Below are 215,328 nucleotides of genomic sequence, written 5' to 3'. Positions count from 1 at the left end.
CCGGGAGCCACACCGAGCAGGTAGGTGAGGTAGGCGATCAGCGCGCCGCCACCGATGACCTTGACCAGGAACGCCACCTGCGGCTCGTTCTGCAGCTCGAGCGCGGCGCGCTTCGCGCGCTGGCGAACCTGCGACACGACGAAGAGGACGAGCGTCAGGGCGCCGAGGGCGACCGTGATCCACTCGGCGGGCGAGGTTGCCGCCGGGAACAGGTCGGGGAACAGGTATCCGCCACCGAGCGCGCGGTACTCGGTCGGGAACGGCGTGATCTGCGTGTTGCCCAGGGTCATCTGCGTCAGACCGCGGAAGAGGAGCATGCCCGCGAGGGTCACGATGAACGCGGGGATGCCGATGTAGGCGACCCAGAAGCCCTGCCACATGCCGACCACGGCACCGAGGAGCAGCGAGAGGGCGATGCCGAGCCACCAGGGCAGGCCCCACTGCACGATGAGCACACCCGAGACGGCACCGACGAAGGCGGCGACCGATCCGACCGACAGGTCGATGTGGCCGGCGATGATGATCATCACCATGCCGATCGCGAGGATCAGGATGTAGCTGTTCTGGACGATGATGTTCGACACGTTGCCCGCGGTGAGCAGACGCCCGCCGGTCAACGCCTGGAAGAGCAGCACGATCACGATCAACGCGATGAAGATGCCGATCTCGCGCAGGCGCGACGTGAAGAACTGCACGATGCCGCCGGCACCGCTGCCGGCGGCGCCGCCGACGGGGCCCTTCGGCGTGGCGGGACCCTGTGGGGTCACGGTGTTGTCAAGCGCTGACATGGTCGGCTTCCTTTTCCTTCGTCATGAGCACCATGAGTGCCTCGGGAGTGGCCTCTTCGATGGGCAGCTGGCCGGTGATGTGGCCTTCGCTGAGGGTGTAGATGCGGTCGCAGATGCCGAGGAGCTCGGGCAGCTCCGAAGAGATGACCAGCACCCCCTTCCCCTGCGCCGCGAGGGAGTTGATGATCGTGTAGATCTCGTACTTGGCGCCGACGTCGATGCCGCGGGTCGGCTCGTCGAGGATGAGCACCTCCGGGTCGGAGTACAGCCACTGCGACAGCACGACCTTCTGCTGGTTGCCGCCCGACAGCTTGCCGACGACGACATCGACGCTGGGCGCCTTGATGTTCATCGACTTGCGGTAGCGGTTGGCGACCAGGTACTCCTCGTCGCCGTCGACCCAACCGCCCTTGACGAGCTTGCGCATCCCGGCGAGCGAGATGTTGCGCTTGATCGTGTCGATCAGGTTGAGACCGGCGCCCTTGCGGTCCTCGGTCACGTAGGCGAGACCGCTACGGATCGCGGCGGGCACCGTCGAGGTGTCGGCCTTCTGACCACGGATGTAGACGTTGCCCGAGATCTTCGAGCCGAAGCTCTTGCCGAACACGCTCATCGCGAGCTCGGTGCGTCCGGCGCCCATCAGGCCGGCGATGCCGACGACCTCGCCCGCGCGCACGTTCAGGTTGGCCTGGTGGATGACGGTGCGGTTCGCGTCGGTGGGGTGGCTGACGTTCCAATCCTCGATGCGCAGGACCTCGTCGCCGATCTCGACGTCGCGGTCGGGGTAGCGGTTCTCGAGCTCGCGGCCCACCATTCCGCGGATGATGCGGTCTTCGCTGGTGCCGCCCGTGGCCACATCGAGCGTCTCGATCGTGCGACCGTCACGGATGATCGTGACCTCGTCGGCGATCGCGCGGATCTCGTTGAGCTTGTGGCTGATGATGATGCACGTGATGTTCTGGCCGCGCAGGTGGCGGATCAGATCCAGCAGGTGCTCGGAGTCGTCGTCGTTGAGCGCCGCGGTCGGCTCATCGAGGATGAGGAGCTTGACGTCCTTCGACAGCGCCTTGGCGATCTCGACGAGCTGCTGCTTGCCGACGCCGATCTCGTTGACGGGAACGTCGGGGCTGTCGCCCAGGCCCACGCGGGCGAGGAGCTTGGCCGCTTCGCGGTTCGTGGCATCCCAGTCGATGAGACCGCGGTGCGTGATCTCGTTGCCGAGGAAGATGTTCTCGGCGATCGAGAGGTAGGGGCTCAGGGCGAGCTCCTGGTGGATGATGACGATGCCGGCCGATTCGCTGTCGCGGATGTCCTTGAACTCGACGGTGTTGCCGTCGAAGACGATCTCGCCGCGGTAGTCGCCCGCGGGATACACACCGCTGAGCACCTTCATGAGGGTGGACTTGCCGGCGCCGTTCTCGCCGCAGATGGCGTGAACCGTCCCGCGCTCGACGGTCAGTGACACGTCGGCGAGCGCGATGACGCCGGGGAACTCCTTGGTGATCGAGCGCATCTCGAGGATGGTGCTCACGAGGTCCTCCTTGCAGAACCGGCGCGTGGCCGGTCGGAATGTGGGGCGGGCGCGGGATGCCGCGGACCCGCAGGAGCCTCCGCCGCGACCCGGGGGGCCGCGGCGGAGGCGGGGCGGAGGGACGGGGAGCCCCTCCGGGGGATTACTTCAGGTCGGCCTCGGTGTAGTAACCGCTGTCGATGAGGACTTCCTTGTAGTTGTCCTTCGTGACGATCGTCGACTGCAGGAGGTACGAGGGAACGACCTTCTTGCCGTTGTCGTAGGTCTTCTCGTCGTTGACCTCGGGCTTCTCGCCCTTGCGGATGTCGTCGACCATGGTCACGGCCTGCTTGGCGAGCTCGCGCGTGTCCTTGAAGATCGTCGAGTACTGCTCACCCGCGATGATCGACTTGATCGAGCCGGCCTCGGCGTCCTGACCCGTGATGACGGGGAGGTCGCTGGCCGAGTAGCCACCCGAGGTGAGGGCCGAGATGATGCCGATCGACAGACCGTCGTAGGGCGAGAGCACACCGTTGAGCTTGGTGCCGCCGATGACGGTGAGGATGTTCTCCATGCGCTTCTGCGCCGTCTCGGGCAGCCAGCGGAGGATGGCCGCCTGGCCGAACTCGGTCTGGCCGGAGGGAACCTTCAGCACACCCTTGTCCATGTAGGGCTTGAGGGTGTCCATCGCGCCGTTCCAGAAGAACGTGGCGTTGTTGTCGTCGGGGCTACCGGCGAACAGCTCGACGTTGAAGGGGCCGGCGGCGCCGGTCTCCTTGCCCGAGGCGTCGAGGACGCCGAGGCCGGTCAGGAGCGAGGTGGCCTGCTGGACGCCGACCTTGTAGTTGTCGAACGTCGTGTAGTAGTCGACGTTCTCGGTGCCGTTGATGAGGCGGTCGTACGCGATGACGGGGATGTTCGCGTCCTTGGCCTGCTGCAGCACGTCGGTGAGCGTGGTGCCGTCGATCGAGGCGACGATCAGGGCCTTGGCGCCCGTGGTGATCATGTTCTCGATCTGCGAGACCTGGGTGGGGATGTCGTCGTTCGCGTACTGCAGGTCGACCTGGTAGCCGAGCTCTTCGAGCTGCGACTTGACGTTGTTGCCGTCGGCGATCCATCGCTCCGACTGCTGGGTCGGCATGGCCACACCGATGGTGCCGCCGGCCTCCTGCGAGTCTCCGCTGCCGGCGCCGGTACGGTCACCGGCGCAACCGGCGAGACCGATGCCGAGCGCGAGGACGCCCGCTCCCGCGATCGCCTTGAGCATGCTGTGCTTCTTCACTCTGGTTCCCTCCATTGGGTGTTTGTCGCGGCGCTCCCCCTGGAGCACACCGCGGGCAGTGCTGACGGCGCAGGTCGGGCGCACGGTCTCGGGGGCGAAACGAAAGGCCCTCGGCGAGGCGGTCAACCCGCGTCGTTCGAAACGTCTTCGTCTCGACGGATCCGCTCCGCAGCGAGTCCCGTCGGCCGTGTGACCCGGTCATGTGACCGTTCACATTGTGTGAGCGATGCTACCTCCAAGCACGGCACGACTGTCAAGTCCCGACGCGCTCGAAGTCCAGCCGTTGCCGAAACGTGACGTGAGCGCGTCGCGGATCAGGACCGCGGCGGGGCCGTCGACGACCTCACGATGAGGCGGAGGTGGTCGGGTTCGACCACGCCTCCGTCGTCACCGCTCTCGCCGAGCGATGCCAGCAGGTCGGTGACGGCACGCGTGCCAATACCCACGAAGTCCTGTCGGACGGTGGTCAGCGGCGGCCAGAGGTGGGCGGATTCGGGCACGTCGTCGAAGCCGACCACCGAGAGGTCCTCCGGCACCGAGCGACCTATGGCCCGGACGGCATGCATGAAGCCGAGCGCCATATGGTCGTTGCCCGCGAAGACCGCGGTGGCATCCTCCGTCCGCAGCAGCTCGAGGCCCGCCTCGAATCCGAACTGCGCCGTCCAGTCGCCCAGGATGGGGGGACGCGGCGAGAGGTCGTTGGCATCCATCTCGGCGAGATACCCGCGCATGCGGTGATCGGCCTCGACCCAGTCGCGCGGACCCGCGATGTGAAGGATCCGCGAATGCCCGAGCTCGATGAGGTGGCGGACGGCCGCTCGCGCCCCGGCGCTCTGGTCGTTGCGGGTCGTCGAGGTGCCGGTCGAGGTGACGATCTGCACCGGAACGGGCAGCTTGAGCTCGTCGAGGATCGGCACCACCCGCGTCTGCGGTGCGACGGCGATGAGTCCCTCGATGGACTGCTGCATGAGGTGGTCGATCGAGGAGCGCACGTCGTCGGGGGCGCTGGTGGCGAGGTTCGTGAGGGTGAGGCGGTACCCGGCGGACCGCGCCGCCGACTCGATCGCCTGCACCATCGCCGAGGTGCCGTGGGTCGTCGCTCGCGGTCCCAGCACACCGATCAGGCGCGAGCGGCTCGTGGCGAGGGCGCGCGCGGCCTGATTGGGGACGAACTTCAACTCGGCGATCGCCGAGCGCACCTTGGCCGCGGTCTCGGGGCGGAGCTGAGTGCTGTTGTTGATCACCCGCGAGACGGTTTGGTACGACACTCCCGCGAGCCGGGCGACGTCGCGGATGCTCGGGGCACGCCCCGTAGCCTCCGGGGTATCGGTGTCGCTCATCATCCGCCTCATTGCGGGTCGCGCGCTGTTGCGTGACCGGTCACACGAGAATAACCGACGCCAGCAGAATCGCCCGCCGCGGAGGAAGAATCACCCCTTCGGCGCGGAACGGCGGCCTCGCGGTCCTCCGCACGCGGTCGTCTCGGCCCGCGTCAGCCCTCGATCAGCGCGCGATAGAACCGGATGCCACGCAGCCACACCTCGACGCGGATGCGCTCGTCGGGAGCGTGCAACGCGTCGCGTTCGGACCTCGTGAGGTGGAACGGCGCGAACCGGTACACCGCGTCGGTGAGACCCGTGTAGAAGCGGCTGTCGCTGGCCCCGAGCTGGAGATACGGCAGGGGGACGATGTCCGCGCCGAGGGTGTCTGTGACGGCGCGGGACAGCCGCCTCCACGCCTCCCCCTGCCAGGGCGAGACCGGCGAGGGGTCGTCGCCGTGGCGCAGCTCGATGTCGACGAGCGGGTCGGCGACCGCTCGGCGCAGGTGGATCGAGACATCGGCGAGCGTGTCGCCGGTGAGCAGGCGCACGTTCACGCTCGCGCGCGCCGAGGTGGCGAGCACGTTCTCGCCCGCCGAGCCCTCGAGACGTGTGACGACGGCCGTGGTCCGAACGAGCGCATTGGTCTCGGGACCGAGGAGCGACAGGGCCGCGGTCACGGCCGGCGCTGACACGGACGTGCGGCGGAAAAGCGTCGCCAGGGGCTCCCCGGCGTGCGATGCGGCCGTGGCGAGCATGGCCCGGACGGGCGGGACAAGTCGTCGGGGGAACGGGCGACGGCGAAGGCGATCGATCGCGCGGGCCAATCGGGCCGTCGCCGGCATGCGCGGCGGGGTCGAGGCATGCCCGCCGGCCTCTCGGGTCACGAGGTCGAAGGTGGCGACGCCGCGCTCAGCGACACCGATCATCGCCGTGGGCGCAGCCACCCCCGGGACGGCGCCCTCGACGACCGCTCCCCCCTCGTCGAGCACCAGAGCGGGACGGATGCCGCGCGCAGCCAGCAGCGCCGCCATCGCTCGGGCGCCGGTGCCGCGCGTCTCTTCGTCGTGCCCGAAGGCGAGCCACACGTCGGTTCGCGGCGTGATCCCCTCGGCCAGTGCCCCCTCGACCGCCTCGAGGATCGCGACGAGCGCCCCCTTGTCGTCGATCGCGCCGCGCGCATGGATCGTCGCTTCCGCTTCCTCACCGACGAGGTCGGCGGCGAAAGGCGGGTGCCCCCACTCCTGCCCGTCCACGGGCACCACGTCCTGGTGGGCGAGGAGCACCAGGGGCTCGACGGGGCTCTCCCCCGCCCAGCGGTAGAGCAGCGACCGTCCCTCGACCACCTCTCGCTCGAGACGCGCGTGGACGAGCGGATAGAGCCGTTCGAGAGCCGCGTGGAAGTCTTCGAAGGCCGAATCGTCGACCTCCGCCGGGTCGACACGCGACACCGTCGGGATGGACAGGAGCTCGCGGAAGCGCTCGACGGCCGTCATGCGACGAGCCTAGGACGATGCCGGCATCATGAGACACGGGATGCCGGCATCCGGGGCCCCTCGAGACTCGCGCGACGCCGATGTCGGCGGGCGCCGCTACGGTGGAGCGCATGACCGGACTGCACTGGGGCATCCTCGCGACGGGCGGCATCGCCCACGCCTTCACCTCCGACCTGCGCACCGCGGGCCTCGACGTCACCGCCGTCGGCTCCCGCCGCATCGACAGCGCTCGGGCCTTCGCCGAGCAGTACGACATCGCGCACGCGCACGGCTCGTACGAAGAACTGGTCGCCGATCCGGACGTCGACATCGTCTATATCGCGACCCCGCACCCCGCGCACCTCGAGAACGCCCTGCTCGCCCTCGACAACGGCAAGCACGTGCTGGTCGAGAAGCCGTTCACGCTCAACGCCGCCGAGGCGGCGGCCATCCGCGACAAAGCGGCCGAGAAGGGTCTCCTCTCCATGGAGGCGATGTGGACCCGATACCTGCCGCACATGGTGCGTATCCGCGAGATCCTCGCCGCGGGCACCCTCGGCGAGATCCGCGTCGTGTCGGCCGACCACACCCAGAAGATCTCCACCGACCCGGCGCACCGCCTCAACGATCTGGCGCTGGGCGGGGGCGCCCTGCTCGACCTGGGCATCTACCCGATCTCGTTCGCGATCGACGTCCTCGGCCTGCCGGAGCGCATCACCGCCCTGGCTCGTCTGTCCGACGCAGGCAGTGACGCCGAAGTGGCGACCAGCTTCGTCCACGCGGGCGGTGCCCTGTCGACCAGTGTGTCGTCGTCGCGCGGAGCGGGGATGAACGTCGCGCAGATCGTCGGAACCGAGGCCCGCATCGAGATCGACCGCGTCTGGTACACCCCGACCTCGTTCCGCGTCGTCTCGCCCGACGGAGACGTGATCGAGGAGTTCACCGCCGAGGTCCCGGGGCGCGGCATGCAGTTCCAGGCCCAGGCCGCCGAGCGTCTCGTCGCCGCCGGAGCGGACTCCCACGACATCCTGTCGATCGACGAGACCGTGGCGATCATGGGCGTGCTCGACGAGGTGCGCCGCCAGATCGGCGTGGTCTACCCCGGCGAACGGTGAGGGGCGAGGGCTACCCGGTCGCGGGCGCGACGGGTCAGACTGGACGTATGCCCGACACCCAGACCGCCCGCGTCGCCGTCTACCTCGACTTCGACAACATCGTCATGTCCTGGTACGACCGCGTGCACGGGAGGAACGCCTACTCGCGCGACCGGCAGAAGATCGCCGAGAACCCGACCGATCCCGACATCGCCGAGCGCCTGACCAAGGCGACCATCGACGTCGGCGCGGTGATCGATTACGCCGCGTCCTTCGGCACCCTGGTGCTGACTCGGGCCTACGCGGACTGGTCGTCGCCGGTGAACGCCGAGTACCGCTCGCAGCTCGTCGCGCGCGCCGTCGACCTGGTGCAGCTGTTCCCCGCCGCCGCCTACGCCAAGAACGGCGCCGACATCCGACTCGCGGTGGATGCCGTCGAGGACATGTTCCGCCTTCCCGACCTGTCGCACGTGGTCATCGTCGCCGGCGACAGCGATTACGTTCCCCTCGCCCAGCGCTGCAAGCGGCTCGGTCGCTACGTCGTCGGGGTCGGGGTGGCCGGGTCCACGGCGAAGTCCCTGGCCGCGGCGTGCGACCGCTTCGACGCGTACGACTCGCTCCCCGGCATCCCGAATCTCGCCGAGACGAAGAAGGATGCCGCTCCCTCGCGGCCGCGCGCACGCAAGCGCTCGAAGGACCCGGCGGTCGACCTGCTCGAGCGCGCCATGCAGCTCGAGGCGGAGCGCGCCGACGGCGAGTGGCTGCACGCCTCGGCCGTGAAGGACCTGATGAAGCGCCTCGACCCCTCGTTCAGCGAGAAGGCGCTCGGGTTCCGCAGCTTCTCGGACTTCTTGAAGGCGCAGACCGACCACGTCGAGGTCGATGAAGAATCCAACGTCGTGCAGGTCAAGGCCGTCGCGCGCGGCTGAGGGGCGGGCCTCAGCGGCGTTCGGCGCCCGGGGCGACGTGCGCCAACACGCGTGACCACACCGACGTCAGCGTGACCTGACCGTCGACCGAGCCGATCTCATCGGGATGGACGACCTCGGCGGTGCCCGCGCGGAGGCGATCGACGTACCACGTCGCATCGCTTCGCCCCGCGGGGCCGTCGCCGCCCACGACGACGAGCACCTCGGCCGCGAGGTCGTCGAGCAGGGGGGTCCGCAGGTCGCGGCTCAGCGGGTCGGAGGGGCTCTCGACGCCGACGATCGCGACCCGATCGACGACACCACCCATCGCCGCGGCGAGGTAGAGGGCGATCGGTCCGGCGGCCCTTTCGCCGACGACTCCCACGGTCGCCCCGGGCGCTTCGCGTTCGAGCAACGCCTTCAGCGCCTCGACCGTCAGCCCGGCCGGGGTCTGCCCACCGAAGACCGGTGGGTCCTCGAGCTCGGGCGCATCGAGGCCGACCGCGACGATCCGCACGTCGAAACCCGAGGTGACGCGGGCATCGGGATCGGTGGTCGCGATATCGCCCGTGCGCAGGACGAACACGGCCCGCGGGGCTCCCGGGGTTCCGAAACTGCGGTAGCCGAGCTCGCCGTCGAGCCAGGGGGCCAGACTCATGGCTTCATCCTTCCGTCGCCGCTTCGCCGCCGCCGGGCAGCAACGCGCGCAGGGTCTCGATGGTGTCGGCCTCTGCCGCGGTCTTGTCCGAACGGTATGTCTTCACCCGGGCGAAGCGCAGCGCCACGCCGCCCGGATACCGCACGGACCGCTGCACCCCGTCGATCGCGATCTCGACGACGGTGTCGGGCGCCACGCGGATGCCGCCCGGCAGGTCTGCGGTCTGCCTCTCGGCGAAGTGCGCCGTCTGCCACTGCAGCAGTTCGTCCGTCAGTCCCTTGAACGTCTTGCCGACCATCACGAAGCTGCCCGGGTCGCCGAAGCGGCCGTGTGGATCCCGCGCTCCGAGATGCAGGTTCGACAGCCAGCCGGAGCGTCGGCCCGATCCGTACTCCACCCCGAGGACGACGAGGTCGAAGGTGTGCACCGGCTTGACCTTCAGCCAGCTTTTGCCGCGGCGCCCCGCGGTATAGGGGTCGTCGAGCCCCTTCACCATCACTCCCTCGTGGCCGGCGGCGAGAGCGTCGCGCGCGAAGGCGTCGGCGACGTCGACGTCGTCCGTGAGCACGGCGGGGATGCGGTGCTCCGCCGCCACCCGTTCGAGCTCGGCGAGGCGCGTGGCGAGGGGTTCGTCGACGAGGTCGCGACCGTCGAGATGGATCAGGTCGAAGAACCAGGGGCGCAGGGCGATCTCTCGAGCCGTCTCGGCGCCGAAGCGGGCCATCGTGTCCTGGAACGGGCGAGGACCGCCGTCTTCGTCGAGCGAGAGGGTCTCGCCGTCGAGGATGATGTCGTGGACGGGGAGCGAGAGCGCCACCTCGACGATCTCGGGCACCCGGTGGGTGATGTCGGCGAGTGTGCGGGTGAAGACGCGCACCTCGTCGCCGTGGCGATGCACCTGCACCCGGGCCCCGTCGAGTTTGTACTCCACCGAGGCTCGGCCGGTCACGGCCATCGCCTCGGCGACGCTCGTCGCGGGAGACGCCAACATCGGCTGCACGCCGCGCCCCACCACGAGCCCGACCGCCGCGAGATCCTCGGGGGTCCCGGTCAGGGCGATGCGGGTCGTCCCACCCAGATCCCCCGACAGCATGGCGGCGCGACGCACCAGGGCACCGTCGCGCTCGGCGGCTCGGGCCACGGCATCCAGGAGCACTCCCTCGAGGGCGCCCGTGCGCAGTTCGCCCGTCATGATGCGAACGAGCAGGTGCCACTCCGTCGCCGTCGCGCGCCCCGCGAGGTCGTCGAGGAGGCGCGTTCGGACGGCCGCGGAACCCGCCCCACCGATCCCGGTGAGCGCGCTGAACGCGTCGTCGACGTCGCCGATCGTCAGGTTCGAGGTGTCGGCGTGATCACCGGCGCGGGCGGAGAGCGTCCGCCACCCCACGCCGAGGCGTCCCTGGCGCGGGGCCGCGGTGAGAAGCCCCACCGCGGGCTCGATCTCTTCGGGATCGAGTCCGCGCAGAAGGGCCGCGAGGGCCTCAATCTTCGCCAGGCGCGAGCGCGTGTTCGTCACCGTCGCGAGCGCGGTCTCGATGTCGCCGAAGAGCATGCCGGCATCCTGGCATCCCCCTCCGACATCGGGTGGACGCTTGTGCGGATCACGCGCGAGTGCCATGACCACGGCGCTTTTCGGAGACCTTCAGCGTTTCACGGCCACCCCCTCGCGAGAACAGATCCGGGCCGCCCTCGCAACCCCCGGGGCGATGTCGGAGGTCTGAGGTGTGCTGAGACCTCCCCCAGGAATGAGGCTTCGTGAACGCTCCCGCCACACTCGAACAGTCCGCCCGCACCGCCCGTGAGGTGTTCGGATGGGACGACCTGCTGCCGGGTCAGGCCGAGGCGATCGACGCGGTGGTGAGCGGCCGCGACACTCTCGTCGTGTTCCCGACCGGAGCAGGCAAGTCGGCGGTCTACCAGATCGCCGGATGTGAGCTGGGCGGGACCACCGTGGTCATCTCGCCCCTGCTGGCCCTCCAGCGCGACCAGATCGACTCGATCGACGCCGCCCCCGATGCCCCCGCCGCGGTCGCGCTCAACTCGCGCACCGGCGCCGCCGCCAAGAAAGCCGCGTGGGCCGCGATCGAGGGACCCGACGCCGTCTACGCCTTCCTCGCCCCCGAACAGCTCGCCAACGCCGAGGTGTTCGATCGTCTCGCGAAGGCCGATGTACGCCTCGTCGTCATCGACGAAGCCCACTGCGTCTCGGCGTGGGGCCACGACTTCCGCCCCGATTACGCGCGCATCGGCGACGCCATCGAAGCCCTCGGCCATCCCCCGGTGCTGGCGCTGACCGCAACGGCATCCGCTCCCGTCCGCGACGACATTGTCTCGAGCCTCGGCATGCGCGAGCCCCACCTCGAGGTGCGCGGCATGGATCGTCCCGAGATCCACATGGCCGTCCGCCGGCACGAGCACGACGCGGACAAGCGCCGCGCGGTCGTGGCGGATGTCCAGGATGCCGGCGGCCCGGCGTTGCTGTACGTGGCGACGCGCAAGGGTACCGACTCCTACGCCGAAGAACTCCGCGAACTCGGCCTGCGGGCGGCGGCGTACCACGGAGCCATGGCGCAGAAGAAGCGCGACGAGGTGCACTCCGCGTGGAGCGCGGGAGAGCTCGACGTGGTGGTGGCGACCTCGGCGTTCGGCATGGGAGTGGACAAGAGCGACGTGCGCCTGGTCGTGCACGCCGATGTCACGGAGTCGCTCGATTCGTACGCCCAGGAGATCGGACGCGCCGCCCGCGACGGGCAGCCCGCGCGGGCGATCCTGCACTACCGCGCCGAGGACTTCTCGCTGCGCTCGTTCTTCGCGGGCGGCCACACCAAACGAGCCGACATCGCGGGCGTCTGGGACGTTCTGCAGCGGACCAGCACGCCGGTGCGCGCGAAAGACATCGCCGACGAGAGCGGCCGCTCGGTCCGGGCGATCGGCCGGGTGCTGAACCAGCTCGTGGCCTGCGAGCTCGCCGTGTCGGGCCCCGACGGAGTGTCGGCGCTTGCGAAGGTCTCGGCGGGCGACGCGGTGAGCGCCGTGCGCGAGCGCGACGAGGCCGAAGAGCGCATCCGGGCCTCTCGCATCGAGATCATGCGCGGGTACGCGGAGACGACTCACTGCCGACGGCGGGCGCTGCTCGAGTATTTCGGCGTCGAGACGCCGAGTCAGTGCGCCTCATGCGACCGGTGCGACGCCGGCGCGGTGGTGCCGGTCGAGCCGGCGACCGAAGACGCCGAGTCCGGCGGCATCCACATCGATTCCACCGTCGAACACGGTGAGTTCGGTACCGGTACGGTCATGGCCATCGAGGACGATCGACTGACGGTCTTCTTCGCCGACCACGGCTACAAGGTGCTGGCCCGCGCGGCGTTCGAGAACGGCATCCTCGAGCTCGGCGAGGCGGCGTAGGCGCGGCCGTCAGCTCCGGCGCGTCGACCACCAGGCCCATGCGACGAGCGGCACCTGGAGGAACAGTCGGAGGAAGCGCGAGCGGTCGGTGTTCAACCCGGGCGCTGAACGCCCGGTCCGCCACTGGTGCACGTTGCCGGGGAACACCGCGACGAAGAACGCGGCGATGGCCGCGCCGATGCGCCCCCGCTCCTGCGGCAACGCGACGAGAGCGACGCCGAGGATCACTTCGACGGCCCCGGATGCCACGACGATGGCGTCCTTGTCGGTGCGGAGCAGCCGCGTCGCCCACCCGGGAACGACGATCCGGTAGCCACGGCGACCCCACGTGACATGGCTGACGCCGGCACCGACCAGCAGCAGGGCAAGTGCCCCGCGGGCGACGGAGCGGACGGTGAGACCTGTGCGACGCGGCATCCGGTCAGTCTGTCATCCGTATGCGGGGCTGGGGCCTCAGCTCAGGTCGCGCAGGTCGCGGAGCGATGAGCGATCGAACCGGAGCTCGTCGAACACGGCGGTCGCCCCGGGTCCCATCGGCGCCTGAGCCAGGAAGCCGACCGAGAGGGTCGAGGGGTCGGCGTCCAGACGGAACACGCGCAGGAAGGGCCAGGACTCGCCGTCGAGCGAGTAGTGGAACGCGAAGGCCGCCCCGACACGAGCCATTCGCAGGAAGACCGCGTCGGTCGCGAAGACCGCGCCGTTGGCGTCGTCGGAGAAGTCGTTCGTCACGACGCTCACGACCATGCTGTCGCCCTGGGGTGAGAACTCGTTGCAGACCTTCGCCCACCTCTGCGGACCCGACCACAGCGCGAGCGCTCCGGCGTCGAAGGTCGAGCGCTCCCCCGTCACGCGCACCCGGGCCGACAGGGTGAAATCTCCGTCGGGAGCCGCGAAGGCCAAGGCGGTCGCGGCGTGCTGGGCCGGACCGCCGGTCGCGTCGTTCGTCCAGTCGACCCCGCCCCGGGATGTCAGCGTCAACGCGCCGCGAGCGTCGACGCGGGCGTCGCCCTCGACGCCGGTCCAGTGCAGCTCGGGAAGGTCGGGAAGCGACAGCGTCATGAGGGGAGACTATCCAGCGCGCCTCGCGCGGACCCCATCGGGCGGTGTTCCTAGACTCGCGTCATGGAACGATCGCGCGCGACCCTCCGGATCCGACCCGCGATCCCGGCCGACGCGGTCGCGATCGCGACCGTGCACGCCCAGTCGTGGCGCGAGACCTACGGACGGTTCGTCGACGATCCCGACACGAACCCGTGGTTCGATGTCGGGCGCCGGATCGGGATGTGGCGTTCCTCACTCGAGGAAGAGGAGCTGAACGTCGTCGTCGCCGACGCCGACGGGTCCATCGTGGGCTTCGCCGCGACGCACCTCACCCCGGGGGCGGACGCGGTCCGCCCCGAGGAACTGCAGATGCTCTACGTCGTCGAGTCCTCGCACGGGAGCGGAGCGGGCCAGGCGCTGCTCGACGCGGTCCTCAGGGACCGGCCCGCGTCGCTGTGGGTCGCGGCGGACAACCCGCGCGCTCACGCGTTCTATCTCCGCAACGGGTTCCGTCCCGACGGCGCGGAGTCGTCGTTCGGCCCGATCCCCCGCACGGTGCGCCTGGTGCGCTGACCGCGTCGATCGCGGGTCATGCTCAGCGCGGCGACGGCGCCGTCCTCCTCGCGAAGTCGACATACGCCTCGACGGTGTCCTCCGCCACGATCGCCCGCAGCACGACCTCGTCGACAGCCGCGGTGTAGGCCTCGAGAGCATCCCCCAGCTCGGTGACGTCGCGGATCGTCGTGTCTGCGGCATCCACCCCCATCCGCTCGAAGTTCGCGGCGTAGTTCGGGAACGAGGCGTATCGGGCTATCTCCGCCTCGAGCCGTTCGCGCGCCGCGGGGGCGATTGCCGTGCGCACGTAGACGGCGATGTGCGCGTCCGGCGCGATCGCGTGCAGCACCTCGGCCTGATTGCGGGCCTCGATCGGAGGCACCCAGTTGAGCAAGACGCCCTCGGCGAGCTCGACGCCCGTTCGTCGCATCTTGGGGCCCAAGGCCCCGACGAGAACGCGCGGCACCCCGGCTTCGTGCAGCACCGAGACGGCCTCGGTCACCCGGGCGAGAGCCCCCTGTTTGGCCATGCCCGAGCCGATGCCGAGCGTGAGACGGTCGAGGGGAAGAGCCAGGGATGCCACGTCGGCGGCGATCGCCTCGGCGGGTCTGCGGTCGACGGGCACGACCCCGGTCGCGAGACGGAGCCGGTCGGTCACGCGCGCTGCGGCCGCCAGCGCCGCCAGGGCGTCGCCGTCGGGGGTGTCGTTGATCCACAGCGTGTCGAAGCCGGCGCTCTCGACGACCGGGGCGATCCGGGCGACGGCGTCGGGGCCCAGGGAGCCGGCGAGACCCAGCGAAACGGTTCCTCGCGTCACGACACGCCTCCCGCGTGGGGAACAGCCTGAGCGACCTGGCCGACGGCCGAGAAGAACGCGGCGAGATCGACGTCGTCGGTCGGCAGCAGCACGACGTCGTCGACGCCCGCCGCTTGGAAGCGCGCAACGCCCTCGGCGACCTCGCCCACCGATCCCGCGAGCACGCGGTCGGTCGCGTCCTCGCGATCGGACATGACCGCCGTCGCGCGCTCTCGCGCATCGGGACCGAACGCGGTCAGCACGTACGCGACGATGTCGGCGCGGCCTTCTCGACCGGCTTCTGCGCGCCCGGCCTGCACGGTCTGCACGGCGGTGGCGATCTCGGCGACGGTGTGCCGACTGTCGAGCACCACCCCGTCGGCCACGGCGCCGGCGAGGCTCAGAGTCTTGGGCCCTTCGGCGGCGGCATAGACGAGGGGAGCCTGGGCGGGCGGCCAGTCGAGGGAGACGTCGCGGAGTCTCACGTAACGTCCCTCCGTGGTGACGGTCTCGCCCGCGAGCAGGGAACGCAGCGCGGGCAGGTGCTCACGCATGAGCGTCAAGGGAGACGCGGCTTTCGCCCCGACCTGTCGCATCCAGTCCTGCACACCGTGACCGAAGCCGGGAAGAAGGCGACCGGGGAACATGCGCTCGATCGTGGCGACCTCCATGGCCGAAGCGGCGATGTTGCGCAGCGGAAGCGGGGCGATACCGACGCCGATGCGCAGATGATCCGTCACGGCGAGCGCCGCGGCGGCCGCGGCCCAGGCCGAGGAGCGGAAGCAGTCCTCCCAGAGCCAGAGTTCTTCGACACCGGCGTCTTCGGCCGCGCGCGCGGCGTCGCGCAGCTGCTCGGGCGGATGCGGGTACGGGCTGAAGATCGTGCCGATACGACTCATGGTTCTACTCTGCCGCCAACCTCGGACATCGGGGCGCGACAGCACGCGGGTCGCAGGTCCTTGCACATGCCGAAACCGCATTCGTTCGTCGAGGACGTAGAAGAGCGCGGCCGACCGGGTGCGTCCTCGCCGAACGTATACGTCCTCGTCACGTGTGCGTCCGCTCGAGGGCGAACAGTCCGCGCGCACGGCGAACGCCCCGGAGCCGAAGCCCCGGGGCGTTCATCTCATCGTTCTACGCGGCGAGCGCCTGCACGGCGGCCGAGACGCTGAAGCCCGCGGCAGTGGCATCCACCGTCACCGCTCGCCCATCGCTCAACTCACCCGAGACGAACAGGTCGGCGATGCGGTCGTCGACCTCGCGCTGGATGACGCGGCGCAGCGGCCGCGCACCGTACTCGGGCTCGTAGCCGACCTCGGAGAGACGGTCGATCGCGGCATCCGTCACCTCGAGCGTGACCTCGCGAGAGGCGAGCCGGCGCGAGGTCGCGTTCAGCAGCAGACGCACGATCTGGCGCAGCTGCGCCTTCTCGAGCTTGCGGAACAGCACGATGTCGTCGATGCGGTTGAGGAACTCCGGCCGCATCGCCTCGCGCAGCTTGCCCATCACGCGGTCGCGCAGGTCGTCGTCGGCGAACTCGCGCCCCGTGGTGGTGAAGCCGATGGCCCCCGACCGGGATGCCAGGAACTCGGCGCCCAGGTTGGACGTCATCACGATGACGGTGTTCCGGAAGTCGACCGTGCGCCCCTGGCCATCGGTCAGGCGGCCGTCGTCGAGCACCTGCAGCAGCAGGGTGAACACATCGGGGTGGGCCTTCTCGATCTCGTCGAACAGCACGACGGCGTAGGGATTACGGCGCACGCGCTCCGTGAGCTGGCCGGCCTCGTCGTAGCCGACGTATCCGGGAGGGGCGCCGATCAGACGCGACACGGTGTGCCGCTCGCCGAACTCGCTCATGTCGAAGCGGATCACGGCGCCGTCGTCGTCGAAGAGCGACCCGGCCAGGGCCTTCGCCAGCTCGGTCTTGCCGACGCCGGTGGGGCCGAGGAACAGGAACGACCCGACCGGGCGGTTCTCGTCGCCCATGCCCGTGCGGTTGCGACGCACGGCCTTGGCGACGGCGGCGACCGCGTCGTCCTGACCGATCACGCGAGCGTGCAGCTCGGCCTCGAGGTCGGCCAGGCGGCCCCGCTCGGTGGCGGTGAGGCGTGCGACGGGGATGCCGGTGGCCCGGCTGATCACCGCGGCGATCTCGGGCTCGTCGACGACGGCGGCGGCGCGCGGGCCGCTGGTCGCCTCGTCGAGTCGCTGCTGCACGGTGACCATCTCGTCGCGCAGGCGCGAGGCTTCTTCGTAGTGCTCGGCCGAGACGGCGGCGTTCTTGTCGGCCTCGAGGGTCGCGAGACGCTCGAGCAGCGACGAGGTGTCGACCGCCACACCGAGGCGCAGGCGTAGTCGCGCCCCGGCCTGGTCGATCAGGTCGATGGCCTTGTCGGGCAGCACGCGATCGGGCAGGTACCGGTCGCTGAGCTCGACCGCGGCGCGCAGGGCGTCGTCAGTGTAGGTGACGGCGTGGTGCTCCTCGTACGCCGAGCGGAGTCCGCGCAGGATCTCCACGGCATCCGTGATCGAGGGCTCCCCCACGCGCACGGGTTGCAGGCGCCGCTCGAGGGCGGGGTCCTTCTCGATCGTGCGATATTCGCGCAGGGTCGTCGCACCGATCAGGTGCACGTCGCCGCGGGCGAGGCGGGGCTTGAGGATGTTGCCGGCGTCCATCGATCCGTCGCCACTGCCACCGGCGCCGACGAGCGTGTGCACCTCGTCGATGAAGACGACGAGCTTGTCGGAGGCCGCGATCTCGTCCATCGTCTGCGTGAGGCGCTCTTCGAAGTCGCCGCGGTAGCGGGCGCCCGCGAGCATCGCGGCGAGGTCGAGCGAGACGACGCGGGTCTCGCGCAGCTGCTCGGGAACCTCGTTCGCGACGATCGCGCGGGCGAGACCTTCGACGACGGCGGTCTTGCCGACGCCGGCCTCGCCGATCAGCACCGGGTTGTTCTTGGTGCGACGGCTGAGGATCTCGATGGTCTGCTCGATCTCGTCGGAGCGACCGATGACCGGGTCGAGTTCGCCAGCCGCCGCGCGGGAGGTGAGGTCGGTGCCGAAACGGTCGAGGTTCGGGGTGACGGATGCCGACTCCCCGGTCATCTCGTCCTGCTCGCCGCCCATGACGGTCTCGCGCACCCCCTGGGTGAGGGCCTCGGCGGTGACGCCGGCTTGAGCGAGGATCTGCCCGGCGGGCGCGTCCTGCGCGAGCACGAGCGCGAAGAAGAGGTGGTCGGGGTCGACGTAGGTCGAGCCCGCGGCACGCGCGACCTGGAAGGCGTGGAAGAGCGCGCGCTGCACGGAGCCGGCGACGACGGCGCCGTCGACGTTCGCGGGGGTCGCCGCCGCGGGGAGGCGGCTCTCGGCCGCGCGGGCGATGGCGGCTGGGTCGGCGCCGAGTCGGGCGACGGCCTCTTTCGCGGGCGATCGTCCGACCAGGACGTGGAGCACGTGCAGGGCGTCGAGCTCGCGCTGACCGCGGCCGAGCGCGAAGCGGCCGGCCTCTTGGAGGGCATCCTGGGTGCGGGCGCTGAGGAATCGGCTGAGGTCGATGGAGCGCTCGGCGCGCGCCTGCTCGCCCGCGAGGTAGCGGGCGAGGAACTCGTCGAACGACTGGGCGCCGTCGCCGGGGGTGAAGTCTTCGGGCAATTCCGTCTCCTGAGATACGTGAGTGCGGTTCGCTCAAGTTTGCTTCTTGAGCGCCGTCGTATCAAGTTCAACGCGGGGGTCCCGGGTCTATTCCCGCAGCGTCGGGTCGGCCTCGTTCCACAGCTCCACCGTCTGCACGAGCCAGAACACCGCGAAGAGCGCCAGGGCCACCGACTCCCCCACGAGCACCACCGGGACACCCGCGCGCTCGAGCCCCGAGATCACGCCGACCACGAGCAGAACGAGGGTCACCACGATCCCGACGGCCACGGTCGCATACGCGATGCGCACCCCTCGGCGAAGGCGCCCGGTCCGCCGCGGTCGCCAGGCCGCCACCGCCGCCACCGCTGCGATCAGCACGAAGAAGGCGACCGCCGCAATCTGGTGCGCCCCCGCCAAGAACGCCTCGGGCGCGATCAGCGCCCACGTCGCCCCTCCGGCGACGATCACGACGACCACCCCGATCGTCGCCGCCACCCCGGCACTCGCGGTGCTCTGCACCCGGGCGAGGATCGCCGCCGCGATCACCCCGAGCAGGACCACGGATGCCACCGCCACGGCGTTGTTCGCCACGGTCGGCCGCACCGCGGGCGGCACGCACCGCGCCGCGTCGAGACAGGCACCCGACGAGACGGTCGTCGGCACGTAGGCGATCGCGAGGGCCAGTACCGCGGCGATGTCGAGCAGGCCCTGCTCGAGGCTCCGACCCGACAGGGCGAGCAGCGCGAGGGCGATCGCGGTCAACGAGCCGACGAAGATTGGACCCGCGGGGGTGTAGTAGGCCGCGCTGACGGACGGCAATCCCTCGCCGCTCAGCAGTTCCAGCCCCACCCCGATTGCCAGAAGGGCCGTCGCGCCGATCAGGCCCAATCGCACGTACCGGTAGGTGCGCTGCGTCGAGGTGGTGCGGATGCGCATAGCGGCATCCTGGCATCCCTCTCCGACATCGCGACGGGACGGGGCCGGCGAACCGGACGCAACCGCCTCCGCCGATGTCGGAGGCGTCTGCCAGAATCCCGGCATGCGCGAATTCCTCGCCGGAGCGGCCCTGCTGGCACGCGGCCTCGGTCAATGGCGCCGGACGCCCGGCGCGATGGCGCTCGGGCTCATTCCGGGAACCCTGGTCGGTCTGGTCTTCGGCGCCGCCCTCGTGACGTGGGGTCTCGTCCTCCCGGGCCTCGTCGACGACTGGACGCCGTTCGCCGACGCCTGGATGCCGTTCTGGGCCGGCGCCCTGCGCACCGCGATCGGCGTGGCCTCGTTCGGCGCCGCGGTCCTCGTGGTGATCGTGTCGTTCACGGCCGTCACCCTCGCCGTGGGCGAGCCCTTCTACGACCGCATCTGGCGGGCGACCGAGAGGAGCGCGACCGGCACGGTCCCCGACGCGGAGTACGGGTTCTGGAGGGCCGTCGGCGACAGCGTCCGGCTCATCCTCCGCGGCATCCTGGCGGCCGCCCTCGCGTGGCTCATCGGACTCATCCCCTTCGTCGGGGGCGTCCTGGGTTTCGTCACCGGCGTGGTCCTGACCGGTTGGCTGCTGGCCGACGAGCTCACCTCGCGTGCGCTCTCGGCGCGTGGCCTCGACAGACAGGCGCGCCGCCGACTGCTGCGCACCCATCGCGCGCGTGCCCTCGGGTTCGGGGTGGCGACGCAGTTGTGCTTCCTCGTGCCGCTGGGGGCGGTCGCGGTCATGCCCGCGGCCGTCGCCGGCAGCACGCTGTGGGCGCACGCCGCCCTGGGAGTCACGCCACGGCCGCATCCCGCCGTTCGCGACGCCGTTCCCGCGACGGCGCAACCCACCCCGCCGGCGAACCGGCGCGCGGACTCGGCACGATAGCCTGGAGCGACCGAAGGGATCCTCATGTTCATCGTCTCGCTCATCCTGTTCGTCGGCGGCATGCTGCTGACCGGCATCTCGTTCTCGCTTGCCGCCCCCGCGCTGTTCTTCGCGCTCGGCATCATCCTCGTCTCGGCCTCCCTGGCGTTGCCGTTCCACTTCGGCACCCGCTGAGCCCGCAACTCGGATCGGCACCGGTCCACGTCACCCCCGGGTAGCGTGGACCGGTGCCTTTCTCGTTCGACGCCCTGCGTCGCCGCCCCGATCTCGAGGGCCCCGATCTCCTGGCGGTCGACGCCGCCGACCGCCTGATCCTCGACGAGTCAGCGGACGCCCGAGCCCAGGTCGGCGATGACGAGCTCGTCGTGATCGGCGACTCCTACGGGGCGCTCACGCTGGCGTCAGCGGATGCCGGAGGTCGCGGCATCCGGGTCCATCAAGACGAACTGCTGGGCGAGGAAGCCCTCGCGCTCAACGCCCGCGACACCGGGCTCGAGGAGTCCTTCGTCTCGCACCCGCTCGATACCGCGCTTCTCACCGGGGCGCGGGTCGTCCTCCTGCGGCTCCCCCGGTCGCTCCACGCTCTCTCGGACATCGCCGGGCTGATCGCCGTTCATGCGCACCCCGAGGTCATCGTGTACGCCGGCGGTCGCCTGAAGCACATGACTCCGTCGATGAACGACGTGCTGCGACGGTTCTTCACCCGGCTCGACGTCACGCATGCGCGGCAGAAGTCGCGGGTCCTCGTCGCGCGCGGCCCCCACGACGGCGCCGAGCCCGTCCCCGAGAGCGCCGAGGTCGACGGCATCGCGGTCCGCGCTTTCGGCGGCGCCTTCGCGGGCGCATCGATCGACATCGGCACGCGGCTGCTGCTCGCCCACCTCCCGTCGCCGCGCGGCGGTGAGGCGATCGACCTGGCGTGCGGGACGGGAGTGGTCGCCGCGGCCCTGGCGACGCGGCATCCCTCCCTCCGGGTCATCGCGTGCGATCAATCGGCGATCGCGGTCGCGTCCGCCCGGGCCACCGCCGAGGCCAACGGGGTGTCCGATCGCGTGAGCGTCGTCCGCGACGACGTCTTGAGGGGGCAGCCGGATGCCACGGCGTCGTTCATCGCGCTGAATCCGCCGTTCCACGCGGGATCCGCCATCAACGAGGGTCTCGCTCCCCGGATGTTCGCCGACGCGGCTCGGGTGCTCGCCCACGGCGGTGAGCTCTGGACCGTGTGGAACTCGTCGCTGCAGTACCGCCCCGCTCTCGAGCGACTCGTGGGCCCGACCCGTCAGGTCGCTCGCGACCGCAAGTTCACGGTCACGGTGTCGACCAAACGCTGACCCGCCTCCCGTCGACCCGTGGCGAGCGCGCTGTTCCCGGCGTAGATTCCGTCTGACGTCGACGAGGAGGTGCGCCGTGCGGATCCGAACCGCTGCTCCGCTGCTCTCCCTCGTCGCTGCCCTCGCGGCGGTGCTCGCGACGGGAGCGTCGGCGGCCGTCGCCCCCGCGTCGCCGTCCGTGCGCGCCGATCCCCTGTCCGACGCCCTCACGGCGCCCCTGCTCGCGGACTGCTCGAGCATCACGGACAACGGTCGCGGCTACGCCCGACTGCACGGCATCGGCCTGTGCGGCGCCGACTCGACACCCGCGTCGCAGCCCCTGCGCACCGAGCTCGTCGGTGGCGAGGAATGCGGGTCGGCGACGCTGACGATGACGAGTCGCGGCGGCGGGCTGGCCGCGATCGACTGGCGGGTGAGTTCCGAGACGGGACCGATCGTCGCCGTCGAACTCGACCTCGCGTTCGCGAGTCACGCGGGTGGAGAGATGCGCCACTTCTCCGACCGCTCGCCCAGCGTGCATGCGCACGACGGGACGGTCGCTTTCCTCGGGGTGGGCCGCGCCACGGCGAGCCTCTCCGGGTCGGTCGAGACCTTCACCGCCACGTGCCGCATCGTTCCGGCGAGCGTGCGCATCCTCGTGCGCTGAGGCTCACCGTGCGGTGTCAGCCCTTGCCGCCGGGAGGACCCACGACCAACAGCACGACGAACACGACCACCACCAGCGCGACGAGCACCAGCGCGAGCGCCCAGGGCCGGCGGAGGAAGAACCGCAGCAAACGGTCGAGCGGCCGTCGATCGCGCGGGTCGCCGCTGTCGTCGAGCCGCCACGCCCCGCGGAGGCGTCCGGTGCGGTGCAGCCAGATCTCGGTGGGGATCGTGGCGTAGGGGATGACGGCGCTCACCACCGCGAGCGCGGTCGGCCCGAGGCCCCAGCGCTGGTTCAGCGCCACGAGGACGGCGGTGGCCCCGTAGGCGAGGAACACGAAGCCGTGGATGCCACCCCCGATCGACACCGCGATGGGAAGGTCGGCGACGGCGCGAAGAATCAACCCGCCGATCAGAAGCGTCCACGAGATCGCCTCGGCGATCGCGAGGGTGCGAAACAGGGTCAGGGGCGTGCGGAACACGTCTCTCCTCGTTCGGGTCGGGGGCTTCCCACCCTACGGAAAGGCCTCCCCGCTCACCGGCGCACCGTTCGACGTCGAAAGGTCATTCGATCGGCTGATCGTCCCCGTCGAGAGTCGGATCCGACGTGGACCCCTCGGCCGCGGTAGACGTGTCGGGCTCCGGGCCGGGCTCGATCGGGGGCTTCTCACGTTCGGCATCCATCTCCCCACCCCATCAGATCGAGGGAGGGATGCCACTCCCTTGACGCCGCGGAACACTCTCGCGCATCCGCCCGAGGCGCGTGAGCCCCTCGCCCAGCCCGGATGCGTCGCGGCCCCGCTGCGCCCGTCCCGCAAGACGGACGGCGGCCGCAATCGCGACGCGTAGGCTGAGGGGGTGGCGGAATCCCGGGGACGCGTGTGGACCGGGGTCATCCGCGTGGGGCCGCACCGCGGGGATCACCGCGTCGCCGTCCGCGCCGTGCTGAGTGTCGGCATCCCGCTCCTCGTACTTCTGGCACTCGGCCGGCTCGACCTCAGCGTGTACGCGAGCTTCGGAGCTTTCGCCGCGCTCTACGGGCGGACCGACCTGCCCCGCACACGCGTCCGCATGCAGTCCGTAGCGGGCGCCGTCCTCGTGTCGTGCATGCTCGTCGGCACCGCTCTGTCCGCGCTCGCGACCCCGGCCCTTGCCAGCGTCGCCGTCGTCGCCCTGCTCGCGGCGGTCGTCACCCTCTTCGCGTACCGAGCCCAGTGGCATCCGCCCGGCGCCCTCTTCGCCGTCTTCGCCGCGGGAGCCACCGCGAGTTTCCCGGCCACGGCCGAGACGTTCCTCACCGTCATCCTCGTCGGGGGCGCGAGCGTGATGTGGAGCATGCTCGTGACGACGGTCTTCATCCTCGCGCGCCGCGGTTCGTGGCGACGCCCGGCGCGCACGCGCCCGCCGATCGGCTCGGTGGCGTGGGAGATGACGGCGACCGTCGGCGTCGCAGCCCTCCTCGCGGGAGTGGCCGGAGCCCTCCTGGTGGGCACCCACTGGTACTGGGCGATGGTCGGCGCCGTCGCGGCCGTCGGCGGGGCACACGTCACGGCCCGACTCATCCGCGGCGTGCAGCGGCTCGTCGGGACGTTACTGGGCGTGCTGATCGCCGCGGGTCTTCTCGCCCTCGACCTGCCGCCGTGGGTCGTGCTGTTGGTCGCGGTGGCCCTGCAGGCGGGTGCCGAGCTGTTCGTGGGGCGCAACTACGGCATCGCGATGCTCTTCATCACTCCGCTCGCCCTGCTCATGGTGTCGCTCGCCTCGCCCGTCGCCCCGGAGATGCTGCTGCGCGACCGCGTGATCGAGACGGTCATCGGTGTCGCCGTCGGAACGATCGTCGCCATCGTGTCTGCGGGGCTGCGACGCCGATCCGCGAGAAGCTGAGCCCGACATGGACACCGATCGACAGCGCCGTCTCTCCACCGACACCGCCGAACGCATCAGCGCGGGCTGCTACGGCGCCCTCGTCTCGGCATCCACCCTCATTGGTCTCGGCGAAGCCGACCTGAGCGACGTGATCCTCGTGGTCGCGCTGACGAACGTCGTGTATTTCGCCACCCACGTCTTCGCGTACACGCTCGGCGACACCTCGGCCGACCGGCCGTCGAAGATCTTCCGCCACCACATGCGGGTGAGCGCGCCCATGGTGTCGGTGACTTTCCTGCCCCTGCTGGTGGTGGTTCTGCTCGTCGCCTCCGGAGTGGGCCTCGCCACCGCCCTGCTGTGGGGCGTGGGCGTGGCCATGACCTACCTCGTGGTCGTCGCCACCGCCGGCGCGCGCCTGCGCGGCTACTCTCCCCTCGTCGTCGTGATCACCGCCGTGGGGGCGGCTCTCGTCTCGGCGCTGCTCATCGTCGCGAAGCTCCTGCTTCACTGACCGGAAGGCTTCCTCATCACTGCTCAGCTCACCGTCGTCGGCGCGATCAACGTCGACCTCACGGCTCGCGTCCAGCGCTCCCCCGGCCCCGGCGAAACGGTCGCCGACGGCGTCCTCGACCGCGGCCCGGGCGGCAAAGGCGCGAACCAGGCGGTCGCCGCTGCCCGCCTCGGCGCCGACGTCCGGCTCATCGGCGCCGTCGGCGATGACGCCGAGGGCCTCGGCATCCGGGACCGCTTCGCATCGATCGGAGTCGATGCCTCGGGCGTGCAGACCGCGGATGCCGCGACCGGCACCGCCCTGATCGTCGTCGACGCGACGGGCGAGAACTCGATCGTCGTCTGCGCCGGGGCGAACGCCGCGATCGACGCGGACGCGCTCGGCATCGAACCGGGAGCGGCGGTGCTGCTGCAGTTGGAGGTGTCGGATGCCGTGGTCTCGGCCGCCGCACGCGCAGCCGGGTTCCTCGCGGTCAATGCCGCCCCCGCCCGCCCGCTTCCGGCCGACGTCCTCGAGCGGTGTGATCTCGTGATCGTCAACGAGACCGAGTACGCGCAGCTGCCCGAGGTGCACGACGCGCCCCTGCTGTGCGTCACGCTGGGCGCCGAGGGCGCGCGACTCTCCCGCCGGGGCGAGCTCGTCGCCTCGGCCGCCGGGGTGCCGACCACCGTCCGCAACACCGTCGGCGCAGGAGACGCGTTCTGCGCGGCCCTCGTCGTCGGGCTTCTTCGCGGCGACGACGAAGCCGATGCCCTCGCGCGCGCCTGCGCGGTGGGCTCGGCCGCCGTGGCCGACGACGCCTCGCAACCGGCACTCGCCGCCCTCGACACGTACGGAGTCCCCGCATGAGCCGCCGCCCGATCCTCGTCGACTGCGACACCGGCATCGACGACGCCCTCGCCCTCGCGTACCTGCTGGCCGAGCCCTCGGTCGAGGTCGTGGGCGTGACGACCGTTTCGGGGAACACGGATGCCGCCCGCGCGGCCGCCAACACCCTCTCGCTGTTCGAGCTCGCCGGCGAGGACGACATCCCGGTCGCGATCGGCGCCCATGATTTCCGCGCCCGCGCGTACGCCGGGGGTGCGCCGCACGTGCACGGGGACGACGGCCTCGGCGGCATCGCGCTGAGCGCCGCGGCCCGCGCGCACGATGCCCGCGCGGCGGTCGAGCTCATCGACCACCTGGCGTCGCGGCATCCGGACCTCACCGTCCTCGCCCTGGGGCCCCTGACGAACCTCGCGGCCTACGCCGAGGCACCGGGAGTCGCCCTGTTCGACCGCCTCGTCGTCATGGGCGGCGCCTTCGCCCACTCCGGCAACGTCACGGCGTGGGCCGAGGCGAACATCCACAACGACCCCGAGGCCGCGGCCCTCGTCTTCGCGCAGGACTGGGACACCACCCTCGTCCCCCTCGACGTCACGATGACGCAGACCCTGGATGCCGCCGACCTCGTGCGTCTCGAAGCGATCCCCGGTGCCGTGCCGCAGGCGCTCGCGCGGATGCTGCCGCACTACCTCGACTTCTACGCCGGGGTCTTCCCTGATCGGCGCTGCGCGCTGCACGACCCGCTCGCCGCGATGGTGGCCGCGGGGGCGCTGCGCGGAGTCAGCGTCGCGTCGGGCCACGTCGACGTGCGGCTCGAACGCGGCGAACGTGGGCGGACGGTGTCGGGCAGCGGGTCCGAGACGCAGCGCTGGGTCCGCGCCATGGAGGGCTCGGCGGCCGAGGTGCTGCTGGAGCGGCTCGAGTCGCGGGAGTGGCCCGCCTGAGGCTTCGCTCTAGCGGCGGCGGCGTTTCAGCCACGCCGTGAACCGCGACGTGTGGCGGTCGGTGAACTCGTTCGCGAGCCGGAACGCCTCGTCGCCGATGTCGGCGCCCGCGTTGATGGCCTCGATCGAGCGGAGGGCGCGCTGTTCCTGATCGTCGTGCTCGTCGTCGGCCATGGTGTCCAGGGTACGAGCGTCGGCCGGGGTCAGCGCCGGCGACGGCGGAGGGAACGACGAAGCCCGCCCTCGCACGATGCGGGGCGGGCTTCGTCGTGGGCGTCGGGACTCAGAAGTCCCAGTCGTCGTCCTCGGTGGCCTCGGCCTTGCCGATGACGTACGACGAGCCCGAGCCACTGAAGAAGTCGTGGTTTTATTCAAGGCCGCTGGGCGCGTTTGCCCGCTTCTGGCGACCCCCGATTTATGCGGTTGTAGGACAACTACGGACGGCTACGCCCGGTGTGTTCCGTGGGCAAGATGTGGGCAAGCGAGCGACACGCAGGCACGCGTGCTTGCGCAGTGCGTGCACGCACGCTAGTTTTATGCACATGAGCACGAACACCACCAGGCCGGTGGCGGTGAACGCGGAAGCGCGGCACGCCAGAAGATGAGCAGGGGACGACGGAGTCCCCGCCAACGGCACAAAGCAACCTTCTGATCCACGACCCACAGGACGGGCCATGACTAGCAGAAGATCAGCCCCCGCGATCCCGAGCGGGGGCTTTCTTCATGCCGTGGCGCGGTGGAGGATCCGGTCACAGAGCATGGGGTCCTCAGCCCACCCCTCGAGGGATCGGGCGGCGCGCAGCAGCAGTTGGTAGTACCGGGCGGGTCGCAGGCGGAGGTCCTTCATGATGAGCCATTCCTTCTGGCTCGTGTGCTTCTCGTGCTGACGCTCGAAGTCGAGCAGCACGGTGATGTCGGTGCTCGTCATGGTGACCATGATGCTCGGGGGTTCCGACATCGCTACCCTGGGCGGATGAGCACCCCTCGCCCCGCACCCATCAGCGGCATCGGCATCACCGCGATCGCCCTCGGCGCGGTCAGCCTGCTCGGGGTGCTGATCCTGTTCCCCGGGCTGAAGATCATCTTCTCCCTGGTCGCGGTGGCCGCGGTGATCGTCGGTGTCCTCGCGGCGCTGAACGCGCGCCGCACGGGTGGACAGTGGATCGCGCCCGCCGTCGGCGCTGGACTCGGTGCCGTCGCCCTGGTCGCGATGATCGTGTTCGTCCTCATCCTGTCCACCTGACCCGGGTGTCGGTGGCCGAGCGTATCGTCCCCGGTATGTCCCGCCCCCTGCACCCTGATGTGATGCTCGGCATCCGCCTGTCGACGATTTGCTCCCGTAACCGGTACGAGACCGACACGGCCCCGGTGATCGCGGAGCTGCTCGAGGTGGCCGACGACCGGGGCGATGTTCTGGCGATGGAGGCTGGGAAGTGGGCGGGGTACTACGACGACGAGCACACCGCCGCCCTGGTCGCCGCGATCATCGCTGAGATCCCCGGCGCAGCGGCGTGGGCGCACGTCGGCCGGGAGCGCCGCTCAGCGCCCGCGCACGGGACGACCGGCTTCGGTGCGGTCAGATAGTCGCGTCGAGCCAGACAGCCTGGCGGGCGAGGGCGCGGCGCATCCGGTCGACCGCTGCCATTGCTTCGTCGTCGTCGATGGAGATCCCCGCGCCCGCCGGCACACCTCGAGCAGCGAACACGGCTTCCAGGCTCGCGGACGCGTCGCGGAGCTCGGTCGCGATATCTTCCAGGGCGTCAAAATCGATGGGCTTCACCTGGCCACCGTAGCGGGGCTCGTACGATGGCTGACGTGCTGATCGGAACCATCCGCCCCCGTGAGACCACCACCGTCGACGTCGAAGGCCACTCCCTCGCCGAAGTGCAGGAGACTCTCGAGGCGCAGGCGCCGGCCGGGTTCGACCTGGTCAACGTGCCGGTGAAGATGACGGGCGGGACGACGCTGCTCACCGCGACGGGGACTTTCTCCCGCCGCGACGAGGCACGCGACATCGAAGCCGCCGACATGGCCGCGCTGCGGGCCCTGGTGCCCGAGGGGTGGATCCTGCTGCACGTACGCTCCGCGTAGCCCGCCGCTATCTTCGGCCTATGGATATCTATCAGTTGCTGGACCAAAACGACCCGTTCGACCTCACCGTCAACAGCGCCCAGGTGACCGTGCGCAAGAACTCCCCTGGGCAATGGACCGTATACGTTCACCCGGACCTCGACCTGATCGGCTCCTTCACCCAGGAAGAGCGCGACCGGGCCACGTATTTCGCTTCGGAACTCCCTGGCGAGCCGGGCGTTACCGAGTGGGTGAGCGATGACCCCACGACCCTCATCAGCCGGATGCTGACGCTGCGCTGAGCCCGGCCAACGACGAAACGCCCCCGGTGTCACCTCCGAAGAGGGACACCGGGGGCGTCGTGTGGGTAGCGCTATCTGCGCACGAGTGATTCAGATCGGTTTTCGCGGCGAAACATCGCCGTGGGGATTGTCCACCTGACGAGAGTGTCACGTCGCCGCCCGCGGGGCCGGAATGTGGGCGTAGCCTCACGTCATGTCCCGCCCACTGCGCCCGGACGTGGTGCTGAGCCTCGCCCTCTTCGCGATCTATAGGGGCGGGAAGTGCGCAATCTGGTGAGGTGAACGCGACCGCGCCGTGCCGCTCGACGATCGCGCGATCGGAACCTTCATCGCCTCGTCGGCGTTCTTTCTTTCCGACGCCAGGTGTCCGCCTTCGTCGTCCCAGTGCTCGGCGGCGATGTCATCGTCATGAGATCTCGCGTCGCCGTCCATGTCCGGACTCTACGCTCATGTCAGGATCACGGATACCCACCTGGCCGCGATGGCATTCACACGTTCCGTGGTGCGTCAAGGTCCAGCGTTGGCCATAGCCCGCGCGAGTACGGTTCAGGTGTTCCCGCCGCCATCGAGGGGGCATCCTTTGGAGGTGACGGCGGGGACACTGCGTAACTTACGTGGTGATTGTCCCCCAAATGGGGGGCATGTGCTCCCAGTCAAGAACTGCTAGATTCTGGGACCTCGGATTCCGAGCGCGCTTCGGCAGCAAGGCCCGGGGTGGGGGCAGGTGGTAGCGTTCGCTGCTTGTCACGACCATGCCGCACCGCCTCCCCGCCGCGGTGGCCTGAGGGCTGACAGCGACGAGTCCGCGCTGCGGGCGCTGGTGCCTGACGGGTGGATCCTGCTGCACGTGCGCTCCGAGTAGCGCTCACCGCCACTTCTTCGACATGCTCGGGGCATGAGCATTCCTAGATTTCAGATTGACGACGACGTCATGCCCACCGACGGCGCCCGAGGCAAGGTCGTCGATATCCGCGACGTTGCGAAGAGCCGGCGCATCTATGGCGTCGCCGATGTGAACGGCGCGGTCAGCTTCTACATGGAGGACAGCCTGCGCGCTGCACCCGCCAGCCGCTGACCTAACGACGAAACGCCCCCGGCGTCACCTCGAGATGAGGGTTGCCGGGGGCGTTGTCGTGGATGGTGCAATCTGCGCCGAAAAGATGCAGTAGCCGGGACTGCGCTACGGTGAGCGCATGAGGTCGGCGGCTTGGCAGACGGTAGGTTCCTGGGCGGGCATCTTCGCCCTGCTGCCCTTCGTCGTCATGGCAATCCTCGGCTTCGACCTGGATTACGCGCTCGTGGTGTCCGGAGCCTTGGGGCTGTTCGGAGCCCTTGTCGGCTCCCTCGCGGCACTGCACCACGTTGCGCGCGGTTCTCGTGACGAATGATTCACACGGCCAGCGTGCGCTCGGCATCGCGCTGACGATCGCGATAACGGCCCTGACGCTATGGCCGTCATCCGCCACCGCACAGCTGCCCGTAGGCAGCTTCTACCCGATCTTCGTCGCCCTGCTCGCGCTTCTGACCGGGCTCGGCGTAGCGGGCAAGCGACTCAAGCGCCCGCCCTTCGTATGGCCGCTCGTTGCGTTCTACGTGATCGTGACGATCTCGTCTCTGGTCTTCACCGAAGCGAACCCGTTCTCCTTGCTGATCGGCGCCGTCGCCATTCCTGCATATTGGGCGGCCTACAGCGCCGGCGATCGCGAGAAGCGTCGGGTGGTGCAGGCTGTCATCGCCCTCGCCGTTGTTGAGACGGCGCTGGCCTTCGGCGAAGTGCTCCTCCGGACAGGGGTCCTGCTCGGCACGCCTTTCCGACTGTCGCCCGAGAACCCGTTCTTCGAGGGTGCACCTCGGGCGCAGGGAACTCTGGCCCACCCGCTCGCGCTCAGCTTCGTTCTGCTGGTCGCGCTCGGATTCGTGTGCGCGCGCCGGTCACACGCCGCCATGCGCATGATCCTGGTCGCTGTGTTCGTCGTCGGGGTGCTGCTCACGGGCAGCGCATCCGCCGCCGTGATCGCAGCGCTCATCGTCATTTACTGGTTCCTCAACCGCGCGACCCCCGTTGGCGTGACGTTCGCGATCCTGTCCGCTATGGCCGCCGTGGTGCTCGTGGCCGCCAGCGGGTTCGTGGCCACCGTGTTTGAGCAGGAATTCGACCAGCGGAACGCTGGTCACCGGCTCAACTCGATCGCTGCGATCCCATCACTCGCATTCGGCAGGGACGCCCCGCAAGCTCTCATCGGCAGCGGTTACGACGTGCGCAATCTCTACACGTCGGGTTACTTCGTCAACGATGGCTTCTTCACGATCGACAACCAGTACGTGAGCTTCCTCGCACAAGGTGGACTTATCGGTCTGGTTTTGGCCGTCACCGTTCTCGTTGGTCTGACAGTCCGATCCAGCCGGCGTTATCTGCCCGGCTGGATCGGACTGCTCGGAATGGGCATGTCGTTCGACTTCATGAGCTGGTACGCCTTGGCCACGCTGACGCTCGTCTATGCGGCTATCGCGGCGCGGCCCCAGGTCACGCGGGAGACATCCCCACCACAACCCAGTCTTTCCCGCCCGAATCGACGCGGCACAGTGTCACCCATGCGTCTGTCGGAACGGTCAACGTCCCGCTGACCTTTCCGACAGAGATGTTGCCGGTCTGGCCGAGGACGATGCTTCCTCCGTGGGCCTTGATTCGGACCTGCTCGCCCGGGGACCGGAACGTGCCCGAGATCGTAACGATCGTGTTCGCGGACCCATTCACCAGGAACGTGGTGGCCGCAGTGTTCAGCGTGATCACGCCACCGGACTCGGCGATGTTCTTGGTCACCCCGGTAGAACCTGCCCCCGGCTGAGTCGGGCCCAAGTAGGACGAGCCCGAGATGACGGAAGTCGTGTCCGTGGACTGAACACGGTCGACGGTTCCCCCAGCCTTGACCGAGTCCCACACCAGGAACGATGCTGCTTCGGCGCGGAAGATGTACCCACTGTTGTCCGATACGTGAGCGCCGTTCGAGATGCTGGGCGCGATGACCCGAAGCAGTCGCGTTCCGCCTTTCGCGAGCGCGGCACGGCCGATGTTCTCCCAGTAGCAGCCGAGGAGGGTGACCGGCGACGGCCCGTCCAGGATGATGCCGTAGAGGTTTTCTTGGAAGGTCGTGTTGATGAAGGTGTGTGAGTAGCTGAGAGATCCGATGTAGACGGATGCTCCGTCTTCGCCGTCTGCAACAACGATGCCGTCACCGTCGAACTGGCAGGCGGTGTAGCTGACCTGGCCGGTCTGCCCGGTGACGTGGAGAGCGTGCAGCCCTCCCAGGCTGAACGCCTCGACGTGCTCGAAGGCGAGGAACTGGTGCGGCAGGAACCCGCCTACGCCGCCTTCGAGCCAGATTTGGTGTCCCGCGAAGCCGCTCACGCGGACGCGGCGCATCGCGGACTCCCACCATCCGCCGCTCGAGAACGTCCCGAGGGTGGCCGTGAGGCGGATGCCGTGCTGACCAGCGTTCCCATTACCCATGACTTCGAAGTCTTCGAGCACAGAGCTCTGCACGGGCCCGGGCCGCAACGAGAACACCGACGAAGCAGTGCCGCCCGCTTTCGCCTTGAAGCGAGTCGCGCGCTTTCCCGCGCCCTTGATCGTGACGCGGGAACGAAGCTGGATGTCTTCGCAGATGTAGGTGCCGGCGGGGAAGTATGCAACACCGCCGCCGAAGTCTCCCTTGGCGCTGCGGTAGACCTCCTGCAGCATCGCGTTGATCGCGGCGGAGTCGTCCGTCACCCCGTCGCCCATGATCCCCCAGCGGGGATCGGTAGCGATGGCCCAGCCGAAGATGGGCGCGAACTTCTCACCGCCGACAGCACCAATCGTGCTGGTTATCTCAGGCGACTGGGCGAGCGCCTGACGCCCCGCGGACGTGTCGTGCACGAACGCGGCATCCGCGCCGGCCTTGCTGTAGATGTCGCCAGCCATGGTCAGCCTCCGAGAGTGATCGTGCCGTCACCGTTGTCGATGAACGTGCCGGGGTTGAGAGTGATGGTGCCGTCGCCGTTGTCGGTCCAACCACCGCCGACACCGGCCGCGGCGATCGCGCGGGTGATGGCGGCGCCGACGGGGGTATCGGGCTGGTCGGCGTCCTCCGCGACAGAGCCGTACTGCGAGCCAAGGACGTCGAGCTTCTCGGCGGTGATGTCGAAGCCGGGCGTGAAGTCGCGCCACACGGGCGGGTCGAAGGGCATGGCTTCTCCTCAGCGGTCGGCGTGCGCCCGAGAGAGCGCCGGGTAGGTGACCGCGGCGACAGCCCACACGAGGAGGACGGCCGCCGCGGCGCAGGCGATGCGGGTCACCGACGGTTCCGCCGTCGATGCGTGTCGCTCGCGTGCAGAACGAGACCGATCGTCCCGCCCATCAGGTAGGCCACGATCAGCCAGAAGAGCAGGACCGCGAACAGGGCCGCCGGCACTCCGACGAACAGGAGCAGGGCGACCCCGACGAACTCGATCACGGTTCGTTGTGCGCGCCGGGGTCCCGGAACGCGGACGGGTTGTGCGGGTCGAGCGCAGCTTGGTACTCGGCGCGCGTGGAATCGCCGGGGCGGGGCAGGGTGAGGTCCGTTCGACGCTCGATCGCCTTCGCCGTGCCGCCGGTAATGAGCGCGTATGACGCGGAAACGATGACCACGGCAAGCAGCATGAAGACCCAGATGTTACCGATTGGCTCACCGGTGATCATCACGTAGAACACGACAACGACGACGGCGAGCGCGAGGGCGAAGAGGATCGACACCACCTTGCGCTGCCACGCTTTCTGCACGAACGGGAGAACGCCGTTGAGCGCGCCGATCGCGTAGGGCGCGAAGAACGCGAGGAGGGTGAGGATGCCGACGGGGATGGCCGGGATAGCGATGTCCATGAGACGGTCCTTTCAGGACGATGGTTCCGATTTCGGATGAGAGGTGGGCTCGGTCGCCCACCCCTCCGTGAGGTGTCCGAGCCCGAGCTGATAGAGGATCGGGTCAGGCAGCATCGGAAGGTCACCGTGACGACCCCGCTGGTCCCAGACCCACTGCAGCGAGATGACGGTGCGCACGGCTTCGGCGAGCTCGGCGTACTGCCGCTTCACCTTCTCGAGTTCGCCAGCCGTCGCGGCCTGGTCCTCGGCGAGCTTGCGTGTGCGCTCGTCGACGCGCTGGTCGATGTACTGCATGAGGGTGTCGGCGTCCTTGAACCGGCCGCTGATGGTGCCCTCTTCGACGGCGTCAGCGTCCGCGCGGTCCTTGCGCCAGAACCGCCAGACGGCGATCAGGGCGACGAGGACGGCGGATGCGAGTCCGATGAGGGCGACGATGACTCCGCTTTCACTCACCAACGCCCCCGATCAGGCGCTGACGCCGTTCCACCGCCCGCCGGTCAGCCCATTCCGTGGCGAGGAGCTCGAGATAGAACACCGGCAGCGGCAGTGTCAGCAGCAGCATCGTGAAGATGAACCACGACGGCGCTTCCTTCGCGAGCAGCTGCTCCGGTGACGGGGATACGAGGATGGCGAACGCGTACGCGACGACCATCCCGACGAGCAGGCTGGTGCCGGCGAATGCGATCTTCCAGTGGCGGGGGAACGCCACCCCGAAGAGGCACACCAGCGCGACGACGGCGAAGAATCCCGCGACCACGTCGGTGAAGTCGCCGTAGAGACGGTCGAGCAGACGCGAACCGTAGATCACCCCGGCGACGCCGGCGCACACGGCGAGGACGTCGTACGCGGGCACCCAGACGCGCTTGAGCGATCGGTACTTCTGCTCCCTCAGCGGGATGGCTTCCGGGTGCCAGATGCTCGCACGTCGGATGCGCGCGGTGATGCTCACGAGGCGAGGCGTTCGCGCTGGCGGCGGTCGATCTCGTCGGATGCCGCCTTCGCAATCCCCCGCACCTGCTCATCCGTGAGCGCACCCACGTTCTGGATCAGCGGGGCCAGGAGCGGGGCGAGCATGCTGGCGAGCGCCTGCGCGTCCACCGCAGCAGGGGTGCCGCCGACACGAGCGTTCGTCGAGGCGACGTACCCCGCGGCGGTGTACTGGATGGGCGTGCCGACGGCGTCTCGGATCTCGTTGCCTGCACCGTCCTGCGCGGTGATCAGGTGCGACCACATCTGCGCGGCGATCACGTCGGCGAACGCCCACCGCTGGCCCTCGGCGGGTCCGGTGTTGACGTCACGGAAGAACTCGAAAAGTCCGTCCTTCGTCATCTGCTTGATCTGCTCAGGGGTGTACGGCATGTCGTCCTCCTCCTCGAAGGGCTTGGCGTTGCTGGACGCGGGGACCGGTCCGCGAGGGTTGAGGTCGATGACGTGCCACGGCTCGTCGGGGTACCCGCGGGAGGGCTCGATCATCCCGGGCGACAGGCCGACAGCACGGCAGTCGGCGTAGAACGCTGCGCGATCACCGCTGTACACCCACGCCCAGTTCGAGTAGTCGACGGCGAGCGTCTCCCGCCCCTCCCAGAACCCGCCGTGCGATGACGTGCCCGGAGCGGCGGCACCGTTCCCGAAGAGGCGGCGGGCGATCTGCTGCCCCGCCATGGGGCGCACCGTCGACCACCCGTCGCCCGGCGAAAGCCACCGGCCCGTGCGATCGTGGGCACGGTCGACGAGTGCCAGGTGTCGGGCGTACGTCGCCGGTGTGAGGCCCCAGTACCAGTTCCCGTCGGTGTCGTTCCATCCGCGGTTGAAGATGACAAGATCCGACTCGGGGATGTACCCGTTCTTCCAGGCCACGGCTTCGGTCCCTTCACTCAGGCGGCGCGGTATGAGCCGCTGATCGCCACGATGGAGTCCGCGCCGAGACCGGCAGCCGACGAGAGCCCGCCGCCGCCACCGGTACCGGTGTGGGCGATGAGGCCGACGACGTTCGAGCCGCCCTCGATGGTCCCCGTGGCGGGGTAGAACGCGACACCCGCGTTCTCGATGTGCGCGGCGACCACCTGCCGGCCACCCGCCGCGGCCTGCACCGGCAGCGAGAACCGCCACGGCCCAGTCCCGCCGTTCGCGCCCGTCTTGATCTGGAACCGCAGGGAGAAGTGCACCCACTTCCCTCGCCGGACGTACTCGCCCGAGATCGTCGACTGGCCCATCGTCGGCGGCGTCGCAGCCGCAGACCACACCGGGTCATACGACGTCGTCACGCCCTCCCACGCGCCGCCCGCACGGGTGATCGTCTCCCCCGTGTCGAGGCGGTACGCGAGCGCGCCGTTCGCGGGGGCCCACGCGTCCATCTCTGCCTTGTTCCGCAGCCGCACGACACCACCCGCCGCGGCGGTGTACCGCCACGTCTGAGTGATCAGCACCGTCTGCGTCGCCAGGTCGGACGACTTCACCTCCGCCGTCGCGAGCTCCAACGCACCAGCGGGGATCGGCGGCTTCTGCGGATTCTGGTTCGCCGCACCCTTGGACACGCCGAACGTGGTGGTCGGTGCAGTGTCCCCGTCGAGGACGAAGGTCGCGCGCACCCAGATCACGTCGATGCGGGAGTTCGCCTGCGGCGCCGCGTCCGTGCCGATCGTCTCCGATGCGTCGTTCGCGATGCGCTCGACACCCGTGCCGCGCGCGGTGACCGCGACGAACGGGCCGATGCGGTACGTCATCGCCAGGTCCGTCGTGCCGGTGACCAGATCGTCGGAGGTCATGGAGAGGATGCCGGTGCGAGGAGTGCCGTCAGCCGCGCGGGCGAATAGGCCAGCATCGAGCCGACGCCATGCACCGACGGGGACGCCGGATGCTCCTTCGCTCGGGAGAGAGGGGGTGAGCATGGTGCCTCCTACGTGTGGCCGATGCGGTTGTCGCCGCCGATCCAGGCGACGAACCGCCCGGACGTGCTGGTGAGGTCGGTGGTGAGCGCTGCGGGGATGCGGACAGTGCCCCCCGCGCGGCCGATCGTGATGTCGGCTGCCGCGAGCGCCGCGGTGACCTGGGCGGCGACGATGTCGTCGATGTTCTCGTTGATGAAGTCGGTGATCCGCTCGTCGAGGTCGCTCACGAGGATGGTGATCTGCTCCTGCTGCGCGGCCTGGACGAGCTGCGTGGCGACGATCTGTGCCTGCTGCTGCTGCAAGTTGACGACGGCAGCCTCGAGCCGCGCGACGGCGTTCGCCTGCTGCGTCCCCGACGGCGCCTTGAGGTCTCTGACCTCGCGCCAGAGGGCATTGATCTGGTCAGCAATCTGCGCGAGACCGTCACGGGACGGGGACGGGTCAGCCATCAGACCTCCTCGTAGATCTCGCCGCAGGTGACCTTGATGAACTCCGACCGATCCGAACCCGACAGCCCGACGATGCGGCGCGGGTAGGACCCGGCAGGCAGGTAGTCGTAGATCGGGTCGGTGCTGGTCCCGCCCGTGAGGACGCCGGGACCGGTGAGCACGCCGGGCCCGGAGAGGAGCCCGAGGTTCACCCGCTGCTGTTCGGAGAGGAAGATCTCCGCGACGTCGCCGCACCCGTACTCGTACGGGAACGGGGACGCGTCGGTCGGGGCGTCGAACTCCCAGAACTCCCACGGATGCCGCGCAGTGCGCAGCGTCTCCACGTTCCCGGAGTCGAGGGTGGCCGGGTCCTTCGTGCTCGTCGAAACGTCAGCGTCGAGGTGCAGCAGCGGGAAGCCGCGGTCCACGAGGTACGGGTCGTACAGCATCCGCAGCAACGTCGTGTCGGACGAGCGCCCCGCGGACGCCCACGACACGGAGCCCATGCGGGTCGGGTCCATGCGGGTGCCGACGCCGGTGACGTCGGACGGTTCCCACGTGAGCGGAGCCTCACCCTGCAGCCGGGGCTGCTCCTCCGTGCCGGACTCGTACACCCACCCGAAGCTGTCATCGCTGGTCCGCTCGAGGCGAAGGCGAATGTCGGGGCCGGCGTCCTGGTTCGACAGGTCGGTGAGAGCGGCCCCGACCATCTTCCGTTCGACGGCGACGTACGACTCGCTGCGCGTGCCGGGGCGGTCGGCGTGGAAGCGGATGGGGATGTCGTTCCACCCGGGCCACAGGCACACCTGCTGCATGATGCGTTTCCCGATGGTGCCGTGGTCGACGCCCTCGATGATGGTGTCGAACCCGGTGGCGGGTTTCCCGTCCGGCGCGAGCCAGTCCGGCGGTGTGCTGGTGAGCAGTCCCGGCGGCGGGGGCAGAACGGGGAAGCCGTCCAGCATGCGCCGGAGCCCGCGCGCCGTGACGGACAGCATCCCGTTGTCGCGGTCGAAGTCCTGCGGGAGGATCGGCCCGCCCAAGAAGTGGCCGCCGACGTCGACGGCGATGGAGTGCTTCCACGGGGTGAAGAGGTTCCGCCACTCGTCGACGTGGTCGACGAAGCGGAGGTTGACCGTCTCGGCGATGTTCGACTGCTCCTGCCAGTCGAACGACGACGGCTCGAGCTCGACGAGCTGCTGCCCGCCGCGGGTCTCGAACAGGAAGAATCGAGTCACCACCACGCGTGGTCCACCCTTCCGGTGAGGGTGGGCTGCCCCACCGGGTCCGCCGCCTCGAGCTGGAACGTGCGGGACAGGAGCCCGGGGACCTCGGTCCACTCGCGGAAGCGGAGCCACCGGGAGATGTCCTGCCCGTTGAGGGTGGCGCGCCCGTTCTCGATGACGACCGTCTGGCCGGCGGCGACGGGCCGGGCGAGGCCGACCCGCGCGCCGGTTTCGACGCAGGTGATCAGCGCCGACGAGAACCCACCGGCGAGGGTGAGCGAAACGGCGGATGGGGCGCGGCCCTCGTTGGGGAGGGTGACGCGCCCCGCCGAACCGCCGCCCGGCCAGATCGCGGGGAACTTCGCCGGGAACACGAGACCCTGCCCCGGGGAGGGCGGGCCCGTGGTGACGGGTGTGCCGGTGCGGTACCGGCGGGGGTCGTCGCTCGACAGGTCGACCGTCTGCCACCCGCGTGGGCGGTTGTGGGTCGACCGCGCCGAGGTGTCTTCGACGATTACGGACCGCCAGGTGGGGCCGTCGTCGGTGCTGACGGTCATCAGCACAGGCGCTTCGGCCCCGACGGCGGAGAGCTCGTCGAACGCGCGCTCCACCTCAGAGGCGCTACGGCCTCGATATAGCGCCTCGAACGACATGACCTTCTCAGCACGCGTGGCCCGCGTCCGCGTGAACGCACCGTGCCGCTGAGGGCGCGCGACGGGACGTTGCCGGTTGGCCGTCCCACCCCACCAATCGGTCAGCTCGCGGAAGAACCACCCGTACCCGCCGCGTGTGGCGGCGTCGAGGAAGGTGAGGTGTCCGAGCTGGATCGTGGTGCGAGCCATCGCGCCCCCTTCCGTCAGTCGCTGAGCGCCTGCTTGATCACTCGGGTGAGAGCCCGCACCTGCAGGGTCTCGTCCCGCTGCTCGAAGCGAGCGTCGACGTGCACGCTCGTCCCGCCACCGCCACCACTGCTGGTGTCGACGCCAGGCATGCGGCGGATCGCTTCGGCGAGAATCCCGATCGACCGCGGTGACCCGTCGAGCGGAATGAACGCCTCGGCCACATCGCCCCTGTCGCCGACGACGCGCCACGTGTTCGGCGACACGACTGTCGCGCCGCCCGAGAGCGGGGTCAGGTCGGGGATGCCGCCGGACGCCATGAACTCGACGAGGTTTCCCTTCGCGTTCGGGAGTGCGACGCGCCCACCGGGGAGCTGCACCGACCCGTCACCGCGGACGCGGACGACGATCTCACGGCCGTTCGCATCTGTGACGAGACGGTCGATCGAGGTGCGCGCCGGAGACGTATCCGCCTTGATCACGACGCTGCCGTCGGGCAACGTCTCGATCCGCTGAGCAAGGCTCTGCGCGAGCGCCTGCTGCTCCGGGGCGTTCGACGAGAACTCCGTGCGCGCCGACGGCGGGGTGCGGAGCACCTGGTCTACGAGCGCGGCAGCAGCGTCACGACCGATACCCATCTGCTCGATCTGAGCGATCAGAGCATCGCGGGCCGTGTTGTAACGGCCGGTGAGCTCCTCCTGCCCCTCCCCCGCCCGCTGTGCAGCGTCGAGCTCGGACTCGAGCGCGGAGGCTGCGTTGCGGATCTGCGTCTCGAGCGCCGCCCCGGATGCTGAGGCGTTGAGGTGGGCGAGGTCGACGCCCTCGAGGGAGAGCCGTGCGCCGTCGCCGTCGAGGCCGACGGTTTCGAGTGCGCTGGCGAGTCGGAGGGAGGCGTCGTTCAGGTACCCCATCGCGACTGCGCCCTCGCCGAACTCGTTGACCTTGGAGCGCACGACCTCAAGCCCGCCAAGCAGCCGACCCCGGATGGTGTCGGACGCCGCCTGCGTCTTCTCGTCGAAGTCGCGCATCCCGTCGCGCAGCCCCTCAAGCTCCGAGGTGTCGGAGAAGGGGTTGATCGCCTTCTGCAGCCCGATCAGCAGGTCGACCATGTCGGCGCCCGGGCCTGCGATGAGGTCACCGAACCCGGCGGCTCCGTCGGCGGCGGCGTTCACCATGGACTCGCCGAAGTCGAGCGCCCCGTTGACGAGGTCGAGGAAGAACTGGGTGACCGGTCCTCGGTTCTCGGAGATGAACGTGGCGACGTCGGCCAAGGGCTGTGAGAAGCCTGCCGCGAGCGTTCCCTTGATGCCGTCCATGGCGACTTCGATGTTGCGTCCGGCCTGCTCGATGCGGGTCGCGTCATTGTCCGCGATGGTGTCGAACATCTTCTGCGCGGCGCCCTGCACCTGGCCGAGCTGGTCGACCGCGTTGGACAGGTCGAGTGCGAAGAGCGCGTCGCCCATGTCCTCTGCCTTGGTGCCGAAGAGCTCGACGGCGGCAGCGTTGCGCTGCACGGGGTCCTCGATCTCGCGGAGCTTGTTCAGCACCTCCTGCAGACCGTCGCGGGCGTCACTGCCGCCGCGGGCGATCTTGGCCGTCATGTCCTCGGCGGAAAGGCCGAGCCGCTCGAACCCGGCAGCCGATGCCTTAGACCCGTCGGTGGCGCGGATCTGGAACTCCTTGAGCGCGTCCGCGACGACGTCGCTGTTGCGCGCGCCCGCCTCCAGACCCTGGTTGATGAGACCGAGCGATTCGGCGCCGCTGAGGCCCAGGCGCTTGAGCACGACCGGGTACTCGGTGAACGTGTCGAGCAGGTCCTCACCACGGTTGACGCCTTCGCGCTGGCCGACGGCGAGCAGGTCGAACGCCTGCTGCGCAGAGGACGCCAGGCCCGTCTTGAGCAGCGTCGTCACAGCGGTGGCCGTGGGGCGCACGTCCTCCTCGAGGGCGCTCGAGATTCCCGACAGGCCCTCGACGACGCGCTTCGCCTGGGCGGTGGTGCTCTTGTCGTCGATGATGTCGAACTGCAGCGCGAGCCGGGCGGTGTCGAGGTTCGCTTCGATGGAGTCACCGAAGACGTTCGCGTACGCCTCCCCCGCGGCGCGGCCGATGCGGAGCGCGGACGCGGGGCTGATGCCGGTGAGGGCTTCGAGGCGGTCGAAGCCGACCTCCTGCTGCAGCCCGTCCTGGATGGCGCCGGTGATGGCCTTGCCGATCGCGACACCGGCGAGGATGATGCCACCGGCGACGGGGATGGCGGTCAGCGCGGACACGAGGGAATCCTCAACGCCGGAGCCGATGACCGTGCCGACCTTCTCCCCCGCGCCGCGGGTGGCGCCGTCGAGCGACGACACGAGCGAGGAACCACCGGCCGAGCCGGCCTTGTCGGCGGCGCTCTTCGCGGCGGGCTCGAGCTTGTCGAGCTCGGAGACGGCCTTGACGGTGTCGGCGTCCACCTCGACGGTCGCGCGGAGGCTCTTGAGCCGGTCGGCCTGCTGCTCGAGGCGGGCGAGGTTGGCCTCGGCGCGCTTCACCTCGGCGGTGACTTCGAAGCCCGCCTCGCCGCGGATGGTGAGGTCTTCGACCTTCGCCTTCGCGCGCTCGAGCGCCTTGTCCGTGCGGGTGATGTCGGCGTCGAGCTGCAGCACGGCCCGCTCGGAGACGAGCTTCTTCGCCTCTGCGGCGACCCGGTCCAGGTCGGCGAGGGCTTCGCTCGCGTCCCCGTCGACCTTCTGGGTGACGGCGTTCGACTCGATGCGCTGGGCGGAGGCCTTGACCTTCTGCTCGCCCTTGTCGATGTCGGAGGTGTTCGCCGTGTACAAAACTTCCAGCTCGGCAGCACGTAGGGCCACGGGTCACCTCCGTTTCAGGACCTCCCGCAGCCGTGTGGGCGAGTCGATGAGGTCGAAGATGGCGGCGCGCACGCTCAGCCAGGGGCCGTCGAGCACGTCGCGGCGGTGCAGGTCGATGCCGCGCGTGAGCAGCTCGGCGACGACGAGCCGCCAGTGAGAGACGATCGCCAGCCAGGACATGTCCAGGGTGGGGCCGTCGACCTGCGCGGTCTTCGCCTGCACCTCCGGCGGGACCCGGTAGTCGGCGTAGATGGGGACACCGGTCACGTCGTGGTCAATGGGCTCTCCGACGCCGTACCGCGCCCACTCCTCAGGAGTAAGCGCGTCAACGCTTTTGGGGAGTCGCCCTCCGCTTCGTCGTCGACGTCTGGGCGCTCTGCCCAGACGAGGGTCGCGAACGCGTCGGCGTACTCGCGGCCGCGAGCCCAGTAGAACACCGAGTAAGTGTGCATCCGACTGAGGGTGAAGACGTCCACCCCGTCGGCGACCATCTCGGCGGCAGCCGTTCCGAGGCCGGGGCGCTCCTCCCCCGTGATGGTGGCGAGCACGTCGGCCACGCCTTCGGGGATATCGCCCGTCACGATTTTGAAGTCGACCTCTGCTCGGACGGCGAGGGCGAGGATCTTCTTCGCCCGCTCGACGCTGGGGGCCGGAACCATGTAGGTCCGGTCCCCCAGCGGCATCTTGAGTCCGGGCGCGACCCACTCCGAGAAGTCGACCGCGCTGGGCACGGTCAGGCCGTCCGGGTGAAGGGACGAGCCGCGGCGGTGCCGGCGGCGGACTTCACGACCACGTTGGCCGCACCGGCCGCACCGGCGGGGACGATCGCGGTGAGCGCGGTGGCGCTGACGACGTTGTAGTCGGTGGCGTTGGTGCCGCCGAACTTCACGCCGTCCGCGCCGGTGACGAGGATCGTCCCGGCAGCGTCCTTGAACCCGGTGCCGCGGACGGTGACGAGCTCGCCAGCGGGGCCGGTGGCGGGCTCGAGCAGGGACACGATGGGCGCGTCTCCGGGCCACCCGATGAACGGGTTCTCGATCTCCTCGTAGGCGCCGACGCCGGTGAGGGTCCAGTTCCACGTCTCCGTCTGACCGTCGGGAGCGGTCTGCCCACGCTGGTAGCTGACGGTGGCGAATCCCTGGCCGGCGTCCTCGAGGTTGGGCGCGCCCTTGGCGGGCTTGTGGAAGAACTGCACCTCGATCTCGGCGTCCAGGTCGAGAGCCGACGGGAGCGTGCGCGCGCGGAGCGCTTCGATCTCGGGCAGGTACTCACCGGTCTCCATCGAGCGCAGCACGTGCGTCGAGAATCCGAGCGCGAACGACCATCCGTCGACACTGTTGTTCTGGGAGCCAGCGTCGTCGTAGGTGCGGGCGTCGCTGGTGGTGGGGGTGAAGGTGGGGCTGTAGCCGAACAGCTTCCGCACGTCGATGAACTCGGCGGGCTCGTCGCGGGCGGCGACGTTGACGCGGAGGCCGTACTCGTAGGACTTGCCCCGGACGAAGCCGGGAGGGGTGGGGACACGCTTGCTCACGACGGAGCCTCCTCATTGTCGAAGATGATCAGGTAGTTGTCGGTGCGCGATTCGCGACCGTTCTGGTCGACCCCGGCGGGATCGAACGAGGTGCGGGTGATCGCGCTCACGAAGCCCTCCCGCAGCAGGCGCCGAAGATGTGCGAAGGCGGCATCCGCGACACGGTTCGCGCCGTTCGGATCGCCTTCGTCGCCGCGCGAGCGAAGCTGTACGCGGCGCGTCTTGGTCTCGGTCTCTTCGTCATCCGAGCCGCCGAACACGCGTACGCCGACGGCGCGTCGCGCCTCAGCTGGTATCGGCCCCTCGTACAGGTGGGTCACGTCGGCGGCGAGGTCGTACGGCCCGTCAGCGGACCATACCCACCCGTCGATTGAGCCGAGCTGCTCCACGAGCCAGCGGGTGAGTTCGGCGTCATCCACCGAGGTCCGCCCGATTCTGCCCGGCGATGATGGGTCCGATGTCGACCTGGTCGACAGCCGCCTCGGCGAACTTCGCCTGGCCCCCGCCGTCGTGGTTCCAGTCGAGGTTCTCGTTGTTGAGCCGCGACACCAGCGAGGTGAATCCCACCTGCACCGAAAGGTCGTCTACGGCGACGAAACCCGTCTTGTCGGAGTCGCCCGTGTCGGTGGGGCTGAGTTCTTTCATGCGCTTGATCACGGCCTGGCCGCCCTTGCGGAGGCCTTTCGCGATGGATGCTTCGAGCTGCGTCCTGATGGGGTTGAACTTGGCCATGGGCGAGCCTCCTTACTGCAGCGAGAGGATCAGGTGAGAGGGCAGCGGTGGCGGATTCTCGTCGCGTTGCACGGCGATGACGCGCGCGCGACGGGCGCCGACTCGACCGACCCAGACGGTCACCATCGACCCAACCGGGACGGCGGCGCTAAGGGGCACTGTTACTTGGGTGTTGGAGACGTGCTCGCTGGCGTCGGCGCCGATGACGATGCGTTGCTCGTCCTTCACTTCAGCGATGACCTCGCGCGGCTCGCCGAACTTCGTCCCCGCCCCTCCGGCGGGTATGGCGTCCTCGACGATCACGCGGTGCGGGAAGAAGAAAGACGCAGGCCAGCTCACGAGTACCGCTCTTCGGGCCAGAGCCGGTCGAAGACGTCATCCACCGGGAACGCCCCCTCGGGCATGCCGATAGGGGCCGCAGCGCAGAGCGACTCGAGGTCTGCGCGGGTCTCCGATGTGAATGCCGCCTCGATGTCCGCGAACGACATGGATGTGCCGTTTCGGCTGACGGACCGCGTGCGACGCGCGCCAGCCTCGGGCAGCTCTGCGACGACGCCTCGGAGGATCGCGACCGCGTTGGCCTTCTCCTCCGAGCCGTCGGCGAGGGTGTCGATACAGGGGGCGATGCGGCGCGCGGTCACCATGATGCGTCGACGGAGATCGTCGTCGCTGACCTCGAGGTCTTCCGTGGTGATGGCCATCATCGCCCCCTGTTCATTACTGCCTGGCGTCGTCGGCGAGGAGTGCCGCGACGATCTCGGGACGGTTGCCGGGCTCCGCGGGAGTGATCTTGGTGTCACCCTCACGACCCTTGTTGCGCTCGGATATGAGCTTCTTGAGCTCGGTCACGTTGACGCCCTCATAGGCGCCCTCGTCGACCTCCTCGTCGCCCGACTCGACGGCCTCGATGAGGCCGCGCTCGAGCAGTCGCTCGATCTGGTCCTCGGCGACGCCATCGGGGACGATGTCGCCAGCGAACAGGATGCGGGCCACGCGGTTGCCACTGCTGGCGCCGACGGCGACCTTGACGACGCGGGCCTTCGCGATGTGCTGGGTACTCATCAGGGCGCCTCCGTTCCGGTGACGTAGACCGCGGCGAGCGGGTTGGTGATGACGGGGACGTGCACGTTGCGCGCCTGCAGGCGGGTCTTGTCGCCGAGGGCGATGTTGCGCACCGAGGCGATTTCGACACCCGTGTCGCCGCCGATCTGGCGGTACTCGGGCGAAGCAATCTGCTCGCGGGCGATGCCGCCGAAGCGGCGCCGGTCGAGAAACAGCGGCGCGGTGAGGTCGTCGCCATCCTCGGGAATCCACGTGATGCCGCCGATGGTGGGGAACGTGTCCCCGAGGGCGAGGGCACTGTCCTTCGGGAGGACGTCGAGCAGCTCCGGCATGATCTCGGCGTACTGCTCGCCCGGGATCACCGCAGTGTCGATGGAGTAGCCGAGCTTCTGCTTGCGAGTGAGCGCCTTGGCCGCGTACGCGGCGCGGAGGATCTCCTTGCCGTTGGTCCACGCAGCCTTGCTGGCGAAGGTGCGGGTCACCGACGACTCGATCACGCCGAGGGCGATCTCGTTGGCATCGAAGACGAGCTCCGTCTGCAGGAAGGTGAAGGCATCGTCGATCGGCTGACGGCGGCTGCGAGTGACCTCCGCGTCGGTGACCTCGGTCGCGAGACCTTCGATCATCGAGTTGTAGATCTCGTACTCCTCGGCGCTGAGCGTCGTGAGCTTGTACTCGCCACCGGGAGCGACCGTGCTGGCCTTGCGGTCGGTGCGGATCTTCTCGTTGGCGGGCACGGCGATCATGCCACCGGTCATCGCGTACCGAGCGGAGAGCAGGTAGTTGCCGATGAACTGCTGCGCGTCGACGATCTCGGCGAAGCGACGCGCGACCATCGTGGGCGCGTTCAGGAAGGCGAGCCAGTCCTGCGCGGTGGACCCGTCGATCTGCGACGGGGTGTAGGGGTAAGTCTGCATCTCGATCTGCCTCTCAGAGCTGGATGACGGGAACGGTGGCGCCGTCGACCGCGGAGGCGAGGGCGAGGTACAGGGCGGTCCCGGTGGTGAGCGTGCGCACGCCGCCGGACGCGGCCGCCTCGAGCTTCTGGCCGCGCGTCACCGGACCGACCGCCTTGAGCTCGTGGATGACCTTGTTGACTTCGACGGCCACCTTGTCGCCGACGCCAGCGCTGTGCCCGGCGACGCCGACGGCCTTGGCGGACGCGGCGGCGGCGGGTGCGACCGACCAGTCGGCAGTGCCGAGCTCGACGACCTGGCCAGCGGTGACGGCGGCGGTGACACCGAAGGTGACGACCTGGCCGGGGCGGAACAGCGGGAGGTAGTTCTTGGGGGTGGGCATGATCAGGCCTCCTCAGCCTTCGCGGTGGGGAACAGCTTCGAGTAGGCGCCGTCCTCGTCGGACGACTCGTCGACGCCGCCGGTAACACCGACCATGTCGACGGGGATGAGCCCCTTCTGCAGGCCCGCGAGGGTCTCGGCGGAGCCGGGATCGGCGGCCAGCGAAGCGATCCAGTGGTCGCGGCGGGCGGGCGCGATGCGCCCGTCGGCGACGGCGGCGTCGACGGTGGCCGCGCGGGCGGCTGCGAGCTGCGCGTCGCGCGCCTCGCGTCCGGCCTGCGCGTCCGCACGCATCTGCTCGAGCTGCGTCGCCTCGATGGCGACGACACCCTCGGGCAGGGCGGCGGTCGGTGCGGGGGCGGGGGCTGCGATGCGCTGCTCGAAGGCGGCGAAGACCGTCTCCTCCGGGGCGTTGGCGTCGGTGATGCCGAGCCGGTCGCGAACGTCAGCCAGGAACTTGTCGCTCATGGGGAGCTCCTCCTTGTTGGCGGGGTTACCCGGCTCGGTCGAGTCCGGGGGCTGGGGGGCTGCCGCGCGCGCTGAGGCGGCGGCGGCGTGGATGCGGGCGGCGCGGGCGGATGCCTCGTCGTCCGCGTCGTCCTCTTCGAGGTCGGCGATTATGATGAGGACGTCTTCCTCTGCACCGACGGTGGTGGCGGTACCGGCGTCAGGGACCACGTCGACGCGATCGGCTAGGCCGAGCGCGACGGTGTCCTCGGCGGTGAGCCAGGTCTCGTCGGCGAGCAGCGTCGCCCAGTCCTTGTCGCCGGCTTTCTCGGAGTAAACCTCGATCATCGAGCGCTCGAGGGTGTCGAGGAACGCGGCCTGCTTGCGCATCTTGGCCGCGTTGCCGATGGCGAATGCCCACGGCGAGTGGATCATCATTTGACTGCCGCGGCTCATCACCGTCTCGTCGCAACTCGCAGCGATGAACGATGCTGCCGAGGCGGCAATGCCGTCGACGACGGCGATGACCTGCGCTCGGTGGGCGGCGAGCATGTTGAGGATGGCCATGGCCTCCCACACCTCGCCGCCGGGCGAGTTGATCCGCAGCACGATCTGCTCGACTGTGTCAGGGAGGGCGTCGAGCACTCGGCTGACATCTTCGGTGGAGATGCCCCACCATCCGCCCCACGAGTCGATCGGGCCATACATGCGGATGGTCGCGACAGTGGCGTCGCTTCCCTCTGCAACCGGCGCGGTGACGGCACTGAAGAACTCCGCCTTAGCCTTGGGCGGCTCGACAGATCCCCAGTAGCGGCGCTCCTCTTTACGAGTCTTGGTCATGCCTCCCCCTCGGTCGGTGTGTCGCCTTCGGCTGGCAACTGCGCTCCTGCGCGACGCGCAAGATCCCGCGCTTCTTTTCGGTTGATGACGGGGCCAACTGCGAGGTATGCCTTCTGCAGCAGCTCAGCTACCTCGCGAGCTTCCTGAGCGTCGGTGCCAGTTCGCTCCGTCGCCTGATCCCGCTCGGGCAGGTTGTACGTCTGCCGTGCGAAACGCTCCAGGCTCTCGTCCGCAGTGATGACGCCGGAGTCGACGAGGTCCTTGAGCGCCGCCGCGGTGATCCGCTGCTGCGACCCGATCTCGTCGAACACGATCCGGGGAGCCGGCGTGCCGGGTCCGAAGTTGTGGTCGACGAGGTCCTCGACGATGTGCTTTGTCGCGGTGTCCGCGATCGACAGGGCGATGGTCTGCAGCGACAGGGTGAAGAAGTCCGCGAACGTCTCTCCCAGCGCGTAGGAGCCCTTCGAGTTGTCGCCGCCGAGGTTCAGGAAGTTCGCCAGGACGGCGCGCCCCATCTGCTCGTCGTAGTAACGAATCGGCTTCTCGGCGTCCGGCAGGGTGCCCTCCACGCCCAGCAGCTTGATGCTCGCGCCGTGGGCGATCGACGCGCCTGCCTGCCGTCCCGAGCGGAACATCTGTGCGATTTTCAAGCCACGCTTGATCTCGGCGTCCTGGCGCTTCGTGTACTCGACCGGGTCGTAGATGTCTTTCGGCATCTCGGGCGCCTCGACGACGGGCACGCCCATGCCGTTGCGGTCGATGGTCTGCGCCTGGATACGGAGCATTTTGTCCTTGAGCACCCAGAACTTGTATGCCGGTCGCAGGAGCGACTGGCCCAGCCAGTTCCCGCCTTCGCGCTCGTTGACGTAGACGACGAGCCGGTTGACCTCCATGCGGTGCTTGTCGGTTCCGACCGTCCCCTGCTCAATGGCCACGAGCCCACCGTCGGGGGCGACGTCGATGCGGGAGATCGTCTTGGGTGGGCGCCACCCAAGCTTGCGGAGATAGGCGCGCGGTACGCCGTTCTCGTCACGCTCGATGCGGTACTGCTGCTCGAACACCGAATGCCCGAAAGGCAGGCAGGTGAGGGCGAGCTGCAGGTGCTCGGGCCATGAGAACCGGTCCCCGGTGCGGGGCCGCGCGACGGCATCCTGACCGAGAACGGGTAGCCCGAGGTTGGCGGCGACGAACTCGACGACTTCGGGTGCGGCGGACGCGGGGTCGATGCGCCAGGTGGTGCGGCGGATCGGCAACTGCACGGCGCGCAGCACGGAGATGACCTGCGCGTCGGTGCGACGCATCTGGTCGTACACCTCGATGTTTCGCGGCCACTGCAGCTCGGGTACCTTCTCGTCGTCCGGGGTGTCCCAGAATGTCGAGTTCTGACCGACGGAGTAGCCGTCCTCGGTCGTGGGGACCCGAGCGCCGTCGGCGAGGGCCTTGGGCGCGTCCGCGCGGCCGAACAGGCGCGAGAGGAAACCATCGGATGCCATGCGCGCCCCTTCCTCAGAAGCCCATATCCGACAGGTCGCCGGTCAGGTCCTCGTAGTCGCTCGTGTCGAATTCGTCGTCTCGCTCGTCGGCTTCGGTGGCGTCGTCGAGCGTCTTGGGCTCCGGGGGTGGCGGGGGCGGCGCCGTCGGCTCGTGTTCGAGCAGCCATAGGGCATGCACCCACGCGCGCAGCGTGGCGATGTCGGTCGGCGACTTGACCGGGTCCAGCACCTTCACACCACCGGCGAGCACCTTCCACTCCGCCGTCGCGGCGGCCATGTCTAGCGCCGGCCAGGGGGTGTGCCGCACCTGGTTTGCGCGTATCGCTTCCTCGGCGTCGGCGTATGCGTCGAGCAGGTCAGAGCCAGCGAGGTCCACGACGGGGAGTCGGAATGTCCGCTCCGTTGACAGGCGCTTCATGAGTGTCTGCTCCGGCGCACCGCGCGATTGCCCGGTGACGCAACGGATGCGGCCCTTGCGGTCCGCGTGAGTCAGCCACTCCCCCACCCAGTCGGTGCCGTAGCGGCCAGTCACCATCTCCACTTGCGGGAGCCCGTCGGGTCGGTAGCCCGCGAGGGCGATATACGTCACGGCTCCGGACTGCGCGATACCCGCGACGACACGGCCCTCGATGCGGTCGCCCTCGGGATCAGCCAAGCGGACAATGCCGTCGGCCCCCTTCGCGGTCTCGATCTTGCCGGCGTCCCACGCGCCCGGGTCGAACGGCCCCGCAGTGGCGCCGTCGTTCCACTGGCACAGCACCTCGGTGCGGAACACCCACTCTGGGTCCGTCTTGCATGCCGAAGCGATGGTCTTGACCGTGATGGTGTAGCCCATCGATGGGTTTGCTGCCGACCATCCCGCGCGGTCGCGGCGATCGCAACCAGGCGCGGCGGACCATTCGAGCAGGCAGAGGGTGTCCTCGTCTTGCTCGAGGTCGTCGACTTCGATGTCAGCCATGTCGTTGTCGTCGAACTCGTCGAGCTCGTCGTCGGCGGCTTCGTCGAAGCTCTCGAGGGTGTCGAGGTCGAACTGCGTCGGTGCCGTGCCGCCGTCATCCTCCGCTGCGCCGATCCCGTCGGGGTCGCCGAGCGCTCGGTGCGCCATCAGGCGCAGGTATCGGAGAACGCGCGAGGTGATGTCGCCCGCGTTGGAGAGGGCTAGGATGAGCGCCTCGGCGCGGGCCATCGTGGTCTTAGTGATGGCGCCCCAGGCGTCCCACGTCTGATGTTCGCGCAGCTCGTCGAGGAGGACGAGGTTGCCCGACAGGCCGCGGCCAGCGCGCCGGTTGGCGGCCTTCACCTTGTACTTCGCGCCGGACTCGAGGTTCAGCGACTTCTTGCCGTTGACCTTCGTGACGCCCTCCACCAGGGCGGCAAGCTCGTCGTTCTCGTGGACGATGTCCACGACCTCTTCCCACAGGGTCTCGGCGACGTCGAGATCCTGAGCGGTGCCGAGGATGAGGGGCCAACCCCACACGAAGAGCAGCCAGATGGTGAGCACCTGAGCGAGCGTCGACTTGCCGTTCTGGCGGGCGACGAGGATCACGGCGGTGCGGAAGCGGAGCGACCCGTCCGGGAGAATCTCGAGCATGCGGATGAGTGCCGCGCGCTGCCACGGCAGCAGCACGACGTCGAGCACCTCGAAGGCGAAGTCGATGACGTCGAAGCCGAGTGACGTGTCCGGGGTGAGCTCGCGAAGCGGCGGGGTGCAGATGCGCGGCTCGGCACTGCCGAACAGGTGCGCGGTCTTGGGGGTGGCCTTGTCGCGCTCGTGGACCTTGTCGACGTACGCCTGACCGCACCCGAGCGGGACCGGCCACCGCTTCGGGAGCGGGCGGCTAGCCGACCGCCGCGAGGCCCCGACGGTTGTCGGCCGAACGCTGGAACTTGTCGACCTTGCCACCCTGGCCCGCCTTCTTCCGCGCCTCTCCCGGGAGGGACGCCGGGGTAATCTGCAGCTCGGCGCAGCCCTTGAGGTAGGACGGGATCATCACGAACGACGCCTTCTGGATGGCCTCGAGGCCGGCACGCTGCGCCTCGTCGATCAGCCATGCCAGCGTCAGCACCGCGGCGGTCGCGCCTTCGAACTGCGGCTCATCGGGCAGCTTCGCCGCCTCGATCGACCGCTTCGTCGCGTCGTACATCGGTCCGGCCTTGCGCTTCGCAGCGGCGGGCCGGTTGAACAGGGGCGCCCACTCGCGGATTTGCTCGGCAAGTGAACGCTCGGCGGCGAGGGCGGGGTGCACGATCGCTCCGCGCTTCTCGCCGTCGACGACGAGGCCCTCCTCGGCGATCTTCCGGGCCGCCTCCCGCCATCGGATGACGAGGGCGCAGTACGCCTCGAGCATCGCGGGGTCCACGGTCGGGGCCATCGCCTTGCGGGCGACGATCTCAGACCACAGCTCGGCGGCCTCGTCGGAGAGACGCTCAGGCGGTTCCGTCGGGATCGTGGTCGACATGGACGCTCCCCACGATCAGACGGCCCACGCTCACGTGTCCGAAGCTCACCCGTCCAGTCGAGACGGTGCCCAGTCGCGGGCGGTTCAGGTCTTCGCGTTCCCGGTCGAGAACGGTTTCGCGCACGCGGGCGACGAGGTCGGAGAGCGTGCGGCGGGAGCCGGGCCACTCGATGAGCTCGGCGACCTGCTCGACGGTCATGCGGGGGTAGTCAGTCAGGACGTCGTGAACGGCTGGCTCGAACTCCTCGGCCAGCGAGGGTCGCTCGTAGTCCAGCGACGACGCTGGGTCGAGCGCGCGCCGCACCGCGTTGCGGGAAGCGCCAAACTCTCGGGCGATGCCGCGGATTGTTCCACCGCCGTCGCGCGCCGCGCGGATGCCGCGACGATCGTGCATCCGGGCCTCCCCGGGTCCGTTTTCACCGCCAGCGATCTCGCCGAAGGGGGACCCCCTCGGCTTCGGGGGGAGAGGAAGCCCACCCTGCGGTTTCCGCCCTCCATGCCTGAGCTGGATTTTCTGGCGGCTTGGGCGGGGAGGGCAGGGCGCATCCGGGATCGTCGCAGCGACAGGTCATCGCGACGCCCCCTAGGTGTCCAGTAGTGGACAGGTGCGCTCACCACTCCGTCGAGGTAACGCCCGCGTCCTGCAGGTTCGAGCCCGAGCCGGCCGACTCGTTACAGCTCTTGTGAGCCGGAGCCCAGTTCGACGGCACCCACGTCAACTCGGGGAAGAGCTTGCGGGACTTGATGTGCTGCACCGTGCAGCCATCCGGCTCCGTCGACGGGAGCGAGTAGTTGATGTCCTGACCGCAGATGCAGCATGGCGCCTGAGTGCGTCGCCCCTCAGCCTTCACCTGGTTCAGGGCGGCGACCGCACGGCGACCACCCCATGTCGGGATCGTCATGCCGGCGTCAGTCACCGGGACCGCCGAGCTGGTCGGTTCGTCGGGCGGGGCGCGTGGGTCAGGATGTCGAACCACGACGGGCCCGACACTCGGATGCCACGACCGCACCACGCGATCGGTGGGGCTACCGCCACGGCCAGCAGCAGCATCACGATGCCCTCAGCCATGTTGCCCCCCCTCGGCTTTTGCCGCGGGCATCCGGGGTCTCGCCCGCACCCGGATGCCCGCGCTTCACGATGGACTCCCGAGCAGAGGCGCCGACCGCGCTGCGTCGACGACGGTTCCGCACCAGTGCGGACCCCTGCTCGGGAAGACAGCGCCCCGACGCCCATCACCGCTCCTCGGATGCACGATGCCGACAGGGGCTGACGGCTTGAGTCCCGCTAGCCCGGCAAGTAATCAGGCATCGTGGCAGGACCGTCAGCCACACCGCAGGGCGTGGCGAAGGGATGTGAGCGTGTGGTGTCGGGACGAGCCCCTCGGCGAAGAGCACCAACTCCGAGGGAAACCAGCGAGCCAGGGACGACGAATGCCCCCGGTCTCAACCGAGGGCATTCATCTAGATCCAGTGATCTCGCAGGCGTCAGCCTAGCACCGACTGCGCAAGCGACACCACCAACAACGTGACACGACACGCCGAGGCTACGAACCGCCTTCCTCGTCTGACATCCCCAGGAACCCATCGACATCACTCCACCCCTCGATGCTTGGTGACGTATCACTCGAGCAGGTGCAGGGGTGTTCGGGGCACGTGCGTCCCTCTCGCCGGCCCTCGCTGGACAGGTCGGGGCAGTGCCACTCAGGGCACGGGTCCGTCGAATCTTTTGATTCGACCCACGGCGTCGGCTTGTGTCGCTCAACCATGACGGTCCCGGGTGCGAACTCCTGATACTTCGCCAGGCGCTCGGCGGTGAACCCGCGGTCGTCGTCTGCGACGGTGATACGACCGTCGGGCATACGCAACGCGTACTCAAGCATCACGGCTCCCGCTTTTCGTGATCCAGCCGCTCCGCCTCGGTGACGTCGGTGTACTGCAGCACGAAGTCGTCCGGGAGTGGGGCGGTGGTCTTCCAGTCGGGAAACACCTCGGCCAGGTATTCGGTCTCTTGCGTGTTCAGGTGCAACGGGAGCAGGTACTCGTCGGAGGTGTCGCGGTCGCGGTTCTCCTGGTGCTTGTACAGACGAGCGAACTCCTCGTCGTCGATCTCGACCTCTCGCGTGACCTGAAAGACATGCTGGAATGTGGCCCTGACCCTCATGACGTGGTCCTGTTCTCGCGACCCTGTGCATTCGATATGGTCATCGCCGCGTGCAGGCGCTCGCGCCGTTCGTGCTCGCTCCACCCGCGAAAGAACGCCTCGACCATCACTTCGTACTGACGCTCCTCGCCGCCCGCAGCCTGCCAATCCTGCACGGCCTGGTTCTCGCACGGCCACGGCTCGACGCCACCCTCGTGCTCCGAATTCCACTCGCTGCACTCCTCGCAGACGACCGCCTTGGATGACGGGCACTTATCCGACGGGCGCTCTTCGTCGGGATCGACGCCGTGCTCGCACTCGTCGTAGATGCAGTCCATCGCCCACACGTCGACTTCGACGCGTGTGTGCGCCGTCGGCGCGCCACTCTCGTACTTGCCACGCAACTCCACGCTCATGCTGACTCCTTGTCATGCTCGGCCGCGGCGGCTGCCGACGGCTTCGGTCGTGTTCTCTTCTCCTCGAGCGACGTGTCCACCGCATCAACCTTCGACGCGTAGAAGTACGACAGCACCGACCCCCGCGGGCCACGGGCCTTCGTCGCCGGGACGAGCAGACCCTTCGACACCCAGAGGCGCACCGCCTGCTCCGTCACCCCCACCCGCTTCGCGGCCTGCTTCACCGTCAACAGCGGGTCGTACCACTCACGCACCGGGGCGTGCGCCTCCTCGTCATCCGCTCGAGCGAACGACCCGGCCGGCGCGTTCGGGCGAACTCCGGCCGGGAATCGGTGAACGTCTCCCCGCTCAGCACCCCACCGGTCCGCCGCGTCCTGGATCGACCAGCGCTCACGCACCCCCTCCTCATCAGCAGGGTGACGATCCAGCACCAGCGGGCCCAACCACTCCATCGCGACCAGGTCGTTCGACACTTCCGACAGGCCCGCAGCGAAGTACGCCACCGCCGCCCGCACCGCCACCGTCGCGTCGATCACGTCCTCACCGATCGGAGCCGGCGGCTCCGGCGACGACCCAGCGATCACCACCCGATCCCAGTTCCACCCCGACTTGAGCGGATCACCCTGAGACCGGATCCGAGCGAGGATGTCGAACGCGTCACCGAGAAGGTGACGGGCGCGGCCGAAGCACGCATCACAGATCAGCGAACCCTCACGGCACACGCTCGGCGCGCACCCACGACACGGGGCCCGATACTTCTCCCCCGCCGCGTCAGCCGCAGCCTTCACCGCGAGCTCGGCCGGCATGGTGTTCTCGCACGTCGCCCAGTGCTGACGAGTGCACCCACGGATGCAGAAACGGTCAGACATTCGACTCCCCCTTCGGCTGCACCGTGCGGATCTTGTTCCGGTAGTACGCGACGGTCGCCGTGTGGCATCCGACCGCGGTCGCGATCTCCAACGCCGTAGACCCGGCCTTGTTCATGGCGAGCAAGAGGTCACGCTGCTCAGCGCTCAGGCGACCGCCGCGGCGTTCGCGCTGTTCGGTGCTCAATTGGCCGTCGTGAGGCTGCTCGACAGGCGCGGGCGCCTCGCGTCGAGCCGACGGCACCGGTCGCCGCACACCGGTGACGGCGTCGGCGAGACGGGTCTCGATGAGCTCCCGCATCGTCACCTGGCGCTCGGCCACCTCGGATGCCCGCTGCGCCGCGGCATGGATGGCTCGATACGTTCGGGCGTCCAGCTGCACCGTCACCGGAATGCGGAAGCCATCAGTGCTGATCGTCATTGCCGTTCCCTCTTGGTTGTGCGCGTAGCTCTCGGTGTGGTCATCACCACGGGACCTCGTCGTTCGTGACCGACTGACGCATGGCCAGGCGTTTGTGGTCGAGGAATCTCTTGTTGCGGAGGCGGGCGTTCTGGCAGGCGATGCAGGACTCGAGGGTTCCCTCGGGGTGGTCGGGGCAGAACGGGTCCGGGGGAAGCTCCTCCCGCGACATGCGCAGCGACTCTCGCTCTCGCCCTCTCACTCCCTCGCTCTCGCTCGCTCTTTCGCTCTCGCTCTCCCCCGCCGCGAACGTCTCGCGAGAGTGTCGCGAGGGTCTCGCGAAGGGTGGCGGCTCCGGGACGGAGGGGTCGCCTGCACGGTCGACTCGGCCCCACTCCGTGAACGCGTAGCACTCCCGGCCCGACGGGTCCTCGAACAGGACGATCAGGCCGGCCTCCGCCAACGTGAGCAGGTGATCCACCAGGACCGCCTCTGTCACCTCGGACGTCTCCGGCCACACGTCGGCGAGGATCTGCCTCAACTCGACGGGTCCGCGGCCGTGGTCGTCGGCGTGCATCCGCAGCCCCTCGGCAGTCACGCGGATCATGGGCGGCAGCGTCCGCGCTGTCCTGTACGCCTCGAGCGGGATGGTTCTTGGCCTGGTCAATGTCATGTAGAACGGTTCCTCTCAAGATCGCGTCGACGGCTGCGGGCAGCTCGTCGACCGGAACCCGGTAGCACTCGGTGAAGCCGCGACCGCGGCGAAGGATGACTTCGGAGGCGTCCGCCCCCGGCTTGCCGTCGGGATAGGCGCGCGGCCACGTCTTAGCTAGCTCGCGGAGCGCGTAGCGCTCCCATGCGGCGGGGCTGTCCCGCATCAGCGCGAGCACCTCGGCACCCGTGGCGGTCAGCTCGCGAAGGCGACTGTCCTTCCACATGATCCCGACCTTGAGCACGCCCTCGCGCGGCCAGTACGCGGCGTACACGGTGCCGAACTTTGGACGAGCGCTCATTGCTGGCCCTCCGCGACTGACAGCTCCGCAAGTTCGGCTGCGATCCGGCGGCGCATGCCGGTGAGCTTCTCCATAAGCGACGAGAAGTCGCGGATGCGGGCCAGCACCGTCGCCAGCGCGTCAGCCCGATCCTCCGGGCGGAGCTCGGGGGCAGGTCGCACGATCGTCATGCTTCGACGGAGGCGACCCGACGGCGGCGCCATTATCCCCCACCGCTCAGGTACCTCGAGGCCCTCGATGAGCGCCGGGTCCGACACGACCAGCCACCACTGCGAGCAGTAGCGCGCCCACGCGTCGGCTTTCGTCGGGTCGGAAAGCTCCTGGATGACGTCAGCGCGCGAGACCTTGACTTCGTGGCCGATGATGCGGCCCCGCTCCTGGCTCGTCATCGGCAGCCAGATCAGGTCGGCGCGACGCGCACTGTTGGGCGCGGTCAGCTCGGGGGCGAAGTAACCGCCCGCGGGCTTGCTCGGTGCGATGTAGTGGCCGCGGAGCATCTCGATCATGTCCTTGGCGTTGTGCCCGGTCATCACGCTCTCGCTTTCGTCTTGGGGGCGGCGTAGATGCCGCGGCGTCGCTGGTGCTCTTCGGTGGTCTTGGAGCAGAGGCCGAACTTGTCGAGCGCGAGGGTGCGCTGACCGCACGGGCACTTTGGGTAGTCGGCGTGGGCCTTGTCGATGCGGGCGGAGATCGCGGCCCACTCGCGGCGGAGGTGCTCCGCGCGGCGCTCGTCGATCGCCCACCCCTTCTCAGTGCTCTTCCACCCGCCATCAGGCAGGGCCGCGGCCTCCGCGTCACAGCAGCCAAACCGGCACGCGCTCACGCTGCACCGTCCATCCACTGCTGCCCCGCCAGCCACTGCTGCTCGAACTGCTCAAACGTCACCCGAGGGAACGACTCCCAGTGCTCGAGCAGCTCAGGAGAGGCGTACCGGTGCGCGCGGGCGTCGTTGCCCATGAACAGTGAGAGAGCGTCGACGCTCTGCGCGCGGCCGTCCGCGTTGAGAAGGGCGCCGTTCGTCGCCTCCTCGGCGCGGGAGTACGCCGCGTAGAGAAGGTCGTTGAACTCGGTGCGGCACTCCCGCCAGCGCGCGAACGCAGCACGGATGATGACGCTCACGCCGCCACCTCGATGGGCTTGGCACGCAGCGCGGCCGGGGCGAGCAGTTCGTCGATGATCGCCCCACCCATGAGAGGCGGGACCGCGTTACCGATCTGCAGGAACTGCTTCGTAGCTGGTCCGGCGAACGGGAACCCGTCAGGGTAGGACTGCAGCGCGGCGGCCTCAGCAGCCACCATCCGACGCTTGCCCTCCCACTTGTTGCGGTCCGCCTTGCTCGTGATGGTCGGGGCGGGCTGGTCTGCGCGCCGCTCGCCACGGTTCGCCGGGTCACCACCGGTTCCGTAGTTCGACCGCAGGGTCCACGTGCGCGACTGCGAGGTGATCGTCTGCGCGGGCGCATCCGAGGGGCGCGAGTGGTAGTCACCGCGCTCGCGACCTCTCGGCACCTGATTACCCACGAGCACGAACCCGCCCGGCTCCATGCCACCAGCCGAAGCGCGGATCGTGAACGCGGGCTCCGTCGCGTCACGTCCCGGGCGCGAGCCGTGGCGCTCCACCATCCCGCGGCCCATAACTTTCTCGGCCGAGAACCCGTCGATCCCGAGCGCCCCGCCCATGCTGACCCACGGCAGCACGCCCTCATCGAGTCGCTGCGGTTCGCGCTCGTAGTAGCGGGAGTGCGTAGGCGTCGGCGGGGCGGCGTCGATGCCGTCGGCACGGGCGATGAGTACGGCGCGGCGGCGGGTCTGCGGCACGCCGTACTGCTCGGCGCGGATGATGCCGACCCACACCGAGTAGCCCATGCCGCGCATGACGGCCGCGCACGCCTCCCACACCGGCAGCACCGGGGGAACCTGCTCCCACGTAACGAACATCGGGCGGTCGCGGTGCACGTGCGCGAGGGGCGTCAGCACCAGGGCGGTACGGTCGTCGGTCTCTGCACCGAGCGCGCGCAGGCGGGCGGGCTGCTCGTAGGCGCGGTCGTCGATCGCGCGCAGCACGTCGTCGAGCGCCGCGCGGCCCGCACCCTTCCCCGCCAGGCTGAACGACTGACACGGGGGCGACGCGATCTGCAGCGAGTGCTCGAACACGACCGGGTCGTCAGACAGCAGGCCGTCCCACACGTCGTGATAGATCGTCTCCATGCCCGCCGCGGCACGAGACGCGCGAGCCTCGGGCATGATCTCGACGCCACCCTCACGGATGCCGCGTGCCTGCAGGGCCACGCCCCAGCCGGTGCCTGCGAACAGGTCGAGGGCCACGATCTCCTGACCGTTCATGCCGCAGCTCCTTCGGGTTCGGGGGCGACCGGCGGATGGATCGACCAGCCACCGGCGTCGTCGAGGTAGACCAGGCGACCGCCCGCCATGTACAGGCGGACGGGTACAGCCGCGGGGTCTTCCCACGAATTGACGGCGAAGCCCTCAGCGCGCGCGAGATCGGGGTGATGGTGTGCCCACCCGTGGCATCCGGTCGTGCCGGATCCACAGAGGAGCACTCCGTTCGAGACCTCGTCGCCGCCGCCGCGGGACTTGAACTTGCGGTGATGGCGGGAGCCGTTCTCCCAGATGCCCTTGCCGCAGCGTGCGCAGGACTGACCCTCGCGGCGATCGATCGTCTCGTTCCGCTCGCGCAGGGCAGCCCCGGAGAGGCCGATCGCGGGTTTGTTGATCATGACCGGTGCGCCCCGTACAGAGCGGTGATGGCCTTGTTGATGTTGAGCATCGAGTAGACCTTCGTGCGGAGGGCCCGCTCGGTGGACTCGGCGTGGTGGTACTCGGCCTTGGTGTTGTGCCACGTCTCGAGCTCTTCGATGGCGTCGGCTTCCGCCTGGGCGCGAGCGAACGTCACGGCGACCCCCGCCTTCCCGTAGCCCGCGAGGCGGGTGTTCTTCTTGCGGGAGTACGCACGCTCGGCGGCGTAGCGTCGGTCGTTGATCTCGAGCAGGAGGTTCGGCATCTCCTCGAGCAGGCCGTTGGCTTCGCGGATGAAGCGCTCCATCTCGGCCGGGTTGGTCGGCTCGAACGCGAGCAGGTCCGCCCCACGCTTGATCGCGAAACCGTTCTCCTGCACCTCTCCGGTGCCCTGGTCAACGGTCACGGCTTGGCCTGCTTCCGGGTGGCGCGGCGCACGGCGCCGGGGACGGGTCGGTCGTGGCTCTCCGCGTCACTGACGGCGGCGGCGAGGGCCGCGGCCATCTCCGGGTTGCGGGTGCGGTGCTGCGCGGGGATCCGCGGACGGGGTGCGGTTGCGGGGCGCAGCTCCACCGTCGGCGGGTGCGGGGTCGGCGCGGCGGGCGCGGACGGCTCTGCGGGCTGCCAAGAGGCGGCGGCGAGCTCGGCGAGGCGTGCGGCGTAGGCGACCTCGCGCGGGCCGGTGCGAGCGCGGGCGGCGCGGGCATCCGACCAGACGCCCTTGAGTTCGTCTACGGTCTCGGCGGTGGCGATCTCGAGGTCCCAGTCCCGGGGCTCGGCCTGCGGCACGGCGTCGCGCGTCTCGGGCAGGTCGTCGGGCTCGCGGCGGTCGCGCAGCTTCTCGCGGAATGCCGCCTTGAGGGCGCGGCGGGCGGTGAAGGCGCCGAACAGGACACGAGGTCTCGCGATCCAGATTTCGCGCCAGCGCTCGTCGGCGGGGAGCGCCTCATCCCAAAGGGCGACCTCCTCGGCGGGGTACTGGACGCCCTTCCGGTGCACGCGCGAGCGCGCGGCGAGCGGGTGCGGGTGGGCGTCGGACTTCACCCACACGGTCGACCAGGTGACACCGTCGTTCGTGAACTCGGTCGCCTCGCGGCCGTCCCACTCCCCCGATTCCTGGACGGCTCGCTCGTATTCGGCGAGGGTGTTCGCAACATCCTCATCCGTGGTCTGCGGTGCGCGCTCGGTGACGGTCATCGGATGTCCCCTTTCTGCAGGAAGCCCTCGACGCCGAAGTCGTTCAGCACGTCGCGGGCGTGGTCGAGGTGGTTCTGAATCGACGCGAGGATCTGGCCCCGGTAACCGTCGAAGTCGTCGTGATTGCGGATGGCGTCGAGCCGGTCGACGGCCTTGCGCAGCTGGTTCCCCGCGGCCTGGGCGTCGTCGACGATCGACGAGATACGCGGCGCGGTGGGCTGCGGGCGGGTGTACGACTTGCCGTCGAGGCCCGTCGTCGTCGGGGCCGGCGGCGCCGTGGGGGCAGCGGGCTTCTCGGACGGTGCGTCCGTCTCGGCCGCGGCGAACATCGGCTCCGGGTCGGGGAAGCCAGCCAGTTCGTGCGACGGTGCCGCCGCCTTCGCGGCCTCCGCCATGTCCTTGCTCGCCTGCGACTTCCCGATACCAACGATGGGCGCGATGGCCCGGGCGCTGAGGCCCTCCCCCGCGAGGTAGCCGACCAGCTCGAGGCGCTCCTCGCGGGACACCCGCATCGGCTCCTCAGCGAGGGTGTCCGACAGCCACGCGGTCCACGAAGAGAACCCGAGCATCTGCCACACGTTCGACGACTTCGCGACGTCGATCTGGTTCCGGAGCTTGAACAGGTTGTTGCGGATGCCGGAGGCGGTGAGCTTGATCTCCCGCGTCATCCGCTCCGCCTCACCCTTGGAGAGGATGGTGAGGACACCGGGGCTGGGCTTGGTCTCGCCGATGGCTTCGACCACGCCGGATCCGCGGGCCACGTCGGGAGCCGGGACGGTGCGACGGGCGCTCACAGGAAGGCCTCCGGCTTGGTCGTCCGAACGAACAGGTCAGCGATCTGAGCGAGCGACATCTCGTCGGCGTGCTGCCGCTGACAGGGCGCGACCACTTCGCGGGTGAGGTCGACGCCGTAACGGTCAGCGACGGCGCGCAAGACCCACTCGATACCGACGGCTGGGGCGGTGCGCACTAGGCCGTAGGTCGCCGCCGACGGGCGCGACTTCATCGGTTCGAGAGCGCGCACGCACGCGTCGAGCGCGCGGACCTCGGGAGTGCGGTCGTCTTGGGTGGCGGCCACGAGCTTGTCTGCCGCCGTCTTGAGTTCCGCCTGCGTTCGTGTGAGTTCTCTGATCAGCTGCGCGCGAGTGCGCCGGTCCTCGGTCATGCTTCGTCTCCGTTCGGTGCGATGCGGAACCCGGGCGTCGCCGGGACGGTCTTGCGGTAGACGTTCTCCGCGGCACGGCGGATCATCAGGGCCCGCTCTTCCATGTCGACGACGTCGGCGTGCTGCTTCGCGTCGGCCGCGGCCCACGCGTCCTCGTCGAGGACGGTCTTCGTCTTCGGGGTGAAGGTGAGCGCGGCGTGCGATCCCTCGCGGCGGAGGACCTCGGTGGGTGCCTGCTCGGCGATCCACGCGTCGATGATGGGGCGGGCGCCCTTCTTGAGCGCCTCACCCTCGGCCGCGATTGCGAGGCCACGGGCGTACTGGGCGAGGGCGTCGTCGACGTCGTCGGGGAGCCCGTTGATGGACGGGGCTCCGGCCGCGCGCCAGGCGATGAAGTCGTCGGCCTGGCGGGCGAGGACGGCGATGCGGTCGTCATCGCGGTCGATCCACCGGTGGTGAATGCCGCCCTCCCCCTCGACCTTCCACGCGTACAACCACCAGTGGAGGCCGGTCACCCACATGCCGAACTGACACTGGTCGTAGTGGTCGGCGGGGACGTCTACGGCGGCGACCTTTTCTCGGCGCTTCACCTCAGCGCCGAAGACGCCGCGGACGGCGTGGTGGCCGAGGCCGTCGGGGGTGGCGCGGTGCAGGAGGTGCTCGGGGTGGCCGAGGAGGGCGTTCGAGCCTTCGAGGACGTTGACGCCGTCGAGCTGCGCGGCGGCGGCGATAATGACGGGTTCGAGCTCGTGTCCGCGCTTCGTGTGCTGGTTGCCGTGGAACGTGGAGCCGTTGAGCTTGCTGTCGAGGATGGTGCGGCGGGCCTTCATGCTGCCGACGGCGATGGAGTGTACCTCGGAGGCGGTGACGCCCTCGGCGCGACCGTCCTGCCAGTCCTCGTCCGGCGCACCGTCGGGGACGATGACGAGCGCTGCGGTTCTGATGGTGTCGGTCACGAGTGGTCTCCTGCGAAATGGCGGCGCACGGTGGCGTCGAAGGTTTCGGTCTCGGCGGGGGTCGCCTCAGGGGCGGTCTTCGCAGTCGCGCCACACGGGCACGAGAAGTCAGCGGTCACAGGAACGCCTCGTCGTCACGGCAGACAGCGCATTCGGCGGCGGTCTGCGGGTGATCCGGGGCGAGGACGTGGGCGAGCGTCAGGATGCGCCGCTTTATCTCGCCACCGTCGTAATCCAGGTCGCTGCGGAACTGCTCGGCGGCGGCGTCGGCGAAGCGCTCAACTGGAGTGCGCTCGGGGTCCACCATGTCGGCCACCTCGGCGTCAGTGACCGTCCCGTGCGGGCGGACCTCGGCGGCGGCAGCCAGCGCGCGACGGGCGACATGCTCCGCCTTTTTGCGGTCGTACGCATAGGTCTGCTTCTCGAACCCCCCGGGCGTCTCCCCGACATAGCCCGAGAAGATCGCCCGCGCGGCGGCTTCGACCGCCAGCGCTTCGCGTACGTCGTCGGCGGGCGGGGTGGACAGAGCGTCGATGAGCGCCTGCGCTTCGTCCAGCAGGGCTCGTGTCGTGGGCGAGCACACGCCGCTGTTGCGGAGGTGGTCGAAGCGCTTGATCAGCTCGGTGATGTCCGCGGCGCGGGGGCTCATCGGAGTGCCCCGGCCATGTTGGTGTCGCTCACGACGACGTCGGCGACAGCACGGGTCCCGTCCGAGAGGAGGTGCGGGATGGTGAGGATGATCACCGCGTCTTCCGGCATCCACTGGACCCGGTTGTCGGCGTACCGCTGGTCGAAGGGGGTGGTGCCCCACACGTGGCGGGCGAGGGTCATGATCGTGGGATGGTCCAGCCACTTCGCGGACTGGACGAACACACCGGCCAGGAGGTCGGCGGGGGTGGTGCGGCCACCGTCGCCGTAGAACTCGGCCCAGATGGCGTACGCACGGTCGTGCAGGTCAGCGCGGGTCAGGTGCCGCGCGTGGTTCTCGAGGGTGGTGAGGAGTGCTCTGGCGGTCGATGCTCTGAACTGCGCCTCGACGTCGTCTAGGTAGGTGAGGACGCGGACACGCTGCACGTCCTCGTCGAGGTGCGCCGTCACGTCGGAGAGCGCCGCCTTGCGAGCCTCAGCGCAGGCGGGGCACGCGGTGAGCGTGCCGAACGGGTGCTGCTCGCAGAACTGGGTGGAGGTGATGGGATCCGTCATGATGTGCCCTTCGGTTCGGATCGGGAGATGGTGGGAGGTCAGCGGCCCCGGCGTGCACGGAGACGGCGGAGGATCGCCGGGGTGAGCCATGCGGCCCAGACCGCGAGAGCGGTGGGGACGAAGAACCAGGTCGGGAGGTCGTCGGGATTCGTCACGACGAGCCCTCGCGGGTCTGCACGCGGGATGCCGTCACCCACTCGTCGATCTCCGACTCGAGATAGACGACCGTGCGCTGGCTGGGCTTGTAGTAGGCAGGTCCGCGCCGGTTCTCGCGCATGTCCGTGAGGATGGTCTTCGTCATCCCCGGGACGCGCTCGCACACCTGCTCGGGCGATAGCCAGACAGGCTGCTCCACGGGCTTGCGCAGCGCCGTCACGTTGCTCACTTGCCCGCCTCCGCGGCGCGCGCCTCGTCCGAAGAGCGGAGGACGAACAGCGAGTCGAACGATGCGTGAGGGAAAGCGGCCGCGAGCTTGGCCAGGAACTCGTTCGACGCGACCGTCTCGCCCTTGCGCACTCTTCGCAAGGTGGAGTCGTCGACGCCGATCAGGCGCGCGAATTCGGCGTCGGTGGGGATGCCGTGAGCGTCCCGGAGCTTGTCGAGCCGCTCGGGATCGACCGAGAGATAGTGGGTTCTTGCACCCGGGCTAGTGGCTTGCATGCGTGCCACCGTACGCCACTGCGGGTTCACGTGCAAGCCCTTTGCACGCACGCACGCCAGCCGCGTTCCCCAACCCCGGGAACACACACGCGCGCACGCATAGTGCGTGCACGCGTGCACCGTGGCGTGTACGGTTGCCTCGTGGACAACGACAGCACGTGGGCCGATTACGTCCAGACCAACAGCAACGGTGATCAGAAGAGCGTCATCGCGGGAAAGGTGGGGGTCGACCCCGCGACCGCGGGCCGCTGGGTGCGCGGAGCGGTAACCGCGCAGCCGCTTCAGGTGATCGCCTTCGCGCGCGCGTATGGGCTCAATCCAATCCCGGGCCTTATCGCCGCTGGATATCTGACCGCCGACGATGTCGCAGAAAATGTGACCATCGAGACGCCGCAGGGACTCGAGGGCATCGCTACTCACGCCCTCGTCGACGAGCTCGAACGTCGCATCGAGGTGATGTCCGACTACGCCGGCTGGGTAGACGCGATCGTCAACGGCAAACGCAGCCCTGCAAACCTCGGCGCCAGCGCGCTCCGCTACCTCGACCCCACCCGCCCGCCATCCTCAGTGCGCGGCGAAGACTTCGCTGAGGTCCTAGCTCCTCACGTGACCCAGACGGCCACGATCGGCGACTCCCCCGTCTTCGGCATTGTCGACGACCTCGCCGCCGCCCGCGGGCGCCGCAATGTCGGAACCCCCGCGCAGGATGATGAGGCGCCGGTAAAGCAGCCACCCGCAAAGCAGCGGACCGCAGCGAAGAAGGGCATACGTAAGGCTGACCGCGCACCGCACGCCGAATGAGGGGGCACGAGGTGAAGGCACTACTGCAGTTCGCAGCCGCACGGGGCATCCGCGTGCACGCCGCTCACCTCGAGCCCGGAGTCCTCGGCGAGTGGTACGCCGACGAGGGCGAGATCTACTTCGACCTCGCCCTCACCCCGAACGAAGCGACCTCCGTCGTCGCGCACGAGCTCGGCCACGCCCACTATGGCCACGCCTGCGAGGACGATGCGGATGCGGAGACGCAAGCCGACGAGTACGCCGCACGGCTGCTCATTGACCCCGCCCGCCTGGCCGCACTCGAGCGCGACGGAGCAACCCTCCACGACATGGCCGAAGACCTGCAGGTGACGGAAGAGCTCGTCGACGTCTACCTGACCCGCTGCCTTACTCGCGTCCGCGGGATCACATACGCACACGCCCGCATGGGCGTCGGCCAATGGGCGCATCGCGTCCGCTTCATCAGCTAACGGAGCCCTCCCATGGCAGGATCCATCCAGGCCTACGACACCGCCAAGGGTCGTCGCTACCGCGTCCGCTACACCACCCCCAGTGGCAAACGCACCGACAAGCGCGGGTTCAAGACGAAGCGCGAAGCGGAGATCTTCCGCGCCGAGGTCACGGTCTCCGTCGCCTCGAACACGTTCCTCGATCCCACGCTCGGCAAGAAGACCGTCACCACGTTCGGTGAGCAGTGGAAGTCTGGCCGCTTGGCCCGACTCAAGCCTTCAAGCCGCAACACGATGGAGACCTCGTGGCGTGTGCACGTGCAACCCAAGTGGGGGGCTCGTGGCGTCGCGAGCATTCGAGCCTCGGAGGTAGAGGATTGGGTGAGCTCGCTTCTTACTGCCACAGCCGACCGGAAGGCTCTAAGCGCGCAGACCGTCCGACGCTGCGTCTTCGTTCTATCCAGCGTCCTGGCCATCGCCGAGCGCGACGGCATTCTCCGGGCGTCCCCGACTAAAGGCGTGGCACTGCCCGCCAAGCAGCCCAAGCCGAAGCGATATCTCACGCATGCTCAGGTCGAGCGTCTGGCTGCCGCCGCGCCGGGTCACGAAACACTGATGCTTCTCCTCGCGTACAGCGGCCTACGCTGGGGCGAAGTCTCCGCACTACGCGTCCGCCACCTGGACATGCTTCGCCGACGCATGCTGGTCGAGGAGAATGCCGTGCTGGTAAAAGGCGTCTACGAGATCGGCACACCGAAGCACGGGCACGCGCGCGAGGTTCCAATCCCGGTGTTTTTGGCACCGAGCATCGCGCGCCATTGCGAGAACAAGGGCCGGGACTCGTTCGTCTTCTCTGACGGACCAACCCCGATGACCTACCCGCACCGCACCTCAGGTTGGTTCACGCGCGCAGTCGCCGCGGCGCAGGCCGCGGACGTCACCTTTCCGACGATCACGCCCCACGACCTGCGCCACACGGCAGCCTCCCTCGCCATATCCGCCGGCGCCAACGTGAAAGCGGTTCAGCGGATGCTCGGGCACGCGTCGGCCGCCATGACGCTCGACGTATACGCCGACCTATTCGACGACGACCTCGAGGCCGTGGCCGTGGCGATGAGCGTCGCGCGTCAGGCGGCCGTCTCTTAGTTCTTGTCGCGCGGCGGGTTCGGGTCGTTGCCGTAAGAGTTCTTCTGCCCGATGCGCCCATCCATGTTCTTGATGGTGTGCTCGGTGTTGCGCTCCTGCGCCATCTGGCGGCCCACCGCTTGCTGCTCCGCCTTCGTGCCGCCGACGTGCGCAGCTCGCGAGCTGCCCTGCACCTTCGACTTCCACTGACCGTCCTCGTGGTACGTCTCAACGCCCATGTCCTGCGCCCTTCATTTCGGTGTTTCTCTTGGTGCTCACCCACAAATGTGGGCAAAACGTGGGCAAGCCCCCTGCCTGGCGCTCGTGTGAGCGTCCGACAGGGGGCTTGTCGTTGTGGTTCATCTCAGATCAAATCCGACTCTGACCAGGCGTTCATCAGAAGTCCCAGTCGTCGTCTTCAGTGGCCTCAGCCTTGCCGATGACGTACGACGAGCCCGACCCGCTGAAGAAGTCGTGGTTCTCGTCGGCGTTCGGCGACAGGGCCGAGAGGATCGCGGGGTTCACGTTCGTGACCGACGCGGGGAACATCGCCTCGTAGCCGAGGTTCATCAGCGCTTTGTTCGCGTTGTAGTGAAGGAACTTCTTCACGTCTTCGCTCAGTCCGACCGAGTCGTACAGGCTCTGCGTGTAGCCCACCTCGTTGTCGTAGAGCTCGTACATCAGCGAGAACGTGTAGTCCTTGATGTCGTCGCGACGGGCCTGGTCGACCGTCTCGAGACCGCGCTGAAACTTGTAGCCGATGTAGTACCCGTGCACGGCCTCGTCGCGGATGATGAGGCGGATCAGGTCGGCCGTGTTGGTGAGCTTCGCCCGGCTCGACCAGTGCATGGGCAGGTAGAAGCCCGAGTAGAACAGGAACGACTCCAGCAGGGTCGAGGCGACCTTGCGCTTGAGCGGGTCATCTCCTCGGTAGTAGTCCATGACGATACGCGCCTTCTTCTGAAGGAACTCGTTCTCGGTCGACCAGCGGAACGCCTCGTCGATCTCTTTCGTCGAGCACAGCGTCGAGAAGATCGACGAGTAGCTCTTCGCGTGCACCGACTCCATGAACGCGATGTTCGTGTAAACGGCCTCCTCGTGCGGGGTGAGCGCGTCGGGGATGAGCGACACCGCACCGACCGTGCCCTGGATCGTGTCGAGGAGCGTGAGCCCCGTGAACACGCGCATCGTGAGCGTCTGCTCCTCGGGGGTGAGCGTGTTCCACGACTGGATGTCGTTCGACAGCGGCACCTTCTCGGGCAGCCAGAAGTTGTTCACCAGACGGTTCCAGACCTCGAGGTCCTTGTCGTCCTGGATGCGGTTCCAGTTGATGGCCTGCACGTGGTTCAGCAACTGCAGCTTCTCAGCCATGTCGTTCCTGTGTCCTTGATCGATGGGTGGTCAGCGGGTCAGAGCATGCACGAGACGCACTCGGTCATATCGGTGCCCTCGAGCGCCAGCTGACGCAGACGGATGTAGTAGATGGTCTTGATGCCCTTGCGCCACGCGTAGATCTGCGCCTTGTTGATGTCGCGGGTGGTGACGGTGTCCTTGAAGAACAGCGTCAGCGACAGGCCCTGGTCGACGTGCTGCGTCGCGGCGGCGTACGTGTCGATGACCTTCTCGTAGCCGATCTCGTACGCGTCCTGGTAGTACTCCAGGTTCTCGTTCGTCATGAACGGAGCCGGGTAGTAGACGCGACCGAGCTTGCCTTCCTTGCGAATCTCGATCTTCGAGGCGATCGGGTGGATCGAGCTCGTCGAGTTGTTGATGTACGAGATCGAGCCGGTCGGGGGTACGGCCTGCAGGTTCTGGTTGTAGATACCGTGCGCCTGGATCGAGGCCTTCAGCTCGCGCCAGTCGTCCTGCGTGGGGATCTGGACCCCGGCAAAGAGCTCCTTCGCCTTGGCCGTCTGCGGCTCCCACACCTGGTCGGTGTACTTGTCGAAGAACTCGCCCGATGCGTAGGTGGAGTTCTCGAAGCCGTCGAAGGCCGTGCCGCGCTCGATCGCGAGGCGGTTCGAGGCCCGCAGCGCGTGGAACAGCACCGTGTAGAAGTAGATGTTCGTGAAGTCGATGCCCTCTTCGGAGCCGTAGTAGACGTGCTCACGAGCGAGGTAACCGTGCAGGTTCATCTGGCCGAGGCCAATGGCGTGCGAACGGTCGTTGCCGTCTTCGATCGAGCGCACCGAGGCGATGTGGCTCTGCACGCTGACCGCGGTGAGGGCCCGGATCGCGGTCTCGACCGTGAGGCCGAGGTCGCCGCCGTCCATCGCGAGGGCGATGTTCATCGATCCGAGGTTGCAGGAGATGTCCTTGCCGATGGTGTCGTACGAGAGGTCCTCGTTGTACGTGGTCGGCGTGTTGACCTGCAGGATCTCGGAGCACAGGTTCGACATGTTGATGCGACCGGCGATCGGGTTGGCCTTGTTCACCGTGTCCTCGAACATGATGTACGGGTAGCCCGACTCGAACTGGATCTCGGCGAGGGTCTGGAAGAACTCGCGCGCGTTGATCTTCGTCTTCTTGATGCGCGGGTCGTCGACCATCTCGCGGTACTTCTCGGTGACCGAGATGTCGCCGAACGGCTTGCCGTAGACCTTCTCGACGTCATACGGCGAGAAGAGGTACATGTCCTCGCCGTTCTTCGCGAGCTCGAAGGTGATGTCGGGGATGACGACACCCAGCGACAGCGTCTTGATGCGGATCTTCTCGTCGGCGTTCTCGCGCTTGGTGTCGAGGAAGCGGAGGATGTCGGGGTGGTGGGCGTTGAGGTACACCGCGCCGGCGCCCTGACGCGCGCCGAGCTGGTTGGCGTAGCTGAAGCTGTCTTCGAGGAGCTTCATGACGGGGATGATGCCCGACGACTGGTTCTCGATCTGCTTGATCGGCGCACCCGCTTCGCGGATGTTCGACAGCAGCAGGGCCACGCCGCCGCCGCGCTTGGACAGCTGCAGCGCCGAGTTGATGCCGCGGGCGATCGACTCCATGTTGTCTTCGATGCGGAGCAGGAAGCACGACACGAGCTCGCCGCGCTGCGCCTTGCCCGCGTTGAGGAACGTGGGGGTGGCCGGCTGGAAGCGACCCGAGATGATCTCGTCGACGAGCTGGACGGCCAGACGGGGGTCGCCGTCGGCGAGGGCGAGCGCGGTCATGACGACGCGGTCCTCGAAGCGCTCGAGGTAGCGCTTTCCGTCGAAGGTCTTGAGCGTGTAGCTCGTGTAGTACTTGAAGGCGCCGAGGAAGGTCTCGAAGCGGAACTTCGCGCCGTAGGCGCGGTCGTTGAGCTCCTGGATGAAGTCCATCGAGTATTTCTCGAGCACGGTGGGCTCGTAGTACTCCTTCTCGACGAGGTAGTCGAGGCGCTCCTTGAGCGAGTGGAAGAACACCGTGTTCTGGTTGACGTGCTGCAGGAAGTACTCCCGCGCCGCCCGCTTGTCGGCGTCGAACTGGATCTTGCCGTCGGCGTCGTACAGGTTCAGCATCGCGTTGAGGGCGTGGTAATCCATTCCCTCGAATCGCGCCTCGGTCTTGAAGTCCACGTCGGTCAGCTCAACTTCCACCATCGTTCCAATCCCTCGGTGACCCGCTCGACGTCGTCGGGCGTGCCGAATACTTCCAGCCGGTACAGGTGCGGCACGGCGCACTTGCGGCTGATGATGTCGCCGGCGAGGCAGAAGGCATCGCCGAAATTCGTGTTTCCCGCGGAGATGACCCCGCGGATGTTGCGTCGGTTCCGCTCCTCGTTGAGGAACCGGATGACCTGCTTGGGGACCGCGCCCTTCTCGACGCCCCGGCCGGCACCCCCACCGTATGTGGGGGTGACCAGCACGAAGGGTTCGTCGACGTGGAGGGGCGGATCGGTCGGCCGCAGCGGAATGCGCACGGCCCGCTTGCCGAGCTTCTCGATGAAACGCGCGGTGTTGCCCGACACGCTCGAGAAGTAGACCAGCAGCGGAGCCTCGGTCGCCGACAGGACAGTGCTCATGACGGTGGTCTGAGAGCCTGTCGCCGGATCAGGCGAGGCGCGAAGCGAGCTCGTCGATCTTGTCGGGGCGGAAGCCCGACCAGTGGTCCTCGTCGGTGACGACGACGGGTGCCTGAAGGTACCCGAGCGACTTGACCTGCTCGAGCGCCGTCGGGTCTTCGGACAGGTCGAGCACGTTGTACTCGATGCCCTTCGAGTCGAGTGCGCGGTAGGTCGCGGTGCACTGGACGCAGGACGGCTTGGTGTAGACCGTGATCGCCATGTCGTTCTCTCTCTCCCCTGGAAAAACTGTGTCCGGGCGGGCAGGGCCAGCCGGGACCTCAATACTACATATGGGGACGGACATCGGAAGGCACCACAAGGGGTAGTAGTTACATCAGTGTGATTTTCCACCGTCTCTCCCCATGTACAACACAGGTTGTCCACGATTTCATCCACAGATCGACCCCCTTCCCGGGTGTTGTTAACAGGCGCGATTCCGCGGTTCTCGCGGCTCCGCTCGATGTCTGTCCACAGGTCGGACGCTAGACGGGGGTTCCGACATTGCACAGGCGAGCGAAAACGTCCGTGGGCGTGTCGCGGCGTGTCGCGACGCGGCGGACGGACGGGGCCTCGGCGCATGTCGGAGGTCGGCTGTAGCGTTATCCGGTGGCCGGCTACCGCGAACTCCTTCGAACCCCAGGCGTGGGGCGCATCATCGCCGCGCAGTTGACGGCGCGTTTCCCCAACGGCATGACCAGCCTCGCCGTGCTCCTGCACATCGAGCACGTCACCGGTTCGTACGGCGCCGCCGGCCTCGTCCTGGCCGCCACGAGCATCGGCCAGGCCGTCGCCGGCCCCGTCACCAGCCGCTGGATGGGCATCTGGGGCATGCGCCGCGTGCTCACCGTCACGCTCCTCGTGTGCGCGGCGGCGATCGCGACCCTCGCCCTCATCGAGATGCCGCTCCCCCTCTACATGGTGCTCGGCCTCATCGCCGGCCTTTCCACCCCGCCCGTGCAGTCGGCGGTCCGCACCATCTACCCCAAGATGGTCAACTCCCAGCGGCTCACCCCGCTGTACTCGCTCGACGCCTCGTTGCAAGAGATCATCTGGGTCCTCGCACCGGTGCTCATCACCCTCGTGGCGACGCAGATCGGCACCGTCCCGGGTCTGCTCCTCGTCGTGGTCATCCTCCTCGGCGGGGGCGCGTGGTTCATCCTCAGCCCCGAGGTCGGCCGCGTGCGCATCCCGCGCAGCCGCCGCGGGCTCGGTCGCGTCCTGGCGAAACCGCCGGTCATCCTCGCCACCGCCACCGGGTTCCTCCTGATCGGCGCGTGCTCGGCGGTCGAGGCGGGCGTCGTCGCGACCTTCGACCACGGCGGGCTCGAGGCGGGTCTCATCCTCGCCGTCTTCGCCGTCGGCAGTCTCGCCGGTGGCCTGTCGTTCGGCCACATCCCCATCGGCCCCTGGGCGATGGCCCGACGTTTCGCGATCGTCGCCCTCGGGCTCTCTCTCACCGTCTTCTCGCTCAACGCGTGGTGGATCGGTGCGACCCTGCTCGTCGCCGGTGCCGGCATCGCGCCGGCGCTGGCCGTGATGTTCGCCATGACCTCGGCGAGCGTCCGCTTCAGCGAGACGGCCGAGGCCTACGGCTGGATCGGCACGGGTCAGCTCATCGGCGCGGCCGCGGGCTCGGCCGTGGCGGGCTTCCTCGTCGACGGGGTCGGCCCGACCGGCGCGTACGTCGCCGCGGCCGGATTCGCGGTGCTCGGCTTCGTCGTCGCCGCGGTTTTCGTCCGTGGATTCCCCGATCTCCGCCACCGCGACGCGAGCCCCATCCCCGACACCGAACCGGTGCCCACCATCACCTGAGCGGATGCCGGGGCGCGGCATCCCGTGTCGGAACGCCCCGACGGGCGGGTCAGTGCGTGCGTCGCAGCAACTCGAGCACGGCGAGTGCGTACGCATCCGCCGGGGCCGGGTGGTCGAACACCAGCGTCGACCCGCCGATCGAGATCTCGACTTCGTAGGTGTCGGACAGTCGACGCAGGGAGCGGAAGGTCGAGCGCAGCATCTCGCGCAGCTGCGACTCCGACGGCAGCCACAGCGCGTCCTCGGTCGCGACCGAGTCGAGCGCCCATTCCGTCGTGCCGTTGAACGCGAGGATCCGACCCGTGGGGTAGTCGCGCGGCTCCACCGTCATGTCGCTGACGGTGAAGACGTCGGCCTCGAACTCCGGTTCGTCGAGCTGGAAGCGGTCACCGGATCGCGGGTGCCACACCAAGCCGGCCTCGCGCAGGGCCTGGGCCATCTCGGTCGAGATCATGGCATCCATTCTGGGGGCGTTCTGTGACGACGGGTCGGCGGCGCTGCGCGCGGACGGAGCAAGATGGATGCCATGCCCTCTCCCGTGACCCTTCCGCAGCTCGCCTGGGGCGACCCGAACGGACCGCAGGCCCTGCTCGCCCACGGACTCGGCTCCGACGGAGCCCTCATGTGGCGGTACGGCGTCGCGCTGGCCGAGGCGGGGTGGCGCGCCGTTGCCGTCGACCTCCGCGGGCACGGAGACGCACCGCGCACCCTCGACTACCGCCTGTCGGCGTACGCGGCTGATCTGCGCGGGACGACGCCCCCGCGCGGCGGGGCGTGGGACGCGGTCGTCGGGCACTCCCTCGGCGGCGCCGCATCGACTCTCGCCGCGTCCGAGAGCCCGGGGTGGACCCGTCGCCTCGTGCTCATCGACCCCGCCATCCTCTTGTCGGAGAAGGACCGCGCGATCGTCCGCGCGAGCCAGGAGCAGTCGTTCGACGACCCGAGCATCGCCGCCGTCCGGGCCGCGCATCCCGACTGGCACCCGATCGATGTCGAGTTGAAGGCACGAGCGACGACGCGCGCGAGCCGGTGGGCCGTCGAGCAGACGAGCCTGCAGAACGCCGTGTGGGACGTGCGCGCGGCGGCGGCCGCGCTGTCGGTGCCGACGCACGTGGTCGGAGGCGATCCGGCGGTGCACTCGATCTTCACGGGCGAGCTCGCGGCCGAGGTCCTCCGCAATCCCGTCGTGACGATGAGCGTCGTCGACGGCGCCGGCCACTCTCCGCATCGCGACCGGCCGGAGGCCGCGGTGGCCGCCGTCCTCGACGCCCTGCGCTGACCCGCGCATACGCGTTTCGCGCCGCGATGCCACCCCGCCCGCGATGTCGGTGGGGCCGAGCAGAATGGATGCCATGACCTCGTTCGATCCGGCTCGGTACCTGCCCGACGACCTGCTCGCGCGCACCCGTGAGCGCGCCGTGGTGCACGACCGCGAGAACACGTTCCCTCATGACGACCTCGACGAGCTGCGGGAGGCCGGGTATCTCGGCATCCTGGTGCCCACCGAACTCGGCGGAGCGGGGCTGAGTCTCGCCGAGGCATCGCTCCTGCAGCAGCGCCTCGCGGGCGCGGCCCCGGCAACGGCCCTGGCGGTGAACATGCACCTCGTGTGGACCGGCGTCGCGAAGGTGCTGAGCGATCGCGGGCTCGACGATCTCGCCTTCGTCCAGCGCGGCGCGGCCGCGGGTGAGGTGTTCGCCTTCGGCATCAGCGAGGCGGGCAACGACCTGGTCCTGTTCGGCAGCGACACCGAGGCTCGCCCCGACGGGCGGGGCGGCTACACGTTCACGGGGACGAAGATCTTCACCTCGCTGTCCCCCGTTTGGGACCACCTCGGTGTGCACGGGCTCGACGAGATCTCACCCGAGGGCCCCCGCATGGTGTTCGCGTTCCTCGACCGCAGCGACGACGTCGTCGCCCGCGACGACTGGGACACCCTCGGCATGCGCGGCACGCAGAGCCGCACGACCGAGCTTCGCGGTGCGCACGCTCCCGCCGACCGCGTCATCCGCCGCGTCGTCCCGGGGCCCCAGCCCGATCCCCTCGTGTTCGGCATCTTCGCCGTCTTCGAGATCCTGCTGGCCTCCGTCTACACGGGCATCGCGCGGCGGGCCATCGACCTCGCGGTCGAGGCGGCGACCTCGCGCCGGTCTAAGAAGACCGGGACCACTTACGCGAACGACCCCGACATCCGGTGGCGCGTCGCCGATATGGCGCTCGCCTACGACGCGCTCCCGCCGCAGTTGGCCGCGCTCGCCTCCGACGTCGACACCCTCGTCGACCACGGCGCGCGCTGGTTCACCCTGCTGTCGGGCGTGAAGTACCGCGCCGTCGCCATGGCGAAAGAGGTCGTCGACGACGCCATCCTCGTCGGCGGCGGTTCGGCGTACTTCTCGCGCCACGAGCTGAGCCGGTTGTACCGCGACGTCCTCGCCGGCATGTTCCACCCCTCCGACTCCGAGTCGGCGCACTCCACCGCGGCCACGGCCTGGCTCGGGCCGGTGACCGACTGATGGCGCGCACGCCGACCCGGGCGCTGAGCCCGGCCGATCAGGAGCGCCGCCGCGCTCTCCGGGTGATGAAGGGGGTCGCTCTCGGCGCGCTGATCGCGATGGCCCTCGTCTTCGCCGTGTCGTTCTCGCTGCAGCGCGAGGTCGAGTGGCTGCAGTACGTCCGCGCGGCGGCCGAGGGCGGCATGGTGGGCGCCCTGGCCGACTGGTTCGCTGTCACCGCGCTGTTCCGGCACCCGCTGGGCCTTCCCATCCCGCACACGGCGATCATCCCGCGACGAAAAGACGAGATCGGGCGCCAGCTGGGCGAGTTCGTCGAGACGAACTTCCTCGAGGGCGACGTCGTGCGCACGAAGCTCGAGTCCACGCCCCTCTCGGCGCGAGCCGGGGCCTGGCTCGCCGATACCGCACACGCCGACCGCGTGGCCGCCGAGGGCGCGACGCTCGCGTCGAGCGTCCTCACCGCACTGAGTGACGACGACGTGCAGGGTCTCATCGAAGACCTCGCCCGCGAACACCTCCTCTCCCCCGACTGGGGCCCCTCGATCGGCGGATGGCTCGAACGCGTCGTCGGCTCGGGTGCTCACCACGGCGCCGTGGATCTCGCCCTCGACAACATCGCGGTCTGGCTCGGCAACAACCGCGACACGTTCCAGGGCCTGGTCTCGCGTCGACTCCCGGCCTGGGTGCCCAGCATGGCCGCACGGCTCGTCGACGACACCGTGTACCGCGAGGCCGTGCAGTTCGTCGACGCGGTGCGCGCCGATCCTCGGCACCAGGCGCGGGGTGCGATCGACGGCTATCTCGGGCGACTGGCCGACAGCCTTCAGCATGACCCGGCGACGATGGTGCGTCTCGAGGAGGCGAAGGCAGCGGTCTTCGACAGCCCGCGGGTGCGGCAGTTGGCGGCCGATGCCTGGAACACCGCTAAGGCCGGACTCCTGCGTTCGCTCGCCGACCCCGAGAGCGCCCTGCGTCGCCGCGCCTCCGCCGCCCTCGCCGAGGTCGGCGTCCGCCTGCAGCGCGACGAGGCCCTGCAGAAGAGGGTCGACGGCTGGGTCACCGATGCGGCGGTGTTCGTCGTGGGGCGGTACCGGCACGACATCGCGTCGATCATCACCGACACGGTCGAACGCTGGGACGCCGAAGAGACCACCGAGAAGATCGAGCTCATGGTCGGGCGCGACCTGCAGTACATCCGTCTGAACGGCACGATCGTCGGTGCTCTCGCGGGTCTGGTCATCTTCACGGTCGCCCACCTGGTGTGGGGATCATGACGGTTCGCGCACTCGCTGGCCGAAACCTCTCGCGTCGCGCCGCCCCTCGCCGCCGCCGCGTGAGTAGCCTGGTGCGCGTGAGCGACGGTTCGGGCACGGAGTCCCTCTTCACCTACGGGACGCTGCAGCTGCCCGAGGTGCAGCTCGACACCTTCGGTCACCGCGTCGAGGGCGCAGAAGACGCCCTGGCCGGCTATCGCCTCGAGTGGACCGACATCGCCGACGAAGGGGTTGCGCGCCTGTCCGGCCTCGACCGGCACCCGATCCTGCGCCGCACCGACGACCCGCGCGACCGCGTGTTCGGACGCGTGCTGCGCGTGACGCCCGAAGAACTCGACGCCGCCGACGAGTACGAGGTCTCGCTCTACCGCCGCGCCTCCGTCGTCCTGGCCAGCGGCATCCGCGCCTGGGTCTACGTGGCCGCATGAGCGCCCTGTCCGTCGACCCGCTCTGGCCGCGCGCAGGGGACTGGCCCGCCCCCGATGAGAAGACGGCGCCGGATGCCGTCCTGCTCGGGATCCCCGCGTGGCGCACGTCCCTCTCCCCGACCGGCGCGGGCGAAACACCGGCGGCCGTGCGCGAGGCTCTCCGGCGCTTCTCGCCGACGGTGCTCGGCCCCCCGCCTCTCGATCTCACCGCCGCACTGACCATCGCGGACGCCGGTGACGTCGACGACCCCGACGGGCGTGACGGCGAGGCGCGCGTGCGCGCAGCCGTAGCGGCGCTCTCGGCGGCCCGTCTGGTGATCGCCCTCGGCGGGGACAACTCCGCCACGTACGGTGTCGCCCAGGGACGCGGAGTCGGGGGTCTGATCACCCTCGACGCGCACTTCGATCTCCGCGACGGAGAGTCGAACGGCTCCCCCGTGCGGCGACTCATCGCCGACGGTCTCGACCCGCGCCGCATCGTTCAGATCGGCATCGCCGACTTCGCGAATTCGGCGGCGTACGCGCAGCGCGCTCTCGACGCGGGCATCACCGTCATCACGCTCGACGAGGTGCGTCGCCGCGGCATCGACGAGGTCGTTGCCGAGGCGCTGCGCATCGCCCGCGGCACGGGCGTATCGCCGGCGAACGGACCCGTGGAGTGGGCGGGCGGCCACGCGGTCGCGTCCTCGACCGATGACCCGACGACCCGGACCTCCGCCCCCGCGCCGGGCCATGCCGCGGCAGCGGCCTCCGGCATCCACCTCGACATCGATGTGGACGTGTGCGACCGCTCGGTCGCCCCGGGCTGCCCCGCGAGCGTCCCGGGCGGACTCGCCGCCTGGGAGTTGCGCGCCCTCGCGCGCGGGTTGGCCCGAGACCCCGGCGTGACGAGCGCCGACATCGTCGAGGTGGATGCCACGGCAGACACTCCCGACGCCCGCACCGTGCGACTGGCCGCGCTGTGCGTTCTGGAGCTCCTGGCAGGAATGGCGGAAAGACGATGATCCAATTGGTTCTGGCGCGGCATGCGAAGTCGGACTGGGCCGACGAGGGGCTCGACGACCACGACCGTCCGCTCAACGACCGCGGCCGACGCGATGCACCGGCGATGGCCCGGACCGTCGTGCGCAAGGGCGTCCGCCCCGAGGTCGTGCTCTCGAGCACGGCGCTGCGCGCCCGAGAGACCGCCGAGGCGTTCGCTCGCGCGTTCGATGCCGAGGTCGTCGAGCACGCCGAGCTCTATCTCGCCGAGCCCGCGCAGCTGCTCGCCTCCGCGCGCGCCGCGGGAGTCGACGAGGTGATGGTGGTCGCTCACGACCCCGGGATGAGCGCCCTCGTGTCGCGCCTGGCCGATCGCGACGAACGCATGGTCACGTGCGCGGTGGCGATCTTCACGTGGCACGAGGGAACGTGGGACGACGTCGACGCCACCCCTCCCGACGAGTTCGAGCTGCTGACGCCCTGAGGCCGGCCGCCCGCCGTCCGCCCGCCCTGTCTCAGACCTCGGCCCCGTCCTTCCAGACGGTCCGCACGAGGGGCACACCCGGCCGATAGGCCAGGTGCACGCGGGTCGGGGCCTCGAGCAGCACGAGGTCGGCGCGCGCGCCGGGATGAATCACGCCCACATCCGTGCGCCGCAGTGCCCGTGCGCCGCCCGCGGTGGCGGCCCACACCGCCTCGGCGGGCGTCATCCCCATCTCGCGTACGGCGAGGGCGATCATGAGCGGCATCGAGCTGGTGAAACTCGATCCCGGGTTGCAGTCGCTCGCGAGCGCGACCGTCACTCCCGCGTCGAGAAGGCGCCGCGCGTCGGGGTACGGCTGGCGCGTCGAGAACTCCACCCCCGGCAGCAGGGTCGCGACGGTGTCGGATGCGGCGAGCGCGGCCACATCCGCATCCGAGACGAACGTGCAGTGATCGACGGAGGCGGCATCCAGGGACACAGCGAGTGCCACCCCGTCTCCCGCGCCGAGTTGGTTTCCGTGCACCCGGATGCCGAGCCCCTTCGCCCGACCCGCCTCGAGCACGCGCCGACTCTGGGCGGCCGTGAACGCGCCGGTCTCGCAGAAGACGTCGACCCAGCGGACGAGCGGTGACACGGCGTCGAGCATCTCGCCCACCACGAGGTCGATGTACTCATCCGCGCGCCCGGCGAACTCGGGCGCGACGACGTGAGCGCCGAGGAAGGTGACCTCGTCGGTGACCTCCGCGGCGAGTCGCGCGAGCCGCAGCTCGGTCTCGACGTCGAGGCCGTAGCCCGTCTTGATCTCGAGCGTCGTCGTCCCCTGCGCGCGACACTCGGCGACGAGGGAGCGCAGGCGCTTGCGGAGTTCGTCGTCGGGGGCGGACCGTGTCGCGGCGACGGTGGTGCGGATCCCTCCCGCCGCGTACCGCTTCCCCTCCATCCGCGCTGCGAACTCCTCGGCCCGATCGCCGCCGAAGACGAGGTGCGTGTGGCTGTCGACGAATCCGGGGATCACGGCGCGACCGCCGGCATCGATCACCTCGATCCTCGCGTCGGCGGTGAGGCCCGCGGCATCCGGAACTTCGGTCGTCAGCCCCGTCCACTCCACGCGCCCCGCGCGCACGAGGACCGCCGCGTCGCGCAGCGTTCCGCACGGGTCGCCCGCGGCGGAGACGTTGGTGGTGAGCTCGCCGATGTTCGTCAGCAGGAACGCGCGTCCGGCTCCGTCGGCCCCCGCGTCCCCACCGGTCCGCTCCGAAGCACTCACCGCGTCGGCACCGGTCAGCGCGGAAGCGCTCACCACATCGGCACCGGTCAGCGCGGAAGCGCTCACCACATCGGCACCGTCAGGCCGCGCTCGGCCGCCACTTCGCGAGCGCGGTCGTAGCCGGCGTCCACGTGGCGCATGACTCCGGTGCCGGGGTCGTTGACGAGCACGCGGGCGAGCTTCTCGGCGGCGAGCTCGGTGCCGTCGGCGACGCACACCTGTCCCGCGTGGATGCTGCGGCCGATCCCCACCCCGCCGCCGTGGTGGATCGACACCCACGACGCTCCGCTCGCGGTGTTCAACAGCGCGTTGAGCAGGGGCCAGTCGGCGATGGCGTCCGAGCCGTCGGCCATGGCCTCGGTCTCGCGGTAGGGCGAGGCGACGGATCCCGCGTCGAGGTGGTCGCGGCCGATCACGATGGGTCCCGCCAGCTCGCCCGAGGCCACCATCTCGTTGAACTTCAGGCCCGCCAGGTGGCGTTCCTGGTAGCCGAGCCAGCAGATGCGCGCGGGCAGGCCTTCGACCTGCACCTGCTTTCCCGCCTTGTCGAGCCAGCGGTGCAGGGCTGCGTCCTCCGGGAAGAGTTCGGCGACGGCCCGGTCGGTCTTGGCGATGTCTTCGGGGTCTCCCGAGAGCGCGACCCAGCGGAACGGTCCCTTGCCCTCGGCGAACAGCGGGCGGATATACGCGGGCACGAAGCCCGGGAACGCGAACGCCCGGTCGTACCCGCCGAGCTCCGCCTCGCGGCGGATCGAGTTGCCGTAGTCGAACACCGCCGCCCCGGCATCCTGGAATCCCACCATCGCCTTCACATGGGACGCCATGCTCTCGCGCGCCCGGCGGGTGAAGTCCTCGGGGTCACGGGCGGCTTCGGCCTGCCATTGATCGAGCGAGACGCCGACCGGCAGGTACGACAGCGGGTCGTGCGCGCTGGTCTGATCGGTGACGATGTCGATCCGGATGCCGCGGGCCAGAAGCTCCGGGAACACCTCGGCCGCGTTGCCCTCGACGCCGACCGACAGCGCCTCACCCGCCTCGCGTGCCGCGCTCACCCGTTCGATGGCCGCGTCGAGATCGGGAGCGACCTCGTCGAGGTAGCCGTGGGCGACGCGGCGGTTGAGGCGCGTGCGGTCGACGTCGACGATGAGCACCGCTCCGCCGTTCATCGTGACGGCGAGCGGCTGCGCCCCGCCCATGCCGCCGCACCCGGCGGTGAGGGTGAGGGTGCCGGCGAGCGACTCGCGGCCGAGCGAGGTGGCGACGGCCGCGAACGTCTCGTACGTACCCTGTAGAATGCCCTGCGTGCCGATGTAGATCCACGACCCGGCCGTCATCTGCCCGTACATCGTGAGCCCCAGCTCTTCGAGTCTGCGGAACTCGGGCCACGTCGCCCAGTCGCCCACGAGGTTCGAGTTCGCGATGAGCACGCGCGGCGCCCACTCGTGCGTGCGGAATACGCCCACCGGCTTGCCCGACTGCACGAGCAGGGTCTCGTCGGGCTCGAGCTCTTCGAGCGTGCGCACGATCGCGTCGTACGCCTCCCACGACCGCGCCGCCCTGCCCGTGCCGCCGTAGACGACCAGGTCGTCGGGACGCTCGGCGACCTCGGGGTCGAGGTTGTTCATGAGCATGCGCTTGGCGGCCTCGGCGCCCCAGCTCTTCGCGGTGCGCTCGGAGCCGCGCGCCGCGCGGATCGGAGAGCGGGGAGCGGATGCCGGGACCCCGGCGGTCGTTGCGGCTGCGGCCTCCGTCCCCGGTCCCGCAGCCGTTGCGACCTCCGGTGCCGGGGCGGCTTCGGGCGTGGTGGTGTCGGTCATGGCGGATCTCTTTCGATCGGGGCGCGAGGTCAGGCGGTGTGTGCGGGAGTGGAGGGCGTGTGGGCGGCGTCCGTCTGCGCGAACGCGGCCCGCGCCACCGCGCCCGAGGCGACGAGGTCGGTGACCGCCTCGATCTCGGGCGAGACGAAGCGGTCGGGGCCGGGGCCCTCGACCCGCGTACGGAGGAGGTCGCGGACGGCGCCGGTGGCCGCCGCGGGCTGGAGAGGCGCGCGCAGGTCGAGGGCACGGCATCCGGTCAGCACTTCGATCGCCAACACGCGGGCGAGCCCGTCGATCGCGCGACGGAGCTTGCGGGCACCCGCCCACCCCATCGAGACGTGGTCCTCCTGCATGGCGCTCGAGGGGATCGAGTCGACCGAGGCGGGGGCGGCGAGGCGCTTGAGCTCCGATACGATCCCGGCGGCGGCGTACTGCGCGATCATCAGGCCCGAATCGACCCCCACCTCGTCGGCGAGGAAAGGCGGCAGCCCGTTGCTCCGCGCGACGTCGAGAGCGCGGTCGGTGCGGCGCTCCGACATCGAGGCGACGTCGGCGACCGCGATCGCGAGGAAGTCGAGCACGTACGCGACGGGGGCGCCGTGGAAGTTGCCGTTCGACTCGACGCGCCCGTCGACGGTGACGACGGGGTTGTCGACGGCGGATGCCAGCTCGCGCTCGGCGACCTGCGCCGCGTGGGCCATCGTGTCGCGCGCGGCGCCGTGCACCTGGGGCGCGCAGCGCAGGGAGTAGGCATCCTGCACGCGCGTGCACTCGGGCCCGCGGTGGCTCGCGACGATGGGCGAACCGGCGAGGAACGAGCGAAGGTTCGCCGCGGATGCCGCCTGGCCGAGCTGCGGGCGGAGCGCCATCAGGTCGGCCGCGAACACGGCATCCGTCCCCAACTGCGACTCGATCGAGATCGCCGCCGAGACGTCGGCCGTGGTGAGCAGCATCTCGAGGTCGTGCAGGGCCAGCAGCAGCATGCCGAGCATGCCGTCGGTGCCGTTGATGAGGGCGAGGCCCTCCTTCTCGCGCAGGGCGACCGGGGCGATCCCCGCGGCGCCGAGCGCGTCGGCGGCGGATCGCAGATCACCGGCGGCATCGCGCACCTCCCCCTCGCCCATCACCGCGAGGGCCACGTGCGACAGCGGAGCGAGGTCGCCCGAGCAGCCGAGCGAGCCGTACTCGCGCACGACCGGGGTGATCCCGGCGTTCAGCAGGGCGGCGTAGGTCTCGACGACGACCGGTCGCACGCCGGTTCGGCCGGTCGCGAGGGTCTGCAGGCGCAGCAGCATGAGGGCGCGCACGACCTCGCGCTCCACCTCGGAGCCGGTGCCCGCGGCGTGCGAGCGGATGAGGCTCGCCTGCAGCTGGGCGCGCCGGTCCTCGGCGATGAAGGTCGTCGCCAGCGCACCGAAGCCGGTCGAGATGCCGTAATGCGGCTGCGGGTCGTCGGCGAGCGCCTCGATGAGAGCGCGCGTGTCGGCCACGCGCTTCAGAGCGTCGTCGTCCACCGTCACCCGCGCGTCGTGTCGCGCGACGGCGACGACGTCCTGAGGGGTGAGGGGCTGGGATCCGACGGTGACGCTCGTGTTCATACGCCGATTCCATCGTGCGCACTGTCGCGCGACGACCGGGTTCTGGAATCCTGTGTCTGTCATGCCAGACAATCCCCGCCCGCAGGTCCCCGCCGCCGATCAGACGCTGCGAATCCTCTCGCTGCTCGCGCGCCAACCCGGCCCGATGGCCGCGCAGTCGATCTCCACGACCCTCGGCATCCCCCGTTCGAGCGTCTACCACCTGCTCGCCACCCTCGAGCAGCACGGCTACGTCGTGCACCTGCCCGGCGACCGCCGCTGGGGCCTCGGCACCGCGGCGTTCGAGCTCGGCGGCGGCTACGCCCGGCAGCAACCCCTCGCCCGCCTCGGCCGGCCGCTGCTCGCGGGGCTCTCCGACCGGGTCGGCGAATCCGCACACCTCGCCGTGCTGGCCGGACGCGACGTGCTGTACATCGTCGAAGAGCGCGCTCCGCGCCGCCCCGCGCTCGTGACCGACGTGGGCGTGCGCCTGCCCGCGCACCTCACCGCGACGGGTCGGGCGATGCTCGCGGCGCTTCCTCGCGAACAGGTGCGGGCGTTGTTCCCGGATGCCACGGCCCTCACCCAGCGCCACGGCGCGGGCCCCGCGACTCCGCGCGAGCTGCGCGAGGTGCTCCGACTGGTGCGGGCAGACGGCCACGCGAGCGAGAACGGCGAGGTCACGCCCGGATTCCGCTCCGTCGCCGCTGCGGTGCTGGATCACGCCGGGTGGCCCGCCGCGGCCGTGGCGATCACGTGGCCGGCCGACGGCCCGCCGCGCGATGCCGCGGCACTGGCGTCAGCGGCATCCGGAACCGCCGCCGAGCTCGCCCGTCGCATCGGCCGGCACGCCTGACGCGGGTGCCGCCCCGGCGCACCACCGCAGCGCGTCAGCGCACGACCAGCCGCGGCTCCACCAGCACGTGCGCCGCCCCCGCCGTCGGGGCGCGGGGGGCGACGACCGTGCCGTTCTCGCCCATGAGCAGGTCGAGGGCTCCGGATGCCACCTTTTCGGGCAACTGCTCGACGCTCGAGAGGCCGAGCGCCTCCACCGCGGGGGTGTTGTCGAAGCCGATGACCGTGATGTCGGGGCGGCCGGCGAGGGTGACGGCGAGGTGCGCGCCGATCGCGAGCGAATCGCTCGCGCACACGATGCCCGTCACTCCCGGGTCGGCGGCGAGCCCCGCGGCGACGACGTCGCGCGCGGCCGAGACGTTCTCTTCGACGACCCACCGCGGTCCCGAAGCCGCGCTCTCGCGCCAGCCGCGTTCGCGTTCGTCGCCGGTGCCGGATCCGCCCGGCCAGCCGAGGAAGGCGATCTGCGAAGAACCCTGACCGAGCAGGTGCGCGGTCGCGGCGCTCGTGCCGGCCGCTCCGTCCACATCGACCCAGAGGTGTGCGGGGGCTTCGACGTCGTCCTCGCCCCACGGCCGTCCGAACGACACGAACGGCAGGGCGCGCTCGAGCAGCCACCCCGTGCGCGGGTCGCCGTGGAAGGTGCCGGTGATGACGACGGCATCGACCTCTCCCCCCTCGAGCAGGTCGCCGAGGCGCGCGATCTCCTCTTCGGGGGTGCGCGCGGCGTACAGCAGCACGCGCATGTCGCGCTCGCCCGCGCGTTCGGTGAGGGCGTGCACGAAGCGGTCGAGCACGACGCCCGAGATCCCCCCGGCATACGGATCGAGATGGATGCCGATGGTGGAACTCCGACGCGTGCGCAGGCGGCGCGCGGCGGCGTGCGGGCGGTATCCGAGCTCGGCGATCGCGGCTTCGACGCGCAGGCGGGTGGCCTCGCGCACGATGTCGGGGGTGTTCACGACGTTCGAGACGGTCTGCCGCGAGACGCCGGCGACGCGTGCGACGTCGTCGACGGTGGGCGCCTTCGCCATGCCTCGTCTCCCCCGTGCCGTGGCCGGTGCCCAGCGGCATCCGGTTCTTCCGATCCTTCGACGCCTGCGCGTTCCGCGATGACGCGCACGCAGGCCTGATGGTCAGACCGACAGCCTAAGCGGGCGAGCAACCGCTTGACAGGAAACACCGCCGTTCCTTACCGTAGTCGAACCGTCATTTGAACGATCAAAAGAGACGGCCCTCCGAGCACCCGGAGGGGTCGCATGCCTCATCGAAGGAGAGAGACACATGACACGGCACACCGCCCGGAACTGGCTCGCCGCCGGCGCACTACTCGCCACCGGAGCGCTCACGCTCACCGCGTGCGGCTCGGGCTTCAACGACACCCCCGGCGAGTCCCAAGCCTCGGGCTCGGGCACGCTGAGCATCCTCATCGGCTCCTCGGGCGACGCCGAGACCAAGGCCGTCACCGACGCCGTCGCCGCCTGGAGCCAGCAGTCGGGCGTGCAGGCGGAGGTCCAGACCGCCAACGACCTCCCCCAGCAGCTCTCGCAGGGCTTCGCCGCCGGCTCGCCGCCGGACCTCTTCTACCTCGCCCCCGAGGCCCTCGCCGGCTACGCCGCGAACGGCTCGATCGCCGCGTACGGCGACGACCTGGCGAACAAGGATGACTTCTACCCCTCGCTCGTCGACAATTTCACCGTCGACGGGAAGTTCTTCTGCGCGCCCAAGGACTTCTCGACCCTGGCCCTCATCATCAACACCGACCTCTGGTCGGCGGCAGGGCTCACGGATGCCGACGTGCCCACGACCTGGGACCAGTTGGCATCCGTCGCTCAGAAGCTCACCACCGACGGCCGCGTCGGTCTCGCGTTCGGCGCCGAGTACCAGCGCGTGGGCGCCTTCATGGCCGAGGCCGGCGGCGGGCTCGTCACCGACGGCAAGGCCACGGCCGACAGCTCGGCCAACGTCGAGGCGCTGAACTACGTCAAGACGCACCTGAACGACGGCACCTTCGCCTTCGCGTCCGATGTGGGCGCGGGTTGGGGCGGCGAGGCGTTCGGCACCCAGAAGGCCGCGATGGTCATCGAGGGCAACTGGATCACCGGCGCAATGTCGGCCGACTACCCCGGCGTGAAGTACAAGGTCGCCGAGCTGCCCGCGGGCCCCGGCGGCAAGGGCACGCTGCAGTTCACCAACTGCTGGGGCATGGCCGCCGACAGCGGCAACCAGGAGCAGGCACGCTCGCTCGTCGAGTTCCTGACCTCGACCGACCAGCAGCTGGCGTTCTCGAAGGCCTTCGGCCCGATGCCCTCGAGCCAGTCGGCCGCCGACGCGTGGAGCACCGCGAACCCCGACCTCACGGCGTTCCTCTCCGGTGCCGAGTACGCGCAGTTCCCGCCGAACATGGCCGGCGCCGCCGACGTCATCACCGACTTCAACGCTCAGCTGGAGTCCCTGAAGACCGGTGACCCGCAGGCGCTGCTCAAGACGGCGCAATCCAACCTCGAGGCCATCACCAAGTAACCATGAGTGCCCTCACCTCAGCGCCGCGTCGCGCCGGATCCTCCTCCCCGGGGATCCGGCGCGGCGAGGCCGCCGCCGGCTGGCTGTTCACCGCCCCCGTGCTGATCATCCTGGGCGTGTTCCTGCTCGTCCCCGTGCTCATGGCGCTGTGGGTGAGCTTCTCCGACTGGACCGGGCGCGGCAGCCCCTTCTCGTCCAACGTCGGCTTCGTCGGCCTCGACAACTACGCCGCGGTCACCACCGGCGGCGGGCTGGCCGAGCGCGACTTCGGCACGGCGCTGCGCAACAACGCCTGGTACGTGCTGTTGGTCGTGCCGCTGCAGACCGCGCTGTCGCTCTTCCTCGCGGTGCTCGTCAACCGCGCGATCCTGCGCGGACGCGGTCTGTTCCGCACCGCCTTCTACTTCCCCTCGGTCACGAGCTCGGTGGCCATCACCGTGCTGTGGCTCTTCCTCTTCTCGGCATCCGGTGCCGTCAACGAGGTGCTGTCGTGGCTCGGCATCAACGGACCGAACTGGTTCAGCGATCCCTCGGGCGTCGTGCACAACCTCCTTGGCGCGGTCGGCGTCACGAGCGGCCCGGCCTTCCTCACCGGCAACACGATGCTCGGCGTCTCGTGGTGGGACTGGCTCGCCGGACCCTCGGTCGCGATGTCGGCCTTCATCCTCATGGCCGTGTTCACCACCTCGGGCACCTTCATGCTGCTGTTCATCGCGGGCCTCCAGAACATCGGCGCCGACGTGCAGGAGGCCGCGATGATGGACGGCGCGAACGGCTGGCAGCGCTTCTGGCGCGTGACCCTGCCGCAGCTCAAGCCCGTGCTGTTCACGGTGCTGACCCTCGGCCTCATCGGCACGTGGCAGGTGTTCGACCAGATCTACACGGGCACCCAGGGTGGGCCCGGAAAGACGACGCTGACGCCCGCCTACCTCAGCTACTCCTCGGCGTTCCTCTCGCAGCAGTGGGGGCAGGGTGCGGCGATCGCCTTCGTGCTCTTCGTCATCATCGTGGCCCTCACCATCCTGCAGCGCTTCGTGCTGCGCGATCGCCCGGTCTCGCGCCGACGCCTGCGCCAGTACGAGGTGCCTGCGCAGAAGGGAATGCAGCGATGACCGCCACGGCCTCTCCCCCGACCACCGTCCTCGCCGAACAGCGCATCGACGGACCCGTCAAGCCCGCGAAGCACCGCATGTCGGGCAAGGCCCTGCGCTGGCAGATCGGTCTGTACGCCCTGCTGATCGTGCTCGCGGTCATCTACATCTATCCGTTCCTCGTGCAGGTGGCGACGTCGTTCAAGACGGATGCCGCGGCGGCGGCCGACCCGATCTCGCTCGCGCCGCAGCCCTTCACATGGGCGGCCTACGAGCGACTGTTCCTGAACTCCGACTTCCCCGTGTGGTTCGGCAACTCGGTCGTGGTGACCGTATTCGTCACCGCGGGGCGGGTGTTCTTCAACTCCCTCGCCGGGTACGCGCTCGCCCGCCTGCAGTTCCGCGGGCGCGGGATCGTGTTCGCCGCCCTCATCGCGGTGATGGCGGTGCCGACCGTGGTGCTGCTGATCCCCAAGTTCCTCGTCATCAACCAGCTCGGCATCTACGACTCCTACGCGGGCATGATCCTGCCGTTGCTGGTGGATGCCGCGGGCGTGTTCATCATGAAGAACTTCTTCGAGTCGATCCCGCCCTCGGTCGAGGAGCAGGCCCGCATCGATGGAGCCGGCACGTTCCGCATCTTCTGGTCGGTCGTGCTGCCGATGGCGCGGCCCGCGCTCATCACGATCGTGATCCTGTCATTCCAGGGATCGTGGAACGAGCTGAGCCACTTCGTCATCTCCACCCAGTCGCCCGAACTCACCACCCTGACCAAGGGCGTGGCGTCGCTGGCCAGCGGTCAGCTCAGCCAGGGCAGCCAATTCCCCCTCAAACTCGCGGCCGCGGCCATCATGACGATCCCAGTCGCCGTGGTGTTCTTCATCTTCCAGCGCCGCATCATGAACGCCAGCGAAGGAGCCGTCAAAGAATGACCACCGCCCCCACCACCTCGCCTGCCGGGACGACGGTCGACTCCCCTCCCCTGCAACCGCTGCTCAGCGATGCGCTCATCGTTCTGCGGGCCCCCACCCAGGTGTGGTCCGACGGCACGGGCGACATGGGCGCGGGTGCGGTGCACGGCGTCTACCACGGAGACGTGCGACACGTGCGCGCGCTCACCGCCCGCTGCGACGGCTCGCCGATCGAGTGGATCTCGACCGCCCCCGACGGCGCCTCGCGCGTGGTCTTCGCAGGGCTCCTCCGCGGCCTCGACGACACCACCCCCGACCCGAAGGTGCGCCTGCTGCGCGACCGTCGCGTCGACGACGGCGTGGTGAGCGAGTCGTGGACCCTGCACTCACGCGTCGATCAGCCGATCCGCACCACGGTGCGCTTGGCGCTCACTCCTGAGTTCGCGCAGCTGCACGAGGTGAAGTCGGGTCACGCCTCCGCTCGCGACGCCGAGACCGTGATCGAGGGAGAGAAGATCCGTGTGGATGCCGGCGCCCAGGGCCTCGAACTCGTCGCTCCGGGCGCCCGAGTGGCGTCGGCCGATCATGGCCTCGAGGCAGAGTGGGACGTCGAGATCGCCCCCTTCGGCGCCGCCGAGATCGGCTGGACGCTGACGCTGCGCGACGACACGCTCGTCGTGGGCTCGGCGACCGCTCCCGCGCGATGGGATGCCGCGGCCGTCTCCGCCGGCGCCCCCGACCCGCGCCTGTCGCGGTGGCTCCGCACGGCGCTCGACGACCTCGACGCCCTGCGGCTCGTGCTCCCCGATCACCCCGACAACGAGTTCTTCGCCGCGGGGGCGCCGTGGTTCTTCACGCTCTTCGGCCGCGACTCGATCTGGGCCGCGCGACTCGCACTGCCGCTCGACCGCGAGATCGCGGCATCCACCCTGCGCGTTCTCGCCCGTCTGCAGGGCGCCGACGACGACGCGCAGACCGCGCAGGAGCCCGGCAAGATCCTGCACGAGCTACGGGCCTCGGCGCTCGAGATCCCCGGCGAGGGCATCGTGCTGCCGCCGAAGTACTACGGCAGCGTCGACTCGACACCGCTGTGGATCTGCCTGCTCGCCGACACCTGGCGCGCCGGCATGCCCGAGGCCGAGGTGCGGGGGCTTCTCCCGACGCTCCGCGGCGCCCTCGGCTGGATCCGCGACAGCGGCGACAGCGACGGCGACGGCTTCCTCGACTACATCGACCGCATGGGCACGGGCCTATCGAACCAGGGGTGGAAGGACTCGGGCGACTCCATCCAGTGGCGCGACGGCAGTCTCGCCGAGGGTCCGATCGCCCTGTGCGAGGTGCAGGCGTACGCGTACGAGGCCGCCCTGGCCGGAGCCGACCTCCTCGAGGAGTTCGGCGAGGGAGCGGATGCCGATGACGCCGCGTTCTGGCGCTCCTGGGCCGCCGACCTCAAGGAGCGCTTCGCCGCGACGTACTGGGTCGAGACGCCCGAGGGCCGCTACCCCGCCGTCGCGCTCGACCGCGACAAGCGTCCGGTCGACACGCTGACGAGCAACATCGGGCACCTGCTCGGCACCGGCATCCTGTCGGCCGAAGAAGAGGCGCACGTCGCCCAGCTGTTGCTCGGCGAGAGCATGTCGAGTGGATACGGCATTCGCACCATGTCGACCGGCGCCGCCGGGTACTGGCCACTGTCGTACCACGGGGGCAGCGTCTGGGTGCACGACACCGCGATCGCCGCGCACGGCATGCTGCGCGCGGGCCTGCACGACGAGGCGCGGTCCGTGGTCGTCGGTCTGCTGGACGCCGCCGAGGGCTTCGCGTACCGCGTGCCCGAGCTGCACGCGGGCGACCCGCGCACCCACTCGTCGGTGCCGACGCCGTACCCCGCCGCCTGCCGTCCGCAGGCGTGGTCAGCCGCCGCCGCGGTGGTCTGCCTCACAGCCCTCACACCCGCCCCCGGGGTGTGAGCCCGCCGGGCGGCGCCGCCCCGAACCGCCGCCGCCCGGCCCCTCCCTTTTCATGGGGCACGCGACGTGGCCCCGGGGCGCCGAAGATGGCCCCGGGGCCACGGCGAGACGCCGCGCCGGGCCCCCGCTCAGACGACCCGCGTCACCGTCCCGCCGGTCAACCGCACCAGCTCGTCGAACGTCAGCGGGAACACCGTGTGCGGCGTGCCGCCCGCGGCCCAGATCTCGGGGAACGCCGCGAGGTCCTCGTCGACCACCGTCGTCAGGGGCGCGGGGTGCCCGGTCGGCGCCACGCCCCCGATGGGCTGGCCGGTCGCGGCGAGCACCTGCTCGGGGGTCGCCCGGCGGATGCCGCCGCGCCCGAGCCGCTCGGCGAGCGCCGCCGTGTCGACCCGGTGCGCGCCGCTGGTCATGACGAGCAATGGCTCGTCGTCGCTCCAGAACACGAGGCTGTTGGCGATCGCGCCCACCTCGACACCGAGGGCGGCGGCGGCGAGCGCAGCCGTCGACGCGGCACCCGGCAGCACGACGATGCGCCCGGCGATGCCCGCCTCCTCGAGGGCGGCGGCGACCAGGCGACTACGGGCGGAAAGGGCGTCGGTCATGCCCGACAGCCTAGAGCGAGCCCCGCCGCGGGCCGGACGCGAGCGCGGGCCGGCCATGTGCGCTCGCGCGGATCGTGTGGTCTCGGCCGAGGCGCCGCGGGGCCGCTCGCGTGACGCCCGCCGACGGGTCAGAATAGATCCCGGATGCCGCAACGCCGCGGCATCCGCACAGTGCCGCCCACAAGGCGACCGACGACAAGGAACGCGATGACAACCGCTCTGCCCCTGCCCGATTTCACCCACGAACGCGTGGAGGTGATCACGGGGCGACGCAGCGGTCTGTTCGTCGCCGTGGCCCTGCACTCGTCCGTCCTCGGCCCCGCTCTCGGCGGCGCGCGCCTGTGGACCTACCCGTCGTGGACCGACGCGCTCGGCGACGCGCTCCGCCTCTCGGCCGCGATGACGCTCAAGAACGCCGCCGCCGGCCTCGACGCGGGCGGCGGCAAGTCGGTCATCGGACTGCCGGAGGGCGCCGTGCTCGACGCCGACCGGCGCCGCGCCGCGTTCCTCGACCTCGGTGACGCGGTCGAGAGCCTGGGCGGGCTGTACCGCACCGCCGAGGACGTGGGTTCGACCACCGAGGACATGCTCGTCGTCAGCGAGCGCACCGCGCACGTGGTCGGGCTCCCCGACACGGTCGGCGGCTCGGGTGAACCGGCCGGTCCCACGAGCCTCGGCGTGTACGCCTCGCTCGTCGCGACCCTGGAGCGTGCCGTCGGAACCGGCGCCGTGGCCGGGCGCCGCGTCACCATCGCCGGTCTCGGCCAGGTGGGCAGCCGCCTTGCCGAGCGTCTCGCCGGCGAGGGCGCCGTTCTCACCGTCACCGACGTGAATCCCGCCAAGCGCGCTCTCGCGACCGAACTGGGCGCGGCGTGGGTCGAGCCGAGCGAGGCGCACCTCATTCCCGCCGACGTCTTCGTTCCCGCGGGCATCGGCGGGGTGCTCACCGACGACGTGATCGACGCCCTCGACGCCCGCTCCGTCTGCGGTCCCGCCAACAATCCTCTGGCCGACCGCTCCGGCGCCGACCGTCTCGCCGCCCGGGGCATCCTCTACGCGCCCGACTTCGTCGTCAACGCGGGCGGGGTCATCTACCTCGACCTGGTGGCGAAGGAGCGGGGCAGCCTCGACGACATCATGCGGCGCGTCGCCGGCATCGGCGACACCGTCCGCCGCGTCTTCGACGAGGCGGCGAACCGGGGCGTGACCCCGCTCGCGGCAGCAGAGGGACTCGCCGCGGAGCGACTCGCCGCGGGCGCAGGACGCACCGCGCTCGTCTGACCGGAAGGAAAGAAGAACCGGATGCCGCCTCGACGGGGCATCCGGTTCTTCGCGTTCGGGGGTTTAATGCGCGACGTCGGATGCCGCGAGGACAGTAGCGGAAATGCGTCCGCGATCAGTGATCGGGAAACCGTTCTTCTGTTTCCGGGAACGCACGTCGATCACATCTCGGGTCGGAATGGCCCGCCCGCGCGGCATGCGTCGCGGAGGAGACGGAGAAGAACCGACCGGGCGCGCGGCCGTCATGTACGGCCGAAAGGCGTCGCGCAGTTTGTGTGCATTGTCAGAAGACTGATCGATTTCATAGGAACGCCCTTCCAGAGAGAAGGTCACACTCGTTCCTTCTTCGATGACCGAACCGTCGAGGTCGCCGATCGTCTGCCTGATGTGCTTATTCGCCATGTCGCGACCATAAGCCGCCGACGAGGCGCATTCCGGGCTGCGATTTGGGAATTCACCCGCCGACTCGCCCGCTCTCACCGACCCCCGCCCTGCGCGGCGCGTCCGCGAATCCACGCGGGTGACGCAGCACGCGACAAGCGCGGGGGCGAACAGCGTCATCCTCTCGGCCGTCGCATTCACGCCCGGCCGAGAGGAGAACAAACGAGGTTCAGGAATTCGCCTCGGCGTACGCGTCGAGAATCGTCGCGGGAACGCGACCGCGATCGCTCACGGTGTGTCCGTTCGCGCGCGCCCATTCCCGAACGGCACCGAGATCGACGTCGTTCGAGCGGCGAGCAGCACGGGGGCGTCGCGCGGCCGAATTGCCACGGGACACCGAACGAGCGGCATCCACGAACGGGGCGATCGCCGAATAGAACTTGTCCGCATTGCGGTCGGAGAGGTCGATCTCGTAAGCGCGACCTTCGACGGAGAAGGTGATCTGCTTTCCCTGGCCGTCTTCGAGAACAGAGCCGTCGAGGTCGTCGACGAGGTGCGTGATGTGCTTCATAGCCATAATACGAAAAACCTTACACCCGCATTCAATGAATTTCCCGCATTAGTCATCTCTGATAAAGGCGCGGCTGTCGAGCCCTCCCCGAAGATAGGCACCGCGCCCGTCGGGGGACTATCCTCCCTGGGTGGTGTTCGCTCCCTGGACATCGCTCGAGACAGAGGATGCGTCGCGTGAGTCTTTTCCGAACCAAGTCGGTGGAGCAATCCATCGCCGACACCGATGAGCCGGAGTTCCGGCTCAAGAAGTCCCTCAGCGCCGTCGACCTGACCGTCTTCGGTGTCGGCGTCGTGATCGGCGCGGGCATCTTCACCCTGACCGGTCGCGCCGCCAACGAGGTCGCCGGCCCGGCTGTCGTGATCAGCTTCATCATCGCCGCGATCGCGTGCGGTCTCGCGGCCATGTGCTACGCCGAATTCGCCTCCACCGTCCCCGTTTCGGGATCGGCGTACACCTTCTCGTACGCCTCGCTCGGCGAACTCTTCGCGTGGATCATCGGGTGGGATCTCATCCTCGAGATGTTCCTCGGCGCGAGCGTCGTGGCCCAGGGGTGGAGCGCCTACCTCAGCACCTTCCTTCAGCAACTCGGCATCGTCCTGCCCGAGGCGGTGAGTTCCGGCGGTGTCGTCGACGTGCCCGCGATCCTTCTCGTCCTGGTCCTCGGCGGCCTCATGACGGTCGGCATCAAGGAGTCCCTCCGGGTCAACCTCGTGCTGGTGGCCGTGAAGCTCTTCATCGTGCTGTTCGTCATCGTGGCCGGCATCCTCTTCATCAATCCGGCCAACTACACCCCCTTCGTCCCGCCGTCGGTCCCCACCGAGTCGGCCTCCGGCCTCACCCAGCCGCTGTTGCAGTTCCTCTCGGGCCTCGAGCCGGCGACGTTCGGCGTCGGGGGCATCCTCGCCGGTGCGGCCCTGGTGTTCTTCGCCTACATCGGTTTCGATGTCGTGGCGACGACGGCCGAAGAGACCAAGAACCCGCAGCGCGACCTGCCGATCGGCATCATCGCCTCGCTCGTCATCTGCACGATCCTCTACTGCGCCGTCGCCGTGGTCGTGACCGGCATGGTGCCCTTCGACGAGCTGAACCCGAAGGCCGCCCTCGCCGAGGCGTTCGCGTCGCGTGGCCAGACGTGGATGGCGACGGTCATCGCCGCCGGCGCCGTGGCGGGTCTGACCACCGTGGTGCTGACGCTGCTCATCGGCGCGACGCGCATTATCTTCGCGATGTCGCGCGACCGGCTGCTCCCCGGCGCTCTCGCCAAGGTGCACCCGCGTTTCCGCACCCCGTGGGTCATCTCGATCGTGGTGACCGTGATCGTCGCCCTCGTCGCGGGCCTGACCCCCGTCGGCATCCTCGAAGAGATGGTCAACATCGGCACCCTGTCGGCGTTCGTGCTCGTCTCTATCGGCGTGATCGTGCTGCGCCGCAAACGCCCCGACCTCAAGCGCGGATTCCGCGTGCCGTGGAGCCCGGTCCTGCCGATCCTCTCGGCCGCCATCTGCACCTACCTCATGCTCAACCTGTCGGTCGAGACGTGGTTGCGGTTCCTCATCTGGTTGGCCCTGGGCTTTGCGATCTACTTCGCGTACTCGCGCAGCCACGCCCGTGTCGGGACCGGAGCGCCGCTCGACCCGACCAAGCCGAACGTCGTCTCGCCTCCGAAGGAGTGACCCGATAGGACACCGGATGCTACGCCCCCGTCGTTCTCAGGACGCTCGGGGGCGTGGCGCTGCGGGGCGGATGAACATCGCTCTCGTCGCCGTTCGGGTCAAGGTCATCGACGCCATCCGGTACTGAGAACGCAGAGTTGCGCAGCGGGGCTGGGAATGCCCCGCTGCCCGCCGATAGGTTCGAGGAGTGACCGACATCCCTCGTGACGTCCCCCCGCCGTCCGCCCTGCCCGAGGCGGTCGCGCCCCGCGCCTCGACCGACTCCCGCCCGGCGATGCAGGTGACCAGTCTCGCCAAACGCTTCGGTCAGAAGGTCGCGGTCGAAGGCCTCGACCTCGTCGTTCCGACCGGGTCGTTCTACGGCCTGGTCGGCCCCAACGGCGCGGGCAAGACCACCACGCTGTCGATGGCGACGGGACTCCTGAGGCCGGACGCCGGCACGGTCGGCATCCACGGAGTCGACGTCTGGACCCACCCGGTCGAGGCGAAGAAGCTCATCGGCAATCTCGCCGACGGCGTGCGTCTGTTCGACCGGCTGACCGGCGAGCAACTCGTCACCTACACCGGCATGATGTTCGGCCTCACGCGCGAGGAGGTCGGTGCCCGCACGGCCGACCTGCTGCAGATCATGGACCTCACCGAGGCCGCGGGCACGCCCGTCGTCGACTATTCCGCGGGCATGACCAAGAAGGTCGCCCTCGCCTGCGCTCTCGTGCACGCCCCCCGCCTGCTCGTCCTCGACGAACCCTTCGAGTCCGTCGACCCCGTGTCGGCGGCCAACATCGAAGACATCCTGCGCGGCTACACCGCCTCGGGCGGCACGGTCATCGTCTCGAGCCACTCGATGGACCTCGTGCAACGCATGTGCGACCACGTCGCCATCATCGCGCAGGGCCGATTGCTGGCCTCCGGGACCGTCGACGAGGTCCGCGGGGGACAGACCCTTCAGGACCGCTTCGTCGAGCTGGTCGGCGGGCGCCACCACGCGGAGGGGCCGCAGTGGTTGCGACAGTCCTGAAGATCCGGTTCCGCGTGCTGGGCAACACCCTGTCGCGGAGCCCCATGCAGTTGGTCGGCTTCATCTTCGGCGTCATCGGTGCGGTCTGGATGCTGTTCCTCGCGGGCGTCGGCCTCTTCTTCGTCGGAACGCTCGACCTCGACATCGCGCGTGCCGTCATCACCTTGGCGGGCGCGGTGCTGACCCTCGGGTGGGTGGTGGGACCGATCTTCGCCGCGGGGCTCGACACCACCCTCGATCCCGCGAAGCTCGCACCGTTCCCGATGACGACCCGGCAGATGATGGTCGCGATCACCGCGGGTGGGCTCACGGGCGTGCCCGGGATCACCACCGCGATCGGATCCCTCGCCGTGTTCCTCGTCTGGGCCCGCTACCCGGCCGCGGCCGTGGCCGCCGTCGTGTGCGTCCCCCTCGGCGTGGTGATCTGCGTCGTCGCGTCGCGCGCGGTGGCCGCTCTCGCCGCGGGCATCGGCGGGGGCCGCCGCACGCGCGAGGTCGTGGGTCTGGTCGGGTTTGCCCTCGTCATCTTCGCGAGTCCGCTCTTCATCGGGGTCACGAACCTGCTGTTCTCGGCGAGCGAGCAGGGGGCGCAGCTGCAAACCGTCGTCTCGGCGCTGTCGTGGACCCCGGTCGCCGCGGCGTGGGCCGTTCCGGGCGACCTCGCCGCGGGGGCGTGGATCACGGGGCTCCTCAAGCTCGTCATCGCGGCCGCCACCCTCGCGCTGCTGTGGGTGCTCTGGCGGCGGAGCCTGGCGGCATCCCTCGTCGGTCCTCCGGCACGCGTGGCCACGCGTCGCCGGTCCGGATCGCTGGGGTGGTTCGGCGTCATGCCCTCGAGTCCCGTCGGGGCGACCTGGGCGCGCTCACTCACGTCGTGGACGCGGGACTTCCGGTATCTGCGGCAGTTGCTGCTGATCCCGTTCGCCCCCGTCCTCGTTCTCGTCTACTCGCGCGGCGATCTCGACGGGCCGTTCTTCGCGGCCTCGGGCCTGCTGGTCGGATTCTTCGCCGGCATCCTGGCGTACACCGACGTGTCGTATGACGGCACCGCCTTCGCCACGGTGATGCAGACCGGTATCCGCGGGCGCGCCGACCGTCTCGGGCGCATGCTCGGATCGGCGACCGTGAGCATCCCGCTCGTGCTGCTCGCCGATGTCGTGACGCTGGGGATCGTCGGCAGGGGGGAGCTGCTCCCCGCGGTCATCGGCGGCTCGATGGGCCTCACGCTGGTCGGCCTCGGTGTCAGTGCCGTGAGCTCGGCCCTGCTCGTCGTTCCCACGCCCGCCCCCGGCGACTCGCCCTTCAAGCGCGTGCCCGGGTCGACGTTCACGATGTTCCTGGCGTTCTTCCTGTGCTGGGCTCTCGTCGCCGTGCTGGCGCTGCCCGCCGTGATCCCCGCCGTGATGGCCGTCTTCTTCGGAGTGACGGGCGCCGGATGGGTCTCGCTCGCGATCGGACTGCTCTGGGGCGCGATCGTCTTCGCGGGCGGCGTGTTCATCGGCGGCAAGCGTTTCGATGCGGGAGCCCCGACGTTGCTCGCTCAGCTGCGGGCGTTCCAGGGCGCCTGACGACCGGATGCCACGTGCCGGGCGCGGCGGGCGATCACCGGGCGTAGGGGTGATCGAAGACGAACCCCGGGACCGCCGCGGGATCCAGCACCAGCACCTGACCGGGTTGGATGGCGGTGCTGCCCGGGATGCCGTTGAGCGTGGTGAGGGACATGCCGTTCCAGATGCAGAACCGGTCGCCGATCGCCGTGGGGACATCGCCCGGGGCGACCGTGTAGGTGGCGATCCGCCCGTCATCGGCGAACGCGGGGGTCCCCGCCGCGAACTCCCTCACGCCCGTGTCGACGAGCTTGCCGAACAGGCTTGCGGTGGGCGCCTGACCGTCCTGACTGCCCATGTGGATGTAGGCGGATTCCGCGCAGTCGCCGAAGCCGCCACCGGGAATGTACGTACCGTTCCCGACGTGGACGTACCCCTCGGGAGGCCCGTAGGGATCGACCGGCGCTGCGGATGCCGACGGCGTCGACGGATCGCTCGGAGTCGACTCCAGCGACGAGGTGAGGCCCGCGGCCACTGAGGCGACCGTCCCCAGCGGCGCGAAGGCTGGCACCGTCAACGCCGCCAGCCCCACGACCACCGCTCCGCACACGACACCGGCGATGACCTTGGCGGCGGATGGCTTCATGGTCTCGAGCATGGCAGGCGGCGGCGTCGGGCGCCATCGCGTCGGGGCGTGGTTCGTGCGGTGGCCGCGCGGCGTTGAACCCGAGACGGTTCCCCGGAAGAATCCTCGTGTGGCTGGACGAGAGACGGGGGCGGACCCCGAACGAGCGGTGTGGATCACGGGCCAGTACGGCGACATGTTCGAGGGCGACGAAGCGACTCTCGAGGTGTTCCTGACAGTGTTCGCCGAGCTCGACCCCACTGACGAGGAGCATTGCGCCTTGTCCGTGACAGACTCAGGCGGCTGGAACCTAGCCGTCTATCGCGATTTCGTCGTCTTCGAGAACCTGGAGGGTGACGAGGTCGGGCAGATCGCCGACCCGACGGACGACCAGGTGCGGACGATCGCCGCCGAGTTCCTCGCGGGAGACTTCTCCGCGCTGGCCGCTCACGCCTGGCGAGCGTAACGGTGGTCGACGACTACGCGGCTCTCGCGAACTCGCTCGCCGGTTTCGGGCGAACAGGCCTCGACCCGAACGTCGGAACGTACAGTACGGCGGAGTCGGGTCACCGCGTGGGCGGCTTCTCGGTAGCGGACTGTCCCGACGAAGGCCTGACGTCATGGAGCACTCTTGGCACCAACCGCATCGACACCGGCTATCGAACGGCATCCGGAAAGATGGTCACTGCGGAATTCGTCGGCTGCGCGGGCAGCGGATGGGATCGGTTCGGAACCGCGCTCGCCTTCTGCACGTTCTTCGTCGCCGACGGCGGTCCCTCGCGGTACGGGACCGTGGTCCGCGGGGCGTTCCAGCATGCCGGCGAGGGCGTGAGCACCCCACACGGGTTCATCGTGGCCCCCTTCTGCTGGCCCGAGACCTTCCCTTCCGTCGAAGACGACGACACGTACACGGTCTGGCTGCAACTGGTCCCGATCACTGCGGCAGAGGCGCTCCACGCAGAACAGCATGGCGGGGACGCGCTCGAGAACGTCTTCGAGGAGCGTCAGCCCGATCTCTTCGACTTGCGCCGTACGAGCCTGTTGTAGCCGGCTCCGTGGGGTGCGGCGTGGATGCTCGCCAGCGCCACCCCGACAGTCGGGCGGGGAGCGACCGACGTTCCGACCCTGGCTGCACAGCCGGCGCAACCCCCACGGATTCTTGGTCTTCCCTTGGCGGGGCTGCGTTAGCGTCGCCCTGCACGCGACCCCGTGCGTCTGCGCCCGCTCGTTCGACCTGGAGAAAGCACCTGCCGTGAACACCCACTCCGTCGCCATGGCGACCGGGATCCTGCCCGACGCGGCGTCGATCCTCCACGCGTTCGGACCGTGGGTGCTCGGCGGCATCGCGCTGCTCATCTTCATCGAGTCGGGCGTGCTGTTCCCGTTCCTGCCCGGCGACTCCCTGCTGGTCACCGCGGCGGTGCTGGCCGGCCCTCTCGGCATCCAGCCCTGGCAGGTGCTGCTGGTCGGCATCCCCGCCGCGATCCTGGGCGATCAAGTCGGATACTGGCTCGGTCGACGCTTCGGACGCCGCCTCTTCCGCGAAGACGCGCGCGTGCTGCGCCCCGAACGTCTGCACGATGCCGAGCGTTTCTTCACCCGGTACGGCGGCGGCTCCCTCGTGCTCGGACGCTTCGTGCCGATCGTGCGGACGTACGTGCCGGTGGCAGCCGGGACCGCGCATATGCACTATCGCCGGTTCCTCGTGTGGAACACCCTGGGCGCCACGCTCTGGGTCGTGGCCATGACCCTCATCGGTCTGCTTCTGGGCGGCATCCCGTTCATCGTCGACAACATCGACGTCCTCATGATCGTGATCGTGCTCATCTCGGTACTACCCGTGATCATCGCGATCGTCCGCAAGACGGTCGCCTCTCGCCGGGCACGCGCCGCGGCGGAGGCCGACTGAATCGGAGACGTCCATCGGACGAGGGGCCGAGGGCATCCGAGCCCGTGCTCCTCACCGCCGTGCGGAAGAAGCCCGAGGGCGCAGGCCTACAGCGCTAAGGTGCGCACATCCCCGAAGAGTCCGGCGACAAACGAAGAAGGCCCCCGCTGAGCGGAGGCCTTCTTGTGGTGTTCTGGTGGACCTGAGGGGATTCGAACCCCTGACCTCCTCGATGCGAACGAGGCGCGCTACCAACTGCGCCACAGGCCCGGAAACCTCGTAAACACTATCACGTCATTCGTGCCCACCTCGACGCGCGCTGCCCCCGTCGGCACGCGACGAGCAACGTATGCCGCTGACAGCATCGGTCGAGAGGGAGATCGACGGAGCGAGCCCGGCACCCGCGAACGGGCCGGAGTCACTCCCCCGACGCGCGACGCGCCAGGAGCCGCTGAACGTGATCCTGGATCTCCGATTCGTCGACGTACCCCATCGCGGCATACGGCGACGGAGCGGGGGCGACAGCGGCCGGACGAGCCGTCTCGATCGGGGTGGGAGCCTGCTCGGCGGCGAGCTCGCGCGCGGCCTCCTCGCGGGCAGCGGCGCGCAGCGCCTCGCGGGCGATCTGCTCGTCGACCACGGCGGCGGCGCGCGACCCGGCCGACGCGACGAGCGGGCGCGGAAGCTCGCGAGGCGTCCACGTGGGGCGCGGCTCGGGCACGAGGGCGACGTCCTGCACTTCGGTCGCGACCGCGCGCGTCGCTACCGACGTCGCAACGGACACGGGCGCCGTGCGGGCGGCCACGACGGAGATGCGGCGGAGGACGACGAGGGATGCCACGACGACGACCGACCCGAGAGAAAGTAGCACCGGCGCTCCCCCGGTGACGATCTGCGCGAGGCCGACAAGCGCGGCAACAAGGCCCGCAAGGCCCACCGTGGTCACGGTCAGACGGAAGCGGCGGCGAGCACGGACTCGACGAGCCTCGGGGCGCGCAACGGCCGCGGCGCGCTCGGCGTGCGCCCGCTCGACGGCGGCGGCACGCTCGGCGCGGGTCTTCTCGAGCGCGGCAGCGCGTTCGGCGCGAGCGACCTCGAGGGCCGCGGCACGCTCGGCACGAGCCAGGTCCACGGCCGCGGCGCGCTGCTCCTTGACGACATCGCGATCGCGGGCACTCTCGAGACGAGCCACCTCGAGTCGTGCCTTGGCCGCGGCGAGCTCGGTCTGGGCCTTCTCGGCCTGGATCTGGCGCGCGAGCTTCTGCTGCTGGTGGGCGGTGCGGGCCGTCAGCTCCAGCCGGACCTCGCGGGGCGTCTCGGCTGTCTCGGCGAGCACGCGCAGCGCCTGGTTGAGACGCACGGCATTGCGTTCGGCGGAGGTGAACCGGTGACGGCTCTGCCACGACGGAAGCAGATAGACGAGCCAGAGCGCGACCGCGACGAAGACGATCACGCCGCCGCTGAGAACCTGCCCACCCATGCCATAAAGGTAGGTCACCGAGAGATCACACCTCGGCATCCCCCGGCGTGTCGCGACGAGACTTTCGCCACGTACCGGAGGCGGATCGCAACGGAACCGTTCAGACCCGATCCGAAGGAGGAACGCGAGCGGCATCCGGCGGGACCTGCCCCCGCACGTATCGGTCCAGCACCCCGTACGGAACCTCTTCGCGCACGAGGGCGAAGGCGTAGTGGTCGCGCCAATCGCCGTCGATGTGGATGTACTTGCGGCGCAACCCCTCGTAGCGGAAGCCGAGCTTCTCGACCACGCGCAGGCTGGCGTGGTTCTCGGGCCGGATGCAGATCTCGACGCGGTGCAGGTTGAGCTCGGTGAAGCACACGTCGGTCGCCATCGCCACGCTGATCGTGGTGATGTTGCGACCCGCGAACTCCTCGGCGACCCAGTACCCGATCGTCGCCGACGCCAGCGACCCGCGCGACACGCCCCACACGTTCAGCTGCCCGGCGACGTCGTCGTCCCACGCCATCACGAAGGGGACGCCGACGCCGTCACGGTACTGCTGCAGGAGACGACGGATGCCGAGGCGCATGTCGAACGACACGGGACCGTCGGGGCTGGTCGCCTCCCACCGCTTCAACCACGAGCGGTTGTCGATCAGCTGCTGCTGGAGGACGCGCGCATCGCGATTGCGGATGAGACGGATCGACACGTCGCCGTGCCGCCGGGGGACGGACAGATCCATGGCGTCTTGCCCGGGTCAGAGACCCTGCGCGAACTCCTTGAACCAGGGGCGGAGGGCGGGGCCGAGGTCGTCGCGGTCGGCAGCCAGCTGCACGATCGCCTTGATGTAGTCGACACGGTCGCCGGTGTCGTAACGACGCCCGCGGAAGACGACGCCGTACACGCCGCCGCCGTCGCCACCACCGGTCGCGAGCTCTTCGAGGGCATCGGTCAGCTGGATCTCGCCGCCCTTGCCGGGCTCGGTGCGCTCGAGGATGTCGAAGACATCGGGACCGAGAACGTACCGACCGATGATCGCCAGGTTCGAGGGCGCGTCTTCGGCCTTGGGCTTCTCGACGAGCTGCGTGACCTTGACGACGTCTTCTTCGTCGGTGGCCTCGACGGCGGCCACGCCGTAGAGGTGGATGTGGGCGGGATCGACCTCCATCAGCGCGATGACGGTGGCACCGCCGCGCTTGTCGTACTCGTCCATCATCTTGGTGAGCAGCGGGTCGCGCTCGTCGATGAGGTCGTCGCCCAGCAGGACGGCGAAGGGGTGGTCGCCGACATGGCTGCGCGCACGCAGCACCGCGTGACCCAGACCCTTCGGCTCGCCCTGACGCACCATGTGGATGTCGGCGAGCTCGGACGAGTGCTCGACCTTGGCGAGCTTGTCGTCATCGCCCTTCTCGCGCAGCTTCGCCTCGAGCTCGGGCATGGAGTCGAAGTGGTTGGCGATGTTGTTCTTGTTGCGACCGATGATGATCAGGACGTCTTCGATGCCGGCGCCGGTGGCCTCTTCGACGACGTACTGGATGGCCGGCTTGTCGACGACGGGCAGCATCTCTTTGGGCATCGCCTTCGTGGCGGGCAGGAAGCGCGTACCGAGTCCGGCGGCCGGGATGACGGCCTTGAAGGGCTTATGAGGCATGGGCATACCTTAGCGGGGTCCTACGACACCGCCGGTAACGCGCCCGCCCGTAGACTTACCGCATGCCGGATCGTATCGAGCAGGCCAAGCGCGCACTGCGCGCCGATCTGCGCGAACGCCGCCAGACCATCTCCGCCCATGCGCGCGAGGTGGCCGAGGCCGGCGTCACAGAGCAGCTCGACGCCCTCGTCGCCCGCCTCGGCGCGCGCAGCATCTCGTGTTTCCTGTCAACCCCCACCGAGCCCGGCACGCACGCCTTCGTCCGCGCAGCGGTGGGGCGCGGCATCCGGGTCCTGCTCCCGATCACCCGTGAAGACGGTCTGCTCGACTGGAGCGTGGCCACTCCCGACACCGAGATCACCGAGGGACTGTTCGGGCTTCCCGAACCGGTCGGTGACGTTCTGGGGCCGATCGCCGTCAACGACGTCGACCTTCTGATCATCCCCGCGGCCGCCGTCGATCACCAGGGCATGCGTCTCGGCTGGGGTCGCGGCTACTTCGACAAGACCCTCGGCTCGATGGAGAAGTGCCCGCCGGTGTACGCGGTCATCTTCGACTCCGAGCTCATCGACGACGTGCCGCGCGACGTGCACGACCAGCCCGTCACGGGCGTGGTCACACCCACACGCACGCTGCCGCTCGCCGCCCACACCTCCTGAACACCCGAAGGACGCTCATGCCCACCTACTCCTACGCCTGCAAGCAGTGCGGTCACCGTTTCGACGCGGTCCAGTCGTTCGCGGACGCCGCCCTCACCGAGTGCCCCGAGTGCGGCGGCGAGGTGCGCAAGCAGTACGGATCGATCGGCGTGACGTTCAACGGCTCGGGGTTCTACCGCACCGACTCCCGCAGCTCCACCTCCGGCGGGTCCGGTAGCGGCTCGACCGGTTCTTCGACATCATCGAAGTCGGAATCGAAGTCGTCCGCCCCGTCCTCGGCCTCCTGAGCCCGAGTCGGCGCGGCCTGAGAGGAGCCAGCGCATGATCAAGGGATTCAAGGAGTTCATCCTCCGCGGGAACGTCATCGACCTCGCCGTCGCGGTGGTCATCGGCGCGGCGTTCACGGCGGTCGTCAACGCCATCGTCGCGGCGGTCATCACCCCGCTGATCGAGGTGTTCTACAAGCCCGCCGAGAACGGCGAGGTCGGGCCGACGATCACGGGCATCTACGGACAGGAAGTGGTCTTCCCCCTCCCCACCCTGCTCTCGGCGATCATCAGCTTCTTCGCCGTGGCGATCGTCGTCTACCTCGTGTTCGTCTACCCGATGAACCGGTGGAAGGCCATCGCCGCCGCGCGCGCCGGGGTGAACGAGCCCGCCTCGGACGAGCCGAAGCTGCCGACGGAGCAGGAGCTGCTCGTGCAGATCCGCGACCTGCTGGAGCGCCAGAACAAACTCTGAACCGATATCGCCCCACCCTGACGGCGTCCGCGCCGGGATCGCATCCCGGTCCGGGCGCCGTTTCGTCTGCGCGGGTCAGTAGTGCGGCGGGACGTCGCGCATCATGCGCTCGTCGTTGGGGCCGGATGCCGCGGGCCGCGCACCCGTCCCACGCGCGGGATCGTCGGCCGGCGCCGGTTCGGCGGTCGTGCCCGGGGCGGCGAGCAGGCGCGCCCGACGAGCACCGCGGACGCGGACGACCGGCTGACGCTCGGTGCCGCGACCGCTCGTCGCGTTCGCCTCGGGGACGGCATCGTGCGGGGTGTCGCTCATCGCGCACTCAGTCGGGAAGATCGAGCGACTCGGTGGTCGCGTCGGGGGCGACCGCGTCGTCGGGAGCGAGCCCCAGGAGCTCCCCGATACGGGATGCCACGCCCGCGGGGTCGCTGTACAGATCGAACGCGTGCACGCGCACGTAGTGCCAGCCGAGGCGGCGGAGGATCTGCGGCCGCAGACGGAGGGTCTCGCGGAGGGATTCGCCGATGGTCTCGGGATCGCTCTCGGCCACCACCGCCTTGCCCTGGTAGCGAGCGACGAGGGGAAGCAACCCGCGGTAATCGACGTCGACCTCGATGCCGAGTCTGCGCAGCTCGCGCGCCAGGGCGCGGGTCAGCGGATCGGCGAGGTCTTCGAGGCGCGTCTCGCGGCTGCGCGACGCGACATTGCCCAGAATGCCCATGAGGGTCGCGGCACCGTGCTCGAGGCGGCCGTCGTCGAACGCCGAGGGACGGATCGACGACACGATCACCATCGAGCGGCGAGCACGCGTCATCCCGACGGTGAGCAGTCGCTCCCCATCGGGCGTCGACAGGTCGCCGAAGTCGCTCAGGACGCGACCGTGGCGCGTGAGACCGAAGCCGAGCGAGAACACCACGCGGTCGCGACTCTCGGCCACGGACTCCTCGAGCGTCAGCACGGCGAAGGGCTCGGCGGCATCCCTCGAGATGAACTCGGCGACGTCGGAGCGTCCGGCCAACGCCGCCACGACCGAGGCACGCACGCGCTCGGCGTGCTTGCGGCTGGCGGTGACGACCATGAGCGATTCGGACGCCCGGTTCACGGCGTGCTCGACGACGAGCGTGACGACGCGGGCGACCTCGGCATCGGGGCTCTCGACCGCGCCGCTGACGGGGTCGGGGGCACCGACACCGCCCTCGACGTAATCGACGCTCAGGCTGCCGCGGCCGAGGTACGAACCGGCCCAGGGAAGCGAGACGATCTCTCCGCCGTAGAAGGCGTCGTTCACCAGCTGCGAGAGATCCTCGCCGCCGGCGCGGTAGCTGCGGGTGAGCGTCTCGACGGGCAGCAGCTCGGCGATGCGCTCGAAGACCGAGGTCTCGTCGAAGGGGACCTCGTCGGCCTCGTCGGGGCCGGCGGCGATCGACGCGCTCACGCGGAAGGGGGTGGGCTTCTGCACCACCGGGTCGCCGAACAGCACGACCTGGCGAGCCCGGCGCAGGGCCGGGGCCGCCTCGGCGAGGCACAGGGCCGCGGCATCCGCGATGATGACGACGTCGAACGCGAGATCGGTCGGAACGTCGGGAACCTCGTACGGCGACGCGAGCCACACCGGCGCGAGCGTGCGCAGCAGGGTGGGCGCGGCATCCGACATCTCCTGCGCCGTGTGCAGGCCGTCCTTCAGGACGCGCTTGAGGGCGGCCGCCTCGTCGGCGTGATCGACGATGCCGATACGCCACTGCGTCGCGAGCTGAGCGGCGAGCAACGGGCCGGCCGCAGCGGCGTGGGCCTCGTCGACGAGTCGGAAGTCGCGCTCGAGACGGTCGACGACGCTCGTGTTCGCACCGAGAAGAGCACGGTCGGTGCGCAGCAGGTGCTCGAGGGCCGACTGCCACCACGCGAACTCGAGTTCGGCCCCCACGCGCTCCTCGGGAACGTGGCGCACCGAGAGCTCGACGAGGAGCTGCTCGAGACCCAGGCGCGCGAGCTCGGAACGCAGTTGCGCGCGCTCGACGAGGTTGTCGAAGAAGGTCGACTCCGCGGCGAGACCGGCGAGGGTGCGCACGAGACGCTGCACGGGCAGGGTCGCGAGGCGCTCGGAGCCCTGACGGCCGAGGATCTGATCGAGTTCGCCGAGCAGGGCGTCGGTGCGCTGCCACGCGACGTGGACGTCCGCGAGACCCAGCGGCACCTCGGGGGTGACGCCGGCGTCGACGACGCGCTGCCACTCCGTACGCTGCTGCTGGATGCGCACGAGCGCCTCGTACATGTCGGGCACGTGGACGCCCGGGCGCACGTACTCCTTCGACAGCCGCTTGAGGCGACGACGGTTGGGACCGCTCATCGCGGAGGCGTCGCGGCGCGGCGAGTGCGCGTCGATGAGCTCGCCGAGCGGACGCTCGAAGACACTTGGGCTGAAGCGATCGAGCGACTCGCGGATGCCCTGCAGGAGCTTCAGGTACGACCCGAGCTCGGACACCGTCTGGAACGGGCGCATGCGCGTCTGCGCGATGAGCTCGTACCCGCGCTCGAGCAGACGAGGAACGTCGCTGCTGTGGAGCTTGCCCGCGAGATCGTGCGCCGCACGCGCGTCCTCGGTCCGCGAGAAGCTGACGCCGTACCAGGGCGAATCGTCGGGCCCGAAGCGGAACTCGCCGAGGCGCGCGGCCATCGCGAGCGCCCGGGCCGCGGCATCCCGTCGTCCGGCGAGTCTCTCGAGGGTCGCGAGATCGAAGCGGGCCTCGGTCGACGGAGCGGGAGAAGTGGATGCCAACGACGTCAGCGCGCGCAGGATGTCGAGCGCCGAGACGCCCAGCGCCAGGTGCGGCTCGGTCACGGCGGAGCGGTAGTCGCGCAGGACCGTGCGCAGACGCACGAGGGCGTCGTCGATCTCGGCGACCTTCGGCTGGTCGGCCTTCTCGTTGCGACCGATCGCGCGGATGAGGTCGCGACGCACGTGGTTCGGAGAGACGGCGAGACCCGTGAGGCCGACTCCGGCCAGACGGTGACGGATGCCGTCGAGCGTCGAGCGACGGGCACTGACCACGAGCACGCGCTTGTTGTCGTGGACGAGCTGCCCGATCGCGTTGATGACCGTCTGCGTGCCGCCCGTGCCGGGAAGGGTGTGCACGGCAAGCGACTGCCCCGCGGCGATGCGGGCGAGGACGCGCTCCTGCTCGGCATCCGCGTCGAGGAGCAGGGTGTCGGCAGCGGGAGTGCGCTCGTCGGGGCTCACGACCTGCGGGTCGTCGCGACGCACCGTGATGCGCGCGCGGTCGTCGGGGTGACCGGCGAGCGCGTTCAAGAGGGTGTGGTCGAGGTCGTGCGTGTCGCGAGCCATACCCGATCCGACGTCGGCGAACGACGAGATCACCAGACGCGGGTGCACGACGAAGGTCGGCACGTGCGAAGTGAGGCGGCGGATGTGGTCGATGACCGGCTGCGGCTTGAACACGCCCTGGTCGTAGGCGAGGCCCGCGAGAGCCGCGGGATCGATCTGGATGCCGAGGTGCGTGCGGAACGCGCGAGCGAGCTCGGGGTTCATGACGAACGCGCCGTGCAGCTTCAGTTCGAAGTCACCGTGGTGGCGGCGGATGGCGAGCGGGCGCAGGAGGACCGGAGCGGACCACTCCACTCCCCCGATCTTCCAGGCCGACAGGCCCACCGCGAGGTGCACGGGCTCGAGGCCGCGCGCGGTGCGCAGCTCGACGTTCTTCGCCGTGATGCGCTCGGCGGCCATGCGGGCCGTGCGCAGGGCCACCTCGTCGCGGAAGAGGTTCGACAGCATCGTCGCGCGACCCGTGATGAACTGCGGGAGCGAACCCGGGTGCGCCTTCGTGATGTCGATGCCGGCATCGCGGGCGTCGTCGAAGCGCAGGAGGGTCGAACGTCCGCCGAGAGCCGCAGCCTCGGACCGGATCCGGTCGCGTTCGGGGTCGGCCACGTGGCGAACCACGATGCCGGGTTCCGACAATCGCAGGTCGCCGGGATCGACGGACGACACCGTCTCGTCTCCGTCAGTGCCGATCACGGCACCGTCCTCAGCTCGCCACACACCTGTCAGACTAAGCCGGGCAGTGCGGGATCGTGCGCAGCGGGCCCGAGTTTCGCGGTAATCGGCGACACGCCGCGCCACCGGCTCTTCCTCCCCAGGTAGGGAGTCGGCGAGATCCTCCCCCTTGGCGCGCGATCGCGGCGCACGCCCCGGGCACGGTCATGAGGATGAGCGCATGAACAGAGTCACCAGCACCGAATACGACAGCCCCGTCGGGCCGATCCTGCTGACCTTCGTCGACGACGCCCTCGTGCGTCTAAATGTGGCCCTCGACGGTCTCGAGCTCGCGCGCGCCGAGATCGCGCACCGTCTCGGGGTCGTCCCCGAGCACCATCAGCCCACGGACCACCCCCTGGTCTCGCAGCTCGAGGAGTACTTCGACGGGACGCGACGGGCCTTCGATGTCGCCCTCGACTGGCGCTTCGCCCGCGGATTCACCCGCGCTGCGCTCGAGGCCACCCTCGAGATCCCCTACGGCGAAGTCGCCTCGTACGGCGAGGTGTCGATGATGGCCGGGGCCCCGCGAGCAGCCCGCGCGGTGGGAACGGCGTGCGCGTCGTCGCCGTTCTCGATCGTCGTCCCGGTGCACCGGGTCGTCCGCGCCGACGGCTCGATCGGCGAATACGGCGGCCACCCCGAGGTGAAGGAATACCTGCTCTCGCTCGAGAGCGACGTGATCCTCGGCGAGACCCTGCGCGCCTCGGCCTGAACGCCCCGGGCGCCGCGCGCGACGATGCCCGGCCTCGCGATGCGGGACCGGGCATCTATCAGTCAGTGATTCGAGGCCTTCTCGGCGCCGTAACCGGTGAGGGAGCGGACGTCCATCTCAGCGGCCTTGCGCGGATCCTCCGGCGTCCGCGACGTGACGGACCCGAGCCACCCGAGGAAGAACCCGAGCGGAATCGACACGATGCCGGGGTTGTTCAGCGGCCAGATCGCCACACCCGTGTTGGCGAACACGCTCGTCGCGGTCCCCCAGAACACCGGCGAGAGGAAGATCAGCACCAGGGCCGATCCCAGACCGCCGTACATGCTCCAGACGGCACCGCGAGTGGTGAAGCGGCGCCAGAAAAGCGAGAAGAGGATCGTCGGCAGGTTCGCCGACGCCGCGACCGCGAAGGCCAGCGCCACGAGGAACGCGACGTTCTGCCCCTGCACGCCGATGCCGCCGAGGATCGCGAGCACGCCGATCACGATGACCGTGCGCCGCGCGACCTTGACCTCGCCGTCAGCCGGGACGTCGCCCTTCTTCACGACGTTCGCGTAGATGTCGTGCGCGAACGACGCGGCCGCCGTGATCGTGAGGCCGGCCACCACCGCCAGGATCGTCGCGAACGCCACCGCCGAGATGAACCCGAGCAGGAGCGGCCCGCCGAGAGCCAGGGCGAGCAGCGGCGCCGCCGCGTTCACTCCCCCGGGCGCGGCGAGGATCGTCTCGGATCCGACCATCGCACCGGCGCCGTAGCCCAGGACGAGGGTGAGGATGTAGAACAGACCGATCAGCCAGATGGCCCACACCACCGAGCGACGCGCCTCTTTCGCGGTCGGCACGGTGTAGAAGCGCATCAGCACGTGCGGCAGACCCGCGGTGCCGAGCACCAGGGCCAGCGCGAGCGAGATGAAGTCCCAGGGGTTCTTGCCGTACTGCAGGCCCGGCGCAAGGACGGCATCACCCTTGGGAGAGGCCGCCACCGCGCTCTCGAGGAGCGTGTTGAGGTTGAAGCCGTTGATCGCCAGCACCCAGACCGTCATGACGATCGCGCCGCCGATCAGCAGGAACGCCTTGACGATCTGCACCCAGGTGGTGCCCTTCATGCCGCCGATGAGGACGTACACGATCATCAGGATGCCGACCACCGCGACGACGATCGACTGCCCGACGCGCTCGGTGATGCCCAGCAGCAGCGACACCAGGCCACCGGCTCCGGCCATCTGCGCGAGCAGATAGAAGAAGCAGACGGCCAGCGTGGTGATGGCCGCGGCCATGCGCACCGGCCGCTCCTTCAGACGGAACGACAGCACGTCGGCCATCGTGAACTTGCCGGTGTTGCGCATCAGCTCGGCGACGAGGAGCAGCGCGACGAGCCACGCGACGAGGAACCCGATCGAGTAGAGGAAGCCGTCGTAGCCGTTGATGGCGATGGCGCCGACGATACCGAGGAAGGAGGCCGCTGACAGATAGTCGCCGGCGATCGCGAACCCGTTCTGCGGTCCGGTGAACGAGCGGCCCGCGGCGTAGTAGTCGGCCGCGGTCTTGCTGTTGCGGCTGGCCCGGATGACGATGAACAGGGTCACGGCGACGAACGCCCCGAAGATCGAGATGTTCAGCACCGGGTTGTTCTCGACCGTCTGCACGGCCGCCTCGATGCTGGCGAAGACGTCGTTCATGCGCGGCCCCCGTCAGCTCGCTCGAGCTCGACCCGCAACGCCTCGGCCCCCGGGTCGAGGCGGCGGTTGGCATACGCGACGTAGCCCATGGTGATGGCGAACGTGGTGGCGAACTGGCCGAGCCCCAGCACGAGCCCCACCGTGATGGCTCCCGAAACCGGCTGCGCCATGAACTCCGGCGCGAACGACGACAGCAGAACGTAGACGAAGTACCAGACGAGGAACGCCACCGCGAGGGGGAAGACGAAGCTGCGTTGCCGCTTCTTCAACTCCCGGAACGGGGCGGACTCCTCGACCGCGATGTAGTCGACGCCGCCCTTGTGGGCTTCGTCGATGCGACGGTCCGTCATGTGGCCTCCTTGCCTCATGAGTGCGACGCAACGCTGCGTCGAACGGCGGAAAAGTCCGGGTCGGCCGCTGCTTCCCCGGTGATAGGGTCGACGCTACGAAACGCGGCGACGAAGCCGTCACCCCCGGAAGTAGGTAGTGCGTGAGTGCACCCTCCACACTTCGAGACGATGCGACCCTCGTGTCGCACGCGGTCGCCGAGCTCGCGCGCCGTACGCATTTCCCCGTCGCCTTCGGCGGGTTGGAGCACGACGGCGCCGTCCACGTCAGCACGATCGTCGGCGCCCGCACGCGCAGCATCGAGGGCCTCGTCGTCCACGCGTCGCGGGGTCTCGGTGGTCGCGCCCTCGTGGAGCGGCGCCCACGCATGACGCTGGACTACCGCACGTCTCGCTCGATCACCCACGACTACGACCGCGCCATCCTCGGCGAGGGGATCGCCACGCTGTTCGCCGTCCCCGTCCTCGTCAGCGGAGCGGCTCGCGGAGTCCTGTACTGCGGATCGTGGGCGCAGGCCCCGGTCGGAGACGTCGAGGCGCGCCCCGCCTTCGACGTCGCCGGCGAGCTCGGCACCGAGCTCCGCGTGCGCGCCGAGGTCGAGCGGCGACTGGCCTCGGCCCCCGGCCCCGAGAACGGACTCGGCGCCGGAGCGCGCGAGGAGATCCGAGAGAGCTACGCCCAGCTGCGCAGCATCGCGGCGAGGGTGTCCGACGACGAGGTGCGCCGTCGCCTCGAAGACGTCGAAGCGCGTCTCGCCGCCCTCACCGGAGACGCCGGCGACACGGCATCCGATTCCGAGGTGCACCTGTCCCGTCGCGAGATCGACGTGCTCGCGTGCGCCGCGGTGGGGTCGACGAACGGCGAGATCGCGGCATCGCTGCACCTGCGCGAGACCACGGTCAAGTCGTATCTCGCCTCGGCGATGTCGAAGCTCGACGCCTCCACGCGTCATGCGGCGGTGACGCGGGCGCGGCGCGCCGGCCTGCTGCCCTGAGTCCGGTCGAGAGGCCGGTGGGAAAACCCTGGCAATGACGGCCTGAGCTTGAGCGCGGCTCGGATTCTCGGCATCGTGGCTGACTCCTGTCGTCGATCAGAGAAGGAGAGTCACCATGCTGACGCTCACCGAAGAGGCCACGACCGCCGTGAAGACCATCACCGCCCAGTTCCCGGACGCCGCCCAGGGCGGCGTCCGCATCGAAGGCGCGGGATCCCCCGAGTCGCAGTTCGCGCTCTCGGTGGTGGATGGCCCCCAGCCCGACGACGCCGTCGTTGAGAACGCCGGAGCGCGTGTCTTCCTCGACAGCGACGCCGCCGCCGTCCTCGACGACCGCGTGCTCGACGCGCAGATCGACCCCGAGCAGGGCTCGGTGCAGTTCGCGGTGACCAGCGCCGCGTGACGCGCTGACGCTGTCGAACGATGCCCCGGCCGCGTGCCGGGGCATCGTCGCGTGCGGCGGGGGTGGCGCACGGGCGGGGCGGATGCCGGGACCTCAGCCCTCGAAGACCACGACCTCGTCGTTCGCGGCGTCGTAGACGAACTGCAGGGCGGTGCCGGCGGGCAGGTCGCCGTTGCGCAATTCGGGGGTGCCTTCGCTCAGGAGCATCGTCGCGGTGGGCGGGAACAGCCCGGCCCCACAGGAGGGCATGAGGTACTGGCCGTCATAGGACGTGCCGTCACCCAGCTCCTGCAGCAGCGCGGGTTGCCAGACGGTCATGCACTTCGGCCCTCCTTCCCCGGCGTCGAACGAGGCGTACACGGCGACGCGGAAGCCCTCGAACTCCGCGTACGACATGACTCCGCTCGACACTCCCCGCGTGAACGAGCTCGGCGGGCGGAAGCCCGGATCCGGCGCGAGTCGGGCGACCTGGGTCGCGCCCACCTGCAGAGGGTCGGTCTGCACGCGCTGCACGAGGACGAGCGCGGTCCCCGCGCAGACGACGACCAGGGCCGCCGCGGTCAGCAGGATCGTCGTGGAACGCCGCAGGCGCGGCATCCGGAACCTCCGTCGCGGCGGGTCGGGTACCGGGTCCGGCCCCTCATCCGCGCTGTCCTCGATCGGCGCCCCCTCCACATCCGGCGGGGCCGACCCGGAATCGGAGGTCGAGGAGGAGCCGTCGCGGCTCTCGAGCTCGATCAAGCGCCCGAGGGCCTCGGGGTCGTCGGCGATGTCGCCGCCCGGCGCGTACGCCCGGCGGCGGAGGGCGGACAATTCGTCATCATCGTCGATGCGCGGCATCTCCCGATTCAAGCAGGGTCTGCCCCGCGGCCGCGCTTCACCGCCCCGTGAACTCTGGACGGCGCTTGGCCTGGAAGGCGGCGAACCCCTCCCGGTAGTCGTCCGTGGCGGCGAGGGCCGCCTGGGCGCGGTTCTCGAGCGCCATCGCGTCCCACAGGCCCAGGCGCTCGTCGCGGATCGCGCTCACGATGCGCTTGCTCGCGCCGAAGGCCTGCGTCGGACCGGCCGCGGCCGAGAGGGCCGCCGAGGACGCGGCATCCTGAAGCTCCTCCGCCGGGAAAGCGCGCGAGAAGAGTCCGGCACGAACGGCCTCGGCACCCGACATCAGCCGCCCCGTGTAGATGAGGTCGAGCGTGGCGTGAGCGCCGAGGCGCTCGACGAACAGCGCGTGACCGCCGGAATCGAGGGTCGCCCCGAGGGCGGCGAAGGGTGAGCCGATCTTCGCGGTGTCGGCGACGTAGACGACGTCGGTGGCGATCAGCAGACCGAGTCCCACGCCGAGGCAGGCACCGTGCGCGACGCCGAACGTGGGTGCGGGGAACATCGCCATGCGGCGCAGCAGCGGGGTCAGCATGTCATCGAGGTAGCCGCCGACGTCGTCGGTCGCGGGATCGACGCCCGAGATGTCACGGCCGGCGCAGAACGAGGGCCCCTCTCCGCGCAGCAGCACGGCGCGGGCGCCGTCGGCCTCGGCGCGGTCGTACGCGGCGGCGAGCTCGTGCAGGTCGTTGAGGCCGAGGGCGTTGCGGCGGGAGGGCGCGTTCAGCACGATCTCGGCGACGCCCTCGTCGAAGCGGTAGTCGATCATCGCGCTCACCCGTCGTAGTCGACGCGGACGGCGTCGATGCTCGGGTGCGACTGACAGGTGAGGACGTATCCGCGCTCGATCTCGTCGGGCTCGAGGGCGTAGTTCTCGGTCATCGTCACGGCGCCCTCGATCACGCGGGCGCGGCAGGTTCCGCACACCCCACCCGCGCACGCGAACGGCACATCGGGGCGCACGCGGAGCGCGGCCGCGAGAATCGTCTCGTTCGCCGCGACCGGGCTGTCGACCGACGCCGACTGTCCGTCGAGGGTGAAGTCGATGCGGCGCACGGGTTCGTCCTGGCGCAGGCGCACCGGGCGCGCTCCCCCGGCCTGCGCGGGGGCGTCGCCGTCTCCCGCGGTGAACAGCTCGAACCGCACGCGCTCGCGCGGTACGCCGACCTCGGCGAGCACCTCGCGGCACAGCTCGACGAGGGCGAACGGGCCGCACAGGAGCCACTCGTCGACGGATGCCGGATCGATGAGCCGCGAGAGGATCAGCCGCAGCCGCTCGTCGTCGATGCGCCCTGAGAACACGGGCGCAGCGCGCTGCTCGCGCGACAGCACGTGATGGAGCGTCAGGCGCGACGGATACCGGTCCTTCAGGTCGGCGAGCTCGTCGACGAACATCACGTCGGTCGACGACCGGTTGGCGTACACGATGGTCATGCGGCTGTCGGCGGAGCGCTCGAGCACGTCGGCGGCGAGCGCCATGATCGGGGTGATGCCCGAGCCCGCGGCGATCGCGACGACGTGGCCCGTGGCCGTCGAGGCCTTCGAGACGAAGGTGCCCTGGGGGCTCATCACGTCGACCTCGTCGCCGGGGCGCAGGCCCTCGTGCGCCCAGGTCGAGAAGCGCCCGTCGGGGTCGCGCTTGATGCCCACGCTGATCGAGCCGGGCGCCGGCGGCCGGCAGATCGAGTACGAGCGGCGCAGCTCCTCGCCGTCGATACGGGCGCGGAGCGCGACGTACTGCCCGGGCGCGTAGTCGAATGCGTCCGCGAGGTCGTCGGGCACCGCGAAGGTCACCTCGATCGCGGTCGGGGTGAGGGGGCGCACGTCGGCGACGCGGAGGGTGTGGAAGCGGGCGCGGGCGCGCGGGGTTCCCGGTGTGGCGGCCGGGTTCACGGCATCCGTCATCGTCATCAGAGGGCCTTGAAGTGGTCGAAGGGTTCGAGGCACGCGCGGCACTCCCAGTGCGACTTGCACGAGGTGGAGCCGAAGCGCGAGACCTCGCGGGTGTCGAGGGATCCGCAGCGAGGGCACGCGACGCTGAGCTTCACGCGGATGGGTCCCGCGGGCGCGCGGCCGGTCGGCGGGGCGATGCCGTACTCGGTGAGCTTGCGCTTGCCGTCGTCGCTCATCCAGTCGGTCGTCCACGCGGGGGTCAGCGTCGTCTTCACCACGGCGTGGTCGAAGCCGGCCGAGGTCAGCGCGAGCACGATGTCGTCGCGGATCGCGTCGACCGCGGGGCAGCCCGAGTAGGTCGGGGTGATCGTGACGGTCACGGTGTCGCCGTCGAGGCGCACGTCGCGGAGCACCCCGAGGTCGTCGATCGTGAGCACGGGCACCTCGGGGTCGACGACGGCCGCGACGACCTCGCGCGCGTGCGCGAGTGTCGCGGTCACCATGTCGCCCCCGGATGCCGGCGGGCCAGCACCTGCATCTCGGCGAGCAACGGCCCGAACGAGGGATGGTGGGCACCCCGGCGACCCCCCGCGGATGAACCGGGGATCGAGGGCACGGGAACGTCCTCTTCGGCCAGAACGGCGGCGAGCACGTCGTCGACGCGACCGCGCAGCGACGACGGGCGCACGGCGATTCCGTCGAGCCGCTCGTGCAGCGGCTCGTCGCGGAACAGTTCGTCGAGATAGGGCCACACGTCGTCGAGGGCGACGAGGAAGCGTCGGCGCGACTCGTCGGTGCCGCCGGCGAGACGCAGCGTCCACTGCACCGCGTGGTCGCGGTGGTAGTCGACCTCTTTCTCGGCCTTCGCCGCGACCGCCGAGATCACCGGATCGGCGGATGCCGTGAGGTCGCGGTACAGCTCGAGCAGGTACGCGGATGCCAGGAGCTGACGGGCGATCGTGTGGGCGAAGTCGCCGTTCGGGAGCTCGAACAGCCAGGCGCTGCGGAAGTCGGGCTCGTCGCGCCAGTAGGCGAGGTCGTCTTCGCTGCGGCCGTCGTACGACCCCGCGTAGCGCAGGAGCGAGCGGGCGTGGCCGAGCAGGTCGAGGGCGATGTTGCCGAGGGCGACGTCTTCTTCGAGCTCGGGCGCACGGGCGATCCAGCCGCAGAGGTTCTGCGACAGGATCAGGGCGTCGTCGCCGAGCTGCAGGGCGTAGGCGGCGACGTCGGGGTCGGTCGCGCGGCCCTCTCCCCCGGCGAGCTCGGCCGACAGCTCGCGCGCGTCGAGCGAGACGTCGCCGTGCGGATCGTCGCCGTGCGGGGGATCAGGGGCTTCGACGGGCTCAGCCGCCGGCGCTGCACCGTGGTCGGTCCAGGTGCTCACAGGTGCGGCACCCCCTCGGAGGCGGTGTAGTACACCGCGTGCCGGTAGTTCTTTCCCGCGGGCGACTCGAAGAAGGCGCCCTTGGCTCCCGGGTCGCTCGTCGTCACGGCATCCGAGGGCACGACCCACACCGACACGCCCTCGCCGCGACGGGTGTAGAGGTCGCGGGCGTTGCGCACCGCGAGCTCGGCATCGGGGGCGTGGAGCGAGCCCACGTGCACGTGGCTCAGACCGCGGTTCGCGCGCACGAAGACCTCCCACAGCGGCCAGGTCTCGGCGGGGCTGCCGCCGGGGGTGGCCATCAGGCCGCCGCCGTCTCGGTACGGGCGGCGCTCTTCTTCGCGGCATAGGCCGCCGCGGCCTCGCGCACCCAGGCGCCCTCTTCGTGCGCGGCGCGACGGTTCTGCAGACGCTGGCGGTTGAGCGGCCCTCGACCGGCGAGCACCTCGTGGAACTCGGTCCAGTCGATCTCGCCCATGTCGTACTGGCCGGTCTCGTCGTTGAAACGCAGCTCGGGGTCGGGCAGGGTCACGCCCAGCACCGCGGCCTGCGGCACGAGCATCGAGACGAACCGCTGGCGCAGATCGTCGTTGCTGAAACGCTTGATGTTCCACGCCATCGACTGTGCCGAGTTGGGCGAGTCGTCGTCGGGCGGTCCGAACATCATGAGGCTCGGCCAGTACCACCGGTCCACGGCATCCTGAGCCATCTGCCGCTGCTCGTCGGTGCCCTGCATGAGCGTCAGCAGGATCTCGAATCCCTGGCGCTGGTGGAACGACTCCTCCTTGCAGACGCGCACCATCGCGCGTCCGTACGGTCCGTACGAGGCGCGGCACAGGGGCACCTGGTTGCAGATCGCGGCGCCGTCGACGAGCCAGCCGATCGCCCCCATGTCGGCCCACGTCGGGGTCGGGTAGTTGAAGATCGACGAGTACCGCGCCTTGCCGTCGACCAGTTGCTGCGTCATCTCGTCGCGCGTGATGCCGAGGGTCTGCGCGGCGGAGTACAGGTAGAGCCCGTGACCGGCCTCGTCCTGCACCTTGGCGAGCAGGATCGACTTGCGCTTGAGGCTCGGGGCGCGCGTGATCCACGCCCCCTCGGGCTGCATTCCGATGATCTCCGAGTGCGCGTGCTGCGAGATCTGGCGGATGAGCGTGCGTCGGTAGCCGTCGGGCATCCAGTCGCGCGGCTCGATGCGTCCGTCGGCCTCGATGAGGGCGTCGAACATCGCCTTGCCGTCTTCTTGCTCGGGCGCGGCATCCGTCGTGGGGGCGGTCATCGTCATCGTCGACTCCTTTTACAGACCGATCGTTCAGTAAAACTGTAGCGGAGGGCGCGAGGGACTGCAACGGGCGTGCACCCGCGGCACCGGACGTGTGTCGTGGAGGACATGGCAGACACCGCGCTCTTCGACGTCGACGGCACCCTCGTCGACACCAACTACCAGCACGCCCTCGCGTGGTACCGCTCGTTCCTGCGGCACGACATCGTGCTGCCGATCTGGCGGATCCACCGCGCCATCGGCATGGGCGGGGATCAGCTCGTCGCGTCCCTCACCAGCGACGACGTCGAGCGCGAGCACGGCGAGGCCTTGCGGACGGCGTGGACCGAGGAGTTCGACCCCCTCATCGACGAGGTGAAACCCTTCGAGGGAGCGCACGACCTTCTCGCGGAGGTGAAGAGGCGTGGGTTCCAGATCGTCCTCGCCAGCTCCGGCAAGAGCGATCATGTCGAGCACTTCCTCGACCTTGTCGAAGCTCGCGAACTCGCCGACGCCTGGACCACCTCCGACGACGTCGAGGCGAGCAAGCCCGCGCCCGACCTCGTTCAGACGGCACTCGATCGCGTGCCGGGTTCGCGCGGCATCATGATCGGGGACTCCCCCTGGGACGCGATCGCCGCTCGGAAGGCCGGCATCTCCACGATCGCCGTGCGCACGGGTGGCTTCTCTCCGGAAGAGCTTCGGGATGCCGGAGCCGTTCGCGTGTTCGACAGCCTCCGCGATCTCATCGACGGACTCGACGAGACGCCGCTCGCCCGCCCGGAGGCCTGAGACGCCCCGCGGCCGCGCCGCGTCGGCGAGACCGCACGCGTTTGTCGAGGACGCACCAGATGGCCACCGAACGTCTGCGTCCTCGACGAAGCGGTGCGTCCTCAGCGCACGGGCGGGGCGGCCACCCTCGATCGCCGGGACGTCAGCGCAGGTCGTACACGCGCTTGTACTTGCCCTCGCTGCGCGGCAGCACGCCGGGCTCCTCGACGCGCACGTCGACGGTCGTGCCGATCAGCACCTTGATGCGCTGCTGCAGCACGACGCCCGCGGCCTCGCACACCTCGCGGTCGAGGGCCGGATGCCGCTCGATGCGCACGGTCATGGCATCCATTCGTCCCTCGCGACGCAGCTCGAGCACGAAGTGCGGAGTGAGCTTCTCGATGCCCAGCACGATCTCCTCGATCTGCGTCGGGAAGAGGTTCACCCCGCGCAGGATGATCATGTCGTCGTTGCGGCCGGTGATCTTCTCGATGCGCCTCATCGCGGGGAACGCCGAGCCGGGCTGCAGCCGGGTGAGGTCGCGGGTGCGATAGCGGATGACCGGGAATGCCTCCTTCGTGAGCGAGGTGAACACCAGCTCGCCGAGCTCGCCGTCGCCGACGGGCTCTCCGCTGTCGCCGTCGATCGTCTCGGGGAGGAAGTGGTCTTCCCAGATGTGCGGACCGTCCTTCGTCAGGGCGCTCTCGGATGCCACGCCCGGACCCATCACCTCGCTCAGGCCGTAGATGTCGACCGCGACGAGGTCGAGGCGACGCTCGATCTCGTGGCGCATCTCGTTGGTCCACGGCTCGGCACCGAGCACCGCGACCCTCAGCGAGGTCGACCGCGGGTCGACGCCGGCGGACTCGAGCGCGTCGGCGATCGTCAGGAGGTAGCTGGGCGTGCAGAGAATGGCATCCGGCTCGAAGTCCTGGATGAGCTGCGCCTGCCGCGCGGTCTGCCCACCCGACATGGGGATGACGGTCGCGCCGAGGCGCTCGATCCCCGCGTGGGCTCCGAGACCGCCGGTGAACAGGCCGTAGCCGTAGGCGTTGTGCACGCGATCCCCGGCGCGGATGCCGGCAGCACTCAGCGACCGCGCGACGAGATCGGCCCACCGGTCGAGGTCGCCCGCGGTGTAGCCGACGACGGTGGGGCGCCCGGTCGTACCCGACGACGCGTGGATGCGGCGGACGTCGGCCATCGGCACCGCGAACATGCCGAAGGGGTAGGTCTCGCGCAGATCGGCCTTGGTCGTGAAGGGCAGCAGGCGGATGTCGTCGAGGCTGCGGATGTCGTCGGGGTGAACGCCGGCCTCGTCGAATTTGCGTCGGTAGAGCGCGACGTTCTCGTAGGCGTGGCGGACGGTCCACTGCAGCCGTTCGAGCTGCAGCGCGCGCAGGCTCTCGAGCGGGATCGCGGTCGGATCGACGGATGCCAGGAAGTCGGGGCGCGATGCGGCGGTCAGGGTCATCGGGACACCTCCGTGGTCGTGAGCGCCTCGTCGCGCTCGGGGGCGGGGTCGTGGGGTGCGCGGCGGCTGGCGGCTTCGACGGGCTCAGCCTCCGGCGGCCGCCGGTCGGTCGTGATGCTGCGGCCGCGCACCTCGGCGACGAGGTCGCCCGTCTCATCGGTCACGCGGATGTCGTACAGGCCCGTCCGCCCGCTCCGCGCGCGACGGGCGGCCGTCGCGGTGAGCGTCTGCCCCGCCGTCGTCGACTTCAAGAACGTGATGTCGGCGCCCCCGGCGACCGTGACCCGCTCGTCTTCGTTGCACGCGATCGCGAAGGCCGTGTCGGCGAGGGTGAACACGAGCCCGCCGTGGGTGATGGCGAAGCCGTTGAGCATGTCGTCGCGCACGGTCATCGACACGCGGGACTCCCCCGGCGCGGCGTGCTCGACGACCATGCCGAGCATGCGCGAGGCGTTGTCGTTGCGCATCATCGGCCGCAGGCTCATGCGAGCACCCCCTCCGACCGAGGAGCGGGCGCCCACGTCTTGGCCACGAGCGTGAGCACGTCGTATTGCGCGACGAGCTCGTCGTTCTGGTTGCGGATCACGGCATCCCAGCGCACCTCGCCGTACTCGTCGGTCTCGCGCGGGGTGATCTGCTTCGCCGTCAGGGCGACGCGGATGCGGTCACCGGGTGAGACGGGAGTGACGAAGCGCAGGTTCTCGAGCCCCGAGTTCGCCAGCACCGGGCCGGGCGCGGGGTCGACGAAGAGGCCGGCCGCCCACGACACGAGCAGGTATCCGTGCGCGACGCGGCCCGGGAAGAAGGGGTTCGCCGCCGCCGACTCCTCGTCCATGTGCGCGTAGAACGTGTCGCCGGTGAATCTCGCGAACACCTCGATGTCGTCGAGGGTGACCTCGCGTTCGGCCGATTCCACGGCATCCCCGATTCGGAGGTCCAAGAGGGGCTTGCGGAACGGATGCGTCCCGGCGGAGTCGGTCTCGGCTCCCGGATGCCACACCCCGGTCAACGCGGTGAGCATGCGGGGCGAGCCCTGGATCGCGGTGCGCTGCATGGAGTGGAGCACTGAGCGGATGCCGCCGAGCTCCTCACCGCCGCCGGCGCGGCCGGGTCCGCCGTGCACGAGGTGCGGCACGGGGGCGCCGTGTCCGGTCGAGGTGCGGGCGTCGTCGCGGTCGAGGAAGAGCACGCGGCCGTTCATCGCGCCCATGCGGGTGAGCAGCTCGGTCGCGACGTCGGGGTCGTGGGTGGCGACGCTGGTGACGAGCGATCCCCCGCCGCGGCCCACGATGGTCGCGGCCTCGGCGACGTCGGCGTACTCGACGATGCTGGCGACCGGGCCGAACGCCTCGATGTCGTTGACGGCCGGGGTCGCGGCATCCGCGAAGGCGAGCAGCATCGGCTGCAGGAACGCGCCATCGGTAGGAGCACCCTCGGGCGTCTCCGCGGATCCCACCACGAAGCGCCCACCCGCATCGGTGAGGGCGCGCACCTGGCGGAGCACCTCGTCGCGCTGCTCGAGGGAGACGACCGGCCCCATCGTCACGCCCTCGGCGCGTGGGTCGCCGATGACCACGCGCTCGGCGATCTTGTCGCGCAGCGCCTGGGCCACGGCATCCGTCATGCCCGTCGGCACGATCGCGCGGCGGATCGCCGTGCACTTCTGACCCGCCTTGGTCGTGAGTTCGACCAGCAGTTGCTTGACGTAGGCGTCGAACTCGGGGGTGCCGGGGGTGGCGTCGGGGCCGAGGATCGAGGCGTTGATCGAGTCGGTCTCGCTCGTGAACCGCACGCCGGGCTTCGCCTGGGCGCGCAGGCGCTCGGCGGTCGAGGCACTGCCGGTGAACCCGACGGTGTCGCCGAGGTCGAGCAGGTCGAACAGGCCCGGGACGCTTCCGCTCACCAGCTGCAGCGAGCCCTCGGGCAGCAGGCCGGTCTCGACGACCATGCGCACCCACGCCTCGGCGACATAGGCCGTCGGGGTTGCGGGCTTGACGATCGTGGGGAGCCCGGCGAGGAAGGCCGGAGCGAACTTCTCGAGCGCGCCCCACATCGGGAAGTTGAAGGCGTTGATCTGCACCGCGACGCCCGGCAGGCGCGTGTAGACGTGCCGGCCGAGGAACGAGCCGTCCTTCGACAGGGGCTCGATCGGTCCGTCGAGCACGACCTTTCCGGCGGGCAGCTCGCGCCGCGCCTTCGACGAGAAGGTGAACAACACGCCGATGCCGCCATCGATGTCGCTGAGCGAGTCGCGGCGGGTCGAGCCGGAGCGCGCCGAGAGGGCGTAGAGCTCTTCGCGACGCTCGTTCAGCGCGATCGCGAGGTTCTTCAGCACCATCGCGCGCTGGTGGAAGGTGAGGGCACCGAGGCTCTTCTGGCCGGTGGTGCGCGCGTAGGCGACCGCGCCCGCGAGATCGAGTCCGCGCGTGCTGATGCGAACGATCTCCTCCCCCGTCGAGGCGTCACGCACGATCGCCGCGTCGGAGTCGCTTTCGGGTGCCCACCAGGCGCCGTTCACGTAGCTGGGGAGGAAGGTCATGAGGCGCTCCATTCGTAGAATCCGCGGCCGGTCTTGCGGCCCAGGTGCCCCTCGGCGACGAGGTCGCGCAGCAAAGCGGGCGGGGTGAAACGCGCGCCGAACGCGCGCTCGAGTTCTTCGGCGATGCCGAGGCGCACGTCGAGCCCGACGATGTCGGTGGTGCGCAGGGGTCCCATCGGATGCCGGTAGCCCAGCTCCATCGCCGTGTCGATGTCGTGCGCGGTGGCGACACCCTCCTCGAGCATGCGGATCGCCTCGAGCCCGAGCGCGACCCCCAGCCGGCTTGACGCGAAGCCCGGCGCATCGCGCACGACGACCGCGGCCTTGCCGATCGCCTCGACCCAGTGCGTCGCCCGCGTGACGACCGCGGCGGCGGTGCGCTCGCCGGTCACCACCTCGACGAGCGCCGACGCCGGGACGGGGTTGAAGAAGTGCAGCCCGAGGAACCTGTCGGGACGCGCGAGAGATGCGGCGAGCGCGTCGATCGAGATGGAGGAGGTGTTGGATGCCACGACCGCGTCGTCCTGCACAGCCCCCTCGATCCGCGCGAGGGCGTCGCGCTTGAGGTCGCGATCCTCGGGCACGGCCTCGATCACGAGGCCCGCCTCGGCGAATGCATCCCCGTCGACTCCGGTGGTGAGGGTGTCGGCATCCGGAATCTGCGTTCCGCGCTCGGCCGAGCGGGCCAGGGCGGTCTCGACGCGCTCCCGTGCCTGGGCGGCGGCGGCCTCGTCGCGCTCGACGACGTGCACGCGGGAGCCGGCGAGCAGGAACGCGTGCGCGATCCCCGCACCCATGCGGCCTCCGCCGAGCACCCCGACGACGGCGGGGACGGATGCCGTGGCTCCGGCGGGAGCGGCGGCTGTGTCGGTCGCGTCCGTGGCGGCGGCGCGGGTGCGAGACGTGGTCTCGGGAAGGGTCACTTCTTCTTCCTCTCGAGGAACGCGGTCATGCGGGCGCGCTTGTCGGCGCTGTCGAAAAGCTCGGCCTGCAGCTCACCGTCGATCGCCGGGTGCTCGGCGCGAGGCGCGAGCAGCGCGCGCTTGGTGAGGATCGTCGCGCGCGCCGAGTTCGCGGCGATGCGGTCGGCGATCGCGTGCGCGGCGGCGAGCAGGTCGTCGGGCTCGTGCACGCTCGACAGCAGCCCCCAGGCGAGGGCCTCGTCGGCGTCGATCACGCGCGCGGTGAGCAGCAGCTCGCTCGCGCGGGCGTGGCCGACGATCTCGGGCAGACGCCATGACGCACCTGCGGCGGCGATGATGCCGAGGCCCGGCTCGGGATTGCCGAAGCGCACGCGGGGGGTGCCGAGGCGGATGTCGGCCGCGTACGCGAGTTCGGCTCCCCCGCCGAGGGCGAAGCCGTCGACCGCGGCGATCACAGGCATCGGGAGGTGCCGGATGCGATCGAACACCGTCGCGTTGATGCCGCGTCGCGCGTCGTCTCCCGTGCGCTCGCGCAGCTGGGCGATGTCGGCTCCCGCGGCGAAGACACCGCCCGCGCCGGCGAGGATGAGGGTGCGCGGGTTCGCCTCGAGCTCGGCGCACAGGGCGTGCAGCTCGTCGACCATGGCCTGGTCGATCGCGTTGCGCACCTCGGGGCGGTCGAGGGTGGCGACGACGCGGCCGGCGGTGGCGTCGACGCGGATGGTTTCAGCCATCGACCCGCTCCACGATCATCGCGGCGCCCTGGCCGACGCCGACGCACATCGTCGCGAGGCCGTACCGCGCGCCCTCGCGCTCGAGCCGGCCGAGCAGGGTCACGATGAGCCGCGAGCCGCTCGAGCCCAGCGGATGCCCCAGCGCGATCGCCCCGCCGTCGGCGTTGACGATCTCGGGGTCGAGCCCGAGGCGCCGCACGCACGCGAGCGACTGCGAGGCGAACGCCTCGTTGAGTTCGACGGCGCCGAGGTCGGATGCCGAGAGCCCGGCCTTCGCGAGGGCTTTCTCGGTCGCGGGCACGGGGCCGAGGCCCATGATCTGGGGGGCGAGAGCCGCGGAGGCGTGCGCCACGATCCTCGCGCGCGGCCGGAGTCCGTAGCGCTCGACAGCCTCGGCGCTCGCGACGACGAGGGCCGAGGCCCCGTCGTTGAGCGAGCTGGAGTTGCCCGCGGTGACGACCTCGCCGTCCCTCACGACCGGCTTGAGCTTCGCGAGCACGTCGAGCGAGGTGTCACGGCGCGGTCCCTCGTCGCTGTCGACGATGCCCCGGCCGGTGTTGACGGCGACGATCTCGCTCGCGAAGCGACCAGCATCCTGGGCCGCGATCGCGCGCTCGTGGCTGCGCAGGGCGAAGGCATCGGCATCCGCCCGCGAGATCCCGTCGAGGCGCGCGACCTCTTCGGCCGTTTCGGGCATCGAGAACGTGGCCTTCTCGCGCGCGGCGAGGCGTGGATTGGTGAAGCGCCAGCCGATCGAGGTGTCGAATACCGCCCCGGGCTTCGCCCAGGCCTTCTCGGGCTTCGCCTGCACCCAGGGCGCGCGGGTCATCGACTCGACGCCGCCGGCCACGACGAGGTCGGCGTCCCCCGCGCGCACGGCCTGCGCGGCGAGCGCGATCGCGCTCATTCCCGAGGCGCAGAGGCGGTTGACGGTCAGACCGGGAATGCTGTCGGGCAGCCCCGCGAGCAGCACGGCCATGCGGGCGACGTTGCGGTTGTCCTCCCCCGCCTGGTTCGCAGCACCGAGGATCGCCTCGTCGATCGCCTCGCCGGGGACGCCCGCGCGGGCCACCGCCTCGGCCACGACGAGGGCCGCGAGATCGTCGGGACGAACGGATGCCAGCGCCCCGCCGTACCGACCGACCGGGGTGCGCGCACCGCCGATGAGAAACGCGTCCGCCATCGTCTTCCTCTCCCCCGCCGACTTTGGCGGGGCCCGTCCACCTCGCCTGCGAGGTTTTCCGACCGATCGTTCAGTAATCATGCCACGGCGGTACGCGGGGAGGCAACGCCGAGACGGACGTCGTCGGAATCACGGCACGTCGGACGCTGCCGGAGCGACGTCGCGCGCGGGGCGCGTCGCGCCGAGCGCAGAAGAAGGCGCGACGAAGTCATCGCGATGGAGTGCCCCCGACAGGATTCGAACCTGCGACGCCCGCGTTAGGAGTGCGGCGCTCTATCCCCTGAGCTACGGAGGCGGGATCGTCCCAGCCTACTGCGGCGCTTCGACCCGGGCGGTTCGGTCAGCGCTCGTCAGCGGCATGCGCTCCCGCAGCGCCGCGACCAGACCGTCGTCCCATCGCCCCGGCTCGGCGAGGGTCGCTTCGCGCACGTCCACGCCGTCGGGCCCGATGCTCACCGCACAGACCAGGAGCGACTCGAGGACGAGCCCGTCGTGGGCATCCCGCCGCAGGATCGACGACTCGGGCTCGTGCGTCGCCTTCTCGATCACGCCGAGCCACGGCATCCACCAGTCCGAGCCGGCCGCCGGGCCGGCCGCGCGGAACGCCTCGAGCCACCGCGCGATGCGCGGGGTTCCCGGGTCGTCGACCGCGTGGTGGGCGACCATGTGCGTGCCCGGGGCGAGTGCGGTGCGACGCGAGACCACGCCGTCCCACTCCACGAGGTGCGCACCCGCGGCATCCACCTCGACGAGGTTGAACCCCCGCGTGGCGGGACGATCCGGGATGCCGACCCCCACCGCATCGAGGGGAACACCGCCCCGGCTGACGAGGCCGTCGTCGGGACGGTCGGACAGGTCTTCGCGATTGAGCAGAACCGCGAGCCGGTGAGCGGCCGGGTCGAGGGCCAGCCACGCTCCTCCGGCGCGGTCATCGCGCACGCCCAGGACACCGTCGCGCTCGGGCCACCAGGCGCCGATGCCCCGCCAGGGGCGGTCGCGGTCCTCATCGCGGACGGCGAGCACCCGCACGGGCTCACCGGGAATCGCGGGAACGTCGATCACGACCGTGCACATTCCGACAACGCTACCCGCGCGAGGCCCAGACGGGGCGGGCCGCGGACGCCCCGTGCGGCGGCCCGGGTCCGTCACGAGAACAGGCCGCGCGACGGGAACAGGCCGTTCGGCGTCGGAACCGCCTGTTCCCGTCGCTCCCCCTGTTCTCATCGCACCACCCCCGTCGCGGACGCCGACCTGGAAGACTGGGACGATGTTCGTCGTCGTGGGAGTGACCGGGGGCATCGCCGCCTACAAGACCGTGAGCCTCGTGCGCCTGCTCGTGAAGGCGGGGCACGACGTGCACGTGATCCCGACCGCGGACGCCCTGCGTTTCGTCGGCCTGCCCACGTGGGAGGCCCTCAGTCGCAACCCCGTGACGACCTCGGTGCACGATGACGTCGCGCGTGTCCGGCACGTCGCGCTGGGCCAGTCCGCCGACCTGGTGATCGTCGCCCCCGCCACCGCGAACACGCTCGCGGCGATGACGGCGGGGCTGGCGTCCGACCTGCTCGGCACGACTCTCCTCGCGACGACCGCTCCGGTCGTCGTCGCCCCGGCCATGCACACCGAGATGTGGCGGCACCCGGCCACCGCGCACAACATGGACGTCCTGCGCTCTCGCGGCGTGCACGTGGTCGGACCGGCCGACGGCGTGCTCACGGGCGGCGACTCGGGCCCCGGGCGCATGTCGGAGCCCGAAGAGATCGTGGCCGCGGCCCTGGCGCTCGTCGGACGCCCGCGCGACCTTGAGGGGCTTTCGATCGTCGTGAGCGCCGGGGGGACGCGCGAGCCCATCGACCCCGTGCGGTTCCTCGGGAACCGCTCGAGCGGTCGGCAGGGCGTGGCGATCGCACGGGCCGCCGCGGACCGGGGCGCGCGCGTGACGCTCGTCGCCGCGCACCTCGACGCGGACGTGCGCCCCGACCCTCGCGTCGAAGTGATCGCCGCCGGGACCGCTGACGAGTTGGGACGGGCGATGGATGCCGTAGCCCCCGACGCCGACGTGATCGTCATGGCCGCGGCTGTCGCCGACTACTCCGTCGCCGTGGTGTCGGAACACAAGCTCCGGAAGCAGGACTCCCCCGGCGGCCTCACGCTCGAGTTGCGCGAGAACCGCGACATCCTCGCGGGACTCGCGACCGCCCGCCGCCCCGGGCAGACGATCGTCGGGTTCGCGGCCGAGACCGTGGCCGACGACGCGGAGCTGCGGGAACGCGCTCGCGCGAAGGCGGCGCGAAAGGGCGTCGATCTGCTGGCGGCCAATGCCGTGGGCTGGACGCGCGGGTTCGAATCGTCTGAGAACGCCCTCACCATCGTGGATGCCACGGGTGACGTGCTCGCGACGGTCGCGGGATCCAAGGATGACGCGGCTCACGCGCTCCTCGACGCGGTCCTGACCGTGCGCGCGTCGATGCGCCACTGACGACGCGTGACTGTCGCCGCGCGGCTGACAACGCGGGGCGCAAGACGCACGACGGACTTCGAACGTGGCCGGGCGGGCACCAGGGGCGCCCGCCCGACGATTCAGTAGCCGAAACTGGTGGAGAAGTCGTTGATGAGAGCTGACATCTGCGCGATGAGCACGACGATCCAGACGATGAAGCCGATCACCACGGCGAGGTTGACAGCGACAGCGGCCCAGATCGGACCGAGGCCCGAGCCGGTGCGGCGACGCAGGATCACACCGCGACCGATGATGTACACAAGGCCCGAGCCGATGACCAGCACGAAGAAGCTAAAGGCCCAGTGGAACGGACGATCGACACCGCGTGCGCGCAACTGACGCCAGTCGAGGAAGGCGAACAGAACCGTGAGCGCCGAGACGACGATGCTCACCACCGACGTCACGACGGTGATCAGCGCGGTCGCGGCGTTCGTGCCGGCCATCGACGCCGGGCCGGAGTCGTAGGAGTACACGCCGGCGTAGAAGGCATCACGGAAGTACGACGACCAGTCGAAGATCACGACTCCGAGCAGGCTGAGCACCGGCAGGAAGACCATGAGCCACACCCACACGGTGTTGGTCTTGATGTCGCGGCGAGGGGCGGCGGTGTCGTACGACACCGGGGGTGCGCTCGGGTAACCCGGGCCCGCGGCGTAGCCGGCTCCGGCCGCGCCGGCGGTGTACGCCGGAGCGGAGGGATACGACGGAGCGGAGGACGAAGCCGGTGCGCCCGGGAAGGCCGGGGCCGACGTGTAGGCCGGGGCTGCCGGCGGAGCGACGGGGGCGGTGGGCGGAGCCGCGGGGGCTGCGGGCGGAGCCGCGGGGGCTGCGGGCGGAGCCACGGGCGGCACGCCCGCGCCGGCGGCTGCCCCGGCGGCGGAGTACGCCGAATCCGGAACCGCCGAGGGCGCGGAGCCGGACGACGCCGAGCCGTGCGACGCCGAGCCGTGCGAGGCGGACTCGGACTCTGCGGAGTCCTGCGACGGGGACTCGTGCGCGACAGAGTCGTGCGCGGCTGAGTCGTGCGCGGCAGAGTCGTACGGAGCCGGCTCGTGTGGAGCAGGGGCCGCCGGCTCGGAGGCGGTGAGCGGAGCGGCCGCATCGTGCGCGCCGTCATGGCCGTGCGTGTCGTGGCTGTCCGCACCGCCCGCAGCGTACGCCGACGGGGTGCCGAGCGACGGAGTGCCCTCGTGCGCCGAAGCGCCGGCCGACTCTCCCTCGTTCGCCGTGCCTGCGGGGTGCTCCTGCGGGTCGAGGCTCGACGAGATGTCGTACGACGACCCTTCGGTGGCCGCGGCGCCCTGGTCCGCCGAGCTGTCGCCGGGTCGCGGCGCGGCGTCGTGCGCCGACGCGGATTCCGTGGCGGAGCGCACCTCGTCGGTCCAGCCGGTGCCGTTCCAGCGGCGCAGGCCGCCGCCGCCGGCGGGGTCGGGATACCAGCCGTCGGGCGGAGTGGGAGTGTCGGTCATGTCGTTTCCCCTGTCAGGTGCGGAACCGGGCGAGATGGCCCGAGTCTAGTGATGGCATCCGACGTCATCGGAAGTCTCGCGACGCGTGGGACACTCCCACGCGCAGATCGGTGAATCCGTCGGCGACCACGTTGGTCACTCCCTCGACCGAGCGCTCGAGCATCCCGCGCACGATGAGAGCGGGTGATTCGCGCGCGACGCGGCGGTATCTGTTCCACACGCCGACCGAGCAGATGATGTTCATCAGGCCGTGTTCGTCTTCGAGGTTGAGGAACGTGATCCCGGATGCCGTGGCCGGCCGCTGTCGGTGCGTCACGAGCCCCGCCACCTCGATGCGCCGGTCGGTCTCGAAGGTGCGGAGCTCACGCGAGGTCAGCACCCCGCGGGCATCGAGCGCGGCCCGGAAATGGGTGAGCGGATGGTCGTCCGCCGACAGGCCCGTGGCCCACAGGTCGGATGCGAGGATCTCGTAGCTCGACGGGTCGGTGAATAGAGGAGGCTGGACGGCCACCAGGGAGTCGGGGAGGAACTCCGGACGGTCGAGGGCGGCCGACCCCGACAACCAGATCGCCTCGCGCCTCGTGTGCCCGAGGCAGTCGAACGCTCCCGCCGTGGCGAGGGCTTCGAGCTGAGCCGTGACCAATCCCGTCCGCCGAACGAGGTCGCGCAGGTCGCGGTAGTCTCCGCCGTTCTCTCGCTCGTCGACGATGCGCGCGGCGACCTTGGCTCCGATTCCGGTGACGCCGGCCAGCCCGAGACGCACGGCGAAACCCCCGTCGCGGCGATGGGCGAGCGTCTCATCGGCCTCCGCGGGGTCGAACTCCCCCGTCGGCGGCTGGATCGCGTGAGCACACGCCTCGAGCCCGGTCGCCGGCCTCCTCGCCCGCCGCGGCGCCGAACCCGGTGATGCGGACCCCGCGGCATCCGCCCCTCTCGCCGTCCCCGCGGCATTCGTCCGCTCCGATCCCCTCTCGCTGTCCGTGTCGTCCACGGGTTCGAGGGTCGCCTCGACCCCCGAGCGCAGCAGATCGGGCCGACGTACCTGCACCCCGTGCCGGCGGGCATCGGCGGTGAGTGTGGCGGGCGAGTAGAACCCCATGGGCTGTGCGCGCAGGAGCCCGGCGAGGAAGGCGGCCGGGTAGTGCAGCTTGATCCATGAGCTGGCGTAGACCAGAAGAGCGAACGACAGCGAATGCGACTCTGCGAAACCGAAGTTCGCGAAGGCCTGGATCTTGGCGTAGAGCTCGTCGGCGACCTGCCCCACCAGGCCGTTCTCGGCCATGCCCGCGTAGAGCGTCTCCCGCAAGGAGTCGATCCGCTCCAGTCCACGCTTGGATCCCATGGCGCGACGCAGCAGATCGGCGTCTTCGGCGGAGCAGTTGCCGATGGCCACGGCCATCTGCATGAGTTGTTCTTGGAACACCGGTACTCCCATCGTGCGTGAGAGCACCGGCTCGAGCTTGGGGTGCACGTAGGTGATCGGCTCCTGGCCGAGCTTGCGGCGCACGAACGGGTGGACGGCCCCGCCCTGGATCGGGCCGGGGCGGATGAGGGCGATCTGCACCACGAGGTCGTAGAACGTGCGGGGCTGCAACCGGGGCAGAAGACCCATCTGCGCGCGCGACTCCACCTGGAACACCCCGATCGAATCCGCACGGCAGAGCATGTCGTACACCGCCTTCTCTTCCTTCGGCAGAGTCGACAGTTCCCACTCCTCCCCCGTGGCGTCGCGGATCAGGTCGAAGCAGTACTGCAGGGCCGCGAGCATGCCGAGGCCCAGGAGGTCGAACTTGACCAGCCCCATCCACGCGGCATCGTCCTTGTCCCACTGGATCACCGTGCGGTTCTCCATCCGCGCGTGCTCGATGGGGACGACCTCGCCCACCGGGCGGTCGGTGAGCACCATTCCCCCGGAGTGGATGCCGAGGTGTCGCGGTGCCTTCAACAGCTCCGACGCGAACTCGATGACCTGGTCGGGGATGTCGTGATCGGCTCCGCTCTCGAGGGTGGCTCCCCACCGCTCGACCTGCTTCGACCAGGCATCCTGCTGACCCGGGGAGTGCCCGAGCGCACGGGCCATGTCGCGCACGGCGTTCTTCGGGCGGTACTGGATCACGTTCGCGACCTGCGCCGCTCGTTCACGCCCGTATTCGCCGTAGACCCACTGGATGATCTCTTCGCGACGGTCGGAGTCGAAGTCGACGTCGATGTCGGGCTCTTCGTCGCGCAGGCTCGAGAGGAACCGCTCGAACGGCAGCTTGTAAAAGATCGAGTCGACGGCGGTGATGTCGAGCAGGTAGCAGACGGCGCTGTTGGCCGCCGACCCCCGCCCCTGACACAGGATGCCGCGCCGCCGCGCCTCGGCCACGATGCCGTAGACGATGAGGAAGTAGCCCGGGAAGTCCTTCATCTCGATGACCTCGAGCTCGCGTTCGATGCGTCGCCGGTCGTCGTCGGACAGATTTGGGTACTTGCGCGGTACGGCCGCCCAGACCAGGTGCCGCAGCCACGACATGGGCGTGTGCCCCTCGGGCACCTTCTGCTTCGGCAGGGCGGGCTTGGCCCGACGCAACGGAAAAGCGATCTCATCGGCGAGCTCGACCGTGCGCGCCACCGCTCCCGGGTAGCGCCGGAACCGCGCCGCCATCTCGACCCCCGAACGCAGATGCGCCCCGGCATGGGAGGGGAGCCAGCCGTCGAGCTCGTCGAGGCCCCGGTTCGCCCGCACCGCGGCGACGGCGGCGGCCAACAGCTCCTTCTGCGGAGCGGCGTAGTGCACGTTGTTGGTGGCGAGGATCGGCAACCCTCGCTCGGCGGCGAGCGCGGCCAGGACGTCGTTGCGGCGCGAGTCGAGCGGATCGCCGTGATCCATCAGCTCGACATAGACCGCCTCGGCGCCGAACAGGTCGACGAGGGTGTCGAGTTCACGCGCGGCTCCGGCCGGACCCTCGAAGGCGAGGGCCTGGCGTACCGCCCCCTTGCGGCATCCGGTGAGCACCGCCCACTGCGGGTCGCCCGGTCCCCCGGCTCGTTCGGCGAGGTCTTCGAGGTCGTAGACCGGCCGGCCCTTCTCTGCACCGGTCAGCTGGGCGTGGGTGATGGCGGCGGCGAGGCGGTGATAACCCTCTTCCTGGCGGGCGAGGACGAGCAGGTGCGAGCCGGTCGGGTCCGCCTCCCCGTTCTGGGGGCCGGGGAGCCCGAGCGACAACTCCGCGCCGAAGACGGTGTTCACGGCCCGCTGTTCGGCCGCCTCGGCGAATCGTACGATGCCGTAGAAGCCGTCGTGGTCGGTGAGGGCGAGGGCGTGCAACCCCAAGCGCTCGGCCTCTTCGACGAGTTCTTCGGGTGAGGACGCGCCGTCAAGGAACGAGTAGGACGAGTGCGCGTGGAGCTCGGCGTAGGGCACCGTATCGGTGGGCCGCTCGATCGAGGGCGGTACGTAGGCTCCGCGTTTGTGCGACCAGGCGGGGCTGTCACCGCCGTCGCCGTTCGGCGGTGCGCCGGTGGGTCTGCGGGCGTCGCTGAGCACGCGCTCGAGCTCGGACCACTTCACGGGAGGGTTGGTCCATCCCATCAGCGCGACCCCTTCTGCGGACCGGGGGTGCGCGGAGCCTCAGTCATAGCGTCCCTCTGCTCTCCACTCGCCCTCTTCGACCACCAGCAACCAGGCACCCCCATCGGTGTCGACCACCTGGAACCGGTGAGCCTTGCGCGCCCGCAGGGCATCCCACCCCCGCTCGCTGATCGGCCACGGACCCGCCCACTCGCTGATGCGGCGTCGCTGCCCGGCGGTCTCGAGGACGGCCGGCGGAGCGCTCAGCACGTCGCGTTCGCCCACCGTGACCGGCGCACCGGCGATGTCGGTGACCCCCACCAGACGCGGCTCCGGATAGACGGTGGCGGGCAGAGGGTCGGGGAGGCTGCCCGGCCACGGCCGCGTCCGCACCTTCTCGGCGATCGCCCGATCACCCCACGGCACGAGCACCTGACGCTCGGCGAGCCAGCGTCCGCCACCGATCGTGGGGGTCACAACGCCGCGGTGGCCGAGCATCGCCTGGACGCGAGAGAGAGCGTGATGCACCCGCTCGTCGGGTCCGGCCCCGAACAGCCCCTTGGCGTGGTGCGCTGCGGCGTCGACGGCCTCCGGCTCGATGTGCACCCCCGCGACCCCGCTACCGAAGATGCCCTGCGCGTCTTCGGCGAGCTGCCAGCGCACGCGGTCGACCACCCCGGCGGCGTCGAACGAACCGGGGTGCAGCCACACGCGCTCGCTGCGTTCGCCCCGTTCACCCGTGAGCACGACACGCAGCTCGGTGCACACCAGATCGTGCACACCGAGCTGGGCGATGAACTCCTCGGCGGCGACACGCATGCCGAAAGCGACCTGGTCGGCGAGCTCGAGAGGCGGTTCGAACGCGACGTCGCGGTGCAACTCGGGAGGGGGTGTCCGCGGCTGGACCGGCTGCGAATCGAGTCCCCCGGCGAGGGCGTGCAGGCGAACCCCCCTCTCGCCGAACCGTTCCCGCACCCGCTCGACCTGGAGTCCCGCCAGCTCGCCCAGGGTGTGCACTCCCAGTCGAGACAGCAGGCTGCCGAACTCGGCGTCGTCGAGAGTCGCGATCGACAGGGGCGCGAGGAAGGCCCCGGCCCCACCGGGCTCGACGATGCGGACGGGGTCGTCATCAGGTGCCGTCCGAGCCGCCTGCTCCGCGGTGAACACCCCGTCGGCGACACTCGCGCGCACGCCCCCGAACCCGTCGTCGTCGAGTTGCCGGATCAGCATGCGCGCAGCCTCGACCTCACCGCCGTAATAGCGCGCCGGCCCTCGTGCGCGGAGGGCGCAGAGACCGGGCCGGACGACCTGAACGCCGGGAGCGCGCTCCTCGATCCGGGCGACGACCGGGGCGAATGCTCGTGCATCTCGCACGGGATCGGCCGGCACCACCTGCAGTCCCGGGCACAGCGCCTGCGCATCGCGGCGCTTCTGTCCGCGGCGCACGCCCTGCGCCCGGGCGGCCCACGAGCAGGCGACGACGACATTGTGGGAGAACACCGCCACCGCGGCATCCGGCCGAGGAGGGCTCACCGCCTCGTTCGAGAACGCCGTGATGGGCCAGTCGGGGAACCACAGCACGAGGCTGCGCGTGGGGGCCTGCATCATCCCACCGCCCGCACCGGGAAGGCATCGCGCTCGCGCGGAACCAGTCGCTCCGCCGGAGCACCCAGCAGCTCGATCGTCCCGTCTGCGGCGGGCAGCAGCATGCGCGCGCGTCGGGCGTTCGGCGAGCGTCGGCTGGTCACGGACACGGTCAGCTCACGCCCGGCGAGGTACCCGTGCCCGTGGCCGAGTCCCGACCACCGCGGATCGGCGACATCGATCACCGCCTCGGCCTGGGGCCAGGCTCCCTGTACGAGCAGGACCGAACCGCGATCGCGTAACCGCGCGGCCAGTCTCGTGGTCTCGGCGCCTCCGCGGGCGGCCGTCGACCCCGAGGGAGGGCGCACCGCCACCACGGGCAGCACTTCGGTGATCGTCGCCGTCACGGCGAGCCACCGGGGACCCGGGTCGGGGATGAACACGAGTCGATCGAGATCGAGACCGTATTTCTCGGCGGCCTCGGCTCCGAGCTCGGGCATGCCGATCACCCCGCACCACGCGCCGTCCTGCGAGGGTCGCGCCATGAGCGCCAGCAGAAGAGACGCCGAGCGGGCCAGCGCGTATGCCGACCCCGACCGCAATCCCCCACCGGGCAGCAGCGAAGAGAAAGCCGGATGCGTCGGCAGGACCGGCGCGTCCATGCGACGCCCCTGCATGCGCTCGAGGCGATCGCGCAGCGCATGGATGTCGGGTACGGCCTGTACCTGGTCTCTCACGATCGCCCTCACTCCCACAGGTTAGAACATCTGTTCGATGACCTCAATCCCTGTGGGTCGAAGATACGATCGACCTCCGACATCGCCCGCACAGCCCCGATCGCGCGCCCGGCAGAGCGCACCGGCTTCCCCGCGTCCCGCCGGTGACAGCCCCGCTCAGACCAGATCGGCCGTCGCCGCGATCCGCGCGAATCCCCCCTGCTGCAGCACGATGGCGGTGTTCGCCATGAGCTCCGCCGCCGTGCGGGTGACGGTACCGAGCCCCGCAACCTCCCCGGTCAGATCGAAGGTGCGCGTGGCATCCAGGACGACCGTCACGTCGTAGCCGAGGTTGCCCGCCATCCGCGCCGTCGTCTCGACGCACATGTTCGTCTGGATGCCGCAGATCACCAGTTCCCGGATGCCGCGCTCGTGCAACCACGCGTTCAGATCGGGATCTCCATAGAACGCCGAGTTGACGCTCTTCGAGACGACGAGAGCGGCGGGAGCAGCGGCGACCGCGTCGACGAGCCCGTTGCCCTCGGCATCCGGGTGAAGAGGGGAACCGACGGACGCCGACTCATGGCGCACCACGACGATCGGCTCGTCGTCACGACGCCACGCATCGATCAGCGCCGCGACATGCGCCTCGCACTCCGGATTCGCGGTCGGACCCCAGAACGAGAGGTCGTCGAAACCCCGCTGCATGTCGATGACGAGAAGAGCACGAGTCATGCCCCCATCCCATCACCCGGAACGCCTCACCCACCACACGTGCGCAGAAGGATCCCGGATGCCGGTCTCACGCGGCCAACGCCAGGTACGGCTCCCACCGCGGATCGCTCTTGTCCACACCGCGCACCGTCCACGACGACCCCCTCGGAGGCGCCGGGACGAGCCGCAGCTCCCACCGCATCTCCTGAGGAGTGCGATCGCCCTTGACGTTGTTGCACAGCAGGCAGCACGCCACGAGGTTCTCCCACGTGTCCTTGCCGCCGCGCGAACGGGGCAGCACGTGATCGATCGTCGACGCGGCCTTGCCGCAGTATCCGCAACGGTGGGCGTCGCGGCGCAGGACCCCTCGACGGGTGACCGGCACCTGGCGGGCCCCCGGAACCCGCACGTAACGGGTCAGGATGATCACCGCCGGGCGATCGTAGGTTCCGTGGGCGGCCCAGACCGGGTCTTCGTCGATGCTCTCGACGACGGTGGCCTTGTCGTTCATCACGAGCACGAGGGCTCGCTTGAACGACACGACCGCGAGGGGCTCGTAGCCCGCGTTCAGCACCAGTGTGCGCATTTCTCGTCCTCTCGAATGGCCGAGACGGCTTCTCGGATGTTCGACTCGCGACGACGGAAGGTGCGAAAGGGTATGAAAAAGGCGCTGTCTAGGCAGACAGCGCCTGGGAGGTCACGGTGAAACCGCGGCATCCGAACACACGATGCCGAAGAACGAGCAGCCCGAGCGCATCCATGGTGCGGATGCGCGGACTGGTGTTCATCGGTATGTCCCTTCGGTTCTTCCGACGTCGCTGACAGGCTAACCCACTGCGACACGCCCGGGGTCGGCCGCGGAGGGAAACAAGAAGCGGCGTGTCGGAGAACGATGTCCTCCGGCACGCCGCCTCGTGTGGAATATCAGCCGGCGTTCTGCTGCAGCCACGCGTAGGGATCGACGACCGAGCCGTTGATGTGCACCTCGAAGTGGAGGTGGTTGGCGGTCGAACTGCCCGTCGAGCCGACCAGGCCGATGAGCTGGCCCGGGGCGACGGTTTGTCCGGCCTGCACCTGGCGGCTGCCGTACGTCATGTGACCGTACGTGGTCGAGACCTTCTGACCGTTGATGACGTGCTCGATCACGATGGCGACACCGTAGCCACCGTAGCTCTCCTGCGAGACGCTGACGACTCCGCCGGCCGCGGCGAAGATGGGCTGTCCGCCGGGGGCGAGGAGGTCGACTCCCTGGTGGTAGCCGGAGTCCCACAGGCCACGGCCGAGCGTGTAGCTCGTCAGCGGCCAGCGCACCTCACCCGATCCGGGCGCGGTCATGTTGAGGTCGATCGAGCTCACCGACGTCGACGCCTTCGTGGCGTTGGCGGCCAGCTGACGCGCGCGCTCCGCGGCGGCGGCCGCGGCGGCTTCTTGATCCTTCTTCTTCTGGATCTCGTCGGCGGTGGTGGCGGAGTAGCTGCTGCGGTCGAGGGTCTCGGCGGTGGCGTCCGAGGCCACGACGAGCGACTGGTTGTCGGCGGCCGACATCTGCTGGAGCGTCATGGTCTCGGCGGCCGGCATGGTCGCCGCATACGCGGGGATGGCGACCGTGGCGACGAGCCCGGCGACCATCGAGAGGATGACGGCGCTGCGCAACGGCTTGCCGACGCGACGCGGCGACGAGGCGCTTCGAGCAGGAGCGGTGCGTGCGACGGGTGCGGTCGCGGGGGCCGTGGTCTGCAGGGCGCGACCGGCCGGGCGGGTCACCGCGGCGCGCGCGCTCTTGCGGGTGGGTCCCGTCGCGGCACCTTCGGGTAGGTCCGCTGCGGGCTCGTTGTGTTCAGCCAAAGTTCCTCCGGCGCCTCTGCGTCTTCGGGGACGCTGGCTCGTCAGCACTCGAATGTGGGGCACGATGTGCGGGCTGGGCCCTGCGCGGACGACGAGCCGATGAGGCAAACCGCGAGGGGTCCGACGGCGGGCTTCTCGCCTGTGGACTTTCTGAGGCTACCCGAAGATAACGAACATGTCACGCTTCAGTAACCGCTCCCAGGCGATGCTCGGCCCGGCACCGTCGAACGCGGCCGCGCTCAGTCCTCGGCGACGAGGAAGATGTGCGAGGCGACCTCGACGGGCAGCTCGAGTCCCTCATCGACGCCGTCCATCTGCACGAGCACGTAGCCCTCGTTGAAGCGGTAGTCGCCGTGGGCACCGGGGAGCACTCCCGCGGCCTTGAGCTGCTGCAGCAGTTCGGGGTCGACCTGCGCGGGCTCGGCGAGGCGGCGGACCGTCCCCGAGATGGGGCCGCCCGCATCGGTGAGCTTGCGGACGAGGCCGACGACACCGTCGTCGAAGGTGACGCTGTTGGCGTCGCCGAGCTGGTCGAGACCGGGGATCGGATTGCCATACGGCGACTCGGTGGGGTGGCCGAGCAGTTCGACGAGGCGACGCTCCACCTGCTCGCTCATGACGTGCTCCCAGCGGCAGGCCTCATCGTGGACGTACGCCCAGTCGAGACCGATGACGTCACTCAGCAGTCGCTCGGCGAGCCGGTGCTTGCGCATCACGTCGACGGCCTTCTGCCGACCGTCGTCGGTCAGCTCGAGGCGACGATCTTCGGAGACTACGACGAGACCGTCGCGCTCCATTCGTCCCACCGTCTGCGAGACGGTCGGACCCGAGTGGCCCAGGCGCTCGGAGATCCGCGCGCGCAGCGGCACGATCTTCTCTTCTTCGAGCTCGAGGATCGTGCGCAGGTACATCTCGGTGGTGTCGATCAGATCGGTCATTCAGGTGTCCTCGATGTCGCGCGGCAAGTCATCCCAGCCTACCGACCCCCTCCGACATGAGCGCGGGGCCCATCCGAGGGTGACCCTAGAATCGGTCCCATGTCGCACGTGGAACTGCCCACCGATCTCCTGCCCGCCGACGGTCGCTTCGGGTGCGGCCCTTCGAAGGTGCGCGGCGCGCAGCTCGAGGCCCTCGTCACCCGCGGAGCCTCGATCCTCGGAACCTCGCACCGTCAGGCGCCCGTGAAGAACCTCGTCGCCAGCACGCGCGAGCGTCTGTCGCAGCTGTTCCGTCTGCCCGAGGGCTACGAGATCATCCTCGGCAACGGCGGGTCGACCGCCTTCTGGGATGCCGCCGCCTTCGGCCTGATCGAGAAGCGCAGCCAGAACCTCGTCTTCGGCGAGTTCGGCGGCAAGTTCGCGTCGGCCGCCGCGGCTCCCTGGTTGCAGGCACCCGACGTGCGCAAGGCCGCACCCGGCACACGATCGATCGCCGAGGCCGTCGACGGCGTCGACGTCTACGCCTGGCCGCACAACGAGACCTCGACGGGGGTGTCCGCTCCCGTCCAGCGCGTGAACGCCGACGCCGGCGCACTCACCGTCATCGATGCCACCAGCGCCGCCGGCGGCATCGACTTCGACGTCACGCAGGCTGACGTCTACTACTTCGCGCCCCAGAAGAACCTCGGTTCCGACGGCGGCCTCTGGTACGCGGCCGTGTCGCCCGCCGCGATCGAGCGAATCGAGCGGATCGCGGCATCCGACCGCTACATCCCCGAGTTCCTCAGCCTGAAGAACGCGCTCGACAACTCGCGCCTGCAGCAGACGCTCAACACCCCGGCCCTCGCGACGCTCCTCCTGCTCGACGAGCAGCTCGGGTGGATCCTCGACAACGGCGGCCTGTCGTGGGCGGGCGCCCGGACCGCGGAGTCGTCGACGGCCCTGTACGAGTGGGCCGACGCGAGCGAGGTGGCCACCCCCTTCGTGAGCGACCCCGCCGACCGCTCCCCCGTGGTCGTCACCGTCGACTTCGACGACAGCATCGACGCGGCGGCGATCGCGAAGAGCCTCCGCGCGAACGGGATCGTCGACACCGAGCCGTATCGCAAGCTCGGACGCAACCAGCTGCGCGTGGCGACCTTCGTGTCGATCGAGCCCGGCGACGTGCGTCGCCTCATCGGTGCGATCGACTACACGATCGAGCACCTGCCGCGGGCCTGAGCCCCGGAACGACGAAGGCCGCCCCGCATCAGCGGGGCGGCCTTCGTCGTGAAAGACGTTCAGTAACTGCGTTCGCGCTCGTCGTCGTCGTCGGACTCGTCGTCGTCGGATTCGTCGTCCTCCGCCTCGTCGTCGTCGGCCGGATCGTCCGTGTGCGTCGCGTCCAGCTCGTCGATGTCGACGCCGTCGAGGTCTCCCGCGTGGAAGCGCGCCTTCGGCTCCTCGTCGTCGGAGTCGTCCTCGTCATCCGAGTCCTCGTCGTCCGAGTCGTCGTCGTCCGCATCCTCGTCGTCGTCGTCGTCGGAATCATCGTCGACGGCGGCCGCCGCCTGTGCCGCCTGGTACTCCGCGAGTCGCGTCGCCCACGGCACCCAGTCGGGAGCGAGCAGCGCGCCGTCACCGGGCAGCAGTTCGACCTCGAGCACGGTCGGTTCGGAGTCGTCGACGACGGCGACGCTGACTGTCCAGAACCATCCCGGGTACCCGGCGAGGCGCGTGTGGAACCGAAGCGAAACCGCCCCGTCGTCCTCGGCGGTGTACCCGGCCGCGGGTCCGACGGTGCTGGCGGGGGTGATCTCGTGAAGGGCGGCGAGAGCCAGGTCGTGGGCGCCGATCAGACGCTCATCGACGGGCTGCTCAGGCTTCGAAGTCATCGGCGACCTTGCGCAGGACCGCGGCGATCTTCTGGGCGTGCGGGCCGTTGGGGTAGCGACCGCGTCGCAGGTCGCCGCCGATGCCGTCGAGCAGCTTGACGAGGTCCTCGACGATGATCGCCATGTCGTCCGCGGGCTTGCGCGATCGCTTCGACAGGCTCACGGGGGCGTCGAGAACGCGCACCGAGAGGGCCTGGAGGCCCCGCTTGCCGTCGGCCACGCCGAACTCGAGGCGCGTCCCGGCCTTGGGTCCGGGGGCTCCGGCGGGCAGGGCGGTGGCGTGCAGGAACACGTCCTGGCCGTCATCGGTGACGATGAAGCCGAAGCCCTTCTCGTCGTCGTAGAACCTGACCTTGCCGGTGGGCATGGACACCTCGCTGGATGAGTGCGCGCAAGCGCGGCGGAACGCGGGAGCCGATCGGATCCCGGTCTTCCAGCCTACGGCACCTCCGCCAGGCAGTAGGCTGAGCCCGATGAGCACCCGCACCTCCGGTGGCAGCACACCGGGCGACGACGTCCCCGTCCGCCGCATCGACCGCATTCTCGCGTTCATGTCGCTGGGCCTGCTCGCGCTGTCGATCGTGTGCTTCTTCGCCATCATCATCGGCTCGAGTTCCGGAGCCGACATGGGTTCGGGGGTGTGGCCCGTCATCGGCCTGCTCGTCTACATCGCCCCGCCGGTGGCCTTCGCGTGCCTGCTGGCCGTGCTGATCATGAGCTTCGTCCGAAGGGCCCGGGCCAACAAGGCCTGACGACGTGCCCGAGACCTCCGCACAACGCGCACTGGCGGTCTCGTTGAGCGCGCGCAGCGACGCCGACCTCGCCCGCCTCTTCGCCGAACGCAGCATCTCCCCCTCGAGCACCTGGCGCGACATGTTCGACGCCGCCGAGGCGCTCCTCGACCCGGCCTCGATCGCCCGCGGCCTGCCCGCTCTCAACCGCGACGAAGCCGCGGCTCTGCTCGATGCGGAGCACCCCGCACCCGCCGGAGTCCGCGAGCAGTTGGCATCCCATGCCCTCGTCGGAGAGGACGGACTCCCCTTCCCGTCCGTGTTCGAGACGGCGCGCGAGATCCTGCCCTCGGGGATCCCGGATGCCGTTGCCCCGCGCCGCGCGACGTCGACGCCCGAGAGCACGGGGGCCGCCTCCGAGGCGGTGTTCACCAACGCGGCATCCGTCGCCGACATCCTCATGCAGACCCTCGATGCCCCGCTCGGGCGCATCGGCTCCGGATCGCTCGGAGCCACCGAGAGACGTCGCCTCGTCGATGCCGGTGCCGTCACGACCGCGGCCGAGGCGGACCTCCTCGTGGGGCTCGCCGCCGACGTGGGCCTGCTCGGCACGAACGACCGCGCGTGGCTCGTGTCTCCGGCCGGGCGCGAATGGCTGCGACTGCCGACCCTCGAGCGCTGGCAGCGCACCGCCGAGGCTTTGCGCGACGCCCTTCCGCGGGCCTACCGCTCGTCCGACGGCGGCTGGATCCCCACCGAGCAGTGGGCCCAGGCGACGCCCTTCGACCTCGAGGGACCCGACCGTGCGGCCCTCTGGATCAAACGTCTCGTGCGGTGGGGTCTTCTCGACGCCGCCGGTCACGCGACGCCGTGGGCACGCCCCCTGGCGGAGGGCGGTGACGTCGACACCTCGGCGCTGCGCGAGCTCCTGCCTCCCGAGGTCGATCGCGTGTACCTGCAGAACGACCTCACGGCGATCGCGCCCGGGCCGCTGGCCCCTCACCTGGACGTGCGGCTGCGGTCGATGGCCGCCCGCGAATCGCGCGCCCAGGCCTCGAGCTATCGCTTCAGCGCCGCCACCATCGGCGCGGCGATCACGGCGGGAGAGACCGCCGACTCACTGCGCGAGTTCCTCACCGGGATCTCGCTCACCGGTCTCCCCCAGCCTCTGGCGTACGTCATCGAGCGCACCGCCGCCGAACACGGACGCGTGCGGGTGACCGCTGATGCCGCCTCGCATCTCACCCGTGTCATGACCGAGGACGAGACGCTCCTGCGGTCGATGGAGGTCGATCAGTCGCTCCGCTCGATCGCCCTCACGCGCACGGACGACGAGCTGGTCTCCCATGTCTCGGCCGACGTCGTGTTCTGGGCGCTGACCGACGCGCACTACCCGGCGGTCGCCGTCGACGCCGACGGACGTCCCCGCGCACTCGAACGTGCGAAGCTAGCGGCCCCCGCCTCACCCGAAACCGCCCCCGCCGACACCTACGCCGACCTCATCGAGCGCCTGCGGACGGGAGCGGAGGACTCGGATGCCGCGTGGCTCGAGCGCGAGCTCGACCAGGCGGTGCGCGCTCGCTCGGTCATCGACGTCACGGTGCGCCTGCCCGACGGTTCGGCGCGCGTCTTCCGGCTCGAAGCGACGGGTCTCGGCGGAGGTCGACTGCGCGGTCGCGATCGCGGCGCCGACGTCGAACGCACCCTGCCCCTGTCGCACATCGACGGGGTCGCACCCGTCGAGTGACGGCCGCGCACGCCCCGCCCTCCCCGACCCCGGTAGACTCGAACGCTATGGCTGACGGCCCCCTCATCGTGCAGAGCGACCGCACCGTACTCCTCGAGGTCGCGCACCCCCAGGCAGAGACGGCGCGGCATGAGCTCGCGGTCTTCGCCGAGCTCGAGCGCGCACCCGAGCACATCCACACGTACCGCATCACCCGCCTGGGCCTCTGGAACGCTCGAGCGGCCGGTCACGACGCCGAGTCCATGCTCGACACCCTCGACCGGTGGTCGCGCTTCCCCGTGCCCGCCTCGGTCAGCACCGACATCCGCGAATCCGTCAACCGTTACGGGCGTCTCGTCATCGAGCGCAACGACGACGGGGAGCTCGTCCTGCGCTCCTCCGATGCCGCCGTCCTCAGCGAGGTCTCGCGCAACAAGCGCATCGCCCCGCTGCTGATCGGTCGTCCGAGCGACGACAGCTTCCTGGTCGACGCGTGGGCACGCGGCCACATCAAGCAGGAGCTGCTGAAGATCGGCTGGCCCGCCGAAGACCTCGCCGGGTACACCCCCGGCACCCCGCACCCGATCGATCTGGCCGAAGACGGGTGGAGCCTGCGCCCCTACCAGCGTCAGGCGGTCGAATCCTTCTCGGAGGGCGGCTCCGGTGTCGTGGTGCTCCCCTGCGGGGCGGGCAAGACGCTGGTGGGTGCGGGAGCCATGGCGGACACCCGGACCACCACCCTGATCCTCGTCACCAACACCGTCAGCGCCCGTCAGTGGCGCGACGAGCTGCTGCGCCGCACGAGTCTGACCCCCGACGAGATCGGCGAGTACTCCGGCCAGGTCAAGGAGATCAAGCCGGTCACCATCGCGACGTACCAGATCCTCACCGCCAAGCGGAAAGGCCAGTACGCCCACCTCGCCCTCCTCGATGCCCTCGACTGGGGCCTGGTGCTGTACGACGAGGTGCACCTGCTCCCGGCTCCCGTGTTCAAGCTCACGGCCGACCTGCAGGCCCGCCGCCGCCTCGGCCTCACGGCGACACTCGTGCGCGAGGACGGTCGCGAGGGCGATGTCTTCAGCCTCATCGGTCCGAAGCGCTTCGACGCCCCGTGGAAGGAGATCGAGGCTCAGGGCTTCATCTCTCCCGCGGCCTGCTACGAGGTGCGTATCGACCTCCCCGCCGACGAGCGGCTCGAATACGCCGCCGCCGCCGACGAGGACCGGTACCGTCTCGCCGCCACCGCCCCCGCCAAGATCGAGGTCGCGCGCCGGCTCGTCGAACGGCATCCGGGCGAGAGGGTTCTCGTGATCGGACAGTACCTCGATCAGATCGACGAGTTGGCGGAAGCGTTGAACGCCCCGCAGATCACCGGCGCCACGCCGATCCCCGAGCGCGAAGAGCTCTTCCAGGGCTTCCGCGACGGATCGATCCCGCTACTCGTGGTGTCCAAGGTCGCCAACTTCTCGGTCGACCTTCCCGAGGCGTCGGTCGCCATCCAGGTGTCGGGGTCATTCGGCTCGCGCCAAGAAGAGGCCCAGCGGCTCGGTCGCCTGCTCCGTCCGAAGCAGTCGAACCACACCGCGAGCTTCTACACCCTCATCGCCCGCGACACCGTGGACCAGGATTTCGCCCAGAATCGCCAGCGATTCCTGGCCGAGCAGGGGTACGCCTACACGATTCTGGATGCCGATGGAATCGACGCAGAAGCGGCCTGACGCATACCAGCACGCGGCTTTCCGTTCCATATCCAGCACATTGCTGGGTCAGATCACGATAATGAGGGCATGACAGCTCCTCGCATCCTCGTCGTGGACGACGAACCGAACATCCGCGACCTGCTCATCACGAGCCTGCGTTTCGCCGGGTTCCAGGTGCGGGCCGTGGCGAACGGCGCGCAGACGATCTCGGCCGTGCTCGAGGAGGAACCCGACCTCATCGTGCTCGACGTGATGCTCCCCGACATGAACGGCTTCAGCGTCACCAAGCGTCTGCGCGGCGCCGGCTACACCGCTCCGATCCTGTTCCTCACCGCCAAGGACGAGACCGAGGACAAGATCATGGGCCTGAACGCGGGAGGCGACGACTACGTCACCAAGCCGTTCAGCCTCGATGAGATCGTCGCCCGCATCCAGGCGATCCTGCGTCGCACCATGCAGGCCGACGAGGAGTCGATCATCCGCACGGGCGAGCTGACGATGGATCAGGACACGCACGACGTCAGTGTCGGCGACGTCTCGATCGACCTCAGCCCCACCGAATTCAAGCTCCTGCGCTACCTCATGCTCAACCCGAACCGCGTGCTGTCGAAGGCGCAGATCCTCGACCACGTCTGGGAGTACGACTTCAACGGCGACGCGGGCATCGTCGAGAGCTACATCTCGTACCTGCGGCGCAAGATCGACCCGCACTCCTCCGAGCCGCTCATCCAGACCAAGCGCGGCTTCGGCTACATGCTGAAGTCGGGCAAGACCGTCTGAGAGAAGGCGTCCTCCTGTCGCATTCCGACGATTCGCTCACGCGCTGGTGGCGCGGGCTGAGCCTGCGTACCAAGGTCACCGGCGTCACCGTCGCGCTCCTCGCCATCGGGTTGTTCACCGCGGGCATCGGAACCATGGTGTTCCTACGCACCACCCTGGTGAACAACCTCGACGAGCAGCTCGCTCAGCAGGCCGCCGGAAGCATCGCGAACAGCATCTTCACCACCGCGCCCGTCGACGGCCGCGTCGTCTTCTCGCAGGTCGACAACGCACCGCAGATCGGGTCGATGGTGGTCGTCTACGGTCCCGACGGTCAGCGCGAGGCGTTCTACAACGGCACGTCGACGACCGCCCTCCCCGACATCCCGTCGACCTTCACGGTCGAGCAGACCTACAGCCAGATCGATCGACGCATCGACCTCGAGTCGCCCGAGTCGGGGCAGCACTTCCTCGCCCGTGTCGGGGTGCTGCAGGTGCCGGGAAATCCCGGCGTCTACACCCAGATGGTGATCCAGCCGCTGGCCCCGACGGATCGGATCGTCGCGGCCTACATCGGCATCTACGCCTTCGTGGCCTTGCTCATCCTCATCGCGACGGCTCTGCTCACGCGCTGGCTCGTCACCCTCGCCTTCCGCAACCTGCGGCAGGTCGAGACGACGGCCATGGACATCGCGGCGGGAGACTTCAGCCAGCGCTTGACCGACATCGTCCCCGACACCGAGGTGGGTCGGCTCAAGACGGCCATCAACGCGATGCTCGCTCGGATCGATGGAGCCCTCGGGCAACGGGATGCCACCGTGCGGCAGATGCGTCGATTCATCGGCGACGCCAGCCACGAACTCCGCACTCCCCTCGTGACCATGCGCGGCTACGCGGAGCTGTACCGCATGGGTGCGATCCGTTCCGACGAGGACGTCGCGCAGTCGATGGAGCGCATCGAGAAGGAGGCGATCCGGATGGGCGCCCTGGTCGAGGATCTTCTGGCCCTCGCCCGCCTCGACGAGCGTCGTGACGTCACGATCATCGCCCTCGATCTGCGCCCGATCGCCCGCGATGCCGCCCTCGACCTGCGGGTGACCTCTCCGCAACGCGAGGTGACCGTCGACGACACCACCTCGCGCGACGAGTTGGTGCTTCCCACGATCACCCTCGACCCGCTGCTGGACTCCGGCGGACGGCCTGCGAGCGGCAACGGTCGACGCCGCACCGCCCCCACCACGTCGGCGATGGCGATCGCGGGCGCGACCCTGTCCCGGTTGCGGCGTCGGCCGAAGGACGGCGCAGAGCCCACGGCATCCCCCTCGTCCGAAGGCGAGCCCGCGCAGGGCACGGCCCCCCTCGGTGTGGTCCGGCCCGTACCACGTCTCGCCCCCATCGTCATGGGCGACGAGAACAAGGTGCGTCAGGTCGTCGCGAACCTGCTCGGCAATGCCCGCCGCTTCACGGCCGAGGACTCCCCCATCGGTCTGCGCGTCGGCGTCGACGCCGAGAGCGACATGGGCTGGATCGAGATCATCGACCACGGCGAGGGAGTGCCCGAGCAGATCCGCGAGCAGATCTTCCAGCGCTTCTGGCGCGCCGACACCTCGCGCACCCGAGAGACCGGCGGCTCGGGTCTGGGCCTGTCGATCGTGGCATCCATCGTCGACCTCCTGCACGGCACGGTCGATGTGCGCGACACCCCCGGGGGCGGAGCGACCTTCCGTGTCTCCCTTCCCCTCGCTGACCGTCGCGACGCCCAGGAGCACGCACTCATCGAGACGCAGCCCCTCGAACGCCTCCCCGAGAACTACCGGCCCGAGAACGACGCCTGATCAAGGGGGTCGCCCCGGAGGCCGGATCGCGATCACGGTTGCTCGCGCCCTTCCGCTTCCTCGAACTCCCGGAACCGGCGCTCCATCCCGGGCCGTCGATGACGGCTTGAGCGGTCTTTTGCGCGTCAGCGGGTGGTGTTTCCACCCTCACCTGAGGTTGAGGAACCCCCACCCCCACGCGATGGCGCGCACTGCCTGCTCGGACAGGCCCGGGAATAGCGCCCTGAGCTTTTCATAAAGCCGTTCCCTCAACCCGTCATCGGAAGGCGCCACCTCTTCCGGTGTGATCGCCTCCGATCGTACGAGGGTCTGAACGATCATCGAGGTGAGTTCGAGCCCCTCGTTCGCATGCGCTTTCCTGACCGCGGATATCTCATCGAGAGGGAAGGGTGAGCGGTCTTCGCCGATGTAGCGCACGATCGCGTCGCTGACGAGGGAGTCATCGAGGGAAGACATGACCAACCTCCTGCGTCACGGCGCCGTGACCCGCGATGGCTCGATCCGAGCGATGGCCGCCTCGGCTTCACGAGAGGAGAAGAGGTCTGTCACTCGGGTGATGGTAGTCCCCGAGTCCATGGCCCGCGTCAAAGATGTGAGAAATTACACCCTCCCTCCGGTGTCACCCCGCCCCTGCCCCGAAACGAAGAACGCCCCCTCCCGGAGGAAGGGGGCGTTCTCAGGCGTCAGCGTGGATCAGAAGTCCATGCCACCCGTCGGGTCGCCCGCGGGAGCGGCGGCCTTCTCGGGCTTGTCGGCGACGACGACCTCGGTGGTGAGGAAGAGGCCGGCGATCGACGCGGCGTTCTGCAGCGCGGAGCGGGTGACCTTGGCCGGGTCGATGATGCCCTGTGCGAACAGGTCGCCGTACTCGCCGGTCGCGGCGTTGAGGCCGTGGCCCACGGGGAGCTCGGCGACCTTGTTCGCAACAACACCGGGCTCGAGACCGGCGTTGAGCGCGATCTGCTTGAGCGGGGCCTCGATGGCGACGCGCACGATGTTCGCGCCCGTGGCCTCGTCACCCGTGAGCTCGAGGTTGGCGAGAGCGTTCTTGCCGGCCTGGATGAGCGCGACGCCACCACCGGCGACGACACCCTCTTCCACAGCGGCCTTGGCGTTGCGCACGGCGTCTTCGATGCGGTGCTTGCGCTCCTTGAGCTCGACCTCGGTCGCGGCTCCGGCCTTGATGACGGCGACGCCACCGGCGAGCTTCGCGAGGCGCTCCTGGAGCTTCTCGCGGTCGTAGTCGCTGTCGGTGTTCTCGATCTCGCGGCGGATCTGGGTCACGCGACCCTCGATCAGCTCCGACTCACCGGCACCCTCGACGATCGTGGTCTCGTCCTTGGTGATGATGACCTTGCGGGCACGGCCGAGCAGGTCGACGGTCGCGTTCTCGAGCTTGAGGCCCACCTCTTCGGTGATGACCTGGCCACCGGTGAGGATCGCGATGTCCTGCAGCTGAGCCTTGCGGCGGTCGCCGAAGCCGGGAGCCTTGACGGCGACCGACTTGAAGATGCCGCGGATCTTGTTGAGCACGAGCGTCGCGAGGGCTTCGCCCTCGACGTCCTCGGCGATGATGAGGAGCTCCTTGCCCTCCTGGATCACCTTGTCGACGATCGGCAGAAGGTCCTTGATGTTGGAGATCTTCTGGTTGGCGATCAGGATGTACGGGTCTTCGAAGACCGCTTCCTGACGCTCGGGGTCGGTGACGAAGTAGGGGTTGATGTACCCCTTGTCGAAGCGCATGCCCTCGGTGAGCTCGAGCTCGGTGCCGAAGGTGTTGCTCTCTTCGACGGTGACGACGCCTTCCTTGCCCACCTTGTCGATGGCCTCGGCGATGAGCTCGCCGATCGCGGGGTCTGCGGCGGAGATCGACGCGGTGGCGGCGATCTGCTCCTTGGACTCGACCTCCTTGGCGGAGGCGAGCAGCTCGTCGGTGACGGCCTTGACGGCCTTCTCGATGCCCTTCTTGAGCGAGATGGGGTCGGCGCCGGCGGCGACGTTGCGCAGGCCCTCGCGCACGAGCGCCTGGGCGAGAACGGTGGCGGTGGTGGTGCCGTCACCCGCGACATCGTCGGTCTTCTTGGCGACCTCCTTGACCAGCTCTGCGCCGATCTTCTCGTAGGGGTCGTCGAGCTCGATCTCCTTGGCGATCGAGACACCGTCGTTCGTGATCGTGGGGGCGCCCCACTTCTTCTCGAGCACGACGTTGCGACCGCGGGGGCCCAGGGTCACCTTGACGGCGTCGGCGAGAGTGTTGAGGCCGCGCTCGAGACCGCGCCGGGCCTCTTCGTCGAAAGCGATGATCTTTGCCATAAGTGTGTCGTCCCTCCCGGACGGGTGACTTGCAGATTTTGGCACTCGACGAAAGCGAGTGCTAACTCATTCTGGCACTCGCCCCTGGGGAGTGCAAGCCGCGCACCGTCCCGGAAACACCGAACGCCGCGGCATCCGGAACTCGGATGCCGCGGCGTTCTGATCAGCGCTCAGGCCAGTCGCACGGACTCCGCCTGGGGGCCCTTCTGACCGGTGCCGACGGTGAATTCGACGGCCTGCCCCTCCTCGAGGACGCGGAAGCCCGACATCTCGATGCTCGAGTAGTGGACGAAAACGTCCTGCCCGTCATCGACCGTGATGAAGCCGAAGCCCTTCTCGGCGTTGAACCATTTGACAGTGCCCTGCGTCATGCGAATCTCCTGTTGCTGAACGACGAGGTCATCGTAAGCACGGGGGGTGCCACCGAATCGGGGTTCGGGAGCATTGTTGACGCGCGTGCATCCAAGTTGTTACTCCGCGGAAACACGCGGCCCGCGAGCTGTCAGGATGAGGGCGAGGCGGACGGCTGACCGGATGCCCGGTCGAGGCCGATCACGACGATCAGACGCTTGACGTTGCTCTCGTCGTCGGGGGTGTTCGGGTCATCGGTGGGCTGCAGGAAGTCGCTCTGCGCGACCTGCGCGCCACCGATCGTCTGCGCCAGCCCCTCGGCCGCCGCCTCATCGCTGTCGAGACGGTAGTAGATGGTCGTGTCGGCGAAGTCGGTGCTGTCGGAGTTGCCGGTCTCGACGGTGTCGCCGCTCCACCCCGCCGCCACGATCTGGTCGCGGACGGAGGCGGCGAGACCGCTGTCGGGCGTGCCGTTGAGCACCACCACCGAGTACGACGTGTCGACCACGGCCGGGGTCGTCGGCTCCGCCGAGGCGATCGGGGTGGGAGCGTCGGCGGGGCCCAGCGAGATACGGCCCGAGACCACGAGCGTCGCGAAGATGCCGGCGATGATCAGCACCAGGGTGGCGATGGCCGCCCACAGGAAGACGATCCACCCGCGCAGACGCGGGTTCTCGGCCCGGTGAGCGCCGACGCGACCGGAGTCGGCCGGGAGGTCGTCGAAGCGATCCCGAGGGAAGGTCGATCTGGCCATTGGACGATGCTATCGGTCGCGTCCGAGCGAACTCGTCAGCGTTCCGCCGTCCGCCCCAGGCGCGCCCGGTGCTGGGCAGCCGCGTCGTCGCGCCGACGGCGCAGTCGACGCACGAGCATGGGGTCGTGCGCGAGGGCCTCGGGGGTGTCGATCAGCCGACCGAGCAGCTGGTAGTACCGGGCGGGCGTCAGTGCGAACTCCGCGCGGATGGCTTCTTCTTTGGCACCCGCGTGGCGGCGCCACTCCCCCTCGAAAGCGAGGAAGGCGAGGTCACGGTCCGACAGGGTCACGCCGTCACGCTACTGCGCCGCCGCCCGCGATTCCGGATGCCACGCCACCCACGCCCCGAGCGGATCGACCTCCGCGAGCACCTCGCCGTCGAGGGCGAGGGCGAACCCGCCGCGCGCGGGCTCCGGACGTCTCGTCCACCCGTCGTGCAGCCCGGGCGCGTCGAGGGTGATCCACCTGCCCGCCGTCCGCGCGGCGTCGATCACCGCGGCGCGATGGACGCGGGGGACGTGCGCGAGCACTCCGGGGGTCGTCACGACGAGCGTCGCCCCGGCCGGAGCGGTCGCGGCGAGCGCGGGAAGCGCCCCGGCCCCATCACCGGCGACGAGGACGGGCGGAGCGGCCGCGGCGATGTCGAGGGCTCGCTCGATGCGCTCGAGGCGCCCCTGTTCGCCCGGCCACACGAGACCCGTGAGCCACGAGCGGTCCTGCTCGCTTCGAGCGTCGAGGGGGCTCAGGTCGATCCCGGCCCGCCAGACGATCTCGGGCATGCGCAGGTCGGGGTGTCCCTCGAGGTCGCTATCGAGCACGACGGAGCTCGGCCCGTCGGCGGGATCGAGCGTGACGAGCTCGCCGCCGCGGCGATACCGGTACGAGTACCGGTCCGGAAAGAGGCACAGCCCCGCGCTCGCTCCCACCTCGAGCAGGGCGATCGGCCCCTCGATCAGCGAAAGCGCCGGCAGCAGGGCGGCGCAGCGCAGAGGCTCGTTGGTCTGAACGCTCCGGCGCCCGCACTCGGCGACGATCGCGTCGGCGTGGTCGAGGACCCACGAGCTCCACGCGTCGACGTCGTCGAGCGGCGCTCCGAGCAAGCGCATGACCGCGAACACGAGGGGAGGCTGCCGCCGTGTCTCGGGGATGCGCGCGAGCGCCGCGGCCACCGCGGCGTCGTCCGTGACGCGGCGGGCCCACGCCTCGTACACCGCCGAACGGCCGGGGGCTTCGTCTCGCGCGAACCGCCGGTAGCGGTCGACGACGGCGGTCACGGCATCCTGAGTCACCCGGGAGATTATGCCGTCACGACCTGACCGTCTTCGGGCACGAGAGAATGGAAGCGAAGAAGGAGAGTGAACATGACCTACGCCGTCGACAAGTCCGACGACCAGTGGCGCGCCGAGCTCAGCCCCGAGCAGTACGCGGTGCTCCGCCAGGCGGGAACCGAGCGCGCCTGGACCGGTGAGCTGCTCGATGAGAGCCGTGCCGGCTTCTACACCTGCGCCGCCTGCGGGAACGAGCTGTTCCAGAGCGGCACCAAGTTCGACTCGCACTGCGGGTGGCCGAGCTTCTACGAGTCGGTCCGTCCCGAGGCCGTCGAGCTGCTCGAGGACAACAGCCACGGTATGCAGCGCACCGAGGTCCGCTGCGCGAACTGCGGGTCGCACCTGGGTCACGTCTTCCCCGACGGATTCGGCACGCCCACCGGCGACCGCTACTGCATGAACTCGCTGTCGCTGAACTTCACCCCCGCCGACTCCCCCGTCGACGAGGCATGAGCGCGCTCGAGGCGATGCGCGACCGCCGGTCGTGGTCGAAGGTCACCGACCTCGCCCCCACCGGCCCCGAGCTCGAGACGTTCGTCGCCGCGGCCGGTCGCGTCGCCGATCACAAGAGCCTGCGTCCGTGGCGGCTCATCGAGATCCGCGGCGCCGATCGCGACGTGCTCGCGCGGGCTCTGAACAAGGCCGACGGCAAGAAGGGGCACTCGTCGAAGCCCCGCCGCGCTCCGCTGATCATCGCGGTCGTCGCCGACCTCAGCTCGAAGAAGATCCCCGCGTGGGAGCAGGAGGCCGTGGCATCCGGGGTCGCCCACATGCTCAGCCTCGTGCTCGACGAGGCGGGCTTCGGCGTGTTCTGGCGCACCGACGACAACACCCGCAGCAAGGTGCTCGCGAAGGCCCACGGGCTCGCTAAAGGCGAGGTCCTGCTCGGCTGGCTGTACGTCGGCGGGAAGCCCCCGCGGACCCGCGCCACTCGACGAAAGACCGTGGATGCCGCGAAGCACCTGTCGCGCATGCCCGGAGGCTCGAAGAAGCGCACGGTCGACGAGACGCGTCTCTGACCTTCCTCCGATCGACGCCGCCGTGGGACAGCCGTCCCCGGCGGCGTCGTCGTTTCGCGGTCAGCGGCGGCGGCGCCTCCACGGCACGGCGGCGACGGCCACCCCGGCGATGGCCACGGCTGCGGCGAGCAGGGCCACCGGAGTGGAGGGGGCGGCCGGGGCCGGCCAGAGCGCGTCGAGTAGCACCGAGGTCGTGAGAAGACCGACCACCGACCCGAGGCCGAGGAGCAACACCCCCGTCCGGCGTACGACGACGGACGACAAGAAGATGTAGATCACGCCCACCGCCCCGCCGAGGTAGAGCCACGGCTCGGTCGGGATGGTGCGCGGAGCCCCCACGAGGCCGACGTGCACACCCGCGGCGATCACGAGGACCACCGTCCCGCCGATGAAGTTCACCAGCGTCGCGGTGAGCGGGCTCTCGACGCGCACGCGCAGGCGCCCGTTGGTGCCCTGCTGCCAGGCCACACCCGCGCCCGCGATCGCGGGGACGACCAGCATCCATAGCGGAACCCCGCCGAGCGCGTCGCCCGACAGGCACACGACGACTCCGGCGATGGCGAGCAGAGCGCCGACCAGACGACGGACCGTCACCGGCACGACCCCGGCGGGCCCGTAGCCGATGCGGTCGAGCACCATTCCCCCGGTGGTCTGACCCGCGACGAAACCGACCGTGAAGAGTGCCACGCCGATCGTCGCGACCGTCAGCCCCTGGCTCGCGACGGTGAACGCCCCGACCAGACCCCCGAGCAGCATCCAGGGCGGGATGGTTCGGGTCCGGATGCCGGCGACCAGGCGACCGAACCCGCGTCGGCCCCCGGGAATCAGGGCGGACAGTACGACGAGGATCACGAGTCCGGAGCTGAACGACACCGCGGCCGCGACGAAGCCGTCGCCGATCTCCGCCCCGAGGGTGCCGTTGATACGCGCCTGCAGCGCGGTGAGGGCGCCGATGAGCACCGCTCCCCCGACGGCCACGCCGACCGTTCCCCGCTCCGCCACGGCTCTCCCCTCGCGCCCCCGCGCGGGAGCCACCGTCGATCGTACGACGCGGGGTCGGGCCACCCTGCCCTCGCCTCCGGGCCGGCGGCGGCACGTCGCTGTCGACCGCTGACCCCCGGATGCGTCAGGCTGTGATCCGTGACCCAGCTCCACCCCGGCTCCGACGACGTCTCGCGCCTGATCGACGACCTCCGCGCGGTCGACACCGACCGCGAGTTCCTCGCACATGCCGAGCAGCACCTTCCGCGCCTGCACGATCTGTTCACGCGGCTGTACGGCGAGCGTCCCGACGGCCTCGAGCGTCTGGCATCCGTCGTCGATCTCGCACGCACGTCGTGGCTGGCGCGTCCCCGAACGCTGAAGGCCCTCGACCGCGAACGCGAGAGCGCACCCGGCTGGTTCGAGAGCGAGGGCATGCTCGGGGGCGTCTGCTACGTCAACCGGTACGCGGGCGGACTCCACGGCATCCGGGAATCGATCCCGTACTTCCGCGAACTGGGTCTCACCTACCTGCACCTCATGCCGCTGTTCGAAAGCCCCGAGGGCAACAGCGACGGGGGCTACGCGGTGTCCAGCTATCGGCGGGTGAACCCCGCGCTGGGAACGATGGACGAGCTGGCCGCCCTCGCGACCGAGCTGCGCCGGGCGGGGATCTCGCTCGTGGTCGACTTCATCTTCAACCACACGAGCAACGAGCACGAGTGGGCGCAGAAGGCCCTCGCGGGCGAGGCGGGGTACGAGGACTTCTACCTGATCTTCCCCGACCGCGAGATGCCCGACGCCTACGAGCGGACCACGCGCGAGATCTTCCCCGACGATCACCCGGGTTCCTTCGTCCAGCTCGACGACGGCCGCTGGATCTGGGCGACGTTCTACCACTTCCAGTGGGACCTCAACTACGCCAACCCCGCTGTCTTCGAGGCGATGGCGGGCGAAATGCTCTTCCTCGCCAACCAGGGCGTCGAGATCCTCCGCATGGATGCCGTGGCCTTCATCTGGAAACAGCTCGGCACCACCTGCGAGTCCCTCCCCGAGGCGCACCTGCTGCTGCAGGCTTTCAACGCGGTCCTGCGCATGGCGGCCCCGGGCCTGCTGTTCAAGTCGGAGGCCATCGTGCACCCCGACGAGGTGATCTCGTACATCTCGCCGGACGAGTGTCAGATCTCGTACAACCCTCTGCAGATGGCCCTCACCTGGGAGGCTCTCGCCACCCGCGACGGCCGGCTGCTGCAGCAGGCGCTCGAGCGCCGCCACGCCCTCCCCGCCGGCACCGCGTGGGTCAACTACGTGCGCAGCCACGACGACATCGGGTGGACCTTCGCCGACGAGGATGCCGCCGAGCTGGGCATCGACGCGTCCCCGCACCGCCGCTTCCTCAACGACTTCTACGTCGGCCGGGCGGAGGGTTCGTTCGCGCGCGGCGTGCCGTTCCAAGAGAACCCGCGCACGGGAGACGCTCGCGTCACGGGAACCACCGCCTCGCTGGCCGGGGTCGAAGCGGGAGACGCCGGGGGCGAAGACCGGGTCGTGCTCGCCCACGCCCTCGCGCTCTCGACAGGGGGCATCCCCCTGCTCTACCTCGGTGACGAGGTCGCCCAGCTGAACGACTACACCTACACCGAACGAGCGGACGAGGCCGACGACAGCCGGTGGGTCAACCGCCCCTTCCGCCCCGGGAGGAACTACGAGGATCGAACGGATGCCGGCACCCCGGCCGGTCGCGTCTTTTCTCGGCTCTCGCGCCTCACCGAGGTCCGCCAATCGACGCCGGAATTCGCGGGCAACGAACTGATCTCGTTCGGTGCGAACGTGGCATCCGTCGTCTCCTTCCTCCGCCCGGGTCGCGAATTCTCGGTCCTGGTGCTGGCGAACGTCGCCGACTCGGCGGTCGAGGTCGACGCCCTGACCCTGTCGGGACTGGTCCCGGAGGCGCTCGACCTGGTGTCGTCGCAGCCCGTGTGGCTGGGTGCCGGAATCACCCTCGCGCCTCACGGTGTGCGGTGGCTGCGCGTGCGGATGCGCTGAGTCGTGCCCGAGGACTCCCGTCCCTCACGCAACCACGCGTGGCACCTCGCCGCGCTGGGCGCGGGGGTCGTCGCGATGGCGACCTCGGTCTGGGCACCGCCCGGGCTGATCGGCGATCTTCTCGTCCTGGTGGTCTCGGTCTGCACCCTCCTGTTCGCCCTGGACGGAAGCCGCCGCAGGGGGCCCCTTCGCGCCCTCGCCATCGCCGGCGCTCTCCCGGCGGGCCTGGCCATGATCGTCGCGGCGGCCGTGTTCCTCGTCGCTCTGGCGCGGGCCCTGTCGTGAACGCCTGGCACGCCGACCGTGGGAAGGGCAAGGGCCGATCCGCGTCGAGCTGAACGCCTACGGTGAGGCCATGAACGACGCCGAGCTCTCCGCCCTGACCATCTCCCGCGCCAAGGAGAACGTCCGGGACGGGGGAAAGCCCTTCGCCTGCCTCATCGTGAAAGACGGCGAGATCATCGTCGAGGCGGTCAACCACGTCTCGCAGGAGGGCGATCCGACGGCGCACGCCGAGATCCGCGCCATCCGCGCCGCGGCGGAGAAGGGCATCTCCGACCTGACGGGCTATGACATGTTCGTCACCGCCTACCCGTGCCCCATGTGCCTCGGCGCCGTGTACTACGCGCAACCCTATCGTCTCGTGTACGCCGTGACGCGAGAAGAAGAAGGCGAGCACTACGAAGACGGCAACAGACTCATGAGCCTGGCCACCTTCTACGACGAGTACGCCAAACCGGTGGAGGAACGCGCCCTGCCCTCGGAGCAGATCCCGGTCGACGATTCGACCTCGCCGTTCCGCGAGTGGACCGCCGCGCACGGAGGCTGAGTCCGCGAGGACGTCAGCGGGGGCTCGAGGGCGCCGCGCCTGCGGAGGATCCTCGCTGGCCGCTCTCGCGGTCCCACTCGAGCGACTTCCACTGGAGAAACGTGCAGAGGTTGCTCGCCACGACGAGTTCGGCGGCGAGACTGGCGATCTCGTGCACGGACAACCCGAGTTCCCGGGGCTGCGGAGTGATCGTCATCTCCCACAGCGGGTCGTCCCAGCCGCGCGGCTTCATGTAGACCGAGGACGATGCGTACCGAAGGCGCAGGATCACCAGCCCGGTGTCCTCTCCCCCGTCGTCCTCCTGGGGCGCCACCGAGATGCTGCCCGCGATGCAGTGCTCGTTCTCTTCGAACTCGTCCACCCAAACCTGCAGTTGCTCGCGCGAGCGCCGCGGCGGGGAGTCTTCGATGTCGGCGTCGGTCACGGGCCGAGCTTACGTTTCCGGCGTTCGTTATGACGAAACTCCGTCGGGGGTTGACGCCCCGCAGTGTGCCTCGCGCTCCCCCGTTCCGGCAACCCCCGTCCGGCATCGATGGAACGCGCCTACCGTGCGTGTCATGGGACAGAGCATCGAACGATTGCGGATCGCCGTCGACGGCGTCTCGCACGCGCTCGCGCCCCTCGAGCACGCGGACGACCTGCGCCGTCAGGTCCTCGCCGCCGTCCACGCCGGTGGAGGCTTCCTGACGGTGACCACCGATGACGGCAGCAAGCTGAGCATTCTCGTCACCCCCGCCACCTCGGTCACCATCTCCGTCGTGACGGTTCATCTGCAGGAGGACACGGCGGATGCGCAACAGGCCGCCTGGGCGCCGCCGTCGATGAACTACGACGACGACGACACGCCCTTCGACGTCATCTGAGCGATCCCGCGCAGGGGATGGACGGGGTGCCGGCTACAGGACTTGAACCTGCAACCCCCGTTTGGGCGACTTCCCTTACTCTGCGTTACCAGACCTTCCTCTGACCTGGCGTTTCTGGCGGACCTGCCCTCCCGCCTCTTCCCTCGATTTACCTCGGCTTCCCCACGAAAACGATGGGTAAGCGATGGATCTAGGACGCGAACAGCTCCAGGATGGCGCGCACGTCCGGACCCTCGTGCAAGCGCCGGATGTAGTGCCGCTTCGTGATCTTCGGCGACTCGTGCCCGAGCTGGCCCGCCGCAGTCTCGTCGTCGGCCCGGGTCGCGACGAGGGTCGCCACCGCCTTGCGGAACGTCTTCGGCGTTACCCACGCCTCGTAGCCGTGCGCCTCACGGAACTTCCGCCACTGCGTCCGGAAGTTGTTCGGGCTGCGGAGCGTGCCGGTCACCGACGCGAAGACGTACTCGCTGTCACGTGAGCGCTGACGAAGAGCCTCGACGACGAACGGCGGCAGGATCAGCCGGCGATGCGACATGTCGGTCTTCGCGTAGTTCTGGCGGTAGAGCCCCTTCCCCTTGATCTCTTTCACCGTGCCGGTGACCTCGATGTACGGGATGTCGACGAGGTGCACGTCCTCGTCCCAGCGGAGCGCGAACACCTCCCCCGTCCGGAGGCCGGTGCCGAGGATCATGTCGACGGGGTCGGCAATGTCGGTTCGGCGCAGCGCTCCCCCGTTCGTGAGGCGCGCGTCCCATTTGGCGAGCTGCGCCCGCGCGCGCACGACCTCGGCGACGTCGAGCGTCTGCGCCTCGGTGGCCTTGCGCGGGATGGCGACGGCGTCGCGGACGGGGTTGAGGGGCATCGCTCCCTTGCGCACGGCGAGGCCGCAGATGCCGCGCAGGACGACTCGGCACAGCCGCGCGGTCTCGGGCCCGCTGTTCACCATGAGCGCTTCGAGGAAGCGGTCGACGGCGGGCACGGTCACCTCGCGCATCTGCAACCCGCCCATGCCACGGGCGATGTGCTTCAGGTTCCGCTTGTACAGATCCTTCGTGCCGTCGCTGACATCGCGGCGGTCGAGCTCCTTCGTCCATTCCTCGGCGACCCGGCTGAGACGAGTCTCGGGCGTGAGGTCTTCGGCGGGGAGCCGCGCGCGATCGCGCAGCGCCTCCTTGAGCGCGTTCTCGGCCTTCTGCCCCGACGCGCCCCCGCGTTCGACGAGGCGCGTCATGCCGTCGTAATCGCGGAAGCGCGCCCGGGCGACCCACTGGCCGGGGCCGAGCTGCACCCGGTTGATGTTCCCCCAGGTGCCGACGGGCATAGGCGGCCTAGCCACGCGGTCTGATCCGGCCTTGTCGGAGCATCCGCATGTAGACGCGCATGATCTTCTCGGTCACTCGCAGCTCGAGGGCGACCATGCCGGGGTCGCTCTCGCTCAGCATCTCAATGCGGCTGGGGCGGATGAGCCGGCGTGCAGCGATCTGGTCCGCGCGCTCCTCCTGCAGGTCATCGGTGCCCTCATCGCCGTTCTCGAAGTGCACGATCTCGTGGGTGATGGCGCACCGCTCGACGGACTCGAGCAGTCCCGGGCGCACGAAGATCGCCTGGTGCTCGTGCGAGTAGCACGCGACCATGTCGTCCTCGGGGAGGTCGTCTCGGAACACGACGGGAAGGTCGAGCATCTCTGCGTGCTCCCACGGGTCGTAGTCCCGGGCGCACGGCCCATCGACGAAGTGACTCACGCCGAACATGTATGCCGTCGTCCCTGCTCCATCGAGGTAGTCCTCCCCGAGCCATTCGTTCTGCGCGAATGTCATTGCACCCCTACTTGTTCTCGCGTTCCGGATCTACCGGCGTGTTGTCCCGAGTGGCAGCAAGTTTTGCTGTATCGAGCTTCACCGTTTCCAGTTCAGTGTGACGAGGGGTTCCGACATTGCGTTTCGGGAAGGCCGTGACGTTCGAGCGCTGGGCGATCTCGCTGCTGAGCAGCACCACGACCTTGTCGATGGCGTCGGGCCGACGCTCGGAGGGGACGGCCTCGATGAGCGCGCCGAGCATGCCGAGCCACTGCTGCGTCTGCTCCTCGAACTCTGGGGGCGCGATGTCGATGCCGAGCGCGTCGTAGATGCGGATGAGGGTCTTCATCTGCGGGGCGTTCGTGTTCGCGTTCTCGATGTCACTGAGCGTCTGACGCGAGACCCCCGCGTTCTCTGCGAGGTCTTCCTGCTTCAGACCCGCCCGTTGCCGTAGCTCTTTGACCTGTCGCGCCAAGGCGAGTCGCTCTTGCGCAGTCAATTTTACGGACGAGTTTCTTGACATGGGTGTGAACGTATCACGCCCAGAAACCGCGGCACAAGCACGGCTGTTCTTGACACGGTGTCCAGAACCAGTAGTCAAAACCGCTTGCATTGTGTCCAGAACGTGTTTTACTTCTGGACATGAACGAACCGAACCGCTCCGCAGGTGAAGCGCTTCGCACGCTCCGACGGATCGCCGGGCTCACTCTCGACCAGGCGGCAGCGTTGGCTGACACCGCTGCCGCCTACCTGTCGAAGGTCGAGAACGGCAAGCTCACGCCGACCGTCGGATACGTCGCGAACGTCTCATCTGCGCTCGCCCGTCACCTGCAAGAGACCGGCGAGCTGACCAACAAGGTCGCGTCGTGACCCGCGAGGAACAGGCCGACGAAATCCTCACGATTCAACAGGTCGCTGCGATCACCGGACTCGCCTTGCAGACGCATTACAACATGCGCTCGAAGGACGAGGGACCGCGCCTGTGGCCGCTCCGCGGGCGCCTGCGCTGCTACCGCAGCGAACTCGAGGCGTGGATGCGCGAGCAGTCCGGCGCCGCGAACGTCACACCGCTTAAGCGGACCGCCTGACACCCACCAAAGAGAAACGCCCCCGGCGGCAACCGGAGGCGAATCGAAGAAAGGAGGGCACTACAGATGCCCACCACCGCCACCGTAGCAGCCGCACCGCGGCGCTACACCGGAGCGGACATCGTGTCCGGGCTCCGCGCGCTCGCAGACCTCATCGAGACGAAGCCGTGGATCGCTGATGCTGTCCGCCTCCCCTCGGTCCCCCAGCACCTCACCATCGGTCTCGCCGACCGGCGGGATATTGAGGCCCTCGCGGTCGTCTTCGACGACGCTGTGCGCGAGGCCACTCAAGACGACGCCACGTACGTCTCCACGTCCGGTCAGTTCGACGGGCTCCGCGTGTCTGCGTACGCCGTCATCGACCATGCCCGCCCGCTGCGCCGCGACCCCGAGGCGACGGCAGAACTCGCGGAGCGTGACGCGTGAACGACCTCGCCGCCCGCACCGCCCGCTCCGCCGCGCGCGCCGTCGAACTGTCCGAGCTGGCCGCCGCGCGCACCGGATGGAAGCGCGCCGCCGAGGTCGCCGGGCTCGTCGCACTCGGAATGCTCGCCGCCGCCGGGGTGATCCCGTGGTGACCGTCTGGCCCGAGCCCGAGCAGGACACCGACGCCGATGAGGCCGCCGAGGTCGAGGCGGGCGAGTGCCCGACCTGCGGACCCGACCAGGTCCCCGACGTGGACGGCCTCTGCTCCTGGTGCGGACGCCCCCTCCGCTTCGGCCCCGACCTCCGCGACGACCCGAACTGGTGGCGCGAATGAACGCCCTCGGCCAGCTCGTCGCCGCCCTCCTGATCGCCGGGATCCTCCTCGCGATCGTCGCCATCACCCGGGGCCGCATCGACGGCGCCGCAGTCCTCTCCTTCACCCTCATCTTCTTCGCCGCCGCCGTCACCGTGTGGGCGACCAACAACCGAAAGCAGAACCGACCATGACTCAGACCTTCTCCGTGGAGAACTTCAAGGGCGTCCGCGAGATCACCCTGTCCCCCGAGGGCTCGCTCGTCGTCATCGCCGGCGGGAATGGCGCGGGCAAGTCGAGCTTCATCGACGCGTTCGTGGAGCTGTTCGACCCGAAGGGCACCCGCCTTACCCCCATGCCCATCCGCGACGGCCACCAGGAAGCGCGCGCCGAGTTCGTCGACACCGACCTCGACATCCGCGTCGTCCGCACCTGGAAGAAGAACGACGCTGGCCGCCTCGAGGTGTTCGCCCTCGACGGCGCAAAGTACGGCAAGCCCGCTGAGGTCGTCGCGAAGCTCACCGGCGGTCTGATCTTCGACCCGGTCGCGTTCCTCAACCTCGACGAGAAGAAGCAGCGAGACGCGCTCCTCGCCAAGGTCGACCTGCCGTTCGACATCGACGAGGTCGCCCGGGAGAAGCAGGGCGCCGAGGGGCGTCGCCTCGAAGCCGGTCGGGACGTGAAGCGTCTCGAGGGTGCGCTGGCGTCCATCCCGACGCCGGCCCCCGGCACGCCTGCCGAGGAGGTGTCCAGCGCCGAGGTGGCTGCGAAGCTCGAGGAGGCCCGTGCGCACAATCGCGACGTTCAGCAGACCCGGGCCGATCAGCTCGCCGCCGAGCAGGAAATCGCGAGGGCCGAGGCGCGTATCGCCGAGCTGCGCGCGCGGGTGCAGGACATCGCGCCCCGCGCCGCGCAGCGCCTCATCGAGGAAGACCCGCTCATCGAGGAGCTCGGCTCGGTCGACGCCCTCAACCGGCAGGTGCGCGCCGCTCAGGAGCGGTCCCGCGTCGCCGCCGAACTCGCCGCGGCCCGCACGGCGCGCGAGACCGCGCAGGCGGACATCGACGCCGTCGAGGCGAAGAAGGCCGCGGGCCTCGCCTCGGCGTCGTTCCCGGTCGATGGACTGTCGGTCGATGAGTCGGGCGTGACGTTCGAGGGCATTCCGTTCGCTCAGGTGAATAGCGCCATGCGCCGTCGCATCGCGTTCGCGATCGCCACCGCGGGCGACCCGGAGCTGCGGCTGGTCATCGTGAAGGACGGCGACCTCCTCGACGCGGAATCCCTCGAGGGCATCCGCGACATCGCCGCCCGCCGCGGGTACACGGCGCTCATCGAGCGCGACCGCGACGAGTCCCGCCAGATCGGCTTCACGATCGTCGATGGCGCCCTGGGCGGTGCGGCATGACTCTCGACATGGGACCCATCAAGGAGAAGCACGGCCTCGCGCAGGCTCGCCGAGAGTCCGAGCGCGCGGACCCGATGGCCGCCCGCGTCGGTACAAAGCTGTTCCGCGACGGCCACCGGAAGGGCTTCTGGGACGGCGCGCAGTACGTGCTCGAGAACCTCGCCGCGTTCGCCGACGTCATCGACTGGCGAATTCTCGCCGGCATCAATCAGGGCTACCTGCCCGCGCGGTGGCTGCGCCCCGGCGACCGCGTCGTCGTCGCCGAGGTCGAGGGCGTGGTGGTCGACCGGGAGGTGCGCGAAGCCTTCCGGACCGTCCACTTCACCATCCGTACCGACCGCGGCGCACAGATCGTGTTCGAGCGATCGACCGAGTTCCTCATCCGGGTGCTCACGGTCGGGACGCTGACATGACCGCCCTTGCCCTGCTCGACCGGACCCTCGGCGACACCTCCGATCGCGACTCGTGGGCGAACGTCCATGAGAAGACGATCGGGTCTTACGCCGCGTCGAGCTTCGCCAAGGCCAGCTCGGTCGAGACGTACGTGCGGCAGATCATTGCCCCGCGCGAGTTTCGCGGCAACGCCGCGACCGACTCGGGCGTGCGGTGGGAGCCGATGCTGCTCGCCTGGACGGGCGCCGAGCCGAACAGCCTGTTCATCCATCACCCGGAGGAACGCGGCTTCGGCGCGACGGTCGACGGCACGGTCCCCGGCGACCCGTTCGTCATCGTCGAGACGAAGGCGAAGCACAACAAGATCGTCACCGGCCCGGAGCCCCGCGAGATCCGACAGATCGCCTGGCAGCTCTTCTGCATCCCGGAGGCTGCCGAGTGCCGCTTCGTGTGGGGCGAGCTCGTCACCGGCCCCAGCGAAGACGGCGGCTGGCGTCTGCGCCGCGACCCTCAGGCGCTCGTCTACCCCCGCGATCACCCCGACATCGTCGCCGCGACGGCGCTGATCGTCCCCATCGCTCACGAAGTGCTCGCCAGCGTCCGCGCCGCGCGCGCGGCAGAGAGGAACCCCTTCTGATGCCGAACGAACTCGTCCTCCCCAACTCCGTCCAGCCGAACACCTGGAACGCCGACACCGCCGCGATGATGGAGTTCGCCGGTCTCACCTGGACCGAGCAGCGCCCGGACCCGGAGAACCCCGGACAGCCGAAGACCGTGCGCATGTACGCGCCGACGGGGATCATGGCCGCGTTCATCGCCGCGTGCCGACGCACCGGTCTCGACCCGACGGCGAAGCAGATCTACGCCGCGCAGATGGGCGGCAAGTGGACCGTCCTCATCGGCATCGACGGCATCCGCCTCGTCGCACAGCGCACCGGCGAGTACGACGGCCAGGACCCGATCGAATGGCAGGCGACCGAGGACGGACCCTGGACCACCGTTCCCCCGAAGCAGCCGTTCTCGGCGCGCATTCGCATCTACCGGAAGGGCATCAGCCGCCCGCTCGAGCAGACCGTCACCTGGGCGGAGTTCGGCGGGATGAAGGGCAACTGGGACAAGCGCCCGTCGCACATGCTCGGCATCCGCGTGGAGTCGCACGGCTTCCGACGCCTCTACCCGATGGAACTCTCGGGCCTCTACACGCCCGAGGACTTCGAGGCCGACGGCGAGCTGATCGCCGAGGGTGCTCCCGCCGAGCCGTCTGAGGACTGGCTTGCGCTCTTCGCCGCAGCGACGACGCGCGAGGAGCTCGAAGCTGTCCGCCTCCGTATCCCGGCGGCGGAGAAGAACGACAAGCTCAAGACCGCATTCCTCGCACGCGCCGGCTACCTCGCTCGCGAGGATGCCCGCACCGAGGACGCCGAGGTCGTCCCCGACGATCCCCAGACCGCCGACGAGGGCGCGCAGCCCGCTGACGTTGAGGCCCCCCAATCTCCTCCGTCGCAGCCCGCGCCCTCGTCGGCCCCCGCCGAAACGACGCAGGAGGAGTACGAAGCCGCCGAGGCCGCGCGCTTCGACGCCGCGGTGGCGGCTGGGGAGGTGAGCAACGGTGACTGAACTCGTCCACGGAACGACCGGCGAGGTCATCGAGTATCAGCCGGTCTCACCCCTCGAGGTGGAGTACATCATCCGTGAGCTGGGCGACCGCATCGAGCGGTCCGTGAAGATCCTCGATCAGCTCCAGCGGGCCCGCTACGACGCCGAGACCGAGTACTCGAAGGCGTTCGAGCAGGCGAAGCTCACCTCGAAGCGCGAGATGTACTCGGACCGCCGCAGCGAGGCGAAGATCGCATGCCTCCCGCTCGAGCGCGAGGTGAACGAGGCGAAGGCGAAGCTGCACCACGCCGAGCGGTTGCAGGAGGCGCTCGGTCGCAAGCTGTCGGGCTACCAGACCATCAAGAAGGGGCTGGAAGCCGCCTACGGCGCCGGGGGTGTGAGCAGATGAGCATCGACCAGCACATCGCCGTCGCTGGCCACGCACGTCCCCGCGTCCCGTGGAACGGCCTCACGGTTACCGACCTCTTCTGCGGCGCTGGCGGATCATCGTCAGGTCTCGTCGAGGCGGGGTACCGCGTCGTCATCGCGGCGAACCACTGGGCTCTCGCGATCGAGTCGCACCAGATCAACCACCCCGACACGGACCACTCGCAGGCCGACATCTCGCAGGTGAATCCCGCGTTCTTCCCGAAGACGCACGTGCTCTGGGGGTCGCCGGAGTGCACGAACCACTCGATCGCGAAGGGCGTGAAGCGTCAGCGTCAGCAGGATCAGGCGCTGTTCGAGCTCGACGGCACCCGCCCGCTCCCGGACGAGGCCGCGAATCGCTCGCGCGCGACGATGTGGGACATTCCCCGCTTCGCCGAGCACCACCGGTACATGGCGATCATCCTGGAGAACGTCGTCGATGCGTACCGCTGGGACCAGTTCGACGCGTGGCAGATGGCGATGCGCGCGCTCGGCTATCGGATGCAGCTCGTCTGGCTGAACAGCATGCACGCGCAGATCGGCGGCCTCCCAGCGCCGCAGTCCCGCGACCGCATGTACGTCGTGATGTGGCGCGAGGACCTCGTGTCGGAGGACCGTCCCGGTCCCGACGTGGGGAAGTGGACCCGCCCGATGGCGCTGTGCCCCGAGCACGGCGAGGTGCAGGCCGTCCAGGCGTTCAAGAAGAAGGAGGCGTGGGGCCGATACCGCGCACAGTACGTCTACCGCTGCCCCGCGTGCTGGACGCCGATCGAGCCAGGGTGGCTGGCCGCCGAGTCGATCATCGACTGGTCGCTTCCCGCACCTCGCATCGGCGACCGCGCGAAGCCTCTCGCCGAGAAGACGCGGGAGCGGATCCGTCGTGGCATCGAACGCCACTGGGCGCCGCTCATCGCGAAGGCCGCGGGGAACACCTACGACGGCGTCACGACCGGCTCGGGCTATCTCCGGGTCAGCGATCTCGACTCGCCCATGCCCGCGCAGATGGGCACCGCCGAGCACGGTCTCGCCATCCCGCCGCTGATTGTGCGAGGCGAGGGGAACACCGTGCCGGCGAAGCCCGCCTCCGAAGCGCTCGGCGCGCTCACCGCGTCGGGGTCGATGTTCGTCGCTCACCCGCCCGCGTTCCTCGCTCAGTTCCGCGAGCGCGACCGCACGCAGACACTCGACAAGGCGTTGCCGACGGTCGTCGCCGACGGCGCGGGCCAGGCGCTCCTCGTCCCGGTCGAAGGCCGGGAGGGCAAGAGTGCAGCGTCCGTCGCCGACCCACTGCGCACGCAGTCGACGCGCAACGAGACCGGGCTGCTGGTCCCGGCTGGTGGCACCTGGCGCTCGGACGCGACTCCGCTGACATCGCCCATGTCGGCGCTCACCACTCGCGAGGCTGATGGCCTGGTCATCCCACTTCGAAACCACGGCGTCGCCAAGCCGTCATCGCACCCGATCGACACGGTGAGCGCCGAGGGCAACCACCACGCCCTCGTCATGCGGAACAACACCGCGCACGGCGACGGCGGCCAGATGTCGACACCCGTGCACGAGCCGCTGCGCGCGCTCACGACCGCCGGGCACCAGTCGCTCATCGAACCGGGCGCGCCGATCAGCCTCGACGTGGACGACGCCGGGTTCCGCATGCTGGAGCCCCACGAGATCCAGCTCGGCATGGGCTTCGCCGCCGACTACCACCTCGTCGGCTCGAAGCGGGACAAGGTCAAGCAGGCCGGGAACGCCGTCACCCCGCCCGCCGCCCGCGACCTCGGACACGCTGTCGCGGAGTTCCTTCTGGCGGTGCTCGGATGACCGCCACGACAACGACGATCCTTCGCTGTGACGGATCGGGCTGCACCGAGCACATCATCGCCCGGCCCAGAGAAACCGACCTCGAGCTGCGTCGGCGCGCCATGCGCGAGCAGGGATGGCGGCACAGCCACCGTCCAGGCGACTGGCGGCGCGACTTTTGCCGGTGGCATGCGTGACCGACACCCGGTGCAGCCGCTCCTGCTGCTGGACCCCGCTCGGCCACTCCGCCGCCGCCCCCACCACCTGCGCCTGCCACGAAGGAGCCACCATGTCGAACCCCGTCCCGAAGGCTCAGCTCAAGCTGCTCGCCGACCGCGACGGCTTCGTGTGCGCCTGGTCCGCGACGACCACCGACCGCCTCGTCCCCCAGCACCGCCAAGGCGGCATGGGCGGGCGTCCCGACAAGCACCGCACCGAGAACCTCCTCTGGCTCGACTCGATCCTGAACGGGGAGATCGAATCGGACGACCGCCTCGCGCGGATTGCGAAGGCGTACGGGATCAAGGTGCCGATCTGGGTGAAGGACGTCAGCGCGGTCCCGGTGTTCTACGCCGCCGAGCGCGCCTGGTTCCTGCTCGAGGGCAATACTCGCCGGGAGATCACCGCGCTCGACGCAATGGACCGGATGCACACGATCTACGGCGACGAATACTTCACATGGAAGGCGTATGCGGACCAGACGCCGCACGCGGCCATCCTCGCGCTCAGGAGCGTCCGCTGATGGCCTGGTTCAAGGTCGACGACCACTTCTGGTCGCACCCGAAGACCGCGGCCCTCAGCGACGCTGCGACGGCGCTCTGGCTGCGCGCCGGATCGTGGTCGGCGGGGCACCTGACGGACGGTCGCGTGCCGTCGTCGATGCTGCGATTCTTCAGCGCGCGCCGCCGCTCAGCCGACGAACTGGTCGCCGCGGGCCTGTGGACAGTCGACGGCGACACCTTCGTCTTCCATTCGTGGGCCGAATACCAGCCCTCGAAGGAGCAGGTAGAAGCCAAGCGCGACGCCACCAAGAAGCGCGTAAACGCGTGGCGAGAGCGGCAAGGTAACGGCGTTACAAACACGTCTCCGGATGGGGACCGTAACGCTCCCCCCGACCCGACCCGACCCGACCCGGCCCCTATCTCTACCTCTACCGAGGTAGAGAGGGGGACGCGCAAGCGCGCCACCCGCATTCCCGAGCCGTTCATCGTCACCGCCGATATGCGAGCTGACATGCACGCCGAGTACCCGCATCTCGACATCAACCACTCGACGAAGCAGTTCGTCGACTACTGGCGGTCGGCCTCTGGGAAGAACGCGCTCAAGAAGGAATGGGTCGCGGCATGGCGCTTCTGGATGCGTCGCGACGGCCAGGCCATGACCACCCCGCGAGCTGGTCAGCAGCCGCGTCCCACCCGTGACGACGAGAACCTCTCCGTCGTAGCCCGACTGGCAGCCCAGGAGGCCGCCCAGCAGAAAGGACTCACCGCATGAACACCTCCGACGCAGCGAAGCTTCTGACCGTGGCGGCTGGTTTCGACCGGCGCCAGGTCACGGAAGTCACCGCGACCGCCTGGGCCGCCGCGCTCGACGGGCACACGTACGCCGAGTGCGAGCGCGCGATCATCGCCCACCACCGCGACCCTGCGACACGCACGACCTACCTGACCGTCGGGCACGTCCTCGACCGCGTCGAAGCCGGGGACCGCACCAGCACCGCCGACGTAGAGGCCGACGTGCGCTCCGCGAAGGCGCGCGGCATCATCCCGGCTGACTGGCCGAGACGCCGGGAGCTGACACCCGAGGCGGCGTACCGGCTCGCGCAGGCGCGCGAACACGACCGCCAGGAATCGATCCGTCTCACCGGCGGCGCCGAGATCGAGGCCCAGCGATGACCGTCTCAGTGAAGTTCGCGGACCGTGCGTGGGCTCGCCTCGCAGTGATCGCTGACCGCAACGGGATCACCGTCCCGCAGCTCCTCGAGGGCGGCGCAATCGCGCTCGGCGTCGGGACTGCTGCTCAGACCGCCAGGACGCAGCAGAAGGCCGTCCGAGTGGCACACGTCATCAGCCTGAGAGAGCAGGGGTGGAAGGTCGCCCAGATCGCGGAGAAGGTCGGCGTCTCGACGTCGTTCGTGTCGCGGGTGCTCTGCGAGAACGGGCACCGCACCCACACCGAGAGGAGCACGACATGACGTTCACCGCACGGTACGCCGGGCGCTGCGCTGCCGACTGCGGCGAGCAGATCGCCCCGGGCGACGAGGTCGAGTTCGTCGACGACCAGCTCGTGCACGACGGCTGCACGCCCACTCCGCAGGCCGAGCGCGCCCCGCGCCCCGTCTGCCCTGACTGCTTCACCGAGATCGCCCTGAACGGAGCCTGCTCATGTCCCTGACCGAGACGCCGCCTGCACGCATCGTCTGCCCCGAGTGCGTCGCCGGGAAGCACACCTCGTGCGCGCACTTCGGCTTCGACGCCGACGACGAGGAGACCGATTGCCAGTGCGGCTGCGAGACCTCGCGCACCTGCCCGAGCTGCACCGACACGGTGCCACCCGGCTGGACCCTCGACGACCACCTGGACTGCAACCACCCTGAGGACTTCGCATGACGATCGTCTGCGCCACGAACGACAACCTCCCCGGCATCCGCGTGTGCACCACGCTCGGCGAGCACCGCGTCACCTGCCCCGACCACCCCGGCTGGGCCGAGAAAACCCGACCCGGCACCTGCCGCGGGTGTCTCCCCCTCGCCGCCGACGTCGGCTTCCTCTGCCGCCACTGCTGGGACCTCGTCGAGACCGCCTACCCCCAGTGGGACCGATTCCGACAGCTCCTCGAAGCGACCGATGGCCGCGCGGTCTCGGCAGCCGGTGGCGGCGGGTCCGCGGCGTCGGGGTACTCGAACCTGCCGCTCACGTTCCTCGCCCTCGACGAATGCGAGCGACACCTCGCCACCCGCGGCGACCTCACCCTCCTCATGTGGGTGAACACGCCCACCGGCGCCGCCCACGCGATCCAGTTCGCCCACGCAGCGCTGAACGCGTACCGGACGCTCGAGGTCGAAGAGCGCGAGAAGGTCACGCCCGCGCCCTCGCGGTGCCCGGAGTGCGGACTGCTCACCATCGGTGCAAACCGGCAGCGCGTCGTCGGCGCGTTCACCGTCGTCGAGTGTCGGCACTGCGGCCACCGCCTCGACAAGATTCGCACGGGCCCCGCCTCCTGGACCGGGTCGGACATCTGCGAGTACGGCGACCCGACCGAGCACCTCGCGTGCACCGAGCTCGCGTGCGGGTGCTGGTGCCACGACTACGGACGCAAGTCCCACCCCGCGCTCGGCGTCGCAGCCCTCTGGGATGGCGACACCGCAGGCGCCACACAGGGCCACGGGGCACCCCGCGGCGACTGGATCATCGACGACCCCCACACCATCCGGCGGGTCCCCGCCTACGACGACAGGAGAACAGCATGAGCACCTGCCACTGTGACGGGCCACCGCACACCTACTCCCCCGGCTGGTGTGGAGCGGGGCGCGGGGACGATGGTCGACCGATCAACAAGCGCATCGCCGCAGCGCAGCTCGAACTGCGCGCCGCACAACTTCGGGCAGAGGCGGAGGCATCCGATGGCTGACGCCAAGCTCCCCGAGTGGGTGACGGTCAAGGCCGCAGCCGTCATCGTCGGCAAGGCCGAGCGCACGGTCTACCGCTGGATCGACCGCGGACTCCTCGCCACCCGCGAAGACACCGACGGGCGAGTCATGGTCCTCTCGAAGGCCGTGGGCCGCGTCTCCCTCTCCCAGCGCCGCGGACGCCCCCGAGGCACCCCGACACGCCGGTAACCCGAACGCCCCCGAAAAAGATGCAAAAGCGTCAAAAGGGGCAAGATGAAACGTAGATGGTGGAGCACTCCGCCCAGACGACGAAGCCCCGGCCCCAAAAGCAGGAACGCCGGGGCTTTGTTGAGATCACGCTTCGAGTCCGAGAGCCTTCTTTCCGATCTCGATAGCGAGCGCCGTGCTCGTGCCAACGACTACCTGCTTTGCCATGGCTCGCCAGTTGGCCTTCTCGCCCTCCGTTTCGGACGTTTCCGCTGCCGCCTGGAACGCGAACCGCAGCTTCTCTACCGCCGCCGTAAAGTCGAAGGCACTGCCTTCGTCTTCGGCCTGGAGCGCATCTCGAATCTGGGCTATGAGCCGCCTGATGTAAGAAGCCAGCGCCGGTTCGATGGTCGAGTCCGCGGACAGCAAATCCTCGGCCTGGGAGATGAGATTTTTCAGCGAGGGAACCCGGTAGTCGTCACTGCTCAACACTTTCCCATCCAAGAATGAGCTGAGGCTTTCGATCTGGTCGAGGGTGTCTTCGTCCACCACGTTGTCCGCATTGGTGACACCCGACCTCCATCCGGTAGTCAGCATGAGCGGGACGCGCATCCACTTCTTGAGGTTTCGTTGATGCACGGCGACCTTGAAATTCCGGTCGCCTAGGTAGCGCAGTTCGTCCTCGATGACGTGCATCCATGCGAAAGCGCCGGACACCTCGAGAATCCCGCCTCCGTCGATATCGAGAAGCGCCCACATCGTGGCGCCCGGGCTATCTAGAACTCGATTTCGCCATCTTGAGAACAAGGCGTGCAGGTTGTCCGCTGAGTTAGTCACCAGCGAATGCTACCGACGAGGGTCGTCGACTCTCGCCTGCCGACGACGAAGCCCCGGCCCTCACCCACGAGGACACCGGGGCTTCGCCACATCGGCTTTTACTCGCTGTCGCTCGACTTCGTGACGTCGTAGACGTGCGACATCGAGATCGCATAGACAGTGGCCCCAGACGAGTCCTGGAACCAGAAGTAACCGTCTGCGAGGTGGAAGTCCACCGCGTTCGCCACGGCCTTCTTGTTGTCGTAGCCCTCGTTGATGACGTAACTCGCCATGGTCGCTCCTCTCATGCGGTGGACCCAGCGTCCCCCCACCGCCAGCATTCCAGACCGCGCCAGCGCAGCGCATCCCGCACAGGGCAAGAGGCCCGCGAAGAGGTGACCGCATGGCAATCAACGACGACCAGCGCCAGCGAGTCATCACCCTCCACAGCGAAGGCAAGACCCGCAACGAAATCGCACGAGCAACCGGAGTAAGCGCCGGCTCCGTCACCAACATCTGCCGCGACGCCGGGCTGTCCTTTGACCGGTCAGCCACGAAACACGCCTCTGAGGCCCGCGCGGTCGACCTCGCGGCTGGTCGTATCCGGCTGGCGGAGAAGATGCTGGCGGCGTCTGAGGACATGCTCGATGTGATTGACGGCCCGTACGAGGTGTACAACTTCGGCGGGAAGGACAACACGTTCGAGTCACGGGTGCTGGACTCGGCGCCGGTGGAGGTGCGTCGCAACGTCATCACGACCGCGGCGATCACGTTCGACAAGCTGACCCGCATCGTCGAGAAGTCGGACACCGGCCTCGAGCAGGCTGCGGGTGTCCTCGATCAGATCGCCGACGGCTTCGCCGAGGTCGCGAAGCGGTACCGGGCTGAGACCCCCACCGATGAGGCTTGACGAGCTCGAGCGCCTCGTCTCCCGTGCGCAGCTCCTCTCCCTGGTCGACGCGGCCCGGTTCAAGCTGGCGTTGTGGTTCGGGGCGGTGTCGTCCGGGAAGACCGTGATCAGCCTGTGGGCGTTCCTGCTGGCGGTCCGTGTGGCCCCGAAGACGGGGATCATCGTGATCGTCGGTCGGACGTTGCAGACGGTCTACCAGAACGTGTTCGTCCTGTTCCAGAACACGTCGATCTTCGGCACGGTCATCGCGTCTCAGATTCACTACACGCCCGGCGCTTCGTCGGCGCGCATCCTGGGCCGTGAGGTCATGGTCATCGGCGCGTCGAACAAGGAATCCGTGGGCCGTATCCAGGGCTCGACGGTGGCGCTCGCGTACGTCGATGAGGCGGCGCTGCTGCCCGAGGTGTTTTGGAACATGCTCGTCTCCCGCCTCCGCGTCGAAGGCGCTCGGCTCCTCGCGACGATGAACCCCGCGTCTCGGAACCACTGGATCCGGAAGAACTGGATCGTCCCCGGTCCGGCGAAGAACCTCATCAGCTTCCACTTCACGATGCGGGACAACCCGAACCTGCCGGCGGACTACATCGCCGACATGGAACGGTCCTTCTCCGGTGTGTTCTACGACCGGATGATCAAGGGCGAATGGACGAACGCTGAGGGCGCCGTCTACCCGATGTGGGACCCGAAGCGTCACGTCATCCCGTTCGCCGACATGCCCCGCCTCGCCGAGGTCATGGGCATCGGCATGGACTACGGCACGACGAACACCACCGCCGCGCTCATGCTCGGCGTCACCGACGAGAAGAAGCCCCGCCTCATCCTCATGGACGAGTGGCGCTACAACCCGAGGGACCACGGGGACCTCCGCCTCACCGACCAGGCGCTCTCGCAGCGCTTCCGCCGGTGGCTGCCCCTGGACCACACCCCGTTTCCGCTGACCGTCCAGCCGAGGTTCCTGATGCTCGACCCGGCAGCCGCGTCGATGCACCAGCAGCTTCACCAGGACCTCCGCGGCACCGGCCTCTCCCCGTGGCCCGCGGTGAACGACGTGCTCCCCGGCATCAAGACCATCGCGAACCTCCTCGACAACGACCAGATGATCGTCACCGACCGGTGCACCGGCTGGAACGAAGAGGTCACCGAGTACCGCTGGGACGCCAAGGCCACGGACGAGGGCGAAGACCAGGTCGTGAAAGAGAACGACCACAGCCTCGACGCGGGCCGCTACATCACCCACTCCACCGTCGGCTACTGGAAACCCCAGCTCGCCGCCGCCTGAACCTCGGAAGGGGTGCCGAATGCCGATCCCCGACGAGAACACCGCGTGGCCGCCGAAGCCGTGGGATGACGCGTACAAGACGTACGCGGAGAACGAAGCCTGGTACCTCGGCGACACCGCCGCGCTCGAGCGGATGTACACCGCCGACCGGCAGGCGCAGGCCACCCACACCCGCCACGGGAAGTCGATGCGCGGCGGTCTCGTCGGGGCCGCGTCGCTCATGTTCTGGGGCCGCCCGGTCCCCGCGAACGAGAACCGCACCCGCATCCACGTCCCCGCCGCCGCCGACCTCGCGACGCTCTCCTCGGACCTGGTCTTCGCTGAGCCGCCCGAGGTCATCCTCGACGCCGGCACGAAGAAGGGCGCGCAGGAGCGGCTCGACCTCATCGCGAACAGCGAGGACGCGCACGCCACGTACAACACCATGGGCGAGCTGAAAGCTGCGCTCGGCGCCGTCGTCATCACGACCATGTGGGACACCACCGTCGCCGACCACGCCTGGCTCCAGGTCAACGCCGCTGACGTCGTGATCCCGACGTTCCGGCACGGCCACCTGGTCGAGTGCACCATGTGGACCGCGTTCTCCGACGGGCAGACGATCTACCGCCACCTCGAGCACCACGAGGTCGGGTCGATCGAGCACGCCCTGTTCCGGGGCACGGCGAACAACCTCGGCAAGCGCGTGCCCCTGCAGGAGCGACCGGAGACCGAACCGTACGCCGCGCTCGTCAACGCGGACTCCCGCATCCTCACCGGCATCGACCGTCTCACCGCGTCGTACAACCCGAACATGCCGACCCGCGCGTGGCGGAAGAAGGGCGTGCTCGCGTACACGGGCCGCTCCGACTTCGCCGGGCTGCACCCGCTGTTCGACAGCCTCGACGAGACGTTCTCCTCGTGGATGCGTGACCTCCGACAGGGCGCGGGCCGAATCCTCGTCCCCGACGCGATGCTCGACTACCTCGGGCCCGGCATGGGCGCGTCGTTCGACATGGGCCGCGAGGTCTTCGCTGGGCTCAACACCCCCGGCGACCCGTCGAAGGTGGCGCTCGACAAGGTCCAGTTCGACATCCGCGTCGAGCAGCACGAGCGCACCGCGTTCGCCCTCTACCGTGAGATCCTCCGCGCCGCCGGCTACTCGCAGTCGGCGTGGGGTGACTACTCCGGTGGGGGTCAGGGCGGCACGCAGACGGCGACCGAGGTCGACGACCGGAATAAGGCGTCCGAGCGCACCCGCGACAAGAAGATCCTGTATGACAAGGCCGCGATCGCGCGGCAGGCGTCGGTGGCTCTCGAACTCGACGGGAAGCTGTTCGCCGGGAAGGGCGGGGGACGGTTCGACCAGCCCGTCGTCACGTTCCCCGACGTGTCGCAGGAGGACCCGGAGAAGCTCGCCCGCACTCTGTCGCTGCTCGATGCCGCCGGCGCGATCTCGGTGTGGGAGAAGGTCGCTCGCGCGAACCCCGACTGGGACGACACGCAGATCAAGACCGAGGTGGGCCGCATCCGCGAGGACCGCGGTACCGCGCCCGACCCTGCCGCGTTCACCGGTGACGGTGAGGACGAGAACGAAGCGGCCCCGGGTCAGTTCGAAAACTAACCCGGGGCCTTAAACCTAGGCGGGACTCGAACCCGCGACCTCAAACTACGTATCAGGTAGGCGCTCTATCCAGCTGAGCTACTAGGAGTATTCGACCTCCGCTCTCGCGAAGGTATGACGTGATCATAGGGGGCACGAGTGCCGCTGTTCAAGCCGGATCCCGAGCGGTCGCTCGAGGACATCGTCGAGACACTGGGCCGCGAGCTCTCCGACCGGTACCGGGACGCCGAGGACGAGGTCATTCGGCAGGTCGCCATCCGTGCGGCCCGCGACATGGAACTCGCCGGCCAGCTCCCGACCGACACAGTCGCCGGTGGCCTCACCGTCGCCGAGCGACGCCGACAGAACCGGATCATGGCCGAACTGCTCGCGCACCGGGCCCGCGCCCTCCGCGAGCTGCAGACCATAGCCGTCGGCATCGCTGACCGGCTCCGCGCCGAGGACAACGCCCGTCGCATCCTGTTCACCGCCGCGACCGAGGGTGAGGCCGCAGCCGCCGCACAGCTCGGCTTCGCCCAGCGTCAGCCCGTCGCGAGCATCCCTTTCATCGGCGGCAGCGCGGCGGTCTCGTCGACCACGATGACCGCGACGTCGTCGCAGGCCGTCGCGATGCTGGTCCTCTCCCTCGACAGCCGCCTCGAGAACCTCGCCGAGCGCATCACCCGCTACCCGCGTGACGCGTACCAGCGGATTGTGTCGATCTACACACCGGGCACCCTGCTCGGGCTGACGACGTCGAAACAGCAGCAAGCGCGGATCGTGCAGCGATTCCTCGCCGAGGGCATCACCGGCTTCGTCGACCGCGGTGGCCGCCGCTGGACGATCGGCGCGTACGCCGAGATGGCCGGGCGCACCTCAGTCGCCCGCGCGTTCAACGACGCCGGCGTGTGGCGCATGCAGCGGTCCGCCATCAACCTCGGGACGATCGTCGGCTCCCTCGACGCGTGCAAACGCTGTGCCCCGTGGATCGGGAAGATCGTGTCGCTCGACGGCATGACCGGGGATATCGAACTCCCCCACGCGACCCGGAAAGGGACCGTCGTCGTCCACATCGACGGCACGCTCGACCAGGCACGCTCACAGGGCTGGGGACACCCGAACTGTCGAGACAAGGTCGTCGCCTACCAGCCCGGCCTCACCATCCCACAGGCCGACTTTCAGTACGACCGCAAGGCCGAGCAGGAACGGCAGGAACAGCGACGCCTCGAGCGCGAGATCCGCTCCGCGAAACGCCGCGAGGTCTCAGCCATGAACGAAGCCGACCGGCGCCGCGCCGCCGCCGACGTCGCCGACGCACAGCGCGAGATGCGTGGCTTCATCGACAAGACCGGACGCAAGCGCCAGTCGGCCCGCGAGCAGCTCCGTTTCGCTGACGGCTAGCTATCGCGGTGCAACTGCTCTGCGAGCGCCTTGACCGCCGCACTGAGCTCGCTCGTGGCCTGCGCCATCTTGCGTTCGTGCAGGTCGTTCGACTGCCGCCGGGCCGAGTCGGCGTAGTTGATGGCTTGCTGTGCGTGCTGCGCTGCATCGAGGTAGCTCACGGTCTTCACCTTTCCTCAGGGAGCCCCGAGCCTATCGGCCTCACGCAGACCAGGGAGGGGCGTCAACGCGGCAGCGATGGCCGCGAAGGACGCTCATCACGCCGCTGACATTCCGGCCAGGCGCACCTGCGCCCCTCCCCACACACTCCGCGCCCGCTGGCGGCCCTGCACGTCAGCGGGCGCGGCCCTCACACGTCGCTCACCGCACGGGGTGAGCGCATCCACGAGCAGGAGGCTCAGCCATGCCCAACACCCGCACCCGCCACCTCGGCCCGCAGTTCGCGCCCGCGTTCGACCGCCCCTTCCTGCGGTACTTCGACGGCGAGAACGGCGCACCCGGTGGCGCTCCCGCCGCGACCCCGTCGGAACCGGCTACGCCCGCGGCAGCGCCCGCGACGCCGACTCCCCCGCCCGCCGCCCCGGCTGCACCCGCCGCCCCGGCGACGCCCGCAGCGCCCGCGGCAACGCCCGCCCCGGTCAACTACCAGGGCAACCCCGACGAGTACGTGCGCGAGCTGCGCCAGGAGTCCCGCGGCCACCGCGAGGCGCTCGAAAAGGAACAGGGCGAGCACACCAACACGAAGGCGGAACGAGACACCGCCACCGCCCGAGTCACCAACCTCGAGCGCGAGAACTTCCTGCTCCGCAACGCCGGCAAGTACGGCGCCAACCCGGACCTGCTGCTCGACTCGAGCAGCTTCATGCAGGCCTTCGCCGACGTCGATGTCGCGAAGGAAGAAGACGTCAAGAAGGCGATCGACGACGCGATCAAGAGGAACGCGGCGTTCAAGGCCGGCCCCACCCTGCCCGGAGCAAGCGGCTTCGGGCACCAGGGCGGACAGGCCACCCCCACCAACACCCCCTCGCTCACGAGCGCCGTCGCGGCGCGACTGGGCGGCTGACTCCACGAAGGAGATGAACCATGCCCGTTACCCTCGCTGAGGCCAAGAAGAACGCCGTCGCCGACCTCGACGTGGCTGTGATCGACGAGTTCCGCAAGGAGACCGCCGTTCTCGACAGCCTGATCTTCGACGACGCCGTGAACCCCGCCGGTGGCGGCGCGACGCTGACGTACGGCTACCGCCGACTCACCGCGCAGCGCGGCGCCGCATTCCGTGCCATCAACACGGAGTACACGCCCGAGCACGTCACGACCACGCAGTACTTCACCGACCTGGCCCCCCTCGGTGGCTCGTTCGAGGTCGACCGCGTCGTCGCAAAGATCGGTCCCGCAGCGTCGGGCTCCGTCGCGCTGAACCTGTCGCAGACCATCAAGGCCACCGTGACCAAGTTCCAGGACGCCGTGATCAACGGCGATGTGGCGGTCGACGCGAACGGCTTCGACGGTCTCGACAAGGCCCTCGTCGGCTCGACCACCGAGGCCGGTACGACCGCCGTCACCGACTGGCGCGACTTCGACACGAACCCGCGCGCCGAGCACAAGGCGCTCGACGCGATCGACGAGTTCCTGTCGCTGCTCGACGGTGCGCCGACGGTCATGCTCGGCAACTTGAAGGTCCTCGCCCGTGTCCGTGCCGCCGCCCGCCGCGCTGGCATGTACACGAAGAACCCGATCGACGACCTCCTCGGTCCCGACGGGCGCCCGATCGTGCGCGAGCAGTACGGCAACATCGCGTTCCTCGACCCGGGCGCGAAGGCCGGCACCAACAACCCGATCATCCCGATCGTCACCCGCACCGTCGGCGGCACGTCGACCACGGGCCTGACCGACCTCTACGCCTACCGCGTGGGTCTCGACGGCTTCCACGGCGTCTCGATCGTCGGTGGCGAGCTCGTCACGACCTACCTGCCCGACTTCAACACCCCGAAGGCGGTCAAGTACGGCGAGGTCGAGATGGGTCCCGTGTCCGTCGCCCTCAAGTCGACCAAGGCTGCTGCGGTCCTCCGCAACATCCGCGTGCAGTAAGGAGCTGCTGATCATGGCGAAGAAGACCATCAAGGCCCCCAACGAGGCCTTCACCGGCTCCGTCGCGGGCGTTCGCTTCGAGGACGGCGTCGGGCACACCGACGACGAGAACGCGATCGCCTACTTCGAGCGTCAGGGCTACGGCGTCTCGGGCGAGCCTGCCGCGCAGCCGGGCGACCCCGACGCGAAGTACCCCGCGGGCGACCCTTCCGACAAGTGGAAGAAGGAGGAGCTCCTCGCTTACGCCGCCGATCGTCAGATCGACCTCGGCGAGGCGAAGAACAAGGACGAGATCTGGGGCGCGATCAAGCCCGGCGGCACCCCGTACAAGGGCGTCACCACCCCCGACGGGAAGGCGCTCGTCAACGACAGCACCGACCAGAAGGACGCCGAGATCAAGGACCAGCAGTCGCTGCCCGTCCAGTAACCCCCACCGCATGAAAGTTCCCCGCGCGACGTGACTCGCTCCGTCGCGCGGGGAGCGCCACGGCACGTAGCTCAGCGGATAGAGCCACGGCGCGCAGGTTCGAGTCCTGCCGTGTCGACCCATCGAAGGAGGCACCATGTTCCACATCCACACCCCCGAGCCCGTGCTCGGCCAGTCCCGGTTCCTCGACGTCGACTTTCACGACGGCGTCGCCCACGTCGAAGAGCTGCACCCGATCCGCGAGCAGGCGCTCATCCAGCACGGCTACACCGTCGTCCAGGAGCTCGTCGGCACGAAGCTCGAGGACCTCACCGTCGCGAAGCTGCGCCAGCTCGCCAAGGACGAGGGCCTCGACCTGCCCGCCAAGACGAAGAAGCCCGAGCTGATCGCCGCGCTCGACGCGCTCCCCGTGCGCGTGCTCTCCGCCGCCGACGCTGAGACCGACGACCTCACGGGCGGCGTCGTGCCGAACCCGGGGAGCGTGGAGAGCGACGGCACCTTCACCGCGGTCGCCGAGCAGGAGGGGCGTGAGGCGTACATCCCGGCCTCCGCGGAGCGCACGGCACGCAACTCCGAGATCCTCGCGCAGCTCAACGCCGCCGCCGACGCCGAGGAGTGATCGTGAACGCGTACGCGACCCCCGCGCAGTACACCGCGTTCGCGGAGGAACCGTTCGAGGGCAGCACCGCGAAGCTCCAGAAGCGGCTGCGGTCGGCATCCGTCGAGGTGGCCGCGCTCACCCGCGGTGCGATCTACGCCGCCGACAGCAGCGGTCTCCCCACCGACGCCGAGACCGCGAACACCTTCGCTGACGCGACATGCGCCATCGTCGAGCACTGGGAAGCGACCGACGACCCGTTCGACGTCGAGGCGAACGCCGGGGCCGTGAAGATAGGGTCTGTGTCGCTCGGCACCACCTCGTCGAGCTCCGACGGCCTCTCGGCTCGGGAAAAGCTCGCCCGTCGCATCGGCCAGCGCGCGATGACGATCCTCTCGAACGCTGGCCTCGTCGGGGCCGCCGTCGCGCACTCGTAGGAGGTCCCCGTGGCACGCCTCCGGAAGAAGCACCTCCCCCACCGCGTCGACCTTCGAGGCCTCGACGGTGAAGGCGCGGAGGGCGTGATTCGCGGCGAGGTGCGCGCGGACCGCCCGGCCTACGTCGAGCAGAAGTCCCGCCTCGTCGTCGACCGCCGCACCGACTCCGAGACCCTCGGCCAGCAGGTCACCTCGACAACGTTCGTGGTCCTGCTCCCCGAAGACGACGCCGAGCCCCGCACCGAGGTCACCGTCTGGAAGGGCACCCGCCGCGAGCGAACGTCGCAGGTCATCGACAGCGCGTTCTTCGACTACCGCGGCACCCCCAGCCACGTCGAGCTCTACCTGGAGTGAGGAGGTCGCCGTGGGCGTTCGAGCCGAAATCACCATGACGAACAACCTGGACCGCCTCGAGCACGAGATCCTCGACGGCCTGCTCGACGGCATCAACGCCGCCGCCGAGCGCGGCCTCCTGCACGCCATCGACCGGGTCCCGTGGGACGAGGGCACACTCGCCGGCACCGGCACCGTGGAGCGCGCCACCGACCCCGAGGAAGGCGCGGCAATCGTCTTCGACACCCTGTACGCCGCCCGCCTGCACGAGCACCCCGAGTACAACTTCTCGAAGGACTCGAACCCGAACGCCCAGGGCAAGTACCTCGAGAGCGCGGTCGTCGAGAACAAGAAAGAGCTGGGCGACATCATCCGGAAGCGGGTGCGCGGTGGCTGACGTCGCACCCGAAACGCTCCTCGCCCGCGCAATCGCCGACATCCTCGTCGCCGGGGGCCTCGGCGTCTGGCGAAAGGACGGCACGGCGTACACAGCCGACGAGCACGGCCTGTTCATCGACCAGCCGATGCCGACGACCGTCCGCCAGCTCACGCTCGTCACGCCTCTCCGCCCCGTGCGCGACTCCCGGACCACCGTCCTGTACCGCGCGCAGCTCGCCACACGCCTCGTCGCCGAGAAGACGAACATGGCCGGCATCCGCGCCCGCGCAGACCGCATCGCCGGGCTGTTCGACCACCGCGAGTACACGCCCCCCATCCTCGGTATCTCGTTCTCGACCGAGTACTCGCGGCTGTACTTCGACCCCGACTCCCAGAACCAGGTGATGGTCACGCAGAGCTTCGAGTTCCTCGGCCACACCCCCAGCCCCAACCCGGGGACCACCCCATAACCCTCGAAGGAGGACCGGCTCATGGCCGATCGCACTATCTACGACACCACGGTCCCCAGTGCGGGATCGCGGGGCATGGCGCACCAGCGCATCCTGCGCATGCGCTTCCAGAACGCCTGGACGAACATCACCGGCGACGCCAACAACCTCAAGATGACGCCCTCCGCGGTCGCCATCGCATCCGAGCGCTACGGCCAGAAGGCCGCGCAGGCGTCGCAGAAGATGGCGGACAACTACGCCGTCACCTTCGGCGTAGAAGCCGTCCGCAACAACGCCGGCATGTTCGTCGCCGCGCAGGCCGCCATCCGCGAGCTGCTCAAGATCGGACGTCGCAACGGCGCCGATAACCTCGTCGACATCCAGTGGTTCGACGCGCTCGACGACGACGTGCCCGCCTTCCAGGGCACGTTCCGCGTGGAGTGGGACGACGCGAACGCGGGCTACGCCGAAGGCGCGGGCTGGTCGTTCACGCTCACGAGCGTCGGCCCCGTCCCGCAGATCACCTCGCCCATCGCGACCGGCGTCCCGCTCATCGAGAACGCACTCCCCGTCGGCAAGACCGTCGGCGACGTGATCTACGTCAAGGGCCACAAGTTCACCGGCACCACCGGCGTGACCATCAAGGCCGTCGCGGTCACGAAGTTCACGGTCATCGACGACAACACCATGTCGATCCTCATCCCGACCGGCGTCTCGGGTGCGTCGCCGATCATCGTCACCAACGCGGCCGGCGCCTCCACGGCGTACAGCTACCCCGCGGCCTGATCGCAGGAAGGGCAGGGCTTCCCATGATCACCACCGCACGAGTTGGACGAAACCTCCACATCACCGTCGAGGGGGTGGATGACCCCTACGTCATCCGCCCTCTCCCCGGCCACGCTGGCGTCCAGATCAGCGAGACCTTCCTCGGCTCCGCCGGCGGTCTCGGATCCGCCGAGGACCTCGCCGAGGCCCTCATGATGGCCGCCGACGGCGCGGTCCAGGACGAGGAGACCGGGCGCTGGAAGCCCCTCCCCGAAGACCAGCGCATCAACTACAACCGGCTGGGCCGCGAGCTTCGCCAGAGCGAGGCGGAGAGCGTGCTCATGCCCGCTTACTTCTGGCAGAGCATCCTCGGCGACGAGGGCGTGCGTCTGTACGTCGAGGGCGGTGAGGGTCTCAACGGCACCCTAAAAGCGACGGGGGCGATGGCCGGACGCTTGCGCCTCTTGCAGCATCGGACATCGCCCAATGGGGTATTGGGGATCCTGACCCAGACGGGACTTACCCCGACGGATACGCCTTCCCACCCGGCTGGCAAGAAGCCCGCAAGCGGCAAGCGGAAGAAGCGCAAACCCGCGCCGAGACGCTGACCGCTCACGAACTCTGGGCGATCCTCTGGCCCGAGCTGTTCGGCGAGGTCGAGCTGGACCTCGCCGCAGCCGGGCTGATCGCCGACCTCGATCACGCCCTGACCACCCACACCTGGCACTTCGTCCGAGCCGCCGTGATGCGCGTCAGCCGCGCACCCGGCTCGTGGCTCAGATTGGAGATCGAGCGTGGGATTCGACGCAGGAGCGCTGCTCTTCAAGATTCAGGCCGTCGGGGCCCAACTGTTCAAGCAGGACATGCGGGAGTCGAAGACGGCGATCGAGGGGGTCGACCAGGCCTCATCGAAGGCGAAGACCTCCGCTGACGGGCTCGGCAAGTCGACCGACGACGTCGCCGACAGCGCCAAGAAGGCGAAGCAGCCGCTCGACGAGCAGGCGAAGGCGACGAAGGACACGGGCGACGAGTCCGACAACGCCGCGCCCAAGCAGAAGAAGCAGGCGAAGACCACCGAGGAGCAGGCCGAGGCCGCGAAGAAGCTCGCGGCGATCGCCGTCACCGCTGGTCTCGCCATCGCGGCGATGGTCGGTCTCTCGGTCGCGAAGTTCACCGAGTTCGACGCTCAGATGGCGAACACCTCGGCGGCCACGATGGCGACCGCTTCGGAACAGCGCGAGCTGGCCGATGCGGCGCTCGAGGCCGGTGCCGACACGGCGTACAGCGCCACCGAGGCCGCCGCGGCTCAGGAGGAGCTGGCGAAGGCCGGTCAGTCCGTCGCCGACATCACCGGCGGATCCCTCGCGGGGTCCCTGGCTCTCGCGGCTGCCGGCCAGCTCGAGGTCGCGCGCTCCGCCGAGATCATGGCGACGGTCCTCACGCAGTTCCGCCTGCCCGCGACGGACGCCTCCCGAGCTGCTGACGTGCTCGCTGCTGGCGCTGGCAAGGCGCAGGGGTCCGTGGACGATCTCGCGCTCGCGCTTACCTACGTCGGCCCCCTCGCCGCGTCGATGGGATGGTCGCTCGAGGAGACCGCGGGCACGATCGCCTACTTCTCGACGCAGGGCATCGCGGGCGAAAAGGCTGGCACCGCTCTCCGTGGCGTGCTCGCCGCTTTGCAGGCCCCGTCGATGGCGGCCTCCAAGGAGCTGGCGAAGTACAACATCCAGGTCTACGACGCCAATGGGAAGATGCTCGGCGCCGCCGGTGTCGCGCAGCAGCTCAAGGAGAAGCTGGGCGGCCTCACCGACCAGGAGCGCCTCGCCGCACTCGGTCGAATCTTCGGCAACGAGGCTCTCTCCGCCGCCACCCTGCTCTACGAAGGTGGCGCGGACGCGGTCTCGAAGTGGACCAGCGAGGTCGACGACAGCGGCTACGCCGCCGAGCAGGCCGCCATGCGTCAGGACAACCTGGCCGGCGACATCGAGAAGCTCGGCGGAGCGTTCGACACGGCCCTGATCAAGTCGGGGTCGGCGGCGAACGACACCCTTCGCGAGATGGTGCAGTCCGTCACTGCCCTCGTCGACTGGTTCACCGAGCTGCCCGACGGCGTCTCGCAGGCGGCCCTCGTGTTCGGCATCGCGACGGCAGCCATCGGGCTCTTCGCTGGCGGCGCCGTGATCGCCCGCGCCAAGGCGATCGAGCTGAAAGCGCAGCTCGACCTGACCAACGCGTCGATGGGCCGCACCGCGGTCGTCGGTGGTCTGGCGGGTATCGCGCTCACGGGCGTCATCGCCGTTGTCGGTCTCCTCGCCCAGGCGCACGCCGAGGCGAAGGCCAAGGTGGAGTCCTACGCGGACTCGCTCGCCGCTGGCACGAACCGCGTCACACACGCCACGCGCGAGCTCGCCTCCGAGGCCCTCTCGGCGCGGAAGAGCTTCCTGTGGATGGAACACGACTCGGCATACGACGCCGCGGAAAAGCTCGGCATCAGCCTCGACCTGGTGACGGACGCCGCGACCGGCAACGCCGACTCGCTCCGTCAGTTGCAAACCGAGCTGGACGCCGCGAGCAAGCTGAGCCTGGCTCACGCGGGCTCGGCGGGCGAGGTGCGCAACGCGGTCGAGCGCGAGACGGGTGCGATCGACGAGGCCATTCGTGTCGCCGACCAGAAGGCCGCTGCGGACGCCTCGGCGGCCCAGGCTGCCAAGGAGCACGAGAACGCCCTCTCGGCCCTCGCCGGTGCTGCCACCGACGCCGAGTTCGACATCGACTCGCTGGTCGACACGATCCTGAACTTCGGGTCGGCGGAGCTCGACGCTCGCGAGGCGGCGCGCAACTTCGAGGCCGCGATCGACGATCTGTCGGCCTCGGTTCAGGAGAACGGCGCCACCCTCGACATCGGCACGGACAAGGGCCGCGCGAATGAGAAGGCGCTCGACGCAATTGCCCAGGCGGCGCTCAAGACGGCGTCGGCAACGCTGACGCAGACCGGCTCGCAGGAGCAGGCTACGGCGGCGGTGCAGCGCGGTCGTGACGAGCTGATCAACGCGCTCGGCCAGTTCGGCATCACCGGGCAGGCCGCGCAGGACTACGCCGACAAGCTCGGTCTCATCCCCGCGAACATCAACACCGCGATCAACGCCGACACCTCGAAGGCGCAGATCGCCGTCGACTCCTACATCAGCCGCAACACGGGCCGCGAGGTGCTCCTGAAGATCGCTGGCGTGCCGGTGGCCCAGGGGCTCGGCGGTTCCGGCGGTCTGGTGCAGAAGGACGGCGGTGTCGTCAGCTACTACGCCGATGGCGCGGTCGAGCACCACGTCGCGCAGATCGCGCGCGCTGGCTCGATGCGGGTGTGGGGCGAGCCGGAAACGATGGGCGAGACGTACGTCCCACACGCGGAGGCGAAGCGGGCGCGGTCCGAGCAGATCATGTCGGAGACGGCGTCCCTGTTCGGCGGTCAGTACATCTCTCGCGACGCGGTCCAGTCGGGTCGCACTGGCGGCGGATCGACGCCCTCGATCTCGGTGCCCATCACGGTCGTCGGATCACCCGGCATGAACGTGGATCAACTCACCTCACGCGTGAAGACGGCGGTCATCCAAGAGATCGAGAGGAAGTTCAAGTGGTGATCTCGATCGCGCTCCCCACCCGCACCGTGACGAACGAGCTGTCCTACTCGCAGCCGTACCTCTCCGATGCGAAGCAGTTGCTGCAATCGGTCGAGGTGACCCCTCGCCGAGAGCAGCGGCCCGCCGACATCGGAGATTTCGATGACGACGACCCGGAAAGCCCGGGACTCGCCTTCACGATCTTCGGTGAGTACCGAGTGCCAGGGGGCGATTGGGACGCGTTCCGACGTGAGCTGAACTCGCTCGTCTCGCGCGGCTGGTTCGAGATCACCCTGACGACGTCCGTCGTGCGCACGCTCCGCGTCCGCGTCGCGGGAATCGTCGACTTCGACCTGATCGACGAAGCTGGCTACGCGAACTGGTCGATCCCGTTCTGGGCGCCCGATCCTCGCAAGTACGGCCCCTGGCAGGAACAGTCCACCGGCCTGCCGGTCGCTGGTCTGGGCGTGGAGTCGCCGCTCGTTTCGCCGCTCGTCCAGATCGGCGGCGGCTCCCCCGGACGTGTGGCGCTCCGCAACGCGGGCACGACGAACACGCTTCCCGAGGTCACCGTGTCCGGAGGGGCTGCGGCGCTGGGCGTGCAGCTCACGCGCATCGAAACCGGCGAACGCATCCGCCTCGAGTGGCCCATCCTGGCGACCGACGTGGTGCGCTTCTCCTTCGCTGACGGTCAGGTGTGGCTGAACGAGCAGACGCCCATCTCCGGTCGTCTCACGGTCGCCGAGTGGTGGACGCTCGGACCCGGTGAGACAGCGACCATCCAGTTCGAGGCGCTTGGCGCTGTCACGGACACGCCCACGCTCAAGGCGCGGTGGAGGGATGCGGACTCGTGAGGCTCTTCGTCGGCGACCTGGCCTCTGGTCGGAACATCCTCCCCATCCCGGCACGCGATGGCGAGTGGGAGATCCGCCGCAACCGAGCGGGCACGCTGTCCTGTGACGTCACGCTGTCGGCGAAGGCTCACCGTCGTCTCGACCTGTACCAGGCGGCGATGCCGGGGCGCTCCTACCTCGGCATCGCTGAGGGCGACTTCATCTTCGAAGCCGGGCCCATCTGGGAACACGACTACGACGACGACACCCGTCGGCTTCGCATCGACGCCGAGGGCATTTGGTCATTCCTGATGCGCCGGTTCATCATGCCCGCCGCTGTCGAGACCGTCGCTCTGCTCTTGCAGTCGGGCGACGACGCGGGCAAGCCCAACCCCGCGGTGGCGACCCTGTTCACCGGCGCGACGTGGCCCGCGATCGTGCGCCAGATCCTCCAGCAGGGCATGGCCCGCGCTGGCGGCGCCCTCCCGTTCGTGTTTGGCCCCGACGGTGTCGGCGCGCACGATAAGAGCTACGACGCGGCGTCGTTCAAGACGCAGGGCGAGGCGTTCACCGACCTCACCGAGCTCGTCGACGGGCCGGAGATCGAGTTTCGCGCCGAGTTCGCTCCCGGCGGGACCGGCGTGAGGTGGCGGCCACTCGTCGGGGACGACGCTCAACTGAAGATTGCCCGGATCGGTGCGCCGCATCGTTTCGACTTCTCGGCACCGCAGCGCACCGTTCGCAAGCTGCACGTTCGACGGAGTGCACGGGATCTGTCGTCCGAGGCGTGGGCTACGGGTGGCCGGCAGGCTGCCATCGCTCTCGTCTCCCGAGCGGCCTCAGACGCGCTCCAGAAGGCGGGCTTCCCGCGCATGGAATCCCTGTCGTCCGCTCACTCCACGGTGAAGGAACAGGCCACCCTCGACGCGTACGCGCAGGACGACCTCGCCCTGGGCTCCGGCCTCGCCGAGTGGTGGACGCTCGAGACGAACATCGACCGCGTCCCGATGGTCGGCTCGTTCACACTCGGCGACTACTGCGACGTCGTCCTGCGCCGGAACCCTTACCTTCCCGACGGGACGCACCGGCGCCGCATCGCAGCTCTCTCCGGTGAGCTGCGATCGCGGTGGGTCAAGGTCACAACGGATGAGGTGGTGGCCGCATGAGCTCTCGCATTCCCGCACCCAGCTCAGCTCTCGGGTCGCAAAGCGACGAAATTCAGCGGATGCGCCGGGACACGGACGATGCCCTTCGCATCGACGGGTCGCAGTTCGTGCGCTTGTACGAGAAGATGCAGACCCTCGTCGCTGGCATCGGCACGACGGTCAGCAATCTCGTCGCGCAACTCACGTACACGCGCGCCGAGGTGGATACCGCGCTCAGCGGCAAGGCGCCCACGGTGCACATCCACACGCAGGACCAGGTCACGGGCGTCTGGTCGAAGAACGTCGACAACGGCTCGAGCGGCACCGTCCGCACGGGTGACGTCTATGCCCCCGGCGCGGTCCTGTTCAACATCACCGGCACCCGGCGAACGGTGTGGATCGAGGACGCTACCGGGCGCCTCGGCTACGCCCCGTCGACCGAAGCCGCGAAGACGAAGATCCGGCCCGCCGAGATTGACCCGGCGGCGGTGCTCGCCGTTGAGCCGATGCTCTTCGAGTACATCGCTGAGTGGGAGGAGCGGAAGCGTCGCGCCGCGCTCCCCTCCCCGTTCTGGGACTGGAACCCCGACTACCAGGTCCACACCGAGGTCGGCTTCATCGCCGAGCAGCTCGACGAGCTCGGCCTCGGCTTCTGCGTCATCTATGGCCCCGACGGCGCGGTGCAGGGCATCGAGACGTCGCAGTTCGCGATCGCCCAGCAGGCGGCGCTGCGGCATCTCGCCGCGCAGGTCGCGTCCCTGCAATCCGACATGAAGACCGTTCTCTCCCGATTGGAGATCACCCCATGACCGCTCGTCCCGGTTTCCCCGCTGGCAGCGGCGCGGCCACGTTCCAGGACATCCGCCGCTCCCTCTCCGGGCAGCTCGCGAAGTCCGCCACCGGCGTCCTGCGCACGGGCATCCTCCCCATCACCACTGACCGGCTCATGGTCGGCACCGCGTCGATGGTCGTCAACGTGCAGACGTGCGTCATCGTCCACGACCGCAACGGCGCCGTCTACCTGCCGAACGACGGCGTTCAGCCCGTGCAGCTCTCGTCGGCGCCGTCGTCGGGCTCGCGCTGGTCGATCGTGTACTCGAAGCAGCGCGAGACGGAGGCGCCGTTCTCCGATGCCGCGGCGGGCCCGCTGATCGACAAGGTCGAGTCGACCCAGTCGGAGACCGCGGCGCGCAACCTGCTCCCCGCAGGCGCGCGCGAGCTCGGCGTGTGGAAGGTGGACGCCGGCGCGACGACCACCAACGCCGCATCCGGTGTCACCTACACCGAGACGGTCCCGTACACCGCGATGGAGGGCGGTGTCGTCCTCCTGCGCAACGCCGCCGAGATGGACGCCTGGGCGCCCCACGACGGCGCGCAGGCCTACCGCCTCGACACGAAGACGCTTCACGTCCGCGCTGGCGGGCTGTGGAGCCCCGCCGCGGGTGTCATGCCCCGCATCACCCTGTACCCGAACGGCACGCAGACGGTGAACAACCAGTTCGGCGTCTCGAACTGGGGCGCTCCCGGTGTCGGCGGATCGGATCAGTCGCTCGGGACGGACTGGTTCGAGTATGTCGTCGCCAACGGCATCGGCGTCGTCAAGGTGAAGAAGGCGGGCCGCTACCGCGTCGTGCTGCGCATGGCAGTGCAGAACGCGAACGGGCAGGGCATCGCCGCGTACATCATCAACAACGGCGACACCGCCAACCCCCTCGCCCAGGACACCGTGCTCACGCACCCGAACTACGGCACCATGCTGAAGCTCGACCTCGGCAGCATCCCACTCGCCGCGGACGCCGCTCTCGGGCTCTACATCCCCGCGGCATCCTCCGCGCTCGCCCTCGGCGGCACGGGGCGCGCGGCGGGACAGTTCGACGTGCAGTACCTGGGGCCGATCTCGTGACCCGGTATCAGAACGGCCAGGCGCCGCTGAGCGACCTGGTCTACCTCGGCCCCGAGTTCTATCTCCCCCACGGCACCGCGGCACGCTGGCGCGAGTTGCAGCGCCTCGCGTGGGAGAAGTACGGCGTCTGGCTCGTCGTCACCCCCGGGTGGAACGGTTACCGACCGCTCGACGTCCAGTTCGAGTACCGCAAGGACCTCGGCATCATGGCCGCTGTCCCCGGCACCTCGTCGCACGGCCTCACTTTCCGAGGCCGGGACATGGCCGCGATCGACGTCAACAACTGGCGCTCCCTGGCGGCCAGCGAGTCCCTCGCCTGGGCTCGCTTCGTCGCCCTGTGCAAGATCGTCGGCTTCATCGTCGACTTCGTCACGCCGCGCGAGCCGTGGCACATCGGCGACGAAGCCCCCTTCGACGCCCCGGCATTCGCCGCGGTCGTCATCAACCACGCCACCACGGCACCCGCGAAGCGGAGGAAGAAGACTATGAACATCACGGCTGCATACCGCGCGAAGAACGGCACCATCGCCGTTCAGGCGCGCCTCGGCGGGAAGCTCACCGAACTCGACGACCCGCGCGTGTGGGGCGCGGTGGCCGCGGCCACCGGCGCCGAGACCTTCCCGCTCACCGACGAGGAGTACCAGGTGCTCGCCGACCGTCACGGTCGTCTGAAGTACCCGGCCTTCGACACCACCGAGAACAAGCTGCCCCTGGTCGTCTACGCCGAGAACGGCGACGGCACGGTCTACCTCTACGAGGGCGGCGTCATCCGCTACCTCACCAACCCGAAGACGCTCGAGGTGCTCTTCGCGCAGGGTGCCCAGGCCGTCACCTGGCCGAAGGGCGAGATCGACAGCATGCGCAAGCAGCAGAGCTCGTGACGGGGGAACTGCTCGCGCTTCTGCTGTGGGTGGCGCAGACCGCGAACCCGTCTCCCACCGTGAGCATCCCGATCCGAGATGGGATCACCGAGGGTGGCCTCATCGTCGTCGGGATCCTCGTCATCGTCATCGTCGCCCTGGCTGTCGTCGGTCTCGTGATCCTGAAATTCGGGTCACAGATCAACTCGCGGATGAAGGCCGTCCAGGAGCAGGTCGCGAACGACCACAAGCACGCCGACGGCACGCCCATCAATCTGCGCGACGACCTCGACGGCAAGCACGACGAGAACGCCAAGAAGCTCGACAAGACGCTGGCGATCGTCACGACCATGCAGCGGGACATCGCGTTCCTCATGCGCCGGTCGATCGAACAGGACGACCGGATCGAGGACCTCGAGGACACGGGCGGGCTCACACGTCGATCTCGACGCAACCACGAAGACACCTGACCCCGGCAACCGCCGGGGTCTTCTCGTTCCGGAAGGACATCCCATGCTCAACCGTCAGGCCATCATCCTCGCGACCATCCGCACCGCGGTCCCCGCCGCGATCGGCTGGTTCCTCGCCCAGCTCATCGCCCGCATCCCCGCCGTCGCCGACGTCATCGCCACCATCGACTCGACGCTGGCGACCGCCGCCCCCGGCGTCCCCGGCCTGAACGTCGCCGCGCTCCTCAACGCCGCAGCCATCGGCCTCGTCGTCGCGGCGTACTACTGGCTCGTCCGGCAGCTCGGTCGCCGCTGGCCCGCCGTCGAGCGCTGGCTGCTCGGATCGGCGCAGCAGCCCATCGGGTACGCGAAGCAGACGCGCGACGGCGTCTGGGAGGTCACCAGCCTCCCGAACCCGTCCGACGTCGATCGCGAGACCTACCAGGCCGCACTCAAGCACCTCGACACCCCCGGAGGTCACGACCAGCCATGACCGTCGTCAACGTCACCGCCGCGCTCACCGCTCTCGGCGGGAGCGAGCCCGTCACGTCGGGGCGCATCACCGTCGAGTACCTGCGCGGGAAGGACGGCGAGCCCGCCACCCGCGCAGTCGGCGCGGCGGTGACGCTGCCGGCGCCCATCGTCATCGCGATCGTCGATGGCTCCCCCACCGAGCCTGTGGACGTGCCTCCCACTGACGGCACCTGCTACGCCCGCATCTGGGTGGAGTGTCGTGTGCCCCGCGACGCTGGCTTCCTCGAGCTGCCCGCCGTCGCCATCCCCGCCATGGGCCCGGTCGACATCACCGCGCTCGTGGCCGTCGATCCCGCGAGCTTCGAGCCGGTCACAACGGTCGTAACCGCGTGGCAACTCGCCGTCGACCAGGTCGCGGTGATGCAGGCCGATGTGACGGCCAAGAGCGTTCAGGCCGTCGAGGCCGCGGCTGACGCCGGCACGTTCGCCGAGGCCACCGACTTCGATGCGAACCGCGCGGGGCAGTCGGCTTTCGCAGCGGGCCAGTCCGCGGCGTCGGCGCTCGGGCACAAGAACGACGCGAAGACGTCGGCGGACACCGCGGCAGCCAGCGCGACATCGGCAGCAGGGTCGGTCGTCGCGGCGAGCACCGAACGCCAGGGCGCGGCGGATGAGCGCCTCGGCGCCCGCCAGGAGCGCCTGGACGCGCAGACCGCGCGGACGGGGGCTGAGTCCGCCCAGGCGGGCGCACAGACGGCCCGCACCGGCGCTGAGACGGCGCGTACCGGCTCGGAGGCGGCGAAGACGGGGGCGGAGGTCGCGCGTGACGCGGCCCAGGCGGCGACGTTCGCCGGCACCACGCCCGCCGCGGGCACCAGCCTCGACACCCTCACCACCCCGGGCATGTACCGCATCACCTACGGTGCGACAGTGGCGCAGGGCGCGCCGTTCGAGAACTTCTACGGCAGCCTCCGCGTCGAGATCCGCGCGGGCGGCGCGGTCACCCAGGTCGCGCGCAAGCACAACGCCCTCAGCGCCGACTCGGGGCAGTTCTGGCAGCGCACGCAGACCGGAGCCGGGTGGGGTGCATGGTTCACCTACTCGTCGAGCCGCGTCGGCTCTGCGGGCGAGGTGTTCCTCCGCACCGGCCTCACAACCGAGGCGCAACTCGCCACGGTCGGCGAGAGCCTCGGCACCTCGGACCTCAACACCATCGTCAAGACGGGAACATACGTCCAGGCCACGGGCTCGAATGCCACCCTCGCACGCAACTACCCGAAGGCGACCGTCGGCGGCGTGCTCGAGGTGGTGAGCCTCTTCGCGGGGTCCACCGTCCAGCGCCTTTACATCGCGTACGGGTCGGGACCGAACGTCCAGGTCGGGCACTACGAGCGCCGACAGAACGGCGGCGCGTGGGATCCGTGGGCGTTCTACGCTCGACGTCGGTGGGACCAGACGGCGGGCCGCGCGGCCTACGAGTACAACCCGGAGGCGGACGCTGAGCAGCTGATCTACGGCGACACCGGGTGGCGGAACATCACTACGTCGGTCGTCAACGGGTGGAACGCGAACAACCTCAGCATCCGCCGCGTCGGGCACCGCGCGACGCTGGTCGCCGAAGGTCTCACCGGGGCAGCCGCCACCGCGCAGCTCGCAATTGCACTGCCGTCGGGGTTCAGTGGCTCGGGTCTGCCTATCTCACCTCGCGGGCTCTTCCACTCGGCCACGTACCCGTCTGCTGTCTACCGGGCGTTCATCGGCGGCGTCTTGGAGTTGCAGTTCCCGGGTTGGACAACCGCGATGCCGACCGTGTTCGGCGAGATGTCCTGGTACACCTCGGACGCCTGGCCGACGTCGCTGCCGGGCTCCGCTTCTGGCACCATCCCGAGCGCGTGAGAGAGAGGCTGACATGGATCTGAAGGCACTGTCGATCGAAGAGCTCGAGGCGCACCTGAATGCGGTGCTGAACGAGCAGGAGCGGCGCGCCCGCCTCGCTCGCGTCCCCGAACAGGTGGCGCAGATGACCGCCCAGTACGTCGCCGACGGCGGCGACAAGGCAGCCATCATCGACGCCCTCACCGCAGAATAGGGCTGCATTCTGAAATGCAACTCGCGAATTGAAAGGTATTGGTATAGCGAAATTCACGCACAAATTGGTGTTTGGAAACGCGTGATAAACTAGTAAAGCCCCCAGTTTTATCTGAGGGCTTTACAAATCCGAAAGCAAGAGAGTTTGCCTCCGGCGTGGTAAGTCTGAACAACCCCATGCTACCGCAAACCTCTCTGGCTCGCACAGAGAGGAGACCCCATGGAATCGGTCGTGCTTGTAATGAGCCTGCTGCTGCTCATGCTGGTCGTGGTCAAGAAGTGACGACAGAGCCCCCGGCTACCCCCTTTTTCGCGGGGCGGCCGGGGGCTCCTCGTCGTTCGCTCAGTCGGTCTGCACGCCGAAGTGCGTGTCGGGGCCGAGCTTGAGGCTCACGTGCCCGCCGCCGGCAAGGTCGAACCAGAATGTTGACGGTCCGTGCTCGGCGGCGTGGTCCAGGTTGGCCTGGATGATGCGGCGGTGCCCTTCATCGTCGATCCGGTGATCTAGCTCGAACACCGAACCGTAGTAGTGGATGCGCGTCACCATGGTCGCGTCACCCCACCGACTCGGGGCGCTGGGCGTACTTCTCCTCGATCGCGTCCCGGTTGGCGACCTGCCACCGCGTGTGACGCTTCATCCCCTCGGCCACCGCGGCGGTGATCACGAAGTAGAGCGCGAAGAGGCCGATGCCCCACCCGAACAGCATTAGAACGAGAGCAGAGCCGTCCATAGAAACCCCCCAAGGTCGAAGTCGAATGACGCGAGCATAATCCTGCCGGGTCTTCGGCGCCCAGGGAATGATGTCGGAGGTCCGTGCGATCGTCGCCGTCATCCATGATGATCGCACTTCGGAGGTGACACCGGGGGCGTCGTCGTCATGGGTGGTTGTGCAGACTGGACTGCTCGCGCAAGCTCATTCGGGTCGGGACCGGAAACCTGCAATACTCATCGGGTGGACGAACAAGATGAACTGCGCGTCGGCCTCCAGTGGGTGGGTGATTTGATCTCGCCGCCGAGTCCGGCCAACCAGATCCTGATCATGGCCGATTCGCCTGTAGTGGGTTCGACCCAGGCTGACTCGCACGTCTTGATGTTCGGCTATGTCTCTCCGCCGGCCGTAAGCGGAGATCTGACCCCGCAGCAGGTGGAGCAGCTGATTAGTCAGCCACTCCCGGTCATGCCCATCTCGCGGGTCGTTCTGACTACACCTCGTCTGCGCGAGTTCCGGGACGTCATCAACAAACATCTCGCGCAAACTACGGGCGAGGTCTGACGGATGTACCGCAAGGCATCCACGGCGGGTGCCGTCGTGCTGGCGTTGACGGCCGCTCCTAGCGCCGCGCTTCCGATCCGTATCGACGCATCCGAGGTCCGCCCTGCGTCTCTTTCTTCTGACATGAGCTCCACGTCTGCGAAGGCTGCGCCCCGACTATTGCCCCCCGCCTCGCGATGGGGAAAGATCTCGAGCATGGTCATGGGGGCAGTGTCAGATGCTCGAGCCGAGGGAAACCCAATTGGCATAGCCGCATCGCAGAAGGCCTATGGCATCGCCGCAGCATTGCAGGCGCCCGGCGCGCCTGTACCCGCGATTGTGGACAACGAGCTTGGCGGGATCGCGTTTTTTTGGAAGGGTGTCTCGCGCGAGATCCAGATCGAGATCGATGCTGACAACTCCTATTTTGTACGCATCAAGCAAGGAAACACGGTGAAGTTCACCGAAGAAGGCTTCGGGAACGTGCCCATAGATCCAGTGAACACGGCTCTGCGCGAATGGGCCGCTGAGCGTCGGGCGTCCCTCGCTGTCACGGCATGACGGCGCGCATAGACATCGATGCGCTGCCAGGCGCGGATGCGGATCTCACCTACGCGCGCCGCGTGCCTGCTACCTGCGTGACTGAGAACGCTGACACCGGAACTCTCGAACTCGTCCCGGTCAAGGCTTTTGTCTTCAATCCTGACCTGTCGATACACCAGGAAGAGATCGTCCATCAGCTGGGATCCACCATCCCGAAGGAGTACGACGTCCCGACGAACGGCGTGCTCTATGTTCCAGTGCGACTGCTCACTAATGCAGGGGCGCTTCTGAAGTACACACCACATCAACGAGAACCCATCCTCGGCCCTGCGCACCATTCTTTGTTTGGGGCCAGCCGGACGCCGAGCAAAACGGATAAGGCTGCAATGCGCGATGTATTGGTCGAGTCGTGCGTCTGGGCCGCTCAGCCCGACGTCAGTCAGGCCGCCTAGACCACGCACGTGCTCGTCTGACGCACCACCATACGACGCCCCCGGCGCCTGCTCACTCGAGCGGGACGCCGGGGGAGTTTTGTCGTTCACCGGGACCGCGACTCAGCTTCGAGGCGGTCGATGCGGCGGGCCATCTGGAGCGCGAGGGCGAGAAGTCCCTCGAAAGACCGGTCGATGTGGGCGTCTCGAGGACTCACGCCGAGTTTCCCGGATCCACGGTCGTGCTCGATGCTTGTGATCACGGCTCGGACTTCGTCTTCCATCGTCATGTCAGGCAAGCTACCGGACGCGCGAGCGGATCAGACGTGGCGGACGTGCAGCAGGATCCATCCGTCGGGCACCTGCGCCCGCAGTGCGTCCATGTCGGCGGCTTCAATGTCGCGTGCCCCGTCGCGGCGGGAGAACGTACCGGTCGCGGTGAGCAGCGTCGTCCCGCCCGTCATCTTCACCGGCACGTTCACCAGGTCGAACCCGGCCGGCGCCTGAGCCTCGAGAGTCTCCTGCACTTCGGAGAGGGAGTGGCCTTCGACGTCGATGGTGGTGGTCTCGCGGGGGCGGATGGTTCCGATCAGCACATCAGCCATCGTACGAGCCCCGCTACGGTGGCCTGATGAAGCCCATCGACTTCGACGCCCTGGAAGATATCGCAGCTGAGCTCCGCGACGCGTCCGCGACCCTGGAAGCCGTCTTCGCGGCTCGCGGTGTGCCGGCGGGCGCGGGGATCGCCAGCGACGACTACGAAGCGATGGCAGCGGTCGACCGGATGCGCCGCGCCCTTGCCCGCCAGGCTGTCTGGCTCGACGCGACTATCTGACCGCACCGAACCCGGTCGTCCCGTGCGCGGGCGCTGAGCGGCGTTCCCGGCCCACGTGCGCCCACTCCGCAGCGCCGGGGATCTCGGCGATGATCGCGGCCACCAGTGCGGCGGTGTGCTCGTCGTCGTAGTACCCCGCCCAGCGGCCCGCCTCGAACGCGAGCACGTCGCCACGGTCGCCGGCCACCTCGAGTAGCTCGGCGATCACCGGGGCCGTGTCACGCTCATACCTGTTGCGTGAGCAGATGGTCGAGAGACGGATGCCGAGCATCACGTCAGGGTGCAGGGGGCGGGACATGGCGCGAGGCTACGCCCGCACTCCGACACTGGCATCAGCGGCCCTGCGAGCGCCGCTTTGCCTCCCCGGGAACGATCCACCTCCGTCGATGCCGTCTGCGCACGCGCATCGCATCGAAGTTTTCTACTACGTTTTCCACGCATAAGTACTCATTTTAGGTACCTTCTTTCGAATTTTCGTACGGTCGAGTCACGACCTCGAACCTCTCGAAAGGAGACTCATGGGTTACATCACACCGTGCGACGCATCCATCACGGATACGTGGCAGGGACACAAGAATCGGAACCCGCCCTCTCAGGAACCCGGCACCGACTACGGCGCCGCCCGCGGGACCCCCGTCCGATGCGCCGAAGCCGGCACCGTTGTCGACCTCCAGTCCAGCCCCTCGGGCGCGACCGGACGATACGTGACGGTCAACCTCGACGACGGACGCCGAGTCCGCTACCTCCACCTCTCCCAGGTCACCGTCGGCGTCGGCGCTCGCGTCAGCCGCGGCCAGACCATTGCCCTCTCCGGTGCATCCGGATTCGGCAGCGAGACCGGATACGGCGCACACGTCCACGTCAGCCTCTGGTCCTCGCCGGGCCAGAGCATCAGCAACACCATCGATTTCCAGCTCTACGTCGGAAACGCCACCACCCCTCCTCAGGAAGAAGACGACATGTTCAACGAAGACGACCGCAACCTGCTGCGCAACGCCTCCAACGCCCGCAAGCCGTTCGTGCGCATCCAGTCCACCAACCGCGGCATCGCGCTCATCGGCCCCAACTACTTCCGCGGCCTCGCCCCCAGCGAGCTCACCGCCTCGGCCTCGCTGATCTCGGAGCACTTCTCGCTCTCGGACGCAGACTGGGACATCTTCAAGGCGATCGCCATCGGCGGGGAGACGGCTGACCTCGGCCCCATCCGCACCGAAGCCCGCCCCCTGAAGCTGTACCGCTACAAGGGCAACCTCATCGTCATCGGCCCCGGCGGCAAGCAGTGGAACGTCCCCTCGGACGCCTACCGCGTGCTGCTCCAGGCCGTCGGCCTCGTCGGCGACGTCACCCGCGACCTCGGCTCCGGCGACAACGAGCTCAACTTCATTAAGCAGGTCCTCGAGTCGGTCTCGCCCGACCCGGCCACCTCGGCGCAGACCGCTCGCGTGATGAGCATCAAGCAGTCGGACGCGGAGAAGCTCGCCGCCACCATCGAGGGCGACCGCGCTTAATCGAGCCCCATACGGATTGCCCCCGGCACTCCCCAATAGCGTCGGGGGCCTTCCGCGGAGCACGGATCTCACCTCTCGAAAGGAGACACATGGGTTACGTCACTCCATGCGACGCAGCTGTAACGGACACCTGGCAGGGCCACAAGAACCGTTCAACACCCTCTGCGGAGCCCGGAACGGACTACGGATGCGGCTATGGCACCCCAATCCGCGCCGCCGAAGCCGGGGTCGTCGACCTCGTGCACTCATCGCCTACCACCGCGATGGGCCGCCACGTCGGCATCAGGCTCGACGACGGGCGTTACGTCCGCTACCTCCACCTCTCTGAAACCCTCGTCTCCGTGGGTCAGCGCGTTGGACGGGCGCAGACCATCGCGCGCTCGGGCGCGTCGGCAAACGGTGGCAACTACAACTCGGGCGTCCACGTCCACGTCAGCCTCTGGTCCGCCCCTGGCCAAGCTGTCGGAAACACCATCGACTTCGAGCGATATCTCGGAGCATCCACTAACCCGTCTGAGGAGGACGACTTGACCCCTGAACAGGACACCCGGCTGAAGAACATCGAGAACATGCTGATCGGCAACGGATCCGCCGTCGCAATTCAGCCCGGCGGCAGCCTCGACCGGCTGCGCGCCATCGAGAACGTGCTGATTGGCGATGGCTCGCGCGCCGCCGCGCAGGAGGGCAGTGTCGCGAAAGCGGTGAAAGACCTCCGTAGCCGGCTCAACCCGGCTGCCCACGCGAACGGGCAGCCGATGCTGATCGCCTCGCAGGGCGACATCGACATCGTCCTTCAGGCAATCGAAAACGCTTCCTGAGTCTAGAAAAAAGCGATCAACGCCCCCGGCGACAACCATCACAAGGTGCCGCCGGGGGCGTCCCTCGTTTCTGCAGTTCCGTTAGCGATACTCGACTCCTCGGACGGGGGTGGCCCACAGTCCGAACGCTGTCAACTCGTGGATGGACGCTGATCGGCAATGACGGCCTAGATCCACCCACCCTGCGACGCGGGGTCAGCGAGTCTGCGCGCGTTGCTTCGCGTCTTCGGCGACACGCCACTTCCAGTAGCGTTTCATGCCCTCGGTCACGGCCTCGCGCACGGCGAGGTACGTCAGCACGAACGCGACCCCGACCCCGATGATGATGCCGAACACCGACAGGATGACCGTCTGAGCTTCCATGACTCCCCCTCTGATCTCTCGGTCGAGCGTATCCCCGTCAATGTCGGAGGCCCCTCGTACCGTCGTGCACATGATGATCCCGACCCGCGAGCTCCTTGACTTCGAGGAAGCGTGGCCGCGGTGGTCCGGTCGGAAGGACGAAGCGATCCGCGCCCGTTTCGGCGTGACGCCCGCCCGATACTTCCAGATGCTCCACCGCGTGCTCGACACCGAAGACGCGCTGACCGAGCGCCCCATGCTCGTGCTCCGCCTCCGACGCCTCCGTGACGCAGCGGCCCAGGAGCAGCGTCGGCGGGCCGGATGAAAACGATGGGTTTTCGATGGCTTCGGGCCCCTCGGGCACCCGACCAGGGCCGAGATTCCCGGAATTACGTGCCGGCTACAGGACTTGAACCTGCAACCCCCGTATTACAAGTACGGTGCGCTACCAATTGCGCCAAGCCGGCGTGAGACGGGGAGCGTCTCGATGGACGAGTCTAGAGCGGCGGGCGGGCCGCTCCCGACGCATCAGACGGCGTGGGTTCCGCTCTCGCGGTCCCACTCGAGGGACTTCCACTGCAGGAAAGAGCAGAGGTTGCCCGCGACGACGAGTTCGGCGGCCAAGCTCGCCATCTCGTGCGGCGTGAGGGTGAGATCGTCGGGACGCGACGTCAACGTCGCCTCCCACAGCGGCTCGTCGTAGCCCTTGGGCTGCATGTAGATCGACGCGCGCGCGTTCATCAGGTTCATCACCACGAGACCGGTGTCCTGACTGTCGGCGTCCTCTTGCTCGACGACCTTCAGCTGGCCGGCGAACAGGTGCCCCTGCTCACGGAACTCCTGCACCCAAACCTTCAGCTGCGCCAGGGACCGCCGCGGCGGGGAGTCCTCAAGCTTCTCGTTCATATGACCAGAATCGCACACCACAGGCCTCTTCGAGGGATCGAATCAGCCCGCGGGCGTCGTCGACGGGGTGGTCGACGGCGTCGGGGTGGCGGTCGAGTAGTACGCGTTGCTGTCGACCGTGAGCACGAACTGGGCGAACTCCTTCGCGTCGTCCATATTCCCCACGTACTCGGTGCCGTTGACGAGCACGGTCGGGGTCGCCGTCAGCGCCTGCCCCTTCGTGCCGGGCAGCCCCTTGATGGCGCGATCGGTCGCCGCCTTCGCCCAGGCCGTGTAGGTCTCGTCTTCGATGCAGTCGCGCACCGTGCCGATGTCGCTCACGCCCGCGCCCTGCGCCATGTCGGCGAGCTGCTGGTCGCTGTAGCCGTCGGAATCGACAGCGGGCTGGTTGGTGAGCAGCTCGTGGTTGAACGCGAAGAACCGGTCGGACGAGTGGGTCGCGACGCAGGCGGCGGCACCGGCCGCACGCAGGCTGTACTTCGTGCCGTTGGACTTGGACGTCAACATCGCCACGGGGTAATAGGTGAGGGTCGCAGCCTTGTCTCCGACCCACTTCGACAGCTGGCTGGCGTTCGCGGCTTGGAACTCGCGGGCCTCGGCCGACATGTAGTCGACGTACACGCGGATGTCGACGGGAGCGGCCGTGCCCGTGGGCTCCGGCGTCGCCTCGGCGGTGGGCGCGGGCGCGTCTCCGGGAGGAGTGGCCTGGGCCGACGTCGTGCCGGCGCTGCCGTCGACGGTCTGGTCGGCGAGGGGGTCGGCCACCTGCGAGGCGTTGGTGATCACGAAGCCGTCGTCGGTCGCCGCGTCGGGGAGAGCCTGCGAGCGGGCCTCGCGGGAGTTCAAGGCGAACGAGACTCCCACCGCGGCGACCGCGATCACGGCGACGGCGCCCACGCCCAGCAGCGAGCGGCGCACGATACGCCACCGCGTCTGCTTCGCCTTGACCTGCTGCGCCTTCTCGCGCACCGCCTCGCGGCGGTCGCGTTCTGCTGGCACATTCGGTGACTGGTCGTTGGACATGAAACCTTCCGGGCACGGACGATGCCGCATGAAATCAGGGGGGCCGCGCGGGTGGGGCGACCGAGCATCGATGGTAGCCAGGCTGGCTGAGAAATGACCAGACACGTGCGATACTGACGAATACGCCCAGCGTCGGGCGCACGGGGTCGCCCCCGTTCATTCCATTCACTACGGATCGTCCGGCACGTACCTGCCGGTGAAGGAGAAGAAAACATGGCGTCCGTCACCTTCGACAACGCAACCCGTCTGTACCCGGGCGGAACCCGCCCCGCGGTGGACAAGCTGAACCTCGACGTCGCAGACGGCGAGTTCCTCGTTCTCGTCGGCCCCTCGGGCTGCGGAAAGTCCACGTCGCTGCGCATGCTCGCCGGCCTCGAAGAGGTCAACTCGGGCCGTATCCTCATCGGCGACCGCGACGTCACCGACGTCCCGCCGAAGGACCGCGACATCGCGATGGTGTTCCAGAACTACGCGCTGTACCCGCACATGACCGTCGCCGAGAACATGGGCTTCGCGCTCAAGATCGCCGGTGTCGGCAAAGAAGAGCGCGCCGCCCGCGTGCTCGAGGCCGCCAAACTGCTCGACCTCGAGCAGTACCTGACCCGCAAGCCCAAGGCCCTCTCGGGTGGTCAGCGTCAGCGCGTCGCCATGGGTCGCGCGATCGTCCGTCAGCCCCAGGTCTTCCTCATGGACGAGCCGCTGTCGAACCTCGACGCCAAGCTCCGCGTGCAGACGCGCACCCAGATCGCATCGCTCCAGCGTCGCCTCGGCGTCACCACGGTCTACGTCACGCACGACCAGACCGAGGCGCTCACCATGGGCGACCGCATCGCCGTGCTGAAGGACGGCCTGCTCCAGCAGGTGGGCACCCCGCGCGACCTGTACGAGACCCCGAAGAACGTCTTCGTGGCCGGCTTCATCGGCTCGCCCGCGATGAACCTCTTCACCGCCGACCTGGCCGAGGGTGGCGTGCAGTTCGGCAACCTGGTCGTTCCCGTCGAAGCCGACACCATCGGCAAGGCCAACGGCTCCGAGGTCACCATCGGCGTGCGTCCCGAGGACATCCAGGTCGCTCCCGCCGACGGCCGCGGCCTCTCGGTCGTCGTCGACCTCGTCGAGGAGCTCGGCGCCGACGGCTACCTCTACGGTCACACCGACATCAACGGCAAGCGCACCGACCTGGTCGCGCGCGTCGACGGCCGCCGTCACCCCAACGCGGGCGAGACGGTCGTGCTGGCGCCGGTCCCCGGCCACGTGCACGTCTTCGACGTCGAGACGGGCGAGCGCCTGACCGACCGGGCCATCGCTTCGGCCTGACCCACGCTTCGACACGGCGCGTCCTCGATCCCGATCCGTCGGGTCGGGGGCGCGCCGCACCGTTTCCCCCGGAGGTACCCGTGTCCGAATCCCTCAGCATCACGGCCAGCACCGTCGACCCGGGCCTCCTGCAGCTGCCCTGGTCGACCGGTCTCGCCGACTGGCCCAGCAGCCACATCGTGGCGCTCCCGAAGGGCATCTCGCGGCACCTCGTGCGCTTCGCCAACCTGTCGGGTCGGGTCGTCGCCATCAAAGAGACGACCGAAGAGATGGCGCGGCGCGAGTACGACATGCTCGGCAACCTCGACCGTCTCGACGCCCCCTGCGTCGACCGCGTCGCGGTGATCGCCGGTCGCACCGACGCCTCGGGTCGCCCCCTCCCCGCGGCGCTCGTCACGGCGCACCTGCGCTTCTCGCTCCCGTATCGCGCCCTGTTCACGCAGGTGCTCCGCCCGCACACCGCGACGCGCCTCGTCGACGCCCTGGCCGTGCTGCTGGTGCGTCTGCACAACGTGGGCTTCTACTGGGGCGACGTCTCACTGTCGAACACCCTCTTCCGCCGCGACGCCGGCGAGTTCGCCGCGTACCTGGTCGACGCCGAGACGGGTGAGCTGCACGGCAACCGCCTGACGCCGGGTCAGCGTGCGCACGATCTCGACATCGCCCGCATCAACATCGCCGGCGAGATCATGGATCTCGAAGCCGGGGGCCGCCTCGAGGGCGGAGTGGATGCCGTGGCCATCGCCGACGGTCTCGTCTCGTCGTATCACTCGCTGTGGGGGGCTCTCACCGACAAGGAGTCCTTCGCCGTCGACGAGTCGTGGCGCATCACCGAGCGCGTGCATCGGTTGAACGCCCTCGGCTTCGACATCGGCGAGATGTCGATCCGCACGGCCAGCGACGGCACGAAGGTGTCGATCCAACCCAAGGTGGTGGATGCCGGACACCACCAGCGCCGCCTGCTCCGTCTGACCGGCCTCGATGTCGAAGAGAACCAGGCCCGTCGACTGCTCAACGACCTGGACGAGTTCCGGGCCCGCGTGTCACGCCTCGGCGCCGATGAAGAGATGGTCGCGCACGAGTGGCTCACCCGCGTGTTCGAGCCGATCGTCATGGCGATCCCGTGGGACCTGCGCGCCAAGCTCGAGCCCGCCGAGGTGTTCCACCAGGTGCTCGAGCACCGCTGGTACATGTCGCAGGCGCGCGGTCGTTCGGTGCCCCTGGCCGAGGTCGTGAGTTCGTACATCGACGACGTCCTGCGTCACCGTCGCGACGAGGCCACCGTGATGGGCCCGCCCACCGACACGATGTCGCTGCCGACGGTCTCCGACGCCGACGCTCCCGAAACCGGTGAGGTCCCCACGACCGACACCGACGCGGTGGACTGGCGCGACCTGGTCTGACCGCTCCTCGGGCCGGGCACCGCGCGCCCGGAACGACGAAGGCCGTGGCGTCCGGATTCGATCCCGGATGCCACGGCCTCGGTGTCTCGCGGGCTCAGTACCCCACGGTGAAGCGCTCGCGCGTGTGCTTCGGGTTCTCGATCTCGTCGAGGACCGCGATCGCGAAGTCGGCACCGCCGATGAACGAGTTGCCTTCGTCGTCGACGACGAGCACGTCGCCGCCGTCGCGGTACGACCCGGTGCGCTCTCCCGGCGCCCACGCGCCGAAGCCTCCGGCGGGGTGGAGGTAGAACCAGTCGCGACCGGTGTCGTCAGCCTGGAGGTCTTCGAGGATGCCGTACGCCTCGAGGGCCTCGGGCTTGAACTCCTCGGTGAACTCGGCGGTGTCGACCAGGCGCGGGCCGCCCTCGGCGACCAGCGATCCACCCGCGCCACCCACGACGCCGATGCGGACGCCGTCGGGGAGCGCGGCCACGAGCTCGGCGATCGCGGGGCGCAGCTTGCCCTCCATGTCGCCGCGGGGGGCCACGGCCGACACGACCACGTCGACCCCCTCGAGCTCGGCGACGAGCCCGGGGACGTCGAGCACGGTGCCTTCGACGTAGGTCGCTCCCTCGATGCGCTCGGCCGGAACCGAGCGGGCGACCGAGACCACGGTGTGGCCGCGGCGCACGGCTTCGGTCACGATGTGGCTGCCGGCGTAGCCGGTGCCTCCGATGACGGCGATGCGGGGCATGGGCGTTCCTTTCGTCAGTCTGCTGGACGGAACCACGTCCTCCTCCAGCGTGCCGTGATCGGGGCGCCCGGGCAATGCGACCCGGCGTGTTCGTCGGGCTTTCAGAGCAGGATCGTGGAGCTCACCGAGCCGCGCGCAGCGTCGACACCTGGTAGAGGGCGACGGATGCCGCGATGCCGGCGTTGAGCGACTCGGTCACGGCCGAGATCGGGATCGACACGACCTGGTCGCAGGTCTCGGTGACCAGGCGCGACAGGCCCTTGCCCTCCGAGCCGACGACGATCACGACGGGACGATCCGCGAGCTCGAGGGCAGGCAGCGAGACGTCGCCGTCGCCGTCGAGGCCGAGCACGAAGACACCCTGCTTCTTGAACTCCTTCAGCGTGGCCGTCAGGTTGGCCGCCAGGGCGACGGGGATGCGGGCGGCGGCCCCGGCGCTGGTCTTCCACGCGGCGGAGTTGACGCTCGCCGAGCGACGCTGCGGGATGATCAGCCCCTGACCGCCGAACGCGCCCGTCGAGCGGATGATCGCGCCGAGGTTGCGGGGGTCGGTGACGCCGTCGAGCGCGACGAGCAGGGGCACCTGGCCCTTGTCGATGATCTGCTCGAGCAGGTCCTGCGGGTGGGCGTAGGCGTACGGGGGCACCTTGAGGGCGACGCCCTGGTGCACGCCGTCGAAGCCGGCCATGCGGTCCAGCTCGGGGCGGGTGACCTCGAGCACGGGGATGCCGCGGTTGGTCGCCATCGACAGCATCTCTTTGACGCGGTCGTCCATCTCGATGCGCTGGGCGACGTACATCGCCGTGGCGGGGATCTTCGCGCGGAGCGCTTCGAGCACCGAGTTGCGACCGGTGACCGTCTCGGTGTCGTCGGCCGCCTTGGGGCTCTTGCGGTTCGGGTTGCTGCCGACGGCGCGCACGCCCGGCTTCGCCTTGCCGCCGGCGGCGGCGTAGCGCTCCTGGGCGGCCTTCCGCTTGCCCGCGGGGTGCCAGGCGCGGTCCTCGGCCTTGGGGGTCGGTCCGCGACCCTCGAGTCCCTTGCGGACGTGGCCGCCGGTCCCCTTTAGGGGGCCCTTCTTCTTGCCGGGGTTGCGTGCTCCCGGGCGTCCAGGCTTAGCCATCGATACTCCAATGCGTTCCGGCCGGAGTGTCCTCCAGCGTGATTCCTGCGGCGGCGATCGCGTCTCGAATGCGATCCGCGGCCGCCCAATCCTTGTCCGCGCGTGCCTGCGCACGCTGCGTGATCATCGTCTGGACGAGGGCGTCCAGAGCGGCGGTCTCCGCTCCCCCGCCGGTGCCACCCCACTGAGAAGAGTGAGGGTTGAGACCCAGGACGAGCGTCATCTGCGAGACGTCCGAGACGTCCTGCTTCGCTTCATCGTACTTGCCGGCGTCGAGCAGCGCATTTCCCGAGCGGATGCTCGTGTGGATCGCCGCCAGCGCCCGCGGCACCGAGAGGTCGTCGTTCATCGCTTCGACGAACTCCGTCGGGAGCCCCTCCTTCGCCTCGGACCATCCCGGCTTCACGAGGCGAGCGGCTCGGTCGAGGAAGGTCCGGATGCGACCGAGAGCCGCCTCGGCCTCGGCCCACGAGGCTTCGGTGAGGTCGAGGTTCGAGCGGTAGTGGGCCGCGGCGAGGGCGTAGCGCACCACCAGCGGGTCGTGAGCGTCGAGCACGTCGGAGGCGAGGGTGAAGTTGCCCAGCGACTTCGACATCTTCTGCCCGTCGACCGTGACGAGACCGTTGTGCACCCAGTACCGGGCGAACGGGTCCCCGGCTGCGGTCGACTGGGCGATCTCGTTCTCGTGGTGGGGGAAGCGCAGGTCGAGACCGCCGCCGTGGATGTCGAACTCGGGCCCCAGGTATCGACGCGACATCGCCGAGCACTCGATGTGCCAGCCCGGGCGCCCCGCGCCCCACTGCGAGGCCCAGGTCGCCGAAGCGGGCTCCCCGGGCTTCGCGCCCTTCCACAGGGCGAAGTCACGCGGGTCTCTCTTGCCCCGGGGGTCGGCGTCGGCGGCCGGCTCCATGGCATCCAGGCTCTGCCGCGTGAGCTCGCCGTAGGCGGGCCACGATCGCACGTCGAAGTACACGTCTCCGGCAGCGGCGTAGGCGTGACCGCGCTCGATGAGCTCCGAGATGAGCTCCTGCATCTGCGTCACCGAAGCGGTCGCGCGGGGCTCGTACGTCGGGGGAAGGATGCCGACGGCCTCGTAGGCCCGAGAGAACTCGAGCTCCATGCGGTAGGCGAGGGCCCACCACGGCTCGGTGTCCCGCGCGTTGGCGAGGACCTTGTCGTCGATGTCGGTGACGTTGCGCACGAAGGTGACGCGACCGTAGCGGTGCGCGAGCCAGCGGCGCAGCAGGTCGAACGCGAGAGCCGCGCGGACGTGACCGATGTGGGGACCCGACTGCACGGTCGGCCCGCAGACGTACACCGTGACGTTCGAGGGGTCGAGGGGGACGAAGTCGCGCAGAGCCTGCGCCTTCGTGTCGTAGAGCCGAACAGTCACCGCCCCAGCCTACCGGCCGCCTTCCCACGCGACCCGAGCGTGAAACACGGGGTGGTTAGGGTGCGGGAGTGCCCCTCATGATCCGCCCCGATGACCTGTCCGGAGACGCCACGCGCGCTCTCGTCGCCGCGCACCTCGCCGGCATGCTCGAGAACACACCCGTCGAGAGCGTGCACGCGCTCGACGTGGACCGTCTCGCCGCCGACGGCGTCACGGTGTGGTCGGCGTGGGTGGACGACGAGCTCGCCGGTATCGGCGCGTGCAAGGACCTCGACGGGGGCCGGGCCGAGCTGAAGTCGATGCGGGTCGTGGAGGGCTTCCTCGGCCAGGGGATCGGTCGCGCCATCCTGCGGCACATCATGGACGATGCGCGGGAGCGCGGCATCCGGAGTCTGTGGCTCGAGACCGGGAGCACCGACGACTTCGTGCCCGCGCGACGCCTCTACGCCAGCGAGGGTTTCGTCGAATGCCCGGCGTTCGCGCCCTACGTGCCCGACCCGCTCTCGACCTTCATGACGCGGGAGCTCTAGGCCGGCAGGAGAAGCACCGTCGCGAAGGCGGCCACACCCTCGGTGCGTCCCGTGAAACCGAGACCGTCCGTCGTGGTGGCGCTCACCGATACCGCCGCACCGCCGAGGGCGGCCGACAGCACCTGCTCGGCCTCGACGCGACGCGACGCGAAGCGCGGGCGGTTCGCCTGCACCTGCGCCGACACGTTGCCGATGCGCCATCCTGCGGCTCCGAGCAGGCCGACGGTGTGCGCGAGGAAGGCGGCGGCGTGCGCTCCGGCGAATTCGGGCCGGTCCGTGCCGAAGTGCGTGCCGATGTCACCGAGACCCGCGGCCGCCAAGAGCGCGTCGACGATCGCGTGGGCGACGGCGTCACCGTCGGAGTGGCCCGAGAGCGCCTGCTCCCCCGGCCATTCGAGGCCCGCGAGCCAGAGCGTCCCCTCGCCGCCGAAACCGTGCACGTCGGTGCCGATCCCCACGCGCGGGGCCGTGTGCACCGGCGCCTGGACGAGGGATGCCGCGGGGCTCGCCTGCAGAAGAGCTCGAGCACGGTCGAGGTCGGGGCCGGTCGTGATCTTGAACGCCACGGCGTCCCCCTCGACGGTGACCACGGAATGCCCCGCTGCGGCGACGGCCGCCGCGTCGTCGGTGTGGTCGACATCGACCGACGCGAGCGCCGATCGGAGCACGGTCCGCAGGAAGCCCTGAGGGGTCTGAGCGGCGGCGAGCTCCGAGCGGTCGACGGGTCCGACCACGCGTCCGTCCTCATCGACCCGTTTGATGGTGTCCACCACGGGGAGCGTCGGAATGACCGCCACGGCTCCGGCGTCGATCACCGCGACCACACGGTCGAAGACGGCGGCGGGCGTCAGCGCGCGCGCGGCATCGTGGACCAGGACGATCTCGACGTCGGCCCACAGCGCGTCGAGGCCCGCGAGGACCGATTCCTGACGGGTGGCGCCGCCCACCACGACGGTGACGAGATCGGCGCGATCGCCCGCGGCATCCCGCGCATCGGTCAACGCCTCGCCCTCGTACCCCGGGGGCACCACGACGACCACCTGCGCGGTCGTCGCCGCGAACACACCGCGCAGGGCGTGGTGCAGGATCGACCGGTCGTCGATGCCGACGAACGCCTTCGGCGCTCCACCCTTCAGACGGGTGCCGGAGCCGGCGGCGACGACGATGACCGCGAGACGGGGAACGGGGGTGAGAGTCACCCGTTCACGCTAGCGCGACCCGACATGCGCCGCGGAACGCCGAAAGCCCCGGCCTCGTCATCGGTTCTCGACGACGGGGACGGGGCGTCAGCGCGGGGGTCCCGGCACCGGGGCGTCAGGACGCGAGGACCTCGTCGAGCACGACGCTCGCACGGTCTTCGTCGGTCTTCTCGGCCAGAGCGAGCTCGGAGACGAGGATCTGACGGGCCTTGGCCAGCATGCGCTTCTCGCCGGCGGACAGACCGCGGTCCTGATCGCGGCGCCACAGGTCGCGGACGACCTCGCTCACCTTGATCACGTCGCCCGACGCGAGCTTCTCGAGGTTCGCCTTGTAGCGACGCGACCAGTTGGTCGGCTCCTCGGTGAAGGGTGCGCGTAGCACCTCGAAGACGCGGTCGAGACCCTCTTTGCCGATCACGTCGCGAACGCCGACGAGGTCGACGTTGTCAGCCGGGACCTCGATGACGAGGTCTCCCTGCGTGACGTTGAGCTTCAGGTATTTCTTCGTCTCACCCTTGATAACGCGTTCCTTGACCTCGATGATCGTGGCCGCGCCATGGTGCGGGTAAACGACGGTCTCGCCAACCTCAAAAAGCATGGAGTTATGTCCTTTCGGCAACATCCAGGATACCACAGGCCCGCATGCGCTAAGGTTCCGCCCACCCTGCAGCCTTCCCCCTCCTCGCGCGCGTGGGGGCGGCTCGACACCGCGGACCCCGTAGGATGATCTGGATGCCGTCTGTCGATCTTGGAGGATCCGTGAAAACGCGCCTGATCGCGTCCATCGCCGTGGGTGCCGCTGTCGTGCTCGGCACGACTGGATGCAACATCCTCGCCCCGCAGGCGACCACCATCGATTACTCCGCGTCGGACGGCGTGAACGTGCCGGCCGACTCCGGCCCGCTGCACGTGCGCAACGCGCTGATCGTCGCCAACGACGACGGCACGACGGGTAACTTCGTCGCGGCCATCGTCAACGACACCACCGAGCCGCTCACGCTGCGCCTCGAGGTCGGCGAAGGTTCGACCGCTGTCCGCTCGTCGGTGAACGTCCCCGGCAACCGGACCCTCAGCCTCGGCGACCTGGCCGACGACGTCGAGCCGCTGCGCCTCGACGACATCGACGCCGTGCCCGGTTCGACCGTGCCCGTGTACTTCCAGTCCGGCGACGGACAGGGCGCACTCATCCAGGTCCCCGTGCTCGACGGTGCACTCGAGTACCTCGCTCCCCTGGCGCCGACCCCCGAGGCCACGTTTTCGATCCCGGCGACGCCCTCGGCCACGCCGACCCCGACTCCCAGCGCGACGCCCGCGTCCTGAACGAACGACGAAGGCGCCGACGGTCTCCGTCGGCGCCTTCGTCGTTCCCGCGGGGGTCAAGCCTCGAAGCGGTACCCCAGACCGCGCACGGTCACGAGCATGCTCGGCTCGCTCGGGTTCTGCTCGATGCGCGAGCGGATCCGCTTGATGTGCACGTCGAGGGTCTTGGTGTCGCCGAAGTAGTCGGTCCCCCACACGCGGTCGATGAGCTGACCGCGCGTGAGCACGCGACCGGCGTTGCGCATGAGCACCTCGAGCAGCTCGAACTCTTTGAGGGGGATGTTGATCTCGCCGCCGTCTACGGCGACCGTGTGGCGATCGATGTCCAGCACGACGCGCCCGCCCGACAGGACCCGGTCGTCGAGGTCGGCCTCCTCGGGCGTGCGGCGGCGCAGCACGGCGCGCATCCGCGCGAGGAGTTCGCGGGTCGAGTAGGGCTTGGTGACGTAGTCGTCGGCGCCGAGTTCGAGACCGACGACGATATCGACCTCGGAGTCCTTCGCCGTGAGCATGATGATCGGCACCTGCGAGGTCAGACGCACCTGACGACATACCTCGGTCCCCGGCATCCCGGGGAGCATGAGATCCAGCAGGAGGATGTCGGCTCCGCGGTCGCGGAAGGCGACCAGCGCGAGGGCGCCGTCCTCGGCGATCTCGACTTCGTACCCCTCCCGGCGCAGCAGGTAGGCCAGCGGGTCGGCCAGATCGGGTTCGTCCTCGACGATCAGAACGCGGGTCATGCGGTGTCTCCCTTCGCGGGTACGGGGGTCGTCGCGGAGCCCTTGCGGCCCTTGCGACGGGGTTTGGGACGGACGCTCTCGAGGTCGGGAGCTTCCGACATCGGAAGGCGGATGGTGAAGGTCGAGCCGCGGTCGGGCCGCGACCACAGCCGCACCTCTCCCCCGTGGCGCTGGACGGCGTGCTTCACGATCGACAGGCCGAGTCCCGTTCCACCGGTCCGGCGCGAGCGCGCCTGGTCGGCGCGGTAGAAGCGCTCGAAGACGCGGTGCTGGTCGCTCTCGGGGATGCCGATCCCGCGGTCGGTGACGGCGATCTCGACGACCGTGTCGTCGAGCTTGATGCCCACTCCGACCTTCGATCCCTCGGGCGAGTAGGCGATGGCGTTGGCCACCAGGTTGCCGACGGCCTCGGTGAGGATCTGCGGCTCCCCGCGCACCCACAGGCCCTTCGTCCCCCCGCGGACCACCGTGACCTGGGCGGCATCCGCCTGGATCGCGTACCCCTCGACCGCGGCCGTGACGACCTCGTCGATCGAGACGTCGCGCACGTCGCGCAGCTCGTCGGAGGCCTGCAGGCGCGAGAGGCTGAGGATGCGGTTGACGAGCGCAGCCAGTCGGGTGACCTCCGCCTGCAGGCGCGACGAGAAGTGCCGCACCTGGGCGGGGTCGTCGGCGGCGGACTCGATCGCCTCGGCGAGAAGGCTCACCGCGCCGACGGGGGTCTTCAGTTCGTGGCTCGTGTTGGCCACGAAGTCGCGCCGCATCTCTTCCACGCGCTCGTGCTCGGTGATGTCGCGCAGGACGAGAAGGGTGAGGCGGGCCGAGATGGGCGTGGCCCGCACGGCCACGAGGCGCGGTTCGGCGGGAGCGGCGCCGCGGCGCAGGCGCAGGTTCTCGGCGATGCCCGAGCCGGTGTCGCGCGCCACCCGGGACACGCGCTTGAGCTCCTCGCTGGCGATCACCTCTCCGGCGTGGACGCCGAACACCTCGGCGGCCGGCGAGAGCGCCAGCACGGTCGATGAGGTGTCGCAGACGAATGCGGGGTCGTCCATCGCCCCCAGCATGGCCTCCACGCCCTCGGGCACCTCCGAGGAGGTCTGTGCGAGTGAACGGTCGCGAGCGCGGAGGGCTGCGACCACGAGGCCGACCACCGCGGCCCCGACCAGGAGTCCTGCGAGGAGCGCGAGCAGCACGAGCTGCGGTTGTTCCATGCCCCCAGCGTAGAGCCGCCTCCCGGGCGTCACCGGCCGTTCACCCCCGTGCACGCCGCGGCAGAGGCTACTATTCACTGTCACAGCACCACTCGTTAACCTTCGCTGGGAAGAATCCCCGAGGGTTGCGGGACACCTATGTGCCGTGCCGCCGACGAGGAAGGTACCCGCCATGCGCGAAGTATTCCACCAGTCCCTCGAGGACGTTCAGAGCCGACTGGTCGAAATCGCCGACCTCGTGACCGTCGCGATCGACCGCGCCACGCGCGCCTTCGGCACGAGCGACGTCTCCCTCGCCGAAGAGGTCATCGAAGCCGACGCCGTCATCGACGAGAAGGCCTTCGAGCTCGACGAGCTCGCGATCGAGATCCTCGCCCGCCAGCAGCCCGTCGCCCGCGATCTGCGCATCGTCGTCACCGCCCTCCGCGTGAGCGCCTCGCTCGAGCGCATGGGCGACATGGCCGAGCACATCGCCCAGCTGGCACGTTCGCGCTTCCCCGAGCGGGCCGTCCCCAAGGGCCTGAAGAGCACCTTCACCCGCATGGGCGAGCTCGACGTCGAGGTGGCGCGCAAGCTCGCCGAGCTGCTGCGCACGCAGGACCTCCGCATCGCCGAGGCCATCCGCGACGCCGACGACGACATCGACGAGCTGCACGTCAGCGTCTTCGAGAAGGTGCTCGGCGACTCCTGGAAGGGCGAGGCCACCGCCACGGTCGACGCCACCCTCGCCAGCCGGTACCACGAGCGCTTCGCCGACCACGCCGTCTCGGTCGCGAAGAAGGTCGTCTACCTCGCGACGGGCGACTGGGCGGGCGCCGACGACGAGTCCGCTCACGAACCGAGCCCGGTCATCTGAGCCCAGAACACGAGAAGAGGGGGTGGATGCCGATCGGCATCCACCCCCTCTTCTGTTCCGGCGTCAGTGCTTGTTGCCCTGAGCGGCGACGGCGGCGGCACCGGCGGCCGCGGCCTCGGGGTCGAGGTACTCGCCCGGGCCGAGCGGCTTCATGTCGTCGTCGAGGCGGTACACCAGCGGGATGCCCGTGGGGATGTTCAACTCGGCGATGTCGGCGTCGCTGATGCCCTCGAGGTGCTTCACGAGACCGCGCAGCGAGTTGCCGTGCGCGGTGACGAGCACCGTCTTGCCGGCTTGCAGATCGGGCACGATGTCGCTGTGCCAGTAGGGCAGCATGCGGTCGATGACGATCTTCAGCGACTCGGTGTCGGGCACCTCACCGTCGATGCCGTCGTAGCGCGGGTCGCCGACCTGGCTGTACTGGTCGTCGGCGGGCAGAGCCGGCGGCGGAACGTCGAACGAGCGACGCCACAGCATGAACTGCTCGTTGCCGAACTCCTCGAGCGTCTGGGCCTTGTCTTTGCCCTGCAGAGCACCGTAGTGGCGCTCGTTCAGGCGCCACGAGCGCTTGACCGGGATCCACAGACGGTCGGCCGCGTCGAGGGCGATGTTGGCGGTCTGGATCGCGCGGCTCAGCACCGAGGTGTGCAGCACGTCGGGCAGAACGCCGGACTCGGCGAGCAGCTCGCCGCCGCGCTTCGCCTCGGCCTTGCCCTGATCGGTGAGTCGCACATCGACCCAGCCGGTGAACTGGTTGGTCTTGTTCCACTCGCTCTGCCCGTGGCGGAGGAGGATCAGCGTGTGAGGCATGACTCCATGCTACCGAGACGAGCGCCGCGGACCGGGGCCGCGAGGCCTGGCAAAATGTTCGGGTGACCCCCTCCCCCGTCGGCCGGCCCACGCGCGGCACGACCGGTGTCAACCGCCTCCGCCGGATCGATCGCTGGATCGCCCGTCACCCCGTCCTCCGCCGCGCCGATGACCCCCTCGTCGTCGACCTGGGCTTCGGAGCCAGCGCCGTGACACCCCTCGAGCTTCTCGCCCGTCTGCGCAGTCAGCGACCGGATGCCGAGGTCCTCGGTCTCGAGATCGACCCCGACCGCGTCGCCCGGGCACGCGAGCAGGCCGTCGGCGTCGAGGGCGTGTCCTTCGCGCGCGGCGGGTTCGAGGTGCCGCTACCCGGGAGCCGTCGTCCCGCGGTCATCCGCGCCATGAACGTCCTGCGGCAGTACGACGAGGGCGACGTCGCCGACGCCTGGGGCCGCATGTGCGCGCGGCTGCAGCCGGACGGCATCCTGGTCGAGGGCACCTGCGATGAGATCGGTCGCATCGCGACCTGGGCCGAGGTGGGGGTGGATGCCGTTCCCCGCAGCCTCACCATCTCGCTGCGTCTCGCCGAGCTCGACTCCCCCGCGATCGCCGCCGAACGTCTGCCGAAGGCCCTGATCCACCGCAACGTCGAGGGCGAGCGCGTGCACGAGTTCGTGGCATCCCTCGATCGGGAGTGGACCCGCGCTGCGGTGGTCGCCCCGTTCGGGCCGGTCCACCGCTGGCGCACGGCGATGCGGGCCGTGGCGGACGCGGGGTGGCCCCTGCTGCGCCGCGAGCGGTGGAGACTCGGCGAGGTGGGCGTGGCGTGGGAGGCCGTCGCTCCGCGCTGAGCCTCAGACGCGCGGCAGGAGTTCGCGCGCGTCGGCCGAGGGCATCCCGGCGGCGACGAGCAGATCGACGGCGAG

258 protein-coding genes, 4 tRNA genes and 1 pseudogene (2 of these 263 only partly in view) are annotated in these 215,328 nt (G+C 69.4%); 119 read left to right on the top strand and 144 right to left on the bottom strand.

Features of this window, described 5'->3' with window-relative positions; genetic code table 11:
- The 5 genes from mmsB to AB6V31_RS10980 form a co-directional block, all read right to left on the bottom strand.
- On the bottom strand, positions 1-788 hold the 5' portion of the coding sequence (mmsB, locus tag AB6V31_RS11000) for a multiple monosaccharide ABC transporter permease (RefSeq protein WP_235556977.1). Its footprint begins 478 nt before the window's first position; the window shows 788 of its 1,266 coding nt (coding positions 1-788); the start codon lies at positions 786-788; its stop codon lies off the left edge, out of view.
- Positions 775-2,301, bottom strand: coding sequence for a multiple monosaccharide ABC transporter ATP-binding protein (mmsA, locus tag AB6V31_RS10995; RefSeq protein WP_369365724.1), 1,527 nt, complete (start codon positions 2,299-2,301; stop codon positions 775-777). The genes mmsB and mmsA overlap by 14 nt, the downstream gene beginning before the upstream one ends.
- Before the next feature lie 160 nt (positions 2,302-2,461).
- Positions 2,462-3,565 carry a multiple monosaccharide ABC transporter substrate-binding protein gene (gene chvE, locus AB6V31_RS10990; RefSeq protein WP_081349887.1) on the bottom strand — a complete coding sequence of 368 codons (1,104 nt, stop codon included), beginning with the start codon at positions 3,563-3,565 and terminating at the stop codon, positions 2,462-2,464.
- Positions 3,566-3,894: 329 nt separating this feature from the next.
- The gene (locus AB6V31_RS10985; protein ID WP_074696849.1) at positions 3,895-4,920 is read right to left on the bottom strand and encodes a LacI family DNA-binding transcriptional regulator; all 1,026 of its coding nucleotides are present in this window, start codon (positions 4,918-4,920) and stop codon (positions 3,895-3,897) included.
- 152 nt (positions 4,921-5,072) lie between these two features.
- Positions 5,073-6,395, bottom strand: a complete 1,323-nt coding sequence (locus AB6V31_RS10980; RefSeq protein WP_369365649.1) for a M20/M25/M40 family metallo-hydrolase — start codon at positions 6,393-6,395, stop codon at positions 5,073-5,075.
- Between the two features lie 110 nt (positions 6,396-6,505).
- On the opposite strand from AB6V31_RS10980, the gene AB6V31_RS10975 reads away from it, so the two are divergent.
- Both AB6V31_RS10975 and AB6V31_RS10970 read left to right on the top strand, forming a co-directional pair.
- Positions 6,506-7,489: a Gfo/Idh/MocA family protein gene (locus tag AB6V31_RS10975; protein WP_369365647.1), complete on the top strand. Its 984-nt coding sequence runs from the start codon at positions 6,506-6,508 to the stop codon at positions 7,487-7,489.
- 47 nt (positions 7,490-7,536) lie between these two features.
- A complete protein-coding gene (locus AB6V31_RS10970) occupies positions 7,537-8,397 on the top strand; it encodes an NYN domain-containing protein (protein WP_056228758.1) in 861 nt (286 codons plus the stop codon).
- 10 nt (positions 8,398-8,407) lie between these two features.
- Here the strand turns inward: AB6V31_RS10970 and AB6V31_RS10965 are convergent, their stop codons facing one another.
- Together AB6V31_RS10965 and AB6V31_RS10960 are read right to left on the bottom strand one after the other, a co-directional pair.
- On the bottom strand, positions 8,408-9,034 hold the full coding sequence (locus AB6V31_RS10965; protein WP_074696748.1) for a hypothetical protein: 627 nt from the start codon (positions 9,032-9,034) through the stop codon (positions 8,408-8,410).
- Between the two features lie 4 nt (positions 9,035-9,038).
- The gene (locus tag AB6V31_RS10960; RefSeq protein WP_369365722.1) at positions 9,039-10,586 is read right to left on the bottom strand and encodes an ATP-dependent DNA ligase; all 1,548 of its coding nucleotides are present in this window, start codon (positions 10,584-10,586) and stop codon (positions 9,039-9,041) included.
- A gap of 203 nt (positions 10,587-10,789) precedes the next feature.
- On the opposite strand from AB6V31_RS10960, the gene AB6V31_RS10955 reads away from it, so the two are divergent.
- Positions 10,790-12,439, top strand: a complete 1,650-nt coding sequence (locus AB6V31_RS10955; RefSeq protein ID WP_369365644.1) for an ATP-dependent DNA helicase RecQ — start codon at positions 10,790-10,792, stop codon at positions 12,437-12,439.
- Positions 12,440-12,448: 9 nt separating this feature from the next.
- On the opposite strand, the gene AB6V31_RS10950 is transcribed toward AB6V31_RS10955, so the two are convergent.
- On the bottom strand, positions 12,449-12,856 hold the full coding sequence (locus tag AB6V31_RS10950) for a hypothetical protein (RefSeq protein ID WP_268104323.1): 408 nt from the start codon (positions 12,854-12,856) through the stop codon (positions 12,449-12,451).
- Positions 12,857-12,892: 36 nt separating this feature from the next.
- Positions 12,893-13,498, bottom strand: a complete 606-nt coding sequence (locus AB6V31_RS10945; RefSeq protein ID WP_369365641.1) for a DUF1349 domain-containing protein — start codon at positions 13,496-13,498, stop codon at positions 12,893-12,895.
- A 63-nt stretch (positions 13,499-13,561) separates the two neighbouring features.
- Here AB6V31_RS10945 and AB6V31_RS10940 point away from each other — a divergent pair, with 63 nt between their 5' ends.
- The gene (locus AB6V31_RS10940; protein ID WP_369365639.1) at positions 13,562-14,053 is read left to right on the top strand and encodes an N-acetyltransferase family protein; all 492 of its coding nucleotides are present in this window, start codon (positions 13,562-13,564) and stop codon (positions 14,051-14,053) included.
- A gap of 22 nt (positions 14,054-14,075) precedes the next feature.
- Here AB6V31_RS10940 and AB6V31_RS10935 read toward each other — a convergent pair whose 3' ends face one another.
- From AB6V31_RS10935 to AB6V31_RS10920, 4 genes are all read right to left on the bottom strand, one after another.
- Positions 14,076-14,852 (bottom strand): LLM class flavin-dependent oxidoreductase, encoded by a 777-nt coding sequence (locus AB6V31_RS10935; protein WP_369365637.1) that lies wholly within the window; start codon positions 14,850-14,852, stop codon positions 14,076-14,078.
- Positions 14,849-15,730, bottom strand: a complete 882-nt coding sequence (locus tag AB6V31_RS10930; protein WP_074696736.1) for an LLM class flavin-dependent oxidoreductase — start codon at positions 15,728-15,730, stop codon at positions 14,849-14,851. The genes AB6V31_RS10935 and AB6V31_RS10930 overlap by 4 nt, the downstream gene beginning before the upstream one ends.
- A 235-nt stretch (positions 15,731-15,965) precedes the next feature.
- Positions 15,966-18,482 (bottom strand): ATP-dependent Clp protease ATP-binding subunit, encoded by a 2,517-nt coding sequence (locus AB6V31_RS10925; protein ID WP_369365635.1) that lies wholly within the window; start codon positions 18,480-18,482, stop codon positions 15,966-15,968.
- Between the two features lie 87 nt (positions 18,483-18,569).
- Positions 18,570-19,400: a hypothetical protein gene (locus tag AB6V31_RS10920; protein WP_268104331.1), complete on the bottom strand. Its 831-nt coding sequence runs from the start codon at positions 19,398-19,400 to the stop codon at positions 18,570-18,572.
- A 103-nt stretch (positions 19,401-19,503) separates the two neighbouring features.
- On the opposite strand from AB6V31_RS10920, the gene AB6V31_RS10915 reads away from it, so the two are divergent.
- The 4 genes from AB6V31_RS10915 (at position 19,504) to AB6V31_RS10900 (ending at position 22,296) form a co-directional block, all read left to right on the top strand.
- Complete coding sequence (locus tag AB6V31_RS10915; RefSeq protein ID WP_056228793.1) at positions 19,504-20,319, top strand: EI24 domain-containing protein; 816 nt, start codon at positions 19,504-19,506, stop codon at positions 20,317-20,319.
- A gap of 24 nt (positions 20,320-20,343) precedes the next feature.
- Positions 20,344-20,493 carry a hypothetical protein gene (locus tag AB6V31_RS10910; RefSeq protein WP_164481596.1) on the top strand — a complete coding sequence of 50 codons (150 nt, stop codon included), beginning with the start codon at positions 20,344-20,346 and terminating at the stop codon, positions 20,491-20,493.
- A gap of 53 nt (positions 20,494-20,546) precedes the next feature.
- Positions 20,547-21,650: a class I SAM-dependent methyltransferase gene (locus AB6V31_RS10905; protein ID WP_369365633.1), complete on the top strand. Its 1,104-nt coding sequence runs from the start codon at positions 20,547-20,549 to the stop codon at positions 21,648-21,650.
- 76 nt (positions 21,651-21,726) lie between these two features.
- Positions 21,727-22,296, top strand: a complete 570-nt coding sequence (locus AB6V31_RS10900; protein WP_369365630.1) for a hypothetical protein — start codon at positions 21,727-21,729, stop codon at positions 22,294-22,296.
- A 16-nt stretch (positions 22,297-22,312) separates the two neighbouring features.
- Here the strand turns inward: AB6V31_RS10900 and AB6V31_RS10895 are convergent, their stop codons facing one another.
- A complete protein-coding gene (locus AB6V31_RS10895; RefSeq protein ID WP_144785607.1) occupies positions 22,313-22,777 on the bottom strand; it encodes a DUF3817 domain-containing protein in 465 nt (154 codons plus the stop codon).
- Between the two features lie 376 nt (positions 22,778-23,153).
- On the opposite strand from AB6V31_RS10895, the gene AB6V31_RS10890 reads away from it, so the two are divergent.
- From AB6V31_RS10890 to AB6V31_RS10875, 4 genes are read left to right on the top strand one after another with little or no spacing between them, the layout of a single operon-like run.
- Complete coding sequence (locus AB6V31_RS10890) at positions 23,154-24,179, top strand: FUSC family protein (RefSeq protein ID WP_369365628.1); 1,026 nt, start codon at positions 23,154-23,156, stop codon at positions 24,177-24,179.
- Positions 24,180-24,186: 7 nt separating this feature from the next.
- The gene (locus AB6V31_RS10885; RefSeq protein WP_268104337.1) at positions 24,187-24,672 is read left to right on the top strand and encodes a hypothetical protein; all 486 of its coding nucleotides are present in this window, start codon (positions 24,187-24,189) and stop codon (positions 24,670-24,672) included.
- Positions 24,673-24,687: 15 nt separating this feature from the next.
- On the top strand, positions 24,688-25,521 hold the full coding sequence (locus tag AB6V31_RS10880) for a ribokinase (protein WP_369365721.1): 834 nt from the start codon (positions 24,688-24,690) through the stop codon (positions 25,519-25,521).
- On the top strand, positions 25,518-26,441 hold the full coding sequence (locus AB6V31_RS10875; protein WP_369365625.1) for a nucleoside hydrolase: 924 nt from the start codon (positions 25,518-25,520) through the stop codon (positions 26,439-26,441). The genes AB6V31_RS10880 and AB6V31_RS10875 overlap by 4 nt, the downstream gene beginning before the upstream one ends.
- A 9-nt stretch (positions 26,442-26,450) precedes the next feature.
- On the opposite strand, the gene AB6V31_RS10870 is transcribed toward AB6V31_RS10875, so the two are convergent.
- From AB6V31_RS10870 to AB6V31_RS10860, 3 genes and pseudogenes are all read right to left on the bottom strand, one after another.
- Positions 26,451-26,615, bottom strand: coding sequence for a hypothetical protein (locus AB6V31_RS10870; RefSeq protein ID WP_176786390.1), 165 nt, complete (start codon positions 26,613-26,615; stop codon positions 26,451-26,453).
- A gap of 109 nt (positions 26,616-26,724) precedes the next feature.
- Positions 26,725-26,835 (bottom strand): annotated as a pseudogene (locus tag AB6V31_RS10865) (ribonucleotide-diphosphate reductase subunit beta); the annotation flags it as partial.
- Between the two features lie 327 nt (positions 26,836-27,162).
- Positions 27,163-27,369 (bottom strand): DUF3263 domain-containing protein, encoded by a 207-nt coding sequence (locus AB6V31_RS10860; protein WP_369365624.1) that lies wholly within the window; start codon positions 27,367-27,369, stop codon positions 27,163-27,165.
- A gap of 45 nt (positions 27,370-27,414) precedes the next feature.
- Here AB6V31_RS10860 and AB6V31_RS10855 point away from each other — a divergent pair, with 45 nt between their 5' ends.
- Positions 27,415-27,684 carry a hypothetical protein gene (locus AB6V31_RS10855; protein ID WP_369365622.1) on the top strand — a complete coding sequence of 90 codons (270 nt, stop codon included), beginning with the start codon at positions 27,415-27,417 and terminating at the stop codon, positions 27,682-27,684.
- 35 nt (positions 27,685-27,719) lie between these two features.
- Positions 27,720-28,025: a hypothetical protein gene (locus tag AB6V31_RS10850; protein WP_369365619.1), complete on the top strand. Its 306-nt coding sequence runs from the start codon at positions 27,720-27,722 to the stop codon at positions 28,023-28,025.
- Here AB6V31_RS10850 and AB6V31_RS10845 read toward each other — a convergent pair.
- Complete coding sequence (locus AB6V31_RS10845; RefSeq protein ID WP_369365617.1) at positions 28,018-28,221, bottom strand: hypothetical protein; 204 nt, start codon at positions 28,219-28,221, stop codon at positions 28,018-28,020. The genes AB6V31_RS10850 and AB6V31_RS10845 overlap by 8 nt on opposite strands.
- 26 nt (positions 28,222-28,247) lie before the next feature.
- Here AB6V31_RS10845 and AB6V31_RS10840 point away from each other — a divergent pair, with 26 nt between their 5' ends.
- Positions 28,248-28,532, top strand: a complete 285-nt coding sequence (locus AB6V31_RS10840; protein ID WP_369365614.1) for a hypothetical protein — start codon at positions 28,248-28,250, stop codon at positions 28,530-28,532.
- A 20-nt stretch (positions 28,533-28,552) separates the two neighbouring features.
- Complete coding sequence (locus AB6V31_RS10835) at positions 28,553-28,813, top strand: hypothetical protein (RefSeq protein WP_369365612.1); 261 nt, start codon at positions 28,553-28,555, stop codon at positions 28,811-28,813.
- Between the two features lie 246 nt (positions 28,814-29,059).
- On the opposite strand, the gene AB6V31_RS10830 is transcribed toward AB6V31_RS10835, so the two are convergent.
- On the bottom strand, positions 29,060-29,245 hold the full coding sequence (locus AB6V31_RS10830; protein ID WP_369365610.1) for a hypothetical protein: 186 nt from the start codon (positions 29,243-29,245) through the stop codon (positions 29,060-29,062).
- Between the two features lie 463 nt (positions 29,246-29,708).
- Between AB6V31_RS10830 and AB6V31_RS10825 the strand changes: the two genes are divergently transcribed.
- From AB6V31_RS10825 to AB6V31_RS10815, 3 genes are all read left to right on the top strand, one after another.
- Entirely contained in the window at positions 29,709-29,888 is a 180-nt protein-coding gene (locus tag AB6V31_RS10825; protein ID WP_369365608.1) for a hypothetical protein, read from the top strand.
- Positions 29,889-30,006: 118 nt separating this feature from the next.
- Complete coding sequence (locus AB6V31_RS10820) at positions 30,007-30,201, top strand: hypothetical protein (protein WP_369365606.1); 195 nt, start codon at positions 30,007-30,009, stop codon at positions 30,199-30,201.
- Complete coding sequence (locus tag AB6V31_RS10815) at positions 30,191-31,438, top strand: O-antigen ligase family protein (protein WP_369365604.1); 1,248 nt, start codon at positions 30,191-30,193, stop codon at positions 31,436-31,438. Before AB6V31_RS10820 ends, AB6V31_RS10815 begins: the two co-directional genes overlap by 11 nt.
- On the opposite strand, the gene AB6V31_RS10810 is transcribed toward AB6V31_RS10815, so the two are convergent.
- The 47 genes from AB6V31_RS10810 to AB6V31_RS10580 form a co-directional block, all read right to left on the bottom strand.
- Positions 31,338-32,774, bottom strand: a complete 1,437-nt coding sequence (locus AB6V31_RS10810; RefSeq protein ID WP_369365603.1) for a glycosyl hydrolase family 28-related protein — start codon at positions 32,772-32,774, stop codon at positions 31,338-31,340. The two genes, AB6V31_RS10815 and AB6V31_RS10810, sit on opposite strands and share 101 nt — an antisense overlap.
- A gap of 2 nt (positions 32,775-32,776) precedes the next feature.
- Positions 32,777-33,040 (bottom strand): hypothetical protein, encoded by a 264-nt coding sequence (locus AB6V31_RS10805; protein ID WP_369365601.1) that lies wholly within the window; start codon positions 33,038-33,040, stop codon positions 32,777-32,779.
- A gap of 104 nt (positions 33,041-33,144) precedes the next feature.
- Positions 33,145-33,306, bottom strand: a complete 162-nt coding sequence (locus AB6V31_RS10800; RefSeq protein WP_369365599.1) for a hypothetical protein — start codon at positions 33,304-33,306, stop codon at positions 33,145-33,147.
- On the bottom strand, positions 33,303-33,713 hold the full coding sequence (locus tag AB6V31_RS10795; RefSeq protein ID WP_369365597.1) for a hypothetical protein: 411 nt from the start codon (positions 33,711-33,713) through the stop codon (positions 33,303-33,305). Before AB6V31_RS10795 ends, AB6V31_RS10800 begins: the two co-directional genes overlap by 4 nt.
- Before the next feature lie 12 nt (positions 33,714-33,725).
- Complete coding sequence (locus AB6V31_RS10790) at positions 33,726-34,166, bottom strand: hypothetical protein (protein ID WP_369365595.1); 441 nt, start codon at positions 34,164-34,166, stop codon at positions 33,726-33,728.
- Complete coding sequence (locus AB6V31_RS10785; RefSeq protein WP_369365593.1) at positions 34,159-34,662, bottom strand: hypothetical protein; 504 nt, start codon at positions 34,660-34,662, stop codon at positions 34,159-34,161. Before AB6V31_RS10785 ends, AB6V31_RS10790 begins: the two co-directional genes overlap by 8 nt.
- Positions 34,659-35,570 carry a hypothetical protein gene (locus AB6V31_RS10780; protein ID WP_369365591.1) on the bottom strand — a complete coding sequence of 304 codons (912 nt, stop codon included), beginning with the start codon at positions 35,568-35,570 and terminating at the stop codon, positions 34,659-34,661. The genes AB6V31_RS10785 and AB6V31_RS10780 overlap by 4 nt, the downstream gene beginning before the upstream one ends.
- A gap of 17 nt (positions 35,571-35,587) precedes the next feature.
- A complete protein-coding gene (locus AB6V31_RS10775; RefSeq protein WP_369365589.1) occupies positions 35,588-36,601 on the bottom strand; it encodes a hypothetical protein in 1,014 nt (337 codons plus the stop codon).
- An 8-nt stretch (positions 36,602-36,609) separates the two neighbouring features.
- Positions 36,610-37,050: a hypothetical protein gene (locus AB6V31_RS10770; protein ID WP_369365587.1), complete on the bottom strand. Its 441-nt coding sequence runs from the start codon at positions 37,048-37,050 to the stop codon at positions 36,610-36,612.
- Positions 37,050-38,270, bottom strand: a complete 1,221-nt coding sequence (locus AB6V31_RS10765) for a hypothetical protein (RefSeq protein WP_369365585.1) — start codon at positions 38,268-38,270, stop codon at positions 37,050-37,052. Before AB6V31_RS10765 ends, AB6V31_RS10770 begins: the two co-directional genes overlap by 1 nt.
- The gene (locus AB6V31_RS10760) at positions 38,261-39,094 is read right to left on the bottom strand and encodes a hypothetical protein (RefSeq protein WP_369365584.1); all 834 of its coding nucleotides are present in this window, start codon (positions 39,092-39,094) and stop codon (positions 38,261-38,263) included. The genes AB6V31_RS10765 and AB6V31_RS10760 overlap by 10 nt, the downstream gene beginning before the upstream one ends.
- A gap of 14 nt (positions 39,095-39,108) precedes the next feature.
- A complete protein-coding gene (locus AB6V31_RS10755; RefSeq protein ID WP_369365582.1) occupies positions 39,109-41,943 on the bottom strand; it encodes a phage tail tape measure protein in 2,835 nt (944 codons plus the stop codon).
- Between the two features lie 3 nt (positions 41,944-41,946).
- Entirely contained in the window at positions 41,947-42,210 is a 264-nt protein-coding gene (locus tag AB6V31_RS10750; protein ID WP_369365580.1) for a hypothetical protein, read from the bottom strand.
- Positions 42,207-42,674, bottom strand: coding sequence for a hypothetical protein (locus AB6V31_RS10745; RefSeq protein WP_369365578.1), 468 nt, complete (start codon positions 42,672-42,674; stop codon positions 42,207-42,209). The genes AB6V31_RS10750 and AB6V31_RS10745 overlap by 4 nt, the downstream gene beginning before the upstream one ends.
- 2 nt (positions 42,675-42,676) lie before the next feature.
- The gene (locus AB6V31_RS10740) at positions 42,677-43,474 is read right to left on the bottom strand and encodes an IPT/TIG domain-containing protein (protein WP_369365576.1); all 798 of its coding nucleotides are present in this window, start codon (positions 43,472-43,474) and stop codon (positions 42,677-42,679) included.
- Positions 43,471-43,893: a minor capsid protein gene (locus tag AB6V31_RS10735; RefSeq protein ID WP_369365574.1), complete on the bottom strand. Its 423-nt coding sequence runs from the start codon at positions 43,891-43,893 to the stop codon at positions 43,471-43,473. Before AB6V31_RS10735 ends, AB6V31_RS10740 begins: the two co-directional genes overlap by 4 nt.
- A complete protein-coding gene (locus tag AB6V31_RS10730) occupies positions 43,886-44,206 on the bottom strand; it encodes a hypothetical protein (RefSeq protein ID WP_369365571.1) in 321 nt (106 codons plus the stop codon). The genes AB6V31_RS10735 and AB6V31_RS10730 overlap by 8 nt, the downstream gene beginning before the upstream one ends.
- 12 nt (positions 44,207-44,218) lie before the next feature.
- On the bottom strand, positions 44,219-44,545 hold the full coding sequence (locus tag AB6V31_RS10725) for a hypothetical protein (RefSeq protein ID WP_369365569.1): 327 nt from the start codon (positions 44,543-44,545) through the stop codon (positions 44,219-44,221).
- A complete protein-coding gene (locus AB6V31_RS10720) occupies positions 44,542-44,907 on the bottom strand; it encodes a hypothetical protein (RefSeq protein WP_369365567.1) in 366 nt (121 codons plus the stop codon). The genes AB6V31_RS10725 and AB6V31_RS10720 overlap by 4 nt, the downstream gene beginning before the upstream one ends.
- Positions 44,908-44,923: 16 nt before the next feature.
- Entirely contained in the window at positions 44,924-45,268 is a 345-nt protein-coding gene (locus AB6V31_RS10715) for a hypothetical protein (protein ID WP_369365564.1), read from the bottom strand.
- Positions 45,268-46,185, bottom strand: coding sequence for a hypothetical protein (locus tag AB6V31_RS10710; RefSeq protein WP_369365562.1), 918 nt, complete (start codon positions 46,183-46,185; stop codon positions 45,268-45,270). The genes AB6V31_RS10715 and AB6V31_RS10710 overlap by 1 nt, the downstream gene beginning before the upstream one ends.
- A gap of 13 nt (positions 46,186-46,198) precedes the next feature.
- The gene (locus tag AB6V31_RS10705; RefSeq protein WP_369365559.1) at positions 46,199-46,567 is read right to left on the bottom strand and encodes a capsid cement protein; all 369 of its coding nucleotides are present in this window, start codon (positions 46,565-46,567) and stop codon (positions 46,199-46,201) included.
- 2 nt (positions 46,568-46,569) lie between these two features.
- Entirely contained in the window at positions 46,570-47,853 is a 1,284-nt protein-coding gene (locus tag AB6V31_RS10700) for a head maturation protease, ClpP-related (RefSeq protein ID WP_369365557.1), read from the bottom strand.
- Positions 47,850-49,346 (bottom strand): hypothetical protein, encoded by a 1,497-nt coding sequence (locus AB6V31_RS10695; protein ID WP_369365555.1) that lies wholly within the window; start codon positions 49,344-49,346, stop codon positions 47,850-47,852. The genes AB6V31_RS10700 and AB6V31_RS10695 overlap by 4 nt, the downstream gene beginning before the upstream one ends.
- A 13-nt stretch (positions 49,347-49,359) precedes the next feature.
- Complete coding sequence (locus AB6V31_RS10690) at positions 49,360-51,249, bottom strand: terminase large subunit (RefSeq protein ID WP_369365553.1); 1,890 nt, start codon at positions 51,247-51,249, stop codon at positions 49,360-49,362.
- Complete coding sequence (locus AB6V31_RS10685; RefSeq protein ID WP_369365551.1) at positions 51,185-51,805, bottom strand: P27 family phage terminase small subunit; 621 nt, start codon at positions 51,803-51,805, stop codon at positions 51,185-51,187. The genes AB6V31_RS10690 and AB6V31_RS10685 overlap by 65 nt, the downstream gene beginning before the upstream one ends.
- A complete protein-coding gene (locus tag AB6V31_RS10680) occupies positions 51,774-52,199 on the bottom strand; it encodes a hypothetical protein (protein WP_369365550.1) in 426 nt (141 codons plus the stop codon). The genes AB6V31_RS10685 and AB6V31_RS10680 overlap by 32 nt, the downstream gene beginning before the upstream one ends.
- Positions 52,200-52,416: 217 nt before the next feature.
- Positions 52,417-52,707, bottom strand: coding sequence for an HNH endonuclease (locus AB6V31_RS10675; protein WP_369365549.1), 291 nt, complete (start codon positions 52,705-52,707; stop codon positions 52,417-52,419).
- 977 nt (positions 52,708-53,684) lie between these two features.
- Positions 53,685-53,966: a hypothetical protein gene (locus AB6V31_RS10670; RefSeq protein ID WP_369365547.1), complete on the bottom strand. Its 282-nt coding sequence runs from the start codon at positions 53,964-53,966 to the stop codon at positions 53,685-53,687.
- Positions 53,963-54,361, bottom strand: coding sequence for a hypothetical protein (locus AB6V31_RS10665; protein ID WP_369365545.1), 399 nt, complete (start codon positions 54,359-54,361; stop codon positions 53,963-53,965). Before AB6V31_RS10665 ends, AB6V31_RS10670 begins: the two co-directional genes overlap by 4 nt.
- Complete coding sequence (locus tag AB6V31_RS10660) at positions 54,358-54,945, bottom strand: MerR family transcriptional regulator (protein WP_369365544.1); 588 nt, start codon at positions 54,943-54,945, stop codon at positions 54,358-54,360. Before AB6V31_RS10660 ends, AB6V31_RS10665 begins: the two co-directional genes overlap by 4 nt.
- A gap of 277 nt (positions 54,946-55,222) precedes the next feature.
- Positions 55,223-55,648: a hypothetical protein gene (locus tag AB6V31_RS10655; RefSeq protein WP_369365543.1), complete on the bottom strand. Its 426-nt coding sequence runs from the start codon at positions 55,646-55,648 to the stop codon at positions 55,223-55,225.
- A 43-nt stretch (positions 55,649-55,691) separates the two neighbouring features.
- Positions 55,692-56,234: a hypothetical protein gene (locus AB6V31_RS10650; RefSeq protein WP_369365541.1), complete on the bottom strand. Its 543-nt coding sequence runs from the start codon at positions 56,232-56,234 to the stop codon at positions 55,692-55,694.
- Between the two features lie 402 nt (positions 56,235-56,636).
- Positions 56,637-57,170 (bottom strand): hypothetical protein, encoded by a 534-nt coding sequence (locus AB6V31_RS10645; protein WP_369365539.1) that lies wholly within the window; start codon positions 57,168-57,170, stop codon positions 56,637-56,639.
- Positions 57,170-57,463 carry a hypothetical protein gene (locus AB6V31_RS10640; RefSeq protein ID WP_369365538.1) on the bottom strand — a complete coding sequence of 98 codons (294 nt, stop codon included), beginning with the start codon at positions 57,461-57,463 and terminating at the stop codon, positions 57,170-57,172. Before AB6V31_RS10640 ends, AB6V31_RS10645 begins: the two co-directional genes overlap by 1 nt.
- Positions 57,460-57,759, bottom strand: a complete 300-nt coding sequence (locus AB6V31_RS10635) for a hypothetical protein (protein WP_369365536.1) — start codon at positions 57,757-57,759, stop codon at positions 57,460-57,462. Before AB6V31_RS10635 ends, AB6V31_RS10640 begins: the two co-directional genes overlap by 4 nt.
- Entirely contained in the window at positions 57,756-58,982 is a 1,227-nt protein-coding gene (locus AB6V31_RS10630) for a DNA cytosine methyltransferase (RefSeq protein WP_369365534.1), read from the bottom strand. Before AB6V31_RS10630 ends, AB6V31_RS10635 begins: the two co-directional genes overlap by 4 nt.
- Positions 58,979-59,377, bottom strand: a complete 399-nt coding sequence (locus AB6V31_RS10625) for an HNH endonuclease (RefSeq protein ID WP_369365533.1) — start codon at positions 59,375-59,377, stop codon at positions 58,979-58,981. Before AB6V31_RS10625 ends, AB6V31_RS10630 begins: the two co-directional genes overlap by 4 nt.
- The gene (locus AB6V31_RS10620) at positions 59,374-59,802 is read right to left on the bottom strand and encodes a hypothetical protein (RefSeq protein ID WP_369365531.1); all 429 of its coding nucleotides are present in this window, start codon (positions 59,800-59,802) and stop codon (positions 59,374-59,376) included. The genes AB6V31_RS10625 and AB6V31_RS10620 overlap by 4 nt, the downstream gene beginning before the upstream one ends.
- Complete coding sequence (locus AB6V31_RS10615) at positions 59,799-60,593, bottom strand: hypothetical protein (RefSeq protein ID WP_369365530.1); 795 nt, start codon at positions 60,591-60,593, stop codon at positions 59,799-59,801. Before AB6V31_RS10615 ends, AB6V31_RS10620 begins: the two co-directional genes overlap by 4 nt.
- Positions 60,590-61,387, bottom strand: coding sequence for a hypothetical protein (locus AB6V31_RS10610; RefSeq protein WP_369365528.1), 798 nt, complete (start codon positions 61,385-61,387; stop codon positions 60,590-60,592). Before AB6V31_RS10610 ends, AB6V31_RS10615 begins: the two co-directional genes overlap by 4 nt.
- Complete coding sequence (locus AB6V31_RS10605) at positions 61,384-61,758, bottom strand: hypothetical protein (protein ID WP_369365527.1); 375 nt, start codon at positions 61,756-61,758, stop codon at positions 61,384-61,386. The genes AB6V31_RS10610 and AB6V31_RS10605 overlap by 4 nt, the downstream gene beginning before the upstream one ends.
- The gene (locus AB6V31_RS10600; protein ID WP_369365526.1) at positions 61,755-62,714 is read right to left on the bottom strand and encodes a YqaJ viral recombinase family protein; all 960 of its coding nucleotides are present in this window, start codon (positions 62,712-62,714) and stop codon (positions 61,755-61,757) included. Before AB6V31_RS10600 ends, AB6V31_RS10605 begins: the two co-directional genes overlap by 4 nt.
- 115 nt (positions 62,715-62,829) lie before the next feature.
- A complete protein-coding gene (locus tag AB6V31_RS10595; protein WP_369365524.1) occupies positions 62,830-63,363 on the bottom strand; it encodes a hypothetical protein in 534 nt (177 codons plus the stop codon).
- Positions 63,360-63,917: a hypothetical protein gene (locus AB6V31_RS10590; protein WP_369365522.1), complete on the bottom strand. Its 558-nt coding sequence runs from the start codon at positions 63,915-63,917 to the stop codon at positions 63,360-63,362. The genes AB6V31_RS10595 and AB6V31_RS10590 overlap by 4 nt, the downstream gene beginning before the upstream one ends.
- A gap of 151 nt (positions 63,918-64,068) precedes the next feature.
- Complete coding sequence (locus AB6V31_RS10585) at positions 64,069-64,302, bottom strand: helix-turn-helix transcriptional regulator (protein ID WP_369365521.1); 234 nt, start codon at positions 64,300-64,302, stop codon at positions 64,069-64,071.
- Entirely contained in the window at positions 64,299-64,577 is a 279-nt protein-coding gene (locus AB6V31_RS10580) for a helix-turn-helix transcriptional regulator (protein ID WP_295821618.1), read from the bottom strand. Before AB6V31_RS10580 ends, AB6V31_RS10585 begins: the two co-directional genes overlap by 4 nt.
- A 141-nt stretch (positions 64,578-64,718) precedes the next feature.
- Here AB6V31_RS10580 and AB6V31_RS10575 point away from each other — a divergent pair, with 141 nt between their 5' ends.
- Genes AB6V31_RS10575 through AB6V31_RS10565 form a run of 3 tightly spaced genes read left to right on the top strand, consistent with a single transcriptional unit; the run spans position 64,719 to position 66,952 of the window.
- Positions 64,719-65,378: a hypothetical protein gene (locus AB6V31_RS10575; protein ID WP_369365519.1), complete on the top strand. Its 660-nt coding sequence runs from the start codon at positions 64,719-64,721 to the stop codon at positions 65,376-65,378.
- Between the two features lie 11 nt (positions 65,379-65,389).
- The gene (locus tag AB6V31_RS10570; protein WP_369365518.1) at positions 65,390-65,827 is read left to right on the top strand and encodes an ImmA/IrrE family metallo-endopeptidase; all 438 of its coding nucleotides are present in this window, start codon (positions 65,390-65,392) and stop codon (positions 65,825-65,827) included.
- Between the two features lie 12 nt (positions 65,828-65,839).
- A complete protein-coding gene (locus tag AB6V31_RS10565) occupies positions 65,840-66,952 on the top strand; it encodes a tyrosine-type recombinase/integrase (RefSeq protein WP_369365516.1) in 1,113 nt (370 codons plus the stop codon).
- On the opposite strand, the gene AB6V31_RS10560 is transcribed toward AB6V31_RS10565, so the two are convergent.
- The 5 genes from AB6V31_RS10560 to nrdH form a co-directional block, all read right to left on the bottom strand.
- Positions 66,949-67,170 (bottom strand): DUF2188 domain-containing protein, encoded by a 222-nt coding sequence (locus tag AB6V31_RS10560; protein ID WP_369365515.1) that lies wholly within the window; start codon positions 67,168-67,170, stop codon positions 66,949-66,951. The two genes, AB6V31_RS10565 and AB6V31_RS10560, sit on opposite strands and share 4 nt — an antisense overlap.
- A gap of 157 nt (positions 67,171-67,327) precedes the next feature.
- Complete coding sequence (gene nrdF / locus AB6V31_RS10555; RefSeq protein WP_369365514.1) at positions 67,328-68,302, bottom strand: class 1b ribonucleoside-diphosphate reductase subunit beta; 975 nt, start codon at positions 68,300-68,302, stop codon at positions 67,328-67,330.
- A 38-nt stretch (positions 68,303-68,340) separates the two neighbouring features.
- A complete protein-coding gene (gene nrdE / locus AB6V31_RS10550; protein WP_056228978.1) occupies positions 68,341-70,497 on the bottom strand; it encodes a class 1b ribonucleoside-diphosphate reductase subunit alpha in 2,157 nt (718 codons plus the stop codon).
- Entirely contained in the window at positions 70,479-70,919 is a 441-nt protein-coding gene (gene nrdI, locus AB6V31_RS10545; protein ID WP_056228982.1) for a class Ib ribonucleoside-diphosphate reductase assembly flavoprotein NrdI, read from the bottom strand. The genes nrdE and nrdI overlap by 19 nt, the downstream gene beginning before the upstream one ends.
- Positions 70,920-70,947: 28 nt before the next feature.
- Positions 70,948-71,181, bottom strand: a complete 234-nt coding sequence (gene nrdH / locus AB6V31_RS10540) for a glutaredoxin-like protein NrdH (protein WP_056228987.1) — start codon at positions 71,179-71,181, stop codon at positions 70,948-70,950.
- Positions 71,182-71,567: 386 nt separating this feature from the next.
- Here nrdH and AB6V31_RS10535 point away from each other — a divergent pair, with 386 nt between their 5' ends.
- On the top strand, positions 71,568-72,773 hold the full coding sequence (locus AB6V31_RS10535; protein WP_056228990.1) for an MFS transporter: 1,206 nt from the start codon (positions 71,568-71,570) through the stop codon (positions 72,771-72,773).
- 49 nt (positions 72,774-72,822) lie between these two features.
- Here the strand turns inward: AB6V31_RS10535 and AB6V31_RS10530 are convergent, their stop codons facing one another.
- Positions 72,823-73,227, bottom strand: coding sequence for a pilus assembly protein CpaE (locus AB6V31_RS10530; RefSeq protein WP_074696714.1), 405 nt, complete (start codon positions 73,225-73,227; stop codon positions 72,823-72,825).
- A 72-nt stretch (positions 73,228-73,299) separates the two neighbouring features.
- On the opposite strand from AB6V31_RS10530, the gene AB6V31_RS10525 reads away from it, so the two are divergent.
- The 6 genes from AB6V31_RS10525 (at position 73,300) to AB6V31_RS10500 (ending at position 78,453) form a co-directional block, all read left to right on the top strand.
- Positions 73,300-74,052 carry an alpha/beta fold hydrolase gene (locus AB6V31_RS10525; RefSeq protein ID WP_369365511.1) on the top strand — a complete coding sequence of 251 codons (753 nt, stop codon included), beginning with the start codon at positions 73,300-73,302 and terminating at the stop codon, positions 74,050-74,052.
- Between the two features lie 73 nt (positions 74,053-74,125).
- On the top strand, positions 74,126-75,286 hold the full coding sequence (locus AB6V31_RS10520) for an acyl-CoA dehydrogenase family protein (RefSeq protein WP_369365510.1): 1,161 nt from the start codon (positions 74,126-74,128) through the stop codon (positions 75,284-75,286).
- On the top strand, positions 75,286-76,560 hold the full coding sequence (locus AB6V31_RS10515; protein WP_369365508.1) for a DUF445 domain-containing protein: 1,275 nt from the start codon (positions 75,286-75,288) through the stop codon (positions 76,558-76,560). Before AB6V31_RS10520 ends, AB6V31_RS10515 begins: the two co-directional genes overlap by 1 nt.
- A 77-nt stretch (positions 76,561-76,637) precedes the next feature.
- Positions 76,638-76,988, top strand: a complete 351-nt coding sequence (locus tag AB6V31_RS10510; RefSeq protein ID WP_056229800.1) for a gamma-glutamylcyclotransferase family protein — start codon at positions 76,638-76,640, stop codon at positions 76,986-76,988.
- Positions 76,985-77,992, top strand: coding sequence for an arginase family protein (locus AB6V31_RS10505; protein WP_369365507.1), 1,008 nt, complete (start codon positions 76,985-76,987; stop codon positions 77,990-77,992). Before AB6V31_RS10510 ends, AB6V31_RS10505 begins: the two co-directional genes overlap by 4 nt.
- Positions 77,989-78,453 (top strand): histidine phosphatase family protein, encoded by a 465-nt coding sequence (locus AB6V31_RS10500; protein ID WP_369365505.1) that lies wholly within the window; start codon positions 77,989-77,991, stop codon positions 78,451-78,453. Before AB6V31_RS10505 ends, AB6V31_RS10500 begins: the two co-directional genes overlap by 4 nt.
- Before the next feature lie 31 nt (positions 78,454-78,484).
- Here the strand turns inward: AB6V31_RS10500 and hutI are convergent, their stop codons facing one another.
- The 3 genes from hutI to hutH form a co-directional block, all read right to left on the bottom strand.
- On the bottom strand, positions 78,485-79,720 hold the full coding sequence (gene hutI / locus AB6V31_RS10495; RefSeq protein ID WP_369365718.1) for an imidazolonepropionase: 1,236 nt from the start codon (positions 79,718-79,720) through the stop codon (positions 78,485-78,487).
- A 62-nt stretch (positions 79,721-79,782) separates the two neighbouring features.
- Positions 79,783-81,537 (bottom strand): urocanate hydratase, encoded by a 1,755-nt coding sequence (locus AB6V31_RS10490; protein WP_369365504.1) that lies wholly within the window; start codon positions 81,535-81,537, stop codon positions 79,783-79,785.
- Positions 81,538-81,566: 29 nt separating this feature from the next.
- Positions 81,567-83,135: a histidine ammonia-lyase gene (gene hutH / locus AB6V31_RS10485; protein ID WP_369365502.1), complete on the bottom strand. Its 1,569-nt coding sequence runs from the start codon at positions 83,133-83,135 to the stop codon at positions 81,567-81,569.
- 61 nt (positions 83,136-83,196) lie between these two features.
- Between hutH and AB6V31_RS10480 the strand changes: the two genes are divergently transcribed.
- Complete coding sequence (locus tag AB6V31_RS10480) at positions 83,197-83,970, top strand: IclR family transcriptional regulator (RefSeq protein WP_268104349.1); 774 nt, start codon at positions 83,197-83,199, stop codon at positions 83,968-83,970.
- A 34-nt stretch (positions 83,971-84,004) separates the two neighbouring features.
- On the opposite strand, the gene AB6V31_RS10475 is transcribed toward AB6V31_RS10480, so the two are convergent.
- Complete coding sequence (locus AB6V31_RS10475) at positions 84,005-85,003, bottom strand: LacI family DNA-binding transcriptional regulator (RefSeq protein WP_268104350.1); 999 nt, start codon at positions 85,001-85,003, stop codon at positions 84,005-84,007.
- Positions 85,004-85,253: 250 nt separating this feature from the next.
- Between AB6V31_RS10475 and AB6V31_RS10470 the strand changes: the two genes are divergently transcribed.
- The 4 genes from AB6V31_RS10470 to AB6V31_RS10455 all read left to right on the top strand — a co-directional run bounded on the left by AB6V31_RS10470 (position 85,254) and on the right by AB6V31_RS10455 (position 90,464).
- Positions 85,254-86,492 carry an extracellular solute-binding protein gene (locus tag AB6V31_RS10470; protein WP_369365499.1) on the top strand — a complete coding sequence of 413 codons (1,239 nt, stop codon included), beginning with the start codon at positions 85,254-85,256 and terminating at the stop codon, positions 86,490-86,492.
- A 2-nt stretch (positions 86,493-86,494) separates the two neighbouring features.
- On the top strand, positions 86,495-87,604 hold the full coding sequence (locus AB6V31_RS10465) for a carbohydrate ABC transporter permease (RefSeq protein WP_074696704.1): 1,110 nt from the start codon (positions 86,495-86,497) through the stop codon (positions 87,602-87,604).
- Between the two features lie 77 nt (positions 87,605-87,681).
- Positions 87,682-88,515, top strand: a complete 834-nt coding sequence (locus AB6V31_RS10460) for a carbohydrate ABC transporter permease (RefSeq protein ID WP_369365716.1) — start codon at positions 87,682-87,684, stop codon at positions 88,513-88,515.
- Positions 88,512-90,464, top strand: a complete 1,953-nt coding sequence (locus AB6V31_RS10455; protein WP_369365497.1) for a glycogen debranching N-terminal domain-containing protein — start codon at positions 88,512-88,514, stop codon at positions 90,462-90,464. The genes AB6V31_RS10460 and AB6V31_RS10455 overlap by 4 nt, the downstream gene beginning before the upstream one ends.
- A gap of 128 nt (positions 90,465-90,592) precedes the next feature.
- On the opposite strand, the gene AB6V31_RS10450 is transcribed toward AB6V31_RS10455, so the two are convergent.
- Positions 90,593-91,069 carry a YbaK/EbsC family protein gene (locus AB6V31_RS10450; protein WP_369365495.1) on the bottom strand — a complete coding sequence of 159 codons (477 nt, stop codon included), beginning with the start codon at positions 91,067-91,069 and terminating at the stop codon, positions 90,593-90,595.
- 207 nt (positions 91,070-91,276) lie between these two features.
- Here AB6V31_RS10450 and AB6V31_RS10445 point away from each other — a divergent pair, with 207 nt between their 5' ends.
- Positions 91,277-92,350 carry a Glu/Leu/Phe/Val dehydrogenase dimerization domain-containing protein gene (locus AB6V31_RS10445; RefSeq protein ID WP_369365493.1) on the top strand — a complete coding sequence of 358 codons (1,074 nt, stop codon included), beginning with the start codon at positions 91,277-91,279 and terminating at the stop codon, positions 92,348-92,350.
- 63 nt (positions 92,351-92,413) lie between these two features.
- Here the strand turns inward: AB6V31_RS10445 and AB6V31_RS10440 are convergent, their stop codons facing one another.
- The gene (locus tag AB6V31_RS10440) at positions 92,414-92,752 is read right to left on the bottom strand and encodes an Lsr2 family protein (protein ID WP_369365491.1); all 339 of its coding nucleotides are present in this window, start codon (positions 92,750-92,752) and stop codon (positions 92,414-92,416) included.
- Positions 92,753-92,960: 208 nt separating this feature from the next.
- Entirely contained in the window at positions 92,961-93,308 is a 348-nt protein-coding gene (locus AB6V31_RS10435; protein WP_144785634.1) for an Lsr2 family protein, read from the bottom strand.
- 170 nt (positions 93,309-93,478) lie between these two features.
- Between AB6V31_RS10435 and AB6V31_RS10430 the strand changes: the two genes are divergently transcribed.
- The 3 genes from AB6V31_RS10430 (at position 93,479) to AB6V31_RS10420 (ending at position 97,564) form a co-directional block, all read left to right on the top strand.
- On the top strand, positions 93,479-94,978 hold the full coding sequence (locus tag AB6V31_RS10430) for an amino acid permease (protein ID WP_074696840.1): 1,500 nt from the start codon (positions 93,479-93,481) through the stop codon (positions 94,976-94,978).
- Between the two features lie 274 nt (positions 94,979-95,252).
- Positions 95,253-95,996, top strand: coding sequence for an ABC transporter ATP-binding protein (locus AB6V31_RS10425; protein ID WP_369365713.1), 744 nt, complete (start codon positions 95,253-95,255; stop codon positions 95,994-95,996).
- Positions 95,978-97,564: a hypothetical protein gene (locus tag AB6V31_RS10420; RefSeq protein WP_369365488.1), complete on the top strand. Its 1,587-nt coding sequence runs from the start codon at positions 95,978-95,980 to the stop codon at positions 97,562-97,564. Before AB6V31_RS10425 ends, AB6V31_RS10420 begins: the two co-directional genes overlap by 19 nt.
- A gap of 34 nt (positions 97,565-97,598) precedes the next feature.
- Here the strand turns inward: AB6V31_RS10420 and AB6V31_RS10415 are convergent, their stop codons facing one another.
- Positions 97,599-98,189: a LysM domain-containing protein gene (locus AB6V31_RS10415; RefSeq protein ID WP_369365486.1), complete on the bottom strand. Its 591-nt coding sequence runs from the start codon at positions 98,187-98,189 to the stop codon at positions 97,599-97,601.
- Positions 98,190-98,298: 109 nt separating this feature from the next.
- Here AB6V31_RS10415 and AB6V31_RS10410 point away from each other — a divergent pair, with 109 nt between their 5' ends.
- The 3 genes from AB6V31_RS10410 (at position 98,299) to AB6V31_RS10400 (ending at position 100,077) form a co-directional block, all read left to right on the top strand.
- Positions 98,299-98,634 (top strand): hypothetical protein, encoded by a 336-nt coding sequence (locus AB6V31_RS10410; protein WP_268104360.1) that lies wholly within the window; start codon positions 98,299-98,301, stop codon positions 98,632-98,634.
- Between the two features lie 2 nt (positions 98,635-98,636).
- Positions 98,637-99,215 (top strand): suppressor of fused domain protein, encoded by a 579-nt coding sequence (locus AB6V31_RS10405; protein WP_369365483.1) that lies wholly within the window; start codon positions 98,637-98,639, stop codon positions 99,213-99,215.
- Between the two features lie 226 nt (positions 99,216-99,441).
- Positions 99,442-100,077 (top strand): DedA family protein, encoded by a 636-nt coding sequence (locus tag AB6V31_RS10400; protein WP_074696836.1) that lies wholly within the window; start codon positions 99,442-99,444, stop codon positions 100,075-100,077.
- 173 nt (positions 100,078-100,250) lie between these two features.
- On the opposite strand, the gene AB6V31_RS10395 is transcribed toward AB6V31_RS10400, so the two are convergent.
- From AB6V31_RS10395 to galU, 4 genes are all read right to left on the bottom strand, one after another.
- Positions 100,251-100,326, bottom strand: a tRNA-Ala gene (locus AB6V31_RS10395).
- Positions 100,327-100,474: 148 nt separating this feature from the next.
- On the bottom strand, positions 100,475-101,554 hold the full coding sequence (locus AB6V31_RS10390) for a large exoprotein (protein ID WP_369365481.1): 1,080 nt from the start codon (positions 101,552-101,554) through the stop codon (positions 100,475-100,477).
- A gap of 82 nt (positions 101,555-101,636) precedes the next feature.
- Complete coding sequence (locus tag AB6V31_RS10385; RefSeq protein ID WP_056229062.1) at positions 101,637-102,260, bottom strand: GNAT family N-acetyltransferase; 624 nt, start codon at positions 102,258-102,260, stop codon at positions 101,637-101,639.
- 15 nt (positions 102,261-102,275) lie between these two features.
- Entirely contained in the window at positions 102,276-103,169 is an 894-nt protein-coding gene (galU, locus tag AB6V31_RS10380) for a UTP--glucose-1-phosphate uridylyltransferase GalU (protein ID WP_056229819.1), read from the bottom strand.
- Positions 103,170-103,231: 62 nt separating this feature from the next.
- Between galU and AB6V31_RS10375 the strand changes: the two genes are divergently transcribed.
- Genes AB6V31_RS10375 through mscL form a run of 3 tightly spaced genes read left to right on the top strand, consistent with a single transcriptional unit; the run spans position 103,232 to position 104,569 of the window.
- Complete coding sequence (locus AB6V31_RS10375) at positions 103,232-103,828, top strand: 5-formyltetrahydrofolate cyclo-ligase (RefSeq protein ID WP_369365478.1); 597 nt, start codon at positions 103,232-103,234, stop codon at positions 103,826-103,828.
- Between the two features lie 17 nt (positions 103,829-103,845).
- Positions 103,846-104,115 (top strand): FmdB family zinc ribbon protein, encoded by a 270-nt coding sequence (locus AB6V31_RS10370; RefSeq protein WP_056229069.1) that lies wholly within the window; start codon positions 103,846-103,848, stop codon positions 104,113-104,115.
- Positions 104,116-104,149: 34 nt separating this feature from the next.
- Positions 104,150-104,569: a large conductance mechanosensitive channel protein MscL gene (gene mscL / locus AB6V31_RS10365; RefSeq protein WP_056229073.1), complete on the top strand. Its 420-nt coding sequence runs from the start codon at positions 104,150-104,152 to the stop codon at positions 104,567-104,569.
- A 75-nt stretch (positions 104,570-104,644) separates the two neighbouring features.
- On the opposite strand, the gene AB6V31_RS10360 is transcribed toward mscL, so the two are convergent.
- Both AB6V31_RS10360 and AB6V31_RS10355 read right to left on the bottom strand, forming a co-directional pair.
- The gene (locus AB6V31_RS10360; protein WP_369365476.1) at positions 104,645-104,881 is read right to left on the bottom strand and encodes a hypothetical protein; all 237 of its coding nucleotides are present in this window, start codon (positions 104,879-104,881) and stop codon (positions 104,645-104,647) included.
- Between the two features lie 7 nt (positions 104,882-104,888).
- Complete coding sequence (locus AB6V31_RS10355; protein WP_369365474.1) at positions 104,889-108,596, bottom strand: AAA family ATPase; 3,708 nt, start codon at positions 108,594-108,596, stop codon at positions 104,889-104,891.
- Positions 108,597-108,795: 199 nt separating this feature from the next.
- Here AB6V31_RS10355 and AB6V31_RS10350 point away from each other — a divergent pair, with 199 nt between their 5' ends.
- Positions 108,796-109,329, top strand: coding sequence for a methylated-DNA--[protein]-cysteine S-methyltransferase (locus AB6V31_RS10350; RefSeq protein ID WP_056229080.1), 534 nt, complete (start codon positions 108,796-108,798; stop codon positions 109,327-109,329).
- A 62-nt stretch (positions 109,330-109,391) separates the two neighbouring features.
- Here the strand turns inward: AB6V31_RS10350 and AB6V31_RS10345 are convergent, their stop codons facing one another.
- Together AB6V31_RS10345 and AB6V31_RS10340 are read right to left on the bottom strand one after the other, a co-directional pair.
- A complete protein-coding gene (locus tag AB6V31_RS10345) occupies positions 109,392-111,008 on the bottom strand; it encodes a cation acetate symporter (RefSeq protein WP_369365472.1) in 1,617 nt (538 codons plus the stop codon).
- The gene (locus AB6V31_RS10340; protein WP_369365470.1) at positions 111,005-111,358 is read right to left on the bottom strand and encodes a DUF485 domain-containing protein; all 354 of its coding nucleotides are present in this window, start codon (positions 111,356-111,358) and stop codon (positions 111,005-111,007) included. Before AB6V31_RS10340 ends, AB6V31_RS10345 begins: the two co-directional genes overlap by 4 nt.
- A 140-nt stretch (positions 111,359-111,498) precedes the next feature.
- On the opposite strand from AB6V31_RS10340, the gene AB6V31_RS10335 reads away from it, so the two are divergent.
- On the top strand, positions 111,499-112,350 hold the full coding sequence (locus AB6V31_RS10335) for a LuxR C-terminal-related transcriptional regulator (RefSeq protein ID WP_268104368.1): 852 nt from the start codon (positions 111,499-111,501) through the stop codon (positions 112,348-112,350).
- Positions 112,351-112,465: 115 nt separating this feature from the next.
- Positions 112,466-112,753, top strand: coding sequence for a Fe-S cluster assembly protein HesB (locus tag AB6V31_RS10330; protein WP_056229095.1), 288 nt, complete (start codon positions 112,466-112,468; stop codon positions 112,751-112,753).
- A 93-nt stretch (positions 112,754-112,846) separates the two neighbouring features.
- On the opposite strand, the gene AB6V31_RS10325 is transcribed toward AB6V31_RS10330, so the two are convergent.
- The 7 genes from AB6V31_RS10325 to paaA all read right to left on the bottom strand — a co-directional run bounded on the left by AB6V31_RS10325 (position 112,847) and on the right by paaA (position 118,194).
- Entirely contained in the window at positions 112,847-113,593 is a 747-nt protein-coding gene (locus tag AB6V31_RS10325; RefSeq protein WP_369365468.1) for a hypothetical protein, read from the bottom strand.
- Between the two features lie 37 nt (positions 113,594-113,630).
- Complete coding sequence (locus tag AB6V31_RS10320) at positions 113,631-114,401, bottom strand: enoyl-CoA hydratase/isomerase family protein (RefSeq protein ID WP_369365711.1); 771 nt, start codon at positions 114,399-114,401, stop codon at positions 113,631-113,633.
- 5 nt (positions 114,402-114,406) lie between these two features.
- The gene (gene paaE / locus AB6V31_RS10315; RefSeq protein WP_369365466.1) at positions 114,407-115,543 is read right to left on the bottom strand and encodes a 1,2-phenylacetyl-CoA epoxidase subunit PaaE; all 1,137 of its coding nucleotides are present in this window, start codon (positions 115,541-115,543) and stop codon (positions 114,407-114,409) included.
- Positions 115,543-116,028 (bottom strand): 1,2-phenylacetyl-CoA epoxidase subunit PaaD, encoded by a 486-nt coding sequence (paaD, locus tag AB6V31_RS10310; protein WP_369365465.1) that lies wholly within the window; start codon positions 116,026-116,028, stop codon positions 115,543-115,545. The genes paaE and paaD overlap by 1 nt, the downstream gene beginning before the upstream one ends.
- A complete protein-coding gene (gene paaC / locus AB6V31_RS10305) occupies positions 116,022-116,798 on the bottom strand; it encodes a 1,2-phenylacetyl-CoA epoxidase subunit PaaC (RefSeq protein WP_268104932.1) in 777 nt (258 codons plus the stop codon). The genes paaD and paaC overlap by 7 nt, the downstream gene beginning before the upstream one ends.
- A gap of 107 nt (positions 116,799-116,905) precedes the next feature.
- The gene (paaB, locus tag AB6V31_RS10300) at positions 116,906-117,211 is read right to left on the bottom strand and encodes a 1,2-phenylacetyl-CoA epoxidase subunit PaaB (RefSeq protein WP_055838158.1); all 306 of its coding nucleotides are present in this window, start codon (positions 117,209-117,211) and stop codon (positions 116,906-116,908) included.
- Positions 117,211-118,194, bottom strand: coding sequence for a 1,2-phenylacetyl-CoA epoxidase subunit PaaA (gene paaA / locus AB6V31_RS10295; RefSeq protein WP_369365464.1), 984 nt, complete (start codon positions 118,192-118,194; stop codon positions 117,211-117,213). The genes paaB and paaA overlap by 1 nt, the downstream gene beginning before the upstream one ends.
- A 105-nt stretch (positions 118,195-118,299) precedes the next feature.
- On the opposite strand from paaA, the gene AB6V31_RS10290 reads away from it, so the two are divergent.
- Entirely contained in the window at positions 118,300-118,962 is a 663-nt protein-coding gene (locus AB6V31_RS10290) for an HAD family hydrolase (protein ID WP_369365463.1), read from the top strand.
- A 142-nt stretch (positions 118,963-119,104) separates the two neighbouring features.
- Here the strand turns inward: AB6V31_RS10290 and paaK are convergent, their stop codons facing one another.
- The 8 genes from paaK to AB6V31_RS10250 all read right to left on the bottom strand — a co-directional run bounded on the left by paaK (position 119,105) and on the right by AB6V31_RS10250 (position 126,868).
- Positions 119,105-120,415 (bottom strand): phenylacetate--CoA ligase PaaK, encoded by a 1,311-nt coding sequence (gene paaK, locus AB6V31_RS10285; protein ID WP_268104376.1) that lies wholly within the window; start codon positions 120,413-120,415, stop codon positions 119,105-119,107.
- Entirely contained in the window at positions 120,412-120,900 is a 489-nt protein-coding gene (gene paaI, locus AB6V31_RS10280) for a hydroxyphenylacetyl-CoA thioesterase PaaI (protein WP_369365461.1), read from the bottom strand. The genes paaK and paaI overlap by 4 nt, the downstream gene beginning before the upstream one ends.
- Positions 120,897-122,954: a phenylacetic acid degradation bifunctional protein PaaZ gene (gene paaZ / locus AB6V31_RS10275; protein ID WP_369365458.1), complete on the bottom strand. Its 2,058-nt coding sequence runs from the start codon at positions 122,952-122,954 to the stop codon at positions 120,897-120,899. The genes paaI and paaZ overlap by 4 nt, the downstream gene beginning before the upstream one ends.
- The gene (locus tag AB6V31_RS10270; protein ID WP_268104933.1) at positions 122,951-123,769 is read right to left on the bottom strand and encodes a 3-hydroxyacyl-CoA dehydrogenase family protein; all 819 of its coding nucleotides are present in this window, start codon (positions 123,767-123,769) and stop codon (positions 122,951-122,953) included. The genes paaZ and AB6V31_RS10270 overlap by 4 nt, the downstream gene beginning before the upstream one ends.
- A gap of 104 nt (positions 123,770-123,873) precedes the next feature.
- On the bottom strand, positions 123,874-124,611 hold the full coding sequence (locus AB6V31_RS10265) for an enoyl-CoA hydratase/isomerase family protein (RefSeq protein ID WP_369365457.1): 738 nt from the start codon (positions 124,609-124,611) through the stop codon (positions 123,874-123,876).
- Positions 124,604-125,794, bottom strand: coding sequence for an acetyl-CoA C-acyltransferase (locus tag AB6V31_RS10260; protein ID WP_369365455.1), 1,191 nt, complete (start codon positions 125,792-125,794; stop codon positions 124,604-124,606). The genes AB6V31_RS10265 and AB6V31_RS10260 overlap by 8 nt, the downstream gene beginning before the upstream one ends.
- 222 nt (positions 125,795-126,016) lie before the next feature.
- Positions 126,017-126,089, bottom strand: a tRNA-Arg gene (locus tag AB6V31_RS10255).
- Between the two features lie 14 nt (positions 126,090-126,103).
- Positions 126,104-126,868 carry an NRDE family protein gene (locus AB6V31_RS10250; RefSeq protein ID WP_369365453.1) on the bottom strand — a complete coding sequence of 255 codons (765 nt, stop codon included), beginning with the start codon at positions 126,866-126,868 and terminating at the stop codon, positions 126,104-126,106.
- A 193-nt stretch (positions 126,869-127,061) separates the two neighbouring features.
- On the opposite strand from AB6V31_RS10250, the gene coaBC reads away from it, so the two are divergent.
- On the top strand, positions 127,062-128,273 hold the full coding sequence (coaBC, locus tag AB6V31_RS10245; protein WP_369365451.1) for a bifunctional phosphopantothenoylcysteine decarboxylase/phosphopantothenate--cysteine ligase CoaBC: 1,212 nt from the start codon (positions 127,062-127,064) through the stop codon (positions 128,271-128,273).
- A 101-nt stretch (positions 128,274-128,374) separates the two neighbouring features.
- On the opposite strand, the gene AB6V31_RS10240 is transcribed toward coaBC, so the two are convergent.
- The 8 genes from AB6V31_RS10240 to AB6V31_RS10205 all read right to left on the bottom strand — a co-directional run bounded on the left by AB6V31_RS10240 (position 128,375) and on the right by AB6V31_RS10205 (position 139,113).
- A complete protein-coding gene (locus AB6V31_RS10240; protein ID WP_369365449.1) occupies positions 128,375-129,763 on the bottom strand; it encodes a DUF2510 domain-containing protein in 1,389 nt (462 codons plus the stop codon).
- 64 nt (positions 129,764-129,827) lie between these two features.
- Positions 129,828-133,337 carry an error-prone DNA polymerase gene (locus tag AB6V31_RS10235; RefSeq protein ID WP_369365445.1) on the bottom strand — a complete coding sequence of 1,170 codons (3,510 nt, stop codon included), beginning with the start codon at positions 133,335-133,337 and terminating at the stop codon, positions 129,828-129,830.
- A 39-nt stretch (positions 133,338-133,376) separates the two neighbouring features.
- A complete protein-coding gene (locus AB6V31_RS10230) occupies positions 133,377-134,921 on the bottom strand; it encodes a DNA polymerase Y family protein (RefSeq protein ID WP_268104934.1) in 1,545 nt (514 codons plus the stop codon).
- The gene (locus AB6V31_RS10225) at positions 134,921-135,577 is read right to left on the bottom strand and encodes a hypothetical protein (protein ID WP_235556989.1); all 657 of its coding nucleotides are present in this window, start codon (positions 135,575-135,577) and stop codon (positions 134,921-134,923) included. The genes AB6V31_RS10230 and AB6V31_RS10225 overlap by 1 nt, the downstream gene beginning before the upstream one ends.
- A 216-nt stretch (positions 135,578-135,793) precedes the next feature.
- Positions 135,794-136,351, bottom strand: a complete 558-nt coding sequence (locus AB6V31_RS10220) for a cysteine hydrolase family protein (RefSeq protein WP_082450560.1) — start codon at positions 136,349-136,351, stop codon at positions 135,794-135,796.
- Positions 136,352-136,418: 67 nt separating this feature from the next.
- Positions 136,419-136,916 carry an HNH endonuclease gene (locus AB6V31_RS10215; protein WP_056229154.1) on the bottom strand — a complete coding sequence of 166 codons (498 nt, stop codon included), beginning with the start codon at positions 136,914-136,916 and terminating at the stop codon, positions 136,419-136,421.
- A 338-nt stretch (positions 136,917-137,254) separates the two neighbouring features.
- Positions 137,255-138,175: a M23 family metallopeptidase gene (locus AB6V31_RS10210; RefSeq protein WP_369365443.1), complete on the bottom strand. Its 921-nt coding sequence runs from the start codon at positions 138,173-138,175 to the stop codon at positions 137,255-137,257.
- A gap of 239 nt (positions 138,176-138,414) precedes the next feature.
- Entirely contained in the window at positions 138,415-139,113 is a 699-nt protein-coding gene (locus tag AB6V31_RS10205; RefSeq protein ID WP_144785666.1) for a metal-dependent transcriptional regulator, read from the bottom strand.
- Positions 139,114-139,212: 99 nt separating this feature from the next.
- On the opposite strand from AB6V31_RS10205, the gene serC reads away from it, so the two are divergent.
- Positions 139,213-140,334 carry a phosphoserine transaminase gene (serC, locus tag AB6V31_RS10200; protein ID WP_369365441.1) on the top strand — a complete coding sequence of 374 codons (1,122 nt, stop codon included), beginning with the start codon at positions 139,213-139,215 and terminating at the stop codon, positions 140,332-140,334.
- A 59-nt stretch (positions 140,335-140,393) separates the two neighbouring features.
- Here the strand turns inward: serC and AB6V31_RS10195 are convergent, their stop codons facing one another.
- Together AB6V31_RS10195 and AB6V31_RS10190 are read right to left on the bottom strand one after the other, a co-directional pair.
- A complete protein-coding gene (locus AB6V31_RS10195) occupies positions 140,394-140,987 on the bottom strand; it encodes a DUF3027 domain-containing protein (protein WP_369365439.1) in 594 nt (197 codons plus the stop codon).
- Positions 140,971-141,354 carry a cold-shock protein gene (locus tag AB6V31_RS10190; RefSeq protein WP_056229171.1) on the bottom strand — a complete coding sequence of 128 codons (384 nt, stop codon included), beginning with the start codon at positions 141,352-141,354 and terminating at the stop codon, positions 140,971-140,973. The genes AB6V31_RS10195 and AB6V31_RS10190 overlap by 17 nt, the downstream gene beginning before the upstream one ends.
- A 106-nt stretch (positions 141,355-141,460) precedes the next feature.
- Here AB6V31_RS10190 and AB6V31_RS10185 point away from each other — a divergent pair, with 106 nt between their 5' ends.
- The 5 genes from AB6V31_RS10185 to AB6V31_RS10165 all read left to right on the top strand — a co-directional run bounded on the left by AB6V31_RS10185 (position 141,461) and on the right by AB6V31_RS10165 (position 147,738).
- Positions 141,461-141,739, top strand: a complete 279-nt coding sequence (locus AB6V31_RS10185) for a hypothetical protein (RefSeq protein ID WP_056229175.1) — start codon at positions 141,461-141,463, stop codon at positions 141,737-141,739.
- Positions 141,740-141,743: 4 nt separating this feature from the next.
- Positions 141,744-143,465, top strand: coding sequence for a helicase-associated domain-containing protein (locus AB6V31_RS10180; RefSeq protein WP_369365437.1), 1,722 nt, complete (start codon positions 141,744-141,746; stop codon positions 143,463-143,465).
- Between the two features lie 47 nt (positions 143,466-143,512).
- Complete coding sequence (locus AB6V31_RS10175; protein ID WP_144785669.1) at positions 143,513-145,162, top strand: DNA repair helicase XPB; 1,650 nt, start codon at positions 143,513-143,515, stop codon at positions 145,160-145,162.
- 69 nt (positions 145,163-145,231) lie between these two features.
- Entirely contained in the window at positions 145,232-145,924 is a 693-nt protein-coding gene (locus AB6V31_RS10170; RefSeq protein ID WP_013585852.1) for a response regulator transcription factor, read from the top strand.
- A 134-nt stretch (positions 145,925-146,058) separates the two neighbouring features.
- On the top strand, positions 146,059-147,738 hold the full coding sequence (locus AB6V31_RS10165) for a sensor histidine kinase (protein WP_369365435.1): 1,680 nt from the start codon (positions 146,059-146,061) through the stop codon (positions 147,736-147,738).
- Positions 147,739-147,885: 147 nt separating this feature from the next.
- On the opposite strand, the gene AB6V31_RS10160 is transcribed toward AB6V31_RS10165, so the two are convergent.
- The 6 genes from AB6V31_RS10160 to AB6V31_RS10135 all read right to left on the bottom strand — a co-directional run bounded on the left by AB6V31_RS10160 (position 147,886) and on the right by AB6V31_RS10135 (position 152,445).
- Entirely contained in the window at positions 147,886-148,194 is a 309-nt protein-coding gene (locus AB6V31_RS10160) for a hypothetical protein (protein WP_369365434.1), read from the bottom strand.
- Positions 148,195-148,431: 237 nt separating this feature from the next.
- A complete protein-coding gene (gene groL, locus AB6V31_RS10155; protein ID WP_074696647.1) occupies positions 148,432-150,051 on the bottom strand; it encodes a chaperonin GroEL in 1,620 nt (539 codons plus the stop codon).
- A 170-nt stretch (positions 150,052-150,221) separates the two neighbouring features.
- The gene (locus AB6V31_RS10150) at positions 150,222-150,422 is read right to left on the bottom strand and encodes a cold-shock protein (RefSeq protein WP_056229192.1); all 201 of its coding nucleotides are present in this window, start codon (positions 150,420-150,422) and stop codon (positions 150,222-150,224) included.
- A gap of 131 nt (positions 150,423-150,553) precedes the next feature.
- The gene (locus tag AB6V31_RS10145) at positions 150,554-151,156 is read right to left on the bottom strand and encodes a LytR C-terminal domain-containing protein (protein WP_056229195.1); all 603 of its coding nucleotides are present in this window, start codon (positions 151,154-151,156) and stop codon (positions 150,554-150,556) included.
- 35 nt (positions 151,157-151,191) lie between these two features.
- The gene (locus AB6V31_RS10140; RefSeq protein WP_056229201.1) at positions 151,192-151,446 is read right to left on the bottom strand and encodes a DUF3263 domain-containing protein; all 255 of its coding nucleotides are present in this window, start codon (positions 151,444-151,446) and stop codon (positions 151,192-151,194) included.
- Between the two features lie 9 nt (positions 151,447-151,455).
- On the bottom strand, positions 151,456-152,445 hold the full coding sequence (locus AB6V31_RS10135; protein ID WP_268104394.1) for a DUF2332 domain-containing protein: 990 nt from the start codon (positions 152,443-152,445) through the stop codon (positions 151,456-151,458).
- Positions 152,446-152,517: 72 nt separating this feature from the next.
- Between AB6V31_RS10135 and msrB the strand changes: the two genes are divergently transcribed.
- The gene (gene msrB, locus AB6V31_RS10130; protein WP_056229208.1) at positions 152,518-152,937 is read left to right on the top strand and encodes a peptide-methionine (R)-S-oxide reductase MsrB; all 420 of its coding nucleotides are present in this window, start codon (positions 152,518-152,520) and stop codon (positions 152,935-152,937) included.
- A complete protein-coding gene (locus AB6V31_RS10125; protein ID WP_164481597.1) occupies positions 152,934-153,503 on the top strand; it encodes a nitroreductase family protein in 570 nt (189 codons plus the stop codon). Before msrB ends, AB6V31_RS10125 begins: the two co-directional genes overlap by 4 nt.
- Before the next feature lie 60 nt (positions 153,504-153,563).
- Here the strand turns inward: AB6V31_RS10125 and AB6V31_RS10120 are convergent, their stop codons facing one another.
- The gene (locus tag AB6V31_RS10120) at positions 153,564-154,505 is read right to left on the bottom strand and encodes a DMT family transporter (RefSeq protein ID WP_176786385.1); all 942 of its coding nucleotides are present in this window, start codon (positions 154,503-154,505) and stop codon (positions 153,564-153,566) included.
- Between the two features lie 177 nt (positions 154,506-154,682).
- Between AB6V31_RS10120 and AB6V31_RS10115 the strand changes: the two genes are divergently transcribed.
- The 3 genes from AB6V31_RS10115 to AB6V31_RS10105 all read left to right on the top strand — a co-directional run bounded on the left by AB6V31_RS10115 (position 154,683) and on the right by AB6V31_RS10105 (position 157,359).
- Positions 154,683-156,530, top strand: coding sequence for an amylosucrase (locus AB6V31_RS10115; RefSeq protein WP_369365708.1), 1,848 nt, complete (start codon positions 154,683-154,685; stop codon positions 156,528-156,530).
- A gap of 3 nt (positions 156,531-156,533) precedes the next feature.
- On the top strand, positions 156,534-156,815 hold the full coding sequence (locus AB6V31_RS10110; RefSeq protein WP_369365431.1) for a hypothetical protein: 282 nt from the start codon (positions 156,534-156,536) through the stop codon (positions 156,813-156,815).
- Between the two features lie 70 nt (positions 156,816-156,885).
- Complete coding sequence (locus AB6V31_RS10105; RefSeq protein ID WP_369365428.1) at positions 156,886-157,359, top strand: nucleoside deaminase; 474 nt, start codon at positions 156,886-156,888, stop codon at positions 157,357-157,359.
- Between the two features lie 13 nt (positions 157,360-157,372).
- Here AB6V31_RS10105 and AB6V31_RS10100 read toward each other — a convergent pair whose 3' ends face one another.
- On the bottom strand, positions 157,373-157,783 hold the full coding sequence (locus AB6V31_RS10100; RefSeq protein ID WP_056229215.1) for a hypothetical protein: 411 nt from the start codon (positions 157,781-157,783) through the stop codon (positions 157,373-157,375).
- A gap of 133 nt (positions 157,784-157,916) precedes the next feature.
- Between AB6V31_RS10100 and AB6V31_RS10095 the strand changes: the two genes are divergently transcribed.
- Complete coding sequence (locus AB6V31_RS10095; protein WP_369365427.1) at positions 157,917-158,222, top strand: hypothetical protein; 306 nt, start codon at positions 157,917-157,919, stop codon at positions 158,220-158,222.
- A gap of 190 nt (positions 158,223-158,412) precedes the next feature.
- Here the strand turns inward: AB6V31_RS10095 and xerC are convergent, their stop codons facing one another.
- The 3 genes from xerC to AB6V31_RS10080 are packed head-to-tail and all read right to left on the bottom strand — an operon-like array spanning position 158,413 to position 160,541.
- A complete protein-coding gene (gene xerC / locus AB6V31_RS10090) occupies positions 158,413-159,543 on the bottom strand; it encodes a tyrosine recombinase XerC (RefSeq protein WP_369365424.1) in 1,131 nt (376 codons plus the stop codon).
- A 7-nt stretch (positions 159,544-159,550) separates the two neighbouring features.
- Positions 159,551-160,039: a hypothetical protein gene (locus tag AB6V31_RS10085; RefSeq protein ID WP_369365422.1), complete on the bottom strand. Its 489-nt coding sequence runs from the start codon at positions 160,037-160,039 to the stop codon at positions 159,551-159,553.
- A 7-nt stretch (positions 160,040-160,046) separates the two neighbouring features.
- Entirely contained in the window at positions 160,047-160,541 is a 495-nt protein-coding gene (locus AB6V31_RS10080; protein ID WP_369365420.1) for a helix-turn-helix transcriptional regulator, read from the bottom strand.
- A gap of 119 nt (positions 160,542-160,660) precedes the next feature.
- On the opposite strand from AB6V31_RS10080, the gene AB6V31_RS10075 reads away from it, so the two are divergent.
- The 20 genes from AB6V31_RS10075 to AB6V31_RS09980 all read left to right on the top strand — a co-directional run bounded on the left by AB6V31_RS10075 (position 160,661) and on the right by AB6V31_RS09980 (position 171,303).
- Positions 160,661-160,888 (top strand): helix-turn-helix domain-containing protein, encoded by a 228-nt coding sequence (locus tag AB6V31_RS10075; protein WP_103206238.1) that lies wholly within the window; start codon positions 160,661-160,663, stop codon positions 160,886-160,888.
- A complete protein-coding gene (locus AB6V31_RS10070; protein ID WP_369365417.1) occupies positions 160,885-161,106 on the top strand; it encodes a helix-turn-helix transcriptional regulator in 222 nt (73 codons plus the stop codon). The genes AB6V31_RS10075 and AB6V31_RS10070 overlap by 4 nt, the downstream gene beginning before the upstream one ends.
- Positions 161,107-161,172: 66 nt before the next feature.
- Positions 161,173-161,532, top strand: a complete 360-nt coding sequence (locus AB6V31_RS10065; RefSeq protein WP_369365415.1) for a hypothetical protein — start codon at positions 161,173-161,175, stop codon at positions 161,530-161,532.
- A complete protein-coding gene (locus tag AB6V31_RS10060) occupies positions 161,529-161,684 on the top strand; it encodes a hypothetical protein (RefSeq protein ID WP_369365414.1) in 156 nt (51 codons plus the stop codon). The genes AB6V31_RS10065 and AB6V31_RS10060 overlap by 4 nt, the downstream gene beginning before the upstream one ends.
- Positions 161,681-161,866, top strand: a complete 186-nt coding sequence (locus AB6V31_RS10055; RefSeq protein ID WP_369365412.1) for a hypothetical protein — start codon at positions 161,681-161,683, stop codon at positions 161,864-161,866. Before AB6V31_RS10060 ends, AB6V31_RS10055 begins: the two co-directional genes overlap by 4 nt.
- Positions 161,863-162,039: a hypothetical protein gene (locus tag AB6V31_RS10050; protein ID WP_369365410.1), complete on the top strand. Its 177-nt coding sequence runs from the start codon at positions 161,863-161,865 to the stop codon at positions 162,037-162,039. The genes AB6V31_RS10055 and AB6V31_RS10050 overlap by 4 nt, the downstream gene beginning before the upstream one ends.
- Positions 162,036-163,250 (top strand): ATP-binding protein, encoded by a 1,215-nt coding sequence (locus AB6V31_RS10045; RefSeq protein WP_369365409.1) that lies wholly within the window; start codon positions 162,036-162,038, stop codon positions 163,248-163,250. The genes AB6V31_RS10050 and AB6V31_RS10045 overlap by 4 nt, the downstream gene beginning before the upstream one ends.
- Positions 163,247-163,663 (top strand): hypothetical protein, encoded by a 417-nt coding sequence (locus tag AB6V31_RS10040; protein ID WP_369365407.1) that lies wholly within the window; start codon positions 163,247-163,249, stop codon positions 163,661-163,663. Before AB6V31_RS10045 ends, AB6V31_RS10040 begins: the two co-directional genes overlap by 4 nt.
- Positions 163,660-164,280 carry a hypothetical protein gene (locus AB6V31_RS10035; protein WP_369365405.1) on the top strand — a complete coding sequence of 207 codons (621 nt, stop codon included), beginning with the start codon at positions 163,660-163,662 and terminating at the stop codon, positions 164,278-164,280. Before AB6V31_RS10040 ends, AB6V31_RS10035 begins: the two co-directional genes overlap by 4 nt.
- On the top strand, positions 164,280-165,260 hold the full coding sequence (locus AB6V31_RS10030) for a recombinase RecT (RefSeq protein WP_369365403.1): 981 nt from the start codon (positions 164,280-164,282) through the stop codon (positions 165,258-165,260). The genes AB6V31_RS10035 and AB6V31_RS10030 overlap by 1 nt, the downstream gene beginning before the upstream one ends.
- Positions 165,253-165,648, top strand: coding sequence for a hypothetical protein (locus AB6V31_RS10025; RefSeq protein WP_369365401.1), 396 nt, complete (start codon positions 165,253-165,255; stop codon positions 165,646-165,648). The genes AB6V31_RS10030 and AB6V31_RS10025 overlap by 8 nt, the downstream gene beginning before the upstream one ends.
- On the top strand, positions 165,645-167,486 hold the full coding sequence (locus AB6V31_RS10020) for a DNA cytosine methyltransferase (RefSeq protein ID WP_369365400.1): 1,842 nt from the start codon (positions 165,645-165,647) through the stop codon (positions 167,484-167,486). The genes AB6V31_RS10025 and AB6V31_RS10020 overlap by 4 nt, the downstream gene beginning before the upstream one ends.
- A 268-nt stretch (positions 167,487-167,754) precedes the next feature.
- Entirely contained in the window at positions 167,755-168,207 is a 453-nt protein-coding gene (locus tag AB6V31_RS10015) for a hypothetical protein (RefSeq protein WP_369365398.1), read from the top strand.
- Complete coding sequence (locus AB6V31_RS10010) at positions 168,207-168,959, top strand: hypothetical protein (RefSeq protein WP_369365396.1); 753 nt, start codon at positions 168,207-168,209, stop codon at positions 168,957-168,959. The genes AB6V31_RS10015 and AB6V31_RS10010 overlap by 1 nt, the downstream gene beginning before the upstream one ends.
- Positions 168,956-169,360, top strand: a complete 405-nt coding sequence (locus AB6V31_RS10005; protein WP_369365395.1) for a hypothetical protein — start codon at positions 168,956-168,958, stop codon at positions 169,358-169,360. Before AB6V31_RS10010 ends, AB6V31_RS10005 begins: the two co-directional genes overlap by 4 nt.
- Positions 169,357-169,659, top strand: coding sequence for a helix-turn-helix domain-containing protein (locus AB6V31_RS10000; RefSeq protein WP_369365393.1), 303 nt, complete (start codon positions 169,357-169,359; stop codon positions 169,657-169,659). The genes AB6V31_RS10005 and AB6V31_RS10000 overlap by 4 nt, the downstream gene beginning before the upstream one ends.
- Positions 169,656-169,859, top strand: coding sequence for a hypothetical protein (locus AB6V31_RS09995; RefSeq protein ID WP_369365391.1), 204 nt, complete (start codon positions 169,656-169,658; stop codon positions 169,857-169,859). The genes AB6V31_RS10000 and AB6V31_RS09995 overlap by 4 nt, the downstream gene beginning before the upstream one ends.
- On the top strand, positions 169,850-170,074 hold the full coding sequence (locus AB6V31_RS09990; protein ID WP_369365389.1) for a hypothetical protein: 225 nt from the start codon (positions 169,850-169,852) through the stop codon (positions 170,072-170,074). The genes AB6V31_RS09995 and AB6V31_RS09990 overlap by 10 nt, the downstream gene beginning before the upstream one ends.
- Positions 170,071-170,934 carry a hypothetical protein gene (locus tag AB6V31_RS09985; protein ID WP_369365388.1) on the top strand — a complete coding sequence of 288 codons (864 nt, stop codon included), beginning with the start codon at positions 170,071-170,073 and terminating at the stop codon, positions 170,932-170,934. The genes AB6V31_RS09990 and AB6V31_RS09985 overlap by 4 nt, the downstream gene beginning before the upstream one ends.
- Positions 170,935-171,087: 153 nt before the next feature.
- The gene (locus tag AB6V31_RS09980; protein WP_369365386.1) at positions 171,088-171,303 is read left to right on the top strand and encodes a helix-turn-helix domain-containing protein; all 216 of its coding nucleotides are present in this window, start codon (positions 171,088-171,090) and stop codon (positions 171,301-171,303) included.
- Positions 171,304-171,429: 126 nt separating this feature from the next.
- On the opposite strand, the gene AB6V31_RS09975 is transcribed toward AB6V31_RS09980, so the two are convergent.
- Positions 171,430-172,119, bottom strand: coding sequence for a hypothetical protein (locus AB6V31_RS09975; protein ID WP_369365384.1), 690 nt, complete (start codon positions 172,117-172,119; stop codon positions 171,430-171,432).
- A gap of 98 nt (positions 172,120-172,217) precedes the next feature.
- Positions 172,218-172,391 (bottom strand): hypothetical protein, encoded by a 174-nt coding sequence (locus AB6V31_RS09970; protein WP_369365383.1) that lies wholly within the window; start codon positions 172,389-172,391, stop codon positions 172,218-172,220.
- Between the two features lie 110 nt (positions 172,392-172,501).
- Between AB6V31_RS09970 and AB6V31_RS09965 the strand changes: the two genes are divergently transcribed.
- The 4 genes from AB6V31_RS09965 (at position 172,502) to AB6V31_RS09950 (ending at position 177,267) form a co-directional block, all read left to right on the top strand.
- Positions 172,502-173,008, top strand: a complete 507-nt coding sequence (locus AB6V31_RS09965; RefSeq protein WP_369365382.1) for a hypothetical protein — start codon at positions 172,502-172,504, stop codon at positions 173,006-173,008.
- Complete coding sequence (locus AB6V31_RS09960; protein ID WP_369365381.1) at positions 172,998-174,287, top strand: PBSX family phage terminase large subunit; 1,290 nt, start codon at positions 172,998-173,000, stop codon at positions 174,285-174,287. The genes AB6V31_RS09965 and AB6V31_RS09960 overlap by 11 nt, the downstream gene beginning before the upstream one ends.
- A gap of 19 nt (positions 174,288-174,306) precedes the next feature.
- Positions 174,307-175,887 (top strand): phage portal protein, encoded by a 1,581-nt coding sequence (locus tag AB6V31_RS09955; RefSeq protein WP_369365380.1) that lies wholly within the window; start codon positions 174,307-174,309, stop codon positions 175,885-175,887.
- Between the two features lie 138 nt (positions 175,888-176,025).
- Positions 176,026-177,267, top strand: a complete 1,242-nt coding sequence (locus AB6V31_RS09950) for a phage minor capsid protein (protein ID WP_369365378.1) — start codon at positions 176,026-176,028, stop codon at positions 177,265-177,267.
- On the opposite strand, the gene AB6V31_RS09945 is transcribed toward AB6V31_RS09950, so the two are convergent.
- Positions 177,264-177,428 carry a hypothetical protein gene (locus AB6V31_RS09945; protein ID WP_369365376.1) on the bottom strand — a complete coding sequence of 55 codons (165 nt, stop codon included), beginning with the start codon at positions 177,426-177,428 and terminating at the stop codon, positions 177,264-177,266. The genes AB6V31_RS09950 and AB6V31_RS09945 overlap by 4 nt on opposite strands.
- Positions 177,429-177,670: 242 nt before the next feature.
- Here AB6V31_RS09945 and AB6V31_RS09940 point away from each other — a divergent pair, with 242 nt between their 5' ends.
- From AB6V31_RS09940 to AB6V31_RS09840, 21 genes are all read left to right on the top strand, one after another.
- Entirely contained in the window at positions 177,671-178,330 is a 660-nt protein-coding gene (locus tag AB6V31_RS09940; protein ID WP_369365374.1) for a hypothetical protein, read from the top strand.
- Between the two features lie 20 nt (positions 178,331-178,350).
- Complete coding sequence (locus AB6V31_RS09935; RefSeq protein WP_369365372.1) at positions 178,351-179,355, top strand: major capsid protein; 1,005 nt, start codon at positions 178,351-178,353, stop codon at positions 179,353-179,355.
- A 13-nt stretch (positions 179,356-179,368) separates the two neighbouring features.
- The gene (locus tag AB6V31_RS09930; RefSeq protein WP_369365371.1) at positions 179,369-179,782 is read left to right on the top strand and encodes a hypothetical protein; all 414 of its coding nucleotides are present in this window, start codon (positions 179,369-179,371) and stop codon (positions 179,780-179,782) included.
- 60 nt (positions 179,783-179,842) lie between these two features.
- A tRNA-OTHER gene (locus AB6V31_RS09925) sits at positions 179,843-179,900 on the top strand.
- Between the two features lie 18 nt (positions 179,901-179,918).
- Entirely contained in the window at positions 179,919-180,401 is a 483-nt protein-coding gene (locus AB6V31_RS09920) for a hypothetical protein (RefSeq protein ID WP_369365370.1), read from the top strand.
- 2 nt (positions 180,402-180,403) lie between these two features.
- The gene (locus tag AB6V31_RS09915) at positions 180,404-180,817 is read left to right on the top strand and encodes a hypothetical protein (protein WP_369365368.1); all 414 of its coding nucleotides are present in this window, start codon (positions 180,404-180,406) and stop codon (positions 180,815-180,817) included.
- Positions 180,818-180,826: 9 nt separating this feature from the next.
- Complete coding sequence (locus AB6V31_RS09910; protein WP_369365367.1) at positions 180,827-181,171, top strand: hypothetical protein; 345 nt, start codon at positions 180,827-180,829, stop codon at positions 181,169-181,171.
- Positions 181,172-181,181: 10 nt separating this feature from the next.
- Entirely contained in the window at positions 181,182-181,547 is a 366-nt protein-coding gene (locus tag AB6V31_RS09905) for a hypothetical protein (RefSeq protein ID WP_369365365.1), read from the top strand.
- Positions 181,540-181,998, top strand: a complete 459-nt coding sequence (locus tag AB6V31_RS09900) for a hypothetical protein (RefSeq protein ID WP_369365363.1) — start codon at positions 181,540-181,542, stop codon at positions 181,996-181,998. The genes AB6V31_RS09905 and AB6V31_RS09900 overlap by 8 nt, the downstream gene beginning before the upstream one ends.
- Positions 181,999-182,019: 21 nt before the next feature.
- Positions 182,020-182,763 (top strand): IPT/TIG domain-containing protein, encoded by a 744-nt coding sequence (locus tag AB6V31_RS09895; protein WP_369365361.1) that lies wholly within the window; start codon positions 182,020-182,022, stop codon positions 182,761-182,763.
- A gap of 23 nt (positions 182,764-182,786) precedes the next feature.
- The gene (locus AB6V31_RS09890) at positions 182,787-183,350 is read left to right on the top strand and encodes a hypothetical protein (RefSeq protein ID WP_369365359.1); all 564 of its coding nucleotides are present in this window, start codon (positions 182,787-182,789) and stop codon (positions 183,348-183,350) included.
- A gap of 186 nt (positions 183,351-183,536) precedes the next feature.
- Positions 183,537-186,377, top strand: a complete 2,841-nt coding sequence (locus AB6V31_RS09885; protein WP_369365358.1) for a phage tail tape measure protein — start codon at positions 183,537-183,539, stop codon at positions 186,375-186,377.
- The gene (locus AB6V31_RS09880) at positions 186,371-187,210 is read left to right on the top strand and encodes a hypothetical protein (RefSeq protein WP_369365357.1); all 840 of its coding nucleotides are present in this window, start codon (positions 186,371-186,373) and stop codon (positions 187,208-187,210) included. The genes AB6V31_RS09885 and AB6V31_RS09880 overlap by 7 nt, the downstream gene beginning before the upstream one ends.
- On the top strand, positions 187,207-188,355 hold the full coding sequence (locus tag AB6V31_RS09875) for a hypothetical protein (protein WP_369365355.1): 1,149 nt from the start codon (positions 187,207-187,209) through the stop codon (positions 188,353-188,355). The genes AB6V31_RS09880 and AB6V31_RS09875 overlap by 4 nt, the downstream gene beginning before the upstream one ends.
- A 59-nt stretch (positions 188,356-188,414) precedes the next feature.
- Complete coding sequence (locus AB6V31_RS09870) at positions 188,415-189,143, top strand: hypothetical protein (RefSeq protein ID WP_369365354.1); 729 nt, start codon at positions 188,415-188,417, stop codon at positions 189,141-189,143.
- Positions 189,140-190,237 carry a hypothetical protein gene (locus AB6V31_RS09865; RefSeq protein WP_369365352.1) on the top strand — a complete coding sequence of 366 codons (1,098 nt, stop codon included), beginning with the start codon at positions 189,140-189,142 and terminating at the stop codon, positions 190,235-190,237. The genes AB6V31_RS09870 and AB6V31_RS09865 overlap by 4 nt, the downstream gene beginning before the upstream one ends.
- On the top strand, positions 190,234-191,118 hold the full coding sequence (locus AB6V31_RS09860; RefSeq protein ID WP_369365351.1) for a hypothetical protein: 885 nt from the start codon (positions 190,234-190,236) through the stop codon (positions 191,116-191,118). The genes AB6V31_RS09865 and AB6V31_RS09860 overlap by 4 nt, the downstream gene beginning before the upstream one ends.
- Complete coding sequence (locus AB6V31_RS09855; RefSeq protein WP_369365349.1) at positions 191,115-191,567, top strand: hypothetical protein; 453 nt, start codon at positions 191,115-191,117, stop codon at positions 191,565-191,567. The genes AB6V31_RS09860 and AB6V31_RS09855 overlap by 4 nt, the downstream gene beginning before the upstream one ends.
- 43 nt (positions 191,568-191,610) lie before the next feature.
- On the top strand, positions 191,611-192,039 hold the full coding sequence (locus tag AB6V31_RS09850; protein WP_369365347.1) for a hypothetical protein: 429 nt from the start codon (positions 191,611-191,613) through the stop codon (positions 192,037-192,039).
- Positions 192,036-193,916, top strand: a complete 1,881-nt coding sequence (locus AB6V31_RS09845) for a hypothetical protein (protein ID WP_369365345.1) — start codon at positions 192,036-192,038, stop codon at positions 193,914-193,916. Before AB6V31_RS09850 ends, AB6V31_RS09845 begins: the two co-directional genes overlap by 4 nt.
- A gap of 13 nt (positions 193,917-193,929) precedes the next feature.
- The gene (locus AB6V31_RS09840) at positions 193,930-194,109 is read left to right on the top strand and encodes a hypothetical protein (RefSeq protein ID WP_369365344.1); all 180 of its coding nucleotides are present in this window, start codon (positions 193,930-193,932) and stop codon (positions 194,107-194,109) included.
- Positions 194,110-194,451: 342 nt separating this feature from the next.
- Here AB6V31_RS09840 and AB6V31_RS09835 read toward each other — a convergent pair whose 3' ends face one another.
- A complete protein-coding gene (locus AB6V31_RS09835) occupies positions 194,452-194,655 on the bottom strand; it encodes a hypothetical protein (RefSeq protein WP_369365342.1) in 204 nt (67 codons plus the stop codon).
- A gap of 7 nt (positions 194,656-194,662) precedes the next feature.
- Complete coding sequence (locus AB6V31_RS09830) at positions 194,663-194,839, bottom strand: hypothetical protein (RefSeq protein ID WP_369365340.1); 177 nt, start codon at positions 194,837-194,839, stop codon at positions 194,663-194,665.
- A 222-nt stretch (positions 194,840-195,061) separates the two neighbouring features.
- Between AB6V31_RS09830 and AB6V31_RS09825 the strand changes: the two genes are divergently transcribed.
- The 3 genes from AB6V31_RS09825 to AB6V31_RS09815 all read left to right on the top strand — a co-directional run bounded on the left by AB6V31_RS09825 (position 195,062) and on the right by AB6V31_RS09815 (position 196,356).
- Complete coding sequence (locus tag AB6V31_RS09825; RefSeq protein WP_369365338.1) at positions 195,062-195,382, top strand: hypothetical protein; 321 nt, start codon at positions 195,062-195,064, stop codon at positions 195,380-195,382.
- A gap of 195 nt (positions 195,383-195,577) precedes the next feature.
- Complete coding sequence (locus AB6V31_RS09820; RefSeq protein WP_369365336.1) at positions 195,578-195,922, top strand: hypothetical protein; 345 nt, start codon at positions 195,578-195,580, stop codon at positions 195,920-195,922.
- Positions 195,919-196,356, top strand: a complete 438-nt coding sequence (locus AB6V31_RS09815; RefSeq protein WP_369365334.1) for a hypothetical protein — start codon at positions 195,919-195,921, stop codon at positions 196,354-196,356. Before AB6V31_RS09820 ends, AB6V31_RS09815 begins: the two co-directional genes overlap by 4 nt.
- A gap of 299 nt (positions 196,357-196,655) precedes the next feature.
- Here AB6V31_RS09815 and AB6V31_RS09810 read toward each other — a convergent pair whose 3' ends face one another.
- Positions 196,656-196,940 carry a hypothetical protein gene (locus tag AB6V31_RS09810; protein ID WP_369365333.1) on the bottom strand — a complete coding sequence of 95 codons (285 nt, stop codon included), beginning with the start codon at positions 196,938-196,940 and terminating at the stop codon, positions 196,656-196,658.
- A gap of 26 nt (positions 196,941-196,966) precedes the next feature.
- Here AB6V31_RS09810 and AB6V31_RS09805 point away from each other — a divergent pair, with 26 nt between their 5' ends.
- Positions 196,967-197,170, top strand: a complete 204-nt coding sequence (locus AB6V31_RS09805) for a hypothetical protein (protein WP_369365331.1) — start codon at positions 196,967-196,969, stop codon at positions 197,168-197,170.
- On the opposite strand, the gene AB6V31_RS09800 is transcribed toward AB6V31_RS09805, so the two are convergent.
- Entirely contained in the window at positions 197,163-197,468 is a 306-nt protein-coding gene (locus AB6V31_RS09800) for a hypothetical protein (RefSeq protein ID WP_369365330.1), read from the bottom strand. The genes AB6V31_RS09805 and AB6V31_RS09800 overlap by 8 nt on opposite strands.
- Positions 197,469-197,688: 220 nt before the next feature.
- Between AB6V31_RS09800 and AB6V31_RS09795 the strand changes: the two genes are divergently transcribed.
- On the top strand, positions 197,689-198,678 hold the full coding sequence (locus tag AB6V31_RS09795) for a M23 family metallopeptidase (RefSeq protein WP_369365329.1): 990 nt from the start codon (positions 197,689-197,691) through the stop codon (positions 198,676-198,678).
- Positions 198,679-198,767: 89 nt separating this feature from the next.
- Positions 198,768-199,496: a M23 family metallopeptidase gene (locus AB6V31_RS09790; protein WP_369365328.1), complete on the top strand. Its 729-nt coding sequence runs from the start codon at positions 198,768-198,770 to the stop codon at positions 199,494-199,496.
- A gap of 195 nt (positions 199,497-199,691) precedes the next feature.
- Here AB6V31_RS09790 and AB6V31_RS09785 read toward each other — a convergent pair whose 3' ends face one another.
- Positions 199,692-199,859, bottom strand: a complete 168-nt coding sequence (locus tag AB6V31_RS09785; protein WP_369365326.1) for a hypothetical protein — start codon at positions 199,857-199,859, stop codon at positions 199,692-199,694.
- 70 nt (positions 199,860-199,929) lie between these two features.
- Between AB6V31_RS09785 and AB6V31_RS09780 the strand changes: the two genes are divergently transcribed.
- Positions 199,930-200,163: a DUF3263 domain-containing protein gene (locus AB6V31_RS09780; protein WP_369365324.1), complete on the top strand. Its 234-nt coding sequence runs from the start codon at positions 199,930-199,932 to the stop codon at positions 200,161-200,163.
- Positions 200,164-200,232: 69 nt separating this feature from the next.
- Here the strand turns inward: AB6V31_RS09780 and AB6V31_RS09775 are convergent.
- The 3 genes from AB6V31_RS09775 to AB6V31_RS09765 all read right to left on the bottom strand — a co-directional run bounded on the left by AB6V31_RS09775 (position 200,233) and on the right by AB6V31_RS09765 (position 201,743).
- Positions 200,233-200,305, bottom strand: a tRNA-Thr gene (locus AB6V31_RS09775).
- Between the two features lie 61 nt (positions 200,306-200,366).
- The gene (locus AB6V31_RS09770; RefSeq protein ID WP_056229222.1) at positions 200,367-200,744 is read right to left on the bottom strand and encodes a hypothetical protein; all 378 of its coding nucleotides are present in this window, start codon (positions 200,742-200,744) and stop codon (positions 200,367-200,369) included.
- 42 nt (positions 200,745-200,786) lie between these two features.
- Complete coding sequence (locus AB6V31_RS09765) at positions 200,787-201,743, bottom strand: DsbA family protein (protein WP_369365322.1); 957 nt, start codon at positions 201,741-201,743, stop codon at positions 200,787-200,789.
- 237 nt (positions 201,744-201,980) lie between these two features.
- Between AB6V31_RS09765 and AB6V31_RS09760 the strand changes: the two genes are divergently transcribed.
- Positions 201,981-203,084, top strand: a complete 1,104-nt coding sequence (locus tag AB6V31_RS09760; RefSeq protein WP_056229229.1) for an ABC transporter ATP-binding protein — start codon at positions 201,981-201,983, stop codon at positions 203,082-203,084.
- A gap of 80 nt (positions 203,085-203,164) precedes the next feature.
- A complete protein-coding gene (locus AB6V31_RS09755; protein WP_279366486.1) occupies positions 203,165-204,487 on the top strand; it encodes a DUF4032 domain-containing protein in 1,323 nt (440 codons plus the stop codon).
- A gap of 94 nt (positions 204,488-204,581) precedes the next feature.
- Here AB6V31_RS09755 and AB6V31_RS09750 read toward each other — a convergent pair whose 3' ends face one another.
- The 3 genes from AB6V31_RS09750 to cysS form a co-directional block, all read right to left on the bottom strand.
- The gene (locus AB6V31_RS09750; protein WP_369365320.1) at positions 204,582-205,223 is read right to left on the bottom strand and encodes an NAD(P)-dependent oxidoreductase; all 642 of its coding nucleotides are present in this window, start codon (positions 205,221-205,223) and stop codon (positions 204,582-204,584) included.
- A gap of 121 nt (positions 205,224-205,344) precedes the next feature.
- The gene (rlmB, locus tag AB6V31_RS09745; protein ID WP_056229240.1) at positions 205,345-206,343 is read right to left on the bottom strand and encodes a 23S rRNA (guanosine(2251)-2'-O)-methyltransferase RlmB; all 999 of its coding nucleotides are present in this window, start codon (positions 206,341-206,343) and stop codon (positions 205,345-205,347) included.
- The gene (cysS, locus tag AB6V31_RS09740; protein WP_369365317.1) at positions 206,336-207,736 is read right to left on the bottom strand and encodes a cysteine--tRNA ligase; all 1,401 of its coding nucleotides are present in this window, start codon (positions 207,734-207,736) and stop codon (positions 206,336-206,338) included. The genes rlmB and cysS overlap by 8 nt, the downstream gene beginning before the upstream one ends.
- Before the next feature lie 77 nt (positions 207,737-207,813).
- Here cysS and AB6V31_RS09735 point away from each other — a divergent pair, with 77 nt between their 5' ends.
- A complete protein-coding gene (locus AB6V31_RS09735; RefSeq protein WP_113576082.1) occupies positions 207,814-208,266 on the top strand; it encodes a GNAT family N-acetyltransferase in 453 nt (150 codons plus the stop codon).
- On the opposite strand, the gene ispD is transcribed toward AB6V31_RS09735, so the two are convergent.
- Both ispD and AB6V31_RS09725 read right to left on the bottom strand, forming a co-directional pair.
- Positions 208,263-209,465 carry a 2-C-methyl-D-erythritol 4-phosphate cytidylyltransferase gene (gene ispD, locus AB6V31_RS09730; protein ID WP_369365315.1) on the bottom strand — a complete coding sequence of 401 codons (1,203 nt, stop codon included), beginning with the start codon at positions 209,463-209,465 and terminating at the stop codon, positions 208,263-208,265. The genes AB6V31_RS09735 and ispD overlap by 4 nt on opposite strands.
- 115 nt (positions 209,466-209,580) lie before the next feature.
- Positions 209,581-210,063 carry a CarD family transcriptional regulator gene (locus tag AB6V31_RS09725; RefSeq protein ID WP_056229249.1) on the bottom strand — a complete coding sequence of 161 codons (483 nt, stop codon included), beginning with the start codon at positions 210,061-210,063 and terminating at the stop codon, positions 209,581-209,583.
- A gap of 161 nt (positions 210,064-210,224) precedes the next feature.
- On the opposite strand from AB6V31_RS09725, the gene AB6V31_RS09720 reads away from it, so the two are divergent.
- Positions 210,225-210,785 carry a DNA modification methylase gene (locus tag AB6V31_RS09720; RefSeq protein ID WP_369365314.1) on the top strand — a complete coding sequence of 187 codons (561 nt, stop codon included), beginning with the start codon at positions 210,225-210,227 and terminating at the stop codon, positions 210,783-210,785.
- A 56-nt stretch (positions 210,786-210,841) separates the two neighbouring features.
- On the opposite strand, the gene AB6V31_RS09715 is transcribed toward AB6V31_RS09720, so the two are convergent.
- Both AB6V31_RS09715 and AB6V31_RS09710 read right to left on the bottom strand, forming a co-directional pair.
- Positions 210,842-211,525, bottom strand: coding sequence for a winged helix-turn-helix domain-containing protein (locus AB6V31_RS09715; protein WP_369365312.1), 684 nt, complete (start codon positions 211,523-211,525; stop codon positions 210,842-210,844).
- On the bottom strand, positions 211,522-212,736 hold the full coding sequence (locus tag AB6V31_RS09710; RefSeq protein ID WP_056229261.1) for a cell wall metabolism sensor histidine kinase WalK: 1,215 nt from the start codon (positions 212,734-212,736) through the stop codon (positions 211,522-211,524). The genes AB6V31_RS09715 and AB6V31_RS09710 overlap by 4 nt, the downstream gene beginning before the upstream one ends.
- 172 nt (positions 212,737-212,908) lie before the next feature.
- Here AB6V31_RS09710 and phoU point away from each other — a divergent pair, with 172 nt between their 5' ends.
- Positions 212,909-213,592 (top strand): phosphate signaling complex protein PhoU, encoded by a 684-nt coding sequence (gene phoU, locus AB6V31_RS09705; protein WP_369365310.1) that lies wholly within the window; start codon positions 212,909-212,911, stop codon positions 213,590-213,592.
- Between the two features lie 63 nt (positions 213,593-213,655).
- Here phoU and AB6V31_RS09700 read toward each other — a convergent pair whose 3' ends face one another.
- The gene (locus tag AB6V31_RS09700; protein WP_295821844.1) at positions 213,656-214,402 is read right to left on the bottom strand and encodes a phosphoglyceromutase; all 747 of its coding nucleotides are present in this window, start codon (positions 214,400-214,402) and stop codon (positions 213,656-213,658) included.
- Between the two features lie 62 nt (positions 214,403-214,464).
- On the opposite strand from AB6V31_RS09700, the gene AB6V31_RS09695 reads away from it, so the two are divergent.
- The gene (locus AB6V31_RS09695; RefSeq protein ID WP_074696627.1) at positions 214,465-215,253 is read left to right on the top strand and encodes a class I SAM-dependent methyltransferase; all 789 of its coding nucleotides are present in this window, start codon (positions 214,465-214,467) and stop codon (positions 215,251-215,253) included.
- 3 nt (positions 215,254-215,256) lie between these two features.
- Here the strand turns inward: AB6V31_RS09695 and AB6V31_RS09690 are convergent, their stop codons facing one another.
- Positions 215,257-215,328, bottom strand: partial view of an aromatic acid exporter family protein gene (locus tag AB6V31_RS09690; RefSeq protein ID WP_176786384.1) — the end only. 1,038 nt of this gene lie beyond the right edge of the window; the window shows 72 of its 1,110 coding nt (coding positions 1,039-1,110); the start codon falls outside the window, past its right edge; it ends in the stop codon at positions 215,257-215,259.

The organism is Microbacterium sp. 16-032, assembly GCF_041079455.1.
Lineage (GTDB): Bacteria > Actinomycetota > Actinomycetes > Actinomycetales > Microbacteriaceae > Microbacterium > Microbacterium testaceum_A.
Note: the sequence above shows the minus strand (reverse complement) of the source record. Positions and strands in the feature narration are given on the sequence as shown.

Excerpts from the sequence above, each read along its gene's own strand:
- AB6V31_RS10265 (WP_369365457.1), bottom strand. The coding sequence starts at position 124,611 with ATGGCTGAAACCATCCGCGTCGACGCCACCGCCGGCCGCGTCGTCGCC.
- AB6V31_RS10205 (WP_144785666.1), bottom strand. The coding sequence starts at position 139,113 with ATGACCGATCTGATCGACACCACCGAGATGTACCTGCGCACGATCCTC.
- AB6V31_RS10190 (WP_056229171.1), bottom strand. The coding sequence starts at position 141,354 with ATGCCCACCGGCAAGGTCAGGTTCTACGACGACGAGAAGGGCTTCGGC.
- AB6V31_RS10915 (WP_056228793.1), top strand. The coding sequence starts at position 19,504 with ATGCGCGAATTCCTCGCCGGAGCGGCCCTGCTGGCACGCGGCCTCGGT.
- AB6V31_RS10145 (WP_056229195.1), bottom strand. The coding sequence starts at position 151,156 with ATGGCCAGATCGACCTTCCCTCGGGATCGCTTCGACGACCTCCCGGCC.
- AB6V31_RS10015 (WP_369365398.1), top strand. The coding sequence starts at position 167,755 with ATGTCGAACCCCGTCCCGAAGGCTCAGCTCAAGCTGCTCGCCGACCGC.
- AB6V31_RS10000 (WP_369365393.1), top strand. The coding sequence starts at position 169,357 with ATGACCGTCTCAGTGAAGTTCGCGGACCGTGCGTGGGCTCGCCTCGCA.
- galU (WP_056229819.1), bottom strand. The coding sequence starts at position 103,169 with ATGCCTCATAAGCCCTTCAAGGCCGTCATCCCGGCCGCCGGACTCGGT.
- AB6V31_RS10805 (WP_369365601.1), bottom strand. The coding sequence starts at position 33,040 with ATGCCCTTCGACCCGCCCGTGTGGCGCGACTTCACGCCCGGCTTCGAC.
- paaE (WP_369365466.1), bottom strand. The coding sequence starts at position 115,543 with ATGACGATGACGGATGCCGTGAACCCGGCCGCCACACCGGGAACCCCG.
- AB6V31_RS10885 (WP_268104337.1), top strand. The coding sequence starts at position 24,187 with ATGGACACCGATCGACAGCGCCGTCTCTCCACCGACACCGCCGAACGC.
- AB6V31_RS10225 (WP_235556989.1), bottom strand. The coding sequence starts at position 135,577 with ATGCAGGGGCGTCGCATGGACGCGCCGGTCCTGCCGACGCATCCGGCT.
- paaI (WP_369365461.1), bottom strand. The coding sequence starts at position 120,900 with ATGAGCCTGCGGCCGATGATGCGCAACGACAACGCCTCGCGCATGCTC.
- AB6V31_RS10455 (WP_369365497.1), top strand. The coding sequence starts at position 88,512 with ATGACCACCGCCCCCACCACCTCGCCTGCCGGGACGACGGTCGACTCC.
- AB6V31_RS10500 (WP_369365505.1), top strand. The coding sequence starts at position 77,989 with ATGATCCAATTGGTTCTGGCGCGGCATGCGAAGTCGGACTGGGCCGAC.
- AB6V31_RS10075 (WP_103206238.1), top strand. The coding sequence starts at position 160,661 with ATGAACGAACCGAACCGCTCCGCAGGTGAAGCGCTTCGCACGCTCCGA.
- AB6V31_RS10975 (WP_369365647.1), top strand. The coding sequence starts at position 6,506 with ATGACCGGACTGCACTGGGGCATCCTCGCGACGGGCGGCATCGCCCAC.
- AB6V31_RS09865 (WP_369365352.1), top strand. The coding sequence starts at position 189,140 with ATGACCGCTCGTCCCGGTTTCCCCGCTGGCAGCGGCGCGGCCACGTTC.
- AB6V31_RS09790 (WP_369365328.1), top strand. The coding sequence starts at position 198,768 with ATGGGTTACGTCACTCCATGCGACGCAGCTGTAACGGACACCTGGCAG.
- AB6V31_RS09835 (WP_369365342.1), bottom strand. The coding sequence starts at position 194,655 with ATGGTGACGCGCATCCACTACTACGGTTCGGTGTTCGAGCTAGATCAC.
- AB6V31_RS09725 (WP_056229249.1), bottom strand. The coding sequence starts at position 210,063 with ATGCTTTTTGAGGTTGGCGAGACCGTCGTTTACCCGCACCATGGCGCG.
- AB6V31_RS10615 (WP_369365530.1), bottom strand. The coding sequence starts at position 60,593 with ATGACCGTCACCGAGCGCGCACCGCAGACCACGGATGAGGATGTTGCG.
- AB6V31_RS09940 (WP_369365374.1), top strand. The coding sequence starts at position 177,671 with ATGCCCAACACCCGCACCCGCCACCTCGGCCCGCAGTTCGCGCCCGCG.
- AB6V31_RS10680 (WP_369365550.1), bottom strand. The coding sequence starts at position 52,199 with ATGCACGATCGTCGCGGCATCCGCGCGGCGCGCGACGGCGGTGGAACA.
- AB6V31_RS10125 (WP_164481597.1), top strand. The coding sequence starts at position 152,934 with ATGAGCGCGCTCGAGGCGATGCGCGACCGCCGGTCGTGGTCGAAGGTC.
- AB6V31_RS10360 (WP_369365476.1), bottom strand. The coding sequence starts at position 104,881 with ATGAGCGACACCCCGCACGATGCCGTCCCCGAGGCGAACGCGACGAGC.
- coaBC (WP_369365451.1), top strand. The coding sequence starts at position 127,062 with ATGTTCGTCGTCGTGGGAGTGACCGGGGGCATCGCCGCCTACAAGACC.
- AB6V31_RS10960 (WP_369365722.1), bottom strand. The coding sequence starts at position 10,586 with ATGCTCTTCGGCGACATCGAGACCGCGCTCGCGACGGTGACGAACACG.
- AB6V31_RS10375 (WP_369365478.1), top strand. The coding sequence starts at position 103,232 with ATGCCGGATCGTATCGAGCAGGCCAAGCGCGCACTGCGCGCCGATCTG.
- AB6V31_RS10170 (WP_013585852.1), top strand. The coding sequence starts at position 145,232 with ATGACAGCTCCTCGCATCCTCGTCGTGGACGACGAACCGAACATCCGC.
- AB6V31_RS10415 (WP_369365486.1), bottom strand. The coding sequence starts at position 98,189 with ATGAAGCCATCCGCCGCCAAGGTCATCGCCGGTGTCGTGTGCGGAGCG.
- AB6V31_RS10160 (WP_369365434.1), bottom strand. The coding sequence starts at position 148,194 with ATGTCTTCCCTCGATGACTCCCTCGTCAGCGACGCGATCGTGCGCTAC.
- msrB (WP_056229208.1), top strand. The coding sequence starts at position 152,518 with ATGACCTACGCCGTCGACAAGTCCGACGACCAGTGGCGCGCCGAGCTC.
- AB6V31_RS10320 (WP_369365711.1), bottom strand. The coding sequence starts at position 114,401 with ATGATCGACTACCGCTTCGACGAGGGCGTCGCCGAGATCGTGCTGAAC.
- AB6V31_RS10920 (WP_268104331.1), bottom strand. The coding sequence starts at position 19,400 with ATGCGCATCCGCACCACCTCGACGCAGCGCACCTACCGGTACGTGCGA.
- AB6V31_RS10350 (WP_056229080.1), top strand. The coding sequence starts at position 108,796 with ATGAACAGAGTCACCAGCACCGAATACGACAGCCCCGTCGGGCCGATC.
- mscL (WP_056229073.1), top strand. The coding sequence starts at position 104,150 with ATGATCAAGGGATTCAAGGAGTTCATCCTCCGCGGGAACGTCATCGAC.
- AB6V31_RS10370 (WP_056229069.1), top strand. The coding sequence starts at position 103,846 with ATGCCCACCTACTCCTACGCCTGCAAGCAGTGCGGTCACCGTTTCGAC.
- chvE (WP_081349887.1), bottom strand. The coding sequence starts at position 3,565 with ATGCTCAAGGCGATCGCGGGAGCGGGCGTCCTCGCGCTCGGCATCGGT.
- nrdH (WP_056228987.1), bottom strand. The coding sequence starts at position 71,181 with ATGGCGATCACGGTCTACACCAAGCCGTCCTGCGTCCAGTGCACCGCG.
- AB6V31_RS10705 (WP_369365559.1), bottom strand. The coding sequence starts at position 46,567 with ATGCCCACCCCCAAGAACTACCTCCCGCTGTTCCGCCCCGGCCAGGTC.
- AB6V31_RS10775 (WP_369365589.1), bottom strand. The coding sequence starts at position 36,601 with ATGCTCACCCCCTCTCTCCCGAGCGAAGGAGCATCCGGCGTCCCCGTC.
- AB6V31_RS10480 (WP_268104349.1), top strand. The coding sequence starts at position 83,197 with ATGCCAGACAATCCCCGCCCGCAGGTCCCCGCCGCCGATCAGACGCTG.
- groL (WP_074696647.1), bottom strand. The coding sequence starts at position 150,051 with ATGGCAAAGATCATCGCTTTCGACGAAGAGGCCCGGCGCGGTCTCGAG.
- AB6V31_RS10850 (WP_369365619.1), top strand. The coding sequence starts at position 27,720 with ATGTCCCGCCCCCTGCACCCTGATGTGATGCTCGGCATCCGCCTGTCG.
- AB6V31_RS10425 (WP_369365713.1), top strand. The coding sequence starts at position 95,253 with ATGCAGGTGACCAGTCTCGCCAAACGCTTCGGTCAGAAGGTCGCGGTC.
- AB6V31_RS10515 (WP_369365508.1), top strand. The coding sequence starts at position 75,286 with ATGGCGCGCACGCCGACCCGGGCGCTGAGCCCGGCCGATCAGGAGCGC.
- AB6V31_RS09795 (WP_369365329.1), top strand. The coding sequence starts at position 197,689 with ATGGGTTACATCACACCGTGCGACGCATCCATCACGGATACGTGGCAG.
- AB6V31_RS10340 (WP_369365470.1), bottom strand. The coding sequence starts at position 111,358 with ATGACGGACCGTCGCATCGACGAAGCCCACAAGGGCGGCGTCGACTAC.
- AB6V31_RS10565 (WP_369365516.1), top strand. The coding sequence starts at position 65,840 with ATGGCAGGATCCATCCAGGCCTACGACACCGCCAAGGGTCGTCGCTAC.
- AB6V31_RS10625 (WP_369365533.1), bottom strand. The coding sequence starts at position 59,377 with ATGATCAACAAACCCGCGATCGGCCTCTCCGGGGCTGCCCTGCGCGAG.
- AB6V31_RS10840 (WP_369365614.1), top strand. The coding sequence starts at position 28,248 with ATGGCTGACGTGCTGATCGGAACCATCCGCCCCCGTGAGACCACCACC.
- AB6V31_RS09995 (WP_369365391.1), top strand. The coding sequence starts at position 169,656 with ATGACGTTCACCGCACGGTACGCCGGGCGCTGCGCTGCCGACTGCGGC.
- AB6V31_RS09920 (WP_369365370.1), top strand. The coding sequence starts at position 179,919 with ATGTTCCACATCCACACCCCCGAGCCCGTGCTCGGCCAGTCCCGGTTC.
- AB6V31_RS10175 (WP_144785669.1), top strand. The coding sequence starts at position 143,513 with ATGGCTGACGGCCCCCTCATCGTGCAGAGCGACCGCACCGTACTCCTC.
- AB6V31_RS10560 (WP_369365515.1), bottom strand. The coding sequence starts at position 67,170 with ATGGGCGTTGAGACGTACCACGAGGACGGTCAGTGGAAGTCGAAGGTG.
- AB6V31_RS10185 (WP_056229175.1), top strand. The coding sequence starts at position 141,461 with ATGAGCACCCGCACCTCCGGTGGCAGCACACCGGGCGACGACGTCCCC.
- AB6V31_RS10165 (WP_369365435.1), top strand. The coding sequence starts at position 146,059 with ATGGTGTTCCTACGCACCACCCTGGTGAACAACCTCGACGAGCAGCTC.
- AB6V31_RS09955 (WP_369365380.1), top strand. The coding sequence starts at position 174,307 with ATGCCGATCCCCGACGAGAACACCGCGTGGCCGCCGAAGCCGTGGGAT.
- nrdF (WP_369365514.1), bottom strand. The coding sequence starts at position 68,302 with ATGGCTGAGAAGCTGCAGTTGCTGAACCACGTGCAGGCCATCAACTGG.
- AB6V31_RS09840 (WP_369365344.1), top strand. The coding sequence starts at position 193,930 with ATGGATCTGAAGGCACTGTCGATCGAAGAGCTCGAGGCGCACCTGAAT.
- AB6V31_RS10330 (WP_056229095.1), top strand. The coding sequence starts at position 112,466 with ATGCTGACGCTCACCGAAGAGGCCACGACCGCCGTGAAGACCATCACC.
- AB6V31_RS10770 (WP_369365587.1), bottom strand. The coding sequence starts at position 37,050 with ATGGCTGACCCGTCCCCGTCCCGTGACGGTCTCGCGCAGATTGCTGAC.
- AB6V31_RS10695 (WP_369365555.1), bottom strand. The coding sequence starts at position 49,346 with ATGGCATCCGATGGTTTCCTCTCGCGCCTGTTCGGCCGCGCGGACGCG.
- AB6V31_RS10700 (WP_369365557.1), bottom strand. The coding sequence starts at position 47,853 with ATGACCAAGACTCGTAAAGAGGAGCGCCGCTACTGGGGATCTGTCGAG.
- mmsA (WP_369365724.1), bottom strand. The coding sequence starts at position 2,301 with ATGCGCTCGATCACCAAGGAGTTCCCCGGCGTCATCGCGCTCGCCGAC.
- AB6V31_RS10095 (WP_369365427.1), top strand. The coding sequence starts at position 157,917 with ATGGGACAGAGCATCGAACGATTGCGGATCGCCGTCGACGGCGTCTCG.
- AB6V31_RS10645 (WP_369365539.1), bottom strand. The coding sequence starts at position 57,170 with ATGACCGGGCACAACGCCAAGGACATGATCGAGATGCTCCGCGGCCAC.
- AB6V31_RS10045 (WP_369365409.1), top strand. The coding sequence starts at position 162,036 with ATGACTCAGACCTTCTCCGTGGAGAACTTCAAGGGCGTCCGCGAGATC.
- rlmB (WP_056229240.1), bottom strand. The coding sequence starts at position 206,343 with ATGGCTAAGCCTGGACGCCCGGGAGCACGCAACCCCGGCAAGAAGAAG.
- AB6V31_RS10445 (WP_369365493.1), top strand. The coding sequence starts at position 91,277 with ATGACAACCGCTCTGCCCCTGCCCGATTTCACCCACGAACGCGTGGAG.
- AB6V31_RS10795 (WP_369365597.1), bottom strand. The coding sequence starts at position 33,713 with ATGGACATCGCTATCCCGGCCATCCCCGTCGGCATCCTCACCCTCCTC.
- AB6V31_RS10065 (WP_369365415.1), top strand. The coding sequence starts at position 161,173 with ATGCCCACCACCGCCACCGTAGCAGCCGCACCGCGGCGCTACACCGGA.
- AB6V31_RS09895 (WP_369365361.1), top strand. The coding sequence starts at position 182,020 with ATGGCCGATCGCACTATCTACGACACCACGGTCCCCAGTGCGGGATCG.
- AB6V31_RS09970 (WP_369365383.1), bottom strand. The coding sequence starts at position 172,391 with ATGGCGAGTTACGTCATCAACGAGGGCTACGACAACAAGAAGGCCGTG.
- serC (WP_369365441.1), top strand. The coding sequence starts at position 139,213 with ATGTCGCACGTGGAACTGCCCACCGATCTCCTGCCCGCCGACGGTCGC.
- AB6V31_RS10965 (WP_074696748.1), bottom strand. The coding sequence starts at position 9,034 with ATGAGTCTGGCCCCCTGGCTCGACGGCGAGCTCGGCTACCGCAGTTTC.
- AB6V31_RS10440 (WP_369365491.1), bottom strand. The coding sequence starts at position 92,752 with ATGGCGAATAAGCACATCAGGCAGACGATCGGCGACCTCGACGGTTCG.
- AB6V31_RS09710 (WP_056229261.1), bottom strand. The coding sequence starts at position 212,736 with ATGGAACAACCGCAGCTCGTGCTGCTCGCGCTCCTCGCAGGACTCCTG.
- AB6V31_RS10835 (WP_369365612.1), top strand. The coding sequence starts at position 28,553 with ATGGATATCTATCAGTTGCTGGACCAAAACGACCCGTTCGACCTCACC.
- AB6V31_RS09980 (WP_369365386.1), top strand. The coding sequence starts at position 171,088 with ATGGCTGACGCCAAGCTCCCCGAGTGGGTGACGGTCAAGGCCGCAGCC.
- AB6V31_RS10020 (WP_369365400.1), top strand. The coding sequence starts at position 165,645 with ATGAGCATCGACCAGCACATCGCCGTCGCTGGCCACGCACGTCCCCGC.
- AB6V31_RS09890 (WP_369365359.1), top strand. The coding sequence starts at position 182,787 with ATGATCACCACCGCACGAGTTGGACGAAACCTCCACATCACCGTCGAG.
- AB6V31_RS10730 (WP_369365571.1), bottom strand. The coding sequence starts at position 44,206 with ATGGCCAAGTTCAACCCCATCAGGACGCAGCTCGAAGCATCCATCGCG.
- AB6V31_RS10665 (WP_369365545.1), bottom strand. The coding sequence starts at position 54,361 with ATGAGCGTGGAGTTGCGTGGCAAGTACGAGAGTGGCGCGCCGACGGCG.
- AB6V31_RS10195 (WP_369365439.1), bottom strand. The coding sequence starts at position 140,987 with ATGACTTCGAAGCCTGAGCAGCCCGTCGATGAGCGTCTGATCGGCGCC.
- AB6V31_RS09780 (WP_369365324.1), top strand. The coding sequence starts at position 199,930 with ATGATGATCCCGACCCGCGAGCTCCTTGACTTCGAGGAAGCGTGGCCG.
- AB6V31_RS10400 (WP_074696836.1), top strand. The coding sequence starts at position 99,442 with ATGGCGACCGGGATCCTGCCCGACGCGGCGTCGATCCTCCACGCGTTC.
- AB6V31_RS10470 (WP_369365499.1), top strand. The coding sequence starts at position 85,254 with ATGACACGGCACACCGCCCGGAACTGGCTCGCCGCCGGCGCACTACTC.
- AB6V31_RS10260 (WP_369365455.1), bottom strand. The coding sequence starts at position 125,794 with ATGGCGGACGCGTTTCTCATCGGCGGTGCGCGCACCCCGGTCGGTCGG.
- AB6V31_RS09870 (WP_369365354.1), top strand. The coding sequence starts at position 188,415 with ATGCGCCGGGACACGGACGATGCCCTTCGCATCGACGGGTCGCAGTTC.
- AB6V31_RS10005 (WP_369365395.1), top strand. The coding sequence starts at position 168,956 with ATGAACACCTCCGACGCAGCGAAGCTTCTGACCGTGGCGGCTGGTTTC.
- AB6V31_RS10010 (WP_369365396.1), top strand. The coding sequence starts at position 168,207 with ATGGCCTGGTTCAAGGTCGACGACCACTTCTGGTCGCACCCGAAGACC.
- AB6V31_RS10655 (WP_369365543.1), bottom strand. The coding sequence starts at position 55,648 with ATGACGATCAGCACTGATGGCTTCCGCATTCCGGTGACGGTGCAGCTG.
- AB6V31_RS10385 (WP_056229062.1), bottom strand. The coding sequence starts at position 102,260 with ATGGATCTGTCCGTCCCCCGGCGGCACGGCGACGTGTCGATCCGTCTC.
- AB6V31_RS10235 (WP_369365445.1), bottom strand. The coding sequence starts at position 133,337 with ATGGGATGGACCAACCCTCCCGTGAAGTGGTCCGAGCTCGAGCGCGTG.
- AB6V31_RS10530 (WP_074696714.1), bottom strand. The coding sequence starts at position 73,227 with ATGATCTCGACCGAGATGGCCCAGGCCCTGCGCGAGGCCGGCTTGGTG.
- paaZ (WP_369365458.1), bottom strand. The coding sequence starts at position 122,954 with ATGACCTTCCTCCCCAGCTACGTGAACGGCGCCTGGTGGGCACCCGAA.
- AB6V31_RS09770 (WP_056229222.1), bottom strand. The coding sequence starts at position 200,744 with ATGAACGAGAAGCTTGAGGACTCCCCGCCGCGGCGGTCCCTGGCGCAG.
- AB6V31_RS09820 (WP_369365336.1), top strand. The coding sequence starts at position 195,578 with ATGGTCATGGGGGCAGTGTCAGATGCTCGAGCCGAGGGAAACCCAATT.
- AB6V31_RS10950 (WP_268104323.1), bottom strand. The coding sequence starts at position 12,856 with ATGCCGCGTCGCACAGGTCTCACCGTCCGCTCCGTCGCCCGCGGGGCA.
- AB6V31_RS10290 (WP_369365463.1), top strand. The coding sequence starts at position 118,300 with ATGGCAGACACCGCGCTCTTCGACGTCGACGGCACCCTCGTCGACACC.
- AB6V31_RS10875 (WP_369365625.1), top strand. The coding sequence starts at position 25,518 with ATGAGCCGCCGCCCGATCCTCGTCGACTGCGACACCGGCATCGACGAC.
- AB6V31_RS10930 (WP_074696736.1), bottom strand. The coding sequence starts at position 15,730 with ATGAGTCGTATCGGCACGATCTTCAGCCCGTACCCGCATCCGCCCGAG.
- AB6V31_RS09815 (WP_369365334.1), top strand. The coding sequence starts at position 195,919 with ATGACGGCGCGCATAGACATCGATGCGCTGCCAGGCGCGGATGCGGAT.
- AB6V31_RS10675 (WP_369365549.1), bottom strand. The coding sequence starts at position 52,707 with ATGACGATCCCGACATGGGGTGGTCGCCGTGCGGTCGCCGCCCTGAAC.
- AB6V31_RS10685 (WP_369365551.1), bottom strand. The coding sequence starts at position 51,805 with ATGTCGACCACGATCCCGACGGAACCGCCTGAGCGTCTCTCCGACGAG.
- AB6V31_RS09785 (WP_369365326.1), bottom strand. The coding sequence starts at position 199,859 with ATGGAAGCTCAGACGGTCATCCTGTCGGTGTTCGGCATCATCATCGGG.
- phoU (WP_369365310.1), top strand. The coding sequence starts at position 212,909 with ATGCGCGAAGTATTCCACCAGTCCCTCGAGGACGTTCAGAGCCGACTG.
- AB6V31_RS10085 (WP_369365422.1), bottom strand. The coding sequence starts at position 160,039 with ATGACATTCGCGCAGAACGAATGGCTCGGGGAGGACTACCTCGATGGA.
- AB6V31_RS09830 (WP_369365340.1), bottom strand. The coding sequence starts at position 194,839 with ATGGACGGCTCTGCTCTCGTTCTAATGCTGTTCGGGTGGGGCATCGGC.
- AB6V31_RS10080 (WP_369365420.1), bottom strand. The coding sequence starts at position 160,541 with ATGTCAAGAAACTCGTCCGTAAAATTGACTGCGCAAGAGCGACTCGCC.
- AB6V31_RS10050 (WP_369365410.1), top strand. The coding sequence starts at position 161,863 with ATGAACGCCCTCGGCCAGCTCGTCGCCGCCCTCCTGATCGCCGGGATC.
- AB6V31_RS10945 (WP_369365641.1), bottom strand. The coding sequence starts at position 13,498 with ATGACGCTGTCGCTTCCCGACCTTCCCGAGCTGCACTGGACCGGCGTC.
- AB6V31_RS10820 (WP_369365606.1), top strand. The coding sequence starts at position 30,007 with ATGAGGTCGGCGGCTTGGCAGACGGTAGGTTCCTGGGCGGGCATCTTC.
- AB6V31_RS10860 (WP_369365624.1), bottom strand. The coding sequence starts at position 27,369 with ATGACGAGCACCGACATCACCGTGCTGCTCGACTTCGAGCGTCAGCAC.
- AB6V31_RS09935 (WP_369365372.1), top strand. The coding sequence starts at position 178,351 with ATGCCCGTTACCCTCGCTGAGGCCAAGAAGAACGCCGTCGCCGACCTC.
- AB6V31_RS10230 (WP_268104934.1), bottom strand. The coding sequence starts at position 134,921 with ATGCAGGCCCCCACGCGCAGCCTCGTGCTGTGGTTCCCCGACTGGCCC.
- AB6V31_RS09715 (WP_369365312.1), bottom strand. The coding sequence starts at position 211,525 with ATGACCCGCGTTCTGATCGTCGAGGACGAACCCGATCTGGCCGACCCG.
- AB6V31_RS09810 (WP_369365333.1), bottom strand. The coding sequence starts at position 196,940 with ATGGCTGATGTGCTGATCGGAACCATCCGCCCCCGCGAGACCACCACC.
- AB6V31_RS10580 (WP_295821618.1), bottom strand. The coding sequence starts at position 64,577 with ATGCAAGCCACTAGCCCGGGTGCAAGAACCCACTATCTCTCGGTCGAT.
- AB6V31_RS09735 (WP_113576082.1), top strand. The coding sequence starts at position 207,814 with ATGATCCGCCCCGATGACCTGTCCGGAGACGCCACGCGCGCTCTCGTC.
- AB6V31_RS10595 (WP_369365524.1), bottom strand. The coding sequence starts at position 63,363 with ATGAGCCCCCGCGCCGCGGACATCACCGAGCTGATCAAGCGCTTCGAC.
- AB6V31_RS10710 (WP_369365562.1), bottom strand. The coding sequence starts at position 46,185 with ATGCAGACTTACCCCTACACCCCGTCGCAGATCGACGGGTCCACCGCG.
- AB6V31_RS10825 (WP_369365608.1), top strand. The coding sequence starts at position 29,709 with ATGAGCATTCCTAGATTTCAGATTGACGACGACGTCATGCCCACCGAC.
- AB6V31_RS10855 (WP_369365622.1), top strand. The coding sequence starts at position 27,415 with ATGAGCACCCCTCGCCCCGCACCCATCAGCGGCATCGGCATCACCGCG.
- AB6V31_RS10650 (WP_369365541.1), bottom strand. The coding sequence starts at position 56,234 with ATGATCCGCGTGACTGCCGAGGGGCTGCGGATGCACGCCGACGACCAC.
- paaK (WP_268104376.1), bottom strand. The coding sequence starts at position 120,415 with ATGACCCTGACCGCCGCATCGCGCCCCGACTTCCTGGCATCCGTCGAT.
- AB6V31_RS09965 (WP_369365382.1), top strand. The coding sequence starts at position 172,502 with ATGGCAATCAACGACGACCAGCGCCAGCGAGTCATCACCCTCCACAGC.
- paaB (WP_055838158.1), bottom strand. The coding sequence starts at position 117,211 with ATGGCCACCCCCGGCGGCAGCCCCGCCGAGACCTGGCCGCTGTGGGAG.
- AB6V31_RS09960 (WP_369365381.1), top strand. The coding sequence starts at position 172,998 with ATGAGGCTTGACGAGCTCGAGCGCCTCGTCTCCCGTGCGCAGCTCCTC.
- AB6V31_RS10490 (WP_369365504.1), bottom strand. The coding sequence starts at position 81,537 with ATGACCGACACCACCACGCCCGAAGCCGCCCCGGCACCGGAGGTCGCA.
- AB6V31_RS09800 (WP_369365330.1), bottom strand. The coding sequence starts at position 197,468 with ATGTCCCGCCCCCTGCACCCTGACGTGATGCTCGGCATCCGTCTCTCG.
- AB6V31_RS09990 (WP_369365389.1), top strand. The coding sequence starts at position 169,850 with ATGTCCCTGACCGAGACGCCGCCTGCACGCATCGTCTGCCCCGAGTGC.
- AB6V31_RS10970 (WP_056228758.1), top strand. The coding sequence starts at position 7,537 with ATGCCCGACACCCAGACCGCCCGCGTCGCCGTCTACCTCGACTTCGAC.
- hutH (WP_369365502.1), bottom strand. The coding sequence starts at position 83,135 with ATGAACACGAGCGTCACCGTCGGATCCCAGCCCCTCACCCCTCAGGAC.
- AB6V31_RS10630 (WP_369365534.1), bottom strand. The coding sequence starts at position 58,982 with ATGAACGGTCAGGAGATCGTGGCCCTCGACCTGTTCGCAGGCACCGGC.
- AB6V31_RS10985 (WP_074696849.1), bottom strand. The coding sequence starts at position 4,920 with ATGAGCGACACCGATACCCCGGAGGCTACGGGGCGTGCCCCGAGCATC.
- AB6V31_RS10605 (WP_369365527.1), bottom strand. The coding sequence starts at position 61,758 with ATGACCGAGGACCGGCGCACTCGCGCGCAGCTGATCAGAGAACTCACA.
- AB6V31_RS10435 (WP_144785634.1), bottom strand. The coding sequence starts at position 93,308 with ATGGCTATGAAGCACATCACGCACCTCGTCGACGACCTCGACGGCTCT.
- AB6V31_RS10810 (WP_369365603.1), bottom strand. The coding sequence starts at position 32,774 with ATGGCTGGCGACATCTACAGCAAGGCCGGCGCGGATGCCGCGTTCGTG.
- AB6V31_RS10460 (WP_369365716.1), top strand. The coding sequence starts at position 87,682 with ATGTCGGGCAAGGCCCTGCGCTGGCAGATCGGTCTGTACGCCCTGCTG.
- nrdI (WP_056228982.1), bottom strand. The coding sequence starts at position 70,919 with ATGAGCACTGTCCTGTCGGCGACCGAGGCTCCGCTGCTGGTCTACTTC.
- AB6V31_RS10590 (WP_369365522.1), bottom strand. The coding sequence starts at position 63,917 with ATGACGGATCCCATCACCTCCACCCAGTTCTGCGAGCAGCACCCGTTC.
- AB6V31_RS10525 (WP_369365511.1), top strand. The coding sequence starts at position 73,300 with ATGCCCTCTCCCGTGACCCTTCCGCAGCTCGCCTGGGGCGACCCGAAC.
- AB6V31_RS10030 (WP_369365403.1), top strand. The coding sequence starts at position 164,280 with ATGCCGAACGAACTCGTCCTCCCCAACTCCGTCCAGCCGAACACCTGG.
- AB6V31_RS10215 (WP_056229154.1), bottom strand. The coding sequence starts at position 136,916 with ATGCGCACACTGGTGCTGAACGCGGGCTACGAGCCCCTCGCGGTCGTG.
- AB6V31_RS10520 (WP_369365510.1), top strand. The coding sequence starts at position 74,126 with ATGACCTCGTTCGATCCGGCTCGGTACCTGCCCGACGACCTGCTCGCG.
- AB6V31_RS10240 (WP_369365449.1), bottom strand. The coding sequence starts at position 129,763 with ATGACCGACACTCCCACTCCGCCCGACGGCTGGTATCCCGACCCCGCC.
- AB6V31_RS10760 (WP_369365584.1), bottom strand. The coding sequence starts at position 39,094 with ATGGCTCGCACCACGATCCAGCTCGGACACCTCACCTTCCTCGACGCC.
- AB6V31_RS10450 (WP_369365495.1), bottom strand. The coding sequence starts at position 91,069 with ATGACCGACGCCCTTTCCGCCCGTAGTCGCCTGGTCGCCGCCGCCCTC.
- AB6V31_RS09930 (WP_369365371.1), top strand. The coding sequence starts at position 179,369 with ATGGCGAAGAAGACCATCAAGGCCCCCAACGAGGCCTTCACCGGCTCC.
- AB6V31_RS10980 (WP_369365649.1), bottom strand. The coding sequence starts at position 6,395 with ATGACGGCCGTCGAGCGCTTCCGCGAGCTCCTGTCCATCCCGACGGTG.
- AB6V31_RS10035 (WP_369365405.1), top strand. The coding sequence starts at position 163,660 with ATGACCGCCCTTGCCCTGCTCGACCGGACCCTCGGCGACACCTCCGAT.
- AB6V31_RS10870 (WP_176786390.1), bottom strand. The coding sequence starts at position 26,615 with ATGGCCGACGACGAGCACGACGATCAGGAACAGCGCGCCCTCCGCTCG.
- AB6V31_RS10325 (WP_369365468.1), bottom strand. The coding sequence starts at position 113,593 with ATGCCGCGCATCGACGATGATGACGAATTGTCCGCCCTCCGCCGCCGG.
- AB6V31_RS10940 (WP_369365639.1), top strand. The coding sequence starts at position 13,562 with ATGGAACGATCGCGCGCGACCCTCCGGATCCGACCCGCGATCCCGGCC.
- xerC (WP_369365424.1), bottom strand. The coding sequence starts at position 159,543 with ATGCCCGTCGGCACCTGGGGGAACATCAACCGGGTGCAGCTCGGCCCC.
- AB6V31_RS10220 (WP_082450560.1), bottom strand. The coding sequence starts at position 136,351 with ATGACTCGTGCTCTTCTCGTCATCGACATGCAGCGGGGTTTCGACGAC.
- AB6V31_RS09760 (WP_056229229.1), top strand. The coding sequence starts at position 201,981 with ATGGCGTCCGTCACCTTCGACAACGCAACCCGTCTGTACCCGGGCGGA.
- AB6V31_RS10150 (WP_056229192.1), bottom strand. The coding sequence starts at position 150,422 with ATGACGCAGGGCACTGTCAAATGGTTCAACGCCGAGAAGGGCTTCGGC.
- AB6V31_RS10465 (WP_074696704.1), top strand. The coding sequence starts at position 86,495 with ATGAGTGCCCTCACCTCAGCGCCGCGTCGCGCCGGATCCTCCTCCCCG.
- AB6V31_RS09985 (WP_369365388.1), top strand. The coding sequence starts at position 170,071 with ATGACGATCGTCTGCGCCACGAACGACAACCTCCCCGGCATCCGCGTG.
- AB6V31_RS10715 (WP_369365564.1), bottom strand. The coding sequence starts at position 45,268 with ATGAGTACCCAGCACATCGCGAAGGCCCGCGTCGTCAAGGTCGCCGTC.
- AB6V31_RS10910 (WP_164481596.1), top strand. The coding sequence starts at position 20,344 with ATGTTCATCGTCTCGCTCATCCTGTTCGTCGGCGGCATGCTGCTGACC.
- AB6V31_RS10105 (WP_369365428.1), top strand. The coding sequence starts at position 156,886 with ATGAACGACGCCGAGCTCTCCGCCCTGACCATCTCCCGCGCCAAGGAG.
- nrdE (WP_056228978.1), bottom strand. The coding sequence starts at position 70,497 with ATGGTGGAAGTTGAGCTGACCGACGTGGACTTCAAGACCGAGGCGCGA.
- AB6V31_RS10475 (WP_268104350.1), bottom strand. The coding sequence starts at position 85,003 with ATGGCGAAGGCGCCCACCGTCGACGACGTCGCACGCGTCGCCGGCGTC.
- AB6V31_RS10250 (WP_369365453.1), bottom strand. The coding sequence starts at position 126,868 with ATGTGCACGGTCGTGATCGACGTTCCCGCGATTCCCGGTGAGCCCGTG.
- AB6V31_RS09845 (WP_369365345.1), top strand. The coding sequence starts at position 192,036 with ATGACCGTCGTCAACGTCACCGCCGCGCTCACCGCTCTCGGCGGGAGC.
- AB6V31_RS09850 (WP_369365347.1), top strand. The coding sequence starts at position 191,611 with ATGCTCAACCGTCAGGCCATCATCCTCGCGACCATCCGCACCGCGGTC.
- AB6V31_RS10505 (WP_369365507.1), top strand. The coding sequence starts at position 76,985 with ATGAGCGCCCTGTCCGTCGACCCGCTCTGGCCGCGCGCAGGGGACTGG.
- paaD (WP_369365465.1), bottom strand. The coding sequence starts at position 116,028 with ATGGTGACCGCGACACTCGCGCACGCGCGCGAGGTCGTCGCGGCCGTC.
- AB6V31_RS10345 (WP_369365472.1), bottom strand. The coding sequence starts at position 111,008 with ATGAACGACGTCTTCGCCAGCATCGAGGCGGCCGTGCAGACGGTCGAG.
- paaA (WP_369365464.1), bottom strand. The coding sequence starts at position 118,194 with ATGACGATGACCGCCCCCACGACGGATGCCGCGCCCGAGCAAGAAGAC.
- AB6V31_RS10040 (WP_369365407.1), top strand. The coding sequence starts at position 163,247 with ATGACTCTCGACATGGGACCCATCAAGGAGAAGCACGGCCTCGCGCAG.
- AB6V31_RS10720 (WP_369365567.1), bottom strand. The coding sequence starts at position 44,907 with ATGGCCATCACCACGGAAGACCTCGAGGTCAGCGACGACGATCTCCGT.
- AB6V31_RS09750 (WP_369365320.1), bottom strand. The coding sequence starts at position 205,223 with ATGCCCCGCATCGCCGTCATCGGAGGCACCGGCTACGCCGGCAGCCAC.
- AB6V31_RS10830 (WP_369365610.1), bottom strand. The coding sequence starts at position 29,245 with ATGGACGGCGACGCGAGATCTCATGACGATGACATCGCCGCCGAGCAC.
- AB6V31_RS09700 (WP_295821844.1), bottom strand. The coding sequence starts at position 214,402 with ATGCCTCACACGCTGATCCTCCTCCGCCACGGGCAGAGCGAGTGGAAC.
- AB6V31_RS09805 (WP_369365331.1), top strand. The coding sequence starts at position 196,967 with ATGAAGCCCATCGACTTCGACGCCCTGGAAGATATCGCAGCTGAGCTC.
- AB6V31_RS10670 (WP_369365547.1), bottom strand. The coding sequence starts at position 53,966 with ATGAGGGTCAGGGCCACATTCCAGCATGTCTTTCAGGTCACGCGAGAG.